This is a genomic window from Flavobacterium sp. ALD4 (genome assembly GCF_002836475.1).
Classification (GTDB): Bacteria; Bacteroidota; Bacteroidia; order Flavobacteriales; family Flavobacteriaceae; genus Flavobacterium.
On sequence record NZ_PJBJ01000022.1, the window covers coordinates 173,014 to 403,699 of the forward strand.

Here is a 230,686-nt window from a genome sequence, read left to right on the forward strand (position 1 = left end):
TGTACTGCATCTGTTTGCCCCCATTCAAAACAGGTGGTTGCGATTACCGATCGATATATTCTTTCGTTCCTTAGCGCTTGATAAGTTAAATAAAAGTGCTGGGATTATTCTCTCAGGAATGGGGTCTGATGGGAGTCTAGGAATTAAAGCCATTAAAGAACAGCGTGGATTTGTTTTGGTTCAGGATCCTGCTACAGCAAAATTTGATTCGATGCCACTGCATGCCACTGAAGCCATTTTAGTTGATGTTGTAGCGCCGGTAGAAGAATTACCCGCTAAATTGATTGCACTTTTTGAACACACAGTAGTAATAGAAAATGAATCAAGTATAGATAGCAAAAACAGAACTAGTCTCGAAAAAATTATCATCTTACTTCGAGAAGAGACTGGTCATGATTTTTTACTCTATAAAAAAACGACTTTAATGCGTCGCATTGAAAGGCGTAAGGGAGTCCATCAATTAGATAGTACGCAAGATTATGTTCGTTTTTTACAAGAGAATCCTAATGAAATTAAGTTACTTTTCAAAGAGTTATTAATAGGGGTAACTAGTTTTTTCCGTGACGCAGGCATATGGGATAAACTAAAAAGTACTATTCTTCCTGACCTTGTTAAAGGTTTACCCGACGGTTATGTATTAAGGGCATGGATTGCCGCCTGCTCAACAGGAGAAGAGGCATACTCGCTTGCCATTGCTTTCAAGGAAGTTCTAGAAAGTACCGGTAAACATAGAAATTTGACGTTACAAATTTTTGCTACAGATCTAGATATTGATGCTATAGAAAAAGCGCGCCGAGGTTTCTTCACCTCTAATATTGTTGTAGATGTTTCACCGGAAAGAATCAGTAAGTTTTTCAATATCGAAGCTGGTGGTTATCGCGTGAATTCAAGTATAAGAGAAATGCTTATTTTCGCACCCCATAATGTCATTAAAGACCCTCCTTTTACTAAGCTAAATATAGTGATGTGTCGTAATATGTTGATCTATATGGAAGCGCCTTTACAAAAGAAGCTAATTGAATTATTTAACTATAGCCTTCTCCCAGGAGGCATCATGATACTAGGCTCTGCTGAAGCCATATCTCATAATAATGAAGGGTTTGAGGTTTTAGATACTAAATTAAAGTTTTATAAGCGTACGAATATCTCTTTATCATCAGAATTAACAGATTTTCCAAGTTCTTTTTCAAGAAGTAAAACAAAAAATAAAGAAATAATTAATACTCCTAAAGTGGTCGAAAATATTCAAAATCTAGCAGATCAGATAGTACTTCAACAATTTGCGCCAGCCAGTGTACTCGTAAATGACAAAGGAGATATTATATACATTACAGGAAGAACTGGTAAATATCTAGAACCTGTTGCCGGTAAAGCAAATTGGAATATCCACGCAATGGCGCGAGATGGCTTGAGCAATGAACTGCCTAACGCCTTTCAAAGAGCACTGCGCAGTAGTGAGCCAGTTGAGCTGAGAAACATTAAAATTCGAAATAATAACGGAGATTTTAACTATGCGACGATAACAATTAAACAGATTGAAAGTCCTGATCAGTTAAAGGGTATGGTCCTGATCGTTTTTAAGGAGGAACGAGAGATCGTACTATCACATTTATCGCAACAGAAAAATAGCAAATTATCGTTGTCAGGTAGACAGAAAGAACTTGAGTCTGAATTGCAGCAATCAAAAGAAGATTTGCTGAACTCACGCGAACAAATGCAAGCCTCGCAGGAAGAGCTAAAGTCAATCAATGAAGAATTACAATCAACAAACGAAGAATTGCAATCAACAAATGAGGAATTGACGACTTCAAAAGAAGAGATGCAAAGCTTAAATGAAGAGTTACAGACCGTAAACGCAGAACTTCAAAATAAGTTGAGTGACTTTGAGCAAGCAAATAACGATATGAAAAATTTGCTTAACAGTACTGAAATCGCAACACTTTTTCTAGACAAAGAGTTAAACATACGCAGGTTTACTGATCCTGTAATGAAAATATTTAAAGTCAGATCTGGCGATGCCGGTAGGCCTTTTACGGACCTAGTAAATGATTTGAATTATCCTGATATGGGGGGGGATGCACGAAACGTAATTAAAAACTTAACTCCTATTCAAAATACGATAAGTACAAAGGATGACAGGTGGTACAACGTCAGGATCATGCCCTATCGAACCCTCGATGATCGCATTGACGGCCTTGTTATTACATTTACAGACATAACTGTTTCAAAAAAAGCAGAAGAAACATTACTAAAGGAAAATAGGTACCGACGACTGTTTGAATCGGCTAAAGATGGTATTCTTATACTCAATGCAGAAACAGGTAATATTATTGATGTTAATCCATTTTTAATTGAAATGTTAGGCTATTCTTATGAGCAATTTGTTGAAAAAGCAATTTGGGAAATAGGCTCCCTTCAAGATATAGTGGCTAATAAAGAAAAGTTCTCGGAGTTAAAGAAAAAGGAATTTGTCCGTTATGCCAATTTACCACTTCAAACAGCTGATGGAAGAGAGATTAAAGTAGAATTTGTAAGTACGATGTACTTGATGAATAATAAAAAAGTAATTCAATGTATCATTCGAGATATTACAGACCGTAAACGAATCGAAGAAGCATTAACTTTTGCTGACATGCGCTATCATCACCTTTTTGAATCAGTAAATGAGGGAATCTTTTTTATTGATGCCATGACGGGGAAAATAACGGATATAAATCCATTTTTGATACAACTATTGGGCTATCCAAAAGCGGAGCTTATAAAAAAACCAATTTGGGACCTCAATTTTTTAAATAATATAATAACGAATAAGGATGCGTTTAAAGAATTAAAACAGGAAAAATCTGTTAATTATGAAAACGTCCAAATTGAAACAGCCAACGGACAAGAAATCAATGTTGACTTTGTGTTAAATACATATGTACTTGATAGTCATGTAGTAATACAATGTTTTATTCGTAACTTTACTAACGCACATTCGAAATAAACGTCTCGAATAGGATATAGGATCATTATAAAATAAATCTTTATTAATGCGACAGCATTTAAAATAGTTAGTATGTATGGAGAATGCTGAAAACAGTTCAAAAGTTACCGCACTTCTTAGGCTAAAGTTTGAAGAACTACAAAAAAATAAAAATGAATTGAGATTTGACGGGAAACCTAGTGAGGCAAATACTTTGAAGCTCATTCATGAATTAGAAGTCCATCAGATGGAGCTTGAAATTCAGAATGAAGAATTGTTCTTAGCAAAAGAGCAAGCGGAACAGGCAATCGAAAAATACACTAAATTATACGATTATGCACCTTCTGGGTATTTTACGCTGTCCCAGGATGGTACGATTACTGAAGCTAATCTCACTGGGGCCCATATGCTAGGTAAAATGCGTTCAAGTATATTAAATAGTCAATTTGGTTTTTTCATTTCTGATGCTACAAAAAATATATTTAATGATTTTTTAACAAAAATATTTAAAAATAATGTTACAGAATTATGTGAAGTAAACTTCATAACTAACGATCAGAAATCTTTTTTCGGTTACTTATCCGGTGTTGTCGCAACAGATCCTTCGCTATGTAATATAACATTAATTGATATCACAGAACGTAAGGAAGCTGAAGCTGCCTTGTGGAATAGTAAGGAAAAGTACAGTGATCTTTTGAATAACTTGGTTGAAGGTATCGTTGTTCATGCACCAGATTCCTCTATCGTACTGAGTAATCCTAAAGCCTCTGAATTGCTTGGCTTAAGTGAAGATCAAATTAGAGAAAAACAGATAATGGATCCCGATTGGAAATTTTTGAATGAATGCTATTTACCTTTACCCGCTCATGAATACCCATTTAATCAGATTTTAGCGAATAAAAAGCCACTTAAAAATTTTATTGTTGGTGTCAAAAAGTTGCATTCTAAAGCCGTCGAGTTCCTGTTGGTAAATGGCTTTCCCGTAATCGATTCTAATGGAGAGCTAACAGAGATAGTGATTAGCTTTATCGATATTACAGAGATGAAACTGATGCAGAAAGAGGTAATCAAGGCCAAATATTTTGCAGAAAAAGCAAACAAAGCTAAATCTAATTTCCTGACTAACATGAGTCATGAGATTAGGACCCCACTGAACGGAATAATTGGGTTTACTGATTTATTGACAAAAACAGATCTAGATGCTGATCAATTTGAATATGTTAACATAGTAAATGAATCGGCTATTATATTGATGGAAATCATCAATGATGTATTAGATTTTTCTAAGATTGAATCAGGAAAATTAGAATTGAATATTGAAGAAATTGACCTTTTTGGACTTACAAGCCAAGTCATTGCTCTTTTCAAGCATCAGGCCAAACTAAAAAATATAGATTTACTCTTAACCATAGATAGTGATGTATCTCAATTTATCTTTGCTGACGCAGTACGACTAAAACAGATTATTGTCAACTTGATAGCGAATGCTTTAAAGTTCACAGAGGAAGGATCTATACAGTTAATCATTAAGGAAATCGCCTCCGATAATGATACCGTTTCCACTATAAAATTTTCAGTAAAGGATACTGGTATGGGGATAAAGAAGCAAAATCAGGAGAAAATATTTCATTCTTTTGTGCAAGAAGATCTTTCTACTACTCGAAAATTTGGTGGAACAGGTTTAGGTTTGGCAATTTCCAATCAGTTGTTAGAGTTAATGAACAGTAAATTACTTCTGAACAGTAAATATGGAAAAGGGAGTGATTTTCATTTTTTAATCGATTTTAAGAAGTCAGAAAGGAGAGAAGATACTATAGTTCCATTTCTTCACTACAAGGATAATAAGACGGAGCTTAAAAAAGAATACCTAGACAATACGAGAATATTAATTGTGGAGGACAACAGAATTAATATGCTGTTGGCAAAAAAAATGGTAGAGAAAATAATGCCAAATTGTATCATTTTTGAAGCGACAGATGGTAAAGAAGCTATCAAGTTGTATAAGAAACAGAAGTTGGATATTATTTTAATGGATATCCAAATGCCTAATAAAAATGGCTTTGAAGCAACTATTGCAATTAGAAAGTTAGGTCGTTCTGGCGCTACACCTATAATAGCATTGACGGCAGGAATTTTGATTGAGGAAAAAGAAAAGTGTTTAAAAAGCGGGATGAATGATTATATTTCTAAACCCATAAATATAACGGATTTAGAGACCGTACTACATAAGTGGGTAAAGAATTGATTTTGATTTTTAATTCAGATAAAAGCATACCACAGGAAACGTTATTCTTAAAATTTTTAATTCGTTTTTTTATAACTCAAAACGGCAGATCCATTTATAATAAAAGCATAAAGGGTAATTATAAAAAACGGTCTTGAAATGTCTGAGATGCTGGCTACTTTAAGCATTACCATTCGAATTATTTCCACAAAATAGCGTATAGTGTTGGACAGGCTCAGTTGCTTTGCCTTGTTCGGCACGCTATCAATAAGTATAAAGAATCCACTCATTATAATAAAAATCACTTTAAAAAATCAGCGCTGCAAATGGGAAAATAGTTAGCGAGAAGATGTCCATTAAAAGTTGCTTTGCATTCATGAGTTTTATTATCCCAGATTCTATCTCCTTTTCAATTTGGCCGATTAACGAGCTGGGATTAGGTCTGCTTTCATGGTTTAAAAACTTCATAACAAATTCAGGATTGTTGTTCATTTCCTGAATTATAAATGGCGGCAAATACGGATTTTCGATTACGAATGCGATGTAATTGTGGGTGAACTTTGTTATTTTTTCAAAATCGTATTATCAGAATTAAAAATGGCATTGATTTGGATTGCCAACTGGCCGAATGCATTCATAAACACTGCCTCAAAAAGAAGCTTTTTTTAAAACAATAATGCAGCATTACCTTGTTTATGCCCGCTTCAAGCACAATTTCCTGGATACGTGCTCCCGCGAATCCCTTTATTTGAGACACAGTTCTGGCTGCATTAAATATTTTTTATTCAGTAGTCATAGCGTGTTAATTTTGTAGTTTAACCGTTTGGTTAACAACTATATAAATAAAAGGCAACCGGAATTACTTTTTTTCTTTTTTTACGATCATGTTGAAAACTAGACCGCCCATCAGTTTCCCATTTAAAGTGGAATTAAGTCGTTTGGATGTGATTGCACAATTGCCTGAGGCGTAGCTACATAGTGGTAGTATAAATACTCTTCAATCGCGCCTATTATTATGCCTGCTCCAGTAATGATGGTAGCTTTTTTTGTTATTTATGGCTTTTATCTAATATGACTTTAATGATGGCATTTTTGTCTAAAACACCCGATTCTCGCCATAATTGTTTTCCTTCTTGAAAAAGAATCATCGTGGGAACACCGCGCACCTGATACTTGGATGCTATTTGTTGGTTTTTATCCACGTCGATTTTTATAATAGAAATCCAGTCTCCTAAATTTTCTTTCACCTCTTTTAAAATGGGTCCAAGCACTTTGCAAGGTCCGCACCAAGTAGCAAAAAAATCGATCAGTACTGGTTTCTCTGATTTTATAATATTATCAAAACTACTATTCATTTTTATTTTTTTTAAAAGTTGATACCTCGCATCCATTTAGACCGCATCCGGTATTAAAAATCGCTTGGAATAGAAAAAAAGCGGCCATAAAACCGAATATTAACTGTTGATATTGTACCGCTTGTTGTATTAAAAACAGTCCAATTACTAGCCGAATCCAACGCATGGCATGCCAGTTTGTTAATAGTAATCGTTTCATTGCGTTATTTTTTTAATTTTATAGTTGTCATCATAAGAAACTATTTTTTGTAGTTCTTCTAATGGGATTTCTGTAGTACTGACAATCAGAATTTCCGTGAAATCTCCATTCATGCTTACGTTGAGTACTTCGTTAATGGCTGCAAATTTTTCAGTTACGGTATTCATGCAGCCACTGCAAGTAATTCCTTCAAACCGGTAAAGATTGACTTTAGCAAGACTGTTTTTTTTAAATTCAAAAAACAATTCGGAATTGCTTCTTGGAGCTATGGAATTAGTACTATTTTCTAATTTAATAAAGTCAAATGCATTTTTAAAATGCATTTCGTATTCTTCTTGACTTCCGCCAAAAGGGGGACTTGACTCAAATGTTCTATTGAATAACAAACCAGAAAGCGTTCCGTTTTTTGCTAAAAGCTCGTGCATTTTCCAGACATATTTTTGACGTATTACCGGTGGTAAAGCACAGAAAAAAGTTTGTTCAATAATCAAATCATATTCGCCTTTATGGCTAAAAAAATTTCCCAACAGCACCTTTATACAGGTATTGGTAAGGAATTTTTGCTCAATAATTTTCACTAATGTCGGAGCAATATCGATTACTGTAACATTGGTAAATCCTTGCTCTAGAAGATAAGCCGCTTCATAGTTGTTCCCGCAACCCGGAATTAAAATAGCGATGTTTTTATCTTTTAGAGTATCTATATAGGCTTTAATTGGGGGAGATACTAGGCCTAAATCCCAACCTGTAGCATTTGCTTTGTACTGTGCGTCCCAGTAGTTTTGATCTAAGGTATTTTCATAGGATACAACACAACATGATTCATCATTCATAATAATCTAATTTATAATCTCCAATTTGTTTTTCATTTTCAGTAATCATCTTTCGCTGCTTGAAGAAATTCACGATGCCCAGAACTAAAATAATAAAGGCAATCGTATAAAAAGAAGCTTCTATTACGATACTATTTTCAATCTTCAATAGATTTCTGGTACTCAAACCCGCAACAAAAAAATACATCGCTGTACGAATAAAGGCTAAAACTGTAGTTTGATTTGCTAAAATGGTTCTTTGTAATGCAAGACGTTCTCTTAAGATTAAGTCTTTATTGACTGTTTTTTTCATTATTTATGATCTGGCTTTCTTATTTCTTTTCACGAGTACTAATACCAAAAGGAGCATATAAGGGGCAAAAGCTAACAAAGCTTGTAATCAAAAATATGACTGCGAGAGCACCTAAAACTACGGCAACGATACCACTAATAACATTGGTGAAATACAATATAGCTATAACAGCAGCTAGTATACCTCGAAAAATTTTATCGGCTTGACCCATATTTTTTTTCATAATATAAAATTTAAATGAGTACGATTAATAGTAAATTTAATTATAATTTGCTTAAAATCAGTAATTTGAATATAAATTTATTCTATAAAAAGTTTGTTACAAAATTTTACTTTGACACATAAAATCGGTTTTAGGCAATTCAGTTTTGGCGATAGCATTAAATCCACCTTCAATTTCTTTGAAATTTCTAAAGCCACGGGCCTGTAATATAGAAGCAGCAATCATGCTACGGTATCCACCTGCACAATGCAGAAAAAAGGGTTCTTTAGGATCGATATCTTTAATCCAGTCATTTATACTTGCCAAAGGCTTGCTAAAGGCATCTTCAACATGTTCTGCGCTATACTCACTGTCTTTACGGATGTCGATGACTTTGCTTTCTCCAATTTTTACTTCTTTGGCAAACTCTTCTGCCGTGATTCTGTTGATTGTGTCAATTTCTTTTCCTGCTTTTTTCCAAGCTTCGAAACCTCCGTCTAAATGACCGATTAAGTTGTCAAATCCCACACGACTTAAACGTGTTACCGACTCTTCTTCCTGACCAATTTCTGTAACGAGAACAATAGGTTGTTTTACGTCACCAATTAAAGCGCCTACCCAAGGAGCAAAGTCACCATCAATCCCTATGTTTATGGATTGTGGAATAATTCCTTCTGCGAATTCGCCATTTTTGCGGGTGTCTAAGATTAACGCTCCCGTTTCTTCAACGATAGCTTCAAAGTCTTTCGCATCAATTGCTCTCATTCCGTTGTTTAAAACAGTCTCAAAACTTTCATACCCCTTTTTGTTCATAGCCACATTCATTCCAAAATAGGCTGGGGGAGGCAATAATCCATCTGTTACTTCTTTGATAAATTCACTCTCAGTCATATCTGCTCTCAAAGCATAATTGGTTTCCTTCTGTTTACCAATGGTTGAAACTGTTTCTTTACTCATGTTTTTACCACAAGCACTACCGGCACCATGAGCGGGATATACAATAACATCATCAGGTAAAGTCATGATTTTGTCTCTTAGCGAATGAAACAATATTCCTGCTAATTCTTCCTGCGTCATGGAAGCTGCTTTTTGAGCCAAATCAGGTCTTCCCACATCACCGATAAACAAAGTGTCTCCAGAAAAAATTGAAGTTTCTTTACCGTCTTTATCTATTAATAAATAAGTGGTGCTCTCCATGGTATGCCCAGGGGTGTGTAACGCTTTTATTTTGATGTCTCCAAGAGAAAATTCTTGATCGTCAGTTGCAATGACTGCCTCAAATTCGGGATTTGCATTTTTGCCATAAACAATTGGTGCTCCAGTCGCCTTACTTAAATCAAGGTGTCCCGAAACAAAATCAGCGTGAAAATGCGTTTCAAAAATATATTTAAGCTTCACATTATCGCGTTCTAATCTATCCAGATAAGGTTGTACTTCGCGAAGAGGATCAATAATAGCCGCTTCACCATTAGAAGTTATATAATAAGCACCTTGTGCTAAACAGCCTGTATATATTTGTTCTATTTGCATGATTATATTTTTTAATATTCTAATACAAAGGTAATTCTTGTATTTCTATTTCACAGTGACTAATGTTACATAATATAATTTTATTAATGTAAATCGTTCATAAATAAGTTATTAACGATGCATGTCATAAACTATGATAAATATCATTAGATCAAACAGTTCATTTTCTGACTTGTCTCCCCTTATTTGAGGGTGGTTTTTGTTCTTGAAGTAAAAAGTGCCTTTCAATTCCGGTTGAAAGGGTTTTTCTTCGATGGATAAGGGAATTGTATTACGCTGTTGCTTCCACTATTTTATTCCAATACAACCGAGTTAACATCGTGGTTTTTAGTGTCCATATGGTCTAGCGTGGTTTTGCCGGGTCGAATGGATACGTTATTTTTGGTTTGTTGTCATAATCAAATTCAGTTAGCGGTAGTTTCTCATATTCTGGGAGAATAGGGCAAGCGCTATAGCCATCATATTTTTCTGTCGCTTTTTTTTTTGCCTTCTACTACAGATAGAAGATTAGCAACCACCACGTGAGCCTGTGTTCGTATTGTCGCTCCAGTTTTACTGGCAAGTACGTTGATGCAATTCCCTAAGGCAAAAACATTAGGGAAACAGGAATATTGCAAAGTGAATTTATTAACTTCCACGGACCCTAGAGCACTATTGGGATCGGCCAACGTACTTTTTTTAATAAAATCAGGTGCTGATTACGGAGGTGCTATATGACAGAGATCAAATTACATTGAAACTGTTTTTGTTTCGGCTTTATGATCATTAGCAGCAATTACGTAGCAAGAAGTGTCAATTGTGGATAGGCTTTGTTTTATCGTTTCATCGATATCTTTAGTTTCGTATTCAACTATTTTTGATACCCCGTTAGTGTCAAAATGAGTATGTATTTTATATTTTTGTAGTACTTATTTAAGTGTTTTGGCATATACGGGTACGCCAAAGATAACGGCTCCCCTAGATATATAATGAACACCACATTTGTCCTGTATGTCTTGTTTTTGCCAATAATCATCGGCTAAATACATTATTTTTTTGGGGAGCACGAGCATATTTTATTGACGTTGAAGTATTGGTAAAGAACGCAGTTCCCCTTTTAAAGTTCTCGATGAATTCTCATGTTTTGGGTGTAAATTCAAAGAAGTAATTACTGTTCACATTGTTTTTACCTAAGGTTTCTTTAAGGCCTTTAATTTTGTCCTAGTCTAATTGGATACTTGGGCTTACAATTAGATACTGATAACTGATAACTGATCTCTTTCCCGATTGCTTTATTTTCATTAGGTACGAATTCAGTAACCCAAGTACTGTCTTTTGGAATATAATCTTTTTCTTTTCTTCGTGTTTTATTAATATTATAGATGCCGGCACCCCCTAATGTCCAGGTGAGTTGATAATAATACTTCTCTTAAGTTTCTATGACTCCTATTTTTAGGTCGCTTTTTTTACGGAGTAGTTGAGAAGTAACAGATAGTCCTACAATATCGCCGCCAACAATCAGTATTTGAAAGTGTTCTTGTATGATTGATAAGTATTAAAGTTAATGTAATAACACGGCGTTAAGCATTGTTGTTCATTGGTATATGTCACATAGTATTTTATTTAAAGAAAAGTTCTGTGACAATAATATAGATACCCATTACCAATACAAACCAGCCAAAAGCAGGTTTCAATTTTGCTCCGTCAATTTTATTGGACAATTGTGTTCCTATAACTAATCCAACGAGAGCCATGGCCGAAATGATGAACAACAATCTGTAATTCAGTTCGACCCCTCCCAGTAAATCACCGCCAAACCCGATTAAAGAGTTTATAAATATGATGAATAGTGAAGTTCCTACGGCTTGCTTCATAGGTAAATTAGCAAAAAATAATAAAGCAGGAATAATTAGAAAACCTCCACCAGCTCCTAAAAACCCTATTATCAAACCAACAAAAAGTCCAATGATAGCAAGTATCAGAAAATTAATTTCTTTTGCTTCTTTGATTTTCTTTGATTTTCGAATCATAGAAAAGGATGTTGCAATCATAAGAAAAGCAAACACGACCATGATTAATATATTCTTAGTAATATCAAAATCATTAACTGAAAAAAGAATGTCAGGAAGTAGCGGCAGAATAATTTTTCTGACAAAAAGTAAGGATAAAATAGAGGGAACTGCAAAAAACAGTGCAGATTTGATTTTTAAATTACCTAATTTATAATGACTAAATGAACCTATCATAGAGGTAAACCCGACTATGAATAAGGAATAACTAGTCGCTTGTTCTGGGTGTATTTTAAAAAGATAAACTAAAATAGGAACGGCCAGTATCGATCCGCCGCCGCCTATTAGGCCCAAAGAAAGACCGATAATAATTGAAGCTAAATAACCAATATATTCCATCTGTTAATTTTTCTTACAAAGGTTGTTTCTATTTATTTCACAAACAGTAACAATTGTCACATAGGTTTTTTTTTAGGTCAAAAGTTCAATGTGATTGCGATGCAATTTTACTAACTCGCGCTGTTCCATTTTTTTAAGTAATCGTGAAATCACTTCTCTGGAGGTATTTAATTCTGTCGCGATTTCTTGATGTGATAATTTTAAATCTTTACTACCGGCTGCATCCGCATGGCGTTTCAAATAAAACTCTAAACGCTCGTCCATTGCTCTAAACGCAATATTGTCCAATACTTCGAGTAATTCTTCAAATCGGATTCGATATGTGAAAATCACAAATTCAGACCAAGTGCGGTGTTCCATCATCCATTTCTCCATCAAAGAAAGCGGAACCATGATTAATTCCACATCATCCACAGCTTTAGCCATTATCTGGCTGGTTTGACTTTTAGTTGCACATATCATAGAAACTGCACAAGCTTGTCCCGGTTGCAAATAATACATTAAAAACTCCCCGCCATTTTCCCCTTCTCTAAAAACCTTAATTTGACCTTTAGTGATTAACATCGTATTATTGATATACTGACCTGTTCGCATGATTACATCTCCGGCTTTAAAGGATTGAATTGATGCGTTATTTTGAATATCATCAATCAACTCATTGGAAAAAGTAGGGAATGTTTTTTTTAGAGAATCTTGCATTTTGAGTTTTGGTTTGGGTTAGCTTTTTTTCGCATTAATGTAAAAGTACATTAATTATTGATTAAGTTAGGGGAACAGATGTAGTAGTTGGTTGTATTATTTCTTAAGTGATGAACTATGAATAATTGGCAATTTTCCTATCGATTTAGTGGACTATTTTTAATGATTAATAGGGAAATATATAATTGACTGATTATTAAATAGTCTCGAAAACGTTTTCACTGATTTATTATTTAATTCTAAAATCACAGTTTTATTGTTACCAAAAAACATCGTAAATTTACAAAAAACAGCATTATGAATTTAACACAAGAAGATTGGGCTTCTCACCTTGAAGTAGATACCAATGCAGTAATCCTAGACGTACGTACTGAGGATGAATACAATGACGGAATAATCTCCAATGCCATAAATATTGATATCCATTTAGGACCAGTTTTTGTTTCTGAAATTGAAGGTTTGGACAAGAGTAAAAACTATTACGTCTATTGTCGTTCAGGTGCTAGAAGCGCCAAAGCCTGCGAAGTAATGAATGAATTAGGAATTGAAAACGCCTTTAATTTAACGGGAGGGATTTTAGCCTGGGATGGAGAAATCGTATCGCCCTAATACCCTAAAGATATTAAAATCTTTTGCCATACCTTATAAAATATAATATCAAAAACAACCAACATGAACGCAATACCGGAAGAATTTCAGATTAAGACATTATTAAATCAAGATACTTATTTAGTGAATGGGGAGTTGAAAAAATGGGAGGGCCAAACATCGGCAGTATTCTCAACAATTTCATCTACTGAAAAATACGAACCAACAATATTAGGTTCTATTCCATTTATGGGAGAGAAAGAAGGACTAGAAGCAGTTGATGCTGCAGATGTGGCGTTTAATAATGGTCAGGGCGTATGGCCGACTATGAGAGTTAAAGATCGCATCAAATGTATGAGCCGTTTTGTTACTCAAATGGAATCAACTCGTGACGAGGTGGTGAAGTATTTAATGTGGGAAATAGGGAAGTCATTATCAGATTCCCAAAAAGAATTTGACCGAACTGTTGAGTATATCTATGATACCATCGAAGATTACAAAAAACTAGACCGTAACAGTGCCCGTTTTACTAAAACTCAAGGGATAAATGCTATGGTACGCCGTGGACCGCTTGGTGTTGTGCTGTGTCTTGGACCGTACAATTATCCTTTAAATGAAACATTTGCACTGCTAATTCCCGCTTTAATTATGGGAAATACGGTAGTGTTCAAACCGGCAAAACATGGAGTTTTATTAATTTCGCCATTATTGGAAGCTTTTAAAAGCAGTTTTCCAGCGGGTGTTATCAATATTGTTTATGGTCGTGGTAGAGAAGTGGCCGCCCCTATTATGAAATCAGGAAAAGTAGCAGTTTTGGCTTTGATTGGAAACAGTACATCAGCTATTGCTTTGCAAGACCAACACCCGAATAAAAACAGATTGCGTTTGATTTTAGGCTTGGAAGCCAAAAATCCTGCGATAATTTTGCCGGATGCCGATTTGGATTTAGCCATTCAAGAATGTATTGCTGGAAGTTTGTCCTTCAATGGACAACGTTGTACCGCTTTAAAGATATTATACGTTCATGAAAGTATTGCTGAAGAATTCAACAAACGTTTTGCTGATAAAGTGGATGCACTTGTTTTTGGAAACCCATGGGATAAAGCAGTTACATTGACTCCATTACCGGAGAAAGAAAAACCGGCTTATATTCAAGAGTTAATTGACGACGCTATCGACAAAGGAGCTAAAGTGATTAATGCAAAAGGAGGGGAGCATACACCTAATTATATCTTCCCTGCGGTTTTATACCCAGTCAACAAGGAGATGCGTGTGTATCATGAAGAGCAGTTTGGACCAGTAGTGCCTATATTGACTTTTAAAGACATACAAGAGCCTTTAAATGATATGGCTGAGTCGAATTACGGTCAGCAAGTAAGTTTGTTCGGAAAAGATATTAAAACTATCGCGCCGCTTATCGATACCTTAGTAAATCTAGTATGTCGCGTAAATCTGAACAGTTCTTGCCAGAGAGGTCCGGATATTTACCCTTTCACAGGACGAAAAGATTCAGCAGTGGGAACCTTGAGTATTCATGATGCGTTGCGTTCGTTCTCAATAAGAACTTTTGTTGCATCAAAAGACAATGACTATAACAATGAAATTTTACAAGCTTTATTGGACAGTGATCAGTCTAATTTCATTACGACCGATTATATTTTGTAAACAACAGTATTAAAATTGAAACCGCCTAATCTTAAAAAATTAGGCGGTTTTTTTTGGAGTCAACTTCTAAAGCTTTTTATTCTGTTTTTTTATTGCCAGATAATTAATTGTTATAATAATTAGTTCATTGATACTAATCCTAAATTAGTATCCACTTTATTTCAAAAATTGAATCATGAGAAAAAAATAATTATAGTAGTACTGTTGCCAGTGGTATTTTTTGCGCAAAATAGTTTTGCTCAAGAACTCTATACTCCACGAAATATAAAAGAAGCCTATTCAAACGGTAGTCGTTCAAAAGACGGAAAACAACAAGACTAATCGTCGTGTGAGTACTCAAGCGGCTTATGATGTAAAAGGAACTGATTTTATTAACTCGGTAAAAAACAATAATTACGCTTTGGCTTGGTTTTCTAATAATTGGCCGGGAATTCCTTATCCTTATTCTAAAATGACTGCCTTTCAGGGTTTTGCTGATATGGAATATCCAATGATGGTAAACGATTCTCAAATGGGAGATCCCGTTTTTGCACAATTAGTACAAGATCATGAGATCGCTCATAACTATTTTCCTTTTTATATGGGAATTAATGAAACCCGTTATGCATTTATGGATGAGGGGTGGGCAACAACATTAGAATATCTGATAGGAATTGCAGAGCATGGTAAAGATGCGGCAGATAATTTTTACAAGCAATTTAGAGTAAATCGATATATAAATGATAAATCTGCCGAAGAAGATCAGCCTATAATTTCGATGTCATCCTAACTGTCAGGAGCGGGTTATGGTAATAATTCATACGGTAAAGCATCACTTTCTTATTTGGCTTTAAAAGACTTATTGGGGGATGATTTATTCAAAAAAGGCTTACACACTTATATGGAAGACTGGAATGGTAAACATGCTATTCCTTGAAATTATTTCAATTCGGTAAATACGAGTTCAGGTAAAAATTTAAATTGGTTCTTTAACAACTGGTTTTTTACTAATAATTATATTGATATAGCTGTTGCAAATGTGAATAGTAAAACACAAACAATTTTGATCATAAACGAAGGTGGATTTGCGATTCCGTTTGATGTAAATATTATTTATACAGATGGGACTAAAGAAACGGTCCTTGGAACACCTGCTATCTGGGAAGCCAACCAAAAAACGGCAACGATTAGTTTTAAAGGAACAAAAAAGATGAAGTCAAGAACACTAAATGGCGGACTTTTTATGGATGCTACACCACTGAATAATACTTGGAGTTCTAAGTAATAACTCTAACTTACCATCTTTTAAAAGTGCAGAAAAGTCTCGTTATCAGTAACGAGACTTTTTTTTATGGAAATATGTTCCGTCCTGAAATCCAGACAGGAGCGATTACTAAGATAAATTTTACTCATGTTTTTTTGAATCAAAAAAATTATAAGTATTTGATTTTCAGTATTTATGGTTATATTTACTTAGTGTAATTAACTTTAAAAATAATAAGATGAAAAATAGTAAACAATTGTTGATGTCAATTTTAGTAACAATTTTTACTGTTGCATTCTTTTCATGTAAAAACAATAAAACTGAAAAAGTTGATGAAATGAGTACAATGGAAGAAGTTGATATTGCCAGTATAGCATTTATGCCTTTTAAGGTTATTTTAATCAAACACGATGTTGCTGATTACAATAAATGGAGGGTAGCATATGATGCTCACGATTCAATCCGAATGTCATATGGAATTTCGCATTTTGTTATTGGTAGAGGGATGGATAATCCTAATACTATCATGGTTATTGATAAAATGAACGATTTCAATAAAGCAAAAGATTTTAGCATGTTGCCCAGCCTTAAGGAAGCCATGAAGAAAGCCGGTATAATAAGTACGCCTAAATTCGGCTTTTATGAAGTAATTCGAAATGATGACTCAAACATAAATCTGAAAGACAGACTAATGGTAACCCATCGTGTGAAAGATTTTGACGCTTGGATCAAAGTGTATGATGAAGAAGGAACAATCAAAAGGATGGAAGAAGGATTAATAGACAGAGGGATGGCAAGAAGTGTTGATGATCCTAATATGGTGACTTTAGTATTTGCAATCTCAGATATTGATAAGGCTAAAGCAATGATCAATTCAGAAGAACAGAAAAAATTGATGATGGAAGCCGGAGTAGAAGGCGTTCCTGAAATGTTCTACTATAAGTTAGTAGAATAAAGTTCAGGATGTCCATAAAACCGTAAAAGGGTAAACTCTTGCGGTTTTTCAATGTCTGTTATTAACTTTGAATCAAACAAAATAATGATGGAGTTTTATTTACAAAAGGAATTTAGGATGCTTGTGTATTTTTCGCGATTTATAGGTTTGACTATATAATCAGCCACTTCATGTATACTCTTTGCTTGAATAAAGTCATCCGGGTTATTTGAAGAAGTAACTACATAGATCATTATTTTTTTTTCAATTTTAGATTTTAGTTCGATATATTTATTTAAAAATTGCCAACCATTCATCACCGGCATATTGATATCAAGAAATATAATATCCGGAAGTTTATTTTGATCATCTACGTTAGAAAATAAAAAATCTATAGCGTCTTTTCCATCCGAAAAAATAAGTGTTTCATTTACAGATTCAAATGATTTAATAAATCTTTTAGCGATAAATTGGAAAATAGAATCATCATCTATAATTGCAATTATTAATTTGTTATCCATATTATAGTTTTTAAAATATAATTTTAAATTTTGTTCCAACATCAACGGTACTATCTACGGTTATCGTTCCGCCCATTCCTTCAACTTGGGCTTTAGTGAGGAAAAGTCCAACTCCTTTTGCATCAGGGTGCTTATGGAAGACTTTGTTAAACCCAAAGATTTCCTTTCCATGTTCCTTTAAATCAATTCCTAAACCATTATCGCTAACTATAAGTGCAGTTTCATCGTTGATGATATGGGATTGAAAATGAATTTTGGCAGTGCGCAGAGGCGAACTATATTTTAAGGCATTGCTTAGAAGGTTTTGAATTATACTTTCTAAATACAGGGCTGAATAATCTATGCTTGGTGCCTTTGAAAAATCACTTGTGATTAGAGCCCCAGATTTAATGATGTCCCCTTGAAAAGATTCGATTGCATTTAAAAAACAGGTGTCGAAGACTAAGTTTTGTTTTTCCTTTTTTGTGTCATTTTTAACAGAGATAACGTTTAACAAATCATTTAGTGTAGTAGTAAGGTTGGTGACTGTTATTTCAAATTTTTCTATTAATACATCTTTAGTTTTGGGGTCTTCTTCCTCTTTATAAATATCTATAAGAGAATGTAAATTACTAACGGGGGCTCTAAAATTGTGAGATACCACATAGGCAAACTCCTCTAACTGTTTATTTTGTTTCGTTAGGTGATTTGTACGCGCCAGAATTCTTTTTTCAAGATTATTGTTTGCTAAAACAATTTTATTTTCAGCCTCTTTTCTTTGATCATCAATTTTATTTAAATTTTCTTTACTAAAATGAGCTATAAATAAGGTGATTAAGATGAATGAAGCTTGTAATAAAACATTTGCAGAAGCTCCGTTTATTTGCTCCGTTTTGGAAATTTCTATTCTTAAATAACCTAATGCTAAGACCGAGATTAATATTATCGGAAAAAAAGAACGACTAATTTTATGTCCTATTTTCGAGCCAACAAATATTGCGACAAACCCAAGATGAGGTTGAACTGTTGCAATCATTATGGAAAGTAACAGAAGCAGAAAAGCACCATAAATCGAAAAGTTGCTAAAGAAATAGAGATCTTCTAAACTTGGGATGTTATCTGATAAACTTAAGATTGTAAGAAATGCAATTAGTGTGACTAAGTGCAAAGCAGCTTGTGCTGTTTGATTAAAAAATTTACGTTTTGATAGTATACCTAAAAATGACAAACCTATTACTATATAGCAAAAAACACTTGCTAGACAGGGTTTTATATTCGTATACCTCTCAATTATTATACTATCAAAAATCGGATTAAGGTATATTGAATTAAGAACGTCTGAGTCGAGTTTTAGCAGGTAGAATAAATTGAGAAGACCATTTATAATTAATAGGATTGAGCAATACTTAATAAAAGCCCTGTTTTTTTTGTTTATTAAAAAATGTAATGAAAAACAATATAGTATTAAATTTATTGAAGAATTTAATTGAATCGGTATGGACCAGGGGTAAGATAAACTTGAATAATAGTTTAACTTGAATAGATAGCCTAAAAACATAAGCAATGCAATTCCCCCAATTATTATACTTAAAGTCTCTACTTTCTGTTTAGTTTTTAAGGGCATCGATAGATGGGATATTGTTAAATTGATTTATATAGTTTGCTACAAAAGAAAACACTTGTTAACCAACAAATGTACTCTAAAATTATAAATAAGAACAGTTTTAAATTTCAAAGCACCTATTTTTAAGAGTTGTTAGCGTCGTTAAAGCCAGCGATAATTAAAAGTAATTTGTGGTATCAAAAAAGAACTGAAAATTTATTCATGTAATTTTCTATTTAACTGTATAATTATTATTTTTTTTTTTTAAAAACTTAAAAGATTAATACACATCATACTTTCAAAGGTTCTAATACTGGTTTTTGTGCGTTTTGTTGCTTTTTTTAAATTAGGATGTAGCTTGTTTAATACAATGAATCTGTTACAGATAATTTACTTTGAAACGCAGAGTAGAGGGTAATCATTATAGTGAAGGTTTGATCTATGCTATCAAATACGTGATGATGGAGGTGCAACTTTAAGAAAGTTTTATTAATGAAATATTATTTTAAGTGTGGATGATCCTAAAGTAGTAACCTTAATACTTGCAACTTCAGATTTGTAGAAAGTAAAGGCGAGAGTTGACTATAAAGAAACGAAAAATTTGATGATGGAAGCTGGAGTCGAAGGTGTTCCAGAAATATTCTATCATAAGTTAGTTGATTAAAGATTAGGATGTCTAGAGAGCCGTAAAAGTATAAACTCTTGCGGCTTTTTAACGTTTATCGTTACTTTTTTAAACTTTGAATCAAACAAGATAATGATGGGTTTTTATGTATGGACGGAGTTAAGGATGCTAGTATATTTTTCGCGATCAATAGGTTTCACTATATAATCCGTTACTTCATGTATACTCTGAGCTTGAATAAAGTCATCGGGATTATTTGAAGAACTTACTATATAGATTATTATTTTTTTTTCAATTTTGGATTTGAGTTCAATATATTTATTTAAAAATTGCCAACCATTCATCACCGGCATATTGATATCAAGAAAAATAATATCTGGAAGTTTATCTTTATCATTTATGTTAAAATATAGAAAATCCATAGCGTCTTTTCCATCAGAAAAAATAAGCATTTGATTTACAGATTCAAATGATTTAATAAATCTTTTAGCGATGAATTGGAAAATAGGGTCATCATCTACAATTGCAATCATTAATTTTTCATTCATAATATAGTTTTTAAAAAATAATTTTAAACTTTGTTCTAACATCAACGGTACTCTCTACGCTGATTGTTCCGCCCATTCCTTCAACTTGGGCTTTGATAAGGAAAAGTCCAACTCCTTTTGCATCAGGGTGCTTATGGAACACTTTGTTAAATCCAAACATATCTTTTCCATGTTCCTTTAAATCAATTCCTAATCCATTGTCGCTAACCGTAAGTACAATTTCATCGTTAATTATATGAGATTGAAAATGAATTTTTGCAGTGCGCAGAGGCGAACTATATTTTAAGGCATTGCTCAGAAGATTTTGAATCATACTTTCTAAATAAATCGCTGAATAATCTATGCTTGGTGCCTTTGAAAAATTACTTGTGATTAGAGCCCCAGATTTAATGATGTCCCTTGAAAAGATTCGACTGCATTTAAAAAACAGGTATTGAAGACTAAGTTTTGTTTTTCCTTTTTTGAATTATTTTTAATGGAAACTCCACTTAATAAATCATTTACTATAGTATCAAGATTGGTGACTGTTATTTCACACCTTTCTAATAATAGCTCTTTTAATTGCATATTTTCTCCCTCTTTGCAAAGGTACAAAAGAGAATGTAAATTACTAACCGGTGCTCTAAAATTATGAGATACTACATAGGCAAATTCTTCTAACTGTTTATTTTGTTTCGTTAGGTGATTTGTTCGTTCTAGGATTCTTTTTTCAAGACCATTGTTTATCAAAATAACTTTACTTTCAGCTTCTTTATTTTTAGCGTCAATTTTATTTAAAGACTCTTTAGTAAAGTAGATTATAAATAAGGTGAGTAAAATATAGGAAATTTCTAATAATGCATTTGCAGACGCTTCGTTTATTAAACTCGATTTGCCGATTAGTATTCGTAAATATCCTAAGGTTAAGATCGAGATTAAAATTTTAGGAAATAATTAACGACTAATTTCATGACCCATTTTCGAGCCAATAAATGTTGCTGCAATGAACCACAGCGGTCATTATAGATAATATAAGAAGTTTAAAAGCAGTATAAATAGAAAAAGAACTAAAGAAGTCGATTTGATCTAAACGGGGATTATTATCTGACATACCAAAGATTGTAAGCAATGAAATTGGTGTCACTAAATGCAAATAAAATTGTGCTGTTTGATTAAAGATTTTGTTTTTTGAATTGATACCCAAAAATGAAACGCATATTAATATAAAGCTAAAGACGATTGCCAGGCAGGGTTTTATAATAGTATGATCCTCTATTATTATACTATTTTATAGAGGATTAAAATAGAATAAATTAGGATGGTCTGAATCAAAGGATATAATGTAGAGCTAATGTTAAGAAGGTCCATATATTCTTGCGAATGACTTAATAGTGGAGATATTAAAAAAAAAGGAAAAGAAGTAATTTGTTTGTCATTACATAAAAGCAACTTTTTTTATAAGATGAAAAAGTTTATTTTTAGAGCGGACGTATCTTTTTATTTCAAGTTGCAGGATTCATAATAAGTAGTTCTGTTAGTAGAAATAGTTTGGTTAGGTTAATGTTTTGCGCAAATTCTGCTGCGGGATTGACATAAGAATAAAAAAAAGAATTAAAAATAGTGTGATTAAGAATAATACGGAGTGGTCAATTGCTGCAGTCGTCGAAAGAGCGATGGCTCAAGTTCCATTTTCCAGTAAAACAAAAGCCTGAAAGTATAGGGAATGCGATTAAATGGTGGCATGAAGGTGTAAATGCTATTTTCTTTCCATTTCGGGATTACAGTATATTAAATTAATTGCTTAATTTAGTATGTCATAAAAGGAATTTTAAAATAGAAATCCAGCTGCAGCGATATGATTGTTCTTTCAATTAATATTGGTTAGTGTAGCTCGTAAAAATAAGGTGTCATCAAGAAAAAAATCAAAATAGTAAAAGAAAACATCCACGAGGGACTCCATCGTGAGCCCTACTTTGCACATCCTAGATTGAAGTTTATTCCTAATATTGTAGTGAACTTGATTAGCTTCCTACTTTCTTTAGCAGTGGTTGTAAGTGTGCTTTATTTTGTTTTGAAATATTTGATTAATAAATTTTATCATTTAAATTAATTACAAATTCCGCTGCAAGAATGGATCTCTAAAAAGTTTCTTTATTGTCAAAGAGATTAGTGAAGAGATAAATAACTAAGACATCTTATGCCTTGGTAGATTAATTTCCTGTGGATAAGGCGCTCGATGGGTCATGCTCACATCTTCTTTAATTTGTTGATGCGCTTTGTATTGTCGGTCTGTAGAATTAGAATACCTCGGGTCGGGGATGAACGGCATTTTTGCCATTTTGCTTATGGTAATAGTAGGGAAGTGGTAGTCGACTTCGACATTTCCCAATAATAAATAACAACCTCCGCCCAGAAAAGGATATTTCTGAAGGCTATCAGCAAAATGAGCTGTGTCGAAGAAACCCCCTTCGGTATCAATCCAGGTTCCAAAATACATAGTACCCCTTTTGGTAGGGACGTGTTTCCGAGAAATAAGATACGCCAGCATTTTTACGGTTCTCTTATGATGATGCAGTAAATCTTTGGCCAACACAGTACCGCGGTATTTTGTCTGCAACAAATCGAATGGAGTACAGGATACTGGAAAACTGAGTAGTTCTATTTCGTCGAAGGCATCTTCAAAAGGCGAGCGTTCCAATACCGGAAGTGTGTACTCCTTAACGGGTTCTTGAAGCAACATTAAATTCCTGTTCTCCGGTTTGTAATTCACCAGTATCAATCTGGCGATGACGAGTAATTGGTTTTTTGTTTTGGTTGTAAAACGAAAGGCGCCAATGAAAATCAAGATTTGGATTCCTTCTATGCCTATCGGAATACGATTGATGAAATCTTCAAGTGATTGGTATTCCCCGTTCCTATTTCGCTCTGTAATGATACGATGCGCTGTTTTAGAATCGAGCCCTTCAAGTTGCATCAAACCCAGATAGACGTTAACTCCATAAACGGTAGCTTCGTATTCGCTTTTGTTGACACAGGGAGTATTAATGATACCACCAGACATTTTAGCCTCATGCACATATACTTCTGTCCTGTAAAAACCGCCTTGGTTGTTGATGACGGCCACCATAAACTCTACGGGATAATATACTTTTAGATACAGACTTTGATAGCTTTCGACCGCATAAGAGGCAGAGTGCGCCTTGCAAAAGGAGTAACCCGCAAAGGATTCTATCTGTCGGTATATTTCCTGACTGAGTGCTAAGGGATGTCCTTTTTGAGCACAACAAGCAAAAAAATTGTCTTTTACTTTTTGCAAGGCTTCCACAGAGCGTCCCTTACCACTCATCGCTCGGCGCAAAACATCTCCATCGGAAGCAGGTACTCCAGCAAAGTGTAATGCAATTTTTATTACATCTTCCTGATACACCATAACGCCATAGGTTTCTCCCAGATGTTCTTTGAATGTTTCATGAAAATATTCGAACTGATCGGAGTGGTTGTGTCTGAAAATGTACTCTTTCATCATACCACTTTGCGCCACACCCGGACGAATGATGGAGGATGCAGCGACTAATGTTTTATAATTGTCACATTTGAGTCTTCGCAATAAGCCACGCATGGCCGGACTTTCAATATAAAAACAGCCAATGGTTTTTCCGGTACTTAAAAATTCATTACACTTTGCTTCATTTTTTGACAATGCCGTATCTCGAATATTGACGTCGATACCGCGATTTTTTTTAACCAATTTTACCGTGTCATCGATATGACCGATACCGCGCTGGCTCAAGATGTCAAATTTTTCAAATCCAATATCTTCAGCAATGTGCATATCAAACAATACAAGAGGGAAGCCTTTTGGTGGCATTTCTAAAACCGTGTAATTTGTAATGGGTTCTTCTGAAATTAAGATTCCGCAAGAATGCATACTACGCTGATTGGGATATTTCTCGAGAAGCATACCGTATTTCTGTACCAAGGCAACTACAGAATTGCTATCGTGTAATTGAATTGGGTTTTTTGCCAGTGCATCCAGTTCTTCTTTGGGCAAACCAAAAACTTTACCCACTTCCCGGAATATTGAGCGGTATTTGAATTCCACATTGGTACCACAAAAAGCTACATGATCTCGACCGTACCGATTAAAAATGTATTCTAGAATAATATCCCGTTCCTTCCAACTCCAGTCAATGTCAAAATCGGGTGGACTTTTTCGATTCAGATTTAAAAAACGTTCAAAGTACAAGTCCAGTTCGAGTGGGCAAATGTTCGTAATACCGAGACAATAACTCACAATGCTGTTGGCGCCGCTACCTCGCCCGATATGCATAAATCCCATGCTGTTGCTGTATTGAATGATATCCCAAGTGATTAAAAAATAACCGCTGAATTTCAACTCATCGATGACTTTTAATTCTTTCTCTACTCTGGCGCGTGCTAGAAGATTAGTGTTGCCGTATATTTTTAACATGCCTTCGTGTGCAAGGCTTGTCAGCAGTTGCATGTCATTTTCTCCACTGTCTGTATAATAGGTTTTGTTTTTGGGTGTTTTGAATTGGAATTCAAAATTACATTCGGCAATAATACATTCAGTGTTTTCAATAATTTGGGTGTAATCGCTAAATTTTCCCAGCAGTTCTTCCAATGGAATCATCGTTTCTGATGTCCTGCAATAATCGGCTTCGGTAAGTTTTGATAAAATGACATTGGTGTCAATTGCCCGAAGTATTTTATGCAGATTGAATTCTTTCTTTGTCCTGAAAGTCACCGGCTGTAAAACCACCATTTTATCCAGTTTGCTTTTCCATACGGGATGAAATAGCATGGGAAGTTGGTCCGGACGCATACCCAAAAATTCAAAATCTCTAAAAATATCAGGAGTATTCTCGACCGGATAGAGGATACTTACATTATTAAATTCTGGTGCTTGAGCAGGTAGGGGAGTTTTATCGAAATTATGCTTGGTTAGAAAACGATTCATTTCGGCAAGACCTGAAGCGTTTTTGGCTAAGCCAATGTAAAGCAGTTTGTTGTTGTATCTAAATTCAATTCCGATGATAGGTTTTATAGCAACAGCCTGACATTCTTTGATAAAATCATAGATACCAGTAACCGTATTTATATCAGTTAATGCCATGGCTTTTACACCGCATGCAGCGGCCAGTTGGACTAATTCGGTTAAGGGAATAGTGCCATAACGCAAGCTGTGATAAGAGTGACAGTTGAGGTACATTATTTGTTTTTTACTTTGAGAGTGGCACCGGCACAACGGGCTACAGCATCAAAACCGTAGCGTTTTTTCATTCGATCCATCGCCTGATACAGTGATAGCATTTCTTCAGTATCTTCAAACATATTGATTTGGTAGGTTCCGCGAACCAACCCGCTAAAGCGAATACCGATGAGTCGCAGCCGCATTCGACGTTGGTACAACTTATCGAACAACTCGGTGACGCTTCTTGTCAAAGTATGGTCAGCCGAAGTGTATGGGATTCGGCATTGTTTTGTTTCGGTATCAAAATTAGAATAGCGTATTTTTATCACTACCGTTGAGGTGAGCCATTCCTCAGAACGCAACTGAAAAGCCAGTTTTTCGACCATACCTACCAGTATTGATTTTAATTTTTGAATGTCGATAGTGTCCTGACCAAAGGTGTGTTCTGTCGAAATTGATTTTCTCTCCGTGTAAGGCTCTACCGGATTGTTGTCAATACCGTTTGCTTTTTTCCAGATATCAATTCCATTTTTGCCAATCATTTGCTGCAGCACTTCTGCTGGCATTTCTGATAACGTTTGTATGGTTCGAATGCCAATGCGCGACAATAATTGAAAAGTGACGTCACCAACCATCGGAATTTTTTGGATGGACAACGGATTCAAAAAAGTTTTTACCATAGTTTCCGGAATCTCTAGTTTCCCTATTGGTTTTGATTCGCCGGTTCCAATTTTCGAAACCGTCTTATTAACGGATAATGCAAAACTTAGCGGCAAGCCTGTTTCTTTTGTGATTGATTGTGAGAGTTCGTTAGTCCATTGGTAGCATCCGTGAAACCGATCCATTCCCGTAATGTCCAGATAAAATTCATCGATGCTCGCTTTTTCTACAATGGGTGCTTTTTCTTCAATGACTTGGGTAATATCATGAGATAATTTGGAATACAATTCCATGTCGCCTTTCATTACTTTTGCCTGCGGACAAAGGCGGAGTGCCATTTTGATAGGCATCGCAGAGCGAACACCAAATGTCCGAGCTTCATAGGAACAAGAAGCGACCACACCTCTGTCTCCACCGCCAATAATGAGCGGTACGCCATTTAGTTTTGAGTTGGTTAACCTTTCGCAGGACACAAAAAAAGTGTCCATATCCATGTGTACTATTGACCTTGCCATACTGATTTGTTTTTCAAATTATACATTTATCCATTTCATTTTAAAACTTTTCGGCAAATTTGAACTACAAAATTAGCACAGGTTGTAACAAAATAAAGTATATTTGCTGTTATAAATTATAACAAAATTATTATGTCTTTATTTTCCGATAACATCAGACATCTAAGAGTTAAAAAGGGTATTTCTCAGGAAAAACTCTCTCAAAACCTTTTAATAACAAGAGGAAGATATGTCAAATACGAAGACGGCAGCTCTGAGCCTCCGTATGATATATTGAAGAGAATGTCGTATTATTTCCATGTCAGCATTGATATTTTACTCTCGGTTGACGTACAGAAAATACCCATTGAAGACTTACTGAAGTTGGGAGACAACAGGATATTGTTACCAATAACAGTTGATCAACAGGGAGAAAATATTATAGAAATTATACCTCATAAGGCACAGGCAGGATATCTTAGTGGTTATGCAGACCCGGAATTTATAGAAAGCCTGCAACATATTTCGCTTCCTTTTTTACGGAATGGGAAATTTCGTGCTTTTCCTGTAGATGGAGATTCTATGCCGCCACATAAGAAAGGCTCCTTTATCGTAGGTCAGTATGTAGAACGATTGGGTGATGTAATGGACGGGAAAACATATATCGTGATTACTAAAAGTCAGGGAATAGTTTATAAACGATTGAACAAAAATGGAAAAAATGCATTGATGCTGCATTCTGACAATACGATTTATTTGCCTTATGAAATTAAAGCTTCGGAGATTTTGGAAATTTGGGAGTATGCCTGCAGTATTGCTACTAATGAATTTACACCGGATGATTTGAGTGCTGAGAGTTTAAAGGATATGTTTAGGGAACTGCGGAGAGAAATTCGGGAAGTGGGGAGTAAAATTAATTAATACCAAACGAATTTATAATTTAGTATAAAGCGTTCTGGTATAAAGAACGGAACCGCTGAAATGCCAGCTTGGCTTATGCCAATCTTATGAAATAAATAAAAAGTCTTCTTTTTTGGTTATAAATTAAGCTTGTGATTGAGTTGTAAGTGTTGATCCGGCGGAAGCGATTACCACAAAAACAACGGCGACTATCTCGTTAAAATTAAGGTGTTCCTGTAAAAATAGCAGCGCGCAAATAGAAGCGACTGCCGGCTCCAGACTCATTAAAATACTAAATGTACGGGCAGGAAGTTGCCCGAGTGCTTTCATTTCTAATGTAAAAGGAATAGCACTGGACAAAAGAGCAAGCGCTACTCCTAAAGAAAGAAATGTTGGCGTGAGATTATTGAATCCGTTTCCCATAACTCCAAAGGGCACAATCAATAGCGAAGCAAAGAGCATTCCGGTTGCAACAGCCTCTCCACCTTTCATTATTTTTGAAACTTTCCCTCCCAGAACAATATAAAAAGCCCAAAAGGCTCCCGCCAATAAGGCAAATAGGACCCCTAAAACGTTTACTCCGTTATTTGTCCACGGAGCAATCAAAACAATTCCTGCTGCTGCCAGAAGGACCCATAAATAATCGATGAAACGTTTTGAGCCAAAAACAGCCACCAGTAACGGCCCTATAAATTCCAGTGTCACTGCTAGTCCAATGGGAATACGCTCTATGGCCATGTAGAAAATTAAATTCATCGCTCCCAGGCACAAACCATAGGGAATCACAACCTTCCATTGCTTAGGGGTAATCTTGAATAAATTGGGTCTGTAAACGGCGAAGAGTATGATAGCCGAAATACCAATCCTTAGAGAGGCAGTTCCAGCTGCACCAATAGCAGGAAAAAGACTTTTTGCAATTGCGGCTCCAGACTGAACACTTATTATCGCAAAAAGTACGGCTGGTAACGGAGGTATGTTGAGTAGTTTGTTTTTCACTTTATTATTCAGATGCAGCAGGTAAAACTACAAAATTTATACTTCAAAAAGGGGCTTGTACATAAGTGTGCATTAAAAAAAGATAAATAATTTTAGACAGGCTATTATTAACTTGTTAGGTGTAATTTAAAAACTACCAACTATTTTTTGAAACATATAAGTAAATAAAGAGCATGTGAAGAGTTAAATTTCATTTCCCGCCTTGTTCGTTAACAGAAAACAGCTTATATGGACTTAAATCTCTTGTAATGTAAGCCCTATTGGTTTAGGATTAGCGATTGTTAAAGAAATAACATAAACAAATTCAATTAAAATTTCATATCATTACAATAATATTACGCACGCATTTTCTTTAAGTCAGTTTCAAAAATATATTTATGATAAATTTTTGTTTACAAATATAAAAATATCGAATCAAAGTGATGAAACCCAAAATAAATATTTTACTATTCGTGATAGTTATGCTAAGTGTTTCATCTTGCAATGTTTATAACACCATGCGATTTGGTGCATTACCTGACCAGCATGACTTTTCTCATTTTCCTCAAAGAAAGATTGAAAATCAACCCCCAGTTTTTAATTTTATAAAATCTGATAAAGACTATAATTTAGGAAAATGGATTGGCTTAACTAACAAGTCATTAAATCCAAGTAATGTTGCTCTAGATAGTTTCGTAAAACTTCATAATACAATTTCGTTTTTAATCATCAGGAATGATACTATTTTGTATGAAAAATATAATGGTAAATACGCTGACACTTCATTAGTCTCTTCGTTTTCCATGGTCAAGCCAATGATATCTACACTCATAGGAATAGCCGTTTCAGAAGGGAGAATTAAAAGTATAGATAATCCTATTACGGATTATTTAACTGAATTTGAAAGTAAGCCAGGATTTGATAAGATTACAATAAAAAATCTACTTCAACATACTTCAGGAATAAAATTTACAGATCAAGAATTTAATATTGTTTCCGATAATGCAGAATTTTATTGGGGCCATGATTTAAGAAAAGGGATGACAGAATTAACGGTTAAAACTGCGCCTAATATAGAATTTCATTACAGTAGTGCAAACACCCAGCTATTAGCCTTAATTATCGAAAGAATAACAAATAAGTCCATTTCAAATTACTTAGAAACTAAAATTTGGAAGCCATTAGGCATGGAAGCACCTGCCTATTGGAGCTTGGACAAGGATGTTGATAATGGTATGGAAAAAGCTTTTTGTTGTCTACAGGCAAGGGCAATTGACTTTGCCAAATTTGGACGGTTGTATCTCAACAAAGGGAATTGGGAAGGAAATCAGATTGTTTCAAGAGATTGGGTAGACTATTCAACACATTCAGATCCGACTAATAATAACAGACATTATTATAACAACAATTGGGGAATAGGGCCTTTAAAATACAATAGTTTCTATGCTGTAGGGCTATACGGTCAATATCTGTACCTGTATCCGGAAAAGAATATTCAAATTATTCGATTTGGAGATTCCTCACTTTCCTATAACCCAAATTATTGGCAAGATGTTTTCATCCAAATTATCGATCAATTAAGCTCGTTAAAATAAATAGTAAACTATGATACTAGCGAATAAACTTCCATAGTAGACTTGCTAACGATACCCTTAAATTGAGTTAAGAATAAAAGCCTTAATTAGTAACATTGTGAACTCGACCGCTGACAATCAAGAGGTTTTGATTAGCCTATTTTTTTGTTTATTATTCAAATGTGGGAGGACAAAGTCACAAAATTTATAGTTTAAAAAAGGCTTTCATTTTTTAATGAAAACAATCGTTGTTAAGGTTTTTGACTACTTTTGGAATAAAAATAAAATAATGGGTTTCAAACATTTATTTAAAGCAAAATTGAATTGGTTTTCTACAAAAAATGAGGAGGTTGTAATTTCCAAATTTTACAGTAAAAGCCATACCGTTACAATTGAAGGAAAACCTGTTTTAAATGTTTCTGCTGCCAGAGCGTTTAAAGGGGATCCAATGTTATATAATCCGGAAGATATGCTGCTGAGCAGTGTGGTTTCCTGTCATATGATGTCCTATTTATATGTTTGTACTCAAAACGGAATCGAAGTGCTGTCCTATACTGATGAAGCTGAGGCAACGCTTGAGGTTTTAGAGAACGGTAGCGGACGTTTTATTGAAGTTCGTCTGTATCCTAAAGTGATCATAAGGCAAAAAGAAAAAATAGCCGAAGCGCTACGTTTACACCAAAAAGCAAACGAGCTCTGTTTTATTGCTAATTCCTGTAATTTCCCGATTGTTCATGAGCCAAATTGTCAAATAGAATAAGGTTTTAGAAGTTTTTTTTTAAAGCAGCTTTTTGAGATTGAGGTTTCATCTTATGCTTATCTTTGGCAAGTACCAGAGCTATTAGCACTGGGGGGGTATCGTTGGATAGAAACAATTTCTACACTGTCTAACTAAGATGTTTAGTTGCACACCAAGGATGTTTGGGTTCTATTTTTTAGAAGAAGAAAGAAAGATAGTCCAGCTGAAAGTAAAAGACGTAATTATGAATACAGCTAAGGAAGAAACAGCGAACGAGGAAGTAGCAATAAACAAAACGGTTAAGAACAAGAACACGGAAATAATTTTTCTTCGAGATAATAGGAACAATCTAAACGATTCTGTCAACTCCATAAATCTTGAATATCCAAAGTTTTTATTTAGATATTTACTCACTAAAAGGGTAAAGTCTAAAAATTGATGAACTACACGAAAATAAGAGCTACCCCGTAGTTCAAAATGAGGTAATTTATTTGTTAGTTTTTTCATTGGATTTTTTTCATTTACTCAAAGTTACGAATTCAAATTTTACTCTCCTACTTTTTCTAACAAGAACTAATAATTAAGCAAATCAAATAGTTCCGTTTTTTCAGTTGCATTTATACCTGAATAGTTTTTAGTCATTACTGGCGAACTATGGTTTAAAAGCATCATTCTTTTTACTTATTCCTTTGAAGCTAGTGCCAAATTATAAAAAAAAAGCCTTGTAAATCAAAGATTTACAAGGCTTTTTGTGGAGTCGCCGGGAGCAGTATTAATGCAATCTTATAAAAAATTTATAGTCTTAATTTATTGTAAATGTATTAATAAATTCAATAATATCAATACTTTGTGATTAATTAGTTTTATGTAATTGATTGTTTGAAAATGCAATGAATTGCAGTCAGTCGTACGGTAATCGTACAAATGTATTATATTTGTATTGTTCAAATATTAGGTACTATGGCGACAATCAATTTTTTATACCGTTCCACTAAAGACAAAGCTAATTTAGATTTACGTTTGTTGTATCGTTACAATGACAAGGATTTTGTTTTTGGAGCAAAGACAAAGTTTGAAACTACAAAACACTACTGGAGCAAACAACATCGAAATAAGTCAAAAGATATTCTTATTACAAATGAACAAACTAGAGTTAATAACGAACTCAATAAGATAGAAAATTATATTTTAAATTGTTTTAATAAGTTCAAGCCTGACAAGATAACTAAGGAATGGTTACAAACTGAAATTGATTACTACTATAATCCGCCTCAACAAGCTGAAGCACTACCAACGGAATTAATAGAATACATTGATTTTTATATTGACTATCGTAAAAACGAAATTAAAGAAACCTCAAAACAAAAGTTTAATGTTATTAAACATAAATTAGAGCGTTTTGAAAAGTTTAGAAAGGCAACTATTTTAATAAAAGATGTAAATGATAATTTTAAAAAAGAGTTTGTTGATTATTATAAAACTCAAAAGTATTCCCAAAATACAATGCAAAGGGAATTGGTATTTATCAAAACCTTTTGTAAACATGCACGATTTTTAGGAATTGAAACACATCCACAGTTAGATAGCTTGCGGTTAGATAGGGCAAAAGTTGAAAAAGTACATTTAACCTTTGATGAGATTAAAGCGATTGAAAGTATAGACAAAGGTAAGTTGACCGAAAGTTTAGAAAACGCAAAGGATTGGTTAATTATTTCGTGTTATACAGGACAAAGGATTTCGGACTTTATGAGATTTACAAAGGACATGATACGAATTGAAGAGGGACAAAGTCTATTGGAATTTACGCAAAAGAAAACTGATAAAATCATGACAATTCCACTACACCCAAAAGTTATTGAAATACTCAGCAAAAGAAACGGAATGTTTCCTTATGCTATTTCAGACCAAAAGTATAATGACTATATCAAAAACGTTTGTGAAGTAGCTGAACTTAATCAAAAGGTTAACGGTAGTCTATTAAAAGAAACTGCACCGAAAAGTGGAATATTTCGGAAAGAAACGGGAAGTTATAGAAAGTGTGATTTAGTAAGTAGCCATATTGGAAGACGTTCTTTTGCGACTAATTTTTATGGGACTATACCCACTTCATTAATGATTAACATAACAGGTCATAGCACAGAGCAGATGTACCTCGTTTATGTAGGTAAGAGCAATAAAGATTTGGCAAAGGAAACTTTCAAGTACTTTTAGAGAGTAAAAAATAATTGTTTTTGAAATAGGTGCATACTTTACACTTTTTACACAATCATAGGTAAAAAATGGTCAGAGCTGTAGAATATACAAAAAAGCAAACTTTTGTAAAATCATTGGCTAAGAATAAGCAAAGGCAAATCAATAAGTAAAACATCGACAACAAAATAAACATTGAATAAAAAACGCAAAGGGATAGTAATAAAAACAGTTAGTCACAATAGATTATTAACTGATACTAAAGCGTATTTAGTTTCGTGTTTATAGTTAATCTATGCAAATTGATTAGATTTGAATAGCTTGTTTATTATGGGTTATAAAGCTATGCAAGAGAAGCAGTTAAAAGTTAAAACATTTCGGAAATTAAAACTAAAAAAAAAAGACCCTCCCTTCCGTAATTTTGCGTTTCGGATTTCGAAAAGATGGTCGTTAAATGATAGATAACCCGATACGTCAAGTTATTTCTATCGATATTTATACAACAGAACATAAAGTACAGGTAAATGGATAAAGAATATTTGGACGGCAAAACAGAAACAAGCGGATGTACACTTAAAGAGTATAAATATGTCTATCCTAGACTTATGGAGAGTTTTATACAGCAATACGATGATTTTCAGGAATTAAATTTTATTGAAAGAGAAATTGAGAATCATTCAGCAAACCTAGAAACTTGTAAAAGTGGTATGTTAAGAATTTCAGATTTTGATTATAGGAGGGAAAATTTTGACCTAATAGAAAAAAACTGTGGACAAGAAAAATTTTTAGAAATGATGTCGTATTACGAAAAAAGAGCATCAAGCCACAAAGCAATTATTAATTATTTAGAAACCCGAAAAACTGAAAATTTAAAAGGCTTAACAAATAAAGATCCAAGATTTTGGCTTACTACTTTTCATAACAAAGAAATACAAAAAACAGGCGAGTACATTAGTATACAAAGTCAAATTGAGAATAATGGCTACTTTGTTATTAATTCTAACAACGATACTGTAAAGACGTACACGCCTGAATTAGCTTTGATTTTTATGTCAATAGGATTGATAGGCGAAAATATGGATACGAAAGAAAAGTGTGAAATAGACGACTTTGCTTATCTTAATACATACATTGAAGGTTACAAAGAAGGTACAAAGAGCTTCGAGAATGAATTTGCAGTTTTGCCAAACATTCTTTACGGGGCAAATGCAGAACAGTATGTAAGAGATATTCATTTAAATTATTTTCACATAAACCATACTGGAGCGCATGAAGGATGGCAGTTTGTAAAAAAACAATTTCCTTTAATATTAACCCATAAAGCAGTAAAAGAATATGGATATTATTCAGGTATAGTTGATAAAGTTGATGTATTGGTTGCTAAATATCCTAAACTATTTCAAACATTTGATAAATGCGAACATCAAAAAATAGACGATGAAGAAATTCAACAAACTGAAGCAGAATCTTTAGATGATTATAAAAAAGCTATTTCAGGCTATTTTGAGAACGTAATTAATTCTAAAGATAAAAGTAGCAATGAAAACCGTTTTTATTATTATAACAGGCTTGTTGATTATAATAACATGATTAATGAAAGATTGTCAAAAATCAGTAACCTAAATGTAAGGTTAAAATTACTTCTGAGTTTCAATCATAAATTAACAGCTTTAAGTACTGAAATAGTAAAATTATTTATTGCTTGTCATAAATATGACGGTTCAGATGAAACAATTTTAAACGATATAAATTTCAGTAAATATGAAGTTCAGAAAGGTTTTGACGCAATTAAAGGATTTAGGCAAAATATAAATTTTAACATTATAGAAGGGAATATCGAACTTGCAAATAATATTAAAGTTTATTGTGTTACTTTATTCAATGAGATGAAAAATAAATTAGAAGATAATTTTTATCTTGATATTGAAAACAGTCCTTTAAAAAATGATTTTGATGTGGTTTTAAACGAATTAGATAAATCAATCAATATTGAGGAGTTGAAAATGATTAATGAATTGAGTAAAACTTCTACATTAGTACCTCAACAAAATGAAACCTATAAACCTTATGTGGCTTTGAATAACCCAAATCAAACAATTTTTAAAGATGGTTTTGCATTTGCACTGTTTGATAAAATGAAAGGACTTTATAGTGATACTAGTACACCGCAGGCAGATTATAGTTTTTTGTTTGATATAATGCAGAAAGATGGCTTTGTTATTTGTACAGGTATAAAATTTATAGAATTTTTGAGTGAATTTGATATTACTATTTCTAAAATTGACAGCTCTAAAACTGGAAACAAGCGAAAAACAAAGTTATACAATTCAATTAAAGAATCATTACAAGAAAAGCACGAAAAAAGCACAATTTAAGCATTTAAACGTGCCTGTAATAACCTGAAAATCAACGCAATTTTGCTAAATAATTTAAAACATTTAGCAATATGCAAAATTCAATCTTACTTGAAAATGTAAGTTCCCAGGAATTAACGGAACTTATTACAAACGTCTTCAAAACTCAATTAGAAGACTTTAAAAAAGAGCTTAACACTCAAGCCGCAAACGATGATCTTATGAGTCGTGAGCAAGTTTTAGAACTACTTCAAATAAACGCAAGTACACTCTGGCACTGGACAAACAAAGGGCGTATTACCGTTTACAAGTTTGCGAATAAATGCTATTACAAGCGTTCCGAGTTGATGTCTACAATTACACCATTAAAAAAATAAGGCTATGAGTACCGCAAATACACAAAGCTTTGATTTTAATGGATTAGAACAAGGTAAAGATAAGAATTTAACATTACAATTCATTGTTAATCAGGTTGAAAAAGGAAGTGGAAAAAGTGTTTTTGAACTTAAAAAATATTATTCTGAAGACGCATTATTTTTTATAGCATTAAGATATGTTACAACTACTAAAAAAGCTCTTTGTACTGCGTTAAACATTCCAATAGAAGGAGGATGCAGATACAAAAGGTCATTTGAGAAGAACGGTACTTTAGTGCAGTCTATTGATGAGGTTGTTTGTCCGTTTACTAAACATTTTGCGCATGAAATTAGTACTAATCCGCAAGAGTTTGAACGTTTATTAAAAACAAAATCAAGACAATTAAACCTTTTTGAGTAATGGAAAATGAAAATTTCAAAAAGCTTATTACAAACGATATTGTAAAGCTTACAGATGGTTTAGAATTGTATCAAAAAACAACTAATGATATTCTACAGGAACTGATAAAAAGTATCGGTACTATAGATTTTCAGATACTGGCGTTTCCTGATAGTGAAGACATTCAAAAACAGTATAATATTTTAGAATCTATTCTTTTAAAAGGAGGGGATTTGTCCGAAAATCAACAAACTGAATTTCAAAAGTTAGGAAAGCAGTTAAGAAGTTTTAAATTATCCAAGAATCATTATTTAATCCTTTGCATTGAGCAACTTCTTAAAATTGCCGAAGTCAATAAATGGGGATTGTGTAAAAAAAACGGTTTCATTTATTTGTATAATGGCAGTTACTGGACTGAGATAGACAAAGAGCGTTTTCAATTCTTTTTGGGTAATGTAGCTTTACAAATGGGAGTTGAGAAATTCAAAGGCAAAATTCACACCTTCAAAGAAGATTTGTTTAAGCAGTTTATGGCAGATGCTTATTTGCCTACACCAAAGACAAAAAAAGATTGTGTTTTAATCAATTTGCAAAACGGAACTTTTGAGATAACACCCAAAAAAAGAGGTTTACGAAATTTTGATCAAAAAGATTTTATTACACACCAATTGCCGTTTGAGTATGAGTCCGAAGCAACCGCACCGCTATTTCAAAAGTATTTAGATGAGGTTTTGCCCGACAAGGACAAACAAAAAGTATTTGCTGAGTTTTGCGGTTACATTTTTATTAAACCAAGTGTTTTAAAACTTGAGAAGATGCTTATTCTATACGGAACGGGTGCAAATGGCAAGAGTGTGTTTTTTGAGGTACTTAACGCCCTTTTGGGGACTGATAACATAAGCAACTACTCTTTGCAAAGCTTGACTAATGATAACGGTTATTTTCGTGCCAAAATAGGTGATAAGCTGGTAAACTATGCGAGCGAGATAAACGGCAAACTGGAAACCGATATTTTTAAACAAATGGCTTCGGGAGAACCAATTGAAGCACGTTTGCCCTATGGAGAGCCTTTTATACTAAATGAATACGCAAAGTTAATTTTCAATTGTAATGAGTTGCCAAAAGACGTAGAGCATACAAACGCTTATTTCAGACGGTTTTTAATTATTGGTTTTGATGTAACTATTCCCGAAGACAAACAGGACAAGCAATTGCCAAACAAAATAATTCAAAACGAATTGTCGGGAGTTTTCAACTGGATTTTGCAAGGATTGGACAGGGTACTGGAGCAAAAGAATTTCAGTAAATGTGAAGCGATAGACAACGCCCGAAGCGATTACGAAAAACAAAGTGATAGTGTGCAATTATTTATTAGTGAATGTGATTATAAAAAGTCAACAAACGAATATGTTTTGATTTCGTTATTGTATCCACAGTATAAAAGCTTTTGTATTGAAGACGGTTATAGATCCGTAGGAAAGACGAAATTTATACAGCGACTAAATCATTATAAAATATTTGTAAATCGCTTAAACGTGGGTAATGTGGCTTACGTAACTACTGATAGAAGTTTTATTTAATGGAGGTTTTTAAATATACATTGGACAAGGGAAGTAAGAAGTTTCTTTGTCCTAATTGCACCAAGAAGACATTTGTAAAGTACATTGAAACTGATACAGGAAATTATTTAACGGATGACTTCGGGAAGTGTGACAGGGAGCAAAACTGTAATTATCACAAAGCACCGCCAAAAGGGCAAAAATGTTATTTCATACCAACATTATCATTAAAAAGTATTTCAGATAAAGCGTGTCGATTAACTGATGAGTTTGGGATTGTTTTGATAGTCCCAAAATCACAAATACTGGAGCAAACAAAAAATGATTGCTGGATAACAGAATGGTTTTTAAAAAATAGTAGGATTCAATATGCAGTCAATGAGGTAAAATATTTTTATTCTAATGTGTCAAATTTTGTAAATGAAGTCAAAGAAGTGGTACAACCTCCACAAGAAATATTTAGTTTTCATTCTTTGGAATTATTAAATAATATGTATTGTGTAAATCCAACAATCGATAATTTGACTGAGTATTTAAAATTTAGGTTTCCTATAGATAAGGTTTCAGATGCGATGCAAAATTATTTCATTTCGGGTACAAATTATTTTTGGAGTAATTCAACCGCATTTTGGCAAATTGATGATAAAGAACAAATTCACGCTTGTAAAATAATGCAATACGATACGTATACAGGCAAAAGAATAAAAGAACCTTGCAATCGCATTAACTGGCTACATAAAGCCACCAGCGAGCCTTATTTTAACCTTAATCAATGTTTGTTTGGTTTGCATCGTATTAATGAAGACTATCAAAAAACGATTGCAATTGTAGAGAGTGAAAAGACCGCAATTGTAATGAGTGTTTTATTACCTCATTACATTTGGCTTGCCACAGGAAGCAAAGGAAATTTTAAATTTGAGATGCTTAAACCAATTAAAAAAAGAAATATTGTTTCTTATCCTGACAAAGGAGAGTTCAACAATTGGTTAAAGAAAGCTAACGAGTTAAACGCAATAGGTTTTAAAATTGCGGTTAGTGACCTGATAGAGCGAACAGACTTTGAAAGCGGTTATGATTTGGCAGATTATTATTTGAATTTATGAAAAAAGTCATTTGTTTGATTAAACTCCAACAAGTAAACTTATTATCTCACTGAGGTTAATAATGTGTTATTACAATCCCATGTTTAAAACAATACACGCGTAAGAAAGAGTCAAAAGGATACCCCCACCCCCATAGCAAGAAAACAGGAAGGCAATCCTCTAACCTTCCACAATAATTTTTCAATAGTAAACGTAAAAAAAACTCTTTTAAACCCTGTTGTAAATTCATAATATTCAATTCCCGCTGGAAAAAATAGATTAAAGATACAATTGAGAGAGTACCTAATGTACCTAACAAAATAAGGCAGTTTCTTTTTACGCATACGTTAAATATAGAAAATTTATTTTAACCTAAATATAACTAAAAGTGGGTATTGCTAAAAATGGTATAATTCCTACCTTTATAAAAATATTAATCCATAAAAGAGGAATGAAAAAAAAAACATTAGTAGCTATACTTATATTTAGTATTGTTAGTTGTTCAAATAAAAAAGACAGTTTAGATCATAAGGGATCAGCTTTCACTGTTGCAAAAGAATTCTATTTGAAACCAAACATAAAATATCCAGACGAACTAGATTTGGATTACTCAATGTCTAGAACCGAATATAGTCCCAACGATTCAATCTATTTTGTGCATATTAAAGCAACTACAAAAAACGGATTTGGAGTTAAAGTTCCAGTTACATTTTTCTGTTACCTAAAATATATTGGAAGCAATGAAGATGATGATTTGGAAATTAAAAATTGGAAATATATTGATAGTTCTGTAGAATAATAGAAATATAACCGTTCAGAGATGAGCGGTTTTTTTATGAAATATCACTAAAAGTGGGTATTGTGCTGTGAATCTAAATAGTATACTTTTCAACGAAACAATTTTAAAAAAAATGAAAAAAATTATACTCACTTTACTTTTAATACCTGTCATAGGTTTTTCTCAAGGAAAAAGTATTTCACTTGCAAAAAAAAGTAAAGAACCTTATATCACAATACAAGGCGATACCTTAAAAGTTGATATGCAAATCTTAATCAAAGAAGGTTCTAATGAAAATGGGAAATTTAAATATGTCCAAGTAATTAATAATTTTAACGAACCATTATATCAGGCCGATAGTAGGGCAGCATTTAAAAGACAACTAATAAAATTCTTCAAAGAACAAGATGGTGCTTATTACCTTTTTACAAATTATTTTTGTATCAATATTGAAGCTGCATTAAGTAGAAATGAAATAGAATTGTTAACGAAATAGGATTCCTGTTTTACTTAAAATCTTACATAAATGAAAAAAACATTATTATTGGTATTAATTACAACTTGTACCTCAACCTTTGCTCAAAAACTTACAGTCACACCAAATGGATTAAGAAGTATAGAAAATAGTACTGAAAAATAGTTTGTAGTAATACAGTCTGAAGACAAAACGGTAAAACAATTATTTGATGAATCTGTAAAATTCATAAACAAGAACTACAAAAGTCCTGAAGACGTAATAAAGGGAAAAATTGATTGGGAATATTTAAAATTTGTCACATTTGCACCTACTTTTATATTAGTAAAAAGCGGTTTGACTAAAATAACTTTTAATACAAAATATACAGTAGAGTTAAGTTTTAAAGATGGCAAAGTAAAACACGAAATAATTGAATTATCAATCTATAATGATGCTAAATACCCTCTTTATTTTACTGGTAGTGGTATGAATTTTTACATCTAGAAGAAAGATGGAGAATTAAAAATGGAAGATGCCAAAACTGAAATCGAAAAATATTTCAATGAAAACATCCTGCCATACGCAAGTTCCATTCAAAACAAAGTAGCTGAAGAGAAATGGTAAATTACAAAAGGAAGTTGATAAATAATTGAAATCAATATTTTTTAAAAGATAAAAACATTAATATGAAATTTAAAATATCGTTGTATTTATTATTAGTTTTATTTAGTTGTACCTCTCAAAACAATCAAAAAAACAGCCTAATGGTAAAAAACCTAAAAGGAAATGTCAAATCTGTAAAAGGATTTTATTTTGTTGCAGTGGAGAAATTTGGAGAAATTAGTAAAGGAGAAAAAAAAGGAGCAGAGAGTGATGTAGCAGATTTTTACTTTATTAAGTACAATGAAAAAGGAAATACAACTGAAAGTAATGAGTATTATTCAGATGGTAGTTTAAGTTCCAAAACGACTATTAAATATGACAATATAGATAACATAATCGAAAGTAATGAGTATAATTCAGATGGTAGTTTAAGTCTTAAAGGCACTCCTAAATACGACGATAAAGGCAATTTAATTGTTTGGAATCATTATAATTCCGTAGCTAATTTATATTTCAAAGACAGCATAAAGTATGACAATAAAAATAATAAAATTGAATCCAATTCTTATAAATCAGACGGTAGTTTAAGTACTAAATGGACTTTTAAATATGATGATAATGGAAATGAAACTGAATGGAAATGGTATAACCCAGATGGCAGTTTATTTATGATTATTAGTCCTAAATACGACGATAGAGGTAATGCAGTGTCATCGACTTGGTATAATTCAGATGGCAGTATATCCTTAAAAGAATCTACTAAATATGACGATAAAGACAATAGAATTCAATTTAATTCACATAATTCAGACGGCGGTGTAAACTCGAAAACATCCACTAAATATGACTATGATGAAAAGAATAATTGGATTAAGTGTATCGTATTTAGCAATGACAATAAACCATTGTACATATTAGAAAGAGAAATAGAATATTATTAAATAAAATAGGTATCGCCACCACGTGAACAAAAAACAAAACCATTTTACATATTTTGTAATATAATATATTACAATACCGTACTATCTAAAGGAAGCGTATTCCATCATTAATAATCTTTTTTAATTATTTGAAATTTACACACGACAGAATTGTTAATAATATTTTTCTATTTATTTCCTGCGTCTCAATATATTTTTTAGCACTGACTATTTCCATATTAACAGTGAGGAAGCAGTGAGGAAACCAAAAGTGGTGTATGTGTTCCTGAATTAGATTTTGATTGATTTTAAGTGAAATTATGATGCTAATCATTTATAATTCATCAACCTCAAAAGATAAACTTATTGTCTTATTAGGCTTACACCATATTATTAAAACAACATATTTAGAACAATACGCACATAGAAATGAGCCAAAAAGACACCCCACACCCTTAGCAAGAAAAAAAGAGGTTACTTCTATGACCTTCGACAATGATTTTTTCCACACTAAACTTAAAAATATTTCTCTAAAAACATTCAGTAGATTCATTCTCTGCTTTACTAAAACAATACAATTAAAAGCTGAAAAATTAAGAGACTTTGTTCTCTTTGTCGCTTCGAATATAGAAAACTTATTTTAGTCTAAATGTCACTAAATGTGGGTATTGCATTAGTTAATTTATTAGCTTTAATTTGATTTCTTTTTACAAGCTTAATCGTGCGTAGCACATTTGATAATTATAGTATTAAATGGACTCAGCAAATTGAAAGGTTACGAACCACCCATCATCTCAAAGCGGCAAAACGTTGGCGGTAATATAGAATAAGTAAAAAAGACAGAAGAGTCCTATCGAAATCGACAATAAAACCTTTATCCTAAAACTGTAATAATGAAAAAAATAATCTACACTTTATTTGTCCTAATATTTTTTAGTTGTTCTATTGAAAACAAGAAAAATAGCCTAGAGGAAGAAAAAATCTTTGGCAAAGCTAAATCGATTAGAGAGATTTCCTATGTAGCACATGATAAATTTGGAAAAGTATCAAAAGGTGAAATAAAAGGAGATATTTTACATCAAGATTTCCTAAAAAAATTCAACAATAATGGAAATAATATTGAAACTATTATTTATAGTTCAGATGGAAGTTTGTACGAAAAATATATTAATAAATTTGATGAAAAAGGAAACGAGATTGAAAAAAATATTTATGACTCTAATAATATTTTAAAATGGAAATACCTTATCAAATTTGATGATAAAGGAAATATGACAGAAAAAAACTATTATAATTCAGATGGCAACTTAAATTCTAAAGAGACTAATAAATATGATGATAAAGGAAATAAAATAGAAGAAAACTATTATGGTATAGAGCAGATAAGTGGAAGTGAATCTTTTTCTACTAGATGGACTTTTAAACATAATGACCAAAATAAAAGCACTGAATGGTATTACCATATTCCTGGAAATGAGCCATTGTTAAATTATATTTACAAATATGATGACAATGGTAACCAGATTGAATGGAGTGGATATAACTTAGGAATACCAAATTTTAAAACTTATGCGAATTACGATATCAATGGAAACTTATTGGAATTAAAAAGTTACGAAACAAACGAAAGATTAATAAGTCATGAGTATCATAAATATCAATTTGACAAAAATGAAAATTGGATTCAACGAATAGATTACGTAGATGAAGTACCTAAATTTATTATTCAAAGAGAAATAGAATATTATAATTAAATACTACTGCCAACACACATCTGTATCCATTTGCAAATTCAGTGGAATTAACGTTTTTTATCATATCATCGTTCAGGTGAAAACACACGTTTTTAAAAGTCCACATCCTCGCTAAGTGACATGAAGTTATAGGCAACAATAATTTGAATCAAAATCAATAAAAAAAATATTATGTTCTATTGGGTAAATCAAGGTAAGACTTACAAAGAAGAAAAAGAAGGTGGGTACTTATGGGCTCCTGTCGAAAACAGTGGTGGTAAAACTTTTTTCTATTGGACTAATATGAAAAAACTTCGACCAAAAGATTTAATCTTTAACTATCGAAAAGGTTATGTAATTGGTTATTGCATAATTAAATCAAAAAGCTATTTGGCACCACAACCTGAAGAATTTAGTCCAAACGTAGAATGGGAAGATGAAGGGTTTATGGCAGATGCTGAATATTATCTATTAGATAAGCCGATAAGTGCTCTCCAAATACACAACAAAATAGCTGACCTTTTACCTTCAAAATATGGTCCATTAAATGCTATTAAAAAAGATGGAGAACTAAAAGTTAAGGCAAATCAGGGGTATCTCTATGAGTTAAGTCAAGAGATTGGTGAAAAACTTATAGGTTTATTCAAGATAAAAAATGATCAAATTTCTGTATCCAATAATTACGATTCAAATAATGATTCTGATTATAAAATTCCTGATAAAACATCTCGAAAAGGATTAGTCACCTCTCGAGTTGGGCAAGGAGAGTACAGACGAAGGATTCTTACAAGATGGGGTTTTAAATGTGCAGTGAATGGATCTAGAATAAAAGAAGTTCTAATTGCTTCGCACATTGTTCCATGGCGAGAGTCAAATAATGCTGAAAGGTTAGATGTAGATAATGGAATACTTCTGTCGCCAGTCTATGACGCTTTATTTGATAGGCATTATATTTCTTTTGATGATAACGGGTTTATAATTTTATCAAAAGCTTTGAGTAAGATAGAGTTTTCAAAAATTGGTGTAGATGGAAGTGAAAAAATAGAAAACCTTACTGCTAAAAATAAAATATATTTAGAAAGACATAGAAAAAAATTGACAGTAATATGGTAGAGGTTGTTTGTGGCATTATATCAAGAAATAACAAGGTGTTAATCTGTAAAAGAAAAACAGGAAAATATCTTGGCGGTTTTTGGGAGTTTCCGGGAGGAAAAATTGAATCCAACGAATCACCTAAAAGCGCTTTAAAACGTGAATTATTAGAAGAACTTGGAATGGAGGTAGAGATGCATAATCATTTAACTAATGTTATACATAGTTACCCAGATTTTGTTGTCAAACTTATTGCGATTGAATGTACGTTAATTAAAGCCAGTTTTGTAATGACAGATCATGATTCTTATGAATGGGTCGAAGTTAGCGATTTACTCAACTGGAAATTAGCTGGTGCCGATATACCAATTGCCGAAGCATTAATAAATGAATCAAAATGCCCATAACGGTCTTGTACATAAAAAATAGCGGTTTAAGTACTTAAACAAAAGATAAATCCAAAAATTAAGCTCATTTTTCTGATTTACAAAATATAAAATTAATTGTCTATTGACAGCTGTTAAGGTGAGATGTTCTGTTTATATCATTAGCATTGTGATAATTTCTTCAAACTTGTAATGAACTTCACCAATGTCACGAACTTGGTAAATCTCCTTTCCAGAATATCTAAAAACGTCTTTCCAGCCATTTATTTTCAATTTTCTAGTTCTCTTATCATCATTCATTTTTTGTATTGCACTAGAATGATAATCATAACCATCACATTCTAAAGCGATTTTTCGAGTATCTATTATTTTTTCATTTTGTTCTCTATTCAAAATAATTGCGATATCTATTCTATAGTTGGTTTTAGCTATTGTCACTTCTGATTGAGGGTAAATTGCAAATTCTCGAGTTATAATATTATCTATTATGGGATTTCCAGCGATAGAACTTAAAGATAAAGGTTCACTAAAATTAAGCTTAACTTTAAATCCTATGTTTTTATAGTAAAAACCTCTATCGAATCTATAGTTATATTTTTTAATTTTATTTTCTAATCTAGTTTTTTCGTTTTCTGTAATTGGACTATCTGGATCTCCAAGACATATTTCTTCTTCAATAAATTCAACTTCTGAAAAACGAGACATGTCTTGGGTTTTAACTTTTCCATAGTTTTGAAAGTAATCAAATAATTGTAAAAGCATAAGCTCTTCAATTTCTGAATCACATATTGAAAGGACCTCATCAATCTTGAATTGTAAATTATCCATGTGATTTTTTAGTATACAACTTTTCAATACCTCTATTTTCTGTGTTGTCATGTTTATTATTTTATCTTAGGTTCCAGTATCTCTAGTCTTTTTTACAAGTTATGAAAACGAGTGTTTTGGCAGAACGGACCCTCACCTATATCACCAAATTAAAGTAGGTTGACGAAGACTTTTTGGGCTTTATTTATCTTCAAATACACTTGTTTTTTCTTACGAACTATCGACACTAATATACAAAGAATATAACCTCGTTGACAGATAAATTAAACGCTTACTGAAAAACATTTAAGACCATTGTGCCAGAATTAAAACTCTATGAATAAATCTATGATTCACTTTAAATATCACTAAATGTGGGTATTGCATTGTTAATAACAATAGCGGTACTTCGTTATTACTAATCTAAACCTAAAAAAAATGAAAAACATTATTGTTTTAATTGCAGTTACACTTTTAACTTTTTCTTGTTCCACAAGTGATGATAATATGGACATTGCCTCTATAAACAAAACTCAATTAGAGGCTACTTGGTTATTAAATACTGCTGAATTAAACGGTCAAACCGTTAGTTCTTCTTATAAAATTGAATTTAACCCATTGGCAAGAACGAAATTCTATTATAAAAACCCTACATCAAATACAACTTTTGGTCCAGATGCAATTGAGAATGGTGCTTATACTCTTACTGATAATGTTTTAAAGGTAACTTGGGACAGTTCTGACCCAGTAAACGAAATTACTCAATACCAAATTATAGAATTATCGTCGTCAAAATTGATATTGAAAAGTGTTATTTCAGGAGAAGGAACTCTCGTTGAAACTTACACAAAATAAATTTTAGAAAATTAAAATACCACCTAAAACAAATAATCCCCTAAAAGAGTAACCTAAAACAGTTGCTCTTTTTTTATATTTTAATCCTATCAAGATATTTATCCAACCGAGCGCCTTGTTTGAATACCTGTTTATAGGGGATTTTATTTGTTTTCATTTCATAATACACCTCACAGTAAAAGTCATTAATCGAATACAGGTTAATGGCTATATTATCTTTGATATGCGTATCAACGTGAACACCAAAAGACCAAACCGGATTGTATTGTTCTACTTCTGAAAGTCTTAAAAATTCGTAGAGTTTCATTTTATTCATACCATTAAGATAGTAAACTTATTCGAACCTAAATATCACTAAAAGTAGGTATTGTGAACTAAAGTATAAAAGACTTAATTTATAATCTTCTTAATTTAAACTTTATAAAATGAAAAAGGCATTAGTCGTAGGATTGGTTTTATTATCAGTTGTAAGTTGCAACAAGGAAACTCCAGTAGAGAAAAGTATTTCAAATTATGTTCAAACTTCTTTTAAAGACCCGAGTAGTTATGAAAAAATATCTATTGCAGTTTTAGATACAGTAACGGTTGCAAAAAAAATCAAAACGTATGAAGACAGAGGGGTAAGTCACGAACAATTTGACAATGAACCAAAAGACAAATTTCTATACTATACAATTAGCCATAAATATAGAGCCAACAATTCATTTGGTGCATTAATGATTTACGATGACATTGTTTCAATGGATAAAGATTTAAAAATCACAGGCAGTCATAGTGTGGACGAATAAATACAAACGTATTATCTAAGGTTTCTCAGTTTTAATATTCCACATACTACTAAATTGCAAAACGAATTTAGTCAACAATATAAAGAAAAGCACTAAATGAAAAAGTTAATTATTATTTTAGGCATTACTACTTTACCTACTTTACACGGATTCAAAACCTTAACAGCAAGTGATATTTATATTTGTGTCAGTAATACAGCATCAAAGTATCATTATTCTCAAAATTGTAGAGGGCTTATTAGATGTACACATACCATTTCTAAGGTAAGTTTAACCAATGCTAAAAGTAGAGGTTACAGTTTATGTGGCTGGGAAGATTAAACAATAATTTATTAAACATAAAATTTTATAGAAATGAAAAAATTAACTTTGCTATTATTCTTTGCTTTTTTTACTTCGTGCTCTAATAATGAAACGGCACCCACAAACACAACTTATCAATCATTAAAATACTACACTATAAACGATGGGATTAGAGAAGATTATACATTAACGAATCCAATTACTATAAACATAACGGGTAAGGATATAATTATCATGACAGATGGTAAAGCAAACCAGTATGTTGTGTCGAAAATAGTAAACGATATTTATTATATTTCTATTCAAGCATTAATCGATAACGATAATGGAACACCGACTTATTACGTAACTAATTCTTTTACTTTTCAAGTTTTTTCTAATGAAATTGTTATGAAAGATGCGGATCACCCCCAAACTCATCCGAGTTATTTTGAGGTTCATTTTATAATATGAAGTTAATTATGAATAGAAAGAGGGCAGCCAATACGGTAACCCTCTTTTTTGTTTAAGAAGCCAACTAAAGGCAAGCCTTAAACTGATAATGAATAGAAGTGTAGTTCATCGTTATTTCAAGATTGATTAATCAACTTATATCAATTAAAATCAGACCTATACGTGTGAGGGTATATTTTAAAAATCATATCGCACTACGTGTAATATCGTATGTTGAAATATTCACCTTGCGAACGCAAGTTTATAGAATCATTAATGAATTTATCCGATTATTTGACTAGACGAATGAACGTGTAGAGAATCAATTAATTGATTTACATTGATTATGTCCCTATCTGACGCACGTGTAAAAATCAATTTTAGTCTAAAGTAGAGCGAAATAGACAACTCATACAGGAAATTTTAATTAATTAATCTTTTTTAATTGTCTGACTAGCTGTTATACAACTTAAAATATTAATATTTTATTTAACTCAGTTAACTGATTGATACTGATTTTCAAAGAGAAACTTTCTATTTAATTCAGTAGATAAGTGTAAAACGTGCAAAATGTGAAGCTAAGAAAAAAACATTTATTTAGTTAATTATATCACTTTGAAAGTAAATCAAAACCTAGCAATACAAAAACCGTACAAATTAGAGAAATAAAAAACCGTAAGCGCGTATTTAGTAGGTGAATACGGTTTTTTTAAGTGGAGTCGCCGGGAATCGAACCCGGGTCCAAACAAGCAACTAAAAAGCTTTCTACACGTTTATTTCCTGATTGAATTTTCGACCTTGTGTTTGACCAGAAACAGTCGCACAAGACTTATCTTCTTTGTTTCAAAGTCCACCCGAAGCTTATGGAAATCTAGGTTTAAATTTACGATTCACCTTTATCGACCGCTATAAACCAAAGCTTTCGAGGTAAATCCTGCTTTCCTATCTGATAGGAACGAGGCTAATCTTACTATGATTCAGATTATGCAGCAAGAGCGTAGTTTCCTTCGCCGTGTAAGTGTTGTGGGACCTTTTATTTACGAGAATTGTCCCAGTTCTCTACGTGCTTACTATTCAATTCGACTTGCTGTCAAAACCAGTCGACCCCTTTTTTATTCTAGCTCAAAAATTAATTTGAGTTTGCAAATGTATTCAATTTTAACTAAAATCTGCTATCTGCATTCATTATATTAAACATCAAATATCATTCCTCTTTTTCGTTGTCATCTAAATGAAACGGATAGTCCCCAAACAAAGCGGCCAATTTTCGAACCTTATAGATTCTCTTGTCGTATTTATTCGATAAAGCAATGATAGTGACCTTTTCTTCTGGCAGCGTAACGTAGGACGCTGTGTTACCATGCCACCAACCATTATGAAAATAGAAGTTTTTCCCTGTTGGCCAATTAATCATTCGAATACCCAAGCCATAATTTTTTGTGCCTTTATACTCATTGCTATAGGCTATATAGGCTTCTTTTAATAACTTCGGATTCAGGAACTTTGAAGAATTCCTGCCATTATCAAATTTCAATAGGTCCCGGGGTGTAGAAAAGATATTCTTATCTCCGTATATCGCATCTAAATAATCCAAATTGACCTTAGTGAAATTTCTTTTATAGGATGGTGTTGCTGTTAACTTGTTCTTTTCGTAATCAAAGACATAGGTGTTTGTCATTCCCAATGGTTTGAAAACAATTTCTTTCATGGCGTCTTTGTATGCTAAACCAGTCACTTTTTCAATAATCAATGCCAACATGGCATAATTTGTATTGCAATAGCTGAATCGGGTATTTGTTTTAAATTCCAGATCAATATCCTTTGTGGCCATAATCGTCAATATGTCCTGATTGCTTAAGATTTTGTGTCGGTCCCAGATACCTTTTTTTTCTGTAAAATAGGCATAATTACGCATTCCGGTTCTATGGTTCAATAAGGTTCTGATGGTAACATCAGGATAAGGAAACTCTTTTAAAAGGGTAGTTACCTTTTGGTCTAAATATATTTTTTTTGCACTTACTAATTTCAATACTGCAGTGGCAGTAATCACTTTGCTTACCGAGGCAATATGAAGTGAAGTTGTGCTGGTCATTGCTGATTTTTCTTTATAATTGGCTAAGCCTTCATATTTTTCGTAAATAATCTGCCCGTTTTTTGCCACAAGAAAACCCCCATTTGCACTTTCACGAGGCCAGGTTTTATTATAATAATTGAGTATGGAATTCTTTTTTGACTTAATATAGGCGGCCGTAAGTTTTGGACCTTGTTGTATTATTAGTGTTGTCTCAATCGGTTTCTTTAAGACTGCTTTTGCTTCTGCTGTATTCTTTTGTTTACAAGAACTCAAAACCAATAATAGCAGGAGTATTTGTAGTATATTTGCCTTTTTTGTAAAAATCATTTTTTTGTAGTGCTAGATTTGCAAATATATAGAATCAATTCTCCTAGTTAATTTTTTTATTCAAAACTTAACAGTATTTTATTAAAGTTTTTCAGCTGATTTTCTATTATTTTGGGCTTCAGCTTTTAATAGTTTTATGAAATGTTTTTTTTCACAAAATAAAAGCGAGCCGATTTTAAATTGTTATATTTGTAACAAAACGCCGTGATAAAGTTATATTAAATCTAAATAAAAGCCACGTAAAGATATGAAATTTGGAATTTTAAAAGAGAGAAAGAGTCCGCCAGACAGAAGAGTTGTTTTTTCACCGGATGAATTGCTACATATAAAGGAGCGTTATCAGGATGCCTTCATACAAGTTGAAAGTTCAGATATCAGAATATTCACCGATGCACAATACACCGGGCGGGGAATTGAAGTTTCAGATGACATTAGCGGTTGTGACGTTTTATTTGGAGTTAAAGAAGTTCCTGTAGACTTTTTAATACCTGATAAGTCTTATTTCTTTTTTTCGCATACGATAAAAGAGCAGCCTTACAACAGGCAATTACTGCAGGCAATTCTTGAAAAAAACATAGATTTATATGATCATGAAGCAATAGTCAATGCCAGTGACCGAAGGTTGATTGGTTTTGGAAGGTATGCGGGAATTGTGGGTGCTTACAATACAATTCGTGCTTTCGGAATAAAATTTGGTCTATTCAAATTAGCCAAAGCGGAAACCTTATCCGGAAAAGAGGAATTGATCAATCACTTGAAAAGATTGGTTTTACCTCCGTTAAAATTTGTGATTACAGGAACAGGAAAAGTGGGGGGTGGTATCAAGGAAATACTGGACGCTATGAAGATTAAAGAAGTTTCTGTTGAGAACTACTTAACCAAAAACTATGCGCAGCCGGTTTACACCCAGATTGACGTGTTGGGTTATAATAAAAGAATAGATGGAAAAGTATTAGATTACAGCGATTTCTATAAAAACCCAACGGAGTACGTAACTGATTTTGAGCGATTTACAAAAGTATCGGATATCGTTATTACAGGACACTTTCACGGTAATGGAGCGCCAGATGTTCTTACCAGAGAAATGCTTCAATCAAAAGATTGTAAAGTAAAAGTGGTAGGTGATGTTTCATGTGATATTAATGGCCCAATTGCCTGTACCCTCAGGTCATCCACAATTGCAGAACCGTTCTATGGTTATTTACCTTCCGAGCATAAAGAAGTTGATGTGTTCCACCCGGCGGCGGTAGTGGTGATGGCGGTAGATAACTTGCCATGTGAGTTACCAAAAGATGCCAGTGAAGGTTTTGGTGCCATGTTTATGGAGCACGTTATTCCTGCTTTTTTTAACGATGATAAAGATGGGGTTTTGGCTAGAGCCAAGGTAACTGAAAAAGGTAAATTGACACCAAGATTCAGTTATTTACAAGATTTTGTAGACGGAAAATAGATTGTAAATTAGGAGTGTCTGAGAATTATTTCAAATGCTCTTTTAGTAACAGATAAATTGAAAAGCCTGCAATGTAAAACATTACAGGCTTTTCAATTTAGAACTTGTAATTTACAATTATTTAAGGCTTCCTACCATATCTTCAGGTTTCACCCAAGCATCAAAATCTTCTGGAGTTACATACCCTAAACGTACCGCTTCCTCTTTTAAAGTGGTTCCGTTTTTATGTGCGGTTTGGGCTATTTCAGCCGATTTGTAATATCCGATTTTAGTGTTTAAAGCGGTAACCAACATCAAGGAGTTGTCAACCAATTCTTTAATACGTTTGTAGTTTGGTTCAATTCCTTGTGCGCAATGTTCGTCAAAAGACATACAGGCATCCCCTAACAAACGTGCTGATTGTAGAAAGTTTGCAGCCATTACCGGTTTGAAAACGTTCAATTCGTAGTGACCTTGCATGCCTCCAACAGTAATTGCCACATCGTTACCAATTACCTGAGCACAAACCATAGTCAACGCTTCACACTGCGTAGGGTTCACTTTTCCTGGCATGATAGAGGAACCTGGTTCGTTTTCTGGAATGATTAACTCGCCAATTCCTGAACGTGGTCCTGAGGCCAACATACGGATGTCATTTGCAATTTTGTTTAATGAAACGGCCAATTGTTTTAATGCACCATGTGATTCTACAATAGCATCGTGAGCGGCAAGTGCTTCAAATTTATTTTCTGCAGTTACAAAAGGATGGCCTGTGAATTCAGCAATATATTTTGCTACTGTTACATCATATCCTGCCGGTGTGTTTAAACCTGTTCCCACTGCCGTTCCTCCTAATGCTACTTCAGACAAGTGAGCCAAGGTGTTTTTAACTGCTTTTAGCCCATAATTTAATTGGGCTACATAACCTGAAAGCTCTTGGCCAACAGTAAGCGGAGTAGCATCCATAAGGTGCGTACGGCCAATTTTCACTACGTTTTTGAATTCGGTAGCTTTTGCATGAAGTGTATCTCGTAGTTTTTCAACACCCGGAATCGTAACTTCAACTACTGCTTTGTAAGCAGCAATGTGCATTCCTGTGGGGAAGGTATCGTTTGAGGATTGTGATTTGTTGACATCATCATTAGCTTTAATGAACTGTTCTCCTTCACCAATAGCAAATCCTTTTAATACTTGAGCGCGATTTGCAACCACTTCGTTTACGTTCATGTTACTTTGGGTACCTGAACCAGTTTGCCAAATTACCAACGGGAATTCATCTTCTAATTTACCAGCTAGAATTTCATCACAAACAGCAGCAATAGCGTCGCGTTTCTCTATGGGTAAAACACCTAAATCACAGTTTGCATAAGCAGCCGCTTTTTTTAGATAAGCAAAGCCCTCTATGATTTCTTTTGGCATGGAAGCTGAAGGACCTATTTTAAAATTGTTTCTAGAACGTTCTGTTTGTGCTCCCCAGTATTTATCAGCTGGAACCTGCACTTCACCCATGGTGTCTTTTTCTATTCTGAATTTCATTTTATTGTTGATTTGTATGTGTTATTTTAAAAATTGATTAGTGGAACTGAACATCATGTTCCTAGCCCCGATAATACTGAAAATCCTTCTATACCTTTGTGTGACATAGAAGATTATAACGGATAGCGGGAGTAGCTCCTTAAACTGATTTCAAAAATACGGATAAATACTTTTTTATGAAAATTGAATTGGATTTTTATTGCTAAAAAAAAATAATAAACTTACATTTGTACTTACATTCAAAAATTCCGGAAAACATGTTTGAATTTTCACAGTACTTAGGCTTTTTACTTTTCTTAACCATCCTAACAATGGGGTTTTGGTTAATGTTTTTTCTGGTTGGTTTCGTATCCTATTGGGTAGGTGGAGCAACTTGGGAAGCCATTAAAGAGAAAAGAAAAGCAAAGAAAGAGCAATCAGTTTAGTTTGATTGACACATAAAAAAAGGACCCGTTTGTACGAGTCCTTTTTTTTATGCTTTTTTTTTAGGTAAATAAGTACGGGCCCGTGATTAAACGGACCCGCATTTGTTGTATATTAATTAACCCAATTAAATCATTTATTATCCTTAATATCCGCCATCATCATCATTGTTTTTTGGGGCATTTCTATTTCTATCGGTTTTCTTTGAATTCAATCGATACGTAAACGACAAATTAAATTGTCTTTTTCGCCATTGAAACTCACTATAGTTGCTAACGCTTGCCAAATTAGTTTCAGATCTTCTTTTACGTGAATTAAAAATATCACTTACGTTAAAAGCTATAGTAGCCTTGTCTTTTAAAATGTCCTTACTAAACGCTGTGTTGACCGTATATAGAGCTAAATTTCTTCCTTGAGCTGTATTACTGGGTCCAGAGTAGGTTCCGCTAGCCTGCCATTCAATTTTGTAAGGTAATGTTAAGCGAGAGTTGACTCTTGCAAACCAAGAAAAAGCTTCGTTATCAAGATTTTTAGTAATAGCAATGTCTTCTGAATTTATATATGTAAAATCTCCAGTTGTTTTAGTGTTGAAAAGATTGAAACTACTATTTATTTTCCATTTTTTGCTCGGAGAATAATTTAAAGTAAGTTCAAAGCCGAATCTTTGCTCTTTCCCGATGTTAATTGGTGTACTAAGTATTACTGGAGTACCAGTACGTGGTATTGCTTTTCCATCTGCATCTAGATCGGGATCTACAAACTCACCACTTTCATAACGTACAAAGGAGAATACATCAACCGTATTTTCAAAATACATAGAAGTATTTAATGTCACCTTGTCCCAACGATTGATATATCCTAAATCAAATTTATCTGTTAATGAAGGATCTAAATCCGGGTTACCTCTAAAGCTATTGATATTACTTGAAACGTTAGGCGTAGGATCTAAAAAGCGACCCCTTGGTCTGGACAAACGTTTGCTATAACTTAAAGCGATGTTACTTTGACTTGAAATTTCATAATTCACGAAAGCACTCGGAAAAAATTTATTGTATCTTTTATTATTATATTCATTCGTGTTTATAAGGTTAACATCGATATTAGTGTCTTCCCAACGCAAACCGAATAGGTAAGAAAATTTATTTACTTTGAAACCATATTGTGTATAAAGGGCATTAATTTTCTCTTTGTATTCTAATGTGTTGGATAAAAAATAGTCTGGATTATTTCCGTTATCACTAGAGAAAATAGCATAATCTTTATTCAGGTTATTGAAATTTCCTTTATATCCAGCCTCAAATTGACTTCCTTCACCGGTAGGTAAAACATAGTCAGTTTGAAATTGAAATTGTTCTTGAATTTCATTATTAAGCGTTGTACCAAAAGTACCTTTATCCGGAAAAGTTAGATTGACACCATCAATGGTTGAATCTTCATTATCTTTATTTTTAGTGTAGGATCCGTCAATGGTTAATTTATGACCTTCGTTATCGAAGTTTTTGATGAAATTAGATGAAAACTCAAAGTCTTTTCCGTTGTCATTACCATCATTTAAACGATAACTGTAAGAAACGAATTTTTGTTGATTATCTGATTTGTCATAAGTAACTAAGTCTTCATCTTTACCACTGTTTTTTCTATAACTAAGAGAGTTAGTCCAGAAAGTATTTGGATTGATGGTCCATTCTATCCCTGTTTTGGTAGAGATTCCTTTTCTAGTTCTCTTAGTATCACGATTTTCATAGATGTATTCCCGGACGGAACTGTCAGGATTGAAATATTTTGAATCGGTTACACCCGCACCTTCATTAGTTCTATAATCATAACCAGTAGAAGTAAAGAAGTTCAGCTTCTCTGTTTTATAATTTAAGTTGGCACTGATACCATAGGTTTCAGGAATTCCTGTAGAGGCTATAAAAGAACCGTTGAAACCTCGGTTTTTACCTTTTTTTAAGATGATATTTATAATTCCGGCTCCACCTTCAGCATCATAACGGGCTGATGGATTAGTGATTACTTCCACTTTGTCAATAGCATCAGCTGGAATCTGGCGCAAAGCTTCGGCCATGTTTAAAGCGTTTGAAGGACGGCCGTCGATGAAAACGCGAACATTGTTACTACCTCTCAAACTGATGTTTCCCTCAATATCAACAGACACGGAAGGTACGTTTTCTAATACGTCACTTACTGTTCCACCTTTAACTAGCATATCTTGCCCAACATTATATACTTTTTTATCAAGTTTTATCTCGACAGTAGATTTCTCTGCTCTAATAACTACTGAATTTAATTGTGTAACATCTTCTAAAAGAGCTATTGTGCCTAAATTTATGCTTTTGTCAAGGGTACGTTCTTTGATAAGGATAGATTTAAAAGAAATAAACTCAATTGTGATAGTATAGATTCCGGGGGATACATCAATATTAAATTCTCCTTTTGGATTTGTGATACCTCCAGCAACAGTTTTTGCGCTTTTTGAGTTTATAATTGTTACTGTTGCGTATTCTAGAGGTTGCTTGGAATTTTTTTCAATAACATTTCCTGTTATCTTAATTTTTTCTGCCATGGCCGCCCCTCTTTGCTGAGCAAAATTTATAAAAAATGAAAGAAATAAAGTAAGTGTTAAAAGGTATTTTAAAGAATTCTGCATTATTATTTTTTTAAGTTATGCAAATTTGACTACAATAATTAGATATGGTTTAATCGACAATTCACAAAAATCTGTTAAATAAATCGGCTACTAGTTATATAAAATCGGCAACTTTATCTAAGTCTCTGCCAATGATTGCCTTGTTCCCGTTGATTACAATAGGTCTTTCGATAAGAATTGGATAAGCTACAAGAGCTTGAATGGTAGTTTCGTCTGTCATTTTTATATTCTTAAAGTTTTCTGTCCAAATTTTTTCTTTTTGCCGAACTAATTCTAATGATTTGATGTTCAGTTTTTTAAGAAGTAACACTACTTCATCAGTGGTAGGAGGGTTTTCCAGATATTTTATGATTTCATATTCTTTTCCTGCTGCTTCTATAAAGGCAACGCAGTTTCTTGATTTTCCGCAACGCGGATTATGGTATATTTGTATCATAATATTATTTTTTCAGTTTTAGTAAATTGAAATAAAAACGTATTTTCGAAGGAACAAAAGTAGACTTTGATCGTCTAACTACTCATATATAAGTAAAGAAATAATAGATGTTTATAGAACAGGGAGTGCATTCAGAGAATAAATTTTGGAAATATTTAATAGGTTCGGTTGTAATATTTATCACCTCAGCGATTGGGCAACTTCCCTTGGTATTGGGAATCATTTATGAAACATTTGCAAAAGGAATACCCTATCCCTCCAACAATGATGAGATGATGCATTTTTTTGACCTGAATTTGACTTTGTTTCTCATTCTTATTTCGTTTGTTTTTACCATGGGTGGAATCTATTTTGTAGTGCGTTATCTGCACAAACAAACGATGCGTTCTGTAACGACATCAAGGTCAAAAATTGATTGGAATAGGGTGTTTTTCTCTTTTTCTTTATGGTCCGTTTTTACGATTGTTTCCACTTTACTTTTTTACTATACTAATCCGGATGGTTTTGTACTGAATTTTAAACCTGTACCCTTTGCGATATTAGTCGCTATCGGAGTGCTTTTAATTCCAATTCAGACTAGTACTGAAGAATACGTTTTTAGAGGGTATTTGATGCAGGGGTTTGCAAATCTGTCTAAAAACAAATGGTTTCCACTTCTCATGACGTCAATTATTTTTGGAGCAATGCATCTTGCCAATCCAGAAGTTTCTAAAATGGGGAATATCATTTTTATATATTACATCGGAACGGGGTTATTCCTAGGGATATTGACGTTGATGGATGAAGGAATGGAACTCGCGTTAGGTTTCCATGCAGCCAATAATTTGGTAAGTGCGTTATTGGTGACTTCAGATTGGTCTGCTTTTCAGACGCATTCTATATTTAAGGACATATCTGAACCCAAAGCAGGCTTAGATGTAATCTTGCCTGTCATGGTCATTTACCCGATACTTTTATTTATCTTTAGTAAGAAATATCAGTGGACCGATTGGAAAGAAAAATTGACTGGTAAAATAAATGCACAAGGAATCAATACTATTTAAAATAACAGTCTAGTAATGAAAGAAGTAACTTATAAAAACGTACACAATCATTTTAAATTGAATGGATTTCATTTGAATAAAAAAGATTTATGCAGGGTTTCCTATTGTTTGATAAAAGAAGGGGATGAATTTGAGAAATCGATTGGGGATTTTTTATTGGACTGGTTTGATGACAAACCTTACATAGATTTACAGACTTCCGGAACTACTGGAATCCCGAAAATGATTAGAACAGACAAACAGATGATGGTTAACTCTGCCTTGGCTACTGGTGATTTTTTTGAATTAAGTCCTGGTGATAAAGCGCTATATTGCTTGCCCACGAAATATATTGCTGGAAAAATGATGCTCGTTCGTAGTTTTATTTTAGGATTAGATGTCGATTTTGTTGCACCAAGTTCACACCCTTTAACAAAGAATGAAACTAAATATGATTTTGTAGCCATGGTACCTTTACAGGCTGAAAATTCATTAGTAGGATTGAAAAATGTTAAAAAATTGATTGTTGGCGGTGCTAAAATGAACAAGTCTCTGGAGAATAGTCTTTTAAAAGAAAAAACAGAAGTATATGAAACCTATGGTATGACAGAAACGGTTACGCATATTGCCGCCAAAAAAGTAGGGGAGGTCGCTTTTGCAATTTTACCAAATATTAAAATTTCACAGAATGAAATGAACTGCTTAGTAATTGATGCTCCTAAGATTTCTCACGAACAAATTGTAACTAATGATTTAGTGGAATTAGTAAATGATCATCAATTTATTCTTTTGGGTCGAATCGATAATGTTGTTAATAGTGGCGGAATTAAATTAATTCCAGAGCAAATCGAGGATAAATTATCACATGGAATTTCTTCGCGATTTTTTGTGGGCGGAATTGCAGATGCTGTATTGGGAGAAAAATTAGTTTTAGTTATTGAAGGAAAAAAGCAACTATTGGATGAGCACATTTATAGTTCATTGGACAAGTATCAAAAGCCAAAAGAAGTTTTTTATATTGATAAATTCATTGAGACAGAAAACGGAAAAATAAAAAGAAGAGAAATATTAGAAAGTATTTAAATTTCTTTACGGTTTAGGTGAATAAAAAAGCATAATGGTTATCAGTCATGATGCTTTTTTAAAATACAGAAATTTATGACTTACTGTATTCTTTGGATTTACTTTATAAAGGAGTAATTAAATTTTAAGCCGAGTGTGTTTTCGGCATGGCCTTTAGCAACAAAATTAGTCAGGTTTAAGGATATTCCTAATTTTCTCTGGTTTGTTCCAGCGGTGAAATACTTACCAAGATATAATCCGGAGCAAGAACCAAACTGTGCTTTACCATTATATTCAGGTACAAAACCAAGACCAATTCTATTATTTTCGTCTGAAATAGCAAACCCTACCCCAGTTTCAAGACCTAAGAACCAGTTTCTCTTAAGATTAAATTGCACATTTGGTTTAATAGCAAATAAGCTAAAGTTTTTGTGTAAAGCTCTTCCTATTGCAGTTCCCGTAGTATCAGGACTTATGTTTCGGACAAATCGGTAATCATATTCCCCTCGGATGCCTAGCTCAGTTTTTGGAGAAATCCTCATTGACGCTCGCACGTTAATACCAATTCCAGCTCTGTGCGTTTCATAGAGTTCCTCATGGACAGATACTGATAAATTGACACCACCTTCCAATAGCAATGTTTTAGAATAATCAGGAAGTACTATTTGTTTCTCTAACTTCTGTGCTACACATAAATGCGTAAATAGTAGTACTGCTATTATCGTTATGGCCATTGACTTTTTCATCTTATTTGTATTTGAGGATCAATAGATAAATTAGTTATGATTTTAGTATTGTATGTAATAAAAAATAAAATCACATAAAGCAGTAAATACAATCGTTAGTAAAATGGCAGTGCTGGGTACATAAAGATAAAAAACAACATCGTAATTAACTACTATATAGCGGTTTACTTTTAAATAGAAACAATCACTCTTGGAATCGTATTTTAAAAGTGATCTACGGTTCAGACAACCAGAAAATAAGTAGTTGAGTTGAATACCGGTTGTATTTTAGCGGTTAATGACGTCGTAAAATACTTATTTATTGATTTTTATGTCCTTTACAATCCAGTTGAGTACGGGATCATAGTCTTGTAGTCGATCTTCAAGAGTAGGACTAATTTTCTTGTCTGGAAAAACACCATGCCCTTTTATTTCCGTTTTATGATGAGGGGCCATCATCATTAATCCTATTCTAATCTTTAATTCAGAATGGGGCAGTTCTACGACAGGCATAAATCCCGCTACGGTTCCGTTAAAGGCTCCACCCGTTTCTTCTCCCACAAAGGTTACCCTTTTGGATTTTTTTAAGTTGGAAGATATAAGACTCGAGGCGGAAAAGCTTCCTCCATTTATCATGACATAAATTTTTCCTTTAAAAGCATTGCTACTCAACTGATGCAGTCTTGTGTGGGAAGCGTACCAATTTTTTGCAGTACCATCTTTATGGACAGTGAACAGCAAATAGCTATAAACTGCAGGCGCGTATATCGCTTTTAGAATTTTTATAGCAAAGGAACCTCCATTAAAATAGGCGCCTTCCATTAAACTTGATTTGGAAACTACTTCTGACTTGTCCAAAAACACAAAAGTAGAATCGGCTAGATAAGAGTATAAATCAACAATTTCATTTAAACGTCCGCCGCCATTGTCTCTTAAATCTAGAATTAAGGTTTTGGCTTTATAGTTGTCAATTTTGTGAAAGCTTTCTTTGTAAAAAGGTCTGAAGTCTCCTTTGTTAAAACTTCTAATTTTCATAATGGCGACACTGCTATCTTTTTCCATGAAATTCAAGTTTCTATTGTAGTTTTTCAAATCAGCATTATATCCACTCACTCTTTTCTTCCTTCTGGTTACTCTTGATTTTTTTCGGTCTAGCGCAGTCATTCTTTTACGGGGCTTGGGTTCCTGTTTTTTAATCGAATCTTCTTTGTATCGCTTGATGGTAACTAATTTGATGATGCTGTTGTATTTCAAGGTATAAGTTAAGCTATCTTTAATGCCATTTTGTACCGTAAAATAGGAAGTAAATCGCTTACCTGAAGTAGTAGTTTTTAAGGTGGTATTATAACCGTCTGAGCTATAGTATCGGTTGTATTCCTGAATTAAATTAAATGGTTTTGTGCCATTCACGGCAATCACTTCAGAACCCACTTGTATATTTTTGTCGTAGGACTTATTGTTTACGACATACAACTTGTTATCAAAAAAATCAAAGTCAAACTGGGAAAATGGGCCTGTTCCTTTTTTTACAAGTGCTTTTGTTTCCTTTTTCGTCATTTGCATTGAAGCAGGATAGAGAAAAGTGTGACCTTGCCGAACTGCAGCTACAATAGGGCTTAGTTTTTTATAAAAAGCAAGAGGAGTAATAGGGTGATCGATGGTCGATTTTATACTATCGAATTTAAAATCTAAAGCTAACTTGTCGATATACCAATAAAGATTGGGATGTAAATTTTGTAATTTTGTATATGTAAAATCAACATCTGATTTTAACTGATCTACTGGTATTAGATCCGTTAAATGGGCATTGTGTTTCTTTATAGAACTACATTGGACGAAGAATAGAAGAATAAAAACGAATAGAATTATTTTTCTCATGTTTTTTCAAAAAGGGTTGCGATCTTTTATTATTCTATTGCGTAAAGAAACAGCAATTTTGCGTAATTGCTTTAATTTATTCTAATTCGTTTTTGGTAGTACTTTTTCATATGCTTTTCTGGCGCTACCTCTCAAATACACTTTGCCACAATAGCTATAACCCAATTTTTCAAAAATAGCCATCATGGCAAAGTTGTCAAAATTAGTGTCTGCCTTGACGCTGTAGATTTTGTTGCTTATCGCAAATGTTTCTATAAAACCTACTATTTTCGTTGCTAAACCTTTTCCCAAATGACTCTCTGAGATAGCTACTCTATGAAACACAACATAATCTCCGCTTGTAAGCCAGTGTCCCTCCAATTTTTCATACGCAGGTTCGTCATTGATTAATAGCGCACAATAGCCAAGGATGGTATCTCCTTCAGTTAAAACAAATCCCGCATTTTTGTCAATGTCGTTTTGGATCACGTCTGGATTTGGATAACCGTCCTGCCATTGATTACTTCGATCTTCTTTTCTACGTGCTATTGCCTGTTGTAAAATGACCCATATTTTAGGGATTTCTGAAGTTGTAGCTTTTCTAAAGTTGTAGGTCATTGGTACGAAATGTATTTTTATTAAATAACCATTAAAGGCTTTACTATTTACTTATATTCATTTTTATTAGTGCTGATGTTTCGCTAGTTTCAAAAGGTACAGTTTCTTTTTATTAAATACAAAGTAAAGGCTCGTTTGCAAGGAGTACCTACTTTCTTTCCTAAACTTAAGATAGCGTTTGTAATGCGGCTCATATAAATCAATAAATAGAATGAAGTAATGCTCGCAACTAACCGCTAAGCATTATTTAAAATGCAGAATGGCTGTAGTTATGTATGGAAAAAAAAATCGCCTAGAAAGCCCTGGAATGACAAAAAAAATCCGCTTTTTATAGTATAGTGCACAAATAAGAAAGCCAAAATTAAATAGTGATTTCAAGGGTTGTAGCCCATTTCGGTCCTTGTGTATTTTGACAGGAAAGTGCAACATAGTCGTCTAATATTCTTGTACTAAACGTACACTATTTAACAATAAAGCGACCAAGATATTTACTAACTATTTTTGGCTATTAAGCCATTAAAATGGTAATCCAATGGATTCTGGATTAATAAAATCTTTGGTATACGGATTTTCAAGAAAGCTAAGTGGCGGCTTTTGAAATTTAAGAATATCTTCTTTTTCAATACCGTAAACCTGCCAATAATTGGATAGCAATTGGGCATATATATCCTCATCCCAAAATCCGAAGTGAGGTCGCTTACCACCCGTTTCAACTTCTATAGCAATCCCATTGTCTTGGTTTTCAATATTGTATTCGGGTTTGTAATGTAATATATAATCTGAATAATGAAACCTAGCGTATAACTCTTCAAACTGGATGGGATGTAAAACATGACCTTTCATTTTATCGAGGATCTCTTTTTGCTTCTCCCCAATTACCCCGTTATCTTGTAAACATGCAATAAAACCAAAGTCATTGACTCCAAATTGGAACATTAAATTAACCGCATCGTTGCGATAGCTAAAAATATCGGCAGAATATTTAAGTGGGAATACGGCTATGCTCCATGGTTTTTTTCCAACGAAGGAAATCGGTTCTATTAAGGATTGTAGCATTAAATGGAAGCGTCCAAAGCGTTCCCTGAGAGTGACAGACAGCTCAAAACCTTCACCTTGCTTTAGTAGCCTGTCTCTTTCATAAATCATTTCGTAGTATAGCATACCATAGACCATTCTGCCTGTCCATTGAAAAAGCAACTCTTGATCGAGTGACGCCATGCCTTCAAAACCTTTTTTATACGCAGCCTCAATTTTTACATCCAGCTCTTCAAAAGCTGTTTTGACTTCGGAAGAACATGGTAATTTAAGATCTGCATAATTATAAGATTTGGCTTTATCCATCATCTCAATTCTTTCATCACCTAATTTAAAATGATCCATCAGCCATACTGGAAAAACGGTCATGTTTTCATTTGTTAAAGCTCCTGAAAGGAAGCAAAAATGTTCGTCAAAATTCAAATCCTTAAAAGGATTAAAAAGCGTTTGTGTCATCAATATTCAGAAATATTAAGTTTTAATTTTTTTTCAAATGTAGCCATATATTATTGTTTTCTTTGCCAAATTTATATAGAATCAAAAATTTTAAATTTTGGAAAGTACCGTAAAACCTTTCCTTAAAAGAACAGTTCAACAATGTTGATTAGGTAGTGACTCACTAACTGTGTAAGTTGTATTAGTAACTTGAATCTAGCATTCCATAAACTCTAATTTGCGAATCTTCAGAATTTATAACGTTTAGTTTACGAATTTGAATCCATTTGTTTTAGTAATCGCGATTATTGTGCCCATGATTGATTATCCAACTGTTTAAAACGTAATCAATTAGTTTTTCGTTTCCAGTAGATAGATATTCATTTAAAAAATAGGCTTGGCTAAAATCAATCTTTGCCAAATGAATTTTCATTCCGGCATTCTTATTTAAATACTTGATGAGTTCAAAATCAATTTTTATAGTTTCTTTTATTCCGTGAAATTCGCCATAAAGGAACAAATCATTTGTTTTTACATACTCGTCCAAATTTCTAAAGATTAAAGTTTTATTCTACTCAGCTTACTCAAACAAAATTTTATTTTCTTTCCAGTAGTGAACAGATTATTTACCTGTGTAATTGTCATATGTTTTTAAAGAAAAGCCATAAAGCAAACATAATAGGAAAGTAATAAAGAAGTATTTTATTCCTTTCAAAACATTTTTTTTAATTAAATACGTTTTTTGGGTTAGGATTATTACTAACCTATCTATCTGCGAGATAATCTCTAGCAGAGGTGCTCTAAAATTGATGTAGACACGAAAATTTTTTCCGTTTTTTTCCGTTCTCAAATATACAGAAAAAAGCCACAAGAAAAGATAGGAATCCTATTGTTTTTTAAATGAGTGTGTTCTGTAGGTAATTCGCAGTCCTGTAGTACCGCTTACTTCACAATAGTTCTATTTTTATAGGAGTTCATTGAACTGCTTTTACAGCGGCGTCTCCCGCCTTTTTGGGCGGGAATACAGCTGATAGCTGGAGGGAGCTAGTTATGAAAATGGAGTAGTTCTGCTCCTAGAAATAAAAACTATTCTCGATACTTTTTTTGTTTCTTTTTATTTTGCAAAAAAAACTCTCGAAATGACGTTTTTAATAATGAATTATACTTGAATAACACCCAAGTTAAATTTCTTCTCAATAGGAGAGTGATTCGCCGCTTCAATACCCATAGATATCCAAGTTCGCGTGTCTAGAGGGTCGATGATCGCATCTGTCCACAATCTGGAAGCAGCATAATAAGGAGAAACCTGTTCGTCGTATCGGGCTTTTATTTTGTCAAACAGCGCTTTCTCTTTCGCTTCATCGACGATTTCGCCGCTTTTCTTCAACGAAGAAGCTTCAATTTGCGCCAATACTTTTGCAGCTTGTGTACCTCCCATAACGGCTAATTCAGCACTTGGCCAAGCGAAGATTAATCTTGGGTCGTATGCTTTTCCACACATGGCATAATTTCCTGCACCGTAGGAATTCCCTACAATAACCGTGAATTTTGGCACTACAGAATTACTTACTGCATTGACCATTTTGGCACCGTCTTTTATGATTCCGCCTTGTTCTGATTTAGATCCCACCATAAAACCGGTAACATCTTGTACAAAAACTAAAGGGATTTTTTTCTGATTGCAATTGGCTATAAAGCGGGTGGCTTTGTCTGCACTGTCCGAATAGATAACTCCACCAAACTGCATTTCCCCTTTTTTGGTTTTTACTACTTTTCGTTGATTGGCAACAATTCCTACTGCCCATCCGTCAATTCTGGCGTAACCCGTAATGATTGTTTGACCGTACCCGTCTTTATAGGGTGCAAATTCTGAATTGTCTACAAGACGATTGATGATCTCCATCATGTCGTATTGTTCATTTCGGGCTTTTGGTAAAACACCGTAGAGTTCTTTTTCATCTAAAGCTGGTTTTGCTGCTTTCACGCGGCTGAAACCTGCATTATCAGAATCCCCAATTTTATCAACTATATTTTTAATTTTGTCTAAGGCATCTTTGTCATCTTTGGCTTTGTAATCTGTCACTCCTGAAATTTCGCAGTGCGTAGTTGCACCTCCTAAAGTTTCATTGTCAATACTTTCTCCAATGGCTGCTTTTACCAAATAACTACCTGCAAGGAAGATACTGCCTGTTCCCTCAACAATGATGGCTTCATCACTCATGATAGGTAGGTAAGCTCCGCCGGCAACACAGCTTCCCATGATAGCCGAAATTTGTGTAATTCCCATACTGCTCATTTGGGCGTTATTTCTAAAAATCCGTCCAAAATGCTCTTTGTCTGGGAAGATTTCGTCCTGCAGCGGTAAATATACACCGGCACTATCTACTAAATAGATGATAGGCAGGCGATTTTCCATGGCGATTTCTTGTGCGCGAAGATTTTTCTTAGCAGTAATTGGGAACCAGGCACCCGCTTTTACAGTGGCATCATTTGCTACGACAATACATTGTTTCCCTCTGATGTATCCCATTTTTACTACAACACCTCCAGAGGGACATCCGCCATGGTCAGCGTACATTCCTTCACCAACAAAAGCCCCAATTTCAATACACTTGGCTTTAGGATCTAATAAATAATCAATGCGTTCCCGCGCAGTCATTTTTCCTTCGCTATGTAGTTTTTGAATTCTTTTTTCACCTCCTCCTAATTTTACTTTAGCAAAGTTTTGTTTTAATTGAGATAATAGAAGCTTATTGTGATCTTCGTTTTTATTGAAGTTTAAATCCATGTTGTACTAGTGTTATAAATAGTTTGTGCTAAAATACAAAATCGAACGAAATAAAATTTATTATTTTAGTTCCTTTGCTCATAATTTTCGCTATTAAACCAAAAAAACAGAAGCGAACTCCTGTTTTTTTACGAATATGATAATACCTACTTGTTTATTTTTTTGAATCATTGACTAATCGTTTTAAAATAGCCCATTGTTTCAAGGCATCACGCGCTTCAACAGCAGGATAACCTAACACTGTTTTACCGGCAGGCACATCGCAGGTTACACCAGATCCAGCTCCTACAATAGCTCCACTACCTAGTGTGGCATGATCTTTTATAGATGCGCTTCCGCCAATAATAACTCCATCACCCAAGGTTACAGACCCAGCTAGTCCGCTGTGTCCTGCCATAATGCAAAAACGACCTAGCTTACTGTTATGGCCAATTTGGACTAAATTGTCGATTTTGCATCCATCGCCTAAAACCGTAGAACTAAATTTTCCACGATCCACACAAGAGTTGGCGCCAATTTCTACATTATTTCCTATTATTACATTTCCTATCTGAGGTATTTTGACCAAACCTCGTTCAGGACAAGGGCGAAATCCAAATCCATCGGCTCCAACAGTTGCGTTGGGATGTATGATACAATCATTACCAATGTGACAACGCTCTCTGACCACAGTTCCAGACCACAGCACGGTATTTTCACCTATTGTGCATTCATCCAAAACAGTGACATTAGGATAAAGGATTGTGTTTTCTCCAATTTTTACATTTGGTCCAACATAACTTCCCGCACCTATTTTTGTTCCAATTCCGATGGTAGCTGATTTATCAACAACCGCCGTTGGGTGGATGTCAACATGAAATACAGGTAGGGGAGGAGCAAAAAGTTCCAAAACCTGAGACATCGCTAAATCTGCATTTTTTACTTTAATGAAAGCTCTGTTTTCTCCTGGCTCTATCGATATGTCCTCGTTTACAACTGCAACACAGGCTTTAGATAAAGACCAAAGTTTCTCGTATTTTTTGTTTCCAATAAATGTGATTTCTGAATCACTCGCGACCTCAAGTTGCTCTGGTGCTGTAATCATTTGTGAGGTGGTACCAAATAGTACTCCTTTAAGGACTTCATTTATTTCTTGGACTGTATAGGATTTCATAATGTTACTGATAGATTGGGTGGTGGTATAATTCTCAAATAAAGTGATTTAGACCTGAAGTTCCAAATGTTTACTGATACTTTAACAAGATTAAAAGTAGTATTTATATAACTTTTTAAAGTAAATGTGTAACGAAATCAAAAGATAAGCTACTACTTTTGCTGCTTAAATTTTGATCTAAGAACATGAAAAATCTTCAAATTAAGTTCTCGATTCCTCTCCTTGTGTTTTCTTTTTTCCCCGTGAATGCTCAGGTTCAGGCCTTGTTTAATAGTAAAACGCAACTTCGGGATATGACGGAAAGATGGGAGTTGGATACCACTTCTGTAAGAGGTACTTTTTTGGTCACTCCTTATAAACCTATGTACGTGTTGCCCGTACGATGGTCAAGCAACCCTAATGAAAGGCCTAAATCAGGAAATTTAGATCCGGATTATATCGCTCCTGCAGGTGTTGATTACAACAATATTGAAGCTAAATTTCAATTGAGCTTTAAGACTAAAGTGTTGCAAAGTGTTTTTTGGGGGCATGGTGATTTATGGTTGGCCTATACTCAAAAGTCCCATTGGCAAATCTATAATAATAATCTTTCCCGCCCCTTTCGAGAAGTTAATTATGAACCTGAACTTATTTTGAATTTTCCGGTGAAGTTTAATCTCTTTGGTTTTAAGGCGAGAATGGTGGGAGTAGCTCTGAATCATGAATCGAATGGAAAAAGTGATCCTTTTTCCCTAAGTTGGAACAGAATTATTTTACATGCAGGATTTGAACGTAAAAATTGGACCGTATACTTGAGACCTTGGTTTCGTATGCCAGCGGCGATTGATGACAATCCAGATATTTCAGAATATATAGGAAGGGGAGACGTGAATATAATCTATGTTAAAAATGGTAATATTCTATCTTTTATTGGTAGTCATAATTTAACTTTTAAATCAAACTCAAGGGGGAACGCCTCTTTCTCATGGTCGTATCCAGTTAGAAATAATTTAAAAGGGTATTTATTGATTTCTCACGGTTATGGTGAATCGTTGATTGATTATAATAATCTACAAACGACTATTGGAGTAGGTGTTTCTTTAATTGAATGGTTGTAAAATCAACGCCTTAAATTTTAGTGACTAATATCAAGTGAGTTAAATAGTGAAAACTAGTTATTTGAATTTTAATTAATAGTAAGTGGAATGCTAAATTCAACACGAGCATCTTTACCATCCACTTTTCCAGGGATCCATAAAGGACTATTAAATAACACTCTTAAGGCTTCAACATTCATGTCATAATTAAGTCCTTCAATTATTTTAAAATCTTTTAAAGTGCCATCTATTTCAACCACAAAATCAACTTTTATTCGTCCTTTAGCGCTATTAGGTGACTTAAAGTTTTCTCCAACATATTTATAAAATTCTTTTATACTTCCTGGAAATTCAGGTTTTACATAATAGGGAAAGAAAGCAATTTCAGTTCCGTTTTCATCAAAACATTTTCCGTCAATAAATTCATTATTTTCAAAGGTTTCACTTCGCTTTACTTGGCCATTTTCGTAAAACCCAGTCTGGATTCCTTCCAGTTTATCTTTGACGTAAAATGCCACCGTTTTTTTACCGCCACTTTTATACCAGGTTTTGGCGTAACCGCCGCGTATTTTTCTTTTTAAATTTGAGAATTGATCACTGTTTTTAATTGAGCCATCAAGATAATAGGTTTTTCTATGGGTACCATTTTCACTCTCTTCATATGTGCTGTAATACGTTGCACCTTGAGGCGTGGGTAATTTTTTAAAGTCTTCAGTATAATATATTTTTTTTGCGATTAAAAAGTAACTGAAATTAACAAAACAAAAAGGATTAGTAATTTTTTCATAAAAATGATATTAATTTATCGAATCAAAAATAACAAAAAAATCCTACAGTATAGTATTGTACTTACTGTAGGATTTAATTGTTTTATAAGGATATATTTACTCTTCTTCTTGGTCTTTTTGTCCCATCATCATTAGATAGGCTTTTAAGAACTCGTCGATTTCACCATTCATCACACCGTCGACGTTGCTGGTTTCATAACCGGTACGCACGTCTTTTACTAATTTATAGGGCTGCATCACATAATTGCGAATCTGGGAACCCCATTCAATTTTCATCTTCCCCGCTTCGATGTCAGCACGCTGCGCCTGTTTCTTTTTTAATTCAATTTCGTACAACTGAGAACGCAACATTTGCATAGCACGTTGTCTGTTATCCTGCTGCGAACGCGTTTCTGAACACTGAATTTGAATTCCTGTGGGTTTGTGAAACAACTGTACTTTGGTTTCCACCTTATTCACATTTTGCCCACCGGCACCGCTGGATCGAGAGGTCGTGATTTCAATATCGGCAGGATTTATATCAATTTCGATACTGTCATCCACTAATGGATACACATATACGGATGCAAAGGAAGTATGCCGTTTAGCATTACTATCAAACGGTGATATACGTACGAGTCGATGTACTCCATTTTCTCCTTTTAGATATCCAAAAGAATAATCACCTTCAAATTCGAGGGTAACCGTTTTTATACCGGCTGCTTCTCCTTTTTGAAAATTCAGTTCTTTTATTTTATACCCATATTTTTCACCCCACATCATGTACATGCGCATGAGCATTTCGGCCCAATCACAACTTTCAGTACCTCCAGCACCCGAAGTAATTTGTACAACAGCGCTTAAAGAATCGCCTTCATCAGAAAGCATGTTCTTGAATTCAATCGCTTCAATATGATTTGCAATACCGAAATATTGTTCGTCTAATTCTTCGGCTGTGAACTCTCCTTCTTTAAAGAACTCGTAGGCTAATTGCAATTCGTCAGTCATTTCGACTGCTTTATCATAGTCTTCAATCCATTTTTTCTTATTTCGAAGATTTCTTACAATGAGTTCCGCTTCTTTTGCATTATTCCAAAAATCTGGAGCAAAAGTCTTCTCTTCTTCGTTAGAAATTTCGATTAGTTTGGCATCAACGTCAAAGATACCTCCTCAACGCACCAAGGCGCTCTACAATACCTTTAATTTGTTCGGTAGTTGTCATAAATTATGTAATTTTGTGGGACAAAAATAACATTTTTTTTTAAGTAGTGACTACTAGAGCGTAATCTGTGTTAAAATAAAAAATAAATCAATGGAAATAAATTTAATTAGCGATACGGTAACAAAGCCAACACATGAAATGTTGCAGTATATGTTTAAGGCTGAGGTTGGAGATGACGTCTACAGACAAGATCCAACAGTGATAGCATTGGAAACAAAAACAGCCGCACTATTCGGTATGGAAGCAGGTCTGTTTTTTCCGTCGGGAATAATGGCAAATCAAACAGCTATAAAAGTACATACGCAACCAGGCGAGCAATTAATCGCAGATAAGTATGCACACATATACCATTACGAAGGTGGAGGAGTTTCTTTCAATAGTGGGGTTTCTTGTTGTTTACTGGATGGTAAACGTGGTATGATTAACGCTCAACAAGTGGCCGGTGCGATCAATGATCCTGAGTTTTACAACAGTCCGTTAACTAGTTTAGTATGTGTAGAAAACACTACGAATAAGGGAGGTGGTGCTTGTTACGAAATTGAAGATTTACAAAAGATAAAAGAAGTTTGCGTTGCCAATAACTTGAAGTTCCACATGGATGGTGCCCGAATCTGGAATGCCTTAGTAGCCAAAAAACAGGATCCAAAATTGTACGGGTCGTTATTTGACACTATTTCTGTATGTTTTTCTAAAGGGCTTGGAGCCCCAGTAGGATCTGTTTTACTAGCTGATAAAGCTACGATTGCTAGGGCTTTAAGAGTCCGTAAAATTCTAGGAGGAGGGATGAGACAGGTAGGTTACCTTGCTGCTGCTGGGATTTACGCTTTAGATCACAATATTGAGCGTCTTGAAGAAGATCACCGAAGAGCAAAAGAGCTTGGAAGTGTTCTTAGTAAAGCAAGCTGGGTTGCCTCAGTTGAACCTGTAGAAACTAATATCTTAATTTTTTCTTTGGCTCCACATTGCAATGATCAGGCATTAATAGAGAAATTAAAGCAAAAAAATATTTCCATCAGTTCTTTGGGACCTGGGAAACTTAGAATAGTGACCCACCTTGATTACAGAGAAGTGATGCATACTTATGTTTTAGAGACTTTAAGTAAGCTAGAAATGTAGTGTTTTATTAAACTTAAAAAAGGTTTAGCACATTGATAATGCTAAACCTTTTCTTTTTCTATTCGAACAAATTGTGCGTCTCTAAAATGATTGATTTACTGAAAGTAAAGATTTATTAATGAGGTGCCTTTTATACAGTAACCACAGTTGGTCCTCCGGTAATACTTATGAATTTGATAAAATATTATATTTCAAAATTTCTGATTTATTATTCAAATTCGCAATATTCAGATATTGATTATTTGATGAATCAATAAAACCTTTACCAGAAACATTATCTAAACCGTAAACTTCGCCTGGTAGTTGGTCAGTATACGTATTGTTTGATAAGTCAATTTTAATGAGGGTAACTCGACTTATAACTCTTTTTAAACTTTTCATACCATACAAAACAGTATTATTAGTTATTGATGATCTTGTGAAAGATAGAGGTGTGTTAGTGGTGTTGAAAATGTAGTTTTCGCAATTTGGCCATCTAAGTTTATTTCTATTGTAGTGTCGTTAGAACAACAGCTATAGAATTTTGCCTCATTTGTGGATGTTTAATGAGAGCTTATTTAGTTGAACGAAATTTCGGTAGACATAAAGTTGAAAGTAACTGGATTGATGCTGATAAGATATTGATTTAGAATCACCCTTATTCGATTTCAATATTCCGTATAATAAATTTTAGATTGATTCCATTCTCATGATAATAATGTGGGATCTGATACCTTCAATTCGCTCGGATAAACTATAGATTTTGTACAGCTTGATTTTTTTTATCTAAAATGAATAGTTTTTCTTAAGACAAACGCTCTATCAAAAACAAATTGTCTGAGTTTGAAGTAACGGTGTTTAAATTTAAGAAAGCGGAAATAGTAAAGCCATTAAATTTCGAATAAGAAGTACTAATGCCAGAGTTATTTCCAATTTTATTAACTTCACCTACTGATTTGATTGTTAAATAGCTACAATCATCAACAATAGTAATAGGCTCCACAGTTGATTCTGACTCACTGCAGCAGGAAACAAAAAAAATGGCGCAACTAAGCGCCATTAATTTTATTTTTGATTTCATTTTTATTTGAATAATTCGTCCATTCCTGGCATCATCGGCATATCCATTTTTGCAACAGCATCAAGCTCCGCTGTATTTACTTTACTCGCTTTTTCGATTGCTTTGTTCATCACTAAAATCATATAATCTTCTAATTGCTCTTTGTCTTGCAGTAATTCATCGGCAATAGTGATTGATGTTATTTTTCTGTTGGCAGTTATCGTAACTTTTAGTAAACCGTCTGTACTTTGTTCATCAACTAAAACAGTATCTAGGCGTTTTTTTGTTTCTTCCATTTTTTGTTGGGTTTCCTTAAGTTTACCCATCATTCCCATTAAATCCATTTTTGATAATTTAAAAATTATTGAACAACGAAATTACGAATTTAGAAGGAATAAGCAATGTTAAATAAGATGAAAAACGAACGAGTTATAGAATGGCTTTGTTTATTTTTGTACCTTCTTAAAAATATGAAAACTCAAAAAATGATAGAAAACATACAACCACCAGTTGCTAAGATTATACCAAAAGTATTAGAAAAATTCGGGGACGTCAGGGTTGATAATTATTTTTGGTTAAAGGATCGAGAAAATCCTGAAGTCATTGAATATCTGAATAAGGAAAACGAATATTATCAAAAGATGACTGCTCATACGCAGGAATTCCAAAAAGAATTGTTTGAGGAAATGAAAGCCAGAATCAAGGAAGACGATGAGTCAGTTCCCTATTTATACAATGGCTATTATTATATCACCCGTTTTGAAACGGGAAAAGATTATCCCATTTATTCCCGAAAAAGGGAAAGCCTTTCAGCAAAAGAAGAGATCATGCTCGACTGCAACGAATTGGCAAAGGGGAAAAAATATTTCAAACTGAGCGGATTGAGTATAAGTAATGACAATAAACTTGCCACATATGCGGTAGATTTAGTTGGAAGAAGAATTTATACTTTGGAAGTAAAAAATCTGATAACAGGTGAAATCTTAAGCGATAAAATTGAAAATACAACCGGAAACTCTACTTGGGCAAATGACAATCAAACGATTTTCTATACCACTCAAGATGCGAATACTTTACGTTCCGATACCGTTTTAAAACACAAGATAGGAACCGATAAATCAAAAGATGAAGTGGTTTATTTTGAAAAAGACGATACTTTCGATGTTGCCGTGGGCAAAGAAAAATCAAAAAAATATATTTTGATATGCTCGTCAAGCACGCTGACTACAGAGTTCAGAACTTTATTAGCAGACACTCCAAATGGGAGGTTTAAAGTTTTTCAGAAAAGAAAAAGAGGTTTAGAATATAGTATCTCTCATTTTGAAGACCATTTTTATATCGTTACCAATAAGGATAAGGCAACTAATTTCAAATTGATGAAAACGCCTGAATCCAAGACTTCAATGGATAATTGGGAAGATGCTCTTGCTCATCGGGAAGATGTTTTGCTAGAGGATATTGATATTTTCAGGAATTTCTTGGTAGTATCAGAGCGTAGCAATGGTTTGAGTAGAATTCGAATCATGCCTTGGAATGGAAATTCAGAGTATTATTTGCCTTTTGAGAGCGAGACTTATACTGCACATGCGACTTCAAACGTTGACTTCGATACAGATATCTTACGATACGCATATCAATCAATGGCCACACCTGCGTCGATTATTGATTTCAATATGAAAACCAAAGAAAAGGAAGTCAAGAAAGAGCAAGAAGTGCTTGGCGGCACCTTTGATAAGGATAATTATGTGGAAGAACGTGTTTGGGCTACTGCAAAAGATGGAACCCAGGTACCGATTTCTATGGTATATAAGAAAGGTCTGAAAAAGGATGGGAAAAATCCATTGTTACTTTATGCCTATGGTTCATATGGCCATTCCATGGATGCCTATTTTTCATCAACAAGACTATCCTTATTAGATAGAGGTTTTGTTTATGCCATCGCACACATTCGTGGTGGTGAAGACTTAGGAAGACAATGGTACGAAGGGGGGAAATTATTAAAGAAGAAAAATACTTTTAAGGACTTTATAGATTGTTCTAAATATGTTATTGATCAAAAATATACTTCTCCAAAACATTTATATGCTGAAGGTGGTTCTGCCGGTGGATTATTGATGGGAGTTATCTTAAACATGGCGCCAAAATTATACCATGGTGTAATAGCACAAGTTCCTTTTGTGGATGTTGCCACCACGATGTTGGACGAAACGATCCCGCTAACAACCGGGGAGTATGACGAATGGGGAAATCCAAACGTTAAAAGATATTACAATTACATGAAGTCTTATTCCCCTTATGATAATGTAAAGTCCCAAGCCTATCCAAATATGTATATATCAACGGGATTGCATGATTCACAGGTACAGTATTGGGAGCCCGCTAAATGGGTTGCCAAGTTGCGAACTTTGAAAACAAATAATACGTTACTGTTTCTAGATACCAATATGGATGCAGGACATGGAGGCGCATCTGGAAGGTTTGAAGCCATTAAGGAATTAGCAAAGGAATTTAGTTTTTTATTAGATTTAGAGGAAATTAAAAAGTAATTCTAAAAATCATTTTCAATTTGGTAGCGACTATAGTCTGATAAACTTCTTCTAGATTGGCTGTTTTTCCATGAAAAAAGAAATAGAAGCAGGTAGCATTTTGTAGCATTGATTGACAATGTACTTCCAATGAAGCTAAATAAAGCTGGAAAAGGAAGAAGGTAATCTTATCTGCTGAGTATTTTGATAGTATCAATAAGTATATCAAAGGTAGCGATGAATAAAGTGGACCTGGTGCGAGAGCAATAGTTATGAAATGAGGCTTGGCTGTCGACTATGTTTCTACATCTGTTTTTACAGTTGATATGTCAATAGGTAGATCTAGATGAGTTTGATGAAAACGGTAATGGCATTGATACGTTTTATTAGTGTGGGTTTCATTTTAGGAGTAAAGTATACTCTAATAAGTGGATGTACAGGAAGAGATATTTTGATAGCGTACGTCAAAAAAAAGTGATAAGATAGCGTATCACAATTGTTGTAGACAAAAAACTCCAGAGAAATCTGGATTTTTTTGTTTGCCATTAATTTTTTTTGCAGTTAACATTAGGGAGCTCGGATTTCTTTAGCTGAAGATACGGATGTTCGTATTGCTTTGATGTAAAAGCATATTTGTCGCTAAATTTCTAAAAGAAAACAGTATAGCTATGGAAAGCCGATAGAAGTTTACAAAGACTGTTGTGTTTTATCAAATAAATAAAACCCGCTAAAAATGGCTTCGAAGCGGGTTTTGGAAAAAAAACTAAAAAAATTACTTTATCATAAGATTGGATTATAGGATATCCAATTCTTTCATACAGGCTTTCATCATTTCGTATGTCCTTTTAATATCATTGTCTAAACCAATTGAAAAACGAATTAATCCATCAGTCAATCCCATTTCAGTTTGTTCGTCTAGAGGAATTTCACTAGAAGTGGAGGTTCCTGGAGCGCTGAACAATGTTTTGTAGAAGCCTAAACTCACGGCTAAATACCCTAAGTTGCGTGATTGCATTAATTCCATTAAGGCATTAGCTTTAGCCAAAGAACCAACGTCTAAAGTCATCATTCCACCAAAGCCATATTCAGAATTGATCATACTAGCAAATAAGTCGTGACTTGGATGGCTTTTTAAACCAGGGTAAACCGTTTTTATTCCGTCTTTTTCAAAATGTTCTGCAAGGTACAGCGCATTATGACTGTGCTGCTTAATTCTTAGATGAAGTGTACGCAGGTTTTTCATAACGCTAGCAGAGCGCAGGCTATCCATTGTGGGGCCGAGTAACATACTAGCACCACTGTTTACGTCCTTTAATTCATTGATGAAATCGTGAGATGCACAAGTTACGCCACCCACGGTATCACTACTTCCATTGATGTATTTGGTCAGACTATGAATTACAATATCCGCACCAAATTTAACTGGAGAAACAGATAAAGGGGAGAATGTGTTATCGACAACCAATTTCAAATTATGTTTCTTGGCAATTTTTGATAAACCCGCTATATCAGCAACTTCCAATAATGGATTACTTACGGTTTCACAATACAACACTTTCGTGTCCGGAGTAATGGCAGCTTCAACTACATCTAGCTTCGTGATATCAACAAATGTTGTTTTGATATTAAATCTTGGCGTGAAGTTTTTTAGAAAAGCATACGTTCCTCCATAAATTGTTCTACTTGAAACGATGTGGTCTCCAGCGCCACACAACTGCATCAAGGTAGGCGTAATAGCGCCCATTCCGGAAGCGGAAACATTTGCTGTTTCAGTACCTTCCATCGCTGCCATTGCTCTGTCTAAATACAAATTACTAGGAGAGGAATGGCGAGAATATAAATAACAACCTTCTATATTGCCTTCAAAGGTATCAAACATAGTTTTTGCCGAAAGGAAGGTGTAGGTAGAAGAGTCAGAAATTGATGGATTTACGCCACCAAATTCACCAAAATACTGTAAGTCCTGAATGTTGTCTGCGGGATTGAATTTCATGTTATTTTTTTAATTGGTTATTGTATCAAATTTTGTCTTATTGGCTTTAAGCCAATAAGATTGACTTCGAATTTTATTTACTGCAATAACAATGCAATCAGCATTATCAGGATTGTAATTGAAATTGTTCCTTCTTGTCCTACTATCTTTATGATTTTGAAAAATCCAATAAAAAGATCTAGGTCGTAAAGACTTTATTAAAAACGGGTAGAGATGCTGTTCGGGATATAAGTATCTTTTCTATAACAGTGTTATCTACAATGTAAAGTACGTTTATATAGGTTTTAATGTCAACAATAGCTTCTAAACTCAGTTTTTTAGACGGTTAAAAACGAATATTTTAGATTTTTTATCTATTTTTAGTAAATAATTGATGCTTTCACCAAAAAAACTACAAAATGACTTTAGACTTAATAGACAAAAAACTATTATTATTGTTGCAGACAGACAGCAAAAAGACTACAAAAGAATTATCATTGAAATTGAATCTGTCGGTTACGGCAGTTTATGAGCGCATTAAGAAATTAGAGCGAGAAGGTATTATTGATAAATACGTGATATTGCTCAATAAAGCGAAGGTTGAAAAGGGATTTGTGGTTTTTTGTCATCTAAAACTCATCCAACACACCAAGGAATTTGTAACCAAATTCGAAAGTGAAGTGGTGCAATTGAAAGAAGTATTGGAATGTTATCATGTAAGCGGCGATTATGACTATATCCTTAAGATCGTGGTGAAAGATATGGAAGCCTACAGAGAGTTTTTAGTTACAAAGCTAACTACCCTCCAGCATATTGGCAGTACACAAAGTACCTTTATGATCAGTGAAGTTAAAAACACAACTGTGGTTGAAGTTTAAGTAATTTTAGTGCGAAAATCATATTGTTGATAGGATATTAAATAAGTTGGTCTGTGAAGTCTTAACAAAATATATTTAATATTAAACTTTAAACAAAACTTAATTCCTTAATTTTGTACGATTCTATATAAAAATATAACAAAAATAAATATACTATGAATTCATTTGACGTAGTCATTATTGGTTCTGGCCCAGGCGGATATGTATCAGCAATTCGTTGTGCACAACTTGGTTTCAAAACAGCAATTATCGAAAAATATTCAGTTCTTGGCGGAACTTGCCTTAACGTGGGTTGTATTCCTTCAAAAGCATTATTAGCTTCCTCACATCATTATGACGACGTGGCGCATTTTGCAGATCACGGAATTGAAGTTTCTGGTGAAGTAAAAGTAAACCTAGAAAAGATGATTGCACGAAAACAAGCAATTGTTGATCAGACTTCTGGCGGAGTGAAGTATTTAATGGACAAAAATAAAATCACTGTTCTCGAAGGCTTAGGTTCTTTTGTAGATGCTACTCATGTTGCGATTGCAAAAGCAGACGGAACCAGCGAAACAGTTGAAGCAAAAAATATAATTATTGCAACGGGATCGAAGCCTGCTAATTTGCCCTTTATCAAAATTGATAAAGAAAGAATAATCACATCAACTGAAGCATTAAAACTAAAAGAAGTACCAAAACATCTTGTTATTATCGGAGGAGGTGTTATTGGAATTGAATTAGGTCAGGTGTATTTACGTTTGGGAGCTAAAGTTTCGGTTGTGGAATATATGGACCGAATTATTCCAGGAATGGATGCGTCGCTGTCTAAAGAATTGACTAAAGTATTTAAGAAGCAGGGAATGAAATTTTACGTTTCTCATAAAGTGCAGTCCGTAGAAAGAAATGGCGATGCCGTGACGGTTCAGGCAGAAAATGCAAAAGGAGAAACGATTACACTAGAAGGAGATTATGCTTTAGTTTCTGTTGGTCGTCGTCCTTACACGCACGGATTGGGTGCAGAGAATGCAGGAGTAAAATTATCAGACAAAGGAATGGTAGAGGTAAATGATCATTTACAGACTAATATTCCTAACATCTACGCAATAGGTGATGTTGTTCGTGGAGCGATGTTAGCGCACAAAGCGGAGGAAGAAGGAGCTATGGTTGCTGAAATATTAGCTGGACAAAAGCCGCATATCAATTATAATTTAATTCCTGGTGTTGTTTATACTTGGCCAGAAGTGGCTGCAGTAGGACAAACTGAAGAGCAATTAAAGGCTTCTGGTGTGGATTATAAGGCTGGAAGTTTCCCTTTCAAAGCATTAGGACGTGCAAGAGCTAGCGGAGATTTAGATGGTTTCGTTAAAATTCTTGCTGATGCAAAAACAGATGAGGTTCTTGGAGTTCATATGATTGGAGCTCGTTGTGCTGATTTAATTGCTGAAGCTGTTGTTGCAATGGAATTTAAAGCCTCAGCTGAAGACATATCAAGAATGTCACATGCTCATCCTACTTTTGCAGAAGCGATCAAAGAAGCTGCCTTAGCAGCTACAGATAACAGAGCAGTACACGTATAGTATCTATGATTTTACACTAAAAAACCCGTCAAATATAATTTGACGGGTTTTTTGTTTTAAGATTAAATTTTAAAAGTTTTAATTTTAATTTTATAAAAATATAACGGTGTTTGCATAAGATCTTTAATAAAAAACAAATTAGTATAAAAATGAGATGTTTAGTAGGTGTTTTGGCACTTGTTGGAGTAGGATTTTTTCTTAACTCCTGCTCTCGTAAAACGATTCCAGAGAAAGCAAAGGCCGTTCAAAATTTCGAGAAAGAAAAATATTTAGGAAAATGGTATGAAATCGCTAGATTAGATTTTAAATTTGAGAAAGGACTGAACAATACCAGCGCTGAGTATTCATTAAATGACAATGGAGGGATAAAAGTGGATAATAAAGGGTATGATGTAAAAAATGACAAATGGAAGCAAAGCATTGGAAAAGCGAAGTTTGTGAGAGACGAGAATGTAGCCATGCTAAAAGTATCATTCTTCGGGCCTTTTTATGGGGGTTATAATGTTATTGCTATTGACAAAGAGTATAAATACGCCCTAGTTTCAGGGGGGAGCCTTAACTATTTATGGATATTGTCTCGTGAAAAATCAATTCCGTTAGAAGTTGCCTCAGCCTACTTGAAAATGGCTGAAGAAATTGGTTTTAAAACAGCTGATTTAATATGGGTGCATCATACTAAATAAAAGTGCGAATTTACTAAGTAACAAAACCGACTTCTATCTAGAGTCGGTTTTTGTCTTTTAGATAAAAAATTAATCCATTTTGAACAATCCCCTATAATTTTCCCAATGAGAGAAAATCAAGAATAGATTACCTACGAATACGAAAATAGCTAGTGGAAGGTTTTCTGGAGTCAAAAAGTAGTTGATTAATAAGATGTTAAGGGTTACGGGAAAAATGACAAGATTCGATAATGTTGTAAATTTTCCAGTTATAAATGATAGGCCGCATAGAAATTCAATACTTTTTGCCAATGGGAATAAATAAGTTGAAGCCATTAAACCAACCTGGAAGGCTTTGAACTCGCCTGTTGATGCAGGTTCGGGACTTAAATGTAAAAAATAACTAACAGAAGTATAGAGAAATAAAAGTCCAAGTAGAGTCCGAATAATAATGGTAGCAATTTTCATAATATTTAGGTTTTATTGGTTAAAAATTTAAAAATGTACTGATGCGGTAATGCTCATTTATTTTAATGCTATATTTCCCTTTGATTACCGTCTAAATCAGAAAAAAAACAACGATTGTCATTCGATTAAGTCTTTTAATATTAGTCTTTTATTGTAAATTTACGAAAAAAATGAACTGATTTTTGGCATGTGGACATATTAAAGATTTTTTTTTGTTGTAATTTTGAATTTTAAAGATATATTTTTTTGAGGACATCAATTCATAAGGCCATTTCAAATCCAAAATTGTTTAAAGAACAACTTCTAATTTGGTCACAACAGTTTCGTGAAGTCATTTTTATGGATAGTAATAATTATCCACATCAACATTCAAGTTTTGATTGTGTCTTAGCAGTAGATGCTTTTACGTCAATAAAAACTGATTATCATAGTGCTTTTGAGGATTTAAAACAATACCAGCAAACTACAAAAGATTGGCTTTTTGGTTATTTATCCTATGATTTAAAAAATGACGTGGAGATTTTGCAATCGGATAATTTTGATAGTCTGCACTTTCCGGATTTATTTTTCTTTCAACCTAAAAAAATATTTTTACTAAGAGGAAATGAGGTCGAAATTCAATATCTGACGATGTGCGATGAAGAAGTTGATGGCGATTTCGACGAGATAAAGCTGCAAACTGCAGCCATTGGGATGAAGGCGACGGCAGTTGAAATAAAACAAAGAATTTCAAAAGAAGAGTATCTCGATAAAGTTTCCAAAATGCTCTTCCATATTCAGCAGGGGGATTTGTATGAAGCTAATTTTTGTATGGAATTTTATGCTGAAAAGACCATTATAGATCCATTGGATAAATTTCTTAAACTCAACGAAATATCTCAACCTCCATTTGCGGTTTTCTTTAAAAACAATCGACAGTTTTTGCTATCGGCATCACCGGAGCGGTATTTAAAAAAAGAGGGAGAGCTTCTTATTTCACAACCTATAAAAGGAACCTCAAAACGATTTTCGGATCCAATTAAAGATGAAGAATCGAAGAATAAACTGGCATTAGATCCAAAAGAACGTGCCGAAAATATCATGATAACAGATTTAGTGCGTAATGACTTATCTCATACTGCACAAAAAGGATCTGTGCAGGTTACAGAGTTATGCGGTATTTATTCTTTTATGCAAGTACATCAGATGATTTCCACGGTTACATCTAAATTGGACCATCAGTATAGTGCTGTTGAAGCCATAAAGCAGTCCTATCCGATGGGCAGTATGACCGGCGCCCCTAAAATTTCGGCTATGAAAATAATTGAAGATTTGGAAGAAACCAAAAGAGGATTGTACAGTGGAGCAGTAGGTTACTTTACTCCAAACGGAGACTTCGATTTTAACGTAATCATTAGAAGTATTTTATACAATCAGGAAAATCAATATGTTTCCTTTTCTGTAGGTAGCGCCATAACATCACTGTCAATTGCCGAAAACGAGTATGAAGAGTGTTTGCTTAAATCAAAAGCAATGCGTGAAGTATTGCAATAATTGACATTCATAATTCGATATTGAATTTTAATCTTTATTTTTGAACTATGCTAGATAGACTCAAAAATCATATTGCTCATAACTTTCCTTTTTTAGAAAATAAAAAACTTTTACTGGCTACCAGTGGTGGTCTGGACAGTATTGTCATGGCTCATTTGTTCAATCAACTAAACCATACAATTGCCCTAGCGCATTGTAATTTTCAATTGCGGGGATTAGAAAGTTTTGAAGATCAAAATTTTGTTCAGGATTACGCTGAAGCGAATGCCATTTCTATTTTTGTGACCCAATTTGATACGGAGGCTTTCGCCAAAGATTACAAGCTTTCGACACAAGTGGCAGCACGTGATTTGCGGTACAATTGGTTTTATGAGCTTTTGGAAACAGAAAAATTTGATTATATTCTCACTGCCCATCATGCTGATGACAATATAGAAACATTTCTCATTAACCTCAGTCGGGGAACCGGTCTGGAAGGTCTAGTTGGAATACCTGCGCAGAATGACAAAATCATTCGTCCCCTATTGCTTTTTTCGAGGGAGGAAATTGCAAACTATGCCCATGAAAATAATATACAATGGAGAGAAGATAGCAGTAATGCTTCCGATAAGTATTTACGTAATAAGATCCGTCATGACTTAGTTCCTTTGTTAAAAGAACTAAACCCACATTTTGTTCTGTCGTTTAAAAAAACACAATCTTATTTGCAGGAATCACAAGCCATGGTTGAAGACGCTTCGATTATGGTGTACCAGCAGGTAGCGAGGCAAGAAGAGGACGATATCTATTTTGATTTAAATCAATTAAAGAAATTACCTAATTATACCTCCTATTTATACCAGTGGTTGCATGAATTTGGATTTTCTGCGTGGGATGATATTTATGATTTGGTTGAAAGCCAATCAGGAAAGCACGTGTTTTCTGCTGAGTTTCGGTTATTGAAAGACAGGGATTCATTAATTCTGAGTCCAATTGGCTTAGACAATATGAAGGAGGAATATTTTATTGATGCAGGAACGGAAGACGTTAAGATTCCCTTAAATCTTAGCTTTTCGAAAGTAGACAAAGTCTATATTCCTACAATTACTGCTATATTTGTCGACGAAGACAAATTAGAGTTCCCGTTGGTTTTACGCAGATGGAATGAAGGGGATAGTTTTCAGCCTTTTGGTATGGAAGGCAAGTCTAAAAAAGTGAGTAAGCTTTTCAAAGATGCGAAATTATCATTGTTAAAAAAAGAAAATGTCTGGATTTTATGGTCAGGAAATAAAATTGTTTGGGTCGTTGGTCTAAGACAGGATGAGCGATTTAGAGAAGATAACAAAACACGAAATATATTAAAAATAGAATTAGAATAATGAAGAAATTATTATTTATCCTCATCACCTTTTTGGCTTTTGCCAATGTAAATGCTCAGATTCTAGATCCCGTAAAATGGACAACAAAAATTGAAAAAACATCAGACAACACCTATGTGTTGACTTTTGACGGAGTAATAGAAAAAGACTGGCATGTGTATTCCCAGTTTACTCCTGATGGTGGTCCGTTACCACTAGAAGTTATTTTTAAAAACCAAGAAGGGAATTTTAATCTGGTTGGTAAAGCGAAAGAAAGCAAAACTAAGACGGCTTATAATGATATTTTTGAAGTAAATGAAACGTATTTTCAAAGAAAAGCTCAAATTCAACAGATAGTTCATGTTACGAATCCGAAGGTTTCAACAATAGTAGCTGAGTTGAATTATCAGGTTTGTAAAGAAGTGTGCATCAATTTAGAGAAAAAATTTACCTTTTCCATACCCGGTGCGGCTGCGGTGATCGCGGTGCCAAAAGTAGCTGCTGCCGTTGCATCTGCTGTTGAAACAGATACGGTAAAAATAGATTCATTGGCACCAAGTCTTGGTGCAAGCAATACTGTCATTGCCGATACTGAAAAAGTGGTGGCTGCAGTACCTAAATCAGCTACTCAAAGAGGATTGTGGTCTATCTTTTTTATTGCTTTTTTATCAGGGTTTGCTGCTTTACTTACTCCTTGTGTTTTTCCAATGATACCTATGACGGTTAGTTTTTTTACCAAGCAAAGTAAATCAAAAGCGAAAGGGATCAGAAATGCTATAATTTACGGGATTTCAATTATTGTTATTTATGTACTTCTTGGGTTTATAGTAACCTGGATTTTTGGTGCTGATGCGCTGAATGCATTAGCGACAAATGTGTGGTTTAATATTATTTTCTTTGTTTTACTAGTTGTTTTTGCCGCTTCATTTTTGGGTGCATTTGAAATTATGTTGCCCAATTCTTGGGCAAATAAAGTAGATAGCCAAGCCGATAGAGGAGGTATTATAGGAATTTTATTCATGGCATTGGCACTTGCAATTGTATCGTTCTCTTGTACGGGGCCGATAGTAGGTACGCTACTAGTGGAAGCTGCTTCCAAAGGGGGAATTGCTCCAATCATTGGGATGTTCGGTTTTTCATTAGCATTAGCCTTACCATTTATGCTTTTCGCCATGTTTCCTGGATGGTTGCATTCATTACCAAAATCTGGCGGATGGTTGAATACGGTAAAAGTCGTTTTAGGATTTCTGGAATTGGCTTTAGCCTTTAAATTCTTATCAAATGCCGACTTGGTATTGCAATTGCATTTCTTGGAAAGAGAAGTATTCTTGGCTATTTGGATTGCCATTTTTGGAACATTGGCCCTTTATTTATTCGGAAAAATTACGTTACCACATGATAGTCCATTGACACATATTTCAGTAGGACGTTTAATGATGGGATTGTTAGTCCTAACTTTTACGATATATCTAATTCCGGGACTTTGGGGAGCGCCGTTAAAAATTATTAGCGCTTTTCCACCTACAATGGAATACAGTGAAAGCCCTAATGGAGTAGGTGGCTCAGCAAGTAGCGTCGCGAATATCATTTTGCCGGAAGGTGCTAAAAGTGGCCCTCATGGGATAGTGGTTTTTGATGATTATGAGAAAGGATTGGCTTATGCCAAAACAGTAAATAAACCAATTATGCTTGATTTCACGGGGTATGCCTGTGTTAATTGTAGAAAAATGGAAAATAATGTTTGGTCTGATGCTATGATTTTGCCCATTCTAAATAATGAAGTGGTGCTTATATCCTTATATGTTGATGACAAACGGGATTTGCCCAAAAGCGAACAGTTTATATCCAAAACGACGGGTTCTGAAATTGAAACAGTAGGAGATAAGTGGACTGATTTTATGATATCAAAATACAAAACCAATACACAGCCTTTATACGTTTTAACAGATTTAGATGGTAATAGCTTGAATAAAGAAAATCCAACCATAAGTTATGTGAGTATAGAAGAATATGGAATTTGGTTGAAATTAGGAATTTCAAATTTCAAAAAATAATACTATTTATATCTATTACGTAGTCTAAAGCTATACTAAATAAACTTATGTTTTAATCTAAATTGTTCTCGTATAATGTCGATAGCCTTTGTCGATTTAGGTATACTATGTAATAGTACAATAATCCCGAGAATTTCTGTAATGACTATAGAGATATACAATCGGTATAAAATAAAAAATCCCAATCTGAAATTTAGATTGGGATTTTTTTTAGTTAGGTTTTCCTTACTACAAGTTTTTTATAAAAACTCTCCGTGTTGAGAGATGTCTAAACCTAACTCTTCTTTATCTTCACTCACCCTTAGTGGTGTGATTTTATTGACAATAAAGAATAAGAAATAAGATGCTGAAAAAGCAAACAGGGATACGATGATTAAAGCAGTAAGCTGATGAACAAATAAGGTAGTTTCACCAAATATAAGTCCCTGATCCGTAACCGCTGAATTTACTGCTTTAGAAGCAAAAACACCAGTCAATAACATACCTGTCATACCACCAACACCATGGCAAGCAAATACATCCAAGGCATCGTCGACTTTACCTTTTGGAAAGGTGCCTACTACAAGGTTACTAACAATACTACTGAATATACCAATGAATATGGCGTGTGGCATACTTACGAATCCCGCCGCTGGAGTGATAGCTACTAATCCTACTACAGTACCAATGCAAGCTCCCATTGCTGAAAGTTTATGACCAAGAATCTTGTCTAAAAACACCCAAGCCATGCCGGCAGCGGCTGCGGCTGCGGTTGTTGTCCCGAGTGCTTGTACTGCTATTCCATTTGCTCCTAAAGCAGAGCCCGCATTGAATCCAAACCATCCAAACCATAATAAACCAGTTCCAAGCAATACGTAAGTAATACGTGCAGGATTTGATTTTTGAGCTTTTCTTTTTCCTAAAAACATTGCGCCAGCTAATGCTGCCCAACCAGCACTCATATGTACTACCGTCCCTCCAGCAAAATCCAGAACACCCATTTTGAAGAATAGTCCTTCCGGATGCCAAGTCATATGACATAAAGGAGCATAAATCAGTAGAATGAATAGAACCATGAATAGCAAATAGGCCCAAAAGCGAATTCTTTCAGCAAAAGCTCCGGTAATTAATGCAGGCGTAATTATTGCGAATTTTGCCTGAAATAAAGCGAATAGTAAAAATGGTACAGTTGGCGCTAAAGACCAAGCGGTATTTGTGCCAACACCTTGAAAAAACAGGTTGGGTAAAGGATTGCCGATAATACCTCCAATAGAAGGGCCAAAAGATAAACCAAATCCGATTACGACCCAAAGGACCGTTACGATTATCATAGCCATGAAACTTTGTAACATCGTACTAATTACATTTTTTTTACCTACCATTCCACCATAAAAGAAGCCTAAGCCAGGGGTCATGATTAAAACAAGTGCCGTAGCAACTATCATCCAAGCGGTATCTCCCGTGTCGAATGCTACTGTCACAGCGGGGTCCGGATGTGCAGATAGAATTGAAGTTGAAAATAAGGTCACTACTAAAAGGGATACTAATAGTATACTTAAAACGATTTTTCTCATTTTTTTTTGAATTAAATTTTGACAAAAATACCAAATAATTTTAAGCACCCCATTAATACCGTAGTGATTCTGTTTATTTTTATTGTTTTTGTATTTTAACCCCTATTTTTTTACGGGTATTCTTGATTGTGTTGTCTAAAATAAGGATTTGCTAAAGTATTCGGAAATGAATCATATTCAACTCTGTTATTTTGACCTAAATCAAAAAAAAAACAGACAATTTACTACGGTGTAAATTGTCTGTTTTTAGAAGTAAAGACTTAGTCGTTGTAAGGCGACTACTTTTGATTGTATTTTTCTTTATATCTTTTATTCAATACAGATTGATGAGTTTCAAGGCTTATCATTCTACCTTGAATAAAAGCATGTGATATTTTGTTAGTCCGCATGTCTAAGGCATCACCTGCTGACAGAAATAAAGTGGCATCTTTCCCTATTTCAAGTGTGCCACACTGAGCATCTATTCCTAAAATTTTAGCCGTATTGGAAGTGATTAATTGTAAAGCTTGCTCTTTGTCGAGACCGTAGGCGGCACATGTACCAGCTAAAAATGGTAGGTTTCTTGTATTCATTCTTTCATGAGAACCGCTATTTTCCAATCCTACTAAAACTCCCTTATCTGTTAATAATTTTGCAGCTTTGTAAGGTAAATCGATATCGTCATCCGCATGTTCTGGCATTTCATGCACTCTTTTTAAAAGCACACCAATATTATTTTTTTGTAGTAATTCAGCAGTCTTGTACGCTTCGTATCCACCAACAATCACCATTTTTTTAATGCCATTGCTTTTAGCTAATTGAACTGCATCAATAATTTGTTTTTCTTCATTTGCATTTATAAATAAAGTTTGAGAACCATCAAATAATCCTTTTGTTGCCTCAAAAATTAAATTTCTTTCTCTCACGTTATCTACTTGATATGCTTTTGCATTTGTCAAAAAAGTAAGTATTTCATTGATTTGAGTTTTGTACTCTTTATTTTCTTCGATACTTCCTGGTTCAAACCATGATCCACTTTTCTTATAGCTGGATGGAAAATTAAGGTGGATACCATCATTTTCTTTAATGATTGCGTCCTCCCAAGTCCAAGCGTCTAATTGAACTATAGATGATGTTCCTGATATGCGCCCTCCACGAGGAGTAATTTGGGCAATTAAAACACCATTAGGTCGAACCGTTTCAATAACTTTTGATTCTGCATTGTAGGCTATAATACTTCTCACATTCGGATTTATCTGCCCAATTTCATTTTCATCGTCTGATGATTTAACGGCATCAATTTCAACTAAACCTAATGTGGAATTTGGTGCTATGAAACCAGGATAAACTTCTTTGCCACTGCCATCGATAGTCATATCATAAGCACTTTTATCTATTCTAATTACTGTAGCATTTGCTATCATGGTAATTTTACCATCTTTAAAAGCTAAAGCGCTATTTTCAATAACTTGTCCGTTACCAATATGCGCTTTGGCATTTAGGATCAATATTGATTTTGATTGTTTTGGAGCAGGTGTTTGTTGCGCATTTGTAAATATTGATAAGCTTAATGCCAATACTAATATATATGTGTGTTTATTCATTTGTCTAGAATTTATTGGGTAATTGTGATTTTTAGTGTTCAATTTATTCAAGTTCTACACTATCACAATGGTATTCTTTTTTCTCTTTTCTTTTTGGTTCTTGAGTATTTGCACCTTTGTTTTTCTCTTGTAATAATTGACCGATTAATTCGTTTCGTTCTTGTGCAATTGCAACTCTTTGTTGCTCATCTTTTTGCGTATCGTAGTAAACAACTCCTTCAATAATTGTTTTTTCTACCTTTGCATAGATAGACAATGGATTGTTGTTCCAAAGCACTATATCAGCGTCTTTGCCAACTTTTATACTTCCTACTTTATCATCAATATGTAATAATTTAGCTGGGTTAAGAGTCACGAATTTCCAAGCCTCTTCTTCAGAAATATCTCCATACTTTACCGCTTTGGCTGCTTCCTGATTTAATCTTCTTGACATTTCAGCATCGTCAGAATTGTAGGCTACCACTAATCCGGCATTATGCATTATTGGTCCATTATAAGGAATTGCATCATTTACCTCAAATTTATAAGCCCACCAGTCTGAAAAAGTGGAAGCACCTACTCCGTGTTCTTTCATTTTGTCAGCTACCTTATAGCCTTCAAGAATATGAGTAAAAGTATTAACTCTGAAATTAAACTTTTCCGCAACGTTCATCAACATTAGTATTTCTGATTGAATATAAGAGTGGCAACTGATAAAACGCTCTTTATTAAGTATTTCAGCTACTGTTTGTAAATCTAAATCTACTCTTGGAGCATTTGCTTTTCCTTTTTTCGAATTGTAATTTTTCCATGCTAGATCATATTCCTTGGCACGTTGAAAATAATCTGTAAATACTTGTTCAACACCCATTCTTGTTTGAGGAAAACGAGTTGGGTTTATATTGCCCCAGTTCGATTGTTTTACATTTTCACCTAAGGCAAATTTGATGAATTTAGGTTGGTTTTTATAAAGCATTTCATCTGCAGCTTGTCCCCATTTCCATTTTACAATAGCAGATTGTCCACCGATAGGGTTTGCAGAACCATGTAGTAATTGTGAAGTAGTAACTCCACCAGCAAGTTCTCTATAAATATTAATATCTTCAGAATTAACAACATCTTGTATTGTAACTTCAGCACTTGAATTGTGCCCACCTTCATTTACACCATTTGAAATAGCAATATGAGAATGTTCATCAATAATTCCACTGGTCAAGTGCTTTCCTTTTGCATCAACTATTGTTGCAGAAGCATCAGAAATATTTTTACCGATAGCGGATATTTTTCCATTCTTTACTAAAACGTCTGTTTCTTCAAGAATACCTTCTTTCTCATTTGTCCATACCGTAGCATTTTTAAATAGCAAAGTTTCTGCAGTTAATTGTTTTGCATTACCGAAAGCCACATTCGGAAAAGTGGTCGGCATTATTGTATTATTTTTTTGGACTTTTAGTGAATCTATGGGCTTAACAAATGGAGCTGTTTTATTAGCTGACCATTTCACTTCGTTACCATTAAATAAAATTGCTTTTCCAGAAAGCGTTTTAATGTCCTCTATATACCCTATTAATCTAGTAAATGTCGTTTGTGTAGAATCGGTTGACTTAAGCACATTTGAAATCCAATTATTGGAAATCGAAAGCTTAGAGCTTAACTTTTTAGAATCTGCAGTATTGACTTCAGATTTAAGAGTCGCTATTTCACCTGTAATTTTCCATTTGTATTTTTTACCGGCAATAGTTAAGTCATATTCTCCTCTAATATCTTTGATATCGATGTCATTTACGACATACTTGGACCCTTGAACCCAGTTTTCATAGATTCTGGTTTCCTCATTAAATATCTCACCTGAAGTGATAATAAAGTTGGCGTAATTTCCATTTTTTAAACTACCAATTTCATTGCTTTTTCCTAATAGTAAAGCAGGTACCGTTGTTAAAGCTTCTAATGCTTTTGTTTTGTCGAAACCATACTTTATAGCGCTAAGCAGATTTGTTCTAAAATCTTCTATTTTTTTTAATTTATCAGTAGTCAGTGCAAAAACGACCCCATTGTCTGTTAAAACTTTAAGATTGGTAGGAGCTTGATTCCAAAAGCGTAAATCTGTCAATTCCATTTGGTTGGCTTGATTTGGATCAGATACGTCGTAAGCTTCAGGAAAATTTATTGGAATAATAAATTGAGCATTAGTTTTTTTAATTTCTTCAATTCTTTCAAATTCATTTCCTATTCCCTTCATAATATAATTCAAACCGAATTCCTTAGCTATCTTTGAGGCTCGTAAACTATTTAGTTTATCTTCAGTAGCAAATATTTGAATCAGCTTCTCATTTTCTGACAAGGCGGCTAATGACAAATCCTTATTTTCAGAATTCCCATTTTTATACCATTTCAAATCATGATTTACTTGTCTTAACAATGCCATCATTCCCATTAATGAACTTGGATACGCTTGGTTTGAAGTAACACTTCTCGTAAAACCAAAATGATTAGAAATTTTAGCAGTTAGTAATCGGTTGGTTTTATCGATGTTATTCAAAGCAATCAGTGAACCGGTACCTCTCGCGATACCGTCTTGAAGATGCGTGCCTACTACACCAAATCCCGCTTTCAATAATTCTTCGGCTTTGGGTTGATCGTAGTTGAAATTGTCATAAGCATTCACTTCTGAACGGATGTGCTCATTCCAGTAGTAGCCTTCTCGTTTCGTGTCATACGATTGACTTTGGCGATTACCTTCTGTTTTTTTAGGTTTATCCATTCCAAAACTAGTATACATATCAATAAAAGAAGGGTAAATGGATTTTCCTTCTAAGTTGACTGTAATCGTGTTTTTTGGGATGTTTACGGAATTTCCTGCGGCAATAACTTTTCCATTTTGAATAAGTAAAGTCCCTTTTTCAATTATTTGTGTCGGAGTTACAAAAATTTTGGCATTGATAAAAGCAGTATAATTGTTGTTTCTATTTTGGACACCTTCGTTATTAGGAAAGTATTCTTGAGCATTAATTTTTGGTATAAAAATTAATAAAAAGATAAGGGCAACTATTCTTTTCATAGGTTTTTGGTTAGTTTTCGCTAAATGTATAGAATAATCATCTTTAAATGTTAAAAAAAATAACAATTAACATTTGTTCATTTGATGTAATTTGTGTGCGGCTTTTCGCAAAAAAAGGGCAGATAAATAATTTTTATCTACCCTTTCACTAATTTAAAATCCTGTATTAACCAATAGTCTTTTCAATATATTCTGAGTTTAATAGATATAACGCTGCCATATATTGAATCTTGAAAGATACTAAATCTCCTATTTTATAATTCTTTTTTGAGCTTGTGATATCAATGACTAACATATCAGAACTGGCATCGACTATAGTAATATCAGTATCATCTGCTTCAATATATTGTGGTTGCATATCCAATAGTCCAATATCCAGAATCGCACGTAAAGAAGTGACTCCTAAATCGGCATCATCCTCCATCACATAGGTGTTGCCGACGCCACTTTCTCCTAATTCACCTGTTGGAGTGTCCGGTTTTTCAGTAATTTCGATAATCTCCGAGTACAATTTCAAAACGTCATTGTGCATACCTTTTATGGTTTCGCCGGTGAACAGATCCTTACCAAAAAACAATGCTTCTCCAACTCTGAAATGATTCACAGCCATAGGACGTGCATTTTTCAGCATCAAAGGGATAGCCACAGAAGTTCCGCCGGAAACCCATGGAATGTTAATATTAAATTTCGCTTCAATCAATTGTTTGTAGAGACTAAGCTGAATTAGTTTGTCTTGAGTAGGCATTATCCCGCTCAAGCAATTAAGGTTGGTGCCTATACCGAGAATTTCAATATTAGGTAAACTTAGAATACTACCGTAAAATTCAACTAGCTCTTCACCCATTACACCTTCACGCAAATCGCCCATCTCAATCATGATGATGACTTTATGTACTTTATTTTGTTTTAGTGCTTCTTCGGAAAGCATTTTTATAGTGTATATTTCAGTATTAAAACTTACATCCGCATAGTGTACAATCTTTTCAATACTTCGTTTAGCAGGTGGTTTGATATAAACGGTTTGGATGGTGGGGTCTAAGTCCTTTATTTTTTTTAAGTTACTGATGCGGGAGTCATGCATTTCTTTTACCCCCAATGCGATAACTTCTTTCAAATATATTTTATTTCCGCAGAGAAGCTTTGTAACAACGCCCCATTCTATATTTCTGGATTCAAAAATGTTATTTAAGAAAGTGTAGTTCTCCTCTAATTTTTTTCTGTATAGTTTTACAAAGGCCATTATTCTATGATTTTACGTGGAATCGTTTTTGAAATTCGGGTTAATAATTCATAATTCAGTTGATTGCTATAATCACTAAAAGAAGCTATAGATATTGAAATATCGTTTTGAGAGCCAATCAGCACTACTTCATCGTCTTTCTTTACTGAGTCAAGATTGGTGACATCAACAGTCATCATATTCATATTTACAGATCCAACAACAATACACTGTTGTCCATTGATTAGAACCCGTCCTTGGTTGCTCAAAGATCGGCTATAGCCGTGGGAATAGCCAATGGGAATTGCGGCTACTTTCATCTTTCTTTCCGCAAGGAAACTAGTTCCATATCCGATAAACTCTCCAATTTTTACTTTTTTTACACTCATGATTTTACTTTTCCAAGCAATAACTCTTTGAAGAGGATCGATTTTACTCTTTTTTGTACTCAAAAAATTAACAAATACTTCAGGGCTGGGCCACAAACCATATTGAATGATCCCTACTCGAACCATATCCATTCTCGTTGCAGGAAACATTATAGACGCTGCTGAACAGGCTGAATGTCTTATTTCTGGTTTTAGGTCGTTCTTACAAAGGTATTGATAAATATCTTCGAATCTTTTAATCTGTTTATCAACTCTATAGTAGTTGGCAATACTTTCGGCACCCGCATAATGAGTACAAAGACCTTTAAGAAAAACGTGTTCTTTTTCTTTTTTTAGAAAAGCGATTACGGTATTTAATTCGTTTTTTTCAAACCCGGTACGATTCATTCCTGTCTCTACCTCAATATGTATAATTGCCTTTTTAAGCGTCTTTTTTGCAGTTTTTGCTGCTTTAGTTAATCGTCCCTTATCAAAAACAAAAAACTCTACATGATTATTGATCACCCATTCCATGTCTTCGTCCTGAACGAGTCCCATGACTAGTATGGTCGCGTTATCCCCTAATTCTGCCTTAACGATTTTTGCTTCTTCTACATCAAATACGGAGAAGTGGGTAATCCCGTTATTATATGCCATTGAAACGATCTCCGTAACTCCGTGGCCGTAAGCATTTCCTTTTACGACACATGAAATTTGAACCTTTTTTCCAAAAGTGGTTCGGAGAAAAGAGAGGTTTTTTTGATAAGCGGTATTATTAAGCTCTATAATTGAATTAGTGTGCATTTGTAATCTGTTTACTTATGTGGTGAAAAATAGATACTCCAGTCGTAATGATGTCGTCTGGGAAATCGTAGTCAGGATTGTGTAAAGCTGGTGTGTCTATTCCTGACCCCAGCCCAAACATCGCACCTGGATAGTGCTGAGTAAATAAACCGAAATCTTCTCCCCAGGTAAAAGGGCTGTCTTTTTCTAGGAGTTTAAATTGGTTTTCTGTTACCGCTTTTTTGATGATACTGACTGCAGTTTCATGATTCTCATTGGCTTGGAAGCTTTGTGTCCATTTTATGTTACATTCCAAGCGATATTGATCTGCAACGGCATGTGCTATATGTTCTAAAGTGGTTTCTATAGTTCTCATCCTAGCATTACTATCACTTCTTACCGTAAAATGAATTTCTCCGGCTCCCGCAGAAACACCATAGGCCTTTTTACCCATTTTGGTATAAATAGGGGTGATCAGGCAATAATTTTCTTTTGAAATGTCAGCCTGAATAAAAGCGTTGAATTGGGTAATAATCGATGCTATCGCTAGGGCAGGATTGATACCTTTTTCAGGTTCTCCGGCATGTGCGGTTATCCCGTCCAACTTTATTATAATACTATTGACAGCGCAAGTAAAAGTACCATTTTTTACTATAATCTGGTTTTTTGGATATCCAGGTAAATTGTGCAAGGCAAAAACATAATCGGGTTGAAATGCAGCAAATTTTGTGTCTGAAAACACTTTTTGCGCACCGCTACCATCTTCTTCAGCAGGTTGGAATAATAGAATAACTCTTCCTGTCTGTGGCTTGTGATGATATAACTCTGTTGCTAAACCACATAAAATAGCCATATGACCGTCGTGCCCGCATTTATGGGAAACACCATTGGTGAGCGAACGATGTTCGAACGTATTGATTTCTTCAATGGGTAAGGCATCCAGTTCACATCTAAACAACACGGTTTTCCCCGGTTTTTCACCATTATAAATGGCGATAATTCCAGTTTCTCCTATATTGGTTATAACTTCATCAGCTGGATTTTTTTCTAGAAAAGAAGTGATTTTTTTTGCAGTTTCTACCTCTTTTCCAGAAACTTCCGGATATTTATGTAGTTCCTTTCGCAGAAGAACAAGCTGTTCTGCCCGTTGGTTTAAATTCTCCATTTTGGACTATTTAATAAGACGCATTTCTAAGTATTTGTTAGTAAATCCAAGCTTTTCATATAGTTTTTTAGCGGGATTGTCCGGTTCTACGTGAAGTGCAATATTTCCTTCAGCAATTGATATTGCTTTTTGCATTAATTGTTTCCCGTACCCTTTACCGCGTTGGCTATTGTCTACAGCAATATACACTAAAATATTCTCAGGGATAAAATCTTTCATGCCTGTATTATTTAGAATAACAACACCAACAATCTTATCATCGTCTAAACCTACGACTATATTCCCTCCTTTGTCAGGATTCATAACATAAGTGATACATTTTAGAATGTCTTCAACTTTATCTCCGTATTCTTCTAAATGAGTAAAAAGAAACTGAGCAATGATTTGATTTGTATGTGTTTTGTCTTCTCCTGAAGTACTATTAATTATTTTGAATTCCATTTTGTTTTTCTTTTTTATTATGATGATAAATTGATATTGTAACGAACAACAATAGAGAAACACTTATTCCGTAAATATTTGCGTCTAAATGTTCGGGTAGTTTTATTCCTAAAGGTAACTTATTTTCGGTAATTATAAGTAAAATTGTCGTTACACCTCCAAAAAGCATACTCCAAAAAGCAGCTATTGGATGGCTTTTTTTCCAAAATAAAGCACCCAAGACGGGGATGAATAATCCAGAAACCATAAAGGCGTAGGAGTAGAGCATCAATTCCAATACGTTTTGCATTTGGGAAGCTAATAAAATCGCGAAAATTCCAACCAGTAATGTTACGATTTGTGAAAGCTGAAGTTCCTTTTTATGAGTTAACTGTTTTTTAGAAAATTTAGAAATAATATCAGTAACGATATTTCCAGAGGCAGCCATTAGGCAGCTGTCAGCAGTGGAAAGTATAGCCGAAAAATAGGAGGAAAGCATTAATCCCATTAACCCAATCGGTAAAATGGTAGCCAGTAAGATAGGTAATCCCATTTCGCTGTCCATTGAGGCCGCATCTGTAACTCCATCAAACATACCTTTTGTTGCAGCTACCTTAGCTAACATTCCAAGAATAACTCCCATGAAAGCCATTATAGGCCATTCGAAAACTCCAGCAATTATCCAGGCTTTCTTTGCTTCTTTTTCCCCTTTACTGGCATAAATTCTTTGGTATAGCGTCATTCCAACAAACCAAATAGGAATAATAGTGACGGACCAATTTAGTAATTGATACCAAGTTACATTTGTTAGTGATAAGTATTTAGGGTCTAAAGTTGCTTTGATGGCATCGTAACCTCCAACTGCATTATAGGCAACAGGTATTCCTATAAAAACTAATCCAACTATAAGGATTAGCCATTGAATCGTATCGGTGTAAATAACTGCTTTTAATCCTCCTATAGAAGTATACGTCACGGCAATAACTCCCATAACAATTAATGCAGTCTGAATGTTCAAACCGTCAATTGTTGCCGAAGCTAATTTGGCTCCAGCCAAAACCTGAGAACTAGTGAATCCGATGTACCCGATTGCAGAAATAATCCCGGCTAAAAGAGCGACTTTTCCATTGTAGAAATGACCGAAAATTTGCGGGAAAGTAAAAAATTTATATTTGTGCCCCAGCTGGCTAACTTTCGGAATTAGAAAAACGGCACTTAACCAAGCGCCAAGTAGTCCTGTAAATAACATCCAGGATCCTGATATTCCCATCGTAAAACCAAGTCCTCCCAAACCAATTGAAAATCCACCCCCTACATCAGTAGCTACTACGGACAAACCGATATGCCAACTACTCATGTTTCTTCCACTAACATAAAAATCCTCGGCAGTTTTATTTTTATTAAAAAAGTAGAGACCAACACCTAACATAGCCAGCATGTAGACGACAAAGATTATATAATCTATTATGTGCATATTGTATTCGGATTATTTGAATGCCTGTGAATGGAATTTTTCCAAATGGCAAAGGATGCAGTAAACTGCATAAAAAGATAGTTTTCTAGGATGATTTCAGGAATATGAGACCGTAGAAAGTCATGTGCGAAATATTGATTATAAATCGACACATAACCCAAAAAATTATTGAAACTCTTGCAAATATAAGGAAATATATCCAAAAATCTGCCTAAAATGGAAGTAGCGGCCTTCAGGACGATGATTAAATCGTGGTTTTTTGGTGTTGAAACCGAAGTAAAAAATTAACAACAATGTTTTTTGAGTAAAAATTAAAGCTGTTTTTTTTAATTTTTACTAAAGCTTTTTTTGTGCCTTTTTTAGTTTTAATTCCAAGTCGGTTTAAATTAAATGTTAATCAAATCCTTAGTCGTTTGATAATCCTCTAAATTTTTAGATTAGTTTCTAAGCTAACTTTACTCTAAACTTTTCATGGAACGACTGTGTGATTTTAAGCTAATCCAGTTGCCCTCCCTTTGGGCTATTATGGGACCATGATTGGTAAAATAGGTTTTAAACTCTTTGTCTTTTACTTTACCGTTCTCCAACTATTTGATAGTGATGTTTTTTTTAGTAATGGGTAATAATTGGCCGTCATATTCATAAAAGATTTTCTAGTTTTTAATTAGCATTTTTTCGTTAGACATATCAGATACATCTCCATTCGAAGAGGTAGATATCTAGTTATAATTTTAGTTAAAACTCTAGTAAATAAAAAATTGTCTCCCAGTAACGGCTTCATAAGCATTTAATCCTTCTTCATTGCAGGTTTGTGCTTCGGGTCTACAGTAAAAACTTGTGTGAGGATTTGTGTATAGAATAGCATTTCCTGAGGCTGTTTTGCAAGGTGTTAAAGCAAATCCGTTCGATCCCGTTCGGATATGTTTCGTAAATAATATAGAAAAAGCTTAGTTTCAACATTATAAAATAAAACTTGCTTAAGGGTAATGATTTAATCATAGTTCCTGTTTTATAAGAAAGTATGAAAATCGCGAGAAAAGGAGGTTTTTTTTTAAAACTAAATTTAGATAAAAAAACCATCTCGTCAACGACGGATGGTTTTTTTTTTAACACGATAAAAGCTATTAATTAACTTCCGTAACCTGGATTTTGAGTAATTAATTTATTGGTGTCCATTTCTCTTAACGGAATAGGAAAAACCAATTTGTCATTATTGTAAAAGTAAAATTCAGTTCCATCAGCGTTGATATCGATCGAACGCTTTGTTCTTTTAAGGTCGTGAATTGAGAAACCTTCCATTGCTAGTTCTAATTCTCGTTCTTTTAATATTGTGTTTAAATCAAGAGTTAAAAAATTAGAAGCAAGGGCTCTAGTTCTTATTGTATTAATATCTTTAAGTGGTAAAGCACCTACTATTGTTCCTAATCTAAAATTAGTTTCTGCTCTGATCAAATACATTTCAGCTAAGCGAATGATACCAACGTCGCCAAATTGATTTGTAAATTTGTTAGTTAATCTTCGACTATTTGCTGGATTTAGATAATTGAAATTGCGTCTCTCGTCATTTGGATCTGTGAATTTATTAAGATAGTTATTTCTGATTTCGATATCACCACCACGACCTCCACTGTCTTCCGAGGCATAATGATTGGTAGCCTGATTGTCACCGGTTTGTTTCGTTATTTGAACAGCAAATACGTCTTCCGATTGGTCAGCATCGTGGTTAAAGGCATCTGCATATTTATTAGATAGTCTATGACCGCTATTTTCAATTACGTCATTTGCTGCCGCTCTGGCTGCTGCATAATTTCCTTGTTGTAAATAGACTCTCGCTAAAAGAGCAGCGGCTGAGTATTTATCGGCATAAAAACTATTTTCTGCAGGTAGGTCTGAATAGGCTTTGGTCAAACCTGAGACAACAAGGGCATAAACCTCCTCTACAGAACTTCTTTCTTTTGATAGGTCTACGCTGAAATCATAAATAGCAGCGGGTCTGATTACGACTCCCAATTGACTGTTTACCTGTCCGGATTCATATGGTTTTGCGAAGAAGCGAACTAAATCAAAATAGGCAAGAGACCTCAAAAAAGTAGCTTCTGCTGCCATCGTTTTTTGTTTTTCCGGATCAGTTACTTTGCCTATATTTTCAATTACTGTATTAGCGGCATTAATAATTTGATAATTACGTGTATAGATTGCCTGTGAAAATGCGTTATCTACCAATATGGACTTGTTATAAAATTGTCGCAAACCTGCGAAGGTTCCTCTCCATCTTAAATCGGTAGTAGAAGTTTTACCTGTTTGTCCCAATAAATCAGCTGCTACGAGAATACGCCCTCCATAAACATCTCCCGTTGCTGCAATGGCGTAAGTACCAGTTAAAATATTAGTTATTCCAGATTCTGTGTTTAATGTTATGGATGCATCTTCATTCTGTTTAGGATCAAGTTCTAATTGATTTTCACAACTTATAAAAATAAGAGCGACTAGGCTAAGAAGGATTAATTTATGTGATTTCATCTTTTTAAATTTAAAAATTAATATTTACTCCTAAAGCGATTGTTTTGGCTGGAGGTGCAGAATAAAACTCTTCTCCAACTCCTGCATCATCTCTTCGGGCTTCTGGGTCATAACCAGAATATTTAGTAAAAGTGAGTAAATTTACTCCTGTCAAATACAACCGCACACTTGACATTCCCATATCTTTGGTCAATTTATTGTTCAATGAATAGCCTAGAGTTAGATTTCGAAGTCTAATAAAATCTGCTTTATCTAAGAAACGGGTTGATGCACCAGTTCCATTACTTCCATATAATCGCGCTTGAGGTACATTTGTTATATCTCCGGGGATTTGCCAACGGTCTAATTGATCTACAGTTTGATTGTCAAAATAGTCAGCAGCGACGGATTGGTAGATTCCCGCTGAATTGTATATACTGGCGCCCCATTCGCCCTGAAAAGTAAAAGAGAAATCAATTCCTTTGTAATTAATAGTATTAGTCATTCCTGTCATTAATGTCGGAAATGGATTTCCAGCAATAACTCTTTTAGCTATACTATAATCATTGGTTGTAGTACGATCTACAGTGCCATCTGTATTTGTTGTGTTTTTGTAAAACAAGGCATCTCCATTTGCAGGATCGACACCAGCATATTCAATTAGATAAAAAGACGATACATTTTCTCCAACCCTATTAATGGTAAAGTTGCTAACAATATCGGCGTTATTGTTAGGCATTGATTTAACTACTGTATTATTAGTGGTAATGTTGAAACTTGTATTCCATTTTAAACTTTGAGAATCAACAATATTGCTATTAAGCGTCAATTCAAAACCGCTACTTTCAAGTTTTCCAATATTTTGATTAATAGTTGAAGCACCAGAACTAATAGCTAAAGGAACGCTAAAAAGTAGACCATCTGTGTTTTTTTGATAATAATCGGCTTCAATACTGATACGGTTAAATAATCCAAATTCAACCCCAAAATCGGCTTGGGCTGATTTCTCCCAAGTTAAATTGTTGTTCCCTGCTTGAGAAAAGGAAAGTCCAGATTTTAAATTGTAAGGATTAGAACCGTACAATTGGCGAGAAGCAAAGTTACCTAATTCGGCATTTCCCAATTTACCCCAACTGCCTTTTAATTTTAAAAAAGAAATTGTTCCATTGTCTTTTAAGAAACTTTCCTCTGAAATAATCCATCCAGCAGAAAATGCAGGAAAAACGCCAAATCTATTATTTTTTCCAAAACGAGATGAGCCATCACGACGAATACTTGCTTTGAAAATATATTTATTGTCATAAGAATAATTTACTCGGCCAAATTGAGAAACAAAAGTATAATCGGTTTCATTTCCTGAACCCCCAGATACTTCAGCGCCACCATCCACAGTTTGAAAGGAATCATTTGGGAAATAGATACTTGTTGCGCTTTGATACCTTCGGTTGTATTTATTAAACTCCATTCCTGCAACTGCATTTATGGTATGTTTTTCTCCTAAATCTTTGTCAAAAGTTAAATAATTGCTGTAAACATAAGTTTCATTGTTCACAGAGCTAGCGAAAACACTTCCGTCAGTAGCCATAAACGGAGTGTTCTTACCTCGCCAGTTGTCCTCTGTTTGCGACAAAAGATCATAAGAAAAGTCAGAATTTAATTTTAAAGAAGGTAAAATTTTATATTCGCCATACACTTTTCCAATGACTCTTCTCATTAAGGTTTTCCAAAATGAATTGTCTATGGACAATAAATAATTGGCGTAAAGCGTATTTGGATTAGCCGTGCCATCTGCTAATCGATCTTGCGATAGAGGAGATTGTGCGATAGCTTGTAGAGGTGTGGTAAATGAGTTATCATTATCCACACGATTTATTTTTGATCTTGAGAAACTTAGATTCATTCCAGTTGTAAATCGGTCAGAAACTTTATGAGAAACATTAGTTCTAGCTGTTATTCTTTCTAATGCATTACTGTTTATGATTCCTTCAGTATTGTTGTAGGCTCCTGAAAAGAAATACTTTGTTTTTTCGTCACCACCGGAAACTGAGAAATCAGCATCGGTGTTATGACCCGTTCTAAAAACAGTATCCTGCCAGTTAGTATCCACGGCTCCGTTTCTCCAATCGGTTCCCTGAGCGAGAAATTCAAAAGTGCCTTCTGCCTCTTCTGCAGTACCGAATGTATTTATGGATGCCTCTGTGAATAGCTCTACATATTGGCTGGCGTTTAACCATTTTCTTTTGTTTGTCGCTTCACTTACCCCCTGAGAAAAGTTAAGTGAAAAAACGGCCTTACCAGCTTTACCCCTTTTAGTTGTAATTAATACAACACCATTTGCACCTCGAGCACCATAAATTGCAGCAGAAGAAGCATCTTTTAAAACATCAATTGATTCAATTTCATTGGGACTTAAAGTTAATAAAGGGTTTGTTGGAGCGCCATTCCCAGACTCATTTGAAGTAACCAATGGTATTCCATCTAATACGTACAAAGGTTGAGTTCCAGCGCTTATACTTGCAGCACCTCGAACACGAATGTTTATTCCACCTTCAACTTTTCCATTAGTTTGTGTTACTTGGACACCAGCTAATTTACCTACCAAGGCATTTTGAACATTAGCAACCGGAATTTGCTTTATGTCTTCAGAAGTAACCCGGGCGATATTGCCGGTTAATTTTCTCTTACTTAGCGTTCCGTATCCCACAACAACAATAGATTCTAATTCATTAGCAGCTTCTGACAATTTGAATGTCATTGAAGAAGAAGCAGGCATTTCTACTGGACTCATACCAACGTAGCTAGCCACGATAATTTGTTTTGCATTTGCTTTTATGGTGAACTTACCGTCAAAATCAGTTTGTGCATTTACTTTCGTTGATTTTACGATAATATTGGCTCCGGGAATAGGAAGTCCACCCTTATCTAAAACTTTTCCGTTTATCGTGATTTCTTGACTTACAGTAATTTGTGCAAGAAGTAAAAATAGAAGGGTTAAACAATAGTTGTAGTTCATTTTCATGTTAAATTCTTATAAAGTTAGTTTGGTAAATATCTTAAAACATTGTTAAAAAAGGAAAAAGTTTATTTATTAAAAAGAGCATTAGACGCATTTTTATCAAATGCCAAGTTTTAGGAGGTTATTTAATATTTTCACTAAAAAAACATGTATTATAATGATTTTTTAGTGAATTTAACATAATTTTAGTAAACGTAATTTAATAAATTAACACTTTTTTTTGATTTTTGTTTATTGTTTTCAAGTGTGTTTATTTAATTAAAAACATAATTTTCAATACGTTAAGTTATTTTTTTTAATTGATTTAGTTAAACAAAAAAACATAGTGTGAAATTGATTTTATAGCGTTTAAAGAGCAGAATAATTTTTAAAGTCTATTTTTGAGCTCTAACCCAATTTGTACTAAAATGAAAAAAACGTTATTTGGTCTATTATTTCTCTTTCTAATAGTGTCAGCTAATGCTCAATTAAAGAGACCTGAGAAATTCCTACCTAATTATGGTAAACAAATCAGTCAGTATCATCAAGTGGAAGCTTATTTTGGTCAGCTGTGTATTGAGTCGCCAAATATTAAGAAACAAAAATATGGAGTCACAAATGAAGGCCGAGATTTAAATGTTTATTTTATTTCCAGTTCTGAAAATTTAGCCAATTTGGATTTAATCCGAAATAATAATTTGGCGGCTATTGGTTTGTCCGATAAAAAAACAGAAAAGATTGGTGATAAACTTATTGTCTGGTTGAGTTTTAACGTACATGGCAATGAATTTGCAGGGACAGAAAGCGCTATGACTGTGGCTTATGAGTTGCTAAACCTAGCTAATCCGGTTTCTAAAAAAGAATTAGAAAATACGATTGTTATTTTAGATCCTTGTATCAATCCTGACGGATATTCCAGATATGGAAATTGGCTCAGAGAAATTTCAGGAAAAAAAACACATCCTGGATTGTCAGATCGAGAGCACATGGAAGTATGGCCTGGAGGTAGATATAATCATTATATATTCGACTTAAACCGAGATTGGGCTTGGCAAACTCAATTAGAATCTCAGCAGCGATTAGCATTGTATAATGAATGGCTTCCGCAAATGCATGTTGATGTTCACGAAATGGGATACAACTCTCCCTATTTTTTCCCTCCATCAGCAGAGCCGTGGCATGAATATATTGAGAAGTACCAGAAAGATTTTCATAATACCCTAGGTGCCAAAATTGCTAACAAGTTTGATGCTGAAAATTGGTTGTACAACACTAGAGAACGATTTGACATGTTTTATCCTAGCTATGGGGATACCTATCCAACTTATAATGGAGCAGTTGGAATGACATTTGAACAAGGAGGAATTGGCGCAGGAAGGGAAGTTTTAATGGAAAACGGTTCATCGCTTACGATCAAAGATAGGTTAACCCATCATGCAAAAGCTGTTTTAACGGCAGTTGAAGTTGCTACATCGGAGTCAAATAAATTGATTGAAGGATTTAGGAATTTCATGACCGAATCTAGAAAAACTGTTAAGGGAGAGTATAAAACGTATGTTTTGAAGAGTAATCCAAAATTAGAACAAATGGAGGTTTTGTTGAAAAGAAACAAAATTGAATTTGCATATGCTGATGCTAGTCAAAAAGCGAAGGGCTTTAATTATCAGACACAGAAATCGCAAAAATTCTCCATCGAAGCCAATGACCTTATTGTAAAAGTAGATCAGCCAAAGGCAGTATTAACACAGATTTTATTTGAGCCTAATCAGGTTTTAAATGATAGCTTGTCTTATGATATAACAGCATGGGCACTACCATTAGCTTTTGGAGTTGAAGGATATGCAGTAAAAAACATAATCACAATCAAAACCAAAGCGAGTATCGAAGTAGTGGCGCCAATAATACCCAAAAGTGTTTATGGTTTCTATATTCCATGGAACAATCGTATCTCTGCCCAGGTTTTGTCGCTTTTGCATCAGAAAAATATCAAAGTAAGATCGGCGATGAAAAAAGCGATTTTTGGTAATGTTGTAGTTGAGCCTGGTGGATTAATTGTAAGTAAGGCAGATAATTCAAAATTACCTGATTTTGAGAAAACTGTTAGTGAAATCATTATGGTTAAAAAAGACTTTAACTTCATCACTAGCGGTTACACGAAGAATGGCACTGATTTAGGGGGAGAGAATTTTACTATTTTGAAAGCACCTAAAATAGCTCTGCTGTCAGGAAAAGGAGTCGGTTCCACTGAATTTGGAGCCGTTTGGTTTTACTTGGATGAAGTTATTGGTTATCCTGTTAGTATCGTTGAAACAGGTAACTTTAATCGATTAGAACTCGTGAAGTACAATACTTTAATTTTAGCAGATGGTTTTTATGACTTTTCGGTGGACCAGCAAAAGCAAATTACCGAATGGATTAAAAATGGGGGCAAAGTGATTGCAATGAATAATGCTCTAAGTATTTTTGAAGATAAAGAAGCTTATAATTTGACTCTTTTTGAATCGGATGAAGCTAAGAAAAGTTCTGAGAAATTGGCGATGGATAAATTATTGAAGGAGCGTTTTTTAGATTATCAAAGTGCAGAACGCAGGGCTATTTCAGCATCCATTCCTGGCGCTGTAATTGAGAATGTATTAGACATGACACATCCAATGTCATTTGGTTTGGGGACTGTTTACTACAGTTTAAAAACAGATGATAGACATTATTCGCTGTTGAAAAAAGCAACTAACGTGGCTTATGTACCTCTTAATTATAAAAGTTATGGTTTTGTAGGACATGATATAAAAAACAAATTAAACAATACGGTAAGTTTTGCTATTGATAAAAAAGATAAAGGTGAAGTGATTTATATGATTGATAATCCTTTGTTTAGAGGTTTTTGGGAAAATGGTAATTTATTATTCAGCAATGCATTATTTTTAGTGAACTAATTGCAAATGGGATTTTAAAAACGGTTCTAACAAAAGAGTAGATCACTCTTGTATGATGCAAATAATTTAATTTTGCCCATGTCACGACGGCAAATGGATGTAAATGCAAACTTAAGTCAGAATGACGGGTATTAAATAAGTTAATTTGAAAAAGGAGTTATGTGATTCAAACATAACTCCTTTTTTATTGAGAAAAGTTAAAAATATCTATCGCAAAAAGTGTCTATCATTGGAAAATTTGGTTGATTTTAAATAAATTATAAAGTATACATTAGTATGCCTAAATTGTCTATTTTTAATAAAAATAATCGCCCATGCTAGTTAAAGTTTTTGGAAGTGCCGTATTTGGAGTGGAAGCTACAACAATTACTGTTGAAGTGAATATTGATAAAGGAATTGGATATCATTTAGTGGGACTACCAGATAATGCCATCAAAGAAAGTAGTTATAGAATTGCAGCTGCTCTCAAGAATAATGGGTATTCCATGCCCGGTAAAAAGATCACAATCAATATGGCTCCTGCAGACTTGCGGAAGGAAGGTTCTGCTTATGATTTAACTTTAACCATAGGGATTCTTGTTGCGTCTCAACAAATTCAAGCAATCGATGTCGACAAATATATCATTATGGGCGAGTTGTCGCTTGATGGTAGTTTACAGCCTATACGAGGTGCGTTACCTATCGCCATAAAAGCCAAAGAGGAGGGGTTTAAAGGTTTTTTTCTTCCAAAGCAAAATGTGAAAGAAGCAGCCATTGTTACTGGATTAGATGTGTATGGTGTTGAAAATGTTCAGGAAGTTATCGATTTCTTAGAAGGAAAAGGAGATCTAGAACCAACAATAATTGATACCAGGGCGGAGTTTTACAAAGATTTGGATTTTCCTGAATTTGATTTTTCGGATGTGAAGGGTCAAGAGAGTATTAAGCGTTGCATGGAAATAGCGGCTGCGGGTGGGCATAATATTATTTTAATTGGTCCTCCAGGTGCGGGAAAAACGATGCTTGCCAAGCGGTTACCTAGTATTTTGCCACCAATGACTTTGCGGGAAGCCTTAGAAACGACAAAAATACATAGCGTGGCAGGCAAACTGAAAGAAGTAGGGTTAATGAACCAACGTCCTTTTAGGAGTCCTCATCATACGATAAGTAACGTGGCACTTGTTGGGGGAGGAAGTTACCCGCAACCGGGTGAAATCTCTATGGCGCACAATGGAGTTTTGTTTCTTGACGAATTACCAGAATTTAAACGCGATGTTCTCGAAGTGATGCGCCAGCCACTAGAAGATAGGGAAGTGACTATTTCCAGAGCCAAGTTTACGGTGACTTATCCCTCGTCTTTTATGCTGGTGGCGAGTATGAATCCCAGCCCAAGCGGTTTTTTTAACGATCCAGATTCTCCACAAACCTCTTCGCCGCATGAGATGCAGCGTTATTTGAGTAAAATTTCGGGGCCTTTACTAGATCGAATAGACATTCACATCGAAGTTACGCCTGTTCCTTTTGAAAAATTATCAGATGATAGAAAAGCGGAGAGCAGTGTCGATATCAGAAAAAGAGTCACGGCAGCGCGTGAAATTCAAACCGAACGCTTTGAACAAATGGAAAACATTCACTATAATGCCCAAATGAACACGAAGCAGATCCGGGAATACTGTTCTCTTGATGATGTTTCGAAGCAATTATTGAAAACTGCCATGGAACGATTAAATCTCTCGGCCAGGGCATACGATCGTATTTTGAAAGTAGCAAGAACGATTGCTGATCTTGATGCTGCTCCAACAGTAGTATCCTCTCATATTGCCGAAGCCATTCAGTATAGGAGTTTAGATCGAGATGGTTGGTTGGGATAGCATTATTCACCACTGTTCAAGCTGTAAGTGGTTTTAAGAAAAATAATCGTAAATATTAGCCCCGATAGAAGCAAAAAACCTTGCAAGGGCTAGCGTTTAGCCCTTACAAAGTTTTTAGTGTATAGCGGGAACAGACTTCATAAAAAAAAACGGAATCGTTCTGCTCTTAAAAAAGGAAAACTTGATTTCTTAGTTCGAACGTCTGTCGTTATTACGTCTTGGACCAAAGCTATTGTTACCGCTTCTGTTTGAGCTATCCGTTTTCGGTTGTCTTGGTGTTGAATTCCGTTGTTGTCTGCCTTGCCCTTGTTTAATAGGTTGAGTGGAGGCTTTCGGATCTGGTTCAAAACCAGCTATATTTTCTGTCGGTATTTTCATACCAATCAATTTCTCTATATCGCGTAAAAAAGTGGTTTCGTCTGGGCTAAATAAAGAAATAGCTTCCCCATTTGCTCCAGCTCTTCCTGTTCTACCAATGCGGTGTACATAGTCTTCTGGAATATTAGGTAATTCAAAATTGATAACATGTGGTAATAATGGGATATCTAGACCACGAGCTGCAATATCTGTAGCGACTAATGCGGTTAGACTTCCGTTCTTAAATCCGGCTAATGCTTTTGTCCGTGCGCCTTGTCCTTTATTTCCGTGAATGGCTGCTGCTTTAATACCAGCGCTAATCATAGCTTCAGTCAATTTATTAGCACCTTGTTTAGTACGAGTAAACACTAAAATCTGTTGCCAGTTTCCTTCACTAATCAGTTTGATAATTAATTCTGTTTTTTTCTCTTTTGCAACAGGATATACTTTTTGAGTAATGGCATCTACAGTAGTATTTTCTGGTGTTGCTTCAACCTGAACTGGTTTATGCAAAATACCCATTGCCAATTTCTTAATATCTTTTGAAAAGGTCGCTGAAAACATTAAGTTTTGCCTTTTTGCAGGTAATACTTTCAGTATGCGCTCAATATCTCTCAAGAAACCCATGTCTAGCATGCGATCTGCTTCATCTAAAACTAAGATTTCCACTTTAGAGAGTGTTAGTAAACCTTGATTTTGCAAATCGATTAATCGACCAGGAGTTGCAACTAAAATATCGACACCTAGTCGTAGTTGAGCCACTTGTGGTTTTTGATTTACACCTCCAAAAATAACGGCAGAGCGTAAATCTAAAAATTCACCGTATTCTTTTATATTGGCAAGTATTTGAGCAGCTAATTCTCGTGTTGGTGTCAATATTAAGGCACGAATAGGTCTGTGGCTTAAATGTTTTCCTTGCGATAATGTCTGTAATATTGGTAGCGTGAAACCTGCTGTCTTTCCTGTTCCTGTTTGCGCGGATGCTAATACATCTTTACCTTCTAAAATAGGTGGAATTGCTTTTTGCTGTATTGGAGAAGGGGCTGTGTACCCTTTTTTGCTGATGGCTTTTAATAAAGCATCAGAGAGACCTAATGAGTTGAATGACATAAATTGTATTTAGGAAGCAAACACTATTATTGAGAGTACTTCTTTAATTTGCCGCGAAGATACTGCTTATTTTATGATGTTTTTTTAATAATCGACTTTGTTTAAATAAATAGTCGATAAGTTGGTATTTATTAAAAAGGTATTGACCGTTAGTTTTAGCATAGCGATTACATATTCACAATACTCCAATTGCTTTCTTCTTGATTTATTTGTTCTAAAATTGGCGTTAGCATTTGGGCATTTTCACCCTCCAAAAGCATTTATCAATGGTATTATAATTCCCAAAAGACCGTCACCTAAAACTGTTTTATCAACGGAAGACACCCCTCTTCGGTCTTCTACATTGTTACTTTGTGTTCGTCCTATCTACTTCATATTATTTCAATTTTGATGCTGTTTTTTAATATGAGGAATTGTAAAGCTAAATAACAGTTTAATATATTTTTTATAAAACCAAGTAGTGACTTTTCATTACGCTATAATGTAGTCCATTTAATTAAAGTTTCTTCTATTACTTTCTTTAGGATTGGCTTTGAGATATAATCATCCATCCCTGCTGCAGTGCATTTGTCGCTTATTTCTAGTCCGGTTCCTGCGGTTATAGCGATTATTGGAATTGAAGCACCTGACTTTAATTTTCTAATCTCTTTTGTAGCTTCATACCCATTCTTTAATGGCATTTGAATGTCCATAAAAATGATGTCAGGTACAATATTTTCAAACTTGTTTACAGCATCCGCTCCGTTAGGAATTTCATGAATAATGGCTTTGGGAATGGCGTTTTTAATAATTGTTTTGAGCAATAGCATATTAATTTTATTATCCTCAACGAGCATTATTTTTAAGGCTTTCAAACTATTGTCAATAGGAATAGCGAAACGGTCGACGACAACATCTTTATTATTTATCGGAATAGTTTCTACGTCCGAATCATTAGTTGTTTTTAAGTCCAAATCGAAATAAAAAGTGCTACCAATTCCAATTTCACTGCTGAGTTGCATGCGACTTTCCATTAGCCCTAATAAATTATTTGAAATTGTAAGACCTAAGCCGGTACCGCCAAATTTTTTAGTTGTGGAGCTATCCTCTTGAGAGAAAGCCTTAAATATTTCCGTTTGATTTTCCAGTAAAATCCCTATTCCGGAATCAAGGACAGCAAAACGGATTGTGGTGTTAGAATTAGTGGTTTTAAGTATTGAGACATCTAGTTGTACAAAACCTTTTTCTGTGAATTTCACTGCATTAGCCAAAAGATTAATTAGGATTTGTTTTAATCTTATGTTATCCACCCAAAAATAGGTAGGTATTTCAGGAGCTACCGCAAGTTCTAAGTGAAGCTTTTTTTGATTGGATTCATAAAGAATTAAATCCATAATTGGATTTAAAATGTCTTTGATTTTATGTTTTTCTATATGTAAATCAAGTTTTCCCGCTTCAATTTTAGAAAAATCAAGTATGTCATTTACGATGCCCAATAAGGAATGGGCTGACTGATTAACGGTAATCATATGTTTTTCCTGGACATCCTCAAGTTTAGTTTGCATTAATAGGTCGGTAAAGCCAATTATCCCATTTAAAGGAGTTCTGATTTCATGGCTCATATTAGCTAAAAATTCTGATTTGGCCTTATTGGCTGCTTCAGCGTATTCAAGTCCTTTTATGGCATCTTCGGCCATTTTTCTTTCAGTGATATCCAGCATGATGCCTTCGATATAAGAAATTTTTCCATTATTGATTATGGCATCCCCAAATTCTTCTACCCAAACGATTTTACCAATTTTATTTATGATTCGGTATGTCAAATGAAAAGGCTCGGATTTCGATAATTTATCTCTAGAGTCGGTAACTACTCTATCATAATCTTCGGGGTGAATCAGGTCGCTATAAAAAATTCTTTTTTCCAAGAATTCGATTTTATCATAGCCCGTTAATTTTTTAATTTGATCGTTGATATATGTTGTTGTATATTTTGCATCGTTCTCTGCAAGGTATACAGCACCCGGAATATTATTGGCTAACAAACGGAATTTTTCTTCACTTTCATAAATTGCGGTTTCTCCTGCGATACGTTCTATAGAGGAGGCAATATTTCTTGCTAAGGTTTGTAGAATATTTACTTCATCCTCAGTCCATTTTTTTTCCTCAGAGGTGTTGTCAAATCCCAAAAAGCCATGGAATGTGTTTTTTATAAAAACTGGGAAAAGGATTAAAGAAATTACATCTAAATTCAACAACTTGTTTTTTAACGACTCATTGTCAACTTTTGATACGGTAGCTTCATAAATGTTATTATTTAATATCGGTTGAAGTAATTCTTCAAAATAGGCATGGGATAAATTCTGAAGTTTAGGATTAATATCGGTCAAAGAGGTATTATTAATTATCCATCTGTATTTTTGACTTATTAAATTAGTGGAGAAATCATTTTCATAGTAGTAGGCACGATGTGATTGCGTGGCTTTCCCCATAATAATCAATGCATCAGTAAAAATACCATCTATATCCTTACTGTTTAAAAACTTTTCGGTGCATTTGGTCATTGCTGCCAGTAATTCACTCTTGTACGTTAATTTATTTTGGATGTCTAACCGCATTTGTGTTTCAAATGCTATTGCAATGATATCAGAAACTGACCTTGAGAAATTGATATCCTCATTGTCCCATTGCTTCACTTTCTCGGTAGCTTCAAAGCAGACAATCCCTTGTAATTCACCGTTAATAAATACGGGGGTATCTATGAGTGAAAGTATATTGTTTTCCGGAAAATAAGCAACACATAATTCTTTGGTGATTTCATTTGTATAAACATCAGAAGCTACAACCTGTATTTTATTTTGAACTGTTAGAAAGTATTTTGGAAATGATTTTTTTGTTATTTCTAGGTCGTTTATATATTTATTACTTCTAAAATCGTAGAGTTGTACGCAACTGATTCTGTCTTCAAAACAATTCCAATAACTCGCCCGTCCAACACCAATTGTTTTGGTGGTGATTTCTAAAATCGTTTTTAGTTTGGATTCAAAACTTTCATTGTTAGAGTAACTCTTTGCCGTAAAACCTTTTAAAGCGGTACTGTATTTTAGATTTTTTAGTCGTCTTTCTGTTTTTTCTTTTTCAATACTTTTTAAGAAAGTAATATCTCTCGCTATTACTGAATACCCGGTTATTGTTCGGTCTTTATCCCTATTGATTGTTACTTTTTGGGAAAGCCATAGCTCATCCCCGTTTTTTTTAATAATCGGAAACACTAAAAGTGGGAAGTTATTCATTTCCTCCGTCGAATTGCTATAGAACTCAAAGACTCTTTGTTGAAAAGTATCTTTTATTAAATGTTCAAATTTAGAGCTGAATAATTCGGTTATACTAAATCCCGTGATTATTTCAGAGTTTTTATTTATGAATATATAAGTACCTTGGCGGTCTAATTCATAAATTATATCATAAGCAGATTCAACAAGGTTTTCATATCTTTTTTGTGTTTCTATTTGCAGTGTTACCTCATGGCCAATACCAATAATTAAATCCTCAGTATATCTTTTATGATGCCATTCTATATGCTTGTACTCTCCATTTTTTGTTTTCAGTTTCCTCACAAAAGGTTTTTCGGAAATAATACTATCATGAAATTTTCCCCCCATAAATTCAGGATCTTCAGTTACCTTCCAAAACAACATTCCCATAACTTCATCGACTGAAAACCCTAAAATAGGAGTAATCGTTTCACTGCAAAATAAAATTTCTCCTTTTCTATTGGATACAACAATAAGAGAGTTACCGTTATTTATAATTTGATCAGAAAAACGGAATTTGTCTTTAACATTTAATCCTACAATATGCTGAATATAATTTATGGTAAAGACAATTAAAGAAAAATTGAATAATGCTATAGTTGTTTTAAAGGGTAACATTTCTAAGTAAGTAACAATGGTAATGTATAAAAATGTGCAGGCTACAAAAAACCAATATAATTTTATAGGTTTAAAAATGGTATAAGCAAAGTAAAAAGTTACAACAAAAGCGAGGATAGGTATGATGTCGGTCGGTGAAAAAAGTAAATTTTTACATATCAAACCAAAATAAAGCAGGTAAAAAACAATGAAGATTTTTCGTATGTTCCGGAAAAGCAAAGCTGATTTGGTACTAATTACATATATAATTATAAAAAATAAAGCGGCACTGATATTAAAAAAGAATAAACTTTTTGGTCTTACACTAAAAATTTCATAATTAATTTCAGCTATAATATTTACAAATCCTAAGAAGAGAAGATAGAGTTGATATTCTTTATTGCGTATATATTCTTCATTATTTTTTTCTATTAATGTGCTCTTTAATTTTTTTTTTGTTTTGTTAAGAGTGAAAAATAAGAAGGCAATAAAAAGAAATAAAAAAACCCACAATAAAGATTTTTTATTTGAAAAAATCATTTCAATCAAGCCAGCAGATGACAGTATGGCTTTTGGTAAGGATAGCCAGCAATAATAGGTATAGTTTGAAATAATCGTATAAAAAAAGCTATTGTAAAACACCATAGAAAATGTTTTTTTTGAATTGACGAAATGAGAATAATTGGTTCGTAATGTAATGTTTTTTTTATGACATTAACACGATTTTATGATAAATAAAATCGCGTTTCCTATTATTTAAAACAAATTAGTTGTCTGTAATTTTTCTATAATTCCTCCTTATAATCAAAACCGATAATTTCATTGTAGATGGCGTAATACATGGAGTAAACAAAGGGTAGTGTAAAAAACACTCCGATACAACATCCAATAAATCCAACCATTGAGCCTATAACTGCAACGGACATAAGGGCGAAGAGGATTAAGGGCTGTTTAGAGACAATTAAAAAACTGAATTTTATAGCATTTACTGCTTTCAAATCGCTGAAAATGATGAGTGGGATAGCAAGTATAGTAAAAAAAGATATTGCAAGAGATAGCATTGATCCCAGGAGAATAATTCCGCTATAATCTAACGCCATTGCTATTCCATTGCTAGATACCAAAATTAAAAATGTTGCCACAAGAATTTGAGTAAAATAGGCTGTAGTATAGTAACTGAACACGGTTGAAACATGAAATTCCTCATCTCTTTCTGCACAGTAAGCCATTTTTATTAATCCTGCTGTCAGAGGGCTAATTAAACAGGAAAACAAAATGGATAGCCCTACATATTGAACCTGAGCTGTACCGCTAAGGTTTTCCATAGTTTTACTTAAACCCTCTAATGACTCCTGAGATAATGCAGCAATTCCAACAAATGTTACACTCATAATCGCTGCGACAGCAAAGAGGATTACCATAAAAACAAAAATCATAAGACCTGCATAAAGGGCTATTTTTTTATAGTTTTCAAATGCTTTATTAAAAACATCAGCAAAATCCAACTGATATCCATTGCGTACTATTTCTTCTATTCGGTCTTGTTTAAGATTCATTTTTTATAGGTTTTGTATTAGTTTAAAATAGTAAAATAGGATTATAATTTAAAATAGACTTCTTGAAAGGGAACCCTGAACCGTTCTCCATAAACGCCCGATTCGTCCCGTATTCCACATCCGATAATCATATTTATTTCAGCACCAGCAGGTAAATTCAATATTTTTTTCACTCTTAAAGAATCAAAGCCTTCCATCGGGCACGTGTCATAGTTTATGGCTGCCATACTGATCATGAAGTTCTGTGCGGCTAAAGCAGCACTTTTTTGGGCTACTATTCGCATATCACTTCTTCGGGCTTGCCTATATATAGGTTTAAATATTCCGATAGTTTGAAAAACGAGAAACTTTAAGGCACCCAAAATTCCTATAAAATCAAAATAAAGGGCAGGAACAATTTTTTGATAATAATTGAGGGCAAATTTTTCTCTTTTTGAATAGTCTGTGGGTAATTTATCCCCGTACTGCCGTTTTAAAAAAGCAACATTGGACTGTACTCTTTTTTTCCATAAATCTTTTCTAGCCACCACAACAACCATTTGTCTTGCAGTTTTCGCCGCATTTTGATTAAAACTTGCCTGTGTAATTTTATCTAAAACTTCGGGAGCAGTAATCTGGTAGAATTCCCAGAGTTGCATATTACTACTCGTAGGAGCGAGTGTAGCCAAACGAATACATTCTTTTACTTTTTCATCGTCAAGGACTTCGTTTTTAAAAACACGGACAGAGCGTCTGTATTGTATAGCTTCGCTTACTGATTTCTCTTTACTTAAATCCATTTCAATAGTTTCTTGATCGTGGCTAATTTGTCTTTATAAGGAGCATAGCGCAAAGGTAAATCCAACCAATTTGCTTTTTTTACTATTCCCTTTTTATGTGAAAAAATATCAAAACTTAAAGCCCCGTGATAGGCCCCGATGCCGCTATGGCCTACACCTCCGAAAGGCAATCTTTTATTTAAAAAGTGAACTACTGTATCATTTATACAACCTCCTCCAAAAGAATAGTCTTGAATGATTTGTTTTGCAAATCTTTTATTTTCCGTGAAAACATATAAAGACAATGGTTTTTCATGTTTTGAAATTACGGTATAGATATCTGCATCACTTGAGTATTCAATAATAGGTAATAAAGGGCCAAATATTTCATCTTTCATGATAAGGCTATCTATGTCGGATTCATCGATAAGGGTGGGAGCGATGTAACAGTCAGACGCATCAGTTTGACCGCCAAAAATGACTTTGTCGTTGTCAATCATTTCTTTTAATCGGTTCCAATTTTTAACATTGATAATTCTGGCAAAATCAGGAGATTCTTTTGGGTTGTTGCCGTAAGCAGTGGTTACTTCCTCTTTCATATAGCCAATAAACTTATCTTTCATGTCTTTTTGAATTAAGATATAATCAGGGGCAATACAGGTTTGTCCCGCATTCATAAATTTTCCCCAAACAATTCTTTTAGCCGCCAGTTTCAAATTAGCAGTTTCATCAATGATACACGGATTTTTTCCGCCAAGTTCTAACGTCACAGGTGTCAGATGTTCTGCTGCCGATTTGGCAACTATTTTTCCGACGGAAACACTTCCGGTAAAAAATATATAATCCCAGCGTTGTGCAAGTAGGTTTTTGGACACATCCACACCACCTTGAATAACTTCCACGTGATTGACATGGAACGTTTTGGTTATTATTTTCGCAATAATAGCGGCTGTGTTACCTGTTAATTCAGAAGGTTTTAGTACGACTTGATTTCCGGCAGCAACTGCAGAAACCAAAGGGCAAAGAGCCAATTGAAATGGATAATTCCATGGAGCAATAATCAAGACCTTTCCATAGGGATCTTTATATATATAATCTGTAGAGGGGAAATTGAGGAGCGATGGAAAAACCTTTTTTGGCTTTGCCCATTTGCTCATATTCTTGATGGTATCTTTTAATTCAGAAATAACATAACTGGTCTCTGTCAGCACAGCTTCAAAAGCAGGCTTCTTGAAATCATCATATAAAGCTTTAATTATCTCATTTTCATGGATTATAATATTATTTAGAAGTTTTATTAGAGTCTCTTTTCTATATTCTATGTTGATTTTATAATTCATTTTAAATTTGGATAATTAATTTCTATGCAAGTTAATTGTTAAATTTTAATTATGATTTTTTATTCAATTAAAATCATAACGCATTCCAGATTACCTCATTTGGCACCGGAGCAATTATGGATATGCTGTCCTTAGTAACCGGATGTACAAAAAATAATTTTCGGGCATGCAAGTGGATGCCTCCGTCAGGATTGCTTCGGTCAAAACCATACTTTAAATCTCCTTTTATGGGGGAGCCTATCGCAGATAGTTGTGCTCTGATTTGATGGTGTCTTCCCGTATGTAGATTTATTTCCAACGCAAAGTAATTGTTTAACTCTTTAAAAACGCTATAATCTAAGCTCGCTAATTTACTGTCAGGAACTTCTTTTATGTGTGCCTTTGAAGTATTGTTTTTTTCATTTCTTTTAATGAAATGAACCAACTTGTCTTCCAGCTTAACAGGTTTGTTTTTTACAATTGCCCAATACGTTTTTTGCGTTTCCCTATTTTTGAATAACTCATTCAAGCGCGTTAACGCTTTACTGGTCCTAGCAAAAACTACAATTCCAGTTGTAGGTCTGTCTAAACGGTGCACCACACCAAGGAAAACGTCACCAGGTTTATTGTATTTGTCTTTAATGTATTCTTTAACCACCTCAGATAAAGGTTTATCTCCTGTCTTGTCTCCCTGGACTATGTCGCCAACACGCTTGTTAACCACAATAATATGATTGTCTTCATGAAGAACTTGAAGGTTACTCTTGTTTGATATCTCTTTCATTACTTAATACTGTTCCTTTATTTAGATACAAAAATAGAATTTTTATAATTGCTTTCCTCTAAAACCATATGTTCTATATCTTTTTTTCAGAATTTCATGTTCTCTTTTTTTCAACGTGACCAAGAATGTTTTCTTGTGAATTTTGAATACCGAGTCAAACTGAGTTTGTTTTTTATTAGCTGTGCTTTTCCATCAGAATAAAACTGCACCGGATAATTTTTTTCCTTCCAATAGAATAACAGAACTTGTTTGTTTTGACTGTTCACTTTTAAATTTCCAACATATATTTAATGGTGTCTGTATAGTTGTCTAATTGTCCGGAAGCAAAAACGGAAAAATAAGCGATAAATACAATCAAAGGAAATGCAAGGGCAATACGAAAAATTTGTTTTTTGCTTTTAAAACCTTCCCAATAGTATACCATTAGAAACATAATTGGTATTGTAATAGGTAGTATATAAGTGTGCAAGATACTGTATAAGGTGAAAAATACGGGTGTCTAAAACAACCATAAAACCAAGAATGACACCCAACTGTTTTTAAAAAGTGTTTATATGTTTTTCCAAAGTTTTAAAAAAAAAACAATTTGTGCCTAATGGAAGCCAAAAGCAGTCATAAATAACCAAATCATAGCTAAGGGCTGGGATTTAGGTCTACCATATAAATCGGCTTTCTATCCGGATTCGACAAACCGTTTTTAGTAAACTCTCACGACGAAATAGTCAAGAAAAGAACGGCTTTTTGTTCTACTAAATAATACTATGGAACGGTCAGCACAATAACAACAAACAATATTCCTCTATTTATTGAAAATTTAAAAAATAATTGCAGTAAATGCTTTAGTACGTATTACTCGTCATAAAAAAGAGTAGAAAGCTTTAGTATTAATCTTAGAGAACCTTTTGATATTAATCTTCACTATAGTTATACAAAAAAAGATAATTACGCCAGTTTCTGTTCGGAAATAATTGCTATCTAAAATGTAATGATTACCATTGAGGCACAAAATCCAAATGCAGTAGCAGTGAAAATGCGCCGGTATGAATTAGAAATTTAGGTATGGTCAATAAAATAAAAATTGGAAGATGAAAAAAATCCAATTGTGAGGTCACTGAAAAGGGGCCTCTTTTCAAACATCCAGTAAAAAAAGGATTAAATAAGACTTTGATTTTACTCCATTTTCGCCAAAATTTATTTTAGGTTAGTAAGCGTTATCGAAACTAAAAAAGAGCTAAAACATGACGGTTTTAACTCTTTTTTAATTTTTCATTTTCGGGTTAGCAGAGTACTTTTTCAGTACCCTCCAATTGTTTTAACCATTTTTCCTATGATAACTAGAATTACTGCGTTCAATAATAAAGAAGATGCTCTTGAACCAAATTAATTGGCACCAATAACGACATAGTTGACAGCCGATAACTTTATGAAAAGCAGTGGTTTTAATAAAAGGTTAATACTGTTCTTTTTCATTAGGAAAGTCACTCGACTTTACATCAGCAACATATTGACCAATAGCAGTCGTCATTCCTTCGTATAGATTCATATACCTTCTCAAGAAACGGGGACTAAATTCATTATTCATCCCTAACATATCGTGGATAACAAGTACTTGTCCGTCAACGCCACCTCCTGCACCAATTCCTATTACTGGAATTGAAATACTTTTAGCTACCTTTTCAGCTAGATGTGCTGGGATTTTTTCTAGAACTAGTGCAAAACATCCTAGTCTTTCCAATAATTTAGCATCTTCAACTAATTTATCGGCTTCTTCTTCTTCTTTGGCACGAACGGTATATGTTCCAAACTTATAGATTGATTGAGGTGTTAAACCCAAATGTCCCATTACTGGGATACCTGCATTTAATATTTTTTTAATTGATTCTTTAATTTCTTTTCCACCTTCCAGTTTTACTGCGTGGCCTCCGCTTTCTTTCATAATTCTAATTGATGAACGCAAGGCTTCCTTTGGATCTGACTGGTAACTTCCAAAAGGCAAATCAACCACAACTAGTGCTCTTTCTATTGCTCTAACAACAGAAGAGGCATGGTATATCATTTGGTCTAAAGTAATCGGTAGAGTTGTTTCATGTCCAGCCATCACATTTGAAGCAGAATCACCCACAAGAATAACGTCAATACCAGCTGTATCTACAATTTTAGCCATGGTGTAATCATAAGCGGTAAGCATAGAGATTTTTTCCCCATTTGCTTTCATTTCAATTAATGATTTAGTGGTAATTCTTTTGTAATCTTTTTTTGCGACAGACATAGTTATGTTTTTATGAATTGTAAATGTAATAAAACAAATGATTATGCAACAAAAAAATGGATTCGACTTTTATCGAATCCATTTTTATAAAGTAACTTTTTAGAGAATTAGTTTTTAAAAGTGGGAAATTCCAAATCTAGAGCAAATGCTGGATTCGTTTTTCAAATTTACTAAGATAAATTCTGCTGGTTTTTATCAATTCAAAAGATCAATACTATCTTAAAATTTTGTCCAAAATAGCAATATAATCATCAAGAGAATCAGTGTTGGTGTTTATCGCCGCACTATTGTTGTTATAAGGTGCATACATGTTTATATTGTCACGCGAAAAAAGTCCAACTGTAGTCACTTTTGATGCGCTGGCCAAATGCATAATTCCACTGTCACCACCAATAAACACCTTAGTATTTGCCATTAAAGCTCCTATTTCACGAACGTCTTTACTGTAAAAGGTTGGTGCTTTGAAACCTATTTGTGAAACATTTTCAACGGGTAACACTTCGATAATATTGTAGTCTGAATATTCCGCTTTTAATCGGTCATAAAAGGGCGCCCACCATGATTCTGGATAGCACTTATCAGCAGTCGCAAAAGTAAAGATGCATATGGTTTTTTTATCGTTTTGTACAATACTATGTAGTGTCTTTTTTGCTTCTGCAAGCTCTGAAGGGCTTAGTTTCAAATCTAGATCAGGAACAGGGCTATTATTTTCTTCAAATCCAAGTTTGGTTAAATAGTGCCTAAAGTTGTAAACGGGGTATTTTGCAATATGCTCATAATCTATGTATTTCAATTGAATAGCATCAACATCATCCCCGAAAAATTTGTATTTTGAATTTACAAATTGCGCAGATAATCTTCCAGATGAAGAGTTCTCTACTACATTTATCACAATGTCATAACTGTATTTTTTTAAGGATAGCCATCCTTGGACGTATTTAGTAATCTCCTTAAAAGGTTTTCTTGGGAGTCTAATTATTCGATTTATGTTATTGTAATTTTTAAAAATAATGGGCGCTAAACCACCATTCACAAATAAATCTATTTCACATTTAGGAAAAGTTGCAATAACATCCTGCACTAGCGGAGTAATTAACAATTGATTTCCTAATCTAGGGTTTGGTCTACAAATTAGAATTTTTTTAAACTCCACTTTTGTCACATCGATATTCTGATCAAATTGTGAAGCCCCGACGTTCTTGGTAAGGCGACGCATTAGTTTTCGTCTTAATGCGTTAATGTCTGTTTTTAACCCCATGATTTTTATAAAATTTATTTTGATCTGTAATTTAATGTAACCTCCAGTTCTTGTTTTACCGTTTTCTATTTATTGTAAAACAGTTTTCAAAGGAACGAATTTTTTTTATACAAAAAAGAAGGAAAGCGGTCCTTTCAACAAAAAAGAACAGTGCTATACTATCTCTGTGGTTTTTAATGGCATGTCTTTTGTATTAGCTGAATGGACTGCACTAAGCTAGTACAATTGAAGAAAATCAAGAAATATGAAGTATTTGATCTTACTGTTGCTGATGTCGGGTTTTATGTATGCGCAAGAACAGGTGTTTAATGTGTAGCGGTATTGTGTTTACGCACTTCTTTTGCAAGACCGGGAATGTGATATTGCATGAAACGAATATTCGTTTGTGTTCCTCGACAGAAAAAAGAATGATGTAGTATTCTTTTTTACCAATATGAAATTGCAGTACAAAAGTATGAATATTGTAGTCTATTCTTCGGATGCTAATTACATGCTTTATTACTTGGAAAACGAGCAAGGTACTGTCGATATGAAAATTAACAAACAGAATACTAAGATGGGATTCCTATATCCCAACAACCACATTTATTTGACGGTGGGTAAATCAACCAAGCTTTAGTTAAATTTTTTAATTGTCGGCTTTACTCATTAAGTAATAGGAACTGTTTTATTGTATTTAAGATTATGGTTTTGAATGAATTGAAGCTTTATGTCTACATGAAATGCTTTAGCCCCGGTAGAAGCGGCATCCTTTATAGCTGCCGTTTTCAGCAGTTATAAAGATATAGCGTATGACGGGAAATAGCTCCTAAAAAATAAACCATCCTCTTATTTTGAGATAAAAGGATGGTTTTTAGATATTATAATAATTAATTTTTATGCGGTAGTTGGATAGTATTTTTTTCGAAACCAAAAAGCTACATTCACCAAGGCTATCAATGCCGGAACTTCTACTAACGGGCCTATAACTCCGGCAAAAGCCTGTCCGCTGTTGATGCCAAATACGCCTATGGCAACTGCAATAGCCAATTCAAAATTGTTTCCCGTTGCTGTAAAGGCAATAGCGGTACTTTTAGAATAGTCTGCACCAAAGTACTTGCCCACCATGAAGCTCAACACAAACATCAAAGTAAAGTAGATAACGAGAGGAATGGCGATTCGAACTACATCCATTGGAATTTGAACGATTAACTCTCCTTTCAGGCTAAACATAATTACAATAGTGAATAGTAAAGCGATAAGGGTAATGGGGGATATAAAGGGCACATATTTATTCTGGAACCAGTCTTCTCCTTTTAAGTGGATTAAAGCATATCTGCTGATGATTCCCAATGCAAAAGGAATTCCTAAATAAATACCGACACTTTCCGCGATTTGGGTAATACTGATATCGACATCAAAACCGGTATAACCAAAGTAGGGAGGAAGAACCGTAATAAAAACATAAGCATATACACTGTATAGCAATACCTGAAAAATACTGTTTAAGGCAATCAGTCCGGCTGCATATTCCCGATTTCCATCAGCAAGATCATTCCAAACTACTACCATAGCAATGCAACGTGCTAAACCAATAAGAATGACACCAATCATGTATTCAGGATAACCGTTAAGGAAAATGAGCGCCAGGAAAAACATTAGGATCGGGCCCAGTACCCAATTCAAGAATAGGGATGCGCCTAGTACTTTAGTATTTTTAAAGACTTCTCCCATTTGTTCGTATTTCACTTTTGCCAATGGCGGATACATCATCAGGATAAGCCCAATTGCCAACGGAATATTAGTGGTTCCACTGGAAAAAGAGTTGATGAAATCTCCGCTGGAAGGGAAGAAGTTCCCAATGGCAACTCCTATTGCCATGGCAAGGAATATCCAGAGGGTTAAATAACTATCGAGAAACCCTAGTTTTTTTCTGTTCAATGCAGGAGTGCAATTAGTTGCGGACATATTATTTTTTTATTTGTGAGAATACATAGAAAAGCTCCGTAGCAATCTGGATGCTTCTTTCTTTATATTTTTCTTCTTGTTGGGGTGTGTTATCAAATGTCTTAGGGTCTTCAAAAGTGATCGGGATGCGTTTTTCAGCACCGGCAATAAAAGGGCAGGCGCCATCCGCTTGTGAGCAGGTCAATATCGCCGCAAAGGCCGACTGCGGATTAAAACTGTCATCATATGTTTTAGAAAACCCGATAATCGGATGGGCATTTGCTCCATATTTCATGCTGTAAACAGGGTTTTTTCCTTTAGAAAGGAGTTGCACCTCGAATCCTACTTGTTCCAATGTTTTGGCCGCCATAGGGAATAATGCCGTAGCTTCTGTGCCGCCCGAATAGCAAAAGACATTTTTCACATTGAAATGTGCTGCCGCAGTTTGTGCCCAGACTTGCGATAAATGACTTCTTCTTGAATTGTGCGTACAAATAAAATTGAGTCGGGTTTCTTGTTCCTTACTAACTTTCTCTTGAATAAATTCAATTAGTGGCTGTAGTATAGTTTTACGTTCGGGAGGTATGTTCCCAAATTGAAAAGAACGTATTTCATTTTCTATTGAATGGAATACGGCAGTATTTGATTGATTCATTTACAAAGTACGTTTTTAGTTAACAACAACCTCCACCTGGAGTACAACTGTTCGTTTGACTTGGAATTTCAGAGAGTTTCGTTTTTTGCTTTTCCTGCGGGATTCCACATTGATCCTCGGCAAGGCAGGCGGTCTTTTTGTTCAGCAGTATAAAGTCTTTCCCATTGAATTCTAAATCGTATTTCCCGATAGTCTCCCCTTGGTATTCCACCTCTATGTCGTTGTCTTCAATTCCTAAAACTTTTTCAGACAGGGTGATAACATCTAATAGTCTTTTTGGTTTTAAACGGTGTTCAAAATCATTAGCATCCCATAATTGGAAGTTTATCACGGTTTCGTTTCTTACCTTTCCCCCACAGTCAATGAAATTTCTAGTAATTAAACCTACTTCAGTAACGTGAAAATGTTCTGGAACATAAGTGCCGTTTGGCAACAGGAAAGTTACATTTTCTAATGTGTCTAACTCTTTTTTAATTTCTGATAACTTCATTTTCGTATAATTTAAAAATTAACAACATTGATTTTTTTTACTTTCTAAATACGTATTTATGTGCAGAAAAAAGCTTCGTATTTTATTGAAGCCTTCTTCATCGAGGCAGTAACAAATAGCGTTTCCTTCAAAATTACCTTTGATAAGCCCCGCGTTTTTTAATTCCTTTAAGTGTTGGGATACCGTAGGTTGTGCCAGAGGTAATTCGTTTACAATATCTCCGCAAACACAACTATTCACTTTTATAAGATGCTGTATTATGGCAATACGAGCAGGATGGCCAATTGCTTTCGCTAAGATTGCCAACTCATTTTGCTCTTCTGTAAAATATTCCGTTTTAGTAATCCCCATCGTTATATATTTATATTGCAATATTACGATAACACGAATAAAAAAGCAAATTATACAGTTAGTATTTTGTAAAAACAACAACAAGAGTAATTAGAGATACTTTTTTTGTTGAAATAGTTAGGTCTTAGTTGTGTTTTAATGGCTCGCAACTACTATAGCTCAAACGGTTCTCTTAGGATAGCATGGGACCTTAGAGATTTCGCATTGTGTTCAATATTCGCTAATGAAATAATCTAGTCCCTCTATATTGTACATTCCCGCAGGAAAATTTCAGTATTTAGAATAACTTCATTGACTTCTTATACTGTTAATAGGCTAGTTTTAATTCTTATTAAATCATTTTCTTCTATAGCGTTAGTTCCAAAAATTTCAACTTGATTTCCTGGAATAATATTTTCTGATAGTAAGCTCATATTTGTCTTGTTTTAGAATTAGTGTAAAAATAGATGAAAATTGAACTCTTTTCGTTTAACCAAAATTTAGTGATTTATTAGGTGTAAAATGGAAAAGGAAGTATGTTGTTTTAAGCTCAAAAAACAATGATCTAGTATTTAAACAAAAATAGAGGGTATAAAATTTAGTGCCAATAGGTTTTGAGTGGGACAGATTAATTTTACAGTAGTATTTAAACAAAAATAGAGGGGCTCGTTTATTAAAAAATGATTAACTTAGTTTGTTTAATATCAATTAGTTAAAACTTATTTAAGATGGAAAATAAAGATAACAAACCAAGTCCTAAATCTCACAAAGCGGAAGAAGCAGATAAAGATAAATTACTTGATGCCTTAAACTATCCGCCAACTGAAGATATTTATAATAAGGGACGTAAAGAGGGTGACATCAATCCTGCTGATATCAGCAAAAAGAAAATCCCGGTTGAAATAAGAAAGCAAGGAGAATTAAATGAAAAAAGTTTCGAGGAAGATATGTCGGGTGCGGATTTGGATATTCCCGGCGCAGAGTTAGACGATAAACAAGAGGAAATTGGTAGTGAGGATGAAGAAAACAACTATTATAGCATTGGCGGTGATAACCACAATGATTTAGAAGAAGATAATGGTTAACTATTACCATGGTGAAATAGTTAAAAACATTTTTCGCAGTAATTGCATCGTACCATAATAATAAGTAAAGTTTGCAACGGGTTTAATAATGACAGTAGTTTAGTGAATGTTATTATACGCATACAGTGCGAAAAGCACTGATGCGAGGGTGATGACAGCAAAATTAATCAGGAATATTACACTGCTTTTAAATAGGGAGATGATAATCTTTTGTCTGTAAAATCAGCGGTTTGCTTTAAAGAAATAATAAATTACCCAAAATACCCCAAGAGTTTTTAAACTAAAATGAACCCACTCCATTAAAGTATTGTTGCCAAATAAAGAAAATGTTTTATCGATATAAAACAGTGTTAGTAATAGTAAAAGTAAAAAGGAAACAGAATGCAAGGTAAAAATGCCGCTTTCATAATTTTCGAATTATAATTTAATAATGATCAATCTGGACTCTTAAAAATATAAAGCCTACAACAAAAAATAGTTTTGTTGTAGGCTTTATTCATGATTTGTGCTACCTCGTTCTTAAGACTCAGCGCTTTAATTTTATTAAATATTTTTTAGGTTACCTTTTTGAAGGTTAGTCATTGTAAACATTAGTTCCATGTTCATGAATATCTAAACCATCAATTTCCTCTTCTTTTGTTACTCTCAATCCCATAGTTTTCTTCAAGATGAAAAGAACTATAAAAGAAGCGCCCATTGCCCATGCTGCAATTGAAAATACTCCAATAGCCTGAACTCCTAGTTTTTCAAATCCACCACCGTAAAGTAATCCGCCATCAATAGCAAAAACACCTACTAATAAAGTACCTAAGGCACCACATACACCGTGTACAGAAATAGCTCCAACAGGATCGTCAATTTTTAATTTTTTATCAATGAATTCGATGGAGAATACAACAGCTACACCACAGATAAGTCCGATAAAAAATGCTCCTACTGGACTTACAGCAGCGCAACCGGCAGTAACACCTACAAGACCAGCTAGTACACCATTTAAAGTCATAGAAATATCTGGTTTTTTATAAACTGCCCAAGTTAAGAACATAGCAGCCAATGCTCCAGCAGCTCCAGCAAGATTTGTTGTGATAAAAATGGCAGCTACTTTAAAAGCGTTATCTCCTGAAATGGCTAATTGTGACCCTGGATTAAAACCAAACCATCCAAACCATAAAATAAACACCCCTAATGCGCCTAACATTAAATTGTGTCCAGGTATAGCATTTACCGTTCCGTCAGTATTATACTTTCCAATTCTTGGCCCTACTAAAGCAGCGGCTACTAATGATGCCCAACCACCAACAGAGTGTACTACACTTGAACCGGCAAAATCAGTAAATCCCATTTTTGCAAGCCATCCTCCAGCGTTCCAAACCCAGCTACCAGAAATTGGATAAATAAGCAAAGTCATCAATAAAGAGAATATCAAATAGGTAGTAAATTTTGTTCTTTCAGCAATGGCTCCAGAAACGATTGTCGCAGCCGTTGCAGCAAATACAGTTTGAAAGAACAAACTGTGCATATCGGCAGCGCTATCAAAAAACCAACTTGGAGTTCCTATTACAGAACCTATTGATGTTCCATACATTAATGAGTATCCTATTGCCCAGAAAGCGACACTACCGATACAAAAATCCATTAAATTTTTCATTATTATATTCCCTGTGTTCTTTGATCTGGTAAATCCAGTTTCTACAAGCGTAAAACCTGCTTGCATGAAAAACACTAAAATTCCGCAGATTAATACCCACATTAAGTCTAATACAGCATTCGTATCCATAATATATTTTTTTATTAGTTAGTTTATTGAGGTTGGTTATTTGATGGCATCCGTTCCTTTTTCTTTAGTTCTTATTCGATAGGTTTCTTGAATGTCAGAAATAAATATTTTTCCATCCCCCACCATTTCCGTTGACGCCGCTTCTAAAATAGTGTCAATCGTTTTTTCCAAAAAAGCATCGGAAACGACAACCGAAATATACCTTCGTTGAATGTCTGTGGTGCTGTAGGTGATTCCCCTGTATACATGTCCTTCCTTCTCATTACCGACTCCAGTGACATCCCAATAGGTGAAGAAATTGACTTCGATTTTGTGTAAAGCTTCTTTAACTTCATCGAATTTTGATTTTCGAATAACAGCTTCGATTTTTTTCATGTTAATTTATTTTTGGTTGGTTAATTTTGGTTATTTATTGATTTGATTTTTATTAAATATTTTTTATTTTCAAGTCTTTTTATGATTGGAAAGATCCTTCTGTGAACTTTGTTTTTATGTTAATTTTCATCTTTTATTGTGGCGAATTTATTAACTTTTATTCTGGTAGGATAAATTAAGAGAGACTTTTTAATTCAATTTGCAAAGAATTATCGATTACAAAAAATCACTTCAATAAATTAGTTATTCTCTATTTTAAATTTAAAATATTGGTATATTCACAACAATAATTTTATTGAATACCCCTGTTTTTTATAAGGTCTTTGTTTTTAATATCGTTTTAATTGATTAAAAAAGTTATTTTTAATATTTTAAAAACTTAAATAGTTCAAAATAACATGGGGGTAAATTTTATTTGTAAAAAAAAGTAGTTTTTGCTTCTCTTTTATTATTGGAAAGTTAAAATCACCTCATATAAATAATGAAACATAAAAAAAACAGCTTTTTATCCTGGATGGATCAAAGTCTTTTTCTTTAGTTTGAAATGATTTTAAGAAGTGTAAATCTCCCAGTACTGATGAAAAAGAAAAGCAACGGTATTTATTTTTTAGTAGTGAAAAAATAAAGATAAATAGTGTTTAGAAATAGTACCTAATACTTGTACAGAAACGTACTTTTCAATTATTTTTTAGCGCTATGAATCGTACTCTTACCACACACATATAGTTAGAGTCGAAAGCATCAGCTTTGAAGGTGAAAACACTAATTCTGTCCCAGTACCGTCAAACAGTTCGTCTATTAAAATGCTATAGATTCCTTTGTTAATAAGAGATAGCTAAGCTTTTTGCATATTACCTTATTTTTAAGGTTAACTACTGCTCCAGGATTAGTCGCCTGTTTTCGGTTTAGTCATAAATTTTTAAATTTTTTAAAAAAAAAGTAATTTTTATTGTCAGGAAAGCGATTTTGTTCCGTCATTTACAATATGAATTGCAAAGACAATCCTTGTTTATCTACAGCACTACTTATTTTTGCCCAGAGCGATAAGGTGCAAAGTACCTTAAAACCCATTGCTTACAATAGAAAGCAAAATGAGGTACTGTGGCATAAAATGAATGAAAGAGTTTTGTTATTGGCTCATAAAACAAAACTTCCTTATTTTATTTCTGATGAAAATACGCAACAAGGTGATTCTTTTGGAGATAAGTTGAGTCATGCCATTCAATCTGTATTGGATAAAGGGTTTGATAAAGTTATTGTGTTGGGAAATGATAGCCCGGGATTGCGTTTGACTCATTTGCACGAAGCTTTTATGGAACTGCAAGACAAGAGTATCGTACTTGGACCTGATTTTAAAGGAGGCACTTACTTAATGGGAATTTCAAGAGTATCGTTTAACAAGGTGGCTTTCGCCAAAATTGATTGGCAAACGCCAAAAGTTTCTGAACAATTACGAGCGCTTTATTCGAAACAAAAGATAGGAGTTATAGCTCCTTTAGCCGACTGTAACACCAGAAGCGATTTTGAAAAATTATTGCGGGACCTTCCTTTTTACAGTACTTTTAAGAGTGTTTTGTTATCCCTGCTTTTTTATTCGTTTGCTATATATCAGTTTTTTAAATATTTGTATACGAATACGAGTATTGGACTAAATTTTAATAAAGGATCGCCCGTAGCAGCTTATTAATCAATTCCTTTTTTAAATTTAACATTCCATTACTTCATTTGTATGAAACAATTTTTCCTGTTTTTAGTATTCAGCGTCACAACATTTGCCGTGGCTCAAGAAGACCTATCGGTCACTTTGATCGATTTTAACACACAAAAACCAATTCCGAATCTGGAGGTTTTGTTAATCAATAGTTCTCGTAACACTAGTTTACAACAAATTTCAAACAGTCAGGGAAAAGTAACTTTTCGTGGAATTCCTGCTCTTGATGGATACCAAGTTGTTTTTGAGGGAACGTCCATATTTGCCGCTCAAAAATCAGAGTTAGTAAGTGTGCGTTCGAATCAAGCGTCAAATGTGACTTTGGTTTTAGCACCAAAAGAATCTAAAGAACTGAACGAAGTCGTGATTACTAAAGGCGCTACTGCAAAAATTAATCGTCGGGATGCTGAGGTTTCTTTTGAACTAAAGGCAGCCGAAATTCAGGAAATTCCTGTAGAAGGTCGAGATATCACAAGAGTTTTGTTTCGATTGCCTAATGTATCACAGGCAACCGGTTTCTTTCCTGAATCACCAAATGTGAGCATTAATGGAGCAAGTTCCTTATATACTTCTTATTTAATTGATGGGTTAGATAATAACGAACGTTTTTTAGGAGGACAAAAATTTGCTATCCCTTCAGGATTTGTAAAAGATGTTACAGTGTTAACTAATAATTTCTCAGCTGAATATGGTTTGACAGGAAGCGGGGTCATTAACATTACACCTCGTTCCGGATCTAATGAAACCACGGGAGAAGTTTTCTTTATTACAAGGCCAGGTCCATCAATTGACGGGAAATCCAGCTTTGCACAGAGAGACTTATCAGGAAACCAAGTCAAGAATGGTTTTGCTCGCTACCAAACAGGTGCGGGAATAGGAGGGGCTTTCGTGAAAGATAAAACTTTTTATTATTTCAATTTTGAACATACTACTGATATCAAAGATAATTTATTGAATGTTCCTCAATTAGGCATTACAGAGACTGTGAGAGGAACGAATACATTTAATTATTTTTCGTCAAAAATTGACCAAATTTGGAATTCTAATTTCAACTCGTCCTTGCGCACAAACGTGGGTATTATTGATGTAGAAAGACAGGGTGGGGGACTAGATGGAGGCTCCGCTTTTAAATCGGCAGGAAATGCGCAGCAAAGGAACAGTATCTTATTAGCTTTAAAAAACAGCTATAAATTTGGAGACTTTTCTGGAGAAACGAATGTACAATACAGCCGTTTTAGATGGAATTATGCAAAACCATTCAACCCGAATAGTTCACAAGTGACTGTTTTAGGCGTAAAGGATGAAACATTAGGGGTAATTGGAAATCCAGGCTATGTTTTTGATGCAATCGAAAACACCATACAATTGCAACAAAAAGTAAAGTATTATACAGAGAATCATACTTTTAAAGCAGGAGTAAACTTTATTAGAGGCAATCACCAATTATTTGGCGGTGGAAATCCTGTAGGTAATTACAGAGTGAAATTAAATCAAAACCAAATTGATGTTATCAAAAATAGTGGAGTAGGAGGAGGTTTGAATGTAAATGATATTCCGCAAGATGCGCAGGTTTTAAATTATAATGTGGAGTTACGTCCTGCCTCTTTTGGAACAAATCAAGATATTTATTCGGCTTATGTTGAGGACTTATGGTCGGTTACTAGTCGTTTGAATCTTATTGTAGGTTTGCGTTATGATTATGATAATTTGTCAAAAGGAGGAAGCGACAAAGGCGATTACAACAATCTCGCCCCTCGATTTAATTTTAATTATAAGTTAGATAATTCAAGCAGTTTGCGTGGAGGATACGGAATTTCATACGATAAAGTAAATTATGCTGTGTATAGTGATGCTTTACAGCAAAATACGACTTCTCAAAGTTATAAATTAGAATTACAAGAATTAAAAAGATTAGGCCTTTTGCCTGCCGATACGAATATAGACAGAATAACCTACAACGGAAACCTAGCGGCTTCGGTTTCAGGAGTAAATTATTTGCAAGGACCATCAGCTTCGGATTTACAAGGGCAAAGAGAAAATATTTTTTCTAACGAACGTAGGATTCTAAATCCTAATGGATATAAAAATGCTTATTCTCATGAATTTGCATTAGGCTACCAATTGCAATTAACTGACGAAAGGTTGTTTTTTGTGGATGTAGTGCATAATAGAGGGGAAAACTTAACTAGATTAAGAAACCTTAATGCGGCAGCTGAATACCCTATAGATCCTGATAATGTAGTGATCAGAACGCAGGCTCAAGCTGATGCAAGCCGACCTATTCCTATTACGAACGGAGGTGCTACTATAAATGGTCAGAGGCTTACTGGAATTGCTAGAAATGTTATCGTAAGTGAGAATGAAGGAAAATCTAGGTATTATGCAATGAGTTTAAATTACCAAAAAACAAGAGGTTCTGATCACTATTCGTACCGATTGAACTATACGTTATCATCAAGCAAGAATGATACGGACGGAATTAATTTCAGACCTTCAGATGGGAATAACTATGCAAATGAATGGGGGCCGTCTGTAAATGATAGAACGCACAATATTAATGGGATTTACAGTTATTATCCCTTTAAGGGAACAACAATTACTGCAGCAGGATTATTGCAAAGCGGACAGCCTATTAATAGGATTCCACTTGGTTTTGGGACTACAGATTTAAACGGTGATGGCGCAAGCTTTTCAGATGCCTATCAAGGAAACAGTGATCGTTTCCCAGGAGAAAGCAGAAACAATGATCGTTTGCCATGGAGTACTACTTTTGACTTAGGAGTGCAACACCAGATCACGATCTCCGGAAATAATAAATTAGAATTACGTGTCGATATCTTTAATATTTTTAATGCTGAAAATTTAAGTGGCTACAGTAATAATGCCACACAAAGCAACCAAATTCAAGGTGGGTCTAGCGCTAGTGGATTGTTTACACAAAGAAATGCATCGCCACCGAGACAGTTTCAGTTTGGAGTTCGTTATTTATTCTAATAAAACTAATATCCTGCCAGTTGGTATGGCTTTGCAGGATGTTTTTAATTTGCGTTAGGGATAGTAGGTGTATCTCCTGATTTAGAAAACAAGGATTTTTAGCCGTAGTTTTTATTTATCGGTGATATAACGGATAGCCTGACCCTTGTGGTAACGCCCAAATAAAATGAGAAATATGTTTATACTAAATGCAAATGAGCCAAAAGAATTGGCTACTTATTTACAGCAACTGAAATGGCTTGATGACCAGGAAACGATTGTTTCATTGTCTAAACCGGGAGAGGGAAATATGAATTATGTGCTGCGTGTTGAGACGACTGCGCGTTCCTTTATTGTGAAACAGTCCAGAGGTTATGTCGAGAAGTACCCTCAGGTTTTGGCTCCTGCTGCGCGCGTACTGACCGAAGGTGCTTTTTATCAAAAAATTGCTAAGGCAGATACTGTACAGCAAATCATGCCAAAGCTTTTAGGGATTGATGGGCCCAACAATATTATCGCATTGGAAGATTTAGGGAAAGCCAATGATTTTACTATTTTATATGATGTAAAGAGGAAATTACAAGAAGACGAACTCAATCAGCTAGTAGGTTATTTGAGTGGTATACACCAAGAATTTCAGAAGACCATTGTTGATGATGAGTTAGCAAACACGGAACTGCGAACATTAAACTATGAGCATATTTTTGAATACCCTTTTAAAGAAGAAAATGGGTTTAATCTTGATGAAATTCAGGATGGTTTGCAGAAGTTAGCTTTGCCTTATAGAAAAGATGTGGAATTAAAGAAAAATATTGAGCGATTAGGATCGCTGTATTTGTCCAAAGGCAAGTATTTATTGCACGGCGATTACTACCCTGGAAGCTGGTTGAAAACGGCGGACGGAATTAAGGTAATCGATCCAGAATTTTGTTTTTATGGCTTACGCGAATTTGACTTGGGCGTACTTTTCGCGCACATGTATCTTACGCAACAGAAAGAAAGTACAATCAATTTAATTAAAGAGCAATACGTTTCTTTTGAAGAGCTGAATCCAACTATTTTAAATGGTTTTATAGGTGCTGAAATCATTCGTAGATTAATAGGGCTAGCGCAATTGCCATTAAAAATGGATTTGAAAACTAAAGAAAATTTACTATCGTTTGCTCGAGATTTAATTTTAGAATAATTGATTTAAATCTAATTTTTTGATTAGATAAGTACGGTAAGAACTGAAATGATGACAATAATTTAGAAAAAAATATATAAATCTGCGATAAAAAAAAATCAAAAAAACACATTATGAAGATTAAAACATTGCTTTTTATGGTACTGCTTACAGGATCATTGCAGGCACAGACCAAAGTATGGTTTGATACCGATCTTATGATTGGTATGCCAGACAAAACCCCACGCGAAGTGGATGATGGAATCACATTAATTATGGCTTTGAAGCAACCTCAAATCGAGATTGTAGGAATTAGCTCAATTACGTATGTCGATTATAGCTATGATGTTATAAATAAAATCTTAAAATGGCATCATAAAGGCACGGTAATTCCTGTGTATAAGGGGTCGCCAAATGCGGATGATTTAGGCGTTGAAAATGACGGAACTCGTGCATTGTATCAGGCTTTAAAGAAAGAAAAACTGACAATATTAGCTTTAGGTCCGATGACTAATATTGCGACCTTGATCCAGAACCATCCTGATATTATTCCGCAAATTGAAAAAATTTCAATCTGTGCAGCAAGAACGCCAGGATTACTGTTTAATCCAGGAAACGGAAAATTAAACGTGTTTGACTATAACTATGAATTTGATTATAAATCGATGGATGTGGTTTTGCATTCTTCCATACCGCTTGTTTTTGCGGGATATGAGCCAAGTTCTTACACATTTATTGGGAATATTGATTTGGCTAGTTTAGATCAAAATGAGGAAGCTGATAAATGGTTGTTTGATGTAGTTCAGCCTTGGATGGAGAAGAACGAGAAGTATTTTGGTGTTAGAGGATTTATTCCTTTTGACTGTTCTACGCTAGGCGTAATCACTCATCCAGAATATTTCACGTATTACAAAGACATTCCCATTAAAGTAAATTATAAAAAAAATGATGCAATAAAAGTGCAACCTACAGTTCTCTATAAAAATTTTCTGGAGGTTTCTTATAAATTTAAGTCAAAGAAGAAAGTGGATTATGCCATAAGAGCGTTACAAGGATTTGAGGAAAAGATTTTGGAGACGTTGAGCGTAAAAAACTAGTTGCTTTTAATTTGCATTTTTAAAGTTAATGGATGCAGTAAATTGGGAAATTCCATTACTAAGGGATGATATTCTAAATCTAACAAAGTTTTAAGATTTGTTTAAAAACCACGATAGCTAAACTGTCGTATATTGGTACAAAATCATTACTATTATGAAAATTAAATTAGCAGCTTATGCACTGACGTTGTTTACAATTTTGAGTTGTAATTCCAACGCGCAAACTAAAAAGTTATCTTTAGAACCGAAAAAAGGAAAAGCAATCGCTGTTTTTGCCGAGGGTTGTTTTTGGTGCAGTGAACACGTATTTGAAGCAGTAGTAGGTGTAGATGAGGTTATTTCAGGATACTCTGGAGGGACAACTAAAAACCCTTCTTACGAACAGGTAGGTTCTAACAGCACCGGTCATGCTGAATCTATTGCCGTTTATTATGATCCTAAGGTTATTTCTTTTAAGGAATTAGTGAATGTGTTTTTCGCGTCACAAGACCCAACAACTCCCAATCAGCAAGGGCCAGACAGAGGTTCTTCTTACCGTTCTATTGCTTTTTATAAAAATGGGGAAGAGAAAAAAATTATTGAGGATAAAATTAAAGAGCTCACCGCCAATAAAGTATTTGCGACTACTATTGTAACGGAGGTAAAACCTTTAACTGACTTTTATGAAGCAGAGGATTACCACCAAGATTATGTGAAAAATAATCCCAATCAGCCCTATGTGAAAGGTGTTTCAGTACCGCGATACAACAAGTTTAAAAAAACATACAAAGGAAAGTTAAAATCTAAATCGTAACAATCATGAAAATATACCAACAACTGCTGGCATTGCCGCTAATTGCCTTTAGTTTTATGGCCTGTATACAAGCCAATAAGAAAGATAAAGACATCACACAGCTTGAGCCAAATGCTGTACAACAGCAAGAATTATCATTGACTGATACTTCTTTGACAAAAGTGGTGAAAACGGACGCCGAATGGGAAAAAGTGTTAACAGAGAATCAATATTATATTCTTAGAAAGCAGGGAACGGAACGCCCTTTCCAAAATGAATTTAATGACAACCATAAAAAGGGACATTATTTTTGCGGGGCCTGTAAGTTGCCTTTGTTTTCTTCTGAAACAAAATTTAACTCAGGAACGGGATGGCCTAGTTTTTATGCTCCTTTAAATAAGAATAGAGTAAAGGAAGTTGTGGATAACAGCCTTGGAATGGTTCGAGGAGAAATAGTTTGTGCTCGTTGTGACGGACATTTAGGTCATCTTTTTGATGATGGTCCTAATCCTACAGGATTAAGATACTGCATGAATTCTGCAGCCATGCTATTCAAAGAGTCAAAATAAATAGAGGTTAATTATTTAGTTCCAAAAAAGGGCGTTTGTTTCAATTGAAACATACGCCCTTTTTTGGTTTTATAATGATAAGCTATTAGTTATAAGCAGCAACCAATTGTTCTGCGATTGCTAAAATATCATTAGCTTCAAAATCAGGCTTGCTGGATAAAGTGTACAATGACTGCCCTTCACGGGCAATAAAGCAAGTCGCCAAACCAGCATGTGATGCACCTGCTAAATCCCAACCGTGTGCTGCAATCATTAGCATTTCCTCGGGTTTTACCGCTAGTTCTTTTGCTGCCCATAAATAGGTTTCTGCAGCTGGTTTGTATTTTTTAAGACTATCAATGCTCAATGCCTGTTCAAAATAAAGGGTCAAATTTGAATTGATTAATTGTTGCTTAAGCGCATGAGGGGGAGAATTGGTCAATGTCGCCAATCTAAAACCATTATCCTTTAAGAGCTGCAAACCTTTTTCAACATCTGGATACGCTTGTAATGTTTTAATTGTCGAAAGTGCTTCTTTAATTTCATCTTCGTTTACTTTTTTATTCATTGAAGTGGCTGCCATAGTTAATGTAGCTCCCGCAATTGTACCAAAGTCATGATACTCATTGATACTATTCGATACAGTGGAGTAGTGCAATAACATGCCAAACCAGATTCGGAATCCCTGCTCATTATCAAGTAGTGCATTAACCGACGTTTTTAAGGGAGTCATGTCGAGTAAAGTTTCATTTACATCGAAGATAAGTACAGGCTTAGTTTTTTGTATGGTCATTTTCTTCTTTTTAAATTATTGGTACCATTTTTTAATAGTTTCAAGGGCAGGTTTTTCCTGCGGAGTGTAATCAACACTATTTTTTTCACGTTTGTAATAATCATCAGCATACCATTTCCAGGCAAATCCTCCAGCAAACCATTTTTTTTGAGTTAATGTCTGAAATAAGGATTCATACGCATTGGCTTGCGCCAGATTATTAATGGTGTTTTCACTTTCTGTCCACGGCTCTTTTGCCGCCTGATCTGAGTTGCGGTAGCCAAACTCTGTAAAGAGTATTTTCTTGTTCGTTTTCGCTTGAAGTTTTTCTATTTTTTTAATGTGTTGCTGCCAAGCATCATTAAGTTCCAGCACCGATGGTGTTGTGGTGTCAGACAATGGGAAATAGGCATCAATCCCGATGTAATCCAACTCTTTCCAAAAAGGAACTTTATCAAAATCATCCCAGTTGGCTGCATAGGTTAGTTTTCCTGTGTATACTTTCTTTATTTTTCGAATTAATTGCATCCAATATTCGGGCCTTTTAGCCACTGAATTCCCTAATTCTGTTCCGAAACAAAAGAGTTCTATTTTCTCTTGTTGTGCTAATTGGGCAAAATCAAGAATATACTTCTCATAATCAGATTCCCATTTCTTCCATTCGGCGTCAGTTGAAAAATCCAAATTACCTGTATAAAATCCATGATTTACCCATAGGTGGGGTTTAAGCATTACGGTCATTTTATAATCATGGGCTATTTGATTACTAGCGATAATTCCTTCTGTTCGTTCGCCCCACCATTGTCTTTTGTTATTATAGTGTACAGAGGCATTTTCTATGTCAACAAAAGCGTAGGGAATTAAAGATATTGAATTAATATGATACGCTTTCAATTCCTCAAAAGTGGTGTTTTTTAATTCCTTGATCGGTGCGACCAAGTTCATTCCTTTGTATTCTAATTTAGCTACGTAAGGGATTTCAGTCAAAGTATTGAAATGATAAAAAGAATATCCACTACCGATTATTAGTAAAGATGCGGCTAGTATAAAATAGGTTTTTTTCATAAAAGTAAAGTTACGTATTAAAAAAGGGGATACTAATTTCTATACATAATTTAAGATATTTTTCAGGTTTTGGAAAAAAGATCTGAATTTAGTAAGTCCATAGGATATGTACCTAAAATAATATTATTCTGAAATAATACTCTTTGTAACTCGGTGCAAGGATTCTAATTTGTTTTGCCACATTTTTGTAATTTTTTTTAAAATACCACGTTTCAATAAACGGCCGAGGAATGTATATTCTAGATACAGGCTTAGACTAACTTCAGTGGTATTGAAGTCTAGGGAGTGTAATTTCACGAGGTAATAGAATTTTTTAAGAAAGATAATTTCATCAGTTTTTTCACCATAAATCAAGCTATCTTTCGAAGGTCTGCTAATTGTTTCAAATTTTAAAGTCCCTAGCTTTAAAACACAATTGTGCTCTGTGCCCACACGATTGACTTCGTTTTTGTCAAAATCAACTCGCATAACTTCTTGATCCCAGATATGACGGTATTTTAACTCACTTAAGTACCGGTGAATCTTTTGTATGTTGGCATTAAACGTTCTATTTATTATAAAATCAGGAATGGTAATGTCCTCGTTTTTTTCCTCTTCTTTCTGCGATTCTTCTTCTACTTTGAGCTTGATATTATCTAAAATTTTGTAGAAATAATTTAAATTTTGCAAATCATATATCTCTGTTTTTTTTGTCCAACTTTCTATCATATTTTCCTGATAGAGCTTATACATGTTCTCGGTAAATAAAATATATTCCTGAACAGGTACTTGGTTTTTTAGTAATCGATGGATTTGTATAACTTCTATTCCATAAGGTTTAATGATATTTTTGACTTTTATCATCGTTAGTTCGCCATAATGAACTAAAAATTTAAGGTCTAAATCGATGGTAGTTTTACAGGAGCCGCAAGTACAAATTCGTTTAGTATCATACTCTTTTGTGTGTCTATGAAATTCTTCCAGCATTGTTTCTGTCTGTTGCATCAACTCTTCATAGCTGGGAATCTTTGTGCTGAACATGAACAAGGCATCACCTTCGATTTCTACGAGCTGAAGCTCGAGGGGATTGTTGTCAAGTAAAAGTTCTAGCAATTCAGCTATTATATGAATGCTATGCTCTATTTCTGTATCATTTACGAAATTTGAAAAGCCACTTATATCGGGCATAAAATAGAGTGCTTCAGCCATATTTTATTTAATGTTAGAAGTTAAGGATCAGTAATTTAAGATTTTATTTGCTTGTGTTAGCTTTTTTAACTAAATATTTTAAAAGCAAAACGTAATACTTGTTTAACTTTTTCACTTAAAATTTTTTGCTTGTGCTCTGCGATAATTTTTTGATTGACCCTTGTAGCTACAGGATAAGGATATGCTTTATTGACTATGGTATTGATAGATAGTCTTGCGGTATTGGCTACTATCAATTCTTGAATTAGTTCTCCTGCTTTTGGAGCTAAAATGCTTCCCCCCTAAAATAGTTTCTTTTCTAAACTAGTTTCCTTTATTAATATATAACTCTAACGTTTTCGGACGAGATCCAGTGACAATTACGATTTTTTTGGTAGTATGTTTTTTTCCATCTACAGCGACATCATTCGAACTCACAAATCGAGCACTTCCTATAGCAATATCAAATCCTTACTTTTCAAAATAACTTTGGTTTTCATATTCCCTTATTTTTTCTTGATTATCATAGATGTACTGATGTAGTTTGTGCGTGTCAACTTCAGTAGTAATTGTCAGACCTAGCTTGGATGCTTTACGTCCGTTATGAACCATTCATGCAAGATGGAGAAGGGCTTTGCTGGGAACACAGCCGTCATTGAGACATTCACCGCCAATTGCTTTAGCTGTCTTTGAAACCATTAAAACTTTAAATCTAGCTTTAATTATAAAGTGCCCTACACTTAGACCGCCAGATCCTGCTCTAATCAATATAATATCGTATTTTTTCATGGTTTTGTCTTCTAGTTGGGTAATAGCTTTACAATCGTATTCTAGTTTTTACAGTGAGTGATAAATTATTTTTTAAAATAAATTTCACCGTTTGTACAACAGCAAAAAATAAGAATAGAATTATAAAAACGGGATGAAGGTAGGCGCTTATTTTTATCTGATTTGTTGCAATTAAAAATTGGCTAATATGGGCAAAAAGAAACATGCCTAAGCTAGTTCCCATTATAGCTCCTAAAATGAATATGCCGTTAGTACTGTTTTGGCTATCAAATTAGGCAGTCCTAAAAAGATAGATATAAGCCTCCAACCAATACGACCATTGGATAAAATTTAAAAGATTCAAAAATGCGGTTAATAGAAATGGGTATTGTGCCAGTTTAAAAAGAGATAGACTGATGTTTTTATCATTAGCTATATTAGTCATGAAATAGAGCGCAATAGTAAAAAGGAACAGAACAGTAAAAACGTCAATTAAGTGCAATAATTTTTCTTGATAGACGAGCCAGCCACTTTATTTGTTGTTTTAAGAAAAGGTGTTGGATAGAATTAATTTCTAAAATAAATGAAAGTGATGCCCAATTTCCTTGTTCTAATAAAACTTGTAAACTAATAATATTGATGTGTTCGAAAGGTAAGTATTCCATTAAATTGATCAAAAAGCCCAGTATAAGAGGATTTTTTTACAAAATAAAGCTGTAATCATTTTCATGTTTTTCTGTACTGGTTTTTAATACAAGTATAGAAACGTTTAGTACTGATTCCTGATAAATTAAGTCAGACTAGCTCTTTTTAATTTCTTCAATAATTTTATTTTTTTTCTCCTCGTCTAATTTGGAGGTTTTTTTGTTGGAGTCTGCTGCAAACCATTTTCCTATGAGGGCATCTATTAATTTGGATTGGGTTTCATAAGCATTACAAGTTTGACACATGGCTTTATGAGCCTGTAATTGTATCTTTTCTTTTAACGTTAAAGGAGTAAACATTTTCTTGTCTATTAACTCTGTTGTCTTTTTACAGGGTCTCAACAATATTCTCATCACTGTATTCATTTTCTTCGAATATTAAAGTTTGATTAAACCCATTTTAATTCCAGACATTTTTTTAATAGCAGCTTGGATCTATGAACAATCTGCCAATAATTAGACGTAGTAATTTCTAATTCCTGACAAATAGCTTCTGTTTTTTTATCGCTTAAGTATTTCGATGTTACGGCTAGTTTCCATTTTTGTGGTAGGTCATTCATACACTCTTGCATGACCATATTAAAATCAGGATTGTCTAGTAATTCCTGTTCTTGATCCCAAACGATATTGATATCATTATTTTTCCAGCATCCGTAACTATTGAAAAGTCCATCAGAAAGTTCATAACCACTATTTTCGGTCAAACTTAAGTTTTTCTTAGTGGTGCGCGCACTCAATCGGTAATAATCAATCACTTTATTGTTGAGTATTGAAAACAACCAGGTCTTAGGCTGACTTTTACCTTGGAAACTATCTATTTTATGAAATGCAGCTAGAAAAGTGTCCTGTACCAGATCCTCCGCAATTTCTTTGGAGGAAGTTTTAAAAAATGCCCAAGAATAGAGTTCATCACTAAATTGATTGACCCATTGCTCTAAAACGGATTTTGCATTTTCTTTAATCAACTCCATGAATTTTGGCTTTTGTTTTAAAGATCCAAATATACTCTTTTTTCATCCCCTAAAATCTTACTTTTTTCACAAAAAAAGAAAAGTATAACCGTTAAATGTCAGATAACAAGTAACCATAAATTTTCGGAAAACTCGGTCTTTGAATAGACGCTATAGCTTAGTATTATTGTGTAACTCCATAATAAAAGGTATTTATAGGGTATGAAAATACCAATCAAAATAAGATTAAACACCAATCAAAAAATCGGTTTCAATATTAAATGTTGCTTATTCAGTAATTTACAATATTTTTTATATTATAAATTTAGGCTTTTTTAGTAAATAGATTAGCTACTTTGGGTATTGTGCAATGTTTAGAGCCCCATTTCTTTACGCAAATGGGCATCAATTACTCCATTTTTTTGCCAATATGGACTTCGGATACTATTAATAAGAAGTCCTGTGGTAGTCAGTATTTGTTTTGCTTCAAAACCATCAGGATAAGATTCTTCGAATTTCACAATGCGATATGGAAATTTATTTTCAAAATAAATTTTTAATTTTCTGTTCAACCTCTTGTAGTCTAGGGTGTAGCAAGAGGTGTCATTTTGTTGCTTTTCAAGTGACGCTATCACATTATGGAATTCCATTTTTTGATGCGTCAAGCGCAGATAGAAAAAAGAGGGCAGCATCTTTAATTCTCCAATTGGTAATTTTTCAGGACTCATTCTGATTAGTGACCAAATTTCGTCTTCAAGATCCTCCTTTGGAAGTGTCAGTTTTTGCTCCCCTTCATTTTCGAAATAAGAATGTAATTGAACCTCAAAGACATCTCGATTTTCGAGTTGCACAAACACCTGTCCGCACCATTCTTGAATACTTGTTGTTATTTTTAGGGCATGCTGATTTTCATAAATAGGTAAAAAAGAACTGGTCATCATCGAGTAGGGATAAATTCCCGTTATGAAATTCTTAGTAAAGTTAAGTTTTAGAACAGAAATATCTTTTTCTGTTGGCTGATCTACTTTAACTAACTTCGTTGTAGAAAAAGGTTCGGTTACAAAAATCATAACCGCTTTTCCTTCACGTAATTCTCCATAGCGGGCCTGTGTAAGTTGGAAACTTGATAATTCAGCCTCACCGTTAAACCAATACTTTTTAAAGTCTTGTGTTATTTCTCTTTTATCAACCAGATCTATTTTTTGAGATTTACCACAAGCCGCAATACAGAGGGCGGCAATGGTACAAATAATTGTTGTTTTGAACTTCATCTTTTTTAAATTAAAGTTTTTCAAATTATTTTATGTATCTATTAATGCACTTTTTCTTTTAAAAATAAGAAGTGCAAATGCTGTTTTTTGAAGATGTTTTATAGCAAGTATCATAAGAAAGGTCCTCACGAAATTGATTGGCCTAGTTCTCTAAAATTATTTTATGTTTTCTATCGTTAAATACATCTATTTGATAATCATTTGTATACGTGTATCAAATATACTGTTTTTTGGAGGAAAAATAATTACGCTTTTCATAAATTAAAAAAGCGAATACTGTAAAATATTCTAAACTGATAAGCCAGAAGTTCTCTTTGAATTCGGGGTTTACGTAAGCGCTGTAACTCAAAATGACTACTAAACTCCAGACAATTGGAAATTTGTATTTTGTGAATACTCCTATAAGAATGAGATTGATTATATACCAGGGATGTACTGTAGTTGAACTTAGAAAATACAATGTTAAAACGATAAGAAAACTATGGAATAAATCAATTATTGTTTTATTTTTTGCGTAAAAGGATTGATATAAGACGAAAAGTAAAATGAATACTGGGATGATCTTTCCAGTTATATGGATGATGTTGTAGCCAGTAATCCAAAAGCCAATCTGACGGATGATGTAATAAATACTGGCGTTGAATTCAAAATTAGTAAACCACAGTCCTATGGTTTCACTGTAATTCTGAATTAATTCTTTCGAAAGAAAGGGGACAAAAAGCAATACAGTAACTCCAATAACAATAGTATAAAAGGGAATAGCTTTTTTCCAACCTAAATTTCTTAAAAAAAGGGGCAAGATCAATAGTGGCAATAATTTAACAGAAATGGACAATGCTATTAATAGTGCAGACAATTGCCATTTACGTTGTTGTAACAAGTACATTCCCCACACAAAAAAGAAAAGCATGACCCCTTCAAAATGTAAATTTCCAGTAAGTTCAATAAGTACTAATGGATTGAGTAAATACCAGAAAATACGATGTTTTTTCATTCCTAAATTGGCCAATAATTTACCGCCAAAATAAAAAGTTCCAATATCTGCAGCAATAATAATCAGTCGCATGCCTATTGCTGCCCCAAGTATGGATTGCTGACTGAAAAAGGCGGCAACAGCAAAGAAGAATTGGTTGACCGGAGGATAATTGGAGTAATGTCCGGCGCTCAAACTTCCCATCCCGTTATACAAATCATTCTCATTTGGAATCAGAAAGTTGCTTTGGTCAAGCAGGTCTTTTGGCAGCTGCAAATAAGGATTTATATTGTCAAGAATAAGATGACCATCCCATATAAACCGAAAATAATCTTGAGATAAATTAGGCAAGGCAACCAGGAATAGTAAGCGAAATAGCAGTGCGGCGCCAATTAGAAAAGGTAGGTTATCTTTTTGTAGTTTTACAATTTGATAAAATGAGACAAACAAAAAGCTGTAAGAAATCAGTAAACACAGGAAGTCGTCGCGTTTTAAAAAATATCCTATATATCCATAAACCACCGTACTCAATAAAAGAAAGCTATAGGACTTAACCGTATTTAAAGAGCTTGAAATCAATTATTTATCTGGATTGATTTAACAAATACAAAGCTAAAACCGATGAACAGCATTAAATGCAAAGCGATTAAGCTGTAGTCATTCAATAGAAAAGCACTATACATTGCAAAAATAAAGTAAAGGATTAATACTCCTTCAACAATTATGTTTTTTGAAATAGTCTTGGAAAGGTAACTATTCTGTTTCCATTTTTCTTTAAGTCCTTCAATATTCAATTTTGGAGTACGTACGAATTCACTTTTCTTACCCCACAAACCTTCCAAGACAGCTATGGTGTTGTGAAATGAAAACCCCATTGCAATGGTGTAAAATGTGACAAATAAAGTAATGTATTTTAGAAAATTCTTGAAGCCTCCTCCATGAATACTTTTGAAGGTCGCCCAGTAACTAATAAAAAAGAGGATGGAAGTGATGACAAAAAAGATTAATAAGTCAAATACTTTCTCAAATTCGGCAAACTCATTTTTGATGTACAACATAGGGACACTTAATATGGCCATCGTAAAAATCGCCAAGAACATGGTACTATTCAATAAATGTAACATTCCATGGGCTTTAGTCTTCAACCCAATAGATTTTGATTGCAGTACGCGAGCGGCATTCTTACTGAAATTTTCGGCGCCTCCTTTATTCCATCTAAACTGTTGAGACCTCGTAGCACTAATAATAGCGGGTAATTCAGCAGGGGTAACCACATTTTCTAGATATTTGAATTCCCAGTTTTTTAACTGAGCACGATAACTTAAATCTAAGTCCTCAGTTAGGGTATCGCTTTCCCAGTTTCCCGCATCTAGGATACATTGCTTCCTCCATACTCCGGCGGTTCCGTTAAAATTGATAAAATGCAATTTTGAATTTCGTCCTACTTGTTCTAAAGTGAAGTGGGCATCTAAGGCAAAAGCCTGAATTTTTGTTAATGTAGAATAATTACGGTTCAGGTGTCCCCAACGGGTTTGAACAACCCCAATTTTTGGATCTCTAAAATAAGGGATGGTTTTATAGAGCCAGTCTTTTTGAGGAACAAAATCAGCATCAAAAATAGCGATGAATTCTCCTTTGGCGCTAAGCAAACCTTCCTTCAGGGCGCCTGCCTTATAACCCGTTCTATTGCTACGTCTAATATGCTTTATATCCATTCCTGACTTAGCGATTTTATGAATCAAGCCTTCCGTTTCCAATACACTTTCATCAGTACTATCATCAAGAACTTGAATTTCCAATAGGTGTTTTGGATAGTCCATTTGTGCGATGGTCGTCAATAAGCGCTCTACTACATATTTTTCATTATAAATGGGAAGTTGTATGGTTACATAGGGAATTTCATCGGCCTTAGAAAGGTCATATTGTAGCGATTGATCGGTACTCTTTTTACTTTTTAAATAGTTTAGTAGTAAGTTAAAGTGGGCTAAACTGTAAAAAAATAAAAGCAAAATCGAAATGCTATATAGGATTACGATGATATAAGAAAGTTGTAGCATGTTATTGTTTTATCCTTTGTAAGGTATTTTATTTAAAGGTGTATTTAAAAATCCACCCTATTATTTTTACTCCTGCCATAATACTTCCTTTTACAGTTCCTGACACTTTTGAAACTCCTATCCTGTTTTTATAGCGAACAGGAATTTCGACATAGGACATTTTTTGTTTTAAAACCTTAAGCTGCATTTCTACAGTCCATCCATAGGTTTTGTCTTCCATATTTAAAGCGACCAACTTTTCATATTTAATAGCTCTAAAAGGTCCCAAATCTGTAAATGTAGCATTAAAGAAGGTTTTCATTAAAGTTGTTGCAAGCCAGTTCCCGAAAATTTGTTGCGGCGTCATCGAATGTTTTTCTCTTAAACGAGCCACTCTGGATCCAACAACAAAATCAATATTATCATCAAGTATGGGAGCAATAATCTGAGTTAATTCATGAGGGTAATCAGAATAATCTCCATCTAAAAACACTACAATATCGGGTTTTATTTCTTGGTTCGAAATGTATTCCATTCCTTTTAAGCACGCATAGCCATACCCTTTCCTGTTCTCTGAAAGTACGGTGGCACCAGCTGTTGTAGCTACTTTAATTGTGTTATCGGTCGAATTATTACTGATGACAATAATTTCACTAACTGTATTTGGAATTTCCTTAATAACATTGGCAATAGCTCTTTCTTCGTTATAAGCGGGAATAATTACTTGTATGTTGCTCATTAGAAGTTTACGGTATTGTCTTTTTTAAATTCACTTATCGAATTCCATTCTTTTATTTTTTTACCCATAGAATATTTTTCAGCTCTGATAATTTTATTTTTTTTGTAAAATAAAGAAAAGCCGTTTAATTGATCGTCTTCAAACTCACTTTTTTTATTAATTTCCTTATTTGATTCGTAAAAAACCCACCACTTGCATTTTTTATTGGCTTCATAATGGCCTTCTTCTTTTTTATATCCATTTTCATAATAATAAAACCAGTAATCTACTTTCTGTTTTTTGCTCAACCATCCTTCCGCTTGTAATTGTCCGTTTTTGAAATAGGTTTTAGTATAATTTCTTTGAGCGGACGCTTGAAAAAAAGTAAATATAATCAGTATGTAAATTGCTTTTTTCATTCTATTTATTGTTCAGTAAATCCATCAAATTCACATCATTTCCTAATAAAATTTCATTCGAATTAATTCGCCCTGCCGGTGTGTCATTTTCTAATTTTAATACTCCTCTAGGACATACTGCCGCACAGATACCGCAACCTACACAGGATGAACGAACGATGTTTTCTCCTTTTTCAGCATAACTACGAACGTCAATTCCCATTTCGCAATATGTGGAGCAATTTCCACAAGAAATACATTGACCACCATTAGTTGTAATTCTAAATTTTGATAGTAAACGTTGTTGTAGTCCCAATATAGCGGCCATAGGGCAGCCAAAACGACACCACACACGATTTCCCATAATTGGGTAGAAGCCAACGCCTACAACACCACTAAAAGCGGCACCTATAGCAAAACCATACCATTCTCTCAACGAATTACTGTCAATAAAAAGAATGTTTTGATTCCCTGAAAAATAATTAATAAACAAAGAAATGATAATAATTGCTACTAAGGAAAGCATAGTATAAATGGCATCTGTATCTAATTCTTTGCGTTTAAATAAATATAGGGCGCTTGTAAAAACGATAAGGAAAACAACAATTCCCCAAATAAAATGGTCTTTGGTAATAAAGCTCATTTCAGGATTATTGGATAAGAAAGAAAATATAACGGCGATGGTCATCACAAATGAAAATACTAATACGGAGTGGATCATCCAACGTTCAATTTTCCAAGACGTATCTGTCTTACTGGATAAATGTCTATAACTATCACCGGCAGTTTCTGCCAGACCTCCGCAACCACAAACCCAAGAACAGTACCAACGTTTACCATAGAAATAGGTTAGAATAGGAGAGATGATGAAAATCATTGCTATTCCGAAAAACAACATGAACATTCCTAAATTCCCGCCTTCAAACATATTTTTTAAGTGCCATTCATTGAAGAAATAATAATTAAGAGGCCACATGTTTTTTAGATCCTTAGCAAAATAAGCTTTCTCCGGATTCAATTTTTCTAATATTTCCGGAATCAAAAAAGCGAAACCCAATTGAAAAAACATCACCGAAAGAGTACGTACCAACTGGTATTTATTATGAAGGTATTTTAAAATAAACTTGTAGCCTAAACCCACAATGGCAATAGTATAGAGTGTCCCATATACAAACCATTGGCTAGCGGCTTTACCATTTAAAATATAACTTAATGGATCAAAAAAGCCAACAATTCCTGTGCTTTTTCCACCGTCTTGATTCAATCCTAAGTATTGTGGATACCAGTACAAAACAATATAAAATGTAGTCAGTATAATGCCCATCATCCAAGCCCAATTTCCTCGATTAGTGAAGTCTCTGTGCCATACACCGTTGTTTTTTATTCCTTGGGGCTTGTTGAGATAGGTTCTATTAGCGTATACTACAATACCCGTGAAAATGGATACTATAGATCCTGCTAACCAAAATCCTTTGTTGGGGAAAGAGACATTAAATAAGGCTAGTGTCATAATGGACAGCCCGAGTAATCCAAGTGTAATGCCTAATTTCTGGATGCCGTCCATCTGTATGTTCTCATGAGAGGCGATGGAAATATTGTCAATTGATTTGCTCATGTTATATTGTTTTTGCACCAACGAATTGGTTAATAAATTGTTGTTGGATTTCTTTTTCATATGATGTAAAAAACTCGGGGTCAAAATTAGCTGCTGCTAAATGATCAATGACATAATCCACGGTTTCTTTATTTGTTAGGACTTTGTCAAAAAACTCATGGCGCATTCGTATTCCAAAAGTGTTGATGCCTAAGAAAATACGGTCTTTTTTGTCAAATGAAATACGGATCGCTTTTTTACCTGAGCGATGTTCCCAGTAAAACTGTTCCTCATCCTCTTTTGCTTTAGCCCAAACCCATCCGTAGTTTTGGTATTCAATATCTAAAAACTTGGCCGAATTGAACCAATGTCCTGGTTGATAAGCGGTGGGTGTTCCAGTTAGTGTTTGTGACAATACTTCTCCCATCATCCGGCCCGTATACCAAACGGCTTCTATCGGGCGGCGTAAATCGATGGCTTCATGCTGTTCAGCGCAGTCCCCAATAGCATAAATATCCTCGATATTTGTTTCTAAGAAACGGTTCACTTTCACTCCTTTTCCTAATTCAATTCCAGAGTCTTTTAAGAACTCAATATTAGGAGAGACACCTGCTGTCAGACCAACAATTTCACAATCGATAGTCTCTCCTTTATCGGTAACGACTGCTCTCGCATGTCCTTTTTCGTCCGAAAGAATTTCTACCAAATTCGTCTCTAACCTTAAATCAATATGATGTTCCAGAATATGGCGGTTGATCATTTGGCTTTCGCCAATAGGCAAAACTCCATCCCAAAAACTTTTTTCACGGACTAGGAAAGTGACAGGGATATTACGGGAACGCAGCATTTCAGCTAATTCGATACCAATTAAACCACCCCCTACTATTACAGCACGTTTAGTGGTAGGAGCCCAGCGCTCTAAAGCTTCTAAATCCTGTTTGTGATAGAGACCGGTAACGCCTTGCAAATCTTGTCCTGGCCATCCGTATTTATTCGGTTTTGAACCTGTTGCCAGCACTAATTTATTATAACCTATCTTTTCATTGTTCTCTATCAGAATTTCTTTTGAAGTAGGAATTACTGCTGTAACCAATCCTTGAACGAGATCAATCTTATTTTTTTTCCAAAAATCATTTTCGTAGGACTGCGTGTGTTCAAACTTCATATGTCCCATGAACACGTACATCAAAGCGGTTCGAGAAAAGAAAAACTCAGTTTCAGAAGAGACAATAGTAATTTTTGAATCTGATTTTTTTCGGATGTGACGTGCAAGCGTAACTCCAGCAATTCCGTTACCTATAATGACAATATGTTCCATATAAAATGAATTTTTTCGTTGTGTATTTAATAAAAATAGACGTGGTTGGCCTTAAAGTTAAGCATTTAATACGATTATGTTTTAAGTATAGTCTAAGAAAATAGAGTGTTTTAAAACTTTATCGAATCTATAGTATAACATTATTACACTATATAAAAACTCCAATTAGTTTAAAGTCAAAGCATAAACGTTCTATTTCGTTTTAAAGTCTGTTTCAGGTACAAAATAATCAGTGTCTGCTTTAACAAATTTGATATCGGTTAGTGTTGCATGTCCTAATTCATCGGTTAGTCCTTTTCCATCTTCCCATGCCCAGAAAATCCATTTAGTGGCAATGGGGATGCCATCAACGTCTTTGTATTCTAAATATTGAATTGCATGCGGATTTTTCTCTGCTTCTTCTTTCTCTGCTTTTAGCGTAACGATATAGGCTGCTCTTTCAAGTAAATTGGTCGTTTTATCGGTATAAACTACATACCAATCGTCTGGTGCGTCGCCAGTTCCTGATTTAAATGTTAGCTTTTCTGTTAGGTAATTTGTAGCGTCTTTTTCTTTATTATTGTATTCATTCCATATTGTTCCTGGATCACTTAATTTATAAGGGAAAAGGAAAAAATATTCCCAGGTAAAAGCATCAAATCGAACTGATTCTTCATTTGGAATAGTGGAAGAATAGGATACCTTAGCTTGATCAAAAATAATTTTCGCACCATTTTTATACTCAATAACTCCTTTAGTAGAGTTAGTTAGTATTGTGAATTTTGCATCCATTCTTTCTGTACCTCCAAACTCTAGTTGAAGATTAAATTGCACCGCTTCTTGAGCTAAAAAATCAGCTTTATGGTGTGATTTTTCAACTTTTTCTGTGAATTTTAAGTTCTCTTCATTTGATTTACATCCTACAAGAGTAAGAATAGAGATTGTTAGAGCTAAGGCAATTTTTCTCATTATGGATTGTTTAATTATTGTATTGCGTCTTATTGTTTGTAAGTTACAATTACAACTTTTTGATTAGACATTTAATAGTACGTTTCTTCAATTAAAGCTTTGTACTTTAGTGAAAGCAAATATAGTTTTAATTGTAGCGACAGTTTTAAACCCCTGTTAGTTTTTTAGTGTTAATTTTCAGTTGTGTTTTTGTTTAAAACCTTGAAATATCTATTTCATTACTAGCAACAAATCATGATTGCTAGAACACTTTTATTCAGTTGATAAATAGTTTCATTTTGAGACTGTTTTAAATAAGTCCTTCAAAGTTTTATATAAATTAAAAATCTTAAAAACAAAAACAGTTACAAATGGATCTTTGTAACTGTTATGCTAGTAAACTAAAAAACATTTATTAGTCATTCACAACTAATAAAAAGTAATTAGGGTAATAAAACTTCATCTATTATGTGTACTACTCCATTACTACATTGAATATCTGGAATAACCATATTTGCAGGTGTTGTAATTCCACTACTTTTGATAGTAAAAGCTCCATTTAAAAAAGGACTATAAGTCAAGGTTCCGCCTCCCGCTGTTGCGGCAGTGGTACTCGTCTGCTCCGATGTAAATTTACCTCCCCCAATAGCATGATTCAATAAAATAGTTCTTAAAGTACTTGCGTCAGTTGCTGTAACATCTGCTACTGTTTTAAATCCTAGCGCTTTAAATGCAGCATCCGTTGGAGCATAGATGGTGAAATTCGCATTTGGGTCAGACAAAGTAGGAGCTAAACCAGATTTGACAACCGCTGCAACTAAGAAAGTCAGTTCTGGTGTTTTAAAAACTTTAGCATCTTTTAGTAATATGGCCGATGCAACAATGTTAACACCCGTAGCGATCATTACCTTATCAATAGCATGAACTGTTCCATTACTAGCTTTTACATCTGTTAGGATAATCTTTGATCCATTAATATATAAATCATTTCCTCTACTAATAAAACGTCGATTAATTGTTAATGCTGATGTAGAGGTACCTCCGTTTGCAATTTGACTTGCAGGTAAATCACCATTAGAAACATGATACAATAATGTATTGGTTAAGAAACTATTTTGCAATGCTCCTAAGCTACCAGCATTTACCAAACCTAATTTAGCAAAAGCATCATTCGTAGGTGCAAAGACAGTGTAATGTCCTGATGGATCGTTTGGGTTGCTGTTACTTAAAACGCCTACTACGCCACCTTGAACTGCAGCTCCTTCAAGGGTACTGAAATTTGGATTTGCAACTGCAATACCAGCAATACTTGGAGTTTCGTCTTTATATTCTGTATCACAAGAAACAATAGTTCCTATTAAAGCTAATGCTAAAAGAGCACTTTTTATATTTATGTTTTTCATTTTGTTTGCTTTTTTTATTAAAATTTATAAGTTACTCCACCATAATAGCCTGTAGATTTTCCGATGTTTCTACCTGCTACTAATGTGCTAGCTCCTGCAGAAACTCCTAAACCTTTGTAAACTGGTGTGTACAAGTTTAGACCTACTTTTGTATAATTTACCTTTGTGATTGGGAAATAACCTGCGAAACCTTCGCCAAAAATGTCTACGCCACCTGTAGATTTCTGGTTAGCAATGAAAGCATCACCATAAAATAATCTTGCAGCATAACCTACTTTAAGTTCAGTCGCATAAGAATTAGGAACATTATTTGAAGCATAATTTCCTGCTAATTGTGCTGAAGCAAAAATTCCTGAATTCGTTCTGAACATTGCCATTCCAGTTGTACTTATTGTAGTACTTCTATTTCCTATAGCAATAATGGATTGAAAACCTTCTTCAACTTTATAATTACTGAGCGGTGTTTTTAAACCTAAAGCACCAATAAGGCGTAATGAAGAGGAACCAAAATCAAATTTAAATGGGCTGTATTTAACAAATACGGACACATCTTGAATACCTTTTCTTTCGTTTTCTAAGTTTAAGTTTGTTAAAACCTGATCTGTTGCATTACCTTTTGCTTGTACATATGGTAATACTACTACAACATCAACTTGATCACTAATTCCGTAAGTTGCATAAATTGACGTACTGTAGACTTTTGTTTCGTTAAAAACAGGAACACCATCTACTTTTTCTGGAATAAAATAGACTTTATCATATTTTTCTGAACTGAAAGAAACAGAAACGCTTCCTTTACCTTTTCCTTGCATGAAGCCACTGATTGGGCTTTGTGAAAAAGCAGTACTAACACATCCTAATGTAGTTACTGCTAAAATTAAGAGTAATTGTTTTTTAATCATAATGTTTAATTGTTTTTGTTTGACATTCTAATGCATTTACGAAAAAAGAATGTAGGTGGTTTTAAAAAAAAAACTATATTTCTTAAACAAAACTGTTTTTCAATTAGTTAGCTATGTAAAATAATTTTTTTATTTAATTTTTAAATCGGAAAACAGCGTTTATTAAGTAAAATTGATAGTAAAGTAAGCTCTATTCAAAGAATGTTCTTTCTATAATACTGTAGCATATTTTCAGTAGAGTGACCTAATCTATGTTTAAGGTGAATAATACTGAAATGGTATTGTAGACGCCAAATCCCATTTTGGTGGTATCTTCTGGCCGAAGTAATTATGTAATCAGGAATTACGATAAATCGTTTTTTGGAATAAAGTCTAGAAATAATTTCATTGTCCTCATAAATGATGAATTTCTCATCAAAGCCCTTTATTTCTTCAAATAATTCTTTGGTTATAAATAACGATTGATCCCCACCGCGGCAGGAAATATGATTGAAGCGAGTGAACCACTGTGAAATCAGTAAAACAGGATGTTTATAATCAAATTTCATTCTGAAACAGCCCGCTTGATTTCCGTTTTGAACAGTGTCAGCGATTATACGATCAAAATGCAGTGGTGGTAAACTATCACAATGTAAAAAATAGAGAATGTTTCCTGTTGCAGCTTTGGCACCTAGATTCATTTGTATCGCTCTTCCTTTCTTTGACTGGATTAATGTTACGTTAGGATATCTTATTATTTTTTCTTGAGACCCATCAGTACTTCCTCCGTCAACCGCTATTATTTCAATTGCGTCTTTATGGAGGACGCAATTTTTGAGATGAGACAATTGCTTTTCAATGCTGTTTACTTCATTAAAAACGGGTATTACGATCGAAATTTTATTCATTCAAATTCCAATTGTACTCCTTGTAGTTTATTTTTGCAGTACTACTAATTTTAACGGCGCTATACTGGTTTAAAAAATCAATAGCAGACCCTTTAGTCTTGAAATCACCTTCAAACCAATCAAATATTTTTGATATTTCAATTTTATTTATTGTGATGGTGTTTTTAGTTTTATCGTTGATAAAACTTTTTGCCACCGCTGCTAATTGCTGGTTTAATTTTGCTTCAGTATAAGCTTCATTTAGGAGATTAGGGCAAGAAAAAGAAGCGCAATTTATCGCAAAATGAATTCTTGGTTCATTCATTTTGCGGAGGATTTCATGTTCGATTTCCTCTAAACTATATTTTTTATTTCCTAAAGAAAAGAATTTTTTACCCCAAGGATCATTAATGTCCTTGATACTTTTGGTTGGATAATTGTCTAAAATTAATTTTACTGTATATGCATTGTATGCATTGATCCAATAGGCAAGTGTTGCATTTTTAGACCAAGATTTTGTAGGTACATTGCCCGATAACTCATTGAGATACGCTTGCAATTGGTTGCTGTCTTTTTGAAAAGCCTTATAATTTACATTTCCATTTTTAGAAACATTTTTTTGCAATAGGGCATTCCATTTAGAATGATTCATACTCTGATCGACCGCAGTTGTGGTCGTTTGGTATGTTGCAGCTGGAATTTCAGTGTTGTCTTTATTCTTACCACAAGAAAGAAGTGGCAATAGGAGTAGTGGTAAAAAATATGTTTTCATCGGTACTATTTTTAAATTATACAAGTATAGACATTCAGGAGAGGTGTTCCTGACAAAAAAGAGATTATTTTTTTAAGGGATAAATTTCTTGCTTGATAAATCCGTGTGGGAACTCGTTTTCATCGCTAAAACCAAGCTCGATATCTCTTCCGTCTCTAGGAATGTAGTTAGTTTTAAATATATAATCCCATACACTTAATGAAATTCCAAAGTTGACTCCATATTTGTTTGGTATTTTTTTACTGTGGTGCCAAATATGCATTTTGGGGTTGTTGAATATGTATTTTAAGAAACCGTAGTCCCAACCTATATTAGCGTGGTTCAAATGGCCTATGGCAATTGAGATAAAATGTACAATAAAAACATCCGCAAGGTTCACACCTCCAATAAGAATGATAGGGATATATAGTATCGATTTGTAAACAAGAGGTTCCATCCAATTGTATCTAAAATGGGCTGCAAACCCCATTTCCTTCACGCTATGATGGGTTTTATGGATTTTCCATAAGAAAGGAATCGTATGTAATAACCGATGTATATTCCATTGAATAAAGTCGCTAATGATAAAGAATAGGAATAAAGCCAAGGGTTTAGATAATTCAGAGATAGAAAAGAGCTGAATAGATATTAATTCGAGCCCAAATAACTGAAGTATGTCATTAATAAACTGTTCCATTACATTAGATAAAGCAATAAGAAGAACTAAATTTAGTAAGAAAAAATTGAAAAAAAGATAAAATAAATCCAGCCAGAAATCTTTACGCAAAATTGATTGCTCTTTTCGCCACGGAAACATAATTTCAAGCAGCCATACTATTAGGGATATGGCAATCAATCCATAAAAATAGTTGTCCCAGTTCCAGTATAAAATTTCGTTTTTCAGGTAATTAAAATAACCGCTGTAGGAATTCAGTAATATGTCAATGTATTTTTCCATTTTTGGTACTCAATTGTTTTTATAGTAGTTTGTCTTTGAACATGTAATTAACTTTTTTTAACCTTTCTTATTTATAAGTCTAATTTTAATTTAGCCATATTATAAGCACTCCGTTCTAAATCCGCAAAGGTATCAATATCATTTAAAGTTTCCAAAAGACAAACGTTCTGGCCTTCTAAATCCTTCATGGTCGCTTTAAAAACAGTATCTGTTCCCCAGTCTTTATTTTGGAAAATAATAGCATTGTTTTTTTTCTGCCCCAATAAATAATAACCGCCGTCTTCTGCAGGACCTATTGCCAAATCATTGGACATCAAATTTTTAAAAGCGGTTTCAATAATGATTGCTTTTAAATCAAATAAGTCACTGCCAACGATAACACAGTTTTGGTAACCCATTTCAAAAAGGGTTTCAAATGCATCGTGCATCCGTTGTCCTAAATTACCATTGGTTTGTAACTTTTTTCGATAATATTCTTCAGACCAAATGTCATTTTTAGTTATTGCAGTATCATAAAAAACAAATTTATCGCAGTTGATAGCATGCGTTTCAATCATGGTATGCAAAAGTAAATCGTTGTAAACAACCAACGCTTTTTCGTTGCCGATTGTTTTCGCCAATCTTGTTTTCACTTTCCCTAATTCAGGATTACGGGTAAAAATTAGTAATGCATCAGTCTTCATAAACCTTAATTCCTTTAGTTAAAAATAGACTCCAAGTTTTATTGAAGGTATGTACACTGTCTGTCACTTTATTTTGGTTGTTGACTACTTGCCCTCCGCTATTTTTATATTCAAAAATACCTCCGTAGAGGTTATGAAGATTTTTGTAACCTAATTTTTTTAATTTTTCACCTATTTGTTCACTTCTCACACCTATTGAACAGTACACAATTATATTCGTATTTTTATCTTTCACAGCTACCTCAACTTTTTTAGAATTGAAATAATTGAAACCTACAGAAATTGCATTTTGAATGTGACTTACTTTATACTCCTTTGGTTCTCTGGCATCCAAAAAAATAAGATTATTTTTCTCTGCTAGTTCATTTAATTCATTCACTTTTATATATGGAATCGTGGCTTTATTGAGCTTTTTCAATACTTGCGGAATGCTGCTTTGCGCACACAGTGTAACTGAGAAAAAGAAACTAATAAAATAGATATAAAGGCGCATGGTATTTTTTTATAAAGATATTTAAATAATAGACGTTCTACAACTTATTTCCTGACAGCTGAATTCAATTACTAGTAATAGTCAATGTATTTTTTCAAGTTCTAGGTATAGTAGACTCATTTCCTTTTCCAATTGTGCGATTTCATTACGCCAACGAATAATGTTGTTTTCTACCGCACTGATATCGTCCTCTCTTTCTTCATTTGATCTTAAAAATTGAAATTCTTGAGCATCATTTAATTCGTATTTTGAATTGTTCAAATTGGAACGCGTAGCGGCAAGTAAATTTTTAATCTCTGATAGTCTATCATTGATGGTCAGTTTTCTTTCTTTTTCAATCCTTTCCAATTCTATTCTTTGTTGTTCAGCAATAAAGCTCTTCTGATCCTCAATTTCTTTTTGCTGTATTTTATACTGATTGTTGTTGTATTCAGTTCGATTGTTTCTTTCCTTTAATTTTAAAGACCTACTCTCTAGAATACTATTGAAAATTAAAGTTCCGATAATTAAAACGACCATTCCTCCAACTAGAAATAAGGTTTTTTTATTTAAACGTGCAAACTTTTTAATTTCAGTTATATAGTCGTTTTCTGAACCAGTGGGAGGGGCAACGAAGGACCTAATTGGAGGAGGTGTGGAAAACAATGTTTTCTTTAATTCTTCGACTTTTCCTGCATGTTTCCAATCTTCCATTCCTTCGCACCATACGGAAGTGATTTTGGTTATTTTTTTTGCTTTTAATTCGTCAAGGGTAAATGGACCGTTAAGTATAGTGCCGTCATGCAAGTAATAAGTATTCATAGGTGTCATTTTAATGGATGCTACTATTTTTAATTTGATTCTCCAGTAAGCCTTTCATTTCCGTTTTTCTTTTTACCTTATAGCAAGGCGAAAAGCGGCGAAAAAGGGTTGTGATTTAAACGGTAGAAGATCCCTTTATTATAAAGCAAACAACATGCCCTTTGTGATACTATATAGTAATTATATAACTATTTTCTAAAAATCTTAAGCTGGTTATTTTTAAAGTGACATTATTACCGTTTAAATTTTTTGATGGAGTGCTTAATAAATGTTGTTTTTTAAAACCAATTGGAATTAGTTGATTGCGCTCATTCTTGATGACTTGAGTTATGGGGCAAGTAGGGAACGCTTAAGAAGTAGGATTGTGCCAAAGAGAGTCCATTAATTGTCCTTGTAGTGCTTAAATCTAGGTTATAATCCGTTGCTGATAAATTCACTTTTTTTTTAGCAGTAGCGCCATTACAATTTTGCCAAGTAGTCCCTGAGGTCAAATCGTTTGAGAATACTATTTTTTTAAATTTTTAAAGTAGCGTGAAGTAGCTATTATACCAAACGCAATTATATTTTGTTCCAAAGCATTCAAGTATAAAATGAACGACATTATTATTGATTTTTTTCATGCTGAAGAGGCTTTTGCGTAGTTTCAACACCTTTTATTGGACACTTAAATATCGATTAATCCATTATTAAAAACAACGGAGCTGCTATAGTGATGCGGTATTCCCTCAGTGGAAGGGACTGCATTATTATTATTATTATTAGGGTTACTTCTGACAAGTTACAGCGTCAAAATAAAAGTACCGTTTTGGTTATTTGAGGGGTTACTAGGAGAATAGCAATCATTATTGAAGGTATGTGAAAACCAATTCTACTGTATTGTAGACCATGCAATAGCTATTGAGAAAGGATCTATTATCGTAAATGTTGGTCGGCATTTTTTTACTTCAAGAGTTTGTGGTAAATTTATAAATGGAGGAGGTTTAATCTGCACTTCAGATGTACCGCCTAAAGTACTTGCAAATGTGGCTAAAAAGTTGATATACCACTAGGACCTTTAGCGATTTTAGATAAGGTTAATTTGAAATGTATGTTAGTTATAGTGATCAAAGACTCAAATTTAATGTGTCGTGACTTTAATTTACTGTAGACTTTCGTCACTATTACTGGAAATCATTGGCTAACATTTAAATAAAGGGGAAGTGGGTTTTATGATTGTCCAGAAGAAGAGAAAAAAATAAATTAAGAAAAATAGTCCAGTATTGCTTTTCCTCAATACGATTATGATGAAGAGGAAGTGGACAGAAGATTCTTACTTACCTTAGTCAGTGATTCCTAGAAGTTTTTAGATTCATGTTTTCTTCAAGAGCCCAAAGGCGCTTATATAGGTTTTGTTTTAGGATAACAATACATTCGGGAGACATCCTGTCACGCATGAATCCTGTAGGGGAAAAGTAGGGTATCTTTTACGGTGCCAAATTATAAACGGATTACGGCAGTGGCAGAAGATGCTTGAAACTTTGAAATAAGGATTCTAAAAATATAAGGAACAATCGTGTTTTCTGAGATACATAAAAAGCTTCGATGGCTATTAGTTGAGGAATAAGTGAAATAATTATTACCGATTCTTAGGTCCAAAAAACCATTTTAATTTGTGAGTCTGTGACAAAAAATCGAAACACCGGTTGAGGGGCTTAAACTGAGAGCGATCAAAAAAAGATACTAATAAAAAATAGATGATATGTTACAGGATATACTTATTGAACGAAAGATTTATGCATCAGAAGAGCACAAAATGATGAAAGGAATGATTCAGGAGTTCATTTCAAATGAAGTTATGGATCATATTGATGAGTGGGAGAAAAACGGCATGGTGAGTCGCGAAATCTGGAAACGAGCAGGTGAACTGGGATTGTTGTGTATCGATATGCCTGAAATGTATGGAGGCGGAGGATTAGATTTTACATTCAATGCTTTATTAATTGAAGAATTCGCAAAAAAAGGAATTAGCGGTCCCGGATTTTCACTGCATTCTGATATTGTAGCTCCTTATTTATTGAAGTATGGAACTGAGGATCAGAAACAAAAGTACTTACCACAAATGGCAAAAGGAGAAATGATTACCGCCATAGGGATGACCGAGCCTAACTGTGGAAGTGATTTGAAGGCGCTTCTTACCACTGCTGAAGATAAAGGCGATCATTATGTCGTAAATGGACAAAAAACATTTATCACTAACGGGCATATGTGTGATATGGCCATAGTAGCCGTAAAAACAAATAATAATACAGATAAAGAAGGAGTGACCCTTCTTATTATTGAAGCAGCTATGGAAGGTTTTAACAAAGGAATTCTTTTTAAAAAACTTGGTATGAAAGCCCAAGATACCTCCCAGTTATTTTTCGATAATGTAAAAGTACCAAAAGAGAATAGATTGGGCGATGAGAGAATGGGTTTTAAAATCATGATGGAAGAACTAGCTCGAGAAAGACTGACAGTAGGAATAAGTGCAGTTGCAACAGCCGAAGGGGCCATTGAGAACACAGTAATCTATACAACAGAAAGAGAGGCTTTTAAAATTCAGATTGCCGGCTTTCAAAATACCCAATTTAAACTAGCCGAATGTGCGACCCAAGTGCAAATACATCAGGCTTTTTTAGATCGCTGTATAACGTTGCTAGTAGAACATAAATTAACAACAGAAACCGCTTCTATGATTAAATATTCAGCAACAGATATGTGCGGCAAGGTGGTGGATGAATGTTTGCAATTATTTGGAGGTTATGGATATATGTGGGATTATCCAATTTCAAGGATGTATGTTGACAATCGTATTGCCCGGATTTATGCTGGAACTAATGAAATTATGAAAATAGTAATCGCTCGCGGATTGTTTAAAGATCTATTGAGAAAAGGAAAGAAATTCTAAAAAATAATCTATCAGTTTATTTTGTAAAAGTACAATAGGTTGAGATGGATTTCTTTCAACACTGAAATAATGTGGTGTATGTTTGATTAACGCTTGTAAATATATCTATGCAAGCTGCTATGGTGAAGGTAGAAAAAAAAGTTACTTCGCTGGTGGCTTTGTGTTTTGTTGACCTATAGAACGGAGTTGAAAAAATAAAAATAAGATGTTTTACTGCTTTAGGTGTTATTTTACCTTTTTTTGTAGGCGCAGATTGCAATTGTGCGTTACATGGATAATATTGTAATACGTCTCTATTTACTTTCTTTTTACTCCTAAAATACGGTTGTACATCTGTTGTAAAGGGAATAGAAGGGTCCCGATACGATTTTTGTAGTCTAGCCGTTATTTACTGTTCTTCAAAGCGGATAGCAATTCAGCAAGATCTACCACCGCATAGGTAGAGGAATAGTCTGATACGGCATAAGGCAAAATTAGGCTGTTGTTATGAATAATCGAACCGCAAGAATAGACCACATTGGGCACATATCCTTCCCGTTCATCTTCGCGTGGTGAAAGTAGGGGTTCTTTTAATCGTCCGATTTCCTTACTGGGATCATGAATATCAAAGAGAGATGCTCCTATGCAGTAGCGTCTCATGGCTCCTACACCATGTGTAATTACCAACCAGCCTTCGGCGGTCCAAATTGGAGATCCGCAGTTTCCAATTTGAGTAAATTCCCATGAATATCGAGGCTCCTGAAGGATCACGGGATTATCCCATTGCGTTACACTATCAGAATACATAAGGTAATTGTTAACACCATCAATTCTAGAAAGCATGGCATATTTGCCATTGACTTTTCTTGGAAATAATGCTAGATTTTTATTTTTAGATCCAATTCCATACAAGGGCATTACATTAAATGAATAAAAGTCTTCTGTAGAGATAAGTTTGGGAAGAATACAATGACCATTAAAAGCGGTATAGGTCGCAAATATTTTTTCTGAACCATCATTATCTGTAAAACGTACAAAACGGGCGTCTTCTATACCACGACTTTCAGAATCTGACATTGGGAATATAACACGTTCAGTTATATCGGAATCGTGTTTGAATTCCAAACTATAAAATGAATCTACCAGCCATAGTAAATCTTCGAGTATAATTTTTTTCTCCTCGCCTATTTCCTCGTCATTTAATGCTTCATTTATCTTTTCTTTTAACGCAGAGTATTCGAACATTTCCGGCAGATCTTTCATCAATTCGATGCCGTATTTGTTGCTAGAACTCATTTCTGCCAATTTAGTAACAATGCGTTCTTTATTAAATAACGTCTTGCGAATCTTTGGTTTTTCAACGTTTTCTCCAATTTTCATTACATGGAGATCATTATTCTTATCCAGAATTGCTCTTCTAAAAATAATGGATGAGATATGACCTTCCCCTGTGGCTCGGAAGGATAAGATGATACGTTTTTCTCCAATTTCAAGATCGGACTGATCAAAATCTTCTACAATGGAAGGATTGAAAAGGGCTGAAGATTCTAAAGCATATTCCATGGTACAGTAAGAACCGATAAGCATTTTTCGTTCATCGGATAAACTATTATAATTGATTCCTAACTCTTCAATTAAACCTTTAATTTCTTTACAATGCTTGTAAAATGTCTGGGTAATATTTCGATGACGTCTGGCAAATTCACGAAGTATTTCATGCAAGGTTTCTATTACCTGTTTTTCGTCTAATAGCATGATATGCCCAATCATTTTTAGGTTTCTTTGATCACTATTATTAAAATAACGGATAACAACCCTACTTGCATCGGGGTGAAATTTTATATTTTTTCTAGTAACTGGAACTCGCATATTTATATTTTTTAAATAGTTATCTAAAATGATGATTATTACAACCAATGTTTTAAAATATCAATTCTATTATTTAGTTTAAAAATTAATGACTTAATCCTACTCAAATATAAGAATAATTATTAAATTTTACTGTATTTAACTGAAATACAATGCTTTGAACTTTTTAATATTAAAAATGAGTGTTTGCTAAATATAAAAATTAGCTAGTGTTTAAAATTTTATTTTTCAAATTTGTTGTTCCCATAAAGTAAGAATAACTTTATTGTCATATAAAAGAATGAGGACCTTAGCAGCAAACAGTGTGAGTGCGAAAGTAATTCCAAGTAAACTAAATTTTAACCTAGCCTTTTGGCTTTTCTAGGTTTGCTAATACTGTAGTTAAATCTAAAACAGAATTAATTTGATTACTGCCTAATTGAAAATAGGAATCCCATAGACCGTCAGTAATTGTTTTTTTAACGTGATTTTTTGTCATTATTAACACTTAGTATGATACAAGTTTAATTATCTGATTTATATAGTCAATCTAAAAAAAGATAGTTGATCGTGCCGGTAAACTGGACTTGAATCTTAAAAGTAGTTTTTCTTCTATTATTTATTTAGTTCGCTGTTGATATTAGTCCTGCCGTCGCTAGTAGCATAAGAAAGATTCGTTTCATAAACCATCTGAGGTCTTTATGGATTGACAAAATGAAAGAGTAAATTAAATCTTATTAATTGTTTTTGTAAATGTTCTGGTGTTAATTGAAAAATTCAATGTATTTTGGCACCGAATAACTGATAATTTTGGAAATTATACGATCATTTTCTTTTGAATAAAATAAATAGTTGGCAATAAGCATATTTAAATTTTCTACGTATAATTTTAGTCTTTGGACTGTTGGATAATACAAAAATTAGGATTAGGTAGCCATAAGCAACTGTACTAGTTTTCATAAATTAAGTTGTTTATTCCAGCATTTTTATTGCTACGTATTTAACAGTAAGCTTTTCGTTTTTTCACTTAGGTCGAGAAAATTTTTTGACATAAGTTGCAGTCGGCCAGATTATAAATCATGAAATTACGGTATCGGAAACTAATAGTGATTTTAGGTAGTATTGTTAGTTAATCTAAGGAAAGAGATGAGTCAACATCGCAAGTTGGAATAGTAATCTAATACAGATATCAGAAGCTAAGTATAATAGCTAGAACATAAATAGCTGTTGAATTTAATATCATTAGTTTCTAACAATTTAATCTAGTATCACAATAGATACGAGATTAAGTAACAATTATAGGGTGATAAAATAACAGTGGTCACACACCTAACAAAGGTTAGGTTTCAAAAAAACTAAATAGAAAGAACAATAATGACAAATCTGATAATCGTACTGTTCTGGTTTACTCCCAATTTTATTTTTAACCAATCCTATTTCAATATTGTTGCTAACCAAATCAACTTTGAGGATTATTCTGGTAAAAAACCCGAAAGGAATCATGGCTTTTTATTCCTAAGTTTTATCTCACTCACGGAGATCGCACAGTCATTTAAAACATCAAAAAAAATATTTTACTGGATGAAACTTAAATTTAATCGGTGTTGTTTTAGTTTAAGACTTCTATAACACGCTCTTCAACAATGACTTTTTGCAAAATTCCGTATCAGTAATTGATAGTTCGAACTGCTAAAAAAAAGTAGGTTATCAGAAAAATTGTTTAAATCCCCCAAATTTCAAATCTGAAATTATATAAAGTTACAAATAGAGGCCGCCCTACAAAACTAAAATAGATATGATGGAAAAAAATTTTCAGATAAAAGACCCAAATAGTCCATCGTTAATAAATTTTAGAGATATAGTGTCGCAGCAATTAAAGGAAGAAATCAAACAAAAAGCGGAGTCTCAAATAGCTGAAGTTAGGGAACTTTATGCTGCTGACTTAGAGATCCTGAACAAACCTAAAAAAGATTTAGAGAAAAAGCAAGAAAGCAAGATCCTTCAAGAGCTTGCAGAGAAGCAACTTATCGAAGTGGCTCTTATTTCACGACTAAAGGAAGGAAATGAGAAAGCCTATAATGAGCTATATCAATTATATTATTCAGATCTATGCAATTATGCATCAAACCTTTGCGGCAATGATGACCTTGCTGAAGATATCGTGCAGCATACAATGATAAAAATATGGAAAAAAGGTTTGGATTTAAATGTTAACACATCTTTAAAAGGATACCTGCTTAAAAGTATTTATAACCATTTTATTGACATACAAAGAAAAACTAAAAAAGAGACTAACAAATTAGAGCGCTTAAAGCAAGAGGGTTTATTGGATTTTGTCGAATTTTCAATAGAAGAAATTGAGAACACATATAGGCGGATCGATTTAGAAATTGAGAATTTACCAAAACAGTGTAGAGAAGTTTTTCTCCTAGGTAAAAAGGAAGGTTTAAAATATAAAGAAATAGCTATTAAATTAAATATTTCTGTAAAGACCGTAGAAAGACATATGTCAATTGCTCTAAAGAAATTACGAAAGAAACTTAACTATAGTTCTGCTTTCTTATACCTATTCCTAACGAATTTAACTTAATAATTGATCAGGAACAATAATTAGTCCTTAATTATAAAAAAGAATAAATAAAATGATTGGGGGTATTTGAAGAAACCTTCGTCTTAACATTAAACACGCAATTCAATTATTAAAATGACAAAAATTTCAAATAAAAAAATTATAACTAAATATTTGGATTCAGAGGCTAGTGAGGCAGAGGTTAAACAATTATTGAAATGGCTTGAAAAGAAAAGTAACCAAATAACCTATAAGGAGTCTGTTCAAACAAAACTTCTTATAGATAGCAAATATAAATCCTTTAATTCTGAGGAAGCATCTAAATTGTTCTTTGATGAGGTTAAATTAATTAATAGGAATAAAAAGAAAAGACGTTTTGGTTATTGGTTAAAATATGCTGCCGTTTTTATTGCATTGCTTGGTTTTGGTTATTTTTTTGTGAATCAAAACAAAACTTTAACTGTTAGCGGAAATGATTTGATAATAGCTAAGGATGCCATAACACTTGAATTAGAAAACGGAGATTTGAAAGTTATAAGTTCTAATGGGGAAGAAAGAGTTGTTAGTAAAACAGGTAACGTGATTGCGGAGCAAAAGGGAGATGTGTTGAATTATCAAAAAGAAAATAACTCCACAGAGTTAGTATATAATATATTAACTATTCCTAATGGAAAAAAATTTCAGGTTGTTTTATCTGATGGAACAACGGTTTATTTGAATGCAGGAAGTTCTTTTAAATATCCAGAAAACTTTATTGATAGTGAAAATAGACAAGTTTATTTATTAAAAGGAGAGGCTTATTTTGAAGTTGCCAAAGATGTAAGACATCCATTTGTGGTAAACACCAATGCTGTTAATGTTAGGGTTCTGGGTACCGAGTTTAACATCTCTTCTTACCCTGAGGACGCGTCAATAAGTACCGTACTTATTGAAGGGGCAGTTAGTATATATGGTAATAAGGAAATATATAATAAGGCAGCTTCTTTAAAATTGAAGCCAGGATATAAGGCTTCGTGGAATAAGATAAAAAAGAATGTTACTGTAGAAGAGGTGGACATAAAAATTTATACTGGATGGAAAGACGGGGAACTTATTTTTAAAAACACACAGTTTAAAAATATTATTAAAAAACTGGAAAGACACTTTAATGTTTCTATAAAAAGTAATAACGCGAAATTAAATGAAGAGTATTTTGACGCGAAATTTGACATTGAAACAATCGACCAAGTATTAAATGCTTTTAATAAAAGTATTAAAATACGATATACTATCAAGGACAATCAAATAATTATTAATTAATCTAAAACTAAAAATCCATGAATTGAAATCACACAATTAAATCAATTTACTTTTTACAAATAAAAAATCGAAAGATGGGCAAACATCTTTCGATAATTAAAGAAGTGAATTAAATAGTTTATTAACCATTAACCACTAACCAATACAAGAGTATGAAAAAAAATACTAATAATAGGAGTATGGGTCTATTCCATTTAAAATTTAACTTAAAGAGTAGGTTAACAATGTTCTTACTCATTGTTTCCTTCTTTAAAATTGAAGCAAGTACTAATGATGAAAGTACAAAAATAACATTGGACTTAAACAATGTTACTATTGAGAGGGTGCTAAGTAAAATTGAAGCTAAAACCGATTTCAAATTTCTCTTTAATAGAAGCGATGTCGATATTAATAAACTAGTTTCTATTAGGGCTAAACAACAAACAGTTGAAAATATTTTAAACAAAATATTTATAGGTATGCCGATTTCTTATCAGTTACTGGATAAACAAATTATAATTTCTTCCAATAAAAGCAAGGAAAGAGCAAAGAACCTAATAATCGTCCAACAAAGAGAAATTAAAGGTTTGGTATCGGATAGTAATGGGATGTCAATTCCTGGAGTTACCGTCATTGTGATGTCGACGAAAGTAGGAACATCAACAGATTTTGATGGAAACTATACTATAAGAGCTAAAAAAGGAGATGTCTTACAATTTAGTTATCTCGGTATGAAAACCATTAAAGCCACCGTGAACGCATTAAATAGTATCAACATTGTGATGCAAGATGAGGCTCAAGGATTAAATGAAGTAGTAGTAACCGCTTTTGGAATTCAGCGTAAAAAAAATATTTTACCTTATGCTGCGCAGCAGATAGATGGGGATGATGTAAATAAAACGAAAGGTGGTAATATCGCTTCTGGTTTATCAGGTAAAATATCAGGTTTACAAATTAAGCAGGGAAATGCCGTTGGTGGTTCTGTGAATGTAGTTATTCGAGGAGCGAAATCATTAACTGGAAATAATCAGGCATTATTTGTAGTTGATGGAGTACCTGTAGATAATTCCAATACCAATACCAGCGCACAACAAACAGGAGGCGGTGGATACGATTATGGTAATGCCGCGGCAGATATAAATCCAAATGATATTGAATCAATCAATGTATTGAAAGGAGCAGCTGCAAGTGCCTTATATGGTTCAAGAGCTGCAAATGGAGTTGTCATGATTACTACAAAAAAAGCAAAAAAAGGGATTAATATTTCTGTAAATTCTGCTTTGCTTGTTGGTCAAATTGACAAGTCCACTTTTGTTAATTACCAACAGGATTATGGTGCGGGTCGTTCAGCTGAATATGGAAGAGATGGTTTTCTTCTCTTTGATGCTAACGCTGATGGCCAGGATGATTTAGTTGTTCCAACATTTGCTCCAAGGTCTTGGGGACCAAAGTATAACCCTAATCTTCTAGTTTATGATTGGGAATCTTTCGATCCAAGTTCGCCTAATTATCGCCAACCAAAACCTTGGGCTGCGCCTGAAAATGGTCCAGAGACTTTTTATGAAACTTCGGTATCCAGCACTCAAAGTATACTTATTGATGGTTTGATTGCAGATAAGGGTTCTATTAAATTTGGATATACAAGAAACGATGAAAGGGGAACAGTACCCAATAGTAGAGTTTTGAAAAACAATTATAGTCTTAATGGTACGTATAATTTAAAGAGCAATCTTACGCTAGGGGCTACAGTTAATTTCTCCGAAATTGTTGGTAAGGGTAGATATGGAACTGGATATGATAGCGGCCGAAATGTTAACAGTACTTTTAGGCATTTTAATCAAACAAATTATGACATCCAGGAACAAAAAGACGCTTATTTTAGAACGCGAAGAAATATTACTTGGAACTGGGCAGATCCTACCACGCCTGAGGGAATAAGACCGGCATTTTCAAATAATCCATATTGGACTATCTACGAAAACTATGAGAACGATACAAGAAGTAGAGTGATAGCAAACACTTTTTTATCCTATAAAGTTACGGATTGGTTGAATGTTCTTGGACGAATGTCAATTGATACTTACAGTGAAAATCAACAACAACGAGTTGCTGTAGGTAGTGCAGGGATTCCATCTTATTCCCGATTTGATAGAAGTTATAAAGAAACAAATTATGATTTGTTAGCAACAGCTGATAAAAAATTATCAGAAGACTTCAACCTTAATGCGCTTGCTGGAATGAACATAAGAAAAAATACGGTTAGCTCTGTTTTTTCTTCTACATCAGGGGGATTAGTCATACCTAATTTTTATGCTATTTCTAATTCTTTAGGAACTGTTCCTGCGCCAATAGAAAGTTATCAACCCAAAGCAGTAGATGGATATTTTGGAGGAGCGACTCTTACTTATCGTGATTTTTTAACTTTGGACGGCACTTTAAGACGAGATGTATCTTCGACTTTACCGTCTGATGATAATGCTTATAATTATTACGCTGTCTCTAGCAGTTGGCTTTTTTCCCATCATTTAGAAAACCTGGGTTGGCTTTCATCTGGTAAAATACGAGCAAATTATGCTACTGTTGGTAATGATGCACCTTGGGGAAGTCTTACTGATGTCTATGACAAACCGAATCCCTTTGGAAGTGGCTTATTATTTTCAGTACCCAATACTAAAAACAACGGTAATTTAAAACCGGAAATGACTATCAGTAGAGAAATAGGTTTAGAAATGTCTTTTTTAAATAATAGGTTTGGATTTGACGCTTCCTATTATCATACAAATACTGTGGACCAAATTATACCTGTGGCTGTATCTTTAGCGACTGGATATTCGAGTAAGTTTATTAATGCTGGTGACATTGAGAATAAAGGTGTCGAATTATCTTTATTTGGAGCTCCTATTCGGAACCGAAATTTTTCTTGGAACGTAAATGTTAATTTTTCCCGAAATAGAAACAAGGTACTCTCATTGTATGAAGACAGCACTAATTTACAATTGGCTTCATTTCAAGGAGGTGTTAGTTTAAACGCTTCTGTTGGTAGGCCTTATGGAGAACTTCAAAGTTATACCTATGAATATTTAAATGGAGAAAGAGTAGTCAAAGAAAATGGATTATGGGAACGATCTTCTAGTACTTCTAATATAATTGGAAATATAAATCCAGATTGGATTGGAGGGATAAATAATACATTTAGATATAAAGATCTTACGTTAAGTTTCTTAATTGATATACGCAAAGGTGGAGATTTATTTTCATTAGACATGTACTATGGAAGCGCTGCAGGTCTTTATCCTAGAACAGCCGGTGTAAATGATCTTGGTAATCCTGTCCGTGATGCAGTTACAGATGGTGGTGGAGTAATATTGCCAGGTGTTACGGCAGATGGCAACCCTAACACAAAGAGGGTTACTATTACCTCTAATAATAGTTTTTATGAACCTCAATCAGAGTTCGTTTATGATGCTAGTTATGTAAAGCTAAGAGAATTATCTCTTTCGTATTCGCTGCCAAAAAAATTGACAACTAAATACTTTGAAGATATTGAATTGTCTCTTATAGGAAGAAATCTTTGGATTATCCATAAAAATGTACCGTATGCAGACCCAGAAGAGAACTTGTCATCAGGTAATGTACAAGGGTATCAAAGTGGTTCGTATCCAACCACCAGAACAATTGGTCTTAATGTTAAATTAAAATTATAAACTCAACATAATGAAAAAAATATTTATTTTAATTATACCTTTCATCCTACTTTGTTTAGGTTGTACTAAGGACATAACAAGTTTTAATGATGAGACAAAGAGAGCTGCCACTGCTCCGCAGGGAGCTTTATTCACTAATGCAGTTAAAAATCTCTCTGATGGTTTGGCTTCTGCAAGTGTGAATACTAATGTATTTAGACATTTTGTAAAGCATTGGGGGCAAGCAGTTATTCAACAAGAAGCTCAGTATGATTATATTACTCGAGCAATTAATGAAAATTGGTGGAGTAGAATGTACAAAGATGTTTTAAATGACTTAAGAGAGTCTGCTTTGGTTATTTCGAAGGATGCAAGTTTAAGCGATGGCCACCAAGCCAACCAATTGGCAATGGTAGATATAATGCAAGTTTATACTTATGATATCGTTGTAAAAACATTTGGAGATGTACCTTATTCAGATGCGTTAGATAATAATAATCTTTTCCCTGTTTATGATGATTCACGAATAATCTATAATGATTTGTTGAAGCGACTTGATGAAGACATCGTGGCTTTAAGCATCGCGTCTAAAGGGTTTTCTATTTCTGAAGACATCATCTACCAGGGAAATGTTTCTAAGTGGGTAGCATTTGCAAATTCACTTAAGTTAAGAATGGCTATCACTCTGGCCGATGTCGATGGAATTGCAGCAAAAGAATTCTTTGAACAAGCAAATTCAAAGGCAATTACTCTTGAAAATCAAATGGCAGTTATTCAATACTACAATTCACCACCCAATAATAACCCTTTATACGATGAATTAATTCTAGCAAATAGAACGGACTACATTGCAGCAAAGGACTTAGTAGACGTACTTCTTGAGTTAGATGATCCACGTTTACCTAGTTATTTTGGAGTAAATAACGTAGGAGAATATGTTGGTGGAGTAGTTGGACGTGCCAGTAATTATCCAGGAATGTCTAAACCAAGTGCACGTATTGCTGCACCTGATGCTCCGAATGTGCTTATTGATTTAGTTGAGGTTGAATTTCTAAGAGCAGAAGCAAAGGAACGTGGCTATAATATTCCTGGTACTGCTGAGGAACATTATAACAATGCCATAAAGTATTCCATTTTTACTTGGGGAGGATCTGCTGCAAAAGCGCAGACCTATTTAAGTCAACCTAAAGTGGCATACTCGACAGCTGTAGGTGGTTGGAAGCAGAAAATTGGTTTTCAAAAATGGATCGCTTTATATAATCGTCCCTTTGAAACTTGGACAGAGATGAGAAGGTTGGATTATCCACAGTTGCCATTAGCAGAAAATGCAATTTCAGGTTTTCCTAATAGATTAAGGTATCCGGGTAATGAACAACAGTTGAATTTTTCTAATTATACCACTGCTGCCTCTAACATAGGTGGTGATGAAACGGAAACAAAATTATTCTGGGATATCTTCTAACAAATAAATTATTTAATATGAAAAAAGGACTTTTAATCCTTTTCGCTTTCCTGGGCATCTCGTCTTTTGCCCAGGACAGGCTTACGGGTAGAAATTTTGCTACACGATCAGAAGTAATTGGTAAAAACGGAATGGTGGCTTCAAGTCAGCCACTTGCGACCCAAATTGGTTTGGATATTTTAAAGAAAGGCGGTACTGCTGTAGATGCAGCGATCGCAGTAAATGCGGCCTTAGGTTTGATGGAACCCACAGGAAGTGGAGTTGGTGGTGACCTTTTCGCGATTGTATGGGATGCTAAAACGGAAAAACTGTATGGATTAAACGCTAGTGGAAGATCGCCAAAGACATTAACGATGTCGTATTTTAAGAAAAATAATATTACAAAAATTCCAGCAACTGGACCTCTTCCTGTCACTGTACCCGGTTGCGTTGATGGCTGGTTTGAATTGCACAGCAAATTCGGAAAATTAACTATGGATGAAATTCTTTCGCCTACAATTGCGTATGCTGAGGAGGGTTTTCCAGTTTCGGAATTAGTTGCATATTACTTAGAAGGTTCTGTATCCCGATATATGAAGCAGTTTCCAAATGTTAAAGAAACCTATACAAGCGGTGGAAAAATACCCGGTAAGGGCGATTTATTCAGGAATCCATTTTTAGCGGAAACGTACAGAAAAATTGCAAAAGGGGGACGAGATGAATTTTATAAAGGAGAGATTGCTAAAATCATCTCGGGTTTTATTAAGGAACAAGGTGGTTTTCTTAGCTATGAAGATCTTGCGAATCATCACTCTGAATGGGTAGATCCTGTTTCTACTAATTATAGAGGGTATGATGTTTGGGAACTTCCACCAAATGGGCAGGGGATGGCAGCGCTACAAATGCTTAATATAATTGAAGGGTATGACTTTAGTGATATACCATTTGGTAGTGCAAAACATTTACACATTGTCAACGAAGCTAAAAAATTAGTTTTTGAAGACAGAGCCAAGTATTATGCAGATATGAATTTTGTTAAAGTTCCCGTTCAACAACTCCTCTCAAAGGAATACGGCGATAAAAGAAGAGAACTGATAGATCTCGATAATGCGGGAACATATCAAGCTGGTAAAGTAAGTCATACAGGGACCGTATATATGACCGTTGCTGATAAAGAGGGAAACATGGTTTCTCTAATTCAAAGTAATTATAGAGGAATGGGTTCTGGAATGGTTCCTCCTAAATTGGGCTTTATGTTACAAGATAGAGGGGAATTATTTGATCTAGAAGAGGGAAAGCCCAACTCTTTTGCGCCAGAAAAACGTCCTTTTCATACAATTATACCTGCCTTTGTGACTAAAGATCAAATACCCTTTATGAGTTTTGGAGTAATGGGAGGAGACTTTCAACCACAAGGACACGTACAAATCTTAATGAATATGATCGACTTTGGGATGAATTTACAAGAAGCGGGAGATTCTCCTAGATTTGAGCATATAGGATCATCGACTGTGACTGGTGAGCTAGCATTAGGTCAAGGCGAAATATTAATGGAAAGCGGTTTTGATTTTGAAGAAATAAGAAAGTTGATGAACAGGGGACATAAAGTCGGATTCGGAGGCTACTATGGAGGATATCAAGCTATAATGTATGATGCAATAAAGAAAGTGTACTTTGGTGCATCTGAATCGCGCAAAGACGGACAAGCATCAGGATACTAGAAACCAATGTATTTCAAGAGAGATATTATAAGTCAAAAACTAATTACTATGAGAAAATTATATGCATTTTTAATCCTTTTCAGTTTAATCAATGTTGTGTCCTTTGGTCAAGAGTATCAAACTCCTGTTGAAGGAGATTACGTAATTGAAGACTTTCAGTTTGAAAGTGGAGAAACCCTACCTAAATTAAACCTTCATTATAGAACAATTGGTAAACCAACAAAGGGGAATGATGGGAAAGTTAATAACGCAATATTGATTAAACACGGAACTACTGGAAGTGGCGAAGGATTTTTAAGTTCAAAATTTGGAGGTAATTTATTTGGTTCGGAACAATTATTAGATGCAAATAAGTATTTTATAATTTTAACAGATGATATCGGTCATGGTGATTCCAGTAAGCCAAGTGATGGAATGCATATGAATTTCCCAAAATATACGTATGATGACATGGTTCTTGCTAATTATAAATTGCTTAACGAGCATTTGAATGTAGATCACCTGCGATTAGTGATGGGTACTTCTATGGGCGGAATGCAATCGTGGGTTTGGGGTTATACCTATCCTGACTTTATGGATGCGATCATGCCCTTAGCTAGTTTACCCGTTGAAATTGCGGGAAGAAACAGAATGCAAAGAGATATGGTAGCAAAACTTATTGAAATGGATCCTCAATGGAAAAACGGAGAGTACACCGCACAACCAAAAGTAGGCCTGTCTGGATCAATTGGTCAATTAATGTTTATGGTGAGTAGCCCATTGCAATGGCAAAAATCAGCACCAACAAGAGAGGAAGCAGAGGACATGTTAGATAAACTTGTGGAGAGGTATCTATCCATTATGGATGCTAATGATATGATTTATGCATTTGAATCGTCGAGGTTTTATAACCCTGCTCCGCATCTTGCAAAAATAAAAGCGCCTTTGTTAGCTGTTAATTCAGCAGATGATCAAGTAAATCCTCCTGAGTTAGGTTTGATGGAAAAAAATATTGAGTTGGTAGAAAAAGGAAAATATATCCTGTTGCCCATAACAGATTTAACTAGCGGACATGGGACCCATTCTAATCCAACCATTTGGGGAAAATACTTAGAGGAGTTACTTATCAAATCTGAAGGTAATTAATATAGCTTAAGTCTCCTTAGATTAAAAAAAGAATCAATCCCTTAACAAAATTCATTTAAAGAGTTTTGTTAAGGGATTTAGTGTTTCTGGCAAAGAAGAGTTTCGAATTAGTAAACGGTTATTAAAACTATCATCTAGAAAAGAAATTATTTTAAATCAAATAAGTAAAATTTTTTTTAGAAGAACGTCGTTGTCGAAGTGAAGGTAGCTGCGATCAAAAAGCTCGTTTACAGCATGGAGGTTGAGCTTTTTTCGCTAGTGACTTTTCTATTATTTTATCATTAAAGTAGTTGTTCTTCATTCGCACAAGAAAATTTCACCTACTATAATTAATAGAAAAGAGAATGTTTTGAGTCCTATTTAATTTTTTGTTCTGGAATATGACAGTAGCGGACCGGATTTTTAGATTTGGCAAATTCGTATCCTTCCTGCCACCATTTGGTCATTTGCTCAGAGTTAAAGAATAATGGGTTTTCGGTTAAATGACGCGGCGTATAATAAAAGTTAATGTCAATTTTTCTACTCACTCCAGCTAGTTTTCCAATAATAAGATCCTTTGAGCCATTTTGAATAGTCATAAACCGCAATATTCTGAAAAGTAAGCTGAATTGATTTTTGATGATCTGGTTATTTCTGACTCTATTTTCCTCCTCAAGAATAATAACATCAATCTCACAGGCTCCATTTTCGATGGCACATAAAATAGGATTTAAATCACCAAAACCACCATCGGCATATTGGCATCCATTTTTTGAAAGCAAACTCATGAATGGGGTGTAATTGCATGATGCCCAAACCCAATCACAAAAGTCATTGTAATTGCATTCGTCGGTATGGATGTATTCCATGTTGTTGTCCGTAATATTAGATACCGTAAATATTACTTTTTTGTTTTGTTCTTTAAGGGCTTCTAATTCTTCAGGACTGATACTTTTCTTAATTAATTTTCTCAAATTATTACTTTCGCCAAAGGTGGGACAGCCTTTTAAAAATGTGAGTATCATATTGAAGTGGTTGATTCTTGTTTCAATACCATTTTTAGTTTTCTTGACGATGAAAGGGCAGAGACTGAAAATATCTTTTTGTCTGACAGAGGTGTAGATACTTTTTATCTTGTCAATTTTACCTAAGGCTAAATGAGGCATTAATAAACTGCCGGTTGAACATCCCACAAATAATTCATAGGATGTACAACAATCCCGTATTAGATATTCTGCAATGCCTCCTGCAAAAGCTCCTTTGCTGCCGCCACCTGAAATTACGAGTGCTTTCATGTTTAAAGATTTTTAGTTAGAGAAGAAATACGTGATTTGGAACTAATATGTGCTATACAATAAAGTTACGTATTTTTTTTATTCTATTGATTGTTAGAAGAGAGCGATTCTATATAGGAACAATAGATACTGTACCTATTGCTTTTTGGATAAAATGCATACCAAAGGAATTCAAAAAGAGGCTATTGTAAAAATAATTGCTTTTGATGTACTGTGCTGCTTAACCTATTTCAAATCCAGCGTGAGCGATAATCACCGTTTCGCTTTTTACCGGAGTCAAAAGTTGGCCTTGATATTTGATTTCGATTAAAAATTGCTTTTTTTGAAATGTGGTTTAATTTCTTCAACTAGTATAGTTCCTTTTTATTTTATAACTAGAATTGACTATGACGCCAAATCCTGACGTTTGCAGATTTTTTACTATTTATTTACTAAAGCAATAGTATGGTTAATTAATAGTATGGCATTACGGTTTTCCGTAAAGGTTACATTATTAAATTATTACTTTGTTAAGTATCGGGCTTTTATTAAAACTGAAATTTAAGCTTTATTGATTTTTTTGCATGACATGGATTAACGACAAACAAAATGATTTGACATAGGTATAAATTAAAATTTTTCTCTCGATTCTATCTGTTGAAAATAGCGAAATCATATTTACAGAATGATGCTTTTTTGCAGGTTTTTATTACGATATTGCTTAAGGAATTATGATGTTTAGACAGCGACGAATAAAAGTTAATATTAATAAGTGTAAAGAATGAAAGTATTACATACTGCCGATTGGCATTTAGGAAAAAAACTGGATCATTTTTCTCGTTTGGAAGAGCAACAGAGGGTGATGAATGAAATTTGTGACATTGCTGATAGTCAGAATGCGGATGTAGTTGTAGTAGCAGGTGATTTATTCGACACCTTCAATCCTCCAGTGGAAGCAGTTGATTTACTATATAAGACTTTAAAAAGATTGACCAATAACGGGAAACGTCCCGTAGTTGCAATCGCTGGTAATCACGACAGTCCTGATCGAATTGATTCGCCAAATCCTTTGGCACGAGAATGTGGAATTCTATTTGTAGGTAATCCGGATGTTACGATTCCAACCGTAATTATTGAAAATGGATTTGAAATTACCCTGTCAGAAAATGGTTTTTTAGAAATTCAACTGCCCCAATATGAATTTCCTATTCGTATTATCACTACACCTTATGCTAATGAGTCGCGATTGAAAAGATATTTAGGAGCTGAAAATAAGGAGGAACAATTGAACCAGTTATTACAGGATTCCTGGGCATCGTTAGCAGATAAATATTGTGATACGAAGGGGGTTAATATCCTGACTACTCATTTGTATATGCTAAAGCGTGGAGGTGAAATCTTAGAAGAACCGGATGGTGAAAAACCATTGCGCATTGGAAATGCCGATATCGTTTACACAGATTGCATTCCGCATCAAATCCAATATACGGCTTTGGGGCACTTGCATCGTTTTCAGAATGTAGGCGGGCACCCAAGTCCTGTAGTGTATTCAAGCAGTCCACTGTCCTATAGTTTTTCGGAAGCGGGACAGGAAAAGAAAGTAGTCCTAATTGAAGCACAGCCGAATGAGCCGGTAAAATATACGGGTATTCCGCTGCAATCAGGGCGGACCTTACATCGAAAACGATTTGAAACTATTGACAATGCCGTGGAATGGTTGTTAGAAAACCCCTATTGTCTGGTCGAATTGACTTTAGTAAGCGATACTTTTTTTGCAACCCAGGATTTAAAACGAATCCATGAAAGTCACGATGGGATTATCTATATAATTCCAATTGTTACGAAGGATGGTAATGCGGAGCAACAAACTCCAAAAGTAAATTTAGACCAAGATATTCAAGGATTATTCAAGGATTATTTTATTTCAAAACACAAACAGGAACCCAACGATGAACTAGTGGATTTGTTCAATGAAATTATTGGAAGTCAAGCTAAAAACGAATAAAAACAGCCTTTATGTTGCCATTAAAGTTAAGTATTACCGGTTTGTATTCGTATCAGAAAAAACAAACGATTGATTTTGAAGAATTGACTAATGCAGGTTTATTCGGTATTTTTGGAGCTGTTGGTTCTGGGAAATCTTCTGTTTTGGAAGCCATTGGTTTTGTTTTATATGGTGATACGGAGCGTTTAAACAAGACGGATAAGCGTTCGTATAACATGTTGAATTTAAAATCGGATAAAGTCAATATTGAATTTGAGTTCTTAAATTTTGAAGAACGAAAATTTAAATTTGTAGCCGATTGGAAGCGGAAAAAGCGTTTCGAAGAAACCACATCAATAGAACGGTTGGCGTATGAATGGAAAGGGGAGGAATGGGTTCCAATGACATCTGCTGATGCAACAGAGATCATTGGACTAACCTACGAAAATTTCCGTCGTACCATTATTATTCCGCAAGGGAAGTTTAAGGAGTTTTTAGATTTGAAAGGCAAAGAGCGTTCGGATATGATGAAAGAAATTTTTCATCTTCAGCGTTTTGACTTAGCGTCTAAAGTAGGAATGTTACAAAGCGCCACCAGAACTCAATTTGATCAATTAAAAGGGGCCTTATCAGGTTTTGAAGCGATTTCGAAAGAAACGATTGCGGCTTTAGAAATAGAGGTTGCAGAAGGAGGTACAGAATTAGAAAAAAGCAAAAGAGAGTTGGGATTCGCGGAAACAGAACTCCAAAAACTGACGACATTAAAAGCAAATTTTGAAGATTTAGAAAAAAAGAAAAACCTTCTTTTGACTTTAACTGAAAAGAAGCCAAAAATGGAAGCGCTACAGGCAGAAATTGATGCGTTTGAAAGCACGGAAAAGACTTTTAAAGTCGTTTTCAATAATTTGCTGTCTGCAAAAACGAGTTTCGATGAGACGAAGAAACGATGCCTTTTGTTTGAAGATAACAAGAAAATAGTAGAACAAAACAGAGCAACGAATCAAATCATACTAGATGGTTTGCAACCGCAATTTGATGCTTTAGAAAACTCCAAAAATAAAGTTACCGATTTAGAATCTATTGAAAAAATTCTGGAACTGCAGCTGGATCTTGCTGTGATAGATGAAAAAAATAAAAAGGCCGATGTATTATTTTTGGAAACCGAAAAGAAAGAAAAAGAATTCAAACAAGAGTTGACAAAACTTCAAGCTGAATTGACCACCTTAAAGTCCAAACGTCTGGATGGAAACGTTTTGATGGAAGTTGGCAATTGGTATACTATCCGGGAATCCTTTAAAACACAATGGAAAGGAACCCAAAATAAAAGTAAGATAATCCAGGAAAATCTGGATACTCAAAATGCTGCATTTCATTTATTGGAATTACCGTTTAAGAGCTGGAAAACAGTTTTAGATGGGGAAGTAGCTGCACTTTCGATTGAAAATAAAGCAACAGCCGCAATCAAAACGAAGTTATTGGTTTCAAAAGAATTAGCCCATTTCTCAGCGCAAATTCACGACGGAGAAAACTGTCCCTTGTGTGGATCTTTGGAACATCCCAATGTGATGCAGGCGGAAGATGTATCGGAACAATTAGCAATTATAGAAGAGACTATTTTAAAATTAGTAAAGCAGGAAAAAGAAATTGCAGACATTGCCTCTAAAGCGGAACAATTAGAATTTTCGATTACACATGCTACCGAACAATTAAGAGTGGTTTCACTTGAAAAAGAAACTATAGAAATGGAGTATAAAGCCCATTTAGTAAAATTTATCTGGGCTGACTTTGACCCCAAAGATAGTTCTGTTTTCTTAACTAAAAAGCAAGAACAACAATTGGTTGAAAAAACGATAAACGATACTGAAATGCGAGAAAGCAAAGTTCGTTTACAGCAGGAGCAAGTGTTTGATCAATTGAAAATCCAAACGGCAAACAAAGGTGTTTTCGCTAACGAAATAGCATCAAAATCAGCAATTATCACTAATGAATTATCTAGGCTAAAAGTAGTTTCGTTTTCTCAATATGAACACATCGCAATTGCCGAAATACGCGATGAAAAAACAAAATTACATCTCGAAAACAATCGGATAGCTTTGGAACATAAAAGTAAATCAGATGCAATGGTAGTCCTAAATCAAGAATTGGCAGGTTTAGAAGCCAGTTTGAAACTGATAAGGGAACAAGTCGTTTCAAATGAACAATTGGTTCAGGACACGCAAAAAACGATAACTGAATTGCTTAAAACCCATCAGTTTGATTCGGTTGATTCTGTGCAGGCAATTCTTGATAAAATATGGGATGTCGAATTGGAAAAAGGCAAAACAAGGCAGTTTGCCGTTGATTTAAAAGTGGCTGAGAATTCAGTTGCTGAATCAGAGAAACTAGTGATGAACCAGATTTTTGATATCAAAGTGTTTGAAGAGAAAAAAATTCTTGTTGCAGCGGGTAAATTAACGTATGAAGCCCAATTAGGGAAATTCTCCACTCTGCAAGAAAACTTAAAACGAATTAATGCAGCACTGGCAGAAAAAGCGGAATTATTAGCTCAGTTTGATGTTTTAAACATGCGCTCTACAAACTTAGGCACCTTGGCAAATATGTTTAATGCCAGTGGTTTTGTAAACTATGTTTCGAGTATTTATTTGCAAAATTTAGCGGATGTGGCCAATATCCGTTTTCATCGTATGACTAAAAATCAATTGAGTTTAACGATTAATAGTTCCAATGAATTTGAAATAATTGATTATCTGAACAATGGGGCTTCGAGGAGTGTAAAAACGCTTTCTGGAGGTCAGGGTTTTCAAGCCTCCTTATGTTTGGCTTTGGCTTTGGCAGAAAGCGTTCAATCCTTAAATAAGAATGATAAAAACTTCTTTTTTATTGATGAAGGTTTTGGAACCCAAGACCCCGAAAGTGTCGCTGTCGTTTTTGAAACGTTGCAATCCCTTTACAAAGAGAATCGAATTGTTGGAATTATTTCGCATGTCGCCGAGTTGCAAGAACGAATTCCCCGTTCCATCAATGTGTTTAAAGACGAAGAAAAAGGAAGTTTGGTAAGCGAAAATTGGAATTAGATTCAAGTAAGTTAGTACTAAAAAATAGTAGCGAAAGTAAAGTATTAGATAATTTCCGAAGGAAATGGAATAGTGGTATGGATTAATTCCATTTGTCGTGTGAATGAATATTTTGGTTGTAGTATAAAAGCAAAAACGCTCCTAATATTCGGTTTGTATTGTTTGTTACTGTATTTTAGCTAACCGCTAGGGAGTTAGAATTGCAACCAAGTAGATTACTTTACAACGAAGTCCTATTAGTACTCGATGAAATTCGAACGTTGCTAATGTAGGAGCTTACTTTAGTAGGTATTTAAAAACAGCAAACTTTCACGTGGGTCTAATGTTTCCTAGTCTGTTTTTGATATCCTTATTAATAGAATAAAGGAGTGTGAGACTTCGCATTTAGTAAAAAAAATTAATTTTATATAACCTGAAACATAAACACAGATACAATGGCTATTATTACAAAAAAATCAATTCAGCTACTCGTTTTATTTTTCGTCTTTACTTTGCAATCTTTTTCTCAAAACGTAAGTACTAAGGAAATTAACAGACTTAGCAAATCAGCACAAGAAGTTAGCATTATTAGGGACAATTGGGGTATTGCACATGTCTATGGCAAAACCGATGCTGATGCTGTTTTTGGGATGCTTTATGCCCAATGTGAAGATGATTTTAAGCGTGTTGAAATGAATTATATTGAAAAACTCGGACGTCTCTCTGAAATCAAAGGACAATCGGTTTTGTATAATGATTTGGAAATACGCCTGCTCATAGATGTTGATGAAGCAAAAGCAGATTATAAAAAAGCAGCTCCTTGGTTAAAAAAACTATTAAACAGCTTTGCTGATGGGATTAACTTTTATCTATACAAACATCCTGAAGTAAAGCCTGCTTTATTGACTCATTTTGAGCCTTGGTTTCCTTTGCTTTGGACAGACGGAAGCATTGGAGCGATAAGCACTGCTGATCTTACCACTGGTGAACTGAAATCTTTTTATTCAGGTAATACTGATAAGATCTCTTATATTGAGCGGGAAAAAGACATGCAAACGGGTTCTAATGGTTTTGCTTTGGCTCCAGCCAAAACGGCTTCAGGAAATACGATTCTTTACATCAATCCCCATACTACTTTTTATTTCAGACCTGAAATACAGATGAGCAGCGAGGAAGGACTGAGTGCTTATGGAGCTGTAACTTGGGGACAATTTTTTATATATCAAGGATTTAATGAAAATTGTGGATGGATGCACACTTCTACTAATGTAGATGTAGCCGATATGTATGCGGAAAAAATTGTTACTAAAAATGACAAACTATTCTATGAATACAATTCGGAATTGCTACCTGTCATTGAAAAATCAATTACCGTTAAATACCTCCAAAAAGGAAAATTAATTCCGAAAGTATTCAAAACTTATTTTACTAATCACGGTCCAATAATGGCTGAGCGGGATGGGAAATGGATTAGTCTAAAATCTAAGAACCGAAATATGGATGGTCTCGTGCAAAGCTGGGTAAGAACAAAAGCAAAAGGGTTTGATGATTATAAAAAAGCAATGGACTTAAAAGCCAACGCCTCAAATAATACCGTTTATGCAGATAGCGAAGGAAATATTGCCTATTGGCATGGTAACTTTATTCCTAAAAGAGATAAAAAGCTAAATTGGTCGAAAGTGGTTGATGGAACGACATCAGCAACAGAATGGAAAGGTTTACATGAGATTTCCGAAACGGTTCATTTGTATAATCCTTCTAATGGTTGGTTGCAAAATTGCAATTCTACTCCATACTCTGTTGCTGGCTCAGAAAGTCCAAAAGAGGAAAATTATTTGCCCTACATGGCGCCTGATGGAGAAAGTTTTAGAGGAATAAATGCTGTTCGTCTATTAAGCAAAGGCGAAAAATACACGTTAGACAAAGTAATTGCAGATGGATATGACATGAAACTTTCTATTTTTGAGGTGTTAGTTCCTGTTCTAATTTCTAGTTTTGAAAAAACCATAAAAGCAGACGATGCTCTTTATGCAGATTTGGCTGAACCGATAGCGGTTTTAAAAAATTGGGATTATTATGCAAAGGAGAATTCGGTAGCTACAACGCTGGCTAACGAATGGGCTTTTAAGCTAGATCCTATAATTAGAAAAACGTACAGCAACGAAGGGGAATTAGATCAGGTGGAAAATACTCGAAATTTTGCACAAAATGCTTCTGCAGATCAACTTCTTCCGCAATTACAAATGGTGGTTCAGGAACTGAAAACTAAATTTGGAACATGGGAAATTCCTTGGGGCGATATTAATCGTTTTCAAAGATTGTCAGGAGATATTAATCTTGACTATGATGATTCTATTGGTAGTTTGCCTATTAGCGCAGCTTCCTCGCTTTGGGGCTGCTTACCTGCTTACAAAAGTGTTTATCAAGAAAACACAAAGAAAAGGTATGGTAACAGCGGTAATAGTTTCGTCTGTGCAGTAGAATTTGGAGATAAAGTTAAAGCTAAGTCTTTATTGGCTGGGGGAAATAGTAGTGATCCTAAATCAAAACATTTTAATGATCAGTCGGAAATGTATCAAAAAGGGCAATTCAAAGACGTGCTTTTTTACAAAGAAGATATAGAAAAACAGAGCGAACGAAAGTACCATCCTGGAGAATAAATGCTAGGAGACCGTAATTAAAAACCCCTTGAAAGAAACTTTTTTCAAGGGGTTTTTTTATTAAAAAGGGGCAGTTGTTTTTACGAATAGCCAATGGTTAATTTTGGATTATTTATGTAGCTAGTATAAAAGTAGGCGTAATTAATCAGATTTATTATGTTTTTTGGCTATTTAAATAGTAACGGCACAATTGATTAACTAGCTTTCTTCAGTCTACTTTTCTGTTTGCTCAAAACAGGAAGCAATTTATTTTGATTATTGATTTCCTAATGGAGTGACTGTATCTGTCAATAATTATTCGGTTCATTGTAAGTTAAGGAAGCTTAAAAGTTGTTTCTGTTTTCTGGCGGTAGGTGGGTATCCATTTCTTTCCGTCAATACGGAGCCTTATACGGACTTTGTTAAGTTTTTTATAAAATGTATGTCAAAGCGGTAAAGTAGCTAAAAAGGAAGATGTCGCTTACCACGGGTTGGTTTTTCTGCTATGAAATATACAAACCATAAGCATTTGTATAGCTATTTAAAAGTCTTCAGCAAGAGTTTATATTTAAGAATGGTTTTTTAGCTGTTGAAATGATGGAAAAAAATAACCTCTGCCGATATAAGAATTTTAGACATTTATACTCGGCAATTAACAACGCTATCAACAAATTAAATAACAGAGAATAAAAATGAGTATGAACATATAAGACTAGATTGTAGCAGTTGAAAAAGGAATTAAAAACCTTAAGAGTTATATTAAAAATGCTGACCACATGCAGCAAGTAACATTTGAAATGATCTTTGCAGATGAACTAACAGAAGAAGAATTAGCACACATCTTAGATGTAACAGATGGTTTTGAAAGTTTTGCTGAATTAGATGGTGATTAAAATGAAGAAGATGTTTTGCTTACACCGGATATAGTAGCTGCCATTTTGTATGGTTTAGAAAGTGTGAAAGAAGAAGAATAAAATACAATAGATGCTATATCAGTAAAAATGCTTTTATAAATAATTATGTTTATTTAGCAGACATTAAATTTTTTTGTAATTCAAGGAACTGGTTTATGGTTGTCTTTAAGTTATGATATTGTGAAAGCACATGGCGGGGACTTGAAAATGGAGACTAAAGAGGGCTAGGGAACAGAATTTTGCATAACTTTACCTATATGATGTAATTTTAATTAAATTTTTGCTCTTATGAACTTAGAATATGTTTTATTGATTATAGTTTTCTTCTTTTTAAGAAAAACATTGAAAAGCAAAATATTATTGCCTAAAATTGATAAGTATTTGTTTGTCGGATTTTACATTTCGATAGTACTATTGATTACATCAATCATTTTTGATGCAAGCGAAGGGGTATTAGGTTGGATAGCCCATTTTATATTGATAAGTTTACTATATTTTAGTCTTACTCTAAACGAGTTTAAGCCAGTTAAATCTATTATATATTCCATTCTGCCTTTTGTAATTGTAAATTTTCTTAAAGATTCAACTGAATTCATCGATATTAATTTTTATACGGTATTGAGTAATTATTTTGAAACTGGAATTGCTTTTTCAATCATTTGGTTTTTTGCTATGTTTTTCATAAACAGAAAACAACGCAAAGACATTGAAAGTGAACAGTTAAAAGCCATCGAAAGAGAAAAAGACTTCCAACAATCAGAAATGTTAAAAGAAAAATTAGAAATTCAAGTGGCAGAACGTACTGCTGAACTTCTAAGCCAGAAAGACGAACTACAAAAAGCATTGGATGAACTTAAATCCACCCAATCGCAATTGATACAATCTGAAAAAATGGCATCATTGGGTGAATTAACAGCTGGTATTGCCCATGAAATTCAAAATCCGTTGAACTTTGTGACTAATTTTAGTGAAGTGAGTAATGAGTTGATTGACGAAATGAAAGAAGAATTCAAAAAAGGTGACGTAGATGAAGGCTTTGCCATTGCGGATTTCATTAAACGAAACCTCGATAAAATAAATCATCATGGTAAACGCGCCGATGCTATTGTAAAAGGCATGTTGCAACACAGCCGCAGTAGTTCTGGTGTCAAAGAACCAACTGATATCAATGCTTTAGCCGATGAGTATTTACGATTGGCATATCATGGACTACGTGCCAAAGACAAATCGTTTAATGCGACTTTAGTAACCACTTATGATGAAACCATTGGTAATATCGATATTATTCCACAGGATATAGGAAGAGTGATTTTAAATCTTATTACCAATGCGTTTTATGCTACCAATGAAAAAAAGAAAAGTATCCTAATCTCCGAAGGGGAAATAGTAAACAGTTTTGAACCAACCGTTACAGTAAGCACCAAAAAAGTTGGCGATACTGTAAAAGTAAGCGTAATAGATAACGGTAATGGTATTCCACAAAAGGTGTTGGACAAAATATTCCAACCTTTTTTCACTACAAAACCAACAGGTCAGGGAACGGGTTTAGGATTATCTATGAGCTATGATATCGTCAATGCGCATGGTGGCGAATTGAAAGTAAACACAATAGAAAACGAAGGAACTGAATTTATTATTTCACTAACATTAAATTCATAAATTTCATGAAGTACATTCTTTATATTTGGACTCTATTGTTTTCGCTCGCCACTTTCAGTCAATCCGAAAAAGCATGTGTTGTCACTGACAGCAACTTAGCAAATCAATGGTTGACTTTAGAAAATAACTGGCGTTATCAAAAAGGAGATAACATGCAATGGGCGAACCCTTCGTTTGACGATTCATCCTGGAAGGAGTCCTCTTTGTCTTATAATTTAAACATGCCTAATGGTGAAAATGCAATTGCAAACCGTGGTGAAATTGTCTGGTTTAGAATGTGCATTAAAGCGGGTAGTAGCTTAAACAAAGCTATTGTTTTAAATATTTATCAATTAGGCGCTTCTGAAATTTATTTAGATGGGAGGTTAATTCACCAATTAGGGAAAGTAAGTTCAGATATAGATAAAATTATCTACAATAACCCTTATCAACAAACACTTGAATTACCGCTAGAAAAAGGAAAAGAACAGATTTTGGCAGTACGCTATGTGAATGCACAATATAAATTCCCAAAATATGCTACTACCAATGGTTTCATAAGAATTGCGGCCTCAACACTTAGCAATGCAAACTCCAGAGATATTATAAAAAATAATCGGATCTATTTTCATCAACAATTTATAAATAACTATTATATCGCTTTAGGAATAACTATTTTGATGTTTATTATTTTCTTATCCTTTTTTCTCTTTTTTTCAAGTGAAAAAATCAATGGATACTTTGCGATATCTATATTTTTTTTAATTCTATTTGTTATCGGTGTAATCTGGGTTAGTGTTTATCCCGGTATTCCATTTTGGATTACATTCTGCTATGGTGCTTGTATTGTAATTTCCTGGATTATTGCATTGTATTGTTTATACAAGATTTTCGAGCAGCCTTTAGATATTGTTTATAAAATTGTAAGTTTTTTAGGCCTCGTAGCTATAGGTTGTTACTTTCTATATGATCCTGACATTTTAAGTCCCGTTTGGGGAATTCTTGGATATATGACCATTATAAGAATAGCTGTAAAATCCTGGAACAAAAATAAAGTAGGTAGTATCCTCTTTACAAGCTCTAGTTTTATTTGTCTTGTATATTGGTCTTTAATTGTATTGGAGATGATTGGTTTCCTACAGATAGATATAATAGCGTTTATTCCTTTTGTCTTTATGGTTAACCCGATAATTTTAGCCGTATATTTAGGTTATTCCTTTGGTAAACGCAGTCAAGAGTTAAGACTTAGTCTAGAGCGGGTGCAAAAGCTTTCAAAAGAAAAAGAGTCTATTTTATCCTTACAAAATGAAACTCTGGAAAAGCAAGTTCAAGAACGTACCGCATCTTTGAAACAGTCGATAGAAGATTTAAAATCCACCCAATCCAAGCTCATTCAATCTGAGAAAATGGCTTCATTGGGTGAACTTACTGCAGGTATCGCGCATGAAATCCAGAACCCGTTGAACTTCGTCAATAATTTCTCAGAAGTGAGCATGGAGTTAATTGACGAAATGGAAGAGGAAATGATTAAAGGAGAAAAGGAGGAAGCACTTTCCATTGCAAAAGACATCAAACAAAACCTGGAAAAAATCAATTATCACGGCAAGAGAGCTGACGGTATCGTGAAAGGAATGTTGAAACAAAGTCGGGTTGGTAATAATGTTAAAGAGCCTACTAATATCAATGTGATTGCCGATGAATACCTGCGCTTGGCCTATCATGGACTCCGAGCTAAAGACAAAAGCTTTAATACGGAGTTACTAACCAGTTTTGAGGAGAGTTTACCCAAGATAAACGTGATTCCCCAAGATATTGGGAGAGTGCTGCTTAATTTGTTTACCAATGCATTTTATGCGACTCATCATAAACAGAAAATGGCGAGCAAGGATTATAAACCCCTTATTACTGTCACTACTGTCCTTAAAGGCAAGGTAATTGAAATTGTAGTTAAAGACAACGGAATGGGAATACCAGAGAATATCAAAGACAAAATCATGGAGCCATTTTTCACAACAAAGCCTGCAGGTGAAGGAACGGGATTAGGCTTGTCAATAAGTTATGATATCATAGTAAACGCTCATGGTGGAACAATTGCTATAGATAGTAAAGAAAAGGAATACACTATTTTTACTATTTGCTTGCCTTTAGGATAAATGGAACTTTTTTATATCTTATCTTTAATAATGTTAATGATTGAAAAAGACTATTGATAAATTAATTAAGACGAACACATGATGAAAATATTAGTAGTTGATGATGAAGCAGATGTACAACCGCTTTTCTTGCAGCGTTTCAGGAAGGAATTACGCGCGAACGAATTTGAATTTGATTTTGCTCTTTCAGGCGAGGAAGCACTTGATTTTATGAAAAAGGGACATTCGCAAATCGTGTTAATACTCTCAGATATTAATATGCCGGGAATGAGCGGTATTGAACTTTTGTCTGAAATTCGCTTAAATTACCACGAACCCGAACCTGTTGTGATGATGATTACAGCATATGGCGATGATGAAAATAGAAGACAGGCCGATAAAAATGGTGCAAACGATTTTTTGACCAAGCCTTTAGATTTTAATTTATTGAAAGAAAAACTTAAACACCTTCTGGAATAATGGCTAAAATACTTGTAGTAGATGATGAAGCAGACTTAGAAATGCTAGTCAAACAGAAATTTAGAAGAAAAATTCGCGAAAACAAATACGAATTCATCTTTGCCAGAAACGGTGAGGAAGCACTTCAGAAAGTGCATGAACACCCTGATCTTGATATCATTCTTAGTGATATTAATATGCCGGTGATGGACGGGCTTACTTTACTTAGTAGGTTGCCTGAAGCCAACTCTTTGTTGAAAGCCATTATGGTGTCGGCCTATGGAGATATGCAGAATATCAGGACAGCCATGAACAGGGGCGCTTTTGACTTTGTGATCAAGCCGGTCGATTTTGATGATCTCGACTTGACCATGGAAAAGACGATTCTCCATGTTAAACAATTGCGGGAAACGATTAAAGCGATCAAGGAAAATAATATTCTAAAAATGTACGTGGATTCGAATGTATTAAGTTTTATGACTAATAAGGAGTTTGAAAGCAGTCTGCTGAAGAACGAATTACTGGAAGCAACAGTTATGTTTATAGACGTTTGCGGATTTACATCTATTACTGAAAAGATTCCGGCAAATGAGGTTGTTGCGTTGTTAAATGGGATTTTTGACAAAATCGTAAAGGAAATCATCGCTCAGGGGGGGCATGTCGATAAGTTTATGGGAGATGCAGTCATGGCGGTTTTTAGGGGCGAATACCATCTGGACAGGGCTATAGACGTGGCACTTGCCGTCAAAGAACAAATCAGCTCTATTGAAGTAGCGTTGAAAGGGGGGCAAACATACAAGCCCGAAATATCAATTGGCATCAATTCAGGAGAAATGGTATCTGGAAATATTGGTTCGGTTTCGTTAAGAAGGCTAGATTATACTGTAATTGGTGACGCTGTCAATGTTGCCCAACGTCTTCAAACCATTGCTAAAGCAGGGCAAATTATTATTTCGGAAGAAGTGTATTTGCAAACACAGGAATCGTTTATATGTAAACACAATGGTGAATTTAATTTGAAAAATAAAGAAAAACCTGTAACTACTTACGAGGTTGTCGAATAGCAGAATTTTTTAATGTCTAGCTCTGCGTTTAAGGATACCTCCAGCCGCTTCTTTAATTATACTAGTAAAGACAAAAGCTTTAGGGTCTATATCTTCTACCATATTTTTAAGGCGTTTTAATTCCATTCGCGTGACAACGGTAAAAACGATATCTACGGGCTGACTTGTGTCAAAATTTTCTTTCATGAAGCCTCTTTCTCCTTTGTAAACTGTGATACCACGTCCTAAATCCAATACTAGTTTCTCCTTTATTTTTTTACTTTCACTAGAAATAATGGTGACTCCAGTATATTCTTCGATTCCTTCAATGACAAAGTTGATAGTACGGGAAGCGGTATAATAAGTTAAAATAGAATATAGCGCTACAGGTAATCCTAACTTCACGGCTGCGATTAAAAAGATGATTATATTTATCCCCAATATAATTTCACTGATCGTAAAACTGATCCGTTTTCCTGTATATAAAGCCAGTACTTCAATACCATCAAGTGCACAACCACCTCTAATGGCCAGCCCAACACCTAATCCCATGAATACACCACCAAAAATGGAAACAAGCAATTTATCGGATGTTATCTGTGGATAGGGAATAAAATGAAGGCAAAGCGCCAGACCTACGACAGCAAGCAAAGTTCTTAATGCAAACGTTTTGTTTACCTGGAATGCACCCATAATAATAAAAGGGATATTGACTGCAACAATTACGTAGCCTATATTCCAATGGTATAATTCATGAAGTAACAAGGAGATTCCGGTTACCCCACCATCGAAAAACTGATTAGGCACCAAAAATCCTTTCAGTGCGAAGCCACAAAACAATATGCCAGTAATAGTCGTAATTACATCAATTATATTTTTTCTAGTATTCGTTCCCATTATTGATATTTTTTTATCAGTGATTGTAATTCTTTTAAATTTTTATTTTTTCGCGATTGGTTGTGTTTAATAGCTGTGGCTGTAAAATAATTATGCTGTTGCATATAATCCAACTGAACTTTGTTCCATTGCTCCCTGTTGTTGATATAACCAAAAGCAAGCATTTCATTATATAGATATTCTCCAATACTAAAAAAATCATCACGACCTAAATAATTCAAGTCAGCGTCGCAAATGATTTCTTCTAAATGGGTTTTCGGTCGTTGAGGTATTTTTGTGGCCATTATAATAGCACAAATAACATCAATTTCTTTTTTAGTGTATTTATAAAGAGATAGATGTTCTCGGGCCATGGCACAGGATAACTCTTCGTGATCTTTATTTTGTTTAAGATATCCAGCATCATGATAAATGACAGCAACAAGAAGCAGTTTTAAATCAGAAGAACTTATGCCTTCTTCTTTCGCAATACTTTCAGCGCATCGATATACATCAAGAGTATGGTGAATAGTGTGATAAAACAGATTTGCCGGCAAGTCAATTTTAAGTTTATTCAAAATAAGTTGACATTCTGGTAGATGCTTCATAATTAAGGCATAATGTTTCAGAGCTAAGGTATTAAAAGTATAAGATTAACGAATTTTTTTCAGGAATTATTTGTTAAATAAAATTTAAACAACTTAAGAAAGGTTTCTGTCCAATAATAAAGGATGCTACTTGTTCGTGTTTTATACTAGTCTACGAGCAGAAATTGACTATGTCCGCCAATTTGTTTTAAAGCTTGTTTAGTTCTTTAGGTATTGTTTGCAATACTCTTGCTTTGCCGGTAACTCTTCCCTATAATGCCTAGTATGTCCTTCAGGTAGATACACAAGCTCTTGTTTTCGATTTGCATGCACTTTCTATAACTTTGAGTAGGCTTTGAGTGGCTTTTGTATTGCTACTCTGTTGATTCTTGTGAGATGATATGATTAGCGAATATTCCCTTTCCTTTTTTGAGTGATATTTATGTTTAAAAAGGTCATTTAAGCCACCGCAAGACATAAGGAACAATGCCTTGTTCTGTATTATTAGTTTAAGTGTAATCTTTGTTTTCGAAATCAATCGAAAGCTTTGCAACAGGAGGATGATTGAGGAAATTTGAAACAACTATTAATTTAAATTTTAGAAATTATGGCAATACAGAACGGTATAATCAAATTGAAAGGTACTATCGGAGATATTACTTTTTACAAAACCAAAGACGGGCATTTGGCCAGAGAAAAAGGCGGTATCGATGCGAAAAGAATTGCAACTTATCCTGCGTTGTATAGAACGCGAGAGAACGGTGCCGAATTCCGTAGAGCGGGAGAAGCTGGGAAAATGTTGAGAACAGCATTTAGAACCTTGCTTATCAATTCTGCCGACAGCATAATGGTGAGCCGATTGACTCAATCTATGACTAAATTCATGCAGGCGGTAGCTTGGCCGTATTTTTTATTACCACAACATTTTTTCTTGTAATTCAGCGTTCCAAAAAGTTCCAGTTTCCATTTTGGTTTCTATTAGTTTAAATATTCCGTTTGCTGAAAACTCTGTTGTTAATGGCGCGCCTTCTCTTGATAATCTTGTGTTTACCCAACCAGGATGAATTGAATTCACATCTATGTTTCTATCTTTTAATCTTGCAGATAAAGTTTTTGTATACATGTTTAAAGCAGCTTTCGACATTCTATATGCTGTCGAATCCATTTTTGAAATCAGATTCAATGTTGCCATAATGGAGGAAATATTTAAAATTTTCCCATTTTCATTTACGAAATCTAAAACAGTTTCAGTAAAGTTAACAAGACCGAAAACGTTCGTTTCAAAAGTCAATCTCAAACTTTCTAAATCTGGTTCCCGTTTGCCTAAATCTGGACCAATTCCTGCATTATTCACTAAAATATCAATTCCCTTGAATTTATTCCTAATTATTTTGTTCGCATTTTCAATCGACTTTTGGTTTGTCAAATCTAACTCTACAACAAATAAGTTTTCAGAATTAATACTTTCAATTTTCCCATTTCTAGATGTTCCAATTACAAAATAATTTTCAGCAATTAGTTTTTCCGTTAGAGCATTTCCAATTCCTGTATTTGCTCCTGTTATTAATGCAATTTTAGTGTCTAAATTCATTTTTCTGTTTTCGGTTTTTTTCATTACTATAGCACACAACGTTCTGTTACTGCAGCGGGTCTGGGATTAAATTAAGCTCTATTTTGGGATTTACTAAAGCGTCCCAAATACAAAACCAACTTTCCATTAAGCCTATTGCCCAGATCTATCGTTGCTAGTTTTGTGCGTTCGTTGTTTATTTATCTTATCCTATATCCATTTTAATTAAACAATATTTAAAAATAGAATCTCCTATTTTAGAAAATTCTTTCCAATCAACTTCGTACTCCTGTAATACGTCTAACTTATATAAATACTCTTTTTTACAAGTCCAATGTTTCCTTGATTGGTTATCGTTTCAAGTATTGTTATTTTTATCGAATATGTATTTAGTTTTATCGGGACTTTTGTAATTCCAACTTTTGTCTAATCTTTAATCAAACCACAACATAGAAGTTACTGGCGATAACTTTAAGGCGAATATCGTTTTTTCTAATCTTTAATCAAACCACAACTATGCTTTGTTAGATTGGGAATTGATAGTAAATATCGTTTTTTATAATCTTTAATCAAACCACAACATGTATTCCCTGTACATGAAATTTATCAACAATATCGTTTTTTCTAATCTTTAATCTAATTACAACTTTTCAAATTTACCAGATGGCATGACTTTGAAATCAATTCCTTCTACAAAAGCAGTAAATTGGTTATGATTCATTTTTCTGGTCGGTTTTATTTCCTCCAATTTGAAAACGCCATCTGGCTTATATTTATCACTCTTTAAGTCATCGGCTTTTCTAGCTTCTTTAAAATATCGAAACATTATAATCCCATATTCATCAACTTTTCCAGATGGTCGGACAATTCGTTGAATTGATAACCCTTCTATAATATAAATTCTACCTTTCAGATCAATTAAGTCATTTACATCATCCGGGTTTTCAGTTCCGAGATCATAGAAAATGACTTGTTGCCCTCTTTTCAAAACTAAATCACGATTATTCCTTTTTGCAATAGGCATTTGAATTGTTTTTCCGTTATTTGTTTTTTCTTTAAATAAAGAATAATATCCTTTTCCTTGTTTTTCCAATTTTGCTAAATTGAAATTATTGATTAATTCAAAATCTTTTCTACCATCCTTTTCGTAAATAGCCATACAATAATTCTCGTCATTTTGAGCATATACTTTTTGCTTATGCTCCTGCTTTGATTTCGAAAGCAAAGCGTGTTCCTTTACATGCAAAGGATTTTTCACTGAATTTGCATACAAACGAACTTTGTTTATTGCAATTCCTTTTTCTTCATTCATCCAAACTTTTTGATTGTCGGCAAATTTGTTTTGCTGTTGAGCATTTGATGAAAGCAATAAAACTTTGTTTAAAATAGCTTCTTTTACTTTTTGTTTTACTATCTCATCAACAATATATTCTACATCCGAAGTTTTAATACTTTCTAAATCTTTCCGTATTACATATCGAATTTCTTCATTATTTAATGGGTTTTTAATTGCTCCATAAATACTATCTTGATGCAAAGAACCCCGAATGGTATCTCCTTGTTGAAATCTTGCTATTTTTTCTCCCTTGAAACCCTTCTTAAAAATAATTTTGTTATTACTGTCTGTTTTTGGAATTTTTTTCCCGTTTACATCAATTTCCATTTCAGCAACAAATTGTTTTTTACCCCTAATTCTGATAATTTTTTTAGATTGTTTCTTTATATTATCTGGTGTATGATGGGAAACTAATATTTCGTCCTCAATCTTTTTTAAATCTTCGGTAAAGGTTTTCCATGGCTTAGATTGTTCGAGAACAGACTTCATTAACTTATCTTGATTTTTCTCGACGTCATCCTCTAAATCCCAAGCATGTGCCATGACATCGTATTTGTCTTTAGTCATACAAGCAATAGTAATGGCATCAATACAATGGTGGGTGTGTTTACTACAATCTTTGACTTCGTAATATTTCTTACCGTCTTTAATATAACTTTCCTGGATCCCCCAGGCTTTTCTAAATTCCGCAACCATTCCTCCTTTTACCGCTTCAACTCTCCCGAAATACGATTTTAAATAGTCGTTGGCATATTTTGTGATAATTCCTGCATCTGGGATTTGACTGTTTTTGAAACCTACTTTTGGCTCAGTATAGGTAAAACGTTCATGTTTTCCTTTGAAATAGTCCTTTTGCAAATTCAGCTTATGGCGCAATCTAATTTTTCTGTCTTTTTGTTCCTTAGTAGTCGCTGCTTTAATGGCTCTTGAGACACTTATTATTTCATACTCTAAGGCCAAATATTTCTTTTGCCAAGGTTTAATTCTATCCAAAATATCACTATAATTACTTAATTCAACGGGTATTTTATTCTTTTTAATCTTACGATTGTACAACTTGCTACATAACGTTTTGTTCATTTTTGAATTATCCAGAGATCTGCTTCTTGGAATAGTATGTTCTATATCATAGTCTGGATCGCTACCTATAATTTGACTAATCCTAATATTTGTACATTCCTCTTCATAAATTGTTTTTCTATCCTGCTCAATCCATAATTGATATCGTAAAATGTCATCTTCAGTAGGTTCAATATCTAGACCGCTTGCTGCTTTGTAATCTTTTTTTATCTCTTCAATATACTCTTTCCTATTTTTTTCTATACCTCTTTGATAATCCTGAATTCCTTTTCGTTTATTAGCGACGTTTAATTCTCGTGCCATTTCGATATGAATTCTTGTTTTTTCATCAACTTGTCCTTCAATAATTAAAGCGTTCAGCACTTTTCTTAACTGATGTAAGGCACGCATCGCCATTGGGTTTTTAATAGATGAAATTAATGGACTTCCTAAAACTAATTTTTCATTTCCATTTCCATCTTTTGTTATTTCTTTTCTAAAAACATCAATATCCGAAGGGTGATATAGCTTTTTAAGCTTATTCTTATTGTTACAGAAAACTTGACCATCATCATTTTGACCATTTAAAAAACCGAATACTTTCTCGTCTAATCGTTTGATCGTAATGAACTCATATTTCTTAAGTTGTTCAATAAAAAGTGGGAGTAGCTCATTTGTAATAGCTTCCTTTTGGTCTTCAATTTTATTTGATCTTAAAAAGGAACTTAGCTTTTTATCTAAATCTGATTTATAAGTAGCTTCCGCTTCTTTTGAATAATAACATCCTTCAGTTTTACATTCCTTAATAAGATCATTTATGATATCTAATAAATTATTGTCAAAGGAATTTGTGGCAATTAATTCGGCAATTTTAATTTGAATATATTTCCTGTCATTAGGATCGTTCCAAATATCGACATCTACAATATTCTCAATATTTGCCATAAAAACAGCATGAGAATACAATAAACCTTCTCTTAAAAAAGGATTGATCTTATTGATTGCTTTTAAACTCAAACTGGCAAAGTCTTTCTTTAATTTTATTTTACTGAACGAAATTGCTCTTTTGTCGTCTAATTTCAATTTGTCTTTAGCAAATTCTTGCAAGTACAAAGCAGATGTAGAAACTGAAATCAAATGCCACAAATCATTATAGTCAACATTTCTTGTTACAATTTCTGCTTTTTTATTAATAGTTTGATAGCTATACTCTTTAGTTTTCCAATCTTCGCCCAAAACATTTTTGAAAGAGGCAGAAACTACACAGCCACTAACAGAGGAATTTAAATTGAAATTAAATAAGTAATTAGCCGTTGGGGCAGATGATGATTTATAAAAGGCGTATTTACTTTCGCTAGGGACTAATTCTTTTACTAATTCTTCAAAATTAAAGTTATCTTTTTTTCGTAAAAACTTAGGCATGATTTTTAATCTTTCCGCATTAGAAAGAAAGCGTAAACGCTCATCATTTGGAGTTTTTATCTTTATTGTATTGATATATTGCAGCATTCGATATTCCTCAAAATCGGGATGTGAAACAGCACATCGAGACTTGTTTTTTTCAAAAGTACATTTACCGATGGAGGCTTTTTGAGACTTTAGTGGCCTTTGAAAAAAGATTGCTCTATAAAGTTCTTTAGCTAGTCCAAAATATTTTTTCTCGGGAAGTTTTTCAGAGGCTATAATACCTTCAATTCCTTGCGCCAAACAAATGATTTCAAATTCAGAAAGATAATGCTCCTCTCGTGCTGTATATTGATTTCTAATTTTACCTTTATTATATAAGCTAAAGAAATATTGTCCTAAAGTTGTAAAATTACCAGATTGCATTGCCAATGAAATTTCGCCAATTTTTTGTTTTACAACTCCTAAGTCCTCTTTCTTATTTAAACGTTCAATAAGTAAAGACTTGGTTTTGTCAAAATCTTTGATGTTGTCAGTAATAATTTTAAGAAATGAATTATAGGTTGTTTTTAACTTTTTTTCACCTTCATCCAAATTAGATGCTTTACGCTCAATTAAATCACGATCTTGAAAATAATCTGTTAATTCAATTTGAAGTTCAGTAAAAGACGAAGCATTATCAATAATATCTTCTAAACCAGATCTATGCTGTTCGATAATACCTTCTAACGATTGATCTAATCGGTTACTTAAAAAGCCTCTGCGTTGTGCAATATGATAAAAGGCTCTTCCAAGTTCTAATAAGGTTGCTTTTTGTTTACTTGATTTATCTCTAAAATAATAAGGGTTAATGTTTTTATCATCATCAGTCCGCAACCAACTAATGAATTCTGGATTTAATGGGTATTTTTTAAAGCCTGATTTTCTCCACTCTATAATTTCTTCCACAGATAAAGGGCACATATTATTTTCAGAAAGTACTCTAAGTGTCTCATACTTCCTTAATTTTCTTCGAAACTTAATTTTTCTGGCATTTCTATAGGCAGTTCGTTCGGCAGCTTTTGAACTTTCAATTCCTTTTTCAGTTTTGACTCCTTCTGGAAATATCCTAACCCCTTGATCTACTAATGAAAAATCACTGCCATCTTTATCTACAATCGCCCAGCCAATCGAATTTGTTCCTAAATCTAAGCCTAATATTTTTGCCATATCAATCCTTTTTTTGTAGGAATTTTCAAAAATACAGCTAAAGTAATTAGCAACATTACGGTTTTCCACATTGCACACTAATTATTTTATAATTAGATTTGTAATTGATTAAAACTTCTAATCTTTAATCTTATCACAATAAGGCTATATGCCGTAGATGAAAATCTTTAGTCCTGCTTCGGTGGGACTTTTTTTATCTTCAAATTTTATTTAAAAATTTGTGATGAATCTGATTTGTATACCCACCACCCATAATTTCTTCCTTTCTATAGGAAATCAAAATGTTGGATCCAAAAATAATATATGGCATTAACTAGTCTTTTTTATCTCCCAAAGCTCTTATCATGAAACAGGTTATTCTATCAAAAATATAACCTGCTGGGTTATAATTTCTTTATTTTTCTGTGTGAAAGGTAGGGTAGACCACTCCCAGCAATAACCCCCAGATGTTATTTTCACCTCCGATAGCCTCCCATACTAATCTGATTGTTAATAAGTTGTTTTCCTAAATGAATAAAGACGCATTATTAATTCATCCTACTGTATTAACTTTATATAACTGTAAGTCAATTCTTTAAAAAAATCACTAATTAGTTTACAACTTTAAATGTTATGAAAAATATCTTAATTTTAGTGTTAGTTTTTGTTTTGTTTCTAGGTTGTAGTACTAATACTGAACCTGTCGGGGATTCTCAAACCTTTTTGGAAAAATATCAAAATACTTTTTGGAAAAATCAAAATTCTGATCCTACAGGAAATGACTATTGGGGGTTTAAAGATGAAGATGTTTTCCTTCACACTGTAGTTATTGAAACTGCAAATAACAATCAGATGATCTGTTCTAAAATTAGTAAAGGATCAAATTCCTCTAATGGAAACAGTTATATTGTTACAATTGTCAAAAACACTACTACTGAATTATGGTTAGATATTGATGGTGGTGTAAACGATAAAGAATCATTTAAATTCAGCATTAATTCTACTGGCTCTCAAATGACTGTAATTCAATTTTATAATGGTCAACTTCTTTACCAGGAAAATTATTCGTTGACTAATCTTACTTATGATTTCTTCTGTTCATCCTCATCTGCAAAAGTTCCTACAGCTCCCACAGGATTAACAGGTAACTTAACCAGCAGCACTCAGGTTTCATTAAATTGGACAGATAATTCTTCAGATGAAACAGGATTTAAAATTGAAAGAAAAACAGGTTCTGGTAATTTCACTGAAATTGGTTCCGTAGGTACTAATGTTTATAACTACAAGGATAATAGTTTGGCGTCTAATTCAACGTACACGTACAGAATAATATCTTATAATGCAGTAGGTAATGCAGTGGCGTATTCTAATGAATTTAGTGTTACCTTATCTACATCATCAGCTAACAGTAATAAAATTCTATTTGAATCAGAAGTAAACGATATCGCCCACCTATACACTATGAACTCTGATGGGTCAAATGAAATCAAAATCACCAATTTCACAAACGGTATTAACCCGACGTACACAGGCAACGCTTCTTGGTCTCCTGACGGAACAAAAATAATTTTCATATCAACTAAAGACAAGGATGGTGGAAGTTCAATTTATACGATGAATTCAGACGGAACAAATGTGGTTAGAATAAATCATAGTACAAGAGGAGAAAGCAATCCCAAATTTTCTCCCAACAGTACTAAAATTCTATTTTCATCAGAAGTCAACGATATCGCTCATTTGTACACTATGAATACTGATGGGACAAATGAAATCAAACTTACTAATTTCACAAATGGTACTAATCCACTTTGGACAGGTGAAGCTTCCTGGTCGCCAGACGGAACTAAAATAATTTTCATATCAAGTAAGGATAACGATGGCGGAAGTGCAATTTATACGATAAAATCAGATGGAACAAATTTGGTTAGAATAAATCATAACGTAAGAGGAGAAAGTAATCCAAAATTTTCTCCAAATGGTATAAAAGTTCTATTTGAGTCAGAAGTAAACGATATCGCCCACGTATACACTATGAACTCTGATGGGTCAAATGAAATCAAAATCACCAATTTCACAAACGGTACTAACCCTACGTACACAGGCCGCGCCTCTTGGTCTCCTGATGGTGCTAAAGTAGTATTCATATCAAGTAAGGACAAGGACGGTGGAAGTTCAATTTATACAATGAATTCAGACGGAACAAATGTGGTTAGAATAAATCACAATGCAAGAGAAGAGTGGAATCCTTCTTGGAGGTAAGTTTATCGTGGAGTTCTACTGAAAATTTTAACAATGCTTACGTTCGATCCTTGTATTATGGCTATAAATGGTTTGGAGAAGTATCGATATATAACTGGGGTGATTTTTCTGTTCGTTGTATTAAGGATTAATTCTATCGATTAAAACTGTATAATTAACCCATCTTGCTTTATAACTTTAGATAACTGTAAGTCATTTGAGATCATTTAAAGTGAAATAATCAATTTAATTGAGTGTTTCAATTTTAAAAATAAAAACTCATTTCTTAAGGAACGAATTGTGATTAAACCTTTTATTGGGTTTGCTCATATTGGGAGCAATATTCCTTTTTAAAAACGTAATTTTAACTAATACTATGAGTGGTTTTGAAAAATTTGAATTTAGTTTAATAACGCTCCCTCTTTTTTGCTTATTATTTGGTTACATTGGGAGACTTATGTTTGATAATGAGGCATTAAAAAGTAAGTCTACAACAGAAAATGTATTTTATAATTTTATTGTAGGAGCTATTGCCTGTGGAATTATGCTGTTAACTAATTATATTGGTTGTAGCAGCAATATACCAATGAAATAAAGGCAATCAAGCGTTCTCACTTTGGTCGTTCACTTTGTTAAATGATGCTGTTCCAGTCAGTCATTCTTCCTTCCTTTCATTCCACAGACACTTCACAGCACTAAAATAACAACAGCTTGAAAATAAGCAGTTGTTATTTTAAGTTGTTCGTTCATCATCTCCACACGTTCTCTTCCTGCGTTCGTAGGAGCTACTACATCCAGAACACAGCTTCATCTCATTTCACTCCGTAAACTCCGGTACATTCAATTGAGCAGTGCTATGTCTGTCGCTCCTTGTTAATTCAGCGGTTGCTCCTATGACCAGCAGTTGGGTTTACTCCGTTATCACTTTGCATTAAATCAAGGAACGCTATGCTGTCTTTTGTTTTTCTTAACGTGCAACACTATCAGTATTCCATATCACTTCGTAAACTCCGTAAACTCCGTAAACTCCGTTCTTTTCCCATCCTGAGGCTGCTGTTCATTTGCCGCAATAACGCCACATCGCTCCTCATACAAAATTTCATAAAAATTCCATTTTTTACTTCGGTGTTTGGGGTTGTTATTCTAACGAAGAGTATTTAATTGTAAGATAAAAAAATCAAGCAAATTTAGAGTTCATTATTCACTTCCAGTCAGTCATTCTTTTCTCCATTTCCCTTCATTCTTTCCTCAATTTGCAGTGCTTTCTTTTTTTTTCTTTTTAAAAATACATTTAAATTCTGTGTTCCAACGGATATACTTTGCAATTCTGCAAACATTGCGGTCTTTGCAGAATTGCAACTGATGATGTAACTAGAAAAAGTATTTAAGGGTTAATTATTTAAATAGAAGGGAGCAGGGGTAATAATATTCGAGACGTACTTATTATTTGAACTTGGGTTTTACTCTTTTAATATGAATTTGATTCTATTTAGTTGGATTGTGGGGATAATGTGGGGATATATTGCAAATAAAAAATACTAACGCACTGATTAGCAAGTATTAGTGTTTTAATTCTGCGGAGAAAGAGGATGGAGATATAGCAGTTTGTCTAATTTATGATGAATTTACCTTGAAACGACTGAGAGTAGAAAAGGATTGCGTTTGGTTAATGCCGGAAAATGATAATTACAAACCCATTCAGATTACAGAAAATGAATCCTTTCAAATATGGGGAATCGTAATAAATACCTTAAAATACCATCGTAAAAGGAGATAACATGTATGCTCTAATTGACTGTAACAATTTTTATGCTAGCTGTGAACGAGTGTTTAAGCCTAGCCTTAGAAACAAGCCTATTGTTGTTTTAAGTAACAATGATGGTTGCGTTGTTGCGCGTTCTAATGAAAGTAAAGCATTGGGTGTAAAAATGGGTGTTCCTATTTTCCAAATAAAAGATATGGTTAAGCAACATGGCATTGTAGTATGTTCTTCTAATTATACTTTATATGGTGACTTATCTAATAGAGTAATGATGCTTTTAAGCACATTTTCTCCTGATGTAGAGATTTACTCAATAGATGAGGCTTTCCTTAAGTTTCATGGTCATAAGTATGCAAACTTAGATGCAATAGGTTTGGAGATGCATCGAATTGTGAAAAAAGGAGTTGGGATTCCTGTCAGTGTAGGTTTCGCACCAACAAAAGCACTAGCAAAGGTGGCTAATAAGATTGCTAAAAAGTACCCTGAACGCACAAAAAATTATTATATTATAGATTCTGAAGAAAAGAGAATTAAAGCGCTTAAATGGACTAAAATAGAAGATGTTTGGGGCATAGGTAGGCAGTTTTCAAAAAGATTACAATCAATTGGTGTTACAAATGCATACCAATTTACTCAATTAAGTGATACGTACGTTAAAAAGTATTTTACAGTAGTAGGGTTAAGGCTTAAAAAGGATTTAGAGGGTGAGCCAACAATTAATTTCGAAGATATCAAACCCAAACAAAACATCGCAACAACACGAAGTTTTGACATAATGATGAAAACGAAGAATGAATTGCGTGAACGTGTTTCTTCTTTTGCATCATTAGCTGCAGTTAAATTAAGAAAACAAAAAAGTAATTGTGAATTGATTCAAGTCTTTATTTATACCAACAGATTCAGACAGGATTTGCCTCAGTACAGTGGCTATAAAACGGTTAAATTACCATTTCCTACATCATCTACATTTGAGTTAAATAAGTATGCTCAAGCAGCATTACAATCTATATATAAAGAAGGCTATAGTTATAAAAAGGCAGGTGTGATTCTTATGGGAATTAGCAAAGATCAAACCCAGCAATTATCTATGTTTGAGTATGAAAATCCTAAGCATAAAGTATTGATGAATGTAATGGATAAACTAAATATGAAGATAGGGGATAAGGTTAAGTTTGCTAGTCAAGACTTAAAAAGAAAATGGAAGATGAAACAAGAAAGTCTTTCACCTTGCTATTCAACGAATCTAAAAGATATTATAACAATTAACTGTAAATAATATTTACTTCTTATCTAAGATCTAGAAGGCATAAATAATACTTTTATTAGATCTTTTTAATTTAGATGATTGACTGTTGACTAAAAATACTTCGAAGTCAATCTACAATTTATTCAATCATAAATAGCATGTAAGAAAAATATAAAATAGTGTTGAGGTAATCATGTCTTGTTTCTCCTTATTCTAAAACAATTAAATTGTGGGGATTATGTGGGGATATATTGTAAATAAAAAACCCTAACTCACTGATTAACAGTTGTTAGGGTTTTAATTCCGCGGAGAAAGAGGGATTCGAACCCCCGGACCTGTAACAGTCAACAGTTTTCAAGACTGCCGCATTCGACCGCTCTGCCATTTCTCCAGTGAGCGACAATCATTTGTTGATTGCGAGTGCAAATATAAGCACCTTTTTCGGTTTACAAAAACAATTTGGATAAAAATTTAAGCTATTTTTTAGACTGTTTTTTAAATGTTTCATTTTCTTGCCTTTAGGGAAAATATATTTTTAAAAAAGAATTAAAAAAGGGCTAATAGTTTACATATTCTGTGATTTCCAAGCCGTATCCTATCATCCCAACCCGTTTTGTTTGTTCAGCATTTGAGACTAACCTTATTTTTGAGATATCGATATCATGCAGTATCTGTGCGCCGATACCAAAATCTTTGTTGTCCATTTTGACCTGTGGCGCCTTAAAAACACCTTTTGTCTGCAGCTCTTTCAATTCTACTATGCGATTCAATAAGTCAACAGACTGCACTTCTTGGTTGATAAAAAGAATAGCGCCTTTGTTTTCTTTATTGATCAGCTGGAACATGTTGTCCAGTTTCTTATCGGCATCATTTGTTAGTGTTCCTAAAATATCATTGTTTACCAAAGTGGAATTGATTCTGGTCATAACCGGTTCGCCGATATTCCATGTTCCTTTCGTTAAGGCAATATGTATTTGTTTGTTTGTCGTTTGTTGGTACGCTCTAAGTCTAAAAGTACCGTAGCGCGTCTCAATGTCATAATCTTCTTTTTTTATAATCAGACTGTCGTGTTGCATTCTGTAGGCTACAAGATCTTCAATAGAAACCAATTTCAAATTGAATTTTTTAGCCACCTTGGCCAATTGAGGCAAACGTGCCATGCTACCATCTTCATTCATGATTTCTACAATCACTCCTGCCGACTTGAAACCTGCCAATCGGGCGAAATCAATCGCTGCTTCCGTATGACCTGTTCTTCTGAGGACACCTCCTTGTTTGGCAATCAAAGGGAAGATATGTCCCGGCCTGGCTAAATCATGTGGTTTAGTGTCAGCATTGGCAAAAGATAAAACGGTTTTAGCTCTGTCAGCAGCGGATATTCCTGTGGTTACTCCGCCACCTCTTAGATCTACGGAAACCGTGAAAGCAGTTTCCATAGGATCGGTATTGTTAGTGACCATTACGTGCAATCCTAATTCTTTACAACGGCTTTCAGTTAATGGGGCACAAATTAATCCGCGTCCATGAGTTGCCATGAAGTTGATCATTTCTGGAGTTACTTTTTCGGCTGCTGCCAAAAAATCACCTTCGTTTTCTCGATCTTCATCATCAACAACTATGATTATTTTTCCTTGACGGATGTCTTCGATTGCTTCCTCGATTGTGTTAAGTTGTATTTTATTTGTGACCATGATAGGTATTTATTTTTTAGATGGAAATAATTTTTGAAATAGTTTTTGGAACGGACTTAAAATAACATCCATGTTTATTAATCCTATGTCGTTTGTTGCGCGATAGGTTAACAGTATAGCTAATGGGGTGAGAATAAAGGAAGACATCCAGGCTCCCATAAAAGGAGACATGCCGTTTTCTTGCGCTATTTTCTTCCCGAAAGTGTTTATAAAGTGAAAAGAAATAAAAATTAAAACAGCAAATATAATAGGCAGTCCAAGTCCCCCTTTTCTAATGATGGCGCCCAAAGGAGCTCCTATAAAAAACATCATAAAACAGGCATATGCGATTACAAACTTATCGAAAAAGGCAAGTTGGTGGTTGTTGATGTTTTTCTGCTTGTTCTCTAAATTGACTTTAGTTGCGTCAATCGAGTATCCGGTACTTACGGTGTTACTGTTCGCTATTTTTAAGATCTCTAATTTTTGTTTATTTGTATATACTGATAAAATGTCAGCGGGAATTGTTTTCTTTTTTTCTACGGCTGTTTTAGGAAGAATATTGTTGTTGGTGATTCCGGTTCGCAAATTGATGTTTTCCGAATACGATACGATTTCGGTTTTCAAATTTTTATGCAGCGAATCTAAAGTGTAGCTTAACTCGCTTATCGTCAACATCGTATTGGTGTTGGCAATATTCTTGTCGTCGACATTTACTTTATTCAATTGTGATAAATCGATATTGAGGGTATATTTCTTGTAGTAACTTTTTGCGAAAGGCATCTTTATCCGATCTTCGTATTTTTTCGGTACGAGATCTTCATAATAGTAACCATCATTTAGAACTAATTGAAGGATGCTGGATTGCTCGCTGCTGACTAATTCTCCGTCTTTTGCTTTGATTACTGTTTTGCTCCCGTCTCCTATACTGGATTTCTTATGGATGGTAATCCCGGTCAAAATATTTCCGTTCTTTCCGGATTTTTTATTGACTTTGATATTATAATTACCCACGTCGCTAAACTGTCCTTCGGCTATGGCCATGGCAGGTTTTACTTGGGCAATGTTTTTTCTGAAATTGATGAATTTATATTCTGCGTACGGAATTACATTGTTGGCAAAAAAAAAGGCTACGATGCTTAGCAGGAGAATAAAAGCCGTGAGACTACGCATTGCTCTTTGTAATGAAATACCAGCAGATTTCATAGCTGCAAACTCATAGTTCTCCGCTAAATTCCCAAAGGTCATTATCGAAGCTAGCAATATGGAAAGCGGTAATACAAGTGGAATTATTCGAGGCATCGAAAATAACAAAAACTTAATGATCAAAGCAACATCCAAATCTTTACCGGCTAGTTCAGCAATGAACAGCCAGACGGTTTGCAGTATGAATATAAAAAACAAGATTACAAATACCGTAGTAAATGTAATCAGGAATGTTTTTAATAAGTATTTGTCAAGAATTTTCACCTAAGAATTAATCTAATTTATTGATGTAGTAATTTGGATATTTACTTTCGGCAAAGATAAATTGATTTTTCGACAAAGGTTGATTGGTTTTAAAAGAATTAACGGTTAAAGTAGTTTTTGTTCCGTTTTTACCCATTTCTATCAAATTATAGATGTGTTTGGTTTGTACATCAATACCTAATAGTATTTCTTTTCTTTGATCTTTCGAATTAGTGGGGATTAGTTTGATGTATTGTATTTTTCGACCTCTTACATCTTGCAGGATATTCGTAGAGTATTTATAACCACTATTGAAGAAAGTTAACATTTTTGAAGGTGTAATTGCACTGTCGTCTTTTTCGTTAAAGCTTGAAATTGAAATTTCTTCATCTTCTGGAACAATAGTGTAGGTTTTCTTACCGTCAAAAATTTTGGTAATTCCCATAAAATTAAGAACATATTGATTATTTTTCATCGTTACGTTCCCTTTACTGTCCTGATTAATATTTTCTTTTGCATTATTCAAGGAATATTTGAAATCAATTACAATATTCTCATAACTTCTCACTTTTGCTGTTACCTGATCTAAAAGGGCTTTTGCCTTTTTATCTTGTGCTTGTATCGAAAAGCTAAAAAGAAGAATAAATGTAATTAGAGTAAATTTTTTCATAGTATTAATTGTTTTGTTCATTGTTAAAAAATTGATCAAGAGAACTCATGTCCAGGATGTGTACACCACGTGCTTTACTTCCCTCAAACGGTCCTACAATACCAGCAGCTTCTAATTGGTCGATTAGTCGACCAGCTCTGTTGTAGCCTAGTTTTAGTTTTCTTTGTAACAATGATGCCGAGCCTTGCTGTGCGTTGACAATAATTTCGGCCGCTTCTCTAAACAAAGTATCTCTTTCAGAGATGTCTACATCAAGATTTATGCCACTATCTTCTCCAACGAATTCCGGAAGTAAGTAAGCAGTGGCGTATGCCTTTTGTGAACCAATGAAATCGGTTATTTTCTCTACCTCAGGGGTGTCTATAAAAGCACATTGGATGCGCACCACATCATTACCATTTGTATAAAGCATATCTCCGCGTCCAATCAATTGATCTGCTCCGGAAGTGTCTAAAATAGTTCTGGAATCAATTTTTGATGTTACTCTAAAAGCGATCCTTGCAGGAAAGTTGGCTTTGATCAAACCAGTAATAACATTTACAGAAGGTCTTTGTGTTGCTATAATTAAATGGATTCCTATCGCTCTGGCCAATTGAGCCAAACGGGCAATGGGAACTTCTACTTCTTTTCCGGCAGTCATTATTAAATCGGCAAATTCATCCACTACTAATATGATGTATGGCAAAAAGCGATGACCATTTTCAGGATTTAGTTTTCGGGCCTTAAATTTATCATTGTATTCTTTAATGTTTCGCACCATCGCATCTTTCAACAGCGAATAACGATTGTCCATTTCCACGCACAGGGAGTTCAAGGTATTGACCACTTTGGCGTTGTCCGTAAGAATTGCATCTTCAGTATCCGGGAGTTTGGCTAAATAATGTCTTTCAATTTTATTAAAAAGTGTTAGCTCCACTTTTTTAGGATCGACCAGGACAAATTTAACTTCGGCAGGATGTTTTTTGTACAGTAATGAGGTAAGAACGGCATTTAGACCTACGGATTTTCCTTGTCCTGTAGCTCCCGCCATTAGTAAGTGAGGCATTTTAGCTAAATCAACCACAAAGGTTTCATTAGATATCGTTTTACCCAATGCAATAGGCAGCTCCATTTCAGCTTCCTGAAACTTGGCGGAACCAATGACGCTTTTCATGGAAACGACGGTTGGATTTTTGTTTGGAACTTCGATTCCTATTGTTCCTTTTCCAGGGATAGGGGCAATGATACGAATTCCTAATGCTGAAAGGGATAAGGCGATATCATCTTCCAGATTCTTGATTTTTGAAATACGAATTCCTGCTTCAGGAACTATTTCATATAAGGTAACAGAGGGACCGACGGTTGCCTTGATTTGTGCGATTTCTATTTTATAATTGCGAAGCGTGTCTACAATCCTATTTTTATTGTCTTCTAATTCTTCCTGGTTAATAGTGATTCCACCAGTTGAATATTCTTTTAAAAGGTCTATTGTAGGATATTTATAGTTGGATAAATCCAAAGTAGGATCGAATAAGCCAAAATCGGAAACAAGTCTTGACGCTAAATTTTCTTCGATAAGATCCTCTTCAGGGGCCGTTTCAATAACAAATGAATCGTCAACTGCGTTTCTATCTGTCAGAATCTCTTCAACAGGTTTCGGTTTGGAAATAGGGTCGAGATTAATTTCGGAAGAATGACTGATTGTTGGTTTTAAAGCTTCTTTGTTGACTTCAAATTGCAAAGGCTTTGGAACTATTGGAGTATCCCCTAATTCTTTTTCTTCCGTTATGGCAAACTCTTCCAAATTATAAGAGCTTCCTCTATTGGCAGCTGCATTGGAACCTAAATCCGTTTTGATTTCTTTTTTTGTGTTTTCGAAAAAGTATTGAACTCTTTCCGGAGACAGTTTAAGTTTAAAAATAACATAAACGATCAGTCCAAAAATCAAAATCAAAAGAGTTCCTGTTTTTCCAATATAATCCTGCAGGAATAAATTCAATTCATAACCGACAGTTCCCCCTAGTTCAGGTAACGAAGTGGCAAAAAATCCAAATAAAATAGACAAAACAATAATAGCAAATAAATCCCAGAACCAGATACCTTTGAGTTTGTTTGCAGAAATACCAAGTATCAAAAAGATTCCAGTCAAGAAAAATAAGCGAACAAATAGAAAAGAGGCAAGCCCAAAACCCTTATAAACAATTAAATCTGCCAAAAAAGCACCAAATTTACCCAGCCAGTTTTGAACTGTCTCCGAGCGGTCTGCCAGTTCGGAAACAGCACTTTGATCTTCTTGTCCGTGAATGTAAAAGGATGCAAAAGCAACCAGTAAAGCAACAGAAAATAAGATAAAAAGACTGCCCAGTACAATTTTGTGCTGTTTCGTTAGTACCCACGACTTACTTTCTTTAGCTTTTGAATTGTTTTTCTTGTCTAAAGGTTCTTTTTTTGTTGTTTTCGCCATTCTTGATTGTATGTAGTACTACTGCCTAAAAAATTAGGGGCACGTATATAATTAAACCGATAATTATTGCTGTTAGAGCTGCAAAAAAAACAGCTCCCGCCGCAATGTCTTTTATGAAACCAATTCTTTCATGGTAAGTGGGATGAATAAAATCAGCGATTTTTTCCACAGCTGTATTCAGTCCTTCGATACTCATCACAAAGCCGATTGCCAAAGTTTGAAAAAGCCATTCCGTTGCAGAAATGCCAAAATAAAATCCAGCAATAGTAACTAAAACTCCCAATGAAAATTGAACCATTATACTATGTTCCGTCGTGAGTAACTTTAGGGCCCCTTTTACGGCATAGTTAACACTTTTCAATCTTCCGGTAACGAAGGTATTGTCTTTTTGAAATTCCATCGCTTTATTGTTAAAGTACAGCTAAAGCAGCGTCGTAATTTGGTTCGTTAGCAATCTCTGGTACTTGTTCCGTATAGAGAATGGTACCATCTGTGTCAACCACAATAAGGGCTCTTGAATGCAAGCCTGCCAATGGACCATCAAGGATTTCAAGACCGTTTGTTTTCCCAAAGTCTCCTAAATTAAAGTCTGATAAGTTAATTACATTCTCAAGTCCCTCAGCGCCACAAAAACGTTTTTGAGCAAAAGGTAAGTCTCTTGAAACGCACAATACTGCCGTGTTGTCTAATTTACCTGCGCTTTCGTTAAACTTTCTTACTGATGCAGCGCAAGTCCCGGTGTCGATACTTGGGAATATATTTATTACAAGTCTTTTTCCTGCAAAATTGCTTAGTGAAGCAATGGAAAGATCATTTTGTATTAATTTGAAGTCAGACAGTTGCGTTCCCACCTTTGGTAATTCTCCTGAAGTGTGTATTGGGTTTCCTCCTAATGTAATTGATGCCATGTTTTTTATTTTTTGTTGTGGTTCAAAAGTATGAAAATTATTTCAGAATTAGGTTTTAAGATTTAAGATTTTAGAACGGGGAACAACGGGCTTTAATCGAGTGTCTTTTTGATAAATAGGTACTAAATAAAAAAAACGCATCCATTTCTGAGTGCGTTTTTTGCATTATGCAAGCTGTAAAAGTGCTTCTATTTATCTATCGACCCTAGCACTCGTTTCATAAAGGTGTTTAAGGCCTCTTTTTTATCAGTTCCGTTTTTCACCATTTTATGGACTTCTAATGCGCCATACATGTTTGAAATTAATTCACCGATAACATCTAATTCTTCATCTTTCAAAGATGGGATTTCCGTCATTGCTTCTAGAACGTCGATAGTTTCAATTAGATAGTCTTCATCGTTTTCTTCTATAAACTGAGTCAAATGTTTTATTACGGGTAATTTCATATGGTTTTTTTTATTTGATGATAAAAAAGGGGTGCGTTCTGTGAACGACTATTAAACTATTTCTTGTACTAAGTCGATTAGTACTTCTTGTTTGTTGGTTTGTGTTTCATTTACCAACGCTCCGTTTACGAAAGTCGCAAAAGTAGGTAAGTTACTTACATTAGCTAATTTTCTTGATTCAGGAGAATTTTCAGCATCAACAAGAACGAAAGTAATTGCATCGTTTTCTGAAGCCAATCTTTTAAATTTTGGTTTCATTATTCGACAATTCCCGCACCAAGATGCTGAAAATTGAACGACTACTTTCTCGTTTTTTGATATTAAATCTTGTAAAGTGTCTTCGTTTAAATCTATTAACATATTTTTTAATTTAAAAATGCAGCTGCAATAACAATATTCAATATTTTTAATTGAAACTTGTTATTGCAATTGACATTATTATTGATTTAGTTTAAGCTTAAATATTCAGCAGTACTTTTTCTGTCAGCGCTCATCGCTTCTTTTCCTGGCTCCCAGTTTGCTGGACAAACTTCTCCTTTTTCTTGGATATGAGTATAAGCATCAACCATACGTAAATACTCATTCACATTACGACCTAACGGCATGTCATTTACACTTTCATGGAAAATTTTTCCAGTTTCGTCAATTAAGTACGTAGCTCTGTAAGTTACGTTTGATCCTTCCACCATTATTGAGTCAGTTTCTTCGCTGTACTCAGTGGATTCGATATCAAGTATCCCTAATATGTTTGATAAGTTTCTATTTGTATCCGCAAGAATCGGGTAAGTAACACCTTCAATTCCACCGTTGCTTTTTGCAGTATTTAACCATGCAAAATGTACTTCGTTTGTATCGCAAGAAGCACCAATTACGATTGTATTTCTTTTTTCAAATTCCGGTAAAGCATCTTGAAAAGCGTGAAGTTCAGTTGGACATACAAATGTAAAGTCTTTTGGATACCAAAATAAAAGTACTTTTTTGTTGTTGTTTATAGCTTCTTCAAAAATATTTATTTTCAAGTTGTCTCCCATTTCTGAGATGGCGTCAACTGAAATACTTGGGAACTTTTTACCTACTAATGACATAATTATATTTTTAATTGTTAGTTTATTCTGGTGCAAAAATAGACCATAAAGCGACGTAGTAACAATCGATTTCAATTATATAATTTTATGAAGTTATAGATTTAGGTTATGGTTGTGGGATTCGATTTTATAACTGTTGTTTAACCAGGGTATTATGATAGTTTAAAGGATATAACTGTCTTTTGGATTACTTTTTTTTATCTGTTACTAATTGTCTGATTTTTATATTAAATGCCGCAAAGATTAAAGTCATAAACGGACTTAAAATATTAAAAAAGGCATAAGGAAGGTAATCTAAAGTTGACACGCCCAGTGTGCCGGATTGATAGGCTCCGCAAGTATTCCACGGAATTAATACAGAAGTTACTGTTCCCGCATCTTCAAGTGTTCTACTTAAATTTTCAGGAGCAAGACCTTTATCTTCATACGCTTTTGCAAACATTTTACCGGGTACTACAATGGCTAAATATTGATCTGAAGCAGTGATGTTCAAGGCTAAACAACTTCCAACGGTAGAAGCGAACAGTCCGAAAGTGCTATGTGCTAATTTTAATAACGCATTACTTATTCTAGATAAAGCGCCTATTGCATCCATTATACCACCAAAAACCATAGCGCAAATAATTAACCAAATGGTTCCTAACATTTTTTCCATACCTCCTGAAGTAAAAAGAGCAGCTAGTGTTTGATTGTCAGTAGGGATGACTATTTTTCCCGTTATGGCATCCATAACTCCTTTGTAAGCAGACTGGAAAGTCATCTGCTCCACTCCAGCAATTTGATTGATGATGTGGGGTTGAAATAGTATTGCAAAAATTCCCGCTAATAATGTTCCAAATAATAAAGCAATTAAGGGTTCCGTTTTTCTAATAATTAAGCCAATAACAATCGCAGGTACAGCAAACAGCCAAAGTGAAATAGTAAATGAAGCTTCAATGTCTGTTAATAGTGCTTCAATATTGACGTCTCCTTTAATATCGACTGATAATCCTAGTACAATGAAAAGGATCATTGTGATAATATATGTTGGAATGGTCGTTAAGGTCATATATCTGATGTGAGTAAACAAATCAGTTCCAGCCATGGCAGGGGCAAGGTTAGTTGTGTCTGACATCGGTGATAATTTATCTCCAAAATAGGCGCCAGAAATTACTGCACCTGCAACCATTCCCAAATCAAACCCCAATGCACCACCAACGCCTATTAAAGCGATACCAACCGTAGCGCTTGTGGTCCAGGAACTTCCTGTTGCGATAGAAATTATCGAGCATATTATCACGGTGGCTGGTAAGAATATTGCCGGGCTAAGAATTTGTAAACCGTAATAGATCATTGATGGAATAATTCCACTCACTAACCAGGTACCGGCTAATGCGCCAACCATAAGCAAGATTAGAATGGCACCAACGGTAGCTTTTATGTTTTCAGCTACCTCCTCTATCATTCTATCAAAAGTGACTTTGTTGAAATAACCAACAAGCGCAGCAACAGCAGCACCTAACAATAAAACAAACTGATTACTACCGCTCAATGCTTCGTCACCGTAAACATAAACATTAAACCCTAGCATCACTATAAGTGCAGCTACAGGAATTAAAGCTTCCCAAATTGATAATTCTTTATTTCTGTTTATTTTTGTGGTCATTCTATACGGTTTGAGTTTGCAATATAGATAAAAAAGGGACTAATAGCCTAAAGCAATTTTGTAAAAGTAGCAGTTTACTCATTTGATTCCAGTAGATTTCTTTGCGAAAAACGAAAAAATAATTCTACTCTGTTGTTTTGTTTTGATTTTAATCGCGATTAAAATGAGTAAAAGACATTCTTTTTTTTAAGAACGGCTTTCTGATTTAAAATATATTTATAAGTAGCTAATGGACACTGGTAGAGTTCCTTGACAGTACGAGTTTTTAAGTAATTGATGGGCTGCTGCTTTCTGAAATTCCTCGAAAGTCTGATACACCTGAACAAGTCCGCTAACGGATGGCAAGTCCGGTATAAGCGTTAAGGCATACGGGTTGCCAAATACATATAAAACACAAGTTTTTGATGTAAATAATCTTTTCAACAGCTGCAAAACAGTGTCTTCGATGTCAAAGTTATTTATTGATTTTGCCTTAGGGACAAAAAGAGCAATAATTAAAGTGTCATAATCCTTCAGAGTTTTTTCTACTGCTGACATTGTGTTTTTCGCGTCCATCTTAACGGCAAATTCTGGTGCCGATAAAGAGGATTCAAGTGTTTTAAAAAAAGTATTTTCAGTATTTTTATAGACACTCAGTTTTGCCAATGTGCCTTTTTTGGCCGCATTACTAATTACAGCAGTGTTTTCTGTATCTTTAATCTTTGTAATGCAGTTCTGGGCAATTTTATGGTTTAAAAGAGAAGCCGTTGTAAAAGCCAATTCAGTGGTTGGCGCTTCGTCTTTATCAAATACGCCTGCTTTTTTCTTGCACTTCAGCAGGCGGTTGTAACTTTCTTCAATGCGTTTCGGAGTAGCGTTTTTAAGTATTTCCTGAATGCCTTCCGGTACGTTTTCGGCAAAGCACAACACATCATTTCCGGCATTAAAAGCTTCCCATTCCAGTTGGCCTTTTCGATCGTAAAGTTTGGAAACGCTATGCATGTTCAATGCATCGGAGATGATTAGGCCATCGTAATTCAGTTGCTTTCGCAAAAGTGTCTCAATTATTGATTTTGATAAAGTAGCCGAAGTATTTGCTCCATCATTCAAAGCAGGAACAGCCAAATGCCCTATCATAATCGAGTCGACGTCACTTTCTATTCCCTTTATAAAAGGATACAATTCATTTTCAAGTAATTGCTCGAGGGTTTCTTCTAAAACGGGTAATCCCAAATGAGAATCTACATTAGTATTGCCATGTCCGGGAAAATGCTTTAGACAGCCTAAGATACCTGCGTCATTCATTCCGCGCAAATATTCTAAAGCAAACTGGGCTACCTTTTCTTTGTTTTCACCAAAGGAACGATATCCAATTACTGGATTATTCGGGTTATTGTTAATATCTGCTAAGGGTGCCAAATTATAATGAAGTCCTACTGATTTTAAATCTAAACCTATTTGTTTTCCAACTTCATAAACCAAATGAGATTCACTCAGTGGCAAAGCGCCCAGTGTAATGGCATAAGGATATTGCGGTGTTTTTTCGACACGCATCGCCAATCCCCATTCTGCATCGATACTCATTAATAAAGGGGTTGTCGCAGCCTTTTGATACCGAACAATGAGATCTTTCAGTCGCTGGTAACTGTCGTCATTAAAGAATATTTTTTTCTTAGTTTCATAATTAGTGGCAGCACTAGCTCTGCTGTGAAAAAAAGTAAGACCACCAATGTTATGTTTCTTAATTAATTCTTCAGTTGCTTGAATGTTTTCTTCGGTATCGTTTATAAAAACCGCTGGAAAAAAGAATTGCCCTATTTTTTGTTCTACTGTCATTGTTGTGGGTAAAGTTAGTTGTTAGTCCTTAGTTCTAAGTTCTGGGTACCTATTGCATATTATTTAGTTCAGAGTACTTAGTTCTGGATTCGTTGACGAATTAACCTAGAAGATAGACACACGTGGCTCTGTACTAAGGACTAGGTACTAAATATCAAGTGACTCGTAATCAAAACTATTTACTAGTTTCAGATTTCTTTCCAAAACTCTTCGGGAATATCAAAAAACGAGAAAGAATCAATCCGGGAATAGTGGCAAGAAATACCCAAATAAAGAAGTTTCCGTAACCCAAATATTCTTGGATAAATCCACTCAACATTCCGGGAAGCATCATTCCTAATGCCATAAATCCAGTAGCAATAGAGTAATGCGAGGTTTTTGATTCGCCATCAGCCACATAAATCAAATACATCATAAAGGCAGCAAAGCCAAAGCCGTAACCAAATTGCTCGGCAATAACAGTAGCATAAATATAATAAACGGAAGAGGGATGAAAATGCGCTAATGAAACAAATCCAAGGATCGGCAAGTGCATCGCCAGAATCATTGGTAGCATCCATTTACCAAGACCGTCTTTAGAGATTACAATTCCGCCAATGATTCCGCCGATAGTCAAGGCAAGTACTCCGAAAGTTCCATAGATAATACCTACATCTTGGGTCGTCAAGCCCATTCCACCAACACTTATGTCATCAATAAGGAAAGGGGTCAGCATTTTTAGTAACTGGGATTCGCCCAAGCGGAATAATAATATAAAGGCCAGCACGATCCCAATTTGCTTTTTTTGAAAAAAACTGGCAAAGACAGCTCCAAAACTTACTTTGGGTTCTAACGATTTCTTGTCCTTCGTTTTGACGTCTTCTGTTCTAGGTGTAGAAAAATAATTATAAATGGTTAAGGCAGCCATAATCAGACCGACAATGACCATGGTATAGGACCAGGCTTTTTGTTTATCGCCATATTCTTGTTCCAGATAACCGCCGATTATTACAATCAAACCATTTCCGGTAAGCATGGAAAGGCGATAGAAGGTACTTCGTATTCCTAGAAAAAAAGATTGTTGTTCTTTCTCTAAAGCTAACATATAGAAACCGTCACTTGCGACATCATTCGAAGCCGATGCAAAAGCCGCTACCCAAAAAATGGCGAGACTAATCACAAAGAAATTATTCATAGGGATGGTTAATCCCACAAGTAAAAAGGCGATAGAAATTACTAATTGCATGGCTAAAAACCACTTTCTTTTGGTCGCGTACAGATCAATAAAAGGACTCCATAACGGCTTTATCACCCAAGGGAGATATAGTAAACTCGTGTATATCCCTATGTCTTCATTGTCAATCCCTAGGTTTTTGTACATAATAACCGAAACCGAGATAATAATAGCGTATGGCAAGCCCGAGGCAAAATTCAAAAAAGGTATCCAATACCAGGGTCTATTATCTGTTTTCATCATTTAAAGGACTTTGGGGCGTTTTGGTTTCTTTCGTTTTATTTAAAAGAGTGGCCTGACTTTCATTACCGTAATAATCAATGTAGGAGATAGCACAAATATTGTTTTTCTCTAAAAGGCTCTTCGGGATAGTGATGCTAATGGTATCCTTTTTTTCCTTAAAAGCAATTTTATCAACAATTTGGCTTGGATTATTTACGTCAAGTTTAACACTGTCTTTGGCAGCATATACCATTACATAGCGTATTTTGCTGAGCAGTGGGTAGTTCAGTTTTACGTTGGAAGTCAACTGTTTAGTTGTAATACTACAAACTGTTGGAATCTCTATGTCAGTCCTTCTCGAATTAGGAACAACATAGGGAAGTGCAGGGTATTTATATTGATTTTTTAAAAGCAAGTCGGTCACTGCTTTGTTTCTGTTCACAAATGATTTGGCACTAAAAAAAGCATTTCCTCCAATGTTCTTGTAAGTCCGGGTCAAATCAATCTGATTAGGAATCTCACTTGGAATATTCCATTTTCTATCTGAATCGGTATTGACTTTATAACTTCCGTTTCCAATATAAATAGCGGTATTTGTCGAGTTTTCAGCCCACCATTTGATCAATTTTGCATAAGAAGCTGTTTTATGGTCGATACTCCAGTACAATTGCGGGAGCAGGTAGTCAATCCAGCAGTTTTCCATCCATGCAACGGGGTCTGCAAACAAGTCATCATAATTTGTTTGCCCTGAATTCGTGTCTGATCCTCTTGGATCTACAGATTTGTTACGCCAAACTCCAAAAGGGCTGATACCAAATTGAACCCATGGTTTGATTTTTTTGATAGAAAAGGAACAGTATTTCACAAAATTATTCACATTCAAACGTCTCCAGTCAGCTAAACTCATTCCTTCACCATACTTTTTGAAGGAAGCAGTGTCATTAAAGTTTTCTCCTGCTATTTTGTAAGGATAAAAATAGTCGTCAAAATGTATTGCATCGATATCATAGTTTCTGACTACTTCATCAACCACTGCGATTAAATGATTTTGGACTTCAGGTAAGGCAGGGTCGTAATAATATTTTCCACCATACTTAATCATCCATTCCGGATGTTTGTAAAAATCATGAGTAGGACTTAGAATATCTGTTCTTAAATCCATAGTAGCACGGTAGGGGTTCAACCAGGCGTGGAATTCAAAGCCGCGGTTATGAGCTTCTGTAATCATCCATTCCAAAGGGTCGTAATAAGGAGTTGGTGCTTTCCCTTCTTTCCCCGTCAGGTATTTGGACCATGGCGCTAACTTTGAAGGATAAAAAGCATCACCAACGCTTCTAATTTGAACAATAACAGCGTTATAATTTAATTTTTTATAGGTATCTAAAATTTCTATAAAATCAGCTTTCTGTTTCTCAATGGGATCCGTACCGCTTTTTGGCCAGTCGATATTTACTACTGTGGCAATCCAAACTGCTCTAAATTCGGTTTTGGGATAACTCACTTTTTCCTGTGCATTTCCATTAGAAAAAGACAGTAAAATAAAGGAAAGCAATAAAAATAGGTACTTGCTAGGGTTCATTATTAGGGTGTTTTTATAGAATTCAAAAATAGTTTTTTTAGTGATGTTTATGAGAAAAAAATGTTTTAAAATTCAGGTTACTCCGTTATCTCAATTTCTTTGCCAATTATTTTAGAATCTCATTTAGATTGCAGTTCAATTTTGAAAGAACTGGGTTAATTAATTTTGATTTTTTCTTGTTTAATTTTTTAAAATATAGCTTGCTATATCTTTATATTTGTAAAACAAAGCTGTAGCCGCAGTTTTGCCTAAAATACACTATAATATTGGATTAACCATGTCGACCTCACTTGAATTAAAGCATTTATCCGACTCATTAGAGGGAACTCTTCTGTACGACGACCTTCATAAAACCCTCTATGCCACAGACGCTTCGGTATACAGAATAATACCCACAGCGGTAGCGCTGCCGAAAACAAATGACGATATCGTAAAGCTGGTGCGTTTTGCCGAAAAGCATAAAATTTCTTTAATTCCAAGAACTGCTGGGACTTCCTTAGCAGGACAAACGGTTGGAAATGGGATTGTTGTCGATGTTTCAAAATATTTCACTAAAATTGTCGCTTTCGATTCAATAAAAAAAACGGTAACCGTTCAGCCGGGGGTGATTCGCGATGAGCTGAATTTATATTTGAAGCCGCATGGTGTGTTTTTCGGGCCTAATACTTCGACCTCTAGTCGGTGTATGATAGGAGGGATGGTAGGGAATAATTCATCAGGGACCACATCGATTCGCTATGGTGTTACCCGCGATAAAATAGTGGAGATCAAAGCTATTTTGAGCGATGGTTCTGCCGCGGTATTCTCAGATCTGTCACCGGCAGAATTCATGGAGAAAATGAAAGGAGATACATTAGAAAGTAGCATTTATAAGAAGATTTTTGAGGAACTTTCGAATAAAGAAATCCAAAACGAAATAACCAGAGAGTTTCCAAAGCCAGAAATTCACAGACGCAATACAGGTTATGCGGTAGATATACTGTTGAAATCCGACTTGTTTTCTGGAACGGAACCGACGATAAACCTCGGAAAATTACTTTGTGGTAGCGAAGGAACTCTGGCATTTACGACCGAAATTACATTGAAGGTAGATGTGCTACCTCCAGCCAAAAATATCATGGTGGTAGCTCATTTTCATAGCATACAGGAAAGCCTGGAAGCTGTTGTGGTTGCCATGAAGCATCACCTGTACACTTGTGAAATGATTGACGATACGATTTTGGATTGTACTAAAAACAACAGGGAACAAAGTAAGAACAGGTTTTTCCTGCAAGGGGAACCTAAGGCAATTATGATGTTCGAAGTAGCTTCTGATGATATGGAGGAAACGGAAAGACAGGCCGATGCGCTAATCAAAGATTTACAGGAAAATAACTTCGGCTATGCGTTACCTAAAATTTACGGTGCTGATATTGACAAAGTAAATGAGTTAAGAAAAGCGGGATTAGGCCTTTTGGGAAGTATCGTCGGAGATAATAAGGCGGCAGATTCCATAGAGGACACCGCAGTTGAATTAAGCGATTTACCAAGTTATATTGCTGAGTTTTCCGCGATGATGAAACGTCACAATCAAGAGGCTATTTATTACGCTCATGCCGGTGCCGGTGAGTTGCATTTGAGACCTGTTTTAAACTTAAAAGCAAAAGAAGGCATTCATCAGTTTAGAAGCATAGCGACTGAAGTCGCTGTTTTAGTGAAAAAATATAAAGGTTCCTTGAGTGGCGAACATGGAGACGGAATCGTACGAGGGGAGTTTCTTCCTTTTATGATAGGTGAAAAAAATTACGAATTACTGAAGCGAATTAAACTGGCTTTTGATCCGAATTCGGTGATGAATATGGGGAAAATAGTAAATGCTTTAAAAATGGATGAAAATCTCCGTTTTGAACCTGGCAGAGTAGAACCGGAAAATCAAACAATTCAAGATTTTTCAGATAGCATAGGGATTTTGAGAGCAGCAGAGAAATGCAATGGTTCCGGAGATTGCAGAAAACCACCTTCAGCGGGAGGAACTATGTGTCCAAGTTATCGAGCGACGCTAAACGAAAAAGATACTACTCGGGCTCGCGCCAATGCGCTACGCGAATATTTAACCCATTCTGAAAAAGATAATAAATTCAATCATAAGGAATTGTATGACGTTTTTGAGTTATGTATCAGCTGTAAAGCTTGTGCCAGCGAATGTCCTAGCAATGTGGATGTGGCTGCTCTGAAATCGGAGTTTTTATACCAATACCAAAAGGCTAATGGTTTTTCTCTTCGAAATAAAATTTTTGCTAATAATGCCAAGCTGAATAAACTCGGAAGCATTTTTCCAGCATTGACCAACTTTATGGTCAATCAATCTATCGTAAAAAAAGGCATGGGTGTGGCTGCAAAAAGAGAAGTACCGTTATTGGCTCCAAAAACATTCCGAAAATGGATTGAAAATAACAAATCAAAAAAGGAAACTACTTCATTTGTAAACGGAAAAGTAGTGCTGTTTTGTGATGAGTTTACTAATTATTACGATGTTTCAGTGGGGATTGACGCTTTTGAATTGCTGTCTAAATTGGGTTACGAAGTTGTTTTTGTAAATCATGAAGAAAGCGGAAGAGCCTATATATCCAAAGGTTTTCTCGAAGAAGCGAAAGCTATTGCCAATACAAACGTGGCTATTTTTGCTCCTATTATTTCTCAGGAAGTTGCTTTAATTGGTATCGAACCATCGGCAATATTGACTTTTAGAGATGAATACATTCGCCTGGCTGATGATACCTCTTCCGCTGAAAAGTTGGCGAAAAATTGCTTGACAATCGAAGAATTCTTCAAAAAGGAAATTATGGCGGGCAAAATTCATCCAGAACAATTTTCTGAGGAGGAACGACAAATAAAAATTCATGGACACTGCCACCAAAAATCATTGAGTTCAATAGAGGCAACTTTTGCCATGTTGAATGTCCCTAAAAACAGTACGGTTTCGATTTATAATTCAGGGTGCTGCGGTATGGCGGGTTCTTTTGGTTACGAAAAAGAACATTATGACATCAGTATGCAAATGGGAGAGGACACTTTATTTCCAAAAATACGAAGCACTGCCCCAACGACTGCCATTGCCGCGGCAGGTACAAGTTGCCGTCATCAAATTTTTGACGGGACCAACAGAAAAGCGCAACATCCGGTAAGTATTTTGAAAAGCTTCCTGAAATAGTACCAAACGAATTTATGTTTTAGTCCAAAAGCGCTCTAGTATTTTGCCAATATAATATGAGAATAGTACAATGCAATTGGGCTATATTGAAGATATAATCAGTTGTTTTAGGCTTTCAGAAGGGTGCAGTTGCGCTTTTTTTAAAGCTAATTTTGACGACGGAATTGCCATTACGATATTTTTAATTTTTAACTTCTTCCTAAATTACAGAATTGACCTTCGAAATAGTTGATAATTAATGATTTGACTTTTTATTACAATCCAATAAATAATAAGGCTCCTATCATTAAAAATTGAAATTGTTTTATACATTTGATTTCGAAATAAAAGGTACATTATTACTATAATAATGGGATGTTATTTACAAAATAGTAGTTTTTAATGTGAAAATTTAGAGGATGGCATTTTCAAGTTTATTTCGTAAGAAGACCGTACAGGATATCTTAAAACAGATTGAAAAAAATGAAGCTGATGGGCATGCATCACTCGGCAGACATTTAACGGCTAGGGATTTGACCGCTTTTGGTATTGCTGCCATAGTAGGGGCCGGTATTTTTAGTACGATTGGTAAGGCAAGCTCCGATGGAGGCCCTGCCGTTATTTTCCTTTTTTTGTTTACGGCGCTTGCCTGCAGTTTTGCCGCCTTTGCTTATGCTGAGTTCGCATCTATGGTTCCCGTTTCAGGAAGTGCATACACGTATTCCTATGTTGCCTTTGGAGAACTTATGGCTTGGATTATTGGTTGGGCATTAATCATGGAATATGCAATTGGAAATATTACCGTTGCCATATCTTGGAGTGATTATTTTACGGGACTGCTCGAAAGCGGTGGCATCCATCTGCCCCAATGGGTTCAAATGGATTACCTGACTGCCTCAAATGGCTATAGAGATGCTACTGCCTTGATGCAGGGAGGAAAGTTATATGAAAATTTAGGGGAGGGATTAAAGGCATCTTATACCGCTTGGACTACGTCGCCAACAATAGGTTCTTTACATTTTGTGGCTGATTTACCGGCCCTATTTATTATCATATTGATTACGGCCTTAGTCTATCGTGGGATGAAAGAATCACGAAATGCGAGTAACGTGATGGTTGTCGTGAAACTGTGTATTATCCTTTTGGTGATTGCGGTAGGCGTGTTTTATGTGGATACTGATAATTGGACTCCTTTTGCTCCTAACGGTGTGAGTGGAGTTTTGAAAGGAGTGTCGGCAGTTTTCTTTGCCTATATCGGTTTTGATGCAATCTCAACCACTGCCGAGGAATGTAAGGACCCACAACGGGATTTACCGCGTGGTATGATGTGGGCAATCATAATATGTACTTTTTTATATATTGTTGTCGCGTTAGTGTTAACCGGAATGGTAAATTACAGTGAGTTAAATGTGGGTGATCCTTTAGCATTTGTGTTTCATAAATTAGATTTAAAATGGATGTCGGGTATTGTTGCAGTAAGCGCTGTCATTGCGATGGCGAGTGTTTTATTGGTTTTCCAAATGGGTCAACCGCGTATATGGATGAGTATGAGTCGTGACGGTTTGTTGCCAAAACGTTTCTCCAGAATACATCCCAAATATAAAACTCCTTCTTACGCCACCGTAGTAACTGGTTTTGTAGTGTCTGTGCCGGCCTTGTTTTTAAACTTGACTATGGTTACTGATTTGTGCAGTATTGGAACGTTGTTCGCCTTTGTGTTGGTTTGTGCAGGTGTTTTAGTGTTACAGAATAAAAAGGATATTCCAAGAGGGAAATTTAAAACGCCGTATGTAAATTCAAAATATGTCATTCCTTTTATGTTGGCTGCTGGTCTATACTATGCTTTCAATTATAATAATAAAGCGACAATGGATTTTCTTACTAATGAAACTCAAGTAAACAATGCCACTGATATTATCACTTCCTTAAATAAGGAAGAATCTAAAAAAGTATATAATTACTTAGTAAGTGTTGGAGCTCAAAAAATAACTGATGAATCTCTCGATTTAGAAAATTTATTGAGTCAGTACCAAAAAGACGATGCGAAGTATGTTGCCGTAGTGGCAGGATTACCAATAGACAATGCTCTAAAATATGAAAGTGGATTGAGCTTGTTCAAACACAAAATCCCCATGTGGATTTTCCTTGTTGTCTTGATTGGACTTACGTTCTGGTCTTTCAGTGAAAATTTATCTTTGATTCCGTTATTAGGGTTAGTAAGCTGTTTGTACATGATGGCAGAACTAAGTGTTTGGAACTGGATTTATTTTACAATTTGGTTATTGATTGGACTTACTATTTACTTTGGCTTCAGCAGAAACAATAGTAAACTGAATTTTAAAGAAGCTTAAGAAACACGATATTTATAAAAAAGCCGTCTTGATTGAGTTCAAGGCGGTTTTTGTTTTTATGATAGCAGTTGTAAATATTGACAAATAAATAAGAAAAATAGTATTTTTTAAAATAAATTATGCGAAAAAGAGGTGTATATTTGATGTTATATGCATGTTAGCAAACAGTTTAAGACAAACGCAAGAAAAAAAGCTTAAAAATGAAAATAGGTTATAAAAAAAGACAAATGAATATCAATCTAATTTTAGGGTTGATTTGGTTAGTTTGGTTTTTTATCGGAATTCTAACAAAAGATAAACTGAATTGGACTGATTATGGTTGGATTGTAATTTCTGTAATGTATTTGAGTGGATATTTTTACCAAAGGAAAAATAAATATTTAACAATTGAAAACGGATTTATAAAAGAGAATAGTCCATTTGGAAAGAAAATAAATCTAACTGATATAAAGCAAATCAAAAAATTTGCTGGAGATTATATCATAAAAACAGAAAAAACTGAATTGACAATCAACACACAAGTAATCGACTCGAATTCACTTGCTGAATTGAAAAACGAATTGGATAAATTGAACGTCGCATGGAGTTAAAAACCGATTTGCCAATAGCCATTCCTATGTAAAACATCATTAAGTTATTAGGATTTAAAAACAGGGAAAGAGATATAACTGTTTGGTCAACATATAATCTTTTACAGAAAGCGGAGTGTCTGGGAAATTGAAATAACAAATTTTTTAGATTCGAGGTGCATTTAAAAAATAGAATTAGAGAATAAAACTACCTCCAACACCTTGCAGCTATTTAACTCACTAATTTACTTTGGCCACAGCCCTAAAAAAAGCAGTCTAAACGTAGATCTGCGACAGCGCAATTAATACAATAGAGACTAAAGCCAATCCAAGACCAATGTAGTTTCTTTTACTCACTTTTTCTTTAAATACGAGAATACCCAGAAGACTTCCCAGAATAATAACTCCCATATTCATCGCTGCAAAAACAGTCGACGGATTGTCAGCAAAAGCTTGATGGGCTTTCAGATAGAAAAGGATATTACCAAAGTTAAAAGCACCTACCAACCCACCAAAAAGGATATTGATAGCACGTAATCTTGTTTTTCGTACCGTAACATCATATAGAATGGCCACAATCATCAGCATCAAAGCTATTACGAAAATCACAAATAGCGAACTCGTAAATGGAAGGCTCGTGTATAAAGCGATTTGTTTGAAAAGGATATCGATGACTCCAAATCCAACTAGCACTGCAGCGGGATACATCCATTTATTACTCTTGTTGGTTACCGGTTTTGAAAGAATCAGCAACAGGGCCGGAAAGCCTATTAAAAAGGCCGTATCTTTAACAGATTGAAATCTTCGTTAAATATAAGCCAGGCTGCAAGCAGCGGTATGAATAACGAAAGCCTCTGGGCAGCATCTGTTTTAACGATTCCCATATGTTTTATGGAGGCAGCTAAAAAGATAAATATTGAAGGCATTAAAATTCCTAACGTAATATAGATACTCCATGGTGCAGTGAGATCTATGGCGTTTAAGTCCGGACTGAAGGCGAAGAAACACAACACTAATGCAAAGAGATAGTTCCAGGTTACAATTTGGATAACGCTGATAGTGTAGTTGCGGGATAGTTTAAAAATCACACCTACAGTCACGCTGCATAAAATACTTAAAATAAGAAATAACATAGAATAGCAATTAAGGTATGAAAAATAGATAGTGGCTTGCTATCAGCGTTTTTTTTATTTTTATAAATTCATTATAGAACTAAAAAAACTCCAGCAGTACTGGAGTTTTGTAGGTATAAGAAGAAACAAACTATGCTTCTTCCATGGTGTGATACACGTTCATCACGTCATCATCTTCTTCCATTTTTTCAATCAATTTTTCTACATCAGCCATTTCAGCTTCTGTTAGTTTCGTAGTGATTTGAGGAATTCTTTCAAAACCAGAGGAAAGGATTTCAAGATTGCGATTTTCAAGTTCTTTTTGAATAGTTCCAAAACTGGTAAAAGGGGCATAAATTAATATTCCGTCTTCATCTTCAAAAACCTCTTCGGCACCAAAATCAATCAATTCTAATTCTAATTCTTCAGGATCAAGACCGTCTGCTGGAATGCGGAAGTTACAGGTATGGTCAAACATAAATTCAACAGAACCTTGTGTTCCCATGGTACCATTGCATTTGTTGAAATAACTTCTTACATTGGCAACAGTTCTATTGTTATTGTCGGTAGCCGTTTCAATTAAAAGTGCGATGCCATGAGGGGCGTAGCCTTCAAATAAAACTTCTTTATAATTAGCAGTATCTTTATCGGTTGCTTTTTTAATGGCACGTTCTACATTTTCTTTAGGCATATTTGCTGCCTTTGAATTCTGGATAACGGCTCTTAATCGCGAATTGGCGTCAGGATTTGGTCCACCTTCCTTAACGGCCATTACGATGTCTTTTCCAATTCTTGTAAATGCTTTAGCCATTGCTGACCAACGTTTCATTTTTCTCCCTTTTCTGAATTCAAACGCTCTTCCCATTTCTTATTTATTATAATTTACTACAAAAATACAGTTATTCCTTATTTATACCAAAACCCTGTTCTTTTCTTTTTATGAAATTAGGGTAATATTCCCTTTCCATTATTTTTTGCTGTATTCAAATCATTAATTATAGCAATCGCTTCATTTAAATAGTGGTTTTTTTTCAATGCTTCCAACTGAAATTTATTATTTGCTTTTTCCAAAGGATTAATGGTTAGCAGATAATTATTGAGGTTTGAATTATGGATAAGTAAATTGTTGCTTTTTGTTTCGAACGCATTAATTTCCTCCCACATTTCATTGATTTCAGACTGACCTTTAATGGCGGAGTCAAGAGTCACCGGTTGTGCTAATTTTGGCGTGTTTATTAAATCGTCAATTTTTTTATTGAGTTCTTTTGTTTTATTGAAATAGGAATTGCCAGCGATCCTATCCGTGCTTTTTTTTGCGATTTTTGTCATGGCGCTATTTTTCATATAGCGCTTAAAAATTAGTAGAGTTGCAATACTGTCGTTTTTTAAAGCAGTGGGGTTGTCTCGCTCCTTTGAATAAATGCTTTCATAAATTTCTGGAACTATTACATTGGGAACAATTCCCGTTGCTTGATTGCTTTTTCCGGTAACCCGATAAAATTTATTAACACTGACTTTCACAAAGTTTTCGACGTCATTAGGTTCTAATGACATTATGGACTGCATGGTCGCTTTGCCCACAGTGGTACTTCCCAGCAGTAGTGCTCGATTGTAGTCTTGCAATGCGCTTGCAAAAAACTCACTTGCTGAAGCTGAATTCCCGTTTACCAGGATCACTATCGGATCTTTGTAAATCATGCCTGGATAAGGGTCACTTATAATAGTTTGCTCTTTTTTGTTATCCAGTATAATGGAGATAGGACCGGAATCGATAAACAGTCCCGCCAGTTTGATGGCCTCTTCCATGGATCCTCCTCCATTGTCCACTAAATCAATAATAACACCTTGAATAGAATCTCTCTGGAGTTTTAGCACTTCGATTGCAGTGTCCTCTGCGCAACCTTTACCGCTATTCCCTTCAAAATCAGAATAGAAACTTGGGATTTTAACATAGCCGTATCTTCGTTTATTATGTTCGGCAATAAAACTGTAAACTGTGTTTCCCTCGTCTTTTAAGAGCTTTTTTTCCACAAGTACCTCAAAATTTTTACCGGAGCTTCTTCTCAGTGTCAGTATGATTTTTTTATTAACATCCGAAAGAATCATATTCGAAATAGCTTCCAGAGTGTTGCAGGAAACCTGTACCGTTTGTTTTAGGTTAGAAATCGAAATGATTTGGTCTCCTTTTTTTATTATGCCAGTTTGAAAGGCAGGACCGTTGGGATTAAGTTTGATGACTATAATTTCATTGCGCTCGTTTAAGCTCACGTTTAACCCTAACGAAAAATGCTCTTTTGATAAAGAAGCCATAAAACTGGATTTGGCATCCATGTTGAAATAGGCGGTATGTGGGTCGAAATAACTACAAAAATGATCAAATAAACTTTCTTTAAAACCAGAATTTCTTTCCAAAATTGCATTTATTTTACAGATTTCATTTTCTATAGTTAATTTCTTGGATGGGGGTTCTAATGCTGTAAATGCAGCTGCTATGGAGTCTAAATTGCTGTTTTGAAAAATAATATCATCAAGAATTTCATATTTAATTTTTTTTCTCCAGACTCTTTCGACTTGTTTTTCTTCCAGATAAAACGGAAATGCTTTTTTATAAAACCGAATCGTATCTTTTAGTTTGTAATCGATCGTATCAGTCTTCATTTTTTCTAATAGGGCTTTGTTTCTCAAAAGGCCAACTTTGTAGACCTTGACAATATCCGAAAGGAAAGAGCAATCGTTTGTATGGATTAAGTCATCCAGGTTTAAACGGTATTTAAGGGAAAGTGAATCGTATTCTGATTTCAGGAAAATATTTCTGTAAGGATCTAGCGCATCAATAAAGGAATCAAACAGAAAAACTGATAAACTATCGTCTATGGGTTTTGGTTGCAGATGTTCGCTTTGAATAAGCGTTGATATTTTAGTAAGTAGTACACATGTTTTAACATCATTTTGAGCAAATAGCGAAAATGCAGTTAAGAAGAGGGCAAGTGAAATTTTTTTCATCTCCGCTTTATGTGTATCGAATACAGTTAACAAGCAAGTAATTTTACTTGAATCATAAAGTTACGTAAAGTACTGTATTTCAGCTAATTTTGACAATCATTTAAATCGTAAAATTTTGTATGAATTGTGGGAAGGTAAAATAAAAAGAAACCGCTGATTTGCTGATTTCTAAAAACACCCCAGAGGATGCGATCAAAAATCAGCAAATTAGCGGTTAAAGAATAAGTATTACTTTATTTCTTGTAGAAAGGCAATTTTACTACTTTAGCAGGAACGTCATTTTTTCTGATACGGATATAGATGTCGTTATCCACTGCGCTGTTAGCAACAGTAACATAACCCAATCCAATTCCTTTGTTCATTGATGGAGACATTGTTCCTGAAGTTACAATCCCTATTGCAGCTCCTGTTCCGTCTACGATTTCGTAGTCATGTCTGGGCACTGCACGTTCTTGCATTTCAAAAGCAACTAATTTTCTAGTAACTCCCTCTTCTTTCTGTTTTTTCAAGTTCTCGGAGTTGGTAAACTCTTTAGTGAATTTAGTAATCCAACCCAATCCGGCCTCAAGTGGAGAAGTCGTGTCGTTAATGTCATTTCCGTACAAACAGAGACCCATTTCTAGACGCAAGGTGTCACGTGCCGCCAAACCGATTGGTTTTATTCCGTAAGCAGCTCCGGCTTCAAAAACTTTATTCCAAATTTGCTCTACGTCTGCATTTTTACAATAAATTTCAAAACCTCCTGAACCGGTGTATCCTGTAGCAGAAATAATCACATTATCAAGTCCTGCAAAATCAGCCACTTCAAAATGATAATATTTAATGGCAGCTAAATCAACGGAGGATAGGGCTTGCATCGCTTCAACGGCTTTAGGCCCTTGAATCGCCAATAATGAATAATCGTCTGAAACGTTTTCCATTTCTGCTTTCACGTCATTATGAGATGAAATCCAATCCCAATCTTTATCTATATTTGATGCATTGACAACTAGTAAATACGCTTCTTCTTTTAATTTATAAATAAGTAAATCGTCTACGATACCACCTTGATCGTTTGGTAAACAAGAATATTGCGCTTTGCCCACGGTCAATGTTGAGGCATCATTAGAAGTCACTTTCTGAATCAAAGCTAAAGCATTTGGACCCGAAATAAAGAATTCCCCCATGTGTGAAACATCAAATACACCCACAGCATTACGAACCGTTTCATGTTCTGCATTTACTCCTTCATATAAAATAGGCATATTGTATCCGGCAAACGGAAGCATTTTTGCTCCCAAACCCTCGTGTATGTGCGTTAGCGCAGTATTTTTCATGGTGATTTTGATATAAAAATTTAAGTGGCTAATTTATTGATTTTTTATGAAGTGGCAAAGTCAAACAGAAATTGATTCAAACGTTTTCGTATTCTTGTAATGATAAAATATATAGCTTTTGCTGTCGTAAACCTGTTTTCTCTTAAGAGCTAATTCCAGCTATCCATTTCAAGTCCTCGTCTTGCCAAAAAAGGCTTGACTGTGGGCTTTCCATTTCTATCTGGGCAAGTGCATTTGTTTGTTCGATTCTATTTATTATAAAGATTTACTTTGGGGTACTAAAGAACAAAGATCAGTATACTGCCTAATAACGATCTCGCTAAAAAGATCTGCTGGTTTAACCTTTGTCAAAGTTGTTTAGCTATTTATAATAACTTTGACAAAGATTGTATTACCGCATTAGAAGTATTGAAAAGGACCTGCTATTGAAACTTTTGAACAGGATTGTAAATGCTACTGGCTAATTGGCGTTAATATTTTGCTGGTTCTACAGTTTTGGGCAGCGACTGCTTTATAAACGCTCTAATATCATCATTTGCAGTTTCTAAATCTTGTTTTCTTAAATACATCATATGGCCACTTCGGTATCCTTTCCAGCTCATTCGGTCTTTTAGCTTACCGCTGGGATCCATTTGCCATAAATTGTATTTTGCATTAAAATAATCACAGGCACCATCATAATATCCGGACTGAACCATCACATTCAAATAGGGATTTTGTGCCATAGCCTGACGCAGGTTTTCACCCGTTGCATCATTAGAATTATCCCAAGGACGTACAGGACCAAACATATTGTATTTAAAATCCGTTTTATAATTCAAAGTATTGCGAATGTACATATTGATTGCAGGAGTAAAAGAATGAAGCCAAGATGTTAATTCAGCATTAAAATCAGGGCTATCCCCTGCATCCTTTCGGTCAATCCCTTTATAGCGGGAATCTAATCTTCCTACGGTAAAACCTTGGTCGCGCAACAATTCTTTCCAGAAATAGCTATAAGGCACATCTAGGTTATTCTGCATCACTACTTTTTCTGAAACTCCAGAATAACGAGCTATTTTTGCAGCTATTTCTTTTCTTTTTCCTTCGTCGAGGGAACCACCTTTGCTTAACGCAGGGAGTAGTTCATTGATAGTAAAGTCTTCCACTTCGGGTAACATATCCGTCAAATCTTTATTTTGTAAATCGGGAGGTAGCATTTTATGGAACCATGCTGTAGCAGCAAAATAGGGTAATTTAAGTGCTCCGTCAGCCGCTACTCCACGAGTGATTCCTAATGTTGTTGGGGAAACTAATATGACTCCATTAAGATACATCCATTGGTTGTTTTGTAACTCTAACGCCAATCCAGAAACACGAGTGGTACCATAGCTTTCGCCAATAAGATATTTAGGCGAAGCCCAACGGTTTGTACGCGTTACAAAGCCACCAATCCAGTTGGCTAAATATTTTACATCTGCGTTGATACCAAAAAATTTAGTTGTTGGTATTTCTTTACTTGTTGCTCTGGAATAGGCTGTATTAACAGGATTTACAAAAACGATATCAGCAACATCTAAAATAGAATAGGGATTTTCTTTAATTCCATAAGGCTGTAATGGATATCCTTCATCATCAATATTCAACAAATTAGGTCCTGTGTATGCAATATGCATCCATACCGAAGCAGA

Annotated in this window: 175 protein-coding genes, 1 tRNA gene, 1 other RNA gene, 4 pseudogenes and 1 CRISPR repeat array (2 of these 182 running past the window's edge); of the genes and pseudogenes, 72 read left to right on the forward strand and 109 right to left on the reverse strand. The window is 34.3% G+C overall.

The features are described 5' to 3' along the window. Together CXF59_RS00895 and CXF59_RS00900 are read left to right on the forward strand one after the other, a co-directional pair. A protein-coding gene (locus CXF59_RS00895) for a chemotaxis protein CheB (protein ID WP_101135841.1) crosses the window boundary here: on the forward strand, positions 1-2,986 show its 3' portion. It extends 350 nt beyond the left edge of the window; the window shows 2,986 of its 3,336 coding nt (coding positions 351-3,336); the start codon falls outside the window, past its left edge; its stop codon occupies positions 2,984-2,986. 76 nt (positions 2,987-3,062) lie between these two features. Beyond that, complete coding sequence (locus CXF59_RS00900; protein ID WP_101135842.1) at positions 3,063-5,210, forward strand: PAS domain-containing hybrid sensor histidine kinase/response regulator; 2,148 nt, start codon at positions 3,063-3,065, stop codon at positions 5,208-5,210. 1,028 nt (positions 5,211-6,238) lie between these two features. Here the strand turns inward: CXF59_RS00900 and trxA are convergent. The 9 genes from trxA to CXF59_RS00960 all read right to left on the reverse strand — a co-directional run bounded on the left by trxA (position 6,239) and on the right by CXF59_RS00960 (position 12,686). Further along, complete coding sequence (gene trxA / locus CXF59_RS00920) at positions 6,239-6,544, reverse strand: thioredoxin (RefSeq protein ID WP_101135845.1); 306 nt, start codon at positions 6,542-6,544, stop codon at positions 6,239-6,241. After that, positions 6,537-6,743, reverse strand: coding sequence for a hypothetical protein (locus CXF59_RS00925; protein WP_101135846.1), 207 nt, complete (start codon positions 6,741-6,743; stop codon positions 6,537-6,539). Before CXF59_RS00925 ends, trxA begins: the two co-directional genes overlap by 8 nt. Then, positions 6,740-7,576 (reverse strand): methyltransferase domain-containing protein, encoded by an 837-nt coding sequence (locus tag CXF59_RS00930; RefSeq protein WP_101135847.1) that lies wholly within the window; start codon positions 7,574-7,576, stop codon positions 6,740-6,742. Before CXF59_RS00930 ends, CXF59_RS00925 begins: the two co-directional genes overlap by 4 nt. Then, on the reverse strand, positions 7,569-7,868 hold the full coding sequence (locus tag CXF59_RS00935) for a DUF202 domain-containing protein (protein WP_101135848.1): 300 nt from the start codon (positions 7,866-7,868) through the stop codon (positions 7,569-7,571). The genes CXF59_RS00930 and CXF59_RS00935 overlap by 8 nt, the downstream gene beginning before the upstream one ends. A 19-nt stretch (positions 7,869-7,887) precedes the next feature. Next, positions 7,888-8,091: a DUF2892 domain-containing protein gene (locus CXF59_RS00940; protein WP_101135849.1), complete on the reverse strand. Its 204-nt coding sequence runs from the start codon at positions 8,089-8,091 to the stop codon at positions 7,888-7,890. Between the two features lie 96 nt (positions 8,092-8,187). Beyond that, positions 8,188-9,600 carry a rhodanese-like domain-containing protein gene (locus tag CXF59_RS00945; RefSeq protein ID WP_101135850.1) on the reverse strand — a complete coding sequence of 471 codons (1,413 nt, stop codon included), beginning with the start codon at positions 9,598-9,600 and terminating at the stop codon, positions 8,188-8,190. A gap of 458 nt (positions 9,601-10,058) precedes the next feature. Next, positions 10,059-10,268 (reverse strand): hypothetical protein, encoded by a 210-nt coding sequence (locus tag CXF59_RS15050; protein ID WP_198554609.1) that lies wholly within the window; start codon positions 10,266-10,268, stop codon positions 10,059-10,061. A 930-nt stretch (positions 10,269-11,198) separates the two neighbouring features. Beyond that, positions 11,199-11,987 carry a sulfite exporter TauE/SafE family protein gene (locus CXF59_RS00955; RefSeq protein WP_101135851.1) on the reverse strand — a complete coding sequence of 263 codons (789 nt, stop codon included), beginning with the start codon at positions 11,985-11,987 and terminating at the stop codon, positions 11,199-11,201. Between the two features lie 72 nt (positions 11,988-12,059). Further along, positions 12,060-12,686 carry a Crp/Fnr family transcriptional regulator gene (locus CXF59_RS00960; protein WP_101135852.1) on the reverse strand — a complete coding sequence of 209 codons (627 nt, stop codon included), beginning with the start codon at positions 12,684-12,686 and terminating at the stop codon, positions 12,060-12,062. A 297-nt stretch (positions 12,687-12,983) separates the two neighbouring features. Between CXF59_RS00960 and CXF59_RS00965 the strand changes: the two genes are divergently transcribed. From CXF59_RS00965 to CXF59_RS00980, 6 genes are all read left to right on the forward strand, one after another. Continuing rightward, positions 12,984-13,295, forward strand: a complete 312-nt coding sequence (locus CXF59_RS00965) for a rhodanese-like domain-containing protein (RefSeq protein ID WP_101135853.1) — start codon at positions 12,984-12,986, stop codon at positions 13,293-13,295. 63 nt (positions 13,296-13,358) lie between these two features. After that, entirely contained in the window at positions 13,359-14,939 is a 1,581-nt protein-coding gene (locus tag CXF59_RS00970; RefSeq protein WP_101135854.1) for an NADP-dependent glyceraldehyde-3-phosphate dehydrogenase, read from the forward strand. Positions 14,940-15,107: 168 nt separating this feature from the next. Next, positions 15,108-15,260 (forward strand): hypothetical protein, encoded by a 153-nt coding sequence (locus CXF59_RS15165; protein ID WP_157824489.1) that lies wholly within the window; start codon positions 15,108-15,110, stop codon positions 15,258-15,260. Between the two features lie 7 nt (positions 15,261-15,267). Beyond that, positions 15,268-15,708: a hypothetical protein gene (locus tag CXF59_RS15635; RefSeq protein ID WP_369828519.1), complete on the forward strand. Its 441-nt coding sequence runs from the start codon at positions 15,268-15,270 to the stop codon at positions 15,706-15,708. Between the two features lie 273 nt (positions 15,709-15,981). Continuing rightward, positions 15,982-16,203, forward strand: a complete 222-nt coding sequence (locus tag CXF59_RS15640) for a hypothetical protein (protein ID WP_369828520.1) — start codon at positions 15,982-15,984, stop codon at positions 16,201-16,203. 217 nt (positions 16,204-16,420) lie between these two features. Beyond that, positions 16,421-17,137 carry a hypothetical protein gene (locus CXF59_RS00980; RefSeq protein WP_101135855.1) on the forward strand — a complete coding sequence of 239 codons (717 nt, stop codon included), beginning with the start codon at positions 16,421-16,423 and terminating at the stop codon, positions 17,135-17,137. 95 nt (positions 17,138-17,232) lie between these two features. Here the strand turns inward: CXF59_RS00980 and CXF59_RS00985 are convergent, their stop codons facing one another. The 7 genes from CXF59_RS00985 to dinB form a co-directional block, all read right to left on the reverse strand. After that, a complete protein-coding gene (locus tag CXF59_RS00985) occupies positions 17,233-17,637 on the reverse strand; it encodes a response regulator (protein WP_232758551.1) in 405 nt (134 codons plus the stop codon). A gap of 10 nt (positions 17,638-17,647) precedes the next feature. Then, the gene (locus CXF59_RS00990) at positions 17,648-18,844 is read right to left on the reverse strand and encodes an ATP-binding protein (protein WP_157824490.1); all 1,197 of its coding nucleotides are present in this window, start codon (positions 18,842-18,844) and stop codon (positions 17,648-17,650) included. Positions 18,845-19,987: 1,143 nt separating this feature from the next. Then, positions 19,988-20,392: a response regulator gene (locus tag CXF59_RS00995; RefSeq protein ID WP_232758553.1), complete on the reverse strand. Its 405-nt coding sequence runs from the start codon at positions 20,390-20,392 to the stop codon at positions 19,988-19,990. Between the two features lie 10 nt (positions 20,393-20,402). After that, a complete protein-coding gene (locus tag CXF59_RS01000; RefSeq protein ID WP_101135859.1) occupies positions 20,403-20,705 on the reverse strand; it encodes an ATP-binding protein in 303 nt (100 codons plus the stop codon). Positions 20,706-20,764: 59 nt separating this feature from the next. After that, on the reverse strand, positions 20,765-21,121 hold the full coding sequence (locus CXF59_RS01005; protein ID WP_101135860.1) for a hypothetical protein: 357 nt from the start codon (positions 21,119-21,121) through the stop codon (positions 20,765-20,767). 1,435 nt (positions 21,122-22,556) lie between these two features. Then, positions 22,557-25,604 carry a DNA polymerase III subunit alpha gene (locus CXF59_RS01010; protein WP_101135861.1) on the reverse strand — a complete coding sequence of 1,016 codons (3,048 nt, stop codon included), beginning with the start codon at positions 25,602-25,604 and terminating at the stop codon, positions 22,557-22,559. Next, positions 25,604-26,761, reverse strand: coding sequence for a DNA polymerase IV (dinB, locus tag CXF59_RS01015; protein ID WP_101135862.1), 1,158 nt, complete (start codon positions 26,759-26,761; stop codon positions 25,604-25,606). Before dinB ends, CXF59_RS01010 begins: the two co-directional genes overlap by 1 nt. 132 nt (positions 26,762-26,893) lie before the next feature. Here dinB and CXF59_RS01020 point away from each other — a divergent pair, with 132 nt between their 5' ends. Further along, positions 26,894-27,661: a LexA family transcriptional regulator gene (locus CXF59_RS01020; protein ID WP_101135863.1), complete on the forward strand. Its 768-nt coding sequence runs from the start codon at positions 26,894-26,896 to the stop codon at positions 27,659-27,661. A 123-nt stretch (positions 27,662-27,784) separates the two neighbouring features. Here the strand turns inward: CXF59_RS01020 and CXF59_RS01025 are convergent, their stop codons facing one another. Further along, positions 27,785-28,636, reverse strand: coding sequence for a DMT family transporter (locus CXF59_RS01025; protein WP_101135864.1), 852 nt, complete (start codon positions 28,634-28,636; stop codon positions 27,785-27,787). Positions 28,637-29,058: 422 nt separating this feature from the next. On the opposite strand from CXF59_RS01025, the gene CXF59_RS01030 reads away from it, so the two are divergent. The 14 genes from CXF59_RS01030 (at position 29,059) to CXF59_RS01105 (ending at position 44,859) form a co-directional block, all read left to right on the forward strand. Beyond that, positions 29,059-30,210, forward strand: a complete 1,152-nt coding sequence (locus CXF59_RS01030) for a serine hydrolase (protein WP_101135865.1) — start codon at positions 29,059-29,061, stop codon at positions 30,208-30,210. Positions 30,211-30,478: 268 nt separating this feature from the next. Next, the gene (locus tag CXF59_RS01035) at positions 30,479-30,949 is read left to right on the forward strand and encodes an OsmC family protein (protein WP_101136114.1); all 471 of its coding nucleotides are present in this window, start codon (positions 30,479-30,481) and stop codon (positions 30,947-30,949) included. A 939-nt stretch (positions 30,950-31,888) separates the two neighbouring features. Next, positions 31,889-33,139: a tyrosine-type recombinase/integrase gene (locus tag CXF59_RS01045; RefSeq protein WP_101135867.1), complete on the forward strand. Its 1,251-nt coding sequence runs from the start codon at positions 31,889-31,891 to the stop codon at positions 33,137-33,139. A gap of 503 nt (positions 33,140-33,642) precedes the next feature. Then, positions 33,643-35,493, forward strand: coding sequence for a hypothetical protein (locus tag CXF59_RS01050; RefSeq protein ID WP_101135868.1), 1,851 nt, complete (start codon positions 33,643-33,645; stop codon positions 35,491-35,493). 71 nt (positions 35,494-35,564) lie between these two features. Beyond that, entirely contained in the window at positions 35,565-35,849 is a 285-nt protein-coding gene (locus CXF59_RS01055) for a helix-turn-helix domain-containing protein (RefSeq protein ID WP_101135869.1), read from the forward strand. A gap of 4 nt (positions 35,850-35,853) precedes the next feature. Then, entirely contained in the window at positions 35,854-36,249 is a 396-nt protein-coding gene (locus CXF59_RS01060; protein WP_101135870.1) for a hypothetical protein, read from the forward strand. Beyond that, complete coding sequence (locus tag CXF59_RS01065) at positions 36,249-37,808, forward strand: phage/plasmid primase, P4 family (protein WP_101135871.1); 1,560 nt, start codon at positions 36,249-36,251, stop codon at positions 37,806-37,808. Before CXF59_RS01060 ends, CXF59_RS01065 begins: the two co-directional genes overlap by 1 nt. Then, positions 37,808-38,890, forward strand: a complete 1,083-nt coding sequence (locus CXF59_RS01070; protein ID WP_101135872.1) for a DUF6371 domain-containing protein — start codon at positions 37,808-37,810, stop codon at positions 38,888-38,890. The genes CXF59_RS01065 and CXF59_RS01070 overlap by 1 nt, the downstream gene beginning before the upstream one ends. 367 nt (positions 38,891-39,257) lie before the next feature. After that, the gene (locus CXF59_RS01075; RefSeq protein ID WP_101135873.1) at positions 39,258-39,668 is read left to right on the forward strand and encodes a hypothetical protein; all 411 of its coding nucleotides are present in this window, start codon (positions 39,258-39,260) and stop codon (positions 39,666-39,668) included. A gap of 112 nt (positions 39,669-39,780) precedes the next feature. Further along, positions 39,781-40,143 (forward strand): hypothetical protein, encoded by a 363-nt coding sequence (locus CXF59_RS01080; protein ID WP_101135874.1) that lies wholly within the window; start codon positions 39,781-39,783, stop codon positions 40,141-40,143. Positions 40,144-40,790: 647 nt separating this feature from the next. Next, positions 40,791-41,648, forward strand: coding sequence for a hypothetical protein (locus tag CXF59_RS01085; protein ID WP_101135875.1), 858 nt, complete (start codon positions 40,791-40,793; stop codon positions 41,646-41,648). Positions 41,649-42,520: 872 nt separating this feature from the next. Continuing rightward, on the forward strand, positions 42,521-43,381 hold the full coding sequence (locus tag CXF59_RS01095) for a hypothetical protein (RefSeq protein ID WP_101135877.1): 861 nt from the start codon (positions 42,521-42,523) through the stop codon (positions 43,379-43,381). A gap of 171 nt (positions 43,382-43,552) precedes the next feature. Then, a complete protein-coding gene (locus CXF59_RS01100) occupies positions 43,553-44,473 on the forward strand; it encodes an HNH endonuclease (protein ID WP_101135878.1) in 921 nt (306 codons plus the stop codon). Further along, the gene (locus CXF59_RS01105; protein ID WP_101135879.1) at positions 44,467-44,859 is read left to right on the forward strand and encodes a (deoxy)nucleoside triphosphate pyrophosphohydrolase; all 393 of its coding nucleotides are present in this window, start codon (positions 44,467-44,469) and stop codon (positions 44,857-44,859) included. Before CXF59_RS01100 ends, CXF59_RS01105 begins: the two co-directional genes overlap by 7 nt. Positions 44,860-44,991: 132 nt before the next feature. Here CXF59_RS01105 and CXF59_RS01110 read toward each other — a convergent pair whose 3' ends face one another. Further along, positions 44,992-45,717, reverse strand: coding sequence for a hypothetical protein (locus CXF59_RS01110; protein ID WP_157824491.1), 726 nt, complete (start codon positions 45,715-45,717; stop codon positions 44,992-44,994). A gap of 366 nt (positions 45,718-46,083) precedes the next feature. On the opposite strand from CXF59_RS01110, the gene CXF59_RS01115 reads away from it, so the two are divergent. Next, the gene (locus CXF59_RS01115; protein ID WP_101135881.1) at positions 46,084-46,500 is read left to right on the forward strand and encodes a lipocalin family protein; all 417 of its coding nucleotides are present in this window, start codon (positions 46,084-46,086) and stop codon (positions 46,498-46,500) included. Positions 46,501-46,573: 73 nt separating this feature from the next. On the opposite strand, the gene CXF59_RS01120 is transcribed toward CXF59_RS01115, so the two are convergent. Continuing rightward, positions 46,574-46,807, reverse strand: coding sequence for a hypothetical protein (locus CXF59_RS01120; RefSeq protein WP_157824492.1), 234 nt, complete (start codon positions 46,805-46,807; stop codon positions 46,574-46,576). A gap of 118 nt (positions 46,808-46,925) precedes the next feature. Here CXF59_RS01120 and CXF59_RS01125 point away from each other — a divergent pair, with 118 nt between their 5' ends. The 3 genes from CXF59_RS01125 (at position 46,926) to CXF59_RS01135 (ending at position 48,044) form a co-directional block, all read left to right on the forward strand. Beyond that, the gene (locus CXF59_RS01125; protein WP_101135883.1) at positions 46,926-47,288 is read left to right on the forward strand and encodes a hypothetical protein; all 363 of its coding nucleotides are present in this window, start codon (positions 46,926-46,928) and stop codon (positions 47,286-47,288) included. A 96-nt stretch (positions 47,289-47,384) separates the two neighbouring features. Further along, complete coding sequence (locus tag CXF59_RS01130) at positions 47,385-47,609, forward strand: hypothetical protein (RefSeq protein WP_232758556.1); 225 nt, start codon at positions 47,385-47,387, stop codon at positions 47,607-47,609. A 33-nt stretch (positions 47,610-47,642) separates the two neighbouring features. After that, on the forward strand, positions 47,643-48,044 hold the full coding sequence (locus CXF59_RS01135) for a hypothetical protein (protein ID WP_101135884.1): 402 nt from the start codon (positions 47,643-47,645) through the stop codon (positions 48,042-48,044). Between the two features lie 690 nt (positions 48,045-48,734). On the opposite strand, the gene ssrA is transcribed toward CXF59_RS01135, so the two are convergent. Then, positions 48,735-49,131, reverse strand: a transfer-messenger RNA (tmRNA) gene (ssrA, locus tag CXF59_RS01140). Between the two features lie 96 nt (positions 49,132-49,227). Further along, positions 49,228-50,424, reverse strand: coding sequence for a serine hydrolase (locus CXF59_RS01145; protein ID WP_101135885.1), 1,197 nt, complete (start codon positions 50,422-50,424; stop codon positions 49,228-49,230). Between the two features lie 247 nt (positions 50,425-50,671). Between CXF59_RS01145 and CXF59_RS01150 the strand changes: the two genes are divergently transcribed. After that, positions 50,672-51,874, forward strand: a complete 1,203-nt coding sequence (locus CXF59_RS01150) for an NAD(P)-dependent oxidoreductase (protein ID WP_101135886.1) — start codon at positions 50,672-50,674, stop codon at positions 51,872-51,874. Positions 51,875-51,991: 117 nt separating this feature from the next. On the opposite strand, the gene fumC is transcribed toward CXF59_RS01150, so the two are convergent. After that, complete coding sequence (gene fumC, locus CXF59_RS01155) at positions 51,992-53,389, reverse strand: class II fumarate hydratase (protein WP_101135887.1); 1,398 nt, start codon at positions 53,387-53,389, stop codon at positions 51,992-51,994. A gap of 257 nt (positions 53,390-53,646) precedes the next feature. Between fumC and CXF59_RS15060 the strand changes: the two genes are divergently transcribed. Beyond that, the gene (locus CXF59_RS15060) at positions 53,647-53,814 is read left to right on the forward strand and encodes a hypothetical protein (RefSeq protein WP_198554611.1); all 168 of its coding nucleotides are present in this window, start codon (positions 53,647-53,649) and stop codon (positions 53,812-53,814) included. Between the two features lie 143 nt (positions 53,815-53,957). Here the strand turns inward: CXF59_RS15060 and CXF59_RS01160 are convergent, their stop codons facing one another. Together CXF59_RS01160 and arsC are read right to left on the reverse strand one after the other, a co-directional pair. Next, positions 53,958-56,462 carry an outer membrane beta-barrel family protein gene (locus CXF59_RS01160; RefSeq protein ID WP_101135888.1) on the reverse strand — a complete coding sequence of 835 codons (2,505 nt, stop codon included), beginning with the start codon at positions 56,460-56,462 and terminating at the stop codon, positions 53,958-53,960. A 94-nt stretch (positions 56,463-56,556) separates the two neighbouring features. Then, entirely contained in the window at positions 56,557-56,898 is a 342-nt protein-coding gene (gene arsC, locus CXF59_RS01165) for an arsenate reductase (glutaredoxin) (RefSeq protein ID WP_101135889.1), read from the reverse strand. 107 nt (positions 56,899-57,005) lie between these two features. Between arsC and CXF59_RS01170 the strand changes: the two genes are divergently transcribed. Together CXF59_RS01170 and CXF59_RS01175 are read left to right on the forward strand one after the other, a co-directional pair. Continuing rightward, a complete protein-coding gene (locus CXF59_RS01170) occupies positions 57,006-57,941 on the forward strand; it encodes a CPBP family intramembrane glutamic endopeptidase (RefSeq protein WP_101135890.1) in 936 nt (311 codons plus the stop codon). Between the two features lie 15 nt (positions 57,942-57,956). Further along, the gene (locus CXF59_RS01175; protein ID WP_101135891.1) at positions 57,957-59,003 is read left to right on the forward strand and encodes an AMP-binding protein; all 1,047 of its coding nucleotides are present in this window, start codon (positions 57,957-57,959) and stop codon (positions 59,001-59,003) included. Positions 59,004-59,101: 98 nt separating this feature from the next. On the opposite strand, the gene CXF59_RS01180 is transcribed toward CXF59_RS01175, so the two are convergent. The 7 genes from CXF59_RS01180 to lpxD all read right to left on the reverse strand — a co-directional run bounded on the left by CXF59_RS01180 (position 59,102) and on the right by lpxD (position 67,593). Further along, complete coding sequence (locus CXF59_RS01180; RefSeq protein ID WP_101135892.1) at positions 59,102-59,728, reverse strand: hypothetical protein; 627 nt, start codon at positions 59,726-59,728, stop codon at positions 59,102-59,104. A 294-nt stretch (positions 59,729-60,022) separates the two neighbouring features. Next, positions 60,023-61,585, reverse strand: coding sequence for a S41 family peptidase (locus tag CXF59_RS01185; protein ID WP_101135893.1), 1,563 nt, complete (start codon positions 61,583-61,585; stop codon positions 60,023-60,025). Between the two features lie 81 nt (positions 61,586-61,666). Then, on the reverse strand, positions 61,667-62,182 hold the full coding sequence (locus CXF59_RS01190) for a GNAT family N-acetyltransferase (RefSeq protein ID WP_101135894.1): 516 nt from the start codon (positions 62,180-62,182) through the stop codon (positions 61,667-61,669). A gap of 516 nt (positions 62,183-62,698) precedes the next feature. Beyond that, positions 62,699-63,673: a hypothetical protein gene (locus CXF59_RS01195; protein WP_101135895.1), complete on the reverse strand. Its 975-nt coding sequence runs from the start codon at positions 63,671-63,673 to the stop codon at positions 62,699-62,701. A 271-nt stretch (positions 63,674-63,944) separates the two neighbouring features. Beyond that, entirely contained in the window at positions 63,945-64,199 is a 255-nt protein-coding gene (locus CXF59_RS01200; protein WP_101135896.1) for a hypothetical protein, read from the reverse strand. Between the two features lie 612 nt (positions 64,200-64,811). After that, a complete protein-coding gene (locus CXF59_RS01205; RefSeq protein ID WP_101135897.1) occupies positions 64,812-66,440 on the reverse strand; it encodes an acyl-CoA carboxylase subunit beta in 1,629 nt (542 codons plus the stop codon). Between the two features lie 154 nt (positions 66,441-66,594). Continuing rightward, positions 66,595-67,593: a UDP-3-O-(3-hydroxymyristoyl)glucosamine N-acyltransferase gene (gene lpxD, locus CXF59_RS01210; RefSeq protein ID WP_101135898.1), complete on the reverse strand. Its 999-nt coding sequence runs from the start codon at positions 67,591-67,593 to the stop codon at positions 66,595-66,597. Positions 67,594-67,778: 185 nt separating this feature from the next. On the opposite strand from lpxD, the gene CXF59_RS01215 reads away from it, so the two are divergent. Next, complete coding sequence (locus CXF59_RS01215) at positions 67,779-68,690, forward strand: phospholipase A (RefSeq protein WP_101135899.1); 912 nt, start codon at positions 67,779-67,781, stop codon at positions 68,688-68,690. 68 nt (positions 68,691-68,758) lie between these two features. Here the strand turns inward: CXF59_RS01215 and CXF59_RS14835 are convergent, their stop codons facing one another. Beyond that, positions 68,759-69,187 carry an energy transducer TonB gene (locus tag CXF59_RS14835; RefSeq protein ID WP_157824493.1) on the reverse strand — a complete coding sequence of 143 codons (429 nt, stop codon included), beginning with the start codon at positions 69,185-69,187 and terminating at the stop codon, positions 68,759-68,761. 366 nt (positions 69,188-69,553) lie between these two features. Further along, a protein-coding gene (prfB, locus tag CXF59_RS01225) for a peptide chain release factor 2 (protein WP_157824494.1) occupies positions 69,554-70,658 on the reverse strand; the annotation gives its coding sequence in 2 pieces (ribosomal slippage) (positions 69,554-70,594 and positions 70,596-70,658; 1,104 coding nt in all). 90 nt (positions 70,659-70,748) lie between these two features. On the opposite strand from prfB, the gene CXF59_RS01230 reads away from it, so the two are divergent. Then, positions 70,749-71,774 carry a low specificity L-threonine aldolase gene (locus CXF59_RS01230; protein ID WP_101135902.1) on the forward strand — a complete coding sequence of 342 codons (1,026 nt, stop codon included), beginning with the start codon at positions 70,749-70,751 and terminating at the stop codon, positions 71,772-71,774. 784 nt (positions 71,775-72,558) lie between these two features. On the opposite strand, the gene CXF59_RS01240 is transcribed toward CXF59_RS01230, so the two are convergent. Continuing rightward, entirely contained in the window at positions 72,559-72,834 is a 276-nt protein-coding gene (locus CXF59_RS01240; RefSeq protein ID WP_101135904.1) for a hypothetical protein, read from the reverse strand. A 2-nt stretch (positions 72,835-72,836) separates the two neighbouring features. Next, positions 72,837-73,157: a YbaB/EbfC family nucleoid-associated protein gene (locus tag CXF59_RS01245; protein WP_101135905.1), complete on the reverse strand. Its 321-nt coding sequence runs from the start codon at positions 73,155-73,157 to the stop codon at positions 72,837-72,839. Positions 73,158-73,283: 126 nt separating this feature from the next. Between CXF59_RS01245 and CXF59_RS01250 the strand changes: the two genes are divergently transcribed. After that, positions 73,284-75,359 carry a S9 family peptidase gene (locus tag CXF59_RS01250; protein WP_198554612.1) on the forward strand — a complete coding sequence of 692 codons (2,076 nt, stop codon included), beginning with the start codon at positions 73,284-73,286 and terminating at the stop codon, positions 75,357-75,359. 772 nt (positions 75,360-76,131) lie between these two features. Here CXF59_RS01250 and CXF59_RS01255 read toward each other — a convergent pair. Beyond that, the gene (locus CXF59_RS01255) at positions 76,132-77,331 is read right to left on the reverse strand and encodes an aminotransferase class I/II-fold pyridoxal phosphate-dependent enzyme (protein ID WP_101135906.1); all 1,200 of its coding nucleotides are present in this window, start codon (positions 77,329-77,331) and stop codon (positions 76,132-76,134) included. A 398-nt stretch (positions 77,332-77,729) separates the two neighbouring features. Between CXF59_RS01255 and CXF59_RS01260 the strand changes: the two genes are divergently transcribed. From CXF59_RS01260 to CXF59_RS01270, 3 genes are all read left to right on the forward strand, one after another. Continuing rightward, the gene (locus tag CXF59_RS01260; RefSeq protein WP_101135907.1) at positions 77,730-78,188 is read left to right on the forward strand and encodes an Lrp/AsnC family transcriptional regulator; all 459 of its coding nucleotides are present in this window, start codon (positions 77,730-77,732) and stop codon (positions 78,186-78,188) included. 155 nt (positions 78,189-78,343) lie between these two features. Next, positions 78,344-79,747 (forward strand): dihydrolipoyl dehydrogenase, encoded by a 1,404-nt coding sequence (gene lpdA, locus CXF59_RS01265; RefSeq protein WP_101135908.1) that lies wholly within the window; start codon positions 78,344-78,346, stop codon positions 79,745-79,747. 143 nt (positions 79,748-79,890) lie between these two features. Further along, positions 79,891-80,430, forward strand: coding sequence for a lipocalin family protein (locus tag CXF59_RS01270; protein ID WP_198554620.1), 540 nt, complete (start codon positions 79,891-79,893; stop codon positions 80,428-80,430). Between the two features lie 69 nt (positions 80,431-80,499). On the opposite strand, the gene CXF59_RS01275 is transcribed toward CXF59_RS01270, so the two are convergent. After that, positions 80,500-80,877 (reverse strand): DoxX family membrane protein, encoded by a 378-nt coding sequence (locus CXF59_RS01275; RefSeq protein ID WP_101135910.1) that lies wholly within the window; start codon positions 80,875-80,877, stop codon positions 80,500-80,502. Between the two features lie 246 nt (positions 80,878-81,123). On the opposite strand from CXF59_RS01275, the gene CXF59_RS01280 reads away from it, so the two are divergent. Genes CXF59_RS01280 through CXF59_RS01290 form a run of 3 tightly spaced genes read left to right on the forward strand, consistent with a single transcriptional unit; the run spans position 81,124 to position 85,801 of the window. Next, positions 81,124-82,410, forward strand: coding sequence for an anthranilate synthase component I family protein (locus tag CXF59_RS01280; protein WP_101135911.1), 1,287 nt, complete (start codon positions 81,124-81,126; stop codon positions 82,408-82,410). Positions 82,411-82,457: 47 nt separating this feature from the next. Next, positions 82,458-83,768, forward strand: coding sequence for a tRNA lysidine(34) synthetase TilS (gene tilS, locus CXF59_RS01285; RefSeq protein ID WP_101135912.1), 1,311 nt, complete (start codon positions 82,458-82,460; stop codon positions 83,766-83,768). After that, positions 83,768-85,801, forward strand: coding sequence for a thioredoxin family protein (locus tag CXF59_RS01290; protein ID WP_101135913.1), 2,034 nt, complete (start codon positions 83,768-83,770; stop codon positions 85,799-85,801). Before tilS ends, CXF59_RS01290 begins: the two co-directional genes overlap by 1 nt. A 239-nt stretch (positions 85,802-86,040) precedes the next feature. Here the strand turns inward: CXF59_RS01290 and CXF59_RS01295 are convergent, their stop codons facing one another. The 11 genes from CXF59_RS01295 to CXF59_RS01340 all read right to left on the reverse strand — a co-directional run bounded on the left by CXF59_RS01295 (position 86,041) and on the right by CXF59_RS01340 (position 102,915). Continuing rightward, positions 86,041-87,354, reverse strand: coding sequence for an ammonium transporter (locus CXF59_RS01295; protein ID WP_101135914.1), 1,314 nt, complete (start codon positions 87,352-87,354; stop codon positions 86,041-86,043). Positions 87,355-87,632: 278 nt separating this feature from the next. After that, the gene (locus CXF59_RS01300) at positions 87,633-88,937 is read right to left on the reverse strand and encodes an amidohydrolase family protein (protein WP_101136118.1); all 1,305 of its coding nucleotides are present in this window, start codon (positions 88,935-88,937) and stop codon (positions 87,633-87,635) included. Between the two features lie 43 nt (positions 88,938-88,980). After that, entirely contained in the window at positions 88,981-91,974 is a 2,994-nt protein-coding gene (locus CXF59_RS01305) for an amidohydrolase family protein (protein ID WP_101136117.1), read from the reverse strand. A 166-nt stretch (positions 91,975-92,140) separates the two neighbouring features. Beyond that, positions 92,141-93,214 carry an alanine/ornithine racemase family PLP-dependent enzyme gene (locus CXF59_RS01310; RefSeq protein WP_101135915.1) on the reverse strand — a complete coding sequence of 358 codons (1,074 nt, stop codon included), beginning with the start codon at positions 93,212-93,214 and terminating at the stop codon, positions 92,141-92,143. Beyond that, on the reverse strand, positions 93,214-94,365 hold the full coding sequence (gene alr / locus CXF59_RS01315; protein WP_101135916.1) for an alanine racemase: 1,152 nt from the start codon (positions 94,363-94,365) through the stop codon (positions 93,214-93,216). Before alr ends, CXF59_RS01310 begins: the two co-directional genes overlap by 1 nt. Next, entirely contained in the window at positions 94,355-95,509 is a 1,155-nt protein-coding gene (locus CXF59_RS01320) for an amidohydrolase (RefSeq protein ID WP_101135917.1), read from the reverse strand. The genes alr and CXF59_RS01320 overlap by 11 nt, the downstream gene beginning before the upstream one ends. Positions 95,510-95,515: 6 nt before the next feature. Then, the gene (locus CXF59_RS01325; protein WP_101135918.1) at positions 95,516-95,950 is read right to left on the reverse strand and encodes a GNAT family N-acetyltransferase; all 435 of its coding nucleotides are present in this window, start codon (positions 95,948-95,950) and stop codon (positions 95,516-95,518) included. Then, complete coding sequence (locus tag CXF59_RS01330; RefSeq protein WP_101135919.1) at positions 95,931-97,403, reverse strand: sodium:solute symporter; 1,473 nt, start codon at positions 97,401-97,403, stop codon at positions 95,931-95,933. The genes CXF59_RS01325 and CXF59_RS01330 overlap by 20 nt, the downstream gene beginning before the upstream one ends. A 743-nt stretch (positions 97,404-98,146) precedes the next feature. After that, a complete protein-coding gene (locus CXF59_RS15645; RefSeq protein ID WP_369828523.1) occupies positions 98,147-98,341 on the reverse strand; it encodes a penicillin acylase family protein in 195 nt (64 codons plus the stop codon). A gap of 190 nt (positions 98,342-98,531) precedes the next feature. Then, on the reverse strand, positions 98,532-99,923 hold the full coding sequence (locus tag CXF59_RS01335; RefSeq protein WP_101135920.1) for a RagB/SusD family nutrient uptake outer membrane protein: 1,392 nt from the start codon (positions 99,921-99,923) through the stop codon (positions 98,532-98,534). A gap of 10 nt (positions 99,924-99,933) precedes the next feature. Next, positions 99,934-102,915, reverse strand: a complete 2,982-nt coding sequence (locus tag CXF59_RS01340; protein ID WP_232758558.1) for a TonB-dependent receptor — start codon at positions 102,913-102,915, stop codon at positions 99,934-99,936. 410 nt (positions 102,916-103,325) lie between these two features. On the opposite strand from CXF59_RS01340, the gene CXF59_RS01345 reads away from it, so the two are divergent. Together CXF59_RS01345 and CXF59_RS01350 are read left to right on the forward strand one after the other, a co-directional pair. Then, a complete protein-coding gene (locus CXF59_RS01345) occupies positions 103,326-105,830 on the forward strand; it encodes a M14 family zinc carboxypeptidase (RefSeq protein ID WP_101135922.1) in 2,505 nt (834 codons plus the stop codon). A gap of 314 nt (positions 105,831-106,144) precedes the next feature. Continuing rightward, positions 106,145-107,680, forward strand: a complete 1,536-nt coding sequence (locus CXF59_RS01350) for a YifB family Mg chelatase-like AAA ATPase (RefSeq protein WP_101135923.1) — start codon at positions 106,145-106,147, stop codon at positions 107,678-107,680. A 189-nt stretch (positions 107,681-107,869) separates the two neighbouring features. Here CXF59_RS01350 and CXF59_RS01355 read toward each other — a convergent pair whose 3' ends face one another. Beyond that, positions 107,870-109,147: a DEAD/DEAH box helicase gene (locus CXF59_RS01355; RefSeq protein ID WP_101135924.1), complete on the reverse strand. Its 1,278-nt coding sequence runs from the start codon at positions 109,145-109,147 to the stop codon at positions 107,870-107,872. Positions 109,148-109,623: 476 nt separating this feature from the next. After that, positions 109,624-113,055, reverse strand: a complete 3,432-nt coding sequence (locus CXF59_RS01360; RefSeq protein ID WP_232758560.1) for a PAS domain S-box protein — start codon at positions 113,053-113,055, stop codon at positions 109,624-109,626. Between the two features lie 448 nt (positions 113,056-113,503). Between CXF59_RS01360 and CXF59_RS15535 the strand changes: the two genes are divergently transcribed. Then, positions 113,504-113,629: a hypothetical protein gene (locus CXF59_RS15535; RefSeq protein ID WP_255416283.1), complete on the forward strand. Its 126-nt coding sequence runs from the start codon at positions 113,504-113,506 to the stop codon at positions 113,627-113,629. A gap of 190 nt (positions 113,630-113,819) precedes the next feature. Here CXF59_RS15535 and CXF59_RS01365 read toward each other — a convergent pair whose 3' ends face one another. The 6 genes from CXF59_RS01365 to CXF59_RS01390 form a co-directional block, all read right to left on the reverse strand. Continuing rightward, on the reverse strand, positions 113,820-114,590 hold the full coding sequence (locus tag CXF59_RS01365; protein ID WP_101135926.1) for a hypothetical protein: 771 nt from the start codon (positions 114,588-114,590) through the stop codon (positions 113,820-113,822). A gap of 41 nt (positions 114,591-114,631) precedes the next feature. Continuing rightward, entirely contained in the window at positions 114,632-115,369 is a 738-nt protein-coding gene (locus CXF59_RS01370; protein WP_101135927.1) for a nitroreductase family protein, read from the reverse strand. Continuing rightward, complete coding sequence (locus CXF59_RS01375) at positions 115,360-116,688, reverse strand: aldehyde dehydrogenase (protein ID WP_101135928.1); 1,329 nt, start codon at positions 116,686-116,688, stop codon at positions 115,360-115,362. The genes CXF59_RS01370 and CXF59_RS01375 overlap by 10 nt, the downstream gene beginning before the upstream one ends. A 73-nt stretch (positions 116,689-116,761) precedes the next feature. Beyond that, entirely contained in the window at positions 116,762-117,451 is a 690-nt protein-coding gene (locus tag CXF59_RS01380; protein ID WP_101135929.1) for an RluA family pseudouridine synthase, read from the reverse strand. 1,450 nt (positions 117,452-118,901) lie between these two features. Continuing rightward, positions 118,902-119,720, reverse strand: a complete 819-nt coding sequence (gene panB / locus CXF59_RS01385) for a 3-methyl-2-oxobutanoate hydroxymethyltransferase (RefSeq protein WP_101135930.1) — start codon at positions 119,718-119,720, stop codon at positions 118,902-118,904. Between the two features lie 214 nt (positions 119,721-119,934). Continuing rightward, a complete protein-coding gene (locus tag CXF59_RS01390) occupies positions 119,935-120,978 on the reverse strand; it encodes a glycosyltransferase family 9 protein (RefSeq protein WP_101135931.1) in 1,044 nt (347 codons plus the stop codon). A gap of 433 nt (positions 120,979-121,411) precedes the next feature. Between CXF59_RS01390 and CXF59_RS01395 the strand changes: the two genes are divergently transcribed. After that, entirely contained in the window at positions 121,412-121,597 is a 186-nt protein-coding gene (locus CXF59_RS01395; RefSeq protein ID WP_101135932.1) for a hypothetical protein, read from the forward strand. A gap of 257 nt (positions 121,598-121,854) precedes the next feature. On the opposite strand, the gene arsB is transcribed toward CXF59_RS01395, so the two are convergent. Genes arsB through CXF59_RS01415 form a run of 4 tightly spaced genes read right to left on the reverse strand, consistent with a single transcriptional unit; the run spans position 121,855 to position 124,400 of the window. Then, complete coding sequence (arsB, locus tag CXF59_RS01400) at positions 121,855-122,925, reverse strand: ACR3 family arsenite efflux transporter (protein WP_101135933.1); 1,071 nt, start codon at positions 122,923-122,925, stop codon at positions 121,855-121,857. Between the two features lies 1 nt (position 122,926). Then, positions 122,927-123,559 carry a low molecular weight phosphatase family protein gene (locus CXF59_RS01405; RefSeq protein ID WP_101135934.1) on the reverse strand — a complete coding sequence of 211 codons (633 nt, stop codon included), beginning with the start codon at positions 123,557-123,559 and terminating at the stop codon, positions 122,927-122,929. Positions 123,560-123,578: 19 nt separating this feature from the next. Next, complete coding sequence (locus CXF59_RS01410; protein WP_101135935.1) at positions 123,579-124,049, reverse strand: DUF6428 family protein; 471 nt, start codon at positions 124,047-124,049, stop codon at positions 123,579-123,581. Positions 124,050-124,067: 18 nt separating this feature from the next. Next, positions 124,068-124,400, reverse strand: a complete 333-nt coding sequence (locus CXF59_RS01415) for a helix-turn-helix transcriptional regulator (protein WP_101135936.1) — start codon at positions 124,398-124,400, stop codon at positions 124,068-124,070. Between the two features lie 707 nt (positions 124,401-125,107). Between CXF59_RS01415 and CXF59_RS01420 the strand changes: the two genes are divergently transcribed. Then, a complete protein-coding gene (locus CXF59_RS01420) occupies positions 125,108-125,464 on the forward strand; it encodes a hypothetical protein (RefSeq protein ID WP_101135937.1) in 357 nt (118 codons plus the stop codon). A gap of 574 nt (positions 125,465-126,038) precedes the next feature. Here CXF59_RS01420 and CXF59_RS01425 read toward each other — a convergent pair. Together CXF59_RS01425 and CXF59_RS01430 are read right to left on the reverse strand one after the other, a co-directional pair. Further along, the gene (locus CXF59_RS01425; protein WP_101135938.1) at positions 126,039-127,241 is read right to left on the reverse strand and encodes an ammonium transporter; all 1,203 of its coding nucleotides are present in this window, start codon (positions 127,239-127,241) and stop codon (positions 126,039-126,041) included. Positions 127,242-127,277: 36 nt separating this feature from the next. After that, positions 127,278-127,616, reverse strand: coding sequence for a P-II family nitrogen regulator (locus CXF59_RS01430; protein ID WP_101135939.1), 339 nt, complete (start codon positions 127,614-127,616; stop codon positions 127,278-127,280). A gap of 985 nt (positions 127,617-128,601) precedes the next feature. Here CXF59_RS01430 and CXF59_RS01435 point away from each other — a divergent pair. The 6 genes from CXF59_RS01435 (at position 128,602) to msrB (ending at position 135,903) form a co-directional block, all read left to right on the forward strand. After that, positions 128,602-129,303, forward strand: coding sequence for a DUF2064 domain-containing protein (locus CXF59_RS01435; RefSeq protein WP_101135940.1), 702 nt, complete (start codon positions 128,602-128,604; stop codon positions 129,301-129,303). 42 nt (positions 129,304-129,345) lie between these two features. Further along, a complete protein-coding gene (locus tag CXF59_RS01440; RefSeq protein ID WP_101135941.1) occupies positions 129,346-132,321 on the forward strand; it encodes a TonB-dependent receptor domain-containing protein in 2,976 nt (991 codons plus the stop codon). 175 nt (positions 132,322-132,496) lie between these two features. After that, positions 132,497-133,486, forward strand: a complete 990-nt coding sequence (locus CXF59_RS01445) for a phosphotransferase (protein WP_101135942.1) — start codon at positions 132,497-132,499, stop codon at positions 133,484-133,486. Positions 133,487-133,599: 113 nt separating this feature from the next. Then, on the forward strand, positions 133,600-134,562 hold the full coding sequence (locus CXF59_RS01450) for a nucleoside hydrolase (RefSeq protein WP_101135943.1): 963 nt from the start codon (positions 133,600-133,602) through the stop codon (positions 134,560-134,562). Positions 134,563-134,716: 154 nt separating this feature from the next. Next, positions 134,717-135,355 carry a peptide-methionine (S)-S-oxide reductase MsrA gene (gene msrA / locus CXF59_RS01455; RefSeq protein WP_101135944.1) on the forward strand — a complete coding sequence of 213 codons (639 nt, stop codon included), beginning with the start codon at positions 134,717-134,719 and terminating at the stop codon, positions 135,353-135,355. A gap of 5 nt (positions 135,356-135,360) precedes the next feature. Next, positions 135,361-135,903 carry a peptide-methionine (R)-S-oxide reductase MsrB gene (msrB, locus tag CXF59_RS01460; RefSeq protein ID WP_232758563.1) on the forward strand — a complete coding sequence of 181 codons (543 nt, stop codon included), beginning with the start codon at positions 135,361-135,363 and terminating at the stop codon, positions 135,901-135,903. Positions 135,904-135,988: 85 nt separating this feature from the next. On the opposite strand, the gene CXF59_RS01465 is transcribed toward msrB, so the two are convergent. The 21 genes from CXF59_RS01465 to CXF59_RS01565 form a co-directional block, all read right to left on the reverse strand. Next, a complete protein-coding gene (locus CXF59_RS01465; protein ID WP_101135945.1) occupies positions 135,989-136,675 on the reverse strand; it encodes a haloacid dehalogenase type II in 687 nt (228 codons plus the stop codon). Positions 136,676-136,690: 15 nt separating this feature from the next. Next, positions 136,691-137,719, reverse strand: a complete 1,029-nt coding sequence (locus tag CXF59_RS01470) for a hypothetical protein (RefSeq protein ID WP_101135946.1) — start codon at positions 137,717-137,719, stop codon at positions 136,691-136,693. A 123-nt stretch (positions 137,720-137,842) separates the two neighbouring features. Continuing rightward, positions 137,843-138,907, reverse strand: a complete 1,065-nt coding sequence (locus CXF59_RS01475; protein ID WP_101135947.1) for a DUF2652 domain-containing protein — start codon at positions 138,905-138,907, stop codon at positions 137,843-137,845. A 1,547-nt stretch (positions 138,908-140,454) separates the two neighbouring features. Beyond that, positions 140,455-140,658: a hypothetical protein gene (locus CXF59_RS01480; RefSeq protein WP_157824497.1), complete on the reverse strand. Its 204-nt coding sequence runs from the start codon at positions 140,656-140,658 to the stop codon at positions 140,455-140,457. Between the two features lie 89 nt (positions 140,659-140,747). Next, complete coding sequence (locus tag CXF59_RS01485; RefSeq protein ID WP_101135949.1) at positions 140,748-141,329, reverse strand: sigma-70 family RNA polymerase sigma factor; 582 nt, start codon at positions 141,327-141,329, stop codon at positions 140,748-140,750. A gap of 353 nt (positions 141,330-141,682) precedes the next feature. Further along, positions 141,683-142,579, reverse strand: a complete 897-nt coding sequence (locus CXF59_RS01490) for a septum formation inhibitor Maf (RefSeq protein WP_101135950.1) — start codon at positions 142,577-142,579, stop codon at positions 141,683-141,685. A 214-nt stretch (positions 142,580-142,793) separates the two neighbouring features. Then, the gene (locus tag CXF59_RS01495) at positions 142,794-144,131 is read right to left on the reverse strand and encodes a glycosyltransferase 87 family protein (RefSeq protein ID WP_101135951.1); all 1,338 of its coding nucleotides are present in this window, start codon (positions 144,129-144,131) and stop codon (positions 142,794-142,796) included. Beyond that, a complete protein-coding gene (locus CXF59_RS01500) occupies positions 144,128-145,609 on the reverse strand; it encodes a cellulose synthase family protein (protein ID WP_101135952.1) in 1,482 nt (493 codons plus the stop codon). The genes CXF59_RS01495 and CXF59_RS01500 overlap by 4 nt, the downstream gene beginning before the upstream one ends. Positions 145,610-145,637: 28 nt before the next feature. Then, positions 145,638-146,327 carry a glycosyltransferase family 2 protein gene (locus tag CXF59_RS01505; protein WP_101135953.1) on the reverse strand — a complete coding sequence of 230 codons (690 nt, stop codon included), beginning with the start codon at positions 146,325-146,327 and terminating at the stop codon, positions 145,638-145,640. Beyond that, positions 146,327-146,725, reverse strand: a complete 399-nt coding sequence (locus CXF59_RS01510) for a hypothetical protein (protein ID WP_101135954.1) — start codon at positions 146,723-146,725, stop codon at positions 146,327-146,329. Before CXF59_RS01510 ends, CXF59_RS01505 begins: the two co-directional genes overlap by 1 nt. Position 146,726: 1 nt before the next feature. Further along, on the reverse strand, positions 146,727-148,319 hold the full coding sequence (locus CXF59_RS01515; RefSeq protein WP_101136120.1) for a 4Fe-4S dicluster domain-containing protein: 1,593 nt from the start codon (positions 148,317-148,319) through the stop codon (positions 146,727-146,729). 1 nt (position 148,320) lies between these two features. Further along, positions 148,321-149,616 carry an NAD(P)/FAD-dependent oxidoreductase gene (locus tag CXF59_RS01520; protein WP_101135955.1) on the reverse strand — a complete coding sequence of 432 codons (1,296 nt, stop codon included), beginning with the start codon at positions 149,614-149,616 and terminating at the stop codon, positions 148,321-148,323. 192 nt (positions 149,617-149,808) lie between these two features. Further along, positions 149,809-150,564: a hypothetical protein gene (locus CXF59_RS01525; protein WP_101135956.1), complete on the reverse strand. Its 756-nt coding sequence runs from the start codon at positions 150,562-150,564 to the stop codon at positions 149,809-149,811. Between the two features lie 422 nt (positions 150,565-150,986). Then, on the reverse strand, positions 150,987-151,946 hold the full coding sequence (locus tag CXF59_RS01530) for a fasciclin domain-containing protein (RefSeq protein WP_101135957.1): 960 nt from the start codon (positions 151,944-151,946) through the stop codon (positions 150,987-150,989). Positions 151,947-151,963: 17 nt separating this feature from the next. Further along, complete coding sequence (locus tag CXF59_RS01535; protein WP_101135958.1) at positions 151,964-152,848, reverse strand: hypothetical protein; 885 nt, start codon at positions 152,846-152,848, stop codon at positions 151,964-151,966. A gap of 194 nt (positions 152,849-153,042) precedes the next feature. Then, the gene (locus CXF59_RS01540; RefSeq protein ID WP_101135959.1) at positions 153,043-153,735 is read right to left on the reverse strand and encodes a TIGR04283 family arsenosugar biosynthesis glycosyltransferase; all 693 of its coding nucleotides are present in this window, start codon (positions 153,733-153,735) and stop codon (positions 153,043-153,045) included. Then, a complete protein-coding gene (locus tag CXF59_RS01545) occupies positions 153,728-154,486 on the reverse strand; it encodes a DUF547 domain-containing protein (protein ID WP_198554613.1) in 759 nt (252 codons plus the stop codon). Before CXF59_RS01545 ends, CXF59_RS01540 begins: the two co-directional genes overlap by 8 nt. 64 nt (positions 154,487-154,550) lie before the next feature. Beyond that, on the reverse strand, positions 154,551-155,423 hold the full coding sequence (locus tag CXF59_RS01550) for a sterol desaturase family protein (protein ID WP_101135960.1): 873 nt from the start codon (positions 155,421-155,423) through the stop codon (positions 154,551-154,553). Between the two features lie 71 nt (positions 155,424-155,494). Further along, the gene (locus tag CXF59_RS01555) at positions 155,495-156,106 is read right to left on the reverse strand and encodes a TIGR04282 family arsenosugar biosynthesis glycosyltransferase (RefSeq protein WP_101135961.1); all 612 of its coding nucleotides are present in this window, start codon (positions 156,104-156,106) and stop codon (positions 155,495-155,497) included. Then, positions 156,096-156,599, reverse strand: a complete 504-nt coding sequence (locus CXF59_RS01560; protein ID WP_101135962.1) for a rhodanese-like domain-containing protein — start codon at positions 156,597-156,599, stop codon at positions 156,096-156,098. Before CXF59_RS01560 ends, CXF59_RS01555 begins: the two co-directional genes overlap by 11 nt. Before the next feature lie 81 nt (positions 156,600-156,680). Continuing rightward, positions 156,681-157,400, reverse strand: coding sequence for a DUF4339 domain-containing protein (locus CXF59_RS01565; RefSeq protein ID WP_157824498.1), 720 nt, complete (start codon positions 157,398-157,400; stop codon positions 156,681-156,683). A gap of 1,738 nt (positions 157,401-159,138) precedes the next feature. On the opposite strand from CXF59_RS01565, the gene CXF59_RS01575 reads away from it, so the two are divergent. Beyond that, the gene (locus CXF59_RS01575) at positions 159,139-160,326 is read left to right on the forward strand and encodes an acyl-CoA dehydrogenase family protein (RefSeq protein WP_101135965.1); all 1,188 of its coding nucleotides are present in this window, start codon (positions 159,139-159,141) and stop codon (positions 160,324-160,326) included. 384 nt (positions 160,327-160,710) lie between these two features. Here the strand turns inward: CXF59_RS01575 and CXF59_RS01580 are convergent, their stop codons facing one another. Together CXF59_RS01580 and CXF59_RS15540 are read right to left on the reverse strand one after the other, a co-directional pair. Next, positions 160,711-162,222, reverse strand: coding sequence for a glycoside hydrolase family 130 protein (locus tag CXF59_RS01580; protein ID WP_255416284.1), 1,512 nt, complete (start codon positions 162,220-162,222; stop codon positions 160,711-160,713). Positions 162,223-162,517: 295 nt separating this feature from the next. After that, on the reverse strand, positions 162,518-162,652 hold the full coding sequence (locus CXF59_RS15540; protein WP_255416285.1) for a hypothetical protein: 135 nt from the start codon (positions 162,650-162,652) through the stop codon (positions 162,518-162,520). Positions 162,653-163,948: 1,296 nt separating this feature from the next. Between CXF59_RS15540 and CXF59_RS01585 the strand changes: the two genes are divergently transcribed. The 6 genes from CXF59_RS01585 to CXF59_RS01610 all read left to right on the forward strand — a co-directional run bounded on the left by CXF59_RS01585 (position 163,949) and on the right by CXF59_RS01610 (position 173,970). Then, positions 163,949-164,743 carry an RNA polymerase sigma factor gene (locus CXF59_RS01585; protein WP_232758565.1) on the forward strand — a complete coding sequence of 265 codons (795 nt, stop codon included), beginning with the start codon at positions 163,949-163,951 and terminating at the stop codon, positions 164,741-164,743. Positions 164,744-164,857: 114 nt separating this feature from the next. Continuing rightward, complete coding sequence (locus tag CXF59_RS01590; RefSeq protein WP_101135966.1) at positions 164,858-166,021, forward strand: FecR family protein; 1,164 nt, start codon at positions 164,858-164,860, stop codon at positions 166,019-166,021. A 224-nt stretch (positions 166,022-166,245) separates the two neighbouring features. Continuing rightward, complete coding sequence (locus tag CXF59_RS01595; RefSeq protein WP_232758567.1) at positions 166,246-169,704, forward strand: SusC/RagA family TonB-linked outer membrane protein; 3,459 nt, start codon at positions 166,246-166,248, stop codon at positions 169,702-169,704. Positions 169,705-169,714: 10 nt separating this feature from the next. Then, the gene (locus CXF59_RS01600; protein ID WP_101135967.1) at positions 169,715-171,145 is read left to right on the forward strand and encodes a SusD/RagB family nutrient-binding outer membrane lipoprotein; all 1,431 of its coding nucleotides are present in this window, start codon (positions 169,715-169,717) and stop codon (positions 171,143-171,145) included. Between the two features lie 17 nt (positions 171,146-171,162). Further along, the gene (ggt, locus tag CXF59_RS01605) at positions 171,163-172,845 is read left to right on the forward strand and encodes a gamma-glutamyltransferase (protein WP_101135968.1); all 1,683 of its coding nucleotides are present in this window, start codon (positions 171,163-171,165) and stop codon (positions 172,843-172,845) included. A 48-nt stretch (positions 172,846-172,893) separates the two neighbouring features. Then, positions 172,894-173,970: an alpha/beta fold hydrolase gene (locus tag CXF59_RS01610; protein WP_101135969.1), complete on the forward strand. Its 1,077-nt coding sequence runs from the start codon at positions 172,894-172,896 to the stop codon at positions 173,968-173,970. A gap of 356 nt (positions 173,971-174,326) precedes the next feature. On the opposite strand, the gene CXF59_RS01615 is transcribed toward CXF59_RS01610, so the two are convergent. Next, positions 174,327-175,244 (reverse strand): patatin-like phospholipase family protein, encoded by a 918-nt coding sequence (locus tag CXF59_RS01615; RefSeq protein WP_101135970.1) that lies wholly within the window; start codon positions 175,242-175,244, stop codon positions 174,327-174,329. Between the two features lie 760 nt (positions 175,245-176,004). On the opposite strand from CXF59_RS01615, the gene CXF59_RS01620 reads away from it, so the two are divergent. The 7 genes from CXF59_RS01620 to CXF59_RS01655 all read left to right on the forward strand — a co-directional run bounded on the left by CXF59_RS01620 (position 176,005) and on the right by CXF59_RS01655 (position 189,106). Further along, positions 176,005-177,228: an exonuclease subunit SbcD gene (locus CXF59_RS01620; protein ID WP_101135971.1), complete on the forward strand. Its 1,224-nt coding sequence runs from the start codon at positions 176,005-176,007 to the stop codon at positions 177,226-177,228. A gap of 11 nt (positions 177,229-177,239) precedes the next feature. Beyond that, the gene (locus CXF59_RS01625) at positions 177,240-180,281 is read left to right on the forward strand and encodes an AAA family ATPase (protein ID WP_101135972.1); all 3,042 of its coding nucleotides are present in this window, start codon (positions 177,240-177,242) and stop codon (positions 180,279-180,281) included. Positions 180,282-180,715: 434 nt separating this feature from the next. Further along, positions 180,716-182,920, forward strand: a complete 2,205-nt coding sequence (locus CXF59_RS01630) for a penicillin acylase family protein (RefSeq protein ID WP_101135973.1) — start codon at positions 180,716-180,718, stop codon at positions 182,918-182,920. A gap of 1,181 nt (positions 182,921-184,101) precedes the next feature. Next, positions 184,102-185,472: an ATP-binding protein gene (locus CXF59_RS01640; RefSeq protein WP_101135974.1), complete on the forward strand. Its 1,371-nt coding sequence runs from the start codon at positions 184,102-184,104 to the stop codon at positions 185,470-185,472. Between the two features lie 5 nt (positions 185,473-185,477). Next, a complete protein-coding gene (locus CXF59_RS15170) occupies positions 185,478-187,604 on the forward strand; it encodes an ATP-binding protein (RefSeq protein ID WP_232758569.1) in 2,127 nt (708 codons plus the stop codon). A gap of 78 nt (positions 187,605-187,682) precedes the next feature. Beyond that, entirely contained in the window at positions 187,683-188,063 is a 381-nt protein-coding gene (locus CXF59_RS01650) for a response regulator (RefSeq protein ID WP_232758571.1), read from the forward strand. Beyond that, positions 188,063-189,106: an adenylate/guanylate cyclase domain-containing protein gene (locus CXF59_RS01655; RefSeq protein ID WP_198554614.1), complete on the forward strand. Its 1,044-nt coding sequence runs from the start codon at positions 188,063-188,065 to the stop codon at positions 189,104-189,106. The genes CXF59_RS01650 and CXF59_RS01655 overlap by 1 nt, the downstream gene beginning before the upstream one ends. Before the next feature lie 9 nt (positions 189,107-189,115). Here CXF59_RS01655 and CXF59_RS01660 read toward each other — a convergent pair whose 3' ends face one another. Both CXF59_RS01660 and CXF59_RS01665 read right to left on the reverse strand, forming a co-directional pair. Further along, a complete protein-coding gene (locus CXF59_RS01660; protein ID WP_101135976.1) occupies positions 189,116-189,982 on the reverse strand; it encodes a YitT family protein in 867 nt (288 codons plus the stop codon). Beyond that, on the reverse strand, positions 189,982-190,569 hold the full coding sequence (locus CXF59_RS01665; RefSeq protein WP_101135977.1) for an HD domain-containing protein: 588 nt from the start codon (positions 190,567-190,569) through the stop codon (positions 189,982-189,984). Before CXF59_RS01665 ends, CXF59_RS01660 begins: the two co-directional genes overlap by 1 nt. A gap of 586 nt (positions 190,570-191,155) precedes the next feature. On the opposite strand from CXF59_RS01665, the pseudogene CXF59_RS01670 reads away from it, so the two are divergent. Then, a pseudogene (locus tag CXF59_RS01670) lies at positions 191,156-191,440 on the forward strand (hypothetical protein); the annotation flags it as partial. A 21-nt stretch (positions 191,441-191,461) separates the two neighbouring features. Here the strand turns inward: CXF59_RS01670 and CXF59_RS01675 are convergent. Beyond that, complete coding sequence (locus tag CXF59_RS01675; protein ID WP_101135978.1) at positions 191,462-192,163, reverse strand: SDR family NAD(P)-dependent oxidoreductase; 702 nt, start codon at positions 192,161-192,163, stop codon at positions 191,462-191,464. 368 nt (positions 192,164-192,531) lie between these two features. Next, positions 192,532-192,765: a CRISPR direct-repeat array (repeat unit 36 nt; unit sequence AATATCGTTTTTTATAATCTTTAATCAAACCACAAC). A gap of 401 nt (positions 192,766-193,166) precedes the next feature. After that, positions 193,167-197,126 (reverse strand): annotated as a pseudogene (cas9, locus tag CXF59_RS15650) (type II CRISPR RNA-guided endonuclease Cas9); the annotation flags it as partial. 612 nt (positions 197,127-197,738) lie between these two features. Between cas9 and CXF59_RS01685 the strand changes: the two are divergent. The 3 genes and pseudogenes from CXF59_RS01685 (at position 197,739) to CXF59_RS01695 (ending at position 202,381) form a co-directional block, all read left to right on the forward strand. Beyond that, positions 197,739-199,364 carry a TolB family protein gene (locus tag CXF59_RS01685; protein ID WP_101135979.1) on the forward strand — a complete coding sequence of 542 codons (1,626 nt, stop codon included), beginning with the start codon at positions 197,739-197,741 and terminating at the stop codon, positions 199,362-199,364. 1,567 nt (positions 199,365-200,931) lie between these two features. Continuing rightward, positions 200,932-201,120, forward strand: a pseudogene (locus CXF59_RS14845) (LexA family protein); the annotation flags it as partial. Between the two features lies 1 nt (position 201,121). After that, the gene (locus CXF59_RS01695) at positions 201,122-202,381 is read left to right on the forward strand and encodes a Y-family DNA polymerase (RefSeq protein WP_101135981.1); all 1,260 of its coding nucleotides are present in this window, start codon (positions 201,122-201,124) and stop codon (positions 202,379-202,381) included. Positions 202,382-202,657: 276 nt separating this feature from the next. Here CXF59_RS01695 and CXF59_RS01700 read toward each other — a convergent pair. The 14 genes from CXF59_RS01700 to CXF59_RS01765 all read right to left on the reverse strand — a co-directional run bounded on the left by CXF59_RS01700 (position 202,658) and on the right by CXF59_RS01765 (position 217,496). Next, a tRNA-Ser gene (locus tag CXF59_RS01700) sits at positions 202,658-202,742 on the reverse strand. Between the two features lie 166 nt (positions 202,743-202,908). Next, positions 202,909-204,042 carry a 3,4-dihydroxy-2-butanone-4-phosphate synthase gene (gene ribB / locus CXF59_RS01705; protein WP_198554615.1) on the reverse strand — a complete coding sequence of 378 codons (1,134 nt, stop codon included), beginning with the start codon at positions 204,040-204,042 and terminating at the stop codon, positions 202,909-202,911. A 9-nt stretch (positions 204,043-204,051) separates the two neighbouring features. Further along, positions 204,052-205,491 carry an LptF/LptG family permease gene (locus CXF59_RS01710; protein WP_101135983.1) on the reverse strand — a complete coding sequence of 480 codons (1,440 nt, stop codon included), beginning with the start codon at positions 205,489-205,491 and terminating at the stop codon, positions 204,052-204,054. A gap of 7 nt (positions 205,492-205,498) precedes the next feature. Next, entirely contained in the window at positions 205,499-206,140 is a 642-nt protein-coding gene (locus CXF59_RS01715; protein ID WP_232758575.1) for an outer membrane lipoprotein carrier protein LolA, read from the reverse strand. Positions 206,141-206,144: 4 nt separating this feature from the next. Beyond that, on the reverse strand, positions 206,145-208,583 hold the full coding sequence (locus CXF59_RS01720; protein WP_101135985.1) for a DNA translocase FtsK: 2,439 nt from the start codon (positions 208,581-208,583) through the stop codon (positions 206,145-206,147). A gap of 25 nt (positions 208,584-208,608) precedes the next feature. Further along, the gene (locus CXF59_RS01725) at positions 208,609-208,983 is read right to left on the reverse strand and encodes a diacylglycerol kinase family protein (protein WP_101135986.1); all 375 of its coding nucleotides are present in this window, start codon (positions 208,981-208,983) and stop codon (positions 208,609-208,611) included. A 10-nt stretch (positions 208,984-208,993) separates the two neighbouring features. Next, positions 208,994-209,491 (reverse strand): thiol peroxidase, encoded by a 498-nt coding sequence (gene tpx / locus CXF59_RS01730; RefSeq protein WP_101135987.1) that lies wholly within the window; start codon positions 209,489-209,491, stop codon positions 208,994-208,996. Between the two features lie 188 nt (positions 209,492-209,679). Further along, the gene (locus tag CXF59_RS01735) at positions 209,680-209,937 is read right to left on the reverse strand and encodes a hypothetical protein (protein WP_101135988.1); all 258 of its coding nucleotides are present in this window, start codon (positions 209,935-209,937) and stop codon (positions 209,680-209,682) included. Between the two features lie 51 nt (positions 209,938-209,988). Further along, a complete protein-coding gene (locus CXF59_RS01740) occupies positions 209,989-210,297 on the reverse strand; it encodes a co-chaperone YbbN (RefSeq protein ID WP_101135989.1) in 309 nt (102 codons plus the stop codon). Between the two features lie 86 nt (positions 210,298-210,383). Beyond that, positions 210,384-211,022 carry a peroxiredoxin gene (locus CXF59_RS01745; RefSeq protein ID WP_101135990.1) on the reverse strand — a complete coding sequence of 213 codons (639 nt, stop codon included), beginning with the start codon at positions 211,020-211,022 and terminating at the stop codon, positions 210,384-210,386. A 187-nt stretch (positions 211,023-211,209) separates the two neighbouring features. Beyond that, positions 211,210-212,667 (reverse strand): Na+/H+ antiporter NhaC, encoded by a 1,458-nt coding sequence (gene nhaC / locus CXF59_RS01750; RefSeq protein ID WP_101135991.1) that lies wholly within the window; start codon positions 212,665-212,667, stop codon positions 211,210-211,212. 216 nt (positions 212,668-212,883) lie between these two features. Next, positions 212,884-214,482, reverse strand: coding sequence for a glycoside hydrolase family 3 protein (locus CXF59_RS01755; protein ID WP_101135992.1), 1,599 nt, complete (start codon positions 214,480-214,482; stop codon positions 212,884-212,886). 175 nt (positions 214,483-214,657) lie between these two features. After that, positions 214,658-215,935 carry an MFS transporter gene (locus CXF59_RS01760; protein ID WP_198554623.1) on the reverse strand — a complete coding sequence of 426 codons (1,278 nt, stop codon included), beginning with the start codon at positions 215,933-215,935 and terminating at the stop codon, positions 214,658-214,660. Further along, positions 215,922-217,496: a glycoside hydrolase family 10 protein gene (locus CXF59_RS01765; protein ID WP_101135994.1), complete on the reverse strand. Its 1,575-nt coding sequence runs from the start codon at positions 217,494-217,496 to the stop codon at positions 215,922-215,924. The genes CXF59_RS01760 and CXF59_RS01765 overlap by 14 nt, the downstream gene beginning before the upstream one ends. 277 nt (positions 217,497-217,773) lie before the next feature. Here CXF59_RS01765 and CXF59_RS01770 point away from each other — a divergent pair, with 277 nt between their 5' ends. The 3 genes from CXF59_RS01770 (at position 217,774) to CXF59_RS01780 (ending at position 223,606) form a co-directional block, all read left to right on the forward strand. Next, the gene (locus CXF59_RS01770; RefSeq protein WP_101135995.1) at positions 217,774-220,686 is read left to right on the forward strand and encodes an FAD-binding and (Fe-S)-binding domain-containing protein; all 2,913 of its coding nucleotides are present in this window, start codon (positions 217,774-217,776) and stop codon (positions 220,684-220,686) included. Between the two features lie 398 nt (positions 220,687-221,084). Beyond that, the gene (locus tag CXF59_RS01775) at positions 221,085-223,016 is read left to right on the forward strand and encodes an amino acid permease (RefSeq protein ID WP_101135996.1); all 1,932 of its coding nucleotides are present in this window, start codon (positions 221,085-221,087) and stop codon (positions 223,014-223,016) included. A 200-nt stretch (positions 223,017-223,216) separates the two neighbouring features. Continuing rightward, positions 223,217-223,606 (forward strand): hypothetical protein, encoded by a 390-nt coding sequence (locus tag CXF59_RS01780; protein ID WP_101135997.1) that lies wholly within the window; start codon positions 223,217-223,219, stop codon positions 223,604-223,606. A 255-nt stretch (positions 223,607-223,861) separates the two neighbouring features. Here the strand turns inward: CXF59_RS01780 and CXF59_RS01785 are convergent. The 5 genes and pseudogenes from CXF59_RS01785 to CXF59_RS01805 all read right to left on the reverse strand — a co-directional run. Then, positions 223,862-224,718 (reverse strand): annotated as a pseudogene (locus CXF59_RS01785) (EamA/RhaT family transporter). 130 nt (positions 224,719-224,848) lie between these two features. Next, positions 224,849-225,562, reverse strand: coding sequence for a YebC/PmpR family DNA-binding transcriptional regulator (locus tag CXF59_RS01790; protein WP_101135998.1), 714 nt, complete (start codon positions 225,560-225,562; stop codon positions 224,849-224,851). An 80-nt stretch (positions 225,563-225,642) separates the two neighbouring features. Further along, on the reverse strand, positions 225,643-227,700 hold the full coding sequence (locus CXF59_RS01795) for a S41 family peptidase (RefSeq protein WP_101136127.1): 2,058 nt from the start codon (positions 227,698-227,700) through the stop codon (positions 225,643-225,645). A 233-nt stretch (positions 227,701-227,933) separates the two neighbouring features. Beyond that, on the reverse strand, positions 227,934-229,016 hold the full coding sequence (gene gcvT, locus CXF59_RS01800; RefSeq protein ID WP_101135999.1) for a glycine cleavage system aminomethyltransferase GcvT: 1,083 nt from the start codon (positions 229,014-229,016) through the stop codon (positions 227,934-227,936). Positions 229,017-229,486: 470 nt separating this feature from the next. Next, on the reverse strand, positions 229,487-230,686 hold the 3' portion of the coding sequence (locus CXF59_RS01805; protein ID WP_101136000.1) for a S10 family peptidase. Its footprint extends 339 nt past the window's final position; the window shows 1,200 of its 1,539 coding nt (coding positions 340-1,539); its start codon lies beyond the right edge, outside the window; its stop codon occupies positions 229,487-229,489.

Excerpts from the sequence above, each read along its gene's own strand:
- CXF59_RS01565 (WP_157824498.1), bottom strand. The coding sequence starts at position 157,400 with ATGAATACTTATTACTTGCATGACGGCACTATACTTAACGGTCCATTT.
- CXF59_RS01480 (WP_157824497.1), bottom strand. The coding sequence starts at position 140,658 with ATGTTTACTCCTTTAACGTTAAAAGAAAAGATACAATTACAGGCTCAT.
- CXF59_RS01190 (WP_101135894.1), bottom strand. The coding sequence starts at position 62,182 with ATGACCTACAACTTTAGAAAAGCTACAACTTCAGAAATCCCTAAAATA.
- lpxD (WP_101135898.1), bottom strand. The coding sequence starts at position 67,593 with ATGAAATCCTATACAGTCCAAGAAATAAATGAAGTCCTTAAAGGAGTA.
- CXF59_RS01105 (WP_101135879.1), top strand. The coding sequence starts at position 44,467 with ATGGTAGAGGTTGTTTGTGGCATTATATCAAGAAATAACAAGGTGTTA.
- CXF59_RS01325 (WP_101135918.1), bottom strand. The coding sequence starts at position 95,950 with ATGGAATTCAAAATAATTAATAGTACTTCAGGAGAAGACAAAACACAT.
- CXF59_RS01735 (WP_101135988.1), bottom strand. The coding sequence starts at position 209,937 with ATGAAATTACCCGTAATAAAACATTTGACTCAGTTTATAGAAGAAAAC.
- CXF59_RS01485 (WP_101135949.1), bottom strand. The coding sequence starts at position 141,329 with ATGGAGTTGATTAAAGAAAATGCAAAATCCGTTTTAGAGCAATGGGTC.
- CXF59_RS01770 (WP_101135995.1), top strand. The coding sequence starts at position 217,774 with ATGTCGACCTCACTTGAATTAAAGCATTTATCCGACTCATTAGAGGGA.
- CXF59_RS01175 (WP_101135891.1), top strand. The coding sequence starts at position 57,957 with ATGAAAGAAGTAACTTATAAAAACGTACACAATCATTTTAAATTGAAT.
- tilS (WP_101135912.1), top strand. The coding sequence starts at position 82,458 with ATGCTAGATAGACTCAAAAATCATATTGCTCATAACTTTCCTTTTTTA.
- CXF59_RS01665 (WP_101135977.1), bottom strand. The coding sequence starts at position 190,569 with ATGAAGCATCTACCAGAATGTCAACTTATTTTGAATAAACTTAAAATT.
- CXF59_RS15540 (WP_255416285.1), bottom strand. The coding sequence starts at position 162,652 with ATGACAAAAAATCACGTTAAAAAAACAATTACTGACGGTCTATGGGAT.
- CXF59_RS00900 (WP_101135842.1), top strand. The coding sequence starts at position 3,063 with ATGGAGAATGCTGAAAACAGTTCAAAAGTTACCGCACTTCTTAGGCTA.
- msrA (WP_101135944.1), top strand. The coding sequence starts at position 134,717 with ATGAAAATTAAATTAGCAGCTTATGCACTGACGTTGTTTACAATTTTG.
- CXF59_RS01560 (WP_101135962.1), bottom strand. The coding sequence starts at position 156,599 with ATGCGCCTTTATATCTATTTTATTAGTTTCTTTTTCTCAGTTACACTG.
- CXF59_RS01145 (WP_101135885.1), bottom strand. The coding sequence starts at position 50,424 with ATGATTTTTACAAAAAAGGCAAATATACTACAAATACTCCTGCTATTA.
- CXF59_RS01250 (WP_198554612.1), top strand. The coding sequence starts at position 73,284 with ATGAAAACTCAAAAAATGATAGAAAACATACAACCACCAGTTGCTAAG.
- CXF59_RS01130 (WP_232758556.1), top strand. The coding sequence starts at position 47,385 with ATGAAAAAGTTAATTATTATTTTAGGCATTACTACTTTACCTACTTTA.
- CXF59_RS01305 (WP_101136117.1), bottom strand. The coding sequence starts at position 91,974 with ATGAAAAGAATAGTTGCCCTTATCTTTTTATTAATTTTTATACCAAAA.
- CXF59_RS01600 (WP_101135967.1), top strand. The coding sequence starts at position 169,715 with ATGAAAAAAATATTTATTTTAATTATACCTTTCATCCTACTTTGTTTA.
- CXF59_RS01195 (WP_101135895.1), bottom strand. The coding sequence starts at position 63,673 with ATGACACAAACGCTTTTTAATCCTTTTAAGGATTTGAATTTTGACGAA.
- CXF59_RS00930 (WP_101135847.1), bottom strand. The coding sequence starts at position 7,576 with ATGAATGATGAATCATGTTGTGTTGTATCCTATGAAAATACCTTAGAT.
- CXF59_RS01440 (WP_101135941.1), top strand. The coding sequence starts at position 129,346 with ATGAAACAATTTTTCCTGTTTTTAGTATTCAGCGTCACAACATTTGCC.
- CXF59_RS00960 (WP_101135852.1), bottom strand. The coding sequence starts at position 12,686 with ATGCAAGATTCTCTAAAAAAAACATTCCCTACTTTTTCCAATGAGTTG.
- CXF59_RS01080 (WP_101135874.1), top strand. The coding sequence starts at position 39,781 with ATGAAAAAAATTATACTCACTTTACTTTTAATACCTGTCATAGGTTTT.
- CXF59_RS01030 (WP_101135865.1), top strand. The coding sequence starts at position 29,059 with ATGAAACCCAAAATAAATATTTTACTATTCGTGATAGTTATGCTAAGT.
- CXF59_RS01230 (WP_101135902.1), top strand. The coding sequence starts at position 70,749 with ATGGAAATAAATTTAATTAGCGATACGGTAACAAAGCCAACACATGAA.
- CXF59_RS01010 (WP_101135861.1), bottom strand. The coding sequence starts at position 25,604 with ATGTACCTCAACTGTCACTCTTATCACAGCTTGCGTTATGGCACTATT.
- CXF59_RS01410 (WP_101135935.1), bottom strand. The coding sequence starts at position 124,049 with ATGAAGTTATCAGAAATTAAAAAAGAGTTAGACACATTAGAAAATGTA.
- CXF59_RS01185 (WP_101135893.1), bottom strand. The coding sequence starts at position 61,585 with ATGAGAAAAATAATTCTATTCGTTTTTATTCTTCTATTCTTCGTCCAA.
- CXF59_RS01755 (WP_101135992.1), bottom strand. The coding sequence starts at position 214,482 with ATGACAGTAGAACAAAAAATAGGGCAATTCTTTTTTCCAGCGGTTTTT.
- CXF59_RS01595 (WP_232758567.1), top strand. The coding sequence starts at position 166,246 with ATGTTCTTACTCATTGTTTCCTTCTTTAAAATTGAAGCAAGTACTAAT.
- CXF59_RS01360 (WP_232758560.1), bottom strand. The coding sequence starts at position 113,055 with ATGTTACCCTTTAAAACAACTATAGCATTATTCAATTTTTCTTTAATT.
- CXF59_RS01500 (WP_101135952.1), bottom strand. The coding sequence starts at position 145,609 with ATGCTACAACTTTCTTATATCATCGTAATCCTATATAGCATTTCGATT.
- CXF59_RS01745 (WP_101135990.1), bottom strand. The coding sequence starts at position 211,022 with ATGTCATTAGTAGGTAAAAAGTTCCCAAGTATTTCAGTTGACGCCATC.
- CXF59_RS01170 (WP_101135890.1), top strand. The coding sequence starts at position 57,006 with ATGTTTATAGAACAGGGAGTGCATTCAGAGAATAAATTTTGGAAATAT.
- dinB (WP_101135862.1), bottom strand. The coding sequence starts at position 26,761 with ATGGCAAGGTCAATAGTACACATGGATATGGACACTTTTTTTGTGTCC.
- CXF59_RS01290 (WP_101135913.1), top strand. The coding sequence starts at position 83,768 with ATGAAGAAATTATTATTTATCCTCATCACCTTTTTGGCTTTTGCCAAT.
- CXF59_RS00995 (WP_232758553.1), bottom strand. The coding sequence starts at position 20,392 with ATGAATGAAAAATTAATGATTGCAATTGTAGATGATGACCCTATTTTC.
- CXF59_RS01625 (WP_101135972.1), top strand. The coding sequence starts at position 177,240 with ATGTTGCCATTAAAGTTAAGTATTACCGGTTTGTATTCGTATCAGAAA.
- CXF59_RS00935 (WP_101135848.1), bottom strand. The coding sequence starts at position 7,868 with ATGAAAAAAACAGTCAATAAAGACTTAATCTTAAGAGAACGTCTTGCA.
- CXF59_RS01675 (WP_101135978.1), bottom strand. The coding sequence starts at position 192,163 with ATGAAAAAAACCGAAAACAGAAAAATGAATTTAGACACTAAAATTGCA.
- CXF59_RS01470 (WP_101135946.1), bottom strand. The coding sequence starts at position 137,719 with ATGAAAAAAACCTATTTTATACTAGCCGCATCTTTACTAATAATCGGT.
- CXF59_RS00955 (WP_101135851.1), bottom strand. The coding sequence starts at position 11,987 with ATGGAATATATTGGTTATTTAGCTTCAATTATTATCGGTCTTTCTTTG.
- CXF59_RS01330 (WP_101135919.1), bottom strand. The coding sequence starts at position 97,403 with ATGCACATAATAGATTATATAATCTTTGTCGTCTACATGCTGGCTATG.
- CXF59_RS01395 (WP_101135932.1), top strand. The coding sequence starts at position 121,412 with ATGAAATTGCAGTACAAAAGTATGAATATTGTAGTCTATTCTTCGGAT.
- CXF59_RS01530 (WP_101135957.1), bottom strand. The coding sequence starts at position 151,946 with ATGAAAAACATAAATATAAAAAGTGCTCTTTTAGCATTAGCTTTAATA.
- CXF59_RS01790 (WP_101135998.1), bottom strand. The coding sequence starts at position 225,562 with ATGGGAAGAGCGTTTGAATTCAGAAAAGGGAGAAAAATGAAACGTTGG.
- alr (WP_101135916.1), bottom strand. The coding sequence starts at position 94,365 with ATGCACACTAATTCAATTATAGAGCTTAATAATACCGCTTATCAAAAA.
- CXF59_RS01535 (WP_101135958.1), bottom strand. The coding sequence starts at position 152,848 with ATGATTAAAAAACAATTACTCTTAATTTTAGCAGTAACTACATTAGGA.
- CXF59_RS01100 (WP_101135878.1), top strand. The coding sequence starts at position 43,553 with ATGTTCTATTGGGTAAATCAAGGTAAGACTTACAAAGAAGAAAAAGAA.
- CXF59_RS15170 (WP_232758569.1), top strand. The coding sequence starts at position 185,478 with ATGAAGTACATTCTTTATATTTGGACTCTATTGTTTTCGCTCGCCACT.
- CXF59_RS01550 (WP_101135960.1), bottom strand. The coding sequence starts at position 155,423 with ATGGAAAAATACATTGACATATTACTGAATTCCTACAGCGGTTATTTT.
- CXF59_RS01590 (WP_101135966.1), top strand. The coding sequence starts at position 164,858 with ATGACAAAAATTTCAAATAAAAAAATTATAACTAAATATTTGGATTCA.
- lpdA (WP_101135908.1), top strand. The coding sequence starts at position 78,344 with ATGAATTCATTTGACGTAGTCATTATTGGTTCTGGCCCAGGCGGATAT.
- CXF59_RS01575 (WP_101135965.1), top strand. The coding sequence starts at position 159,139 with ATGTTACAGGATATACTTATTGAACGAAAGATTTATGCATCAGAAGAG.
- arsB (WP_101135933.1), bottom strand. The coding sequence starts at position 122,925 with ATGTCCGCAACTAATTGCACTCCTGCATTGAACAGAAAAAAACTAGGG.
- CXF59_RS01000 (WP_101135859.1), bottom strand. The coding sequence starts at position 20,705 with ATGATTCAAAATCTTCTGAGCAATGCCTTAAAATATAGTTCGCCTCTG.
- CXF59_RS01375 (WP_101135928.1), bottom strand. The coding sequence starts at position 116,688 with ATGAATTATAAAATCAACATAGAATATAGAAAAGAGACTCTAATAAAA.
- CXF59_RS01335 (WP_101135920.1), bottom strand. The coding sequence starts at position 99,923 with ATGAAATCACATAAATTAATCCTTCTTAGCCTAGTCGCTCTTATTTTT.
- CXF59_RS01740 (WP_101135989.1), bottom strand. The coding sequence starts at position 210,297 with ATGTTAATAGATTTAAACGAAGACACTTTACAAGATTTAATATCAAAA.
- CXF59_RS01215 (WP_101135899.1), top strand. The coding sequence starts at position 67,779 with ATGAAAAATCTTCAAATTAAGTTCTCGATTCCTCTCCTTGTGTTTTCT.
- CXF59_RS01540 (WP_101135959.1), bottom strand. The coding sequence starts at position 153,735 with ATGAATAAAATTTCGATCGTAATACCCGTTTTTAATGAAGTAAACAGC.
- CXF59_RS01420 (WP_101135937.1), top strand. The coding sequence starts at position 125,108 with ATGGAAAATAAAGATAACAAACCAAGTCCTAAATCTCACAAAGCGGAA.
- CXF59_RS01445 (WP_101135942.1), top strand. The coding sequence starts at position 132,497 with ATGTTTATACTAAATGCAAATGAGCCAAAAGAATTGGCTACTTATTTA.
- CXF59_RS01070 (WP_101135872.1), top strand. The coding sequence starts at position 37,808 with ATGGAGGTTTTTAAATATACATTGGACAAGGGAAGTAAGAAGTTTCTT.
- nhaC (WP_101135991.1), bottom strand. The coding sequence starts at position 212,667 with ATGACCACAAAAATAAACAGAAATAAAGAATTATCAATTTGGGAAGCT.
- tpx (WP_101135987.1), bottom strand. The coding sequence starts at position 209,491 with ATGGCATCAATTACATTAGGAGGAAACCCAATACACACTTCAGGAGAA.
- CXF59_RS01345 (WP_101135922.1), top strand. The coding sequence starts at position 103,326 with ATGAAAAAAACGTTATTTGGTCTATTATTTCTCTTTCTAATAGTGTCA.
- CXF59_RS01525 (WP_101135956.1), bottom strand. The coding sequence starts at position 150,564 with ATGAGAAAAATTGCCTTAGCTCTAACAATCTCTATTCTTACTCTTGTA.
- CXF59_RS01765 (WP_101135994.1), bottom strand. The coding sequence starts at position 217,496 with ATGAACCCTAGCAAGTACCTATTTTTATTGCTTTCCTTTATTTTACTG.
- CXF59_RS01035 (WP_101136114.1), top strand. The coding sequence starts at position 30,479 with ATGGGTTTCAAACATTTATTTAAAGCAAAATTGAATTGGTTTTCTACA.
- CXF59_RS00925 (WP_101135846.1), bottom strand. The coding sequence starts at position 6,743 with ATGAAACGATTACTATTAACAAACTGGCATGCCATGCGTTGGATTCGG.
- CXF59_RS01655 (WP_198554614.1), top strand. The coding sequence starts at position 188,063 with ATGGCTAAAATACTTGTAGTAGATGATGAAGCAGACTTAGAAATGCTA.
- CXF59_RS01475 (WP_101135947.1), bottom strand. The coding sequence starts at position 138,907 with ATGGCTGAAGCACTCTATTTTATGCCCGATATAAGTGGCTTTTCAAAT.
- CXF59_RS00980 (WP_101135855.1), top strand. The coding sequence starts at position 16,421 with ATGAAAAATAGTAAACAATTGTTGATGTCAATTTTAGTAACAATTTTT.
- CXF59_RS01205 (WP_101135897.1), bottom strand. The coding sequence starts at position 66,440 with ATGGATTTAAACTTCAATAAAAACGAAGATCACAATAAGCTTCTATTA.
- CXF59_RS01650 (WP_232758571.1), top strand. The coding sequence starts at position 187,683 with ATGATGAAAATATTAGTAGTTGATGATGAAGCAGATGTACAACCGCTT.
- CXF59_RS01300 (WP_101136118.1), bottom strand. The coding sequence starts at position 88,937 with ATGAATAAACACACATATATATTAGTATTGGCATTAAGCTTATCAATA.
- CXF59_RS01415 (WP_101135936.1), bottom strand. The coding sequence starts at position 124,400 with ATGGGGATTACTAAAACGGAATATTTTACAGAAGAGCAAAATGAGTTG.
- CXF59_RS01715 (WP_232758575.1), bottom strand. The coding sequence starts at position 206,140 with ATGAAAAAATTTACTCTAATTACATTTATTCTTCTTTTTAGCTTTTCG.
- CXF59_RS01065 (WP_101135871.1), top strand. The coding sequence starts at position 36,249 with ATGGAAAATGAAAATTTCAAAAAGCTTATTACAAACGATATTGTAAAG.
- CXF59_RS01615 (WP_101135970.1), bottom strand. The coding sequence starts at position 175,244 with ATGAAAGCACTCGTAATTTCAGGTGGCGGCAGCAAAGGAGCTTTTGCA.
- CXF59_RS01515 (WP_101136120.1), bottom strand. The coding sequence starts at position 148,319 with ATGAGCAAATCAATTGACAATATTTCCATCGCCTCTCATGAGAACATA.
- CXF59_RS01150 (WP_101135886.1), top strand. The coding sequence starts at position 50,672 with ATGAAATTTGGAATTTTAAAAGAGAGAAAGAGTCCGCCAGACAGAAGA.
- CXF59_RS01245 (WP_101135905.1), bottom strand. The coding sequence starts at position 73,157 with ATGGATTTAATGGGAATGATGGGTAAACTTAAGGAAACCCAACAAAAA.
- CXF59_RS01640 (WP_101135974.1), top strand. The coding sequence starts at position 184,102 with ATGAACTTAGAATATGTTTTATTGATTATAGTTTTCTTCTTTTTAAGA.
- CXF59_RS01585 (WP_232758565.1), top strand. The coding sequence starts at position 163,949 with ATGATGGAAAAAAATTTTCAGATAAAAGACCCAAATAGTCCATCGTTA.
- CXF59_RS01380 (WP_101135929.1), bottom strand. The coding sequence starts at position 117,451 with ATGAAAGAGATATCAAACAAGAGTAACCTTCAAGTTCTTCATGAAGAC.
- gcvT (WP_101135999.1), bottom strand. The coding sequence starts at position 229,016 with ATGAAAAATACTGCGCTAACGCACATACACGAGGGTTTGGGAGCAAAA.
- CXF59_RS01340 (WP_232758558.1), bottom strand. The coding sequence starts at position 102,915 with ATGAACTACAACTATTGTTTAACCCTTCTATTTTTACTTCTTGCACAA.
- CXF59_RS01370 (WP_101135927.1), bottom strand. The coding sequence starts at position 115,369 with ATGGATTTAAGTAAAGAGAAATCAGTAAGCGAAGCTATACAATACAGA.
- CXF59_RS01520 (WP_101135955.1), bottom strand. The coding sequence starts at position 149,616 with ATGGAACATATTGTCATTATAGGTAACGGAATTGCTGGAGTTACGCTT.
- CXF59_RS01295 (WP_101135914.1), bottom strand. The coding sequence starts at position 87,354 with ATGAGAAAAATCGTTTTAAGTATACTATTAGTATCCCTTTTAGTAGTG.
- CXF59_RS01555 (WP_101135961.1), bottom strand. The coding sequence starts at position 156,106 with ATGAAGACTGATGCATTACTAATTTTTACCCGTAATCCTGAATTAGGG.
- CXF59_RS01120 (WP_157824492.1), bottom strand. The coding sequence starts at position 46,807 with ATGAAACTCTACGAATTTTTAAGACTTTCAGAAGTAGAACAATACAAT.
- CXF59_RS01760 (WP_198554623.1), bottom strand. The coding sequence starts at position 215,935 with ATGAAAACAGATAATAGACCCTGGTATTGGATACCTTTTTTGAATTTT.
- CXF59_RS01610 (WP_101135969.1), top strand. The coding sequence starts at position 172,894 with ATGAGAAAATTATATGCATTTTTAATCCTTTTCAGTTTAATCAATGTT.
- CXF59_RS01430 (WP_101135939.1), bottom strand. The coding sequence starts at position 127,616 with ATGAAAAAAATCGAAGCTGTTATTCGAAAATCAAAATTCGATGAAGTT.
- CXF59_RS01055 (WP_101135869.1), top strand. The coding sequence starts at position 35,565 with ATGCAAAATTCAATCTTACTTGAAAATGTAAGTTCCCAGGAATTAACG.
- CXF59_RS01510 (WP_101135954.1), bottom strand. The coding sequence starts at position 146,725 with ATGAAAAAAGCAATTTACATACTGATTATATTTACTTTTTTTCAAGCG.
- CXF59_RS01630 (WP_101135973.1), top strand. The coding sequence starts at position 180,716 with ATGGCTATTATTACAAAAAAATCAATTCAGCTACTCGTTTTATTTTTC.
- CXF59_RS00965 (WP_101135853.1), top strand. The coding sequence starts at position 12,984 with ATGAATTTAACACAAGAAGATTGGGCTTCTCACCTTGAAGTAGATACC.
- CXF59_RS01045 (WP_101135867.1), top strand. The coding sequence starts at position 31,889 with ATGGCGACAATCAATTTTTTATACCGTTCCACTAAAGACAAAGCTAAT.
- CXF59_RS01620 (WP_101135971.1), top strand. The coding sequence starts at position 176,005 with ATGAAAGTATTACATACTGCCGATTGGCATTTAGGAAAAAAACTGGAT.
- CXF59_RS01450 (WP_101135943.1), top strand. The coding sequence starts at position 133,600 with ATGAAGATTAAAACATTGCTTTTTATGGTACTGCTTACAGGATCATTG.
- CXF59_RS01505 (WP_101135953.1), bottom strand. The coding sequence starts at position 146,327 with ATGAGCAACATACAAGTAATTATTCCCGCTTATAACGAAGAAAGAGCT.
- CXF59_RS01240 (WP_101135904.1), bottom strand. The coding sequence starts at position 72,834 with ATGAAATCAAAAATAAAATTAATGGCGCTTAGTTGCGCCATTTTTTTT.
- CXF59_RS01365 (WP_101135926.1), bottom strand. The coding sequence starts at position 114,590 with ATGAATCTTAAACAAGACCGAATAGAAGAAATAGTACGCAATGGATAT.
- CXF59_RS01695 (WP_101135981.1), top strand. The coding sequence starts at position 201,122 with ATGTATGCTCTAATTGACTGTAACAATTTTTATGCTAGCTGTGAACGA.
- CXF59_RS01425 (WP_101135938.1), bottom strand. The coding sequence starts at position 127,241 with ATGGATACGAATGCTGTATTAGACTTAATGTGGGTATTAATCTGCGGA.
- CXF59_RS01085 (WP_101135875.1), top strand. The coding sequence starts at position 40,791 with ATGAAATTTAAAATATCGTTGTATTTATTATTAGTTTTATTTAGTTGT.
- CXF59_RS00945 (WP_101135850.1), bottom strand. The coding sequence starts at position 9,600 with ATGCAAATAGAACAAATATATACAGGCTGTTTAGCACAAGGTGCTTAT.
- CXF59_RS00970 (WP_101135854.1), top strand. The coding sequence starts at position 13,359 with ATGAACGCAATACCGGAAGAATTTCAGATTAAGACATTATTAAATCAA.
- CXF59_RS01135 (WP_101135884.1), top strand. The coding sequence starts at position 47,643 with ATGAAAAAATTAACTTTGCTATTATTCTTTGCTTTTTTTACTTCGTGC.
- CXF59_RS00940 (WP_101135849.1), bottom strand. The coding sequence starts at position 8,091 with ATGAAAAAAAATATGGGTCAAGCCGATAAAATTTTTCGAGGTATACTA.
- arsC (WP_101135889.1), bottom strand. The coding sequence starts at position 56,898 with ATGATACAAATATACCATAATCCGCGTTGCGGAAAATCAAGAAACTGC.
- CXF59_RS01060 (WP_101135870.1), top strand. The coding sequence starts at position 35,854 with ATGAGTACCGCAAATACACAAAGCTTTGATTTTAATGGATTAGAACAA.
- CXF59_RS01255 (WP_101135906.1), bottom strand. The coding sequence starts at position 77,331 with ATGAAATTCAATCCCGCAGACAACATTCAGGACTTACAGTATTTTGGT.
- CXF59_RS01275 (WP_101135910.1), bottom strand. The coding sequence starts at position 80,877 with ATGAAAATTGCTACCATTATTATTCGGACTCTACTTGGACTTTTATTT.
- CXF59_RS01720 (WP_101135985.1), bottom strand. The coding sequence starts at position 208,583 with ATGGCGAAAACAACAAAAAAAGAACCTTTAGACAAGAAAAACAATTCA.
- ggt (WP_101135968.1), top strand. The coding sequence starts at position 171,163 with ATGAAAAAAGGACTTTTAATCCTTTTCGCTTTCCTGGGCATCTCGTCT.
- CXF59_RS01125 (WP_101135883.1), top strand. The coding sequence starts at position 46,926 with ATGAAAAAGGCATTAGTCGTAGGATTGGTTTTATTATCAGTTGTAAGT.
- CXF59_RS01405 (WP_101135934.1), bottom strand. The coding sequence starts at position 123,559 with ATGAATCAATCAAATACTGCCGTATTCCATTCAATAGAAAATGAAATA.
- CXF59_RS01355 (WP_101135924.1), bottom strand. The coding sequence starts at position 109,147 with ATGTCATTCAACTCATTAGGTCTCTCTGATGCTTTATTAAAAGCCATC.
- fumC (WP_101135887.1), bottom strand. The coding sequence starts at position 53,389 with ATGAAATTCAGAATAGAAAAAGACACCATGGGTGAAGTGCAGGTTCCA.
- CXF59_RS01050 (WP_101135868.1), top strand. The coding sequence starts at position 33,643 with ATGGATAAAGAATATTTGGACGGCAAAACAGAAACAAGCGGATGTACA.
- trxA (WP_101135845.1), bottom strand. The coding sequence starts at position 6,544 with ATGAATAGTAGTTTTGATAATATTATAAAATCAGAGAAACCAGTACTG.
- CXF59_RS01095 (WP_101135877.1), top strand. The coding sequence starts at position 42,521 with ATGAAAAAAATAATCTACACTTTATTTGTCCTAATATTTTTTAGTTGT.
- CXF59_RS01660 (WP_101135976.1), bottom strand. The coding sequence starts at position 189,982 with ATGGGAACGAATACTAGAAAAAATATAATTGATGTAATTACGACTATT.
- CXF59_RS01545 (WP_198554613.1), bottom strand. The coding sequence starts at position 154,486 with ATGAAAACATATTTTTTACCACTACTCCTATTGCCACTTCTTTCTTGT.
- msrB (WP_232758563.1), top strand. The coding sequence starts at position 135,361 with ATGAAAATATACCAACAACTGCTGGCATTGCCGCTAATTGCCTTTAGT.
- CXF59_RS01115 (WP_101135881.1), top strand. The coding sequence starts at position 46,084 with ATGAAAAACATTATTGTTTTAATTGCAGTTACACTTTTAACTTTTTCT.
- panB (WP_101135930.1), bottom strand. The coding sequence starts at position 119,720 with ATGTCTGTCGCAAAAAAAGATTACAAAAGAATTACCACTAAATCATTA.
- CXF59_RS01465 (WP_101135945.1), bottom strand. The coding sequence starts at position 136,675 with ATGACCATACAAAAAACTAAGCCTGTACTTATCTTCGATGTAAATGAA.
- CXF59_RS01320 (WP_101135917.1), bottom strand. The coding sequence starts at position 95,509 with ATGGAGAATTTAAACCAACGGGCAGAACAGCTTGTTCTTCTGCGAAAG.
- CXF59_RS01110 (WP_157824491.1), bottom strand. The coding sequence starts at position 45,717 with ATGACAACACAGAAAATAGAGGTATTGAAAAGTTGTATACTAAAAAAT.
- CXF59_RS01260 (WP_101135907.1), top strand. The coding sequence starts at position 77,730 with ATGACTTTAGACTTAATAGACAAAAAACTATTATTATTGTTGCAGACA.
- CXF59_RS01160 (WP_101135888.1), bottom strand. The coding sequence starts at position 56,462 with ATGCAGAATTCTTTAAAATACCTTTTAACACTTACTTTATTTCTTTCA.
- CXF59_RS01685 (WP_101135979.1), top strand. The coding sequence starts at position 197,739 with ATGAAAAATATCTTAATTTTAGTGTTAGTTTTTGTTTTGTTTCTAGGT.
- CXF59_RS01725 (WP_101135986.1), bottom strand. The coding sequence starts at position 208,983 with ATGGAATTTCAAAAAGACAATACCTTCGTTACCGGAAGATTGAAAAGT.
- ribB (WP_198554615.1), bottom strand. The coding sequence starts at position 204,042 with ATGGTCACAAATAAAATACAACTTAACACAATCGAGGAAGCAATCGAA.
- CXF59_RS01390 (WP_101135931.1), bottom strand. The coding sequence starts at position 120,978 with ATGGGGTTAAAAACAGACATTAACGCATTAAGACGAAAACTAATGCGT.
- CXF59_RS01435 (WP_101135940.1), top strand. The coding sequence starts at position 128,602 with ATGAATTGCAAAGACAATCCTTGTTTATCTACAGCACTACTTATTTTT.
- CXF59_RS01350 (WP_101135923.1), top strand. The coding sequence starts at position 106,145 with ATGCTAGTTAAAGTTTTTGGAAGTGCCGTATTTGGAGTGGAAGCTACA.
- CXF59_RS01490 (WP_101135950.1), bottom strand. The coding sequence starts at position 142,579 with ATGAAGTTCAAAACAACAATTATTTGTACCATTGCCGCCCTCTGTATT.
- CXF59_RS01775 (WP_101135996.1), top strand. The coding sequence starts at position 221,085 with ATGGCATTTTCAAGTTTATTTCGTAAGAAGACCGTACAGGATATCTTA.
- CXF59_RS00985 (WP_232758551.1), bottom strand. The coding sequence starts at position 17,637 with ATGGATAACAAATTAATAATTGCAATTATAGATGATGATTCTATTTTC.
- CXF59_RS01180 (WP_101135892.1), bottom strand. The coding sequence starts at position 59,728 with ATGAAAAAGTCAATGGCCATAACGATAATAGCAGTACTACTATTTACG.
- CXF59_RS01780 (WP_101135997.1), top strand. The coding sequence starts at position 223,217 with ATGAAAATAGGTTATAAAAAAAGACAAATGAATATCAATCTAATTTTA.
- CXF59_RS01020 (WP_101135863.1), top strand. The coding sequence starts at position 26,894 with ATGTCTTTATTTTCCGATAACATCAGACATCTAAGAGTTAAAAAGGGT.
- CXF59_RS01795 (WP_101136127.1), bottom strand. The coding sequence starts at position 227,700 with ATGAAAAAAATTTCACTTGCCCTCTTCTTAACTGCATTTTCGCTATTT.
- CXF59_RS15060 (WP_198554611.1), top strand. The coding sequence starts at position 53,647 with ATGTTTGAATTTTCACAGTACTTAGGCTTTTTACTTTTCTTAACCATC.
- CXF59_RS01310 (WP_101135915.1), bottom strand. The coding sequence starts at position 93,214 with ATGGCCTTTGTAAAACTATACAGAAAAAAATTAGAGGAGAACTACACT.